239 protein-coding genes, 7 tRNA genes, 5 pseudogenes and 2 other annotated features (2 of these 253 only partly in view) are annotated in these 230,686 nt (G+C 34.6%); of the genes and pseudogenes, 47 read left to right on the plus strand and 204 right to left on the minus strand.

Annotated elements, in window-relative coordinates; all coding sequences use genetic code 11:
• The 4 genes from F3I00_RS07055 to F3I00_RS07070 all read right to left on the minus strand — a co-directional run.
• On the minus strand, positions 1 to 243 hold the 5' portion of the coding sequence (locus F3I00_RS07055; RefSeq protein WP_003648419.1) for a DUF1149 family protein. Its footprint begins 192 nt before the window's first position; only the first 243 of its 435 coding nucleotides appear in the window; it begins with the start codon at positions 241 to 243; its stop codon lies beyond the left edge, outside the window.
• A 1-nt stretch (position 244) separates the two neighbouring features.
• Positions 245 to 802 carry a tRNA (uridine(34)/cytosine(34)/5-carboxymethylaminomethyluridine(34)-2'-O)-methyltransferase TrmL gene (locus F3I00_RS07060; RefSeq protein ID WP_020806713.1) on the minus strand — a complete coding sequence of 186 codons (558 nt, stop codon included), beginning with the start codon at positions 800 to 802 and terminating at the stop codon, positions 245 to 247.
• Between the two features lie 74 nt (positions 803 to 876).
• On the minus strand, positions 877 to 2,058 hold the full coding sequence (locus F3I00_RS07065) for an AI-2E family transporter (RefSeq protein WP_020806714.1): 1,182 nt from the start codon (positions 2,056 to 2,058) through the stop codon (positions 877 to 879).
• Positions 2,059 to 2,069: 11 nt separating this feature from the next.
• Positions 2,070 to 2,450: a PTS glucitol/sorbitol transporter subunit IIA gene (locus tag F3I00_RS07070; protein WP_003648416.1), complete on the minus strand. Its 381-nt coding sequence runs from the start codon at positions 2,448 to 2,450 to the stop codon at positions 2,070 to 2,072.
• Positions 2,451 to 2,582: 132 nt separating this feature from the next.
• Between F3I00_RS07070 and F3I00_RS07075 the strand changes: the two genes are divergently transcribed.
• Both F3I00_RS07075 and F3I00_RS07080 read left to right on the plus strand, forming a co-directional pair.
• Complete coding sequence (locus tag F3I00_RS07075; protein ID WP_020806715.1) at positions 2,583 to 3,605, plus strand: lactonase family protein; 1,023 nt, start codon at positions 2,583 to 2,585, stop codon at positions 3,603 to 3,605.
• A 91-nt stretch (positions 3,606 to 3,696) separates the two neighbouring features.
• Complete coding sequence (locus F3I00_RS07080; protein ID WP_159311040.1) at positions 3,697 to 4,926, plus strand: DUF2075 domain-containing protein; 1,230 nt, start codon at positions 3,697 to 3,699, stop codon at positions 4,924 to 4,926.
• Positions 4,927 to 5,020: 94 nt separating this feature from the next.
• Here the strand turns inward: F3I00_RS07080 and F3I00_RS07085 are convergent, their stop codons facing one another.
• The 4 genes from F3I00_RS07085 to F3I00_RS07100 form a co-directional block, all read right to left on the minus strand.
• A complete protein-coding gene (locus tag F3I00_RS07085) occupies positions 5,021 to 6,796 on the minus strand; it encodes an oleate hydratase (protein WP_020806717.1) in 1,776 nt (591 codons plus the stop codon).
• A gap of 99 nt (positions 6,797 to 6,895) precedes the next feature.
• Positions 6,896 to 7,795, minus strand: a complete 900-nt coding sequence (locus tag F3I00_RS07090; RefSeq protein ID WP_003648412.1) for an RluA family pseudouridine synthase — start codon at positions 7,793 to 7,795, stop codon at positions 6,896 to 6,898.
• Between the two features lie 2 nt (positions 7,796 to 7,797).
• Positions 7,798 to 8,601, minus strand: a complete 804-nt coding sequence (locus F3I00_RS07095) for an NAD kinase (RefSeq protein ID WP_003646970.1) — start codon at positions 8,599 to 8,601, stop codon at positions 7,798 to 7,800.
• The gene (locus F3I00_RS07100) at positions 8,601 to 9,227 is read right to left on the minus strand and encodes a GTP pyrophosphokinase family protein (protein ID WP_003646968.1); all 627 of its coding nucleotides are present in this window, start codon (positions 9,225 to 9,227) and stop codon (positions 8,601 to 8,603) included. The genes F3I00_RS07095 and F3I00_RS07100 overlap by 1 nt, the downstream gene beginning before the upstream one ends.
• 77 nt (positions 9,228 to 9,304) lie before the next feature.
• Here F3I00_RS07100 and F3I00_RS07105 point away from each other — a divergent pair, with 77 nt between their 5' ends.
• Both F3I00_RS07105 and F3I00_RS07110 read left to right on the plus strand, forming a co-directional pair.
• Positions 9,305 to 9,928: a CYTH domain-containing protein gene (locus F3I00_RS07105; RefSeq protein WP_020806719.1), complete on the plus strand. Its 624-nt coding sequence runs from the start codon at positions 9,305 to 9,307 to the stop codon at positions 9,926 to 9,928.
• A 70-nt stretch (positions 9,929 to 9,998) separates the two neighbouring features.
• Positions 9,999 to 10,604 (plus strand): DsbA family protein, encoded by a 606-nt coding sequence (locus tag F3I00_RS07110; RefSeq protein ID WP_020806720.1) that lies wholly within the window; start codon positions 9,999 to 10,001, stop codon positions 10,602 to 10,604.
• A 9-nt stretch (positions 10,605 to 10,613) separates the two neighbouring features.
• Here F3I00_RS07110 and F3I00_RS07115 read toward each other — a convergent pair whose 3' ends face one another.
• The 6 genes from F3I00_RS07115 to F3I00_RS07140 all read right to left on the minus strand — a co-directional run bounded on the left by F3I00_RS07115 (position 10,614) and on the right by F3I00_RS07140 (position 15,208).
• Entirely contained in the window at positions 10,614 to 11,486 is an 873-nt protein-coding gene (locus F3I00_RS07115) for a competence protein CoiA (protein ID WP_020806721.1), read from the minus strand.
• Positions 11,487 to 11,545: 59 nt separating this feature from the next.
• Positions 11,546 to 12,199: an adaptor protein MecA gene (locus F3I00_RS07120; RefSeq protein WP_024273080.1), complete on the minus strand. Its 654-nt coding sequence runs from the start codon at positions 12,197 to 12,199 to the stop codon at positions 11,546 to 11,548.
• A gap of 103 nt (positions 12,200 to 12,302) precedes the next feature.
• Positions 12,303 to 12,704, minus strand: coding sequence for a transcriptional regulator SpxA (gene spxA, locus F3I00_RS07125; RefSeq protein ID WP_003648406.1), 402 nt, complete (start codon positions 12,702 to 12,704; stop codon positions 12,303 to 12,305).
• 196 nt (positions 12,705 to 12,900) lie between these two features.
• Positions 12,901 to 14,640, minus strand: a complete 1,740-nt coding sequence (gene ptsP, locus F3I00_RS07130; RefSeq protein WP_020806723.1) for a phosphoenolpyruvate--protein phosphotransferase — start codon at positions 14,638 to 14,640, stop codon at positions 12,901 to 12,903.
• A complete protein-coding gene (locus F3I00_RS07135) occupies positions 14,640 to 14,906 on the minus strand; it encodes a phosphocarrier protein HPr (RefSeq protein ID WP_003646961.1) in 267 nt (88 codons plus the stop codon). The genes ptsP and F3I00_RS07135 overlap by 1 nt, the downstream gene beginning before the upstream one ends.
• 119 nt (positions 14,907 to 15,025) lie before the next feature.
• Complete coding sequence (locus F3I00_RS07140) at positions 15,026 to 15,208, minus strand: hypothetical protein (RefSeq protein ID WP_003646960.1); 183 nt, start codon at positions 15,206 to 15,208, stop codon at positions 15,026 to 15,028.
• A 206-nt stretch (positions 15,209 to 15,414) separates the two neighbouring features.
• Here F3I00_RS07140 and F3I00_RS07145 point away from each other — a divergent pair, with 206 nt between their 5' ends.
• Both F3I00_RS07145 and F3I00_RS07150 read left to right on the plus strand, forming a co-directional pair.
• Complete coding sequence (locus F3I00_RS07145) at positions 15,415 to 17,583, plus strand: ATP-dependent Clp protease ATP-binding subunit (protein ID WP_020806724.1); 2,169 nt, start codon at positions 15,415 to 15,417, stop codon at positions 17,581 to 17,583.
• 130 nt (positions 17,584 to 17,713) lie between these two features.
• Complete coding sequence (locus F3I00_RS07150) at positions 17,714 to 17,992, plus strand: DUF1827 family protein (RefSeq protein ID WP_020806725.1); 279 nt, start codon at positions 17,714 to 17,716, stop codon at positions 17,990 to 17,992.
• Positions 17,993 to 18,060: 68 nt separating this feature from the next.
• Here the strand turns inward: F3I00_RS07150 and F3I00_RS07155 are convergent, their stop codons facing one another.
• Together F3I00_RS07155 and F3I00_RS07160 are read right to left on the minus strand one after the other, a co-directional pair.
• On the minus strand, positions 18,061 to 19,629 hold the full coding sequence (locus F3I00_RS07155) for a peptide chain release factor 3 (RefSeq protein ID WP_159311041.1): 1,569 nt from the start codon (positions 19,627 to 19,629) through the stop codon (positions 18,061 to 18,063).
• Positions 19,629 to 20,495 carry a hemolysin family protein gene (locus F3I00_RS07160; protein WP_020806727.1) on the minus strand — a complete coding sequence of 289 codons (867 nt, stop codon included), beginning with the start codon at positions 20,493 to 20,495 and terminating at the stop codon, positions 19,629 to 19,631. The genes F3I00_RS07155 and F3I00_RS07160 overlap by 1 nt, the downstream gene beginning before the upstream one ends.
• A gap of 114 nt (positions 20,496 to 20,609) precedes the next feature.
• Here F3I00_RS07160 and F3I00_RS07165 point away from each other — a divergent pair, with 114 nt between their 5' ends.
• On the plus strand, positions 20,610 to 21,071 hold the full coding sequence (locus F3I00_RS07165) for a hypothetical protein (RefSeq protein WP_020806728.1): 462 nt from the start codon (positions 20,610 to 20,612) through the stop codon (positions 21,069 to 21,071).
• 3 nt (positions 21,072 to 21,074) lie between these two features.
• On the opposite strand, the gene F3I00_RS07170 is transcribed toward F3I00_RS07165, so the two are convergent.
• Genes F3I00_RS07170 through recX form a run of 3 tightly spaced genes read right to left on the minus strand, consistent with a single transcriptional unit; the run spans position 21,075 to position 22,986 of the window.
• Entirely contained in the window at positions 21,075 to 21,572 is a 498-nt protein-coding gene (locus tag F3I00_RS07170) for a hypothetical protein (protein ID WP_020806729.1), read from the minus strand.
• Entirely contained in the window at positions 21,544 to 22,134 is a 591-nt protein-coding gene (locus tag F3I00_RS07175) for a DUF402 domain-containing protein (RefSeq protein WP_020806730.1), read from the minus strand. The genes F3I00_RS07170 and F3I00_RS07175 overlap by 29 nt, the downstream gene beginning before the upstream one ends.
• Before the next feature lie 36 nt (positions 22,135 to 22,170).
• Positions 22,171 to 22,986, minus strand: a complete 816-nt coding sequence (recX, locus tag F3I00_RS07180) for a recombination regulator RecX (protein ID WP_020806731.1) — start codon at positions 22,984 to 22,986, stop codon at positions 22,171 to 22,173.
• Between the two features lie 128 nt (positions 22,987 to 23,114).
• On the opposite strand from recX, the gene rlmD (F3I00_RS07185) reads away from it, so the two are divergent.
• Positions 23,115 to 24,494, plus strand: a complete 1,380-nt coding sequence (rlmD, locus tag F3I00_RS07185; RefSeq protein WP_003648396.1) for a 23S rRNA (uracil(1939)-C(5))-methyltransferase RlmD — start codon at positions 23,115 to 23,117, stop codon at positions 24,492 to 24,494.
• Between the two features lie 314 nt (positions 24,495 to 24,808).
• On the opposite strand, the gene F3I00_RS07190 is transcribed toward rlmD (F3I00_RS07185), so the two are convergent.
• From F3I00_RS07190 to F3I00_RS07205, 4 genes are all read right to left on the minus strand, one after another.
• On the minus strand, positions 24,809 to 25,972 hold the full coding sequence (locus F3I00_RS07190; protein WP_020806732.1) for a hydroxymethylglutaryl-CoA synthase: 1,164 nt from the start codon (positions 25,970 to 25,972) through the stop codon (positions 24,809 to 24,811).
• Positions 25,973 to 27,208, minus strand: a complete 1,236-nt coding sequence (locus F3I00_RS07195) for a hydroxymethylglutaryl-CoA reductase, degradative (protein WP_020806733.1) — start codon at positions 27,206 to 27,208, stop codon at positions 25,973 to 25,975. It lies immediately after the preceding gene.
• Positions 27,186 to 28,352, minus strand: coding sequence for a thiolase family protein (locus F3I00_RS07200; protein ID WP_020806734.1), 1,167 nt, complete (start codon positions 28,350 to 28,352; stop codon positions 27,186 to 27,188). Before F3I00_RS07200 ends, F3I00_RS07195 begins: the two co-directional genes overlap by 23 nt.
• Before the next feature lie 125 nt (positions 28,353 to 28,477).
• On the minus strand, positions 28,478 to 29,422 hold the full coding sequence (locus F3I00_RS07205) for an alpha/beta hydrolase (protein WP_020806735.1): 945 nt from the start codon (positions 29,420 to 29,422) through the stop codon (positions 28,478 to 28,480).
• 75 nt (positions 29,423 to 29,497) lie between these two features.
• Between F3I00_RS07205 and F3I00_RS07210 the strand changes: the two genes are divergently transcribed.
• Positions 29,498 to 29,794 carry a hypothetical protein gene (locus tag F3I00_RS07210; RefSeq protein ID WP_003648391.1) on the plus strand — a complete coding sequence of 99 codons (297 nt, stop codon included), beginning with the start codon at positions 29,498 to 29,500 and terminating at the stop codon, positions 29,792 to 29,794.
• A 43-nt stretch (positions 29,795 to 29,837) separates the two neighbouring features.
• On the opposite strand, the gene F3I00_RS07215 is transcribed toward F3I00_RS07210, so the two are convergent.
• From F3I00_RS07215 to miaA, 4 genes are all read right to left on the minus strand, one after another.
• Positions 29,838 to 30,650 (minus strand): Cof-type HAD-IIB family hydrolase, encoded by an 813-nt coding sequence (locus F3I00_RS07215; RefSeq protein ID WP_020806736.1) that lies wholly within the window; start codon positions 30,648 to 30,650, stop codon positions 29,838 to 29,840.
• Positions 30,651 to 30,663: 13 nt separating this feature from the next.
• A complete protein-coding gene (locus F3I00_RS07220) occupies positions 30,664 to 31,833 on the minus strand; it encodes an MFS transporter (RefSeq protein ID WP_020806737.1) in 1,170 nt (389 codons plus the stop codon).
• Positions 31,834 to 31,939: 106 nt separating this feature from the next.
• Entirely contained in the window at positions 31,940 to 33,277 is a 1,338-nt protein-coding gene (locus F3I00_RS07225; RefSeq protein WP_020806738.1) for a glutamine synthetase family protein, read from the minus strand.
• A 204-nt stretch (positions 33,278 to 33,481) separates the two neighbouring features.
• Positions 33,482 to 34,402 (minus strand): tRNA (adenosine(37)-N6)-dimethylallyltransferase MiaA, encoded by a 921-nt coding sequence (miaA, locus tag F3I00_RS07230; protein WP_020806739.1) that lies wholly within the window; start codon positions 34,400 to 34,402, stop codon positions 33,482 to 33,484.
• Positions 34,403 to 34,544: 142 nt separating this feature from the next.
• Between miaA and F3I00_RS07235 the strand changes: the two genes are divergently transcribed.
• The gene (locus tag F3I00_RS07235; protein WP_004897769.1) at positions 34,545 to 34,724 is read left to right on the plus strand and encodes a DUF3042 family protein; all 180 of its coding nucleotides are present in this window, start codon (positions 34,545 to 34,547) and stop codon (positions 34,722 to 34,724) included.
• 45 nt (positions 34,725 to 34,769) lie between these two features.
• Here F3I00_RS07235 and F3I00_RS07240 read toward each other — a convergent pair whose 3' ends face one another.
• The 6 genes from F3I00_RS07240 to F3I00_RS07265 form a co-directional block, all read right to left on the minus strand.
• Positions 34,770 to 35,168, minus strand: a complete 399-nt coding sequence (locus F3I00_RS07240; RefSeq protein WP_003648385.1) for a rhodanese-like domain-containing protein — start codon at positions 35,166 to 35,168, stop codon at positions 34,770 to 34,772.
• A 36-nt stretch (positions 35,169 to 35,204) separates the two neighbouring features.
• Positions 35,205 to 35,435: a YqgQ family protein gene (locus F3I00_RS07245; protein WP_003648384.1), complete on the minus strand. Its 231-nt coding sequence runs from the start codon at positions 35,433 to 35,435 to the stop codon at positions 35,205 to 35,207.
• Between the two features lie 2 nt (positions 35,436 to 35,437).
• Positions 35,438 to 36,124 (minus strand): rhomboid family intramembrane serine protease, encoded by a 687-nt coding sequence (locus F3I00_RS07250; protein ID WP_003648383.1) that lies wholly within the window; start codon positions 36,122 to 36,124, stop codon positions 35,438 to 35,440.
• Between the two features lie 15 nt (positions 36,125 to 36,139).
• Complete coding sequence (locus F3I00_RS07255; RefSeq protein ID WP_003648382.1) at positions 36,140 to 36,697, minus strand: 5-formyltetrahydrofolate cyclo-ligase; 558 nt, start codon at positions 36,695 to 36,697, stop codon at positions 36,140 to 36,142.
• Between the two features lie 52 nt (positions 36,698 to 36,749).
• Positions 36,750 to 36,899, minus strand: a complete 150-nt coding sequence (gene rpmG, locus F3I00_RS07260) for a 50S ribosomal protein L33 (protein WP_003646937.1) — start codon at positions 36,897 to 36,899, stop codon at positions 36,750 to 36,752.
• A 72-nt stretch (positions 36,900 to 36,971) separates the two neighbouring features.
• Complete coding sequence (locus tag F3I00_RS07265; RefSeq protein ID WP_039155986.1) at positions 36,972 to 39,071, minus strand: penicillin-binding protein 2; 2,100 nt, start codon at positions 39,069 to 39,071, stop codon at positions 36,972 to 36,974.
• 115 nt (positions 39,072 to 39,186) lie between these two features.
• Here F3I00_RS07265 and F3I00_RS07270 point away from each other — a divergent pair, with 115 nt between their 5' ends.
• Positions 39,187 to 41,766 carry a YfhO family protein gene (locus F3I00_RS07270; RefSeq protein WP_020806742.1) on the plus strand — a complete coding sequence of 860 codons (2,580 nt, stop codon included), beginning with the start codon at positions 39,187 to 39,189 and terminating at the stop codon, positions 41,764 to 41,766.
• Positions 41,767 to 41,809: 43 nt separating this feature from the next.
• Here F3I00_RS07270 and greA read toward each other — a convergent pair whose 3' ends face one another.
• The 6 genes from greA to F3I00_RS07300 form a co-directional block, all read right to left on the minus strand.
• Entirely contained in the window at positions 41,810 to 42,292 is a 483-nt protein-coding gene (greA, locus tag F3I00_RS07275; protein ID WP_020806743.1) for a transcription elongation factor GreA, read from the minus strand.
• Positions 42,293 to 42,372: 80 nt separating this feature from the next.
• Positions 42,373 to 43,467 (minus strand): endolytic transglycosylase MltG, encoded by a 1,095-nt coding sequence (gene mltG, locus F3I00_RS07280; RefSeq protein ID WP_003648378.1) that lies wholly within the window; start codon positions 43,465 to 43,467, stop codon positions 42,373 to 42,375.
• Between the two features lie 63 nt (positions 43,468 to 43,530).
• Positions 43,531 to 45,945, minus strand: a complete 2,415-nt coding sequence (gene pheT, locus F3I00_RS07285) for a phenylalanine--tRNA ligase subunit beta (RefSeq protein ID WP_020806744.1) — start codon at positions 45,943 to 45,945, stop codon at positions 43,531 to 43,533.
• A complete protein-coding gene (gene pheS / locus F3I00_RS07290) occupies positions 45,945 to 46,994 on the minus strand; it encodes a phenylalanine--tRNA ligase subunit alpha (protein ID WP_020806745.1) in 1,050 nt (349 codons plus the stop codon). Before pheS ends, pheT begins: the two co-directional genes overlap by 1 nt.
• A gap of 35 nt (positions 46,995 to 47,029) precedes the next feature.
• Positions 47,030 to 47,236, minus strand: a binding site (T-box leader).
• 45 nt (positions 47,237 to 47,281) lie between these two features.
• Complete coding sequence (locus tag F3I00_RS07295; RefSeq protein ID WP_065169763.1) at positions 47,282 to 47,638, minus strand: helix-turn-helix domain-containing protein; 357 nt, start codon at positions 47,636 to 47,638, stop codon at positions 47,282 to 47,284.
• Positions 47,639 to 47,728: 90 nt separating this feature from the next.
• Complete coding sequence (locus F3I00_RS07300) at positions 47,729 to 48,490, minus strand: RNA methyltransferase (RefSeq protein ID WP_003648375.1); 762 nt, start codon at positions 48,488 to 48,490, stop codon at positions 47,729 to 47,731.
• Between the two features lie 96 nt (positions 48,491 to 48,586).
• On the opposite strand from F3I00_RS07300, the gene F3I00_RS07305 reads away from it, so the two are divergent.
• Together F3I00_RS07305 and yidC are read left to right on the plus strand one after the other, a co-directional pair.
• A complete protein-coding gene (locus F3I00_RS07305) occupies positions 48,587 to 48,862 on the plus strand; it encodes an acylphosphatase (RefSeq protein ID WP_003648374.1) in 276 nt (91 codons plus the stop codon).
• A 63-nt stretch (positions 48,863 to 48,925) separates the two neighbouring features.
• Complete coding sequence (gene yidC / locus F3I00_RS07310; protein ID WP_003648373.1) at positions 48,926 to 49,909, plus strand: membrane protein insertase YidC; 984 nt, start codon at positions 48,926 to 48,928, stop codon at positions 49,907 to 49,909.
• A gap of 62 nt (positions 49,910 to 49,971) precedes the next feature.
• On the opposite strand, the gene F3I00_RS07315 is transcribed toward yidC, so the two are convergent.
• The 9 genes from F3I00_RS07315 to F3I00_RS07355 form a co-directional block, all read right to left on the minus strand.
• The gene (locus tag F3I00_RS07315; RefSeq protein WP_003648372.1) at positions 49,972 to 51,513 is read right to left on the minus strand and encodes a HAMP domain-containing histidine kinase; all 1,542 of its coding nucleotides are present in this window, start codon (positions 51,511 to 51,513) and stop codon (positions 49,972 to 49,974) included.
• A complete protein-coding gene (locus F3I00_RS07320) occupies positions 51,479 to 52,207 on the minus strand; it encodes a response regulator transcription factor (RefSeq protein ID WP_003646926.1) in 729 nt (242 codons plus the stop codon). The genes F3I00_RS07315 and F3I00_RS07320 overlap by 35 nt, the downstream gene beginning before the upstream one ends.
• Before the next feature lie 84 nt (positions 52,208 to 52,291).
• Complete coding sequence (locus tag F3I00_RS07325; RefSeq protein WP_020806747.1) at positions 52,292 to 52,840, minus strand: DUF177 domain-containing protein; 549 nt, start codon at positions 52,838 to 52,840, stop codon at positions 52,292 to 52,294.
• Complete coding sequence (locus F3I00_RS07330; protein WP_020806748.1) at positions 52,840 to 53,997, minus strand: nucleotidyltransferase; 1,158 nt, start codon at positions 53,995 to 53,997, stop codon at positions 52,840 to 52,842. The genes F3I00_RS07325 and F3I00_RS07330 overlap by 1 nt, the downstream gene beginning before the upstream one ends.
• A 10-nt stretch (positions 53,998 to 54,007) precedes the next feature.
• A complete protein-coding gene (gene rsfS / locus F3I00_RS07335) occupies positions 54,008 to 54,355 on the minus strand; it encodes a ribosome silencing factor (protein ID WP_003648368.1) in 348 nt (115 codons plus the stop codon).
• A 23-nt stretch (positions 54,356 to 54,378) separates the two neighbouring features.
• Positions 54,379 to 54,975 carry a bis(5'-nucleosyl)-tetraphosphatase (symmetrical) YqeK gene (gene yqeK / locus F3I00_RS07340; RefSeq protein ID WP_003648367.1) on the minus strand — a complete coding sequence of 199 codons (597 nt, stop codon included), beginning with the start codon at positions 54,973 to 54,975 and terminating at the stop codon, positions 54,379 to 54,381.
• Positions 54,968 to 55,594 (minus strand): nicotinate-nucleotide adenylyltransferase, encoded by a 627-nt coding sequence (locus tag F3I00_RS07345; RefSeq protein ID WP_003648366.1) that lies wholly within the window; start codon positions 55,592 to 55,594, stop codon positions 54,968 to 54,970. Before F3I00_RS07345 ends, yqeK begins: the two co-directional genes overlap by 8 nt.
• Positions 55,594 to 56,703, minus strand: coding sequence for a ribosome biogenesis GTPase YqeH (gene yqeH / locus F3I00_RS07350; protein WP_003648365.1), 1,110 nt, complete (start codon positions 56,701 to 56,703; stop codon positions 55,594 to 55,596). Before yqeH ends, F3I00_RS07345 begins: the two co-directional genes overlap by 1 nt.
• Positions 56,700 to 57,218: a YqeG family HAD IIIA-type phosphatase gene (locus F3I00_RS07355; protein WP_020806749.1), complete on the minus strand. Its 519-nt coding sequence runs from the start codon at positions 57,216 to 57,218 to the stop codon at positions 56,700 to 56,702. The genes yqeH and F3I00_RS07355 overlap by 4 nt, the downstream gene beginning before the upstream one ends.
• A gap of 163 nt (positions 57,219 to 57,381) precedes the next feature.
• On the opposite strand from F3I00_RS07355, the gene add reads away from it, so the two are divergent.
• Entirely contained in the window at positions 57,382 to 58,389 is a 1,008-nt protein-coding gene (add, locus tag F3I00_RS07360) for an adenosine deaminase (RefSeq protein ID WP_020806750.1), read from the plus strand.
• Between the two features lie 40 nt (positions 58,390 to 58,429).
• Here add and rplT read toward each other — a convergent pair whose 3' ends face one another.
• From rplT to F3I00_RS07435, 15 genes and pseudogenes are all read right to left on the minus strand, one after another.
• Positions 58,430 to 58,786, minus strand: a complete 357-nt coding sequence (gene rplT, locus F3I00_RS07365; protein ID WP_003646918.1) for a 50S ribosomal protein L20 — start codon at positions 58,784 to 58,786, stop codon at positions 58,430 to 58,432.
• 32 nt (positions 58,787 to 58,818) lie between these two features.
• Positions 58,819 to 59,019, minus strand: a complete 201-nt coding sequence (gene rpmI, locus F3I00_RS07370) for a 50S ribosomal protein L35 (RefSeq protein WP_003646917.1) — start codon at positions 59,017 to 59,019, stop codon at positions 58,819 to 58,821.
• 18 nt (positions 59,020 to 59,037) lie between these two features.
• Complete coding sequence (gene infC / locus F3I00_RS07375; RefSeq protein WP_003646916.1) at positions 59,038 to 59,556, minus strand: translation initiation factor IF-3; 519 nt, start codon at positions 59,554 to 59,556, stop codon at positions 59,038 to 59,040.
• A 38-nt stretch (positions 59,557 to 59,594) separates the two neighbouring features.
• Positions 59,595 to 59,707 (minus strand) — a sequence feature (ribosomal protein L20 leader region).
• Between the two features lie 72 nt (positions 59,708 to 59,779).
• Entirely contained in the window at positions 59,780 to 60,550 is a 771-nt protein-coding gene (locus tag F3I00_RS07380; protein ID WP_035425708.1) for a hypothetical protein, read from the minus strand.
• Complete coding sequence (locus tag F3I00_RS07385; protein ID WP_020806752.1) at positions 60,513 to 61,466, minus strand: ABC transporter ATP-binding protein; 954 nt, start codon at positions 61,464 to 61,466, stop codon at positions 60,513 to 60,515. Before F3I00_RS07385 ends, F3I00_RS07380 begins: the two co-directional genes overlap by 38 nt.
• Positions 61,467 to 61,477: 11 nt before the next feature.
• Positions 61,478 to 61,903: a DUF3021 domain-containing protein gene (locus F3I00_RS07390; protein WP_020806753.1), complete on the minus strand. Its 426-nt coding sequence runs from the start codon at positions 61,901 to 61,903 to the stop codon at positions 61,478 to 61,480.
• Positions 61,900 to 62,334 (minus strand): LytTR family DNA-binding domain-containing protein, encoded by a 435-nt coding sequence (locus tag F3I00_RS07395; RefSeq protein ID WP_020806754.1) that lies wholly within the window; start codon positions 62,332 to 62,334, stop codon positions 61,900 to 61,902. The genes F3I00_RS07390 and F3I00_RS07395 overlap by 4 nt, the downstream gene beginning before the upstream one ends.
• 340 nt (positions 62,335 to 62,674) lie before the next feature.
• On the minus strand, positions 62,675 to 64,606 hold the full coding sequence (gene thrS / locus F3I00_RS07400; protein ID WP_003648357.1) for a threonine--tRNA ligase: 1,932 nt from the start codon (positions 64,604 to 64,606) through the stop codon (positions 62,675 to 62,677).
• Positions 64,607 to 64,888: 282 nt separating this feature from the next.
• The gene (dnaI, locus tag F3I00_RS07405) at positions 64,889 to 65,788 is read right to left on the minus strand and encodes a primosomal protein DnaI (RefSeq protein ID WP_020806756.1); all 900 of its coding nucleotides are present in this window, start codon (positions 65,786 to 65,788) and stop codon (positions 64,889 to 64,891) included.
• Between the two features lie 14 nt (positions 65,789 to 65,802).
• The gene (locus tag F3I00_RS07410; RefSeq protein WP_020806757.1) at positions 65,803 to 67,143 is read right to left on the minus strand and encodes a DnaD domain protein; all 1,341 of its coding nucleotides are present in this window, start codon (positions 67,141 to 67,143) and stop codon (positions 65,803 to 65,805) included.
• Positions 67,144 to 67,150: 7 nt separating this feature from the next.
• The gene (gene nrdR, locus F3I00_RS07415) at positions 67,151 to 67,615 is read right to left on the minus strand and encodes a transcriptional regulator NrdR (protein ID WP_003646909.1); all 465 of its coding nucleotides are present in this window, start codon (positions 67,613 to 67,615) and stop codon (positions 67,151 to 67,153) included.
• A 5-nt stretch (positions 67,616 to 67,620) separates the two neighbouring features.
• Positions 67,621 to 68,217 (minus strand): dephospho-CoA kinase, encoded by a 597-nt coding sequence (gene coaE, locus F3I00_RS07420; RefSeq protein WP_020806758.1) that lies wholly within the window; start codon positions 68,215 to 68,217, stop codon positions 67,621 to 67,623.
• On the minus strand, positions 68,214 to 69,044 hold the full coding sequence (gene mutM / locus F3I00_RS07425) for a bifunctional DNA-formamidopyrimidine glycosylase/DNA-(apurinic or apyrimidinic site) lyase (RefSeq protein ID WP_020806759.1): 831 nt from the start codon (positions 69,042 to 69,044) through the stop codon (positions 68,214 to 68,216). Before mutM ends, coaE begins: the two co-directional genes overlap by 4 nt.
• 15 nt (positions 69,045 to 69,059) lie before the next feature.
• Positions 69,060 to 71,720, minus strand: a complete 2,661-nt coding sequence (polA, locus tag F3I00_RS07430) for a DNA polymerase I (protein ID WP_065169709.1) — start codon at positions 71,718 to 71,720, stop codon at positions 69,060 to 69,062.
• 146 nt (positions 71,721 to 71,866) lie between these two features.
• Positions 71,867 to 72,295 (minus strand): annotated as a pseudogene (locus F3I00_RS07435) (MFS transporter); the annotation flags it as partial.
• Positions 72,296 to 72,398: 103 nt separating this feature from the next.
• On the opposite strand from F3I00_RS07435, the pseudogene F3I00_RS07440 reads away from it, so the two are divergent.
• Positions 72,399 to 72,650 (plus strand): annotated as a pseudogene (locus F3I00_RS07440) (UTRA domain-containing protein); the annotation flags it as partial.
• Positions 72,651 to 72,725: 75 nt separating this feature from the next.
• Here F3I00_RS07440 and murC read toward each other — a convergent pair.
• From murC to F3I00_RS07505, 13 genes are all read right to left on the minus strand, one after another.
• Positions 72,726 to 74,039, minus strand: a complete 1,314-nt coding sequence (murC, locus tag F3I00_RS07445) for a UDP-N-acetylmuramate--L-alanine ligase (RefSeq protein WP_020806763.1) — start codon at positions 74,037 to 74,039, stop codon at positions 72,726 to 72,728.
• 385 nt (positions 74,040 to 74,424) lie between these two features.
• Positions 74,425 to 75,069 carry a copper homeostasis protein CutC gene (locus tag F3I00_RS07450; RefSeq protein ID WP_020806764.1) on the minus strand — a complete coding sequence of 215 codons (645 nt, stop codon included), beginning with the start codon at positions 75,067 to 75,069 and terminating at the stop codon, positions 74,425 to 74,427.
• 3 nt (positions 75,070 to 75,072) lie between these two features.
• Entirely contained in the window at positions 75,073 to 76,386 is a 1,314-nt protein-coding gene (locus F3I00_RS07455; RefSeq protein WP_020806765.1) for a PTS sugar transporter subunit IIC, read from the minus strand.
• Between the two features lie 22 nt (positions 76,387 to 76,408).
• Complete coding sequence (locus tag F3I00_RS07460; protein WP_020806766.1) at positions 76,409 to 76,933, minus strand: GrdB-related putative oxidoreductase; 525 nt, start codon at positions 76,931 to 76,933, stop codon at positions 76,409 to 76,411.
• A gap of 14 nt (positions 76,934 to 76,947) precedes the next feature.
• Positions 76,948 to 77,901: a N(4)-(beta-N-acetylglucosaminyl)-L-asparaginase gene (locus F3I00_RS07465; protein ID WP_020806767.1), complete on the minus strand. Its 954-nt coding sequence runs from the start codon at positions 77,899 to 77,901 to the stop codon at positions 76,948 to 76,950.
• A gap of 16 nt (positions 77,902 to 77,917) precedes the next feature.
• Positions 77,918 to 79,234 (minus strand): Sapep family Mn(2+)-dependent dipeptidase, encoded by a 1,317-nt coding sequence (locus tag F3I00_RS07470; protein ID WP_020806768.1) that lies wholly within the window; start codon positions 79,232 to 79,234, stop codon positions 77,918 to 77,920.
• Between the two features lie 22 nt (positions 79,235 to 79,256).
• Complete coding sequence (locus F3I00_RS07475; RefSeq protein ID WP_024273082.1) at positions 79,257 to 79,982, minus strand: GntR family transcriptional regulator, LSA1692 subfamily; 726 nt, start codon at positions 79,980 to 79,982, stop codon at positions 79,257 to 79,259.
• A gap of 183 nt (positions 79,983 to 80,165) precedes the next feature.
• A complete protein-coding gene (gene ytpR / locus F3I00_RS07480) occupies positions 80,166 to 80,813 on the minus strand; it encodes a YtpR family tRNA-binding protein (protein ID WP_020806770.1) in 648 nt (215 codons plus the stop codon).
• 24 nt (positions 80,814 to 80,837) lie between these two features.
• Positions 80,838 to 81,158: a thioredoxin family protein gene (locus F3I00_RS07485; RefSeq protein ID WP_003648332.1), complete on the minus strand. Its 321-nt coding sequence runs from the start codon at positions 81,156 to 81,158 to the stop codon at positions 80,838 to 80,840.
• A 212-nt stretch (positions 81,159 to 81,370) separates the two neighbouring features.
• Positions 81,371 to 81,928: a hypothetical protein gene (locus F3I00_RS07490; protein WP_020806771.1), complete on the minus strand. Its 558-nt coding sequence runs from the start codon at positions 81,926 to 81,928 to the stop codon at positions 81,371 to 81,373.
• Between the two features lie 33 nt (positions 81,929 to 81,961).
• Positions 81,962 to 82,615: a tRNA (guanosine(46)-N7)-methyltransferase TrmB gene (trmB, locus tag F3I00_RS07495; RefSeq protein ID WP_020806772.1), complete on the minus strand. Its 654-nt coding sequence runs from the start codon at positions 82,613 to 82,615 to the stop codon at positions 81,962 to 81,964.
• 11 nt (positions 82,616 to 82,626) lie between these two features.
• Positions 82,627 to 83,838: an ABC transporter permease gene (locus F3I00_RS07500; RefSeq protein WP_065169710.1), complete on the minus strand. Its 1,212-nt coding sequence runs from the start codon at positions 83,836 to 83,838 to the stop codon at positions 82,627 to 82,629.
• Positions 83,831 to 84,577 carry an ABC transporter ATP-binding protein gene (locus tag F3I00_RS07505; RefSeq protein WP_020806774.1) on the minus strand — a complete coding sequence of 249 codons (747 nt, stop codon included), beginning with the start codon at positions 84,575 to 84,577 and terminating at the stop codon, positions 83,831 to 83,833. The genes F3I00_RS07500 and F3I00_RS07505 overlap by 8 nt, the downstream gene beginning before the upstream one ends.
• 96 nt (positions 84,578 to 84,673) lie before the next feature.
• Between F3I00_RS07505 and F3I00_RS07510 the strand changes: the two genes are divergently transcribed.
• The 4 genes from F3I00_RS07510 to F3I00_RS07525 all read left to right on the plus strand — a co-directional run bounded on the left by F3I00_RS07510 (position 84,674) and on the right by F3I00_RS07525 (position 87,048).
• Positions 84,674 to 85,108: an HIT family protein gene (locus F3I00_RS07510; RefSeq protein ID WP_020806775.1), complete on the plus strand. Its 435-nt coding sequence runs from the start codon at positions 84,674 to 84,676 to the stop codon at positions 85,106 to 85,108.
• Positions 85,109 to 85,191: 83 nt separating this feature from the next.
• Complete coding sequence (locus F3I00_RS07515) at positions 85,192 to 85,680, plus strand: YtxH domain-containing protein (protein ID WP_020806776.1); 489 nt, start codon at positions 85,192 to 85,194, stop codon at positions 85,678 to 85,680.
• The gene (locus F3I00_RS07520; RefSeq protein WP_020806777.1) at positions 85,680 to 86,030 is read left to right on the plus strand and encodes a YtxH domain-containing protein; all 351 of its coding nucleotides are present in this window, start codon (positions 85,680 to 85,682) and stop codon (positions 86,028 to 86,030) included. The genes F3I00_RS07515 and F3I00_RS07520 overlap by 1 nt, the downstream gene beginning before the upstream one ends.
• A gap of 121 nt (positions 86,031 to 86,151) precedes the next feature.
• Complete coding sequence (locus F3I00_RS07525; RefSeq protein ID WP_003648324.1) at positions 86,152 to 87,048, plus strand: peptidylprolyl isomerase PrsA; 897 nt, start codon at positions 86,152 to 86,154, stop codon at positions 87,046 to 87,048.
• A gap of 53 nt (positions 87,049 to 87,101) precedes the next feature.
• Here the strand turns inward: F3I00_RS07525 and F3I00_RS07530 are convergent, their stop codons facing one another.
• The 5 genes from F3I00_RS07530 to F3I00_RS07550 are packed head-to-tail and all read right to left on the minus strand — an operon-like array spanning position 87,102 to position 94,163.
• On the minus strand, positions 87,102 to 88,079 hold the full coding sequence (locus tag F3I00_RS07530; protein WP_159311042.1) for a 3'-5' exoribonuclease YhaM family protein: 978 nt from the start codon (positions 88,077 to 88,079) through the stop codon (positions 87,102 to 87,104).
• Between the two features lie 2 nt (positions 88,080 to 88,081).
• The gene (locus F3I00_RS07535) at positions 88,082 to 90,517 is read right to left on the minus strand and encodes an AAA family ATPase (RefSeq protein WP_020806779.1); all 2,436 of its coding nucleotides are present in this window, start codon (positions 90,515 to 90,517) and stop codon (positions 88,082 to 88,084) included.
• A complete protein-coding gene (locus F3I00_RS07540; RefSeq protein ID WP_020806780.1) occupies positions 90,498 to 91,721 on the minus strand; it encodes a DNA repair exonuclease in 1,224 nt (407 codons plus the stop codon). Before F3I00_RS07540 ends, F3I00_RS07535 begins: the two co-directional genes overlap by 20 nt.
• A gap of 5 nt (positions 91,722 to 91,726) precedes the next feature.
• Positions 91,727 to 92,080 (minus strand): YlbF family regulator, encoded by a 354-nt coding sequence (locus F3I00_RS07545; protein ID WP_003646880.1) that lies wholly within the window; start codon positions 92,078 to 92,080, stop codon positions 91,727 to 91,729.
• A 25-nt stretch (positions 92,081 to 92,105) separates the two neighbouring features.
• Positions 92,106 to 94,163, minus strand: coding sequence for a PBP1A family penicillin-binding protein (locus tag F3I00_RS07550; RefSeq protein WP_020806781.1), 2,058 nt, complete (start codon positions 94,161 to 94,163; stop codon positions 92,106 to 92,108).
• A 106-nt stretch (positions 94,164 to 94,269) separates the two neighbouring features.
• Here F3I00_RS07550 and F3I00_RS07555 point away from each other — a divergent pair, with 106 nt between their 5' ends.
• On the plus strand, positions 94,270 to 95,118 hold the full coding sequence (locus tag F3I00_RS07555) for an RluA family pseudouridine synthase (RefSeq protein ID WP_020806782.1): 849 nt from the start codon (positions 94,270 to 94,272) through the stop codon (positions 95,116 to 95,118).
• A 627-nt stretch (positions 95,119 to 95,745) separates the two neighbouring features.
• Here F3I00_RS07555 and F3I00_RS07560 read toward each other — a convergent pair.
• From F3I00_RS07560 to F3I00_RS07805, 55 genes and pseudogenes are all read right to left on the minus strand, one after another.
• On the minus strand, positions 95,746 to 96,150 hold the full coding sequence (locus F3I00_RS07560; RefSeq protein WP_159311043.1) for a hypothetical protein: 405 nt from the start codon (positions 96,148 to 96,150) through the stop codon (positions 95,746 to 95,748).
• Between the two features lies 1 nt (position 96,151).
• On the minus strand, positions 96,152 to 96,511 hold the full coding sequence (locus tag F3I00_RS07565) for a hypothetical protein (RefSeq protein ID WP_159311044.1): 360 nt from the start codon (positions 96,509 to 96,511) through the stop codon (positions 96,152 to 96,154).
• Between the two features lie 247 nt (positions 96,512 to 96,758).
• Positions 96,759 to 97,694, minus strand: coding sequence for a GH25 family lysozyme (locus F3I00_RS07570; RefSeq protein ID WP_159311045.1), 936 nt, complete (start codon positions 97,692 to 97,694; stop codon positions 96,759 to 96,761).
• 12 nt (positions 97,695 to 97,706) lie between these two features.
• Positions 97,707 to 98,105, minus strand: a complete 399-nt coding sequence (locus F3I00_RS07575; RefSeq protein ID WP_065169680.1) for a phage holin — start codon at positions 98,103 to 98,105, stop codon at positions 97,707 to 97,709.
• Positions 98,102 to 98,338 carry a hypothetical protein gene (locus tag F3I00_RS07580; RefSeq protein WP_159311046.1) on the minus strand — a complete coding sequence of 79 codons (237 nt, stop codon included), beginning with the start codon at positions 98,336 to 98,338 and terminating at the stop codon, positions 98,102 to 98,104. The genes F3I00_RS07575 and F3I00_RS07580 overlap by 4 nt, the downstream gene beginning before the upstream one ends.
• Before the next feature lie 13 nt (positions 98,339 to 98,351).
• The gene (locus tag F3I00_RS07585) at positions 98,352 to 98,753 is read right to left on the minus strand and encodes a hypothetical protein (protein ID WP_003656253.1); all 402 of its coding nucleotides are present in this window, start codon (positions 98,751 to 98,753) and stop codon (positions 98,352 to 98,354) included.
• A 61-nt stretch (positions 98,754 to 98,814) separates the two neighbouring features.
• Positions 98,815 to 98,958, minus strand: coding sequence for an XkdX family protein (locus F3I00_RS07590; RefSeq protein WP_100215364.1), 144 nt, complete (start codon positions 98,956 to 98,958; stop codon positions 98,815 to 98,817).
• On the minus strand, positions 98,958 to 99,611 hold the full coding sequence (locus F3I00_RS07595) for a hypothetical protein (protein WP_035422715.1): 654 nt from the start codon (positions 99,609 to 99,611) through the stop codon (positions 98,958 to 98,960). Before F3I00_RS07595 ends, F3I00_RS07590 begins: the two co-directional genes overlap by 1 nt.
• Before the next feature lie 19 nt (positions 99,612 to 99,630).
• On the minus strand, positions 99,631 to 100,062 hold the full coding sequence (locus tag F3I00_RS07600) for a hypothetical protein (RefSeq protein WP_159311047.1): 432 nt from the start codon (positions 100,060 to 100,062) through the stop codon (positions 99,631 to 99,633).
• A 26-nt stretch (positions 100,063 to 100,088) separates the two neighbouring features.
• Positions 100,089 to 102,659 (minus strand): CotH kinase family protein, encoded by a 2,571-nt coding sequence (locus tag F3I00_RS07605; protein WP_159311048.1) that lies wholly within the window; start codon positions 102,657 to 102,659, stop codon positions 100,089 to 100,091.
• Positions 102,659 to 103,036 carry a hypothetical protein gene (locus F3I00_RS07610; protein ID WP_159311049.1) on the minus strand — a complete coding sequence of 126 codons (378 nt, stop codon included), beginning with the start codon at positions 103,034 to 103,036 and terminating at the stop codon, positions 102,659 to 102,661. The genes F3I00_RS07605 and F3I00_RS07610 overlap by 1 nt, the downstream gene beginning before the upstream one ends.
• Positions 103,026 to 105,401 carry a phage tail protein gene (locus F3I00_RS07615; RefSeq protein WP_236547630.1) on the minus strand — a complete coding sequence of 792 codons (2,376 nt, stop codon included), beginning with the start codon at positions 105,399 to 105,401 and terminating at the stop codon, positions 103,026 to 103,028. Before F3I00_RS07615 ends, F3I00_RS07610 begins: the two co-directional genes overlap by 11 nt.
• Before the next feature lie 14 nt (positions 105,402 to 105,415).
• Complete coding sequence (locus tag F3I00_RS07620; RefSeq protein ID WP_159311051.1) at positions 105,416 to 106,231, minus strand: hypothetical protein; 816 nt, start codon at positions 106,229 to 106,231, stop codon at positions 105,416 to 105,418.
• The gene (locus F3I00_RS07625; protein WP_236547631.1) at positions 106,219 to 108,729 is read right to left on the minus strand and encodes a phage tail tape measure protein; all 2,511 of its coding nucleotides are present in this window, start codon (positions 108,727 to 108,729) and stop codon (positions 106,219 to 106,221) included. The genes F3I00_RS07620 and F3I00_RS07625 overlap by 13 nt, the downstream gene beginning before the upstream one ends.
• A 48-nt stretch (positions 108,730 to 108,777) precedes the next feature.
• Positions 108,778 to 109,590 (minus strand): phage tail tape measure protein, encoded by an 813-nt coding sequence (locus tag F3I00_RS10805; protein WP_236547632.1) that lies wholly within the window; start codon positions 109,588 to 109,590, stop codon positions 108,778 to 108,780.
• Positions 109,583 to 109,903 carry a hypothetical protein gene (locus F3I00_RS07630; RefSeq protein WP_159311052.1) on the minus strand — a complete coding sequence of 107 codons (321 nt, stop codon included), beginning with the start codon at positions 109,901 to 109,903 and terminating at the stop codon, positions 109,583 to 109,585. Before F3I00_RS07630 ends, F3I00_RS10805 begins: the two co-directional genes overlap by 8 nt.
• A gap of 47 nt (positions 109,904 to 109,950) precedes the next feature.
• The gene (locus tag F3I00_RS07635) at positions 109,951 to 110,337 is read right to left on the minus strand and encodes a tail assembly chaperone (protein ID WP_077959552.1); all 387 of its coding nucleotides are present in this window, start codon (positions 110,335 to 110,337) and stop codon (positions 109,951 to 109,953) included.
• A complete protein-coding gene (locus tag F3I00_RS07640) occupies positions 110,337 to 110,966 on the minus strand; it encodes a phage major tail protein, TP901-1 family (RefSeq protein WP_159311053.1) in 630 nt (209 codons plus the stop codon). The genes F3I00_RS07635 and F3I00_RS07640 overlap by 1 nt, the downstream gene beginning before the upstream one ends.
• Entirely contained in the window at positions 110,967 to 111,356 is a 390-nt protein-coding gene (locus F3I00_RS07645; protein ID WP_003648529.1) for a hypothetical protein, read from the minus strand. It lies immediately after the preceding gene.
• Positions 111,353 to 111,727, minus strand: coding sequence for an HK97-gp10 family putative phage morphogenesis protein (locus tag F3I00_RS07650; RefSeq protein ID WP_236547633.1), 375 nt, complete (start codon positions 111,725 to 111,727; stop codon positions 111,353 to 111,355). The genes F3I00_RS07645 and F3I00_RS07650 overlap by 4 nt, the downstream gene beginning before the upstream one ends.
• Positions 111,711 to 112,022, minus strand: coding sequence for a hypothetical protein (locus F3I00_RS07655; protein ID WP_003648527.1), 312 nt, complete (start codon positions 112,020 to 112,022; stop codon positions 111,711 to 111,713). The genes F3I00_RS07650 and F3I00_RS07655 overlap by 17 nt, the downstream gene beginning before the upstream one ends.
• Entirely contained in the window at positions 112,012 to 112,353 is a 342-nt protein-coding gene (locus tag F3I00_RS07660) for a phage head-tail connector protein (RefSeq protein ID WP_003648526.1), read from the minus strand. Before F3I00_RS07660 ends, F3I00_RS07655 begins: the two co-directional genes overlap by 11 nt.
• Before the next feature lie 14 nt (positions 112,354 to 112,367).
• Positions 112,368 to 113,276, minus strand: coding sequence for a hypothetical protein (locus F3I00_RS07665; protein WP_077959555.1), 909 nt, complete (start codon positions 113,274 to 113,276; stop codon positions 112,368 to 112,370).
• Between the two features lie 10 nt (positions 113,277 to 113,286).
• Positions 113,287 to 113,880 carry a DUF4355 domain-containing protein gene (locus tag F3I00_RS07670; RefSeq protein WP_077959556.1) on the minus strand — a complete coding sequence of 198 codons (594 nt, stop codon included), beginning with the start codon at positions 113,878 to 113,880 and terminating at the stop codon, positions 113,287 to 113,289.
• Between the two features lie 85 nt (positions 113,881 to 113,965).
• Complete coding sequence (locus F3I00_RS07675) at positions 113,966 to 114,166, minus strand: hypothetical protein (protein ID WP_159311055.1); 201 nt, start codon at positions 114,164 to 114,166, stop codon at positions 113,966 to 113,968.
• A gap of 61 nt (positions 114,167 to 114,227) precedes the next feature.
• The gene (locus tag F3I00_RS07680; RefSeq protein WP_159311056.1) at positions 114,228 to 115,211 is read right to left on the minus strand and encodes a hypothetical protein; all 984 of its coding nucleotides are present in this window, start codon (positions 115,209 to 115,211) and stop codon (positions 114,228 to 114,230) included.
• Entirely contained in the window at positions 115,186 to 116,592 is a 1,407-nt protein-coding gene (locus F3I00_RS07685; RefSeq protein ID WP_159311057.1) for a phage portal protein, read from the minus strand. Before F3I00_RS07685 ends, F3I00_RS07680 begins: the two co-directional genes overlap by 26 nt.
• 13 nt (positions 116,593 to 116,605) lie before the next feature.
• Positions 116,606 to 117,838, minus strand: coding sequence for a PBSX family phage terminase large subunit (locus tag F3I00_RS07690; protein WP_159311058.1), 1,233 nt, complete (start codon positions 117,836 to 117,838; stop codon positions 116,606 to 116,608).
• Positions 117,801 to 118,310, minus strand: a complete 510-nt coding sequence (locus F3I00_RS07695) for a small terminase subunit (RefSeq protein WP_159311093.1) — start codon at positions 118,308 to 118,310, stop codon at positions 117,801 to 117,803. The genes F3I00_RS07690 and F3I00_RS07695 overlap by 38 nt, the downstream gene beginning before the upstream one ends.
• A 53-nt stretch (positions 118,311 to 118,363) precedes the next feature.
• Positions 118,364 to 118,807, minus strand: coding sequence for a hypothetical protein (locus F3I00_RS07700; RefSeq protein WP_003649135.1), 444 nt, complete (start codon positions 118,805 to 118,807; stop codon positions 118,364 to 118,366).
• Positions 118,782 to 119,252, minus strand: coding sequence for a Panacea domain-containing protein (locus tag F3I00_RS07705; RefSeq protein ID WP_003649136.1), 471 nt, complete (start codon positions 119,250 to 119,252; stop codon positions 118,782 to 118,784). Before F3I00_RS07705 ends, F3I00_RS07700 begins: the two co-directional genes overlap by 26 nt.
• Positions 119,253 to 119,472: 220 nt before the next feature.
• Positions 119,473 to 119,546, minus strand: a tRNA-Phe gene (locus F3I00_RS07710).
• Positions 119,547 to 120,603: 1,057 nt separating this feature from the next.
• The gene (locus F3I00_RS07715) at positions 120,604 to 121,107 is read right to left on the minus strand and encodes a hypothetical protein (RefSeq protein WP_065169671.1); all 504 of its coding nucleotides are present in this window, start codon (positions 121,105 to 121,107) and stop codon (positions 120,604 to 120,606) included.
• A gap of 29 nt (positions 121,108 to 121,136) precedes the next feature.
• On the minus strand, positions 121,137 to 121,307 hold the full coding sequence (locus tag F3I00_RS07720) for a hypothetical protein (protein WP_011678824.1): 171 nt from the start codon (positions 121,305 to 121,307) through the stop codon (positions 121,137 to 121,139).
• A pseudogene (locus tag F3I00_RS10990) lies at positions 121,291 to 121,509 on the minus strand (hypothetical protein). The gene F3I00_RS07720 and the pseudogene F3I00_RS10990 overlap by 17 nt, the downstream one beginning before the upstream one ends.
• A gap of 2 nt (positions 121,510 to 121,511) precedes the next feature.
• Positions 121,512 to 121,799: a hypothetical protein gene (locus F3I00_RS07725; protein ID WP_159311059.1), complete on the minus strand. Its 288-nt coding sequence runs from the start codon at positions 121,797 to 121,799 to the stop codon at positions 121,512 to 121,514.
• Positions 121,789 to 121,920 carry a hypothetical protein gene (locus tag F3I00_RS10925; protein ID WP_255476211.1) on the minus strand — a complete coding sequence of 44 codons (132 nt, stop codon included), beginning with the start codon at positions 121,918 to 121,920 and terminating at the stop codon, positions 121,789 to 121,791. The genes F3I00_RS07725 and F3I00_RS10925 overlap by 11 nt, the downstream gene beginning before the upstream one ends.
• Positions 121,921 to 122,044: 124 nt before the next feature.
• Complete coding sequence (locus F3I00_RS07730) at positions 122,045 to 122,305, minus strand: hypothetical protein (RefSeq protein WP_003648032.1); 261 nt, start codon at positions 122,303 to 122,305, stop codon at positions 122,045 to 122,047.
• On the minus strand, positions 122,306 to 122,767 hold the full coding sequence (locus F3I00_RS07735; RefSeq protein WP_003656226.1) for a RusA family crossover junction endodeoxyribonuclease: 462 nt from the start codon (positions 122,765 to 122,767) through the stop codon (positions 122,306 to 122,308). It lies immediately after the preceding gene.
• Positions 122,768 to 122,770: 3 nt separating this feature from the next.
• A complete protein-coding gene (locus F3I00_RS07740) occupies positions 122,771 to 123,073 on the minus strand; it encodes a hypothetical protein (protein WP_020807677.1) in 303 nt (100 codons plus the stop codon).
• 210 nt (positions 123,074 to 123,283) lie between these two features.
• The gene (locus tag F3I00_RS10810) at positions 123,284 to 123,496 is read right to left on the minus strand and encodes a hypothetical protein (RefSeq protein WP_020807678.1); all 213 of its coding nucleotides are present in this window, start codon (positions 123,494 to 123,496) and stop codon (positions 123,284 to 123,286) included.
• The gene (locus F3I00_RS07745; protein ID WP_003656224.1) at positions 123,489 to 123,752 is read right to left on the minus strand and encodes a hypothetical protein; all 264 of its coding nucleotides are present in this window, start codon (positions 123,750 to 123,752) and stop codon (positions 123,489 to 123,491) included. Before F3I00_RS07745 ends, F3I00_RS10810 begins: the two co-directional genes overlap by 8 nt.
• Positions 123,753 to 123,755: 3 nt before the next feature.
• Complete coding sequence (locus F3I00_RS10930; RefSeq protein ID WP_020807679.1) at positions 123,756 to 123,890, minus strand: hypothetical protein; 135 nt, start codon at positions 123,888 to 123,890, stop codon at positions 123,756 to 123,758.
• A gap of 84 nt (positions 123,891 to 123,974) precedes the next feature.
• Positions 123,975 to 124,160 carry a hypothetical protein gene (locus F3I00_RS07755; RefSeq protein ID WP_020807680.1) on the minus strand — a complete coding sequence of 62 codons (186 nt, stop codon included), beginning with the start codon at positions 124,158 to 124,160 and terminating at the stop codon, positions 123,975 to 123,977.
• Between the two features lie 13 nt (positions 124,161 to 124,173).
• Complete coding sequence (locus F3I00_RS07760) at positions 124,174 to 124,959, minus strand: antA/AntB antirepressor family protein (protein WP_003656223.1); 786 nt, start codon at positions 124,957 to 124,959, stop codon at positions 124,174 to 124,176.
• Positions 124,952 to 125,581, minus strand: coding sequence for a hypothetical protein (locus F3I00_RS07765; RefSeq protein WP_003656222.1), 630 nt, complete (start codon positions 125,579 to 125,581; stop codon positions 124,952 to 124,954). Before F3I00_RS07765 ends, F3I00_RS07760 begins: the two co-directional genes overlap by 8 nt.
• A 3-nt stretch (positions 125,582 to 125,584) precedes the next feature.
• Positions 125,585 to 125,935, minus strand: a complete 351-nt coding sequence (locus F3I00_RS07770) for a helix-turn-helix domain-containing protein (RefSeq protein WP_159311060.1) — start codon at positions 125,933 to 125,935, stop codon at positions 125,585 to 125,587.
• Between the two features lie 5 nt (positions 125,936 to 125,940).
• Complete coding sequence (locus tag F3I00_RS07775) at positions 125,941 to 126,846, minus strand: helix-turn-helix domain-containing protein (RefSeq protein WP_159311061.1); 906 nt, start codon at positions 126,844 to 126,846, stop codon at positions 125,941 to 125,943.
• Between the two features lie 14 nt (positions 126,847 to 126,860).
• Positions 126,861 to 127,661, minus strand: a complete 801-nt coding sequence (locus tag F3I00_RS07780) for a DUF1071 domain-containing protein (protein ID WP_003654233.1) — start codon at positions 127,659 to 127,661, stop codon at positions 126,861 to 126,863.
• 5 nt (positions 127,662 to 127,666) lie between these two features.
• Positions 127,667 to 127,945 carry a hypothetical protein gene (locus F3I00_RS07785; protein WP_003648022.1) on the minus strand — a complete coding sequence of 93 codons (279 nt, stop codon included), beginning with the start codon at positions 127,943 to 127,945 and terminating at the stop codon, positions 127,667 to 127,669.
• Entirely contained in the window at positions 127,945 to 128,271 is a 327-nt protein-coding gene (locus F3I00_RS07790; RefSeq protein WP_003654231.1) for a hypothetical protein, read from the minus strand. The genes F3I00_RS07785 and F3I00_RS07790 overlap by 1 nt, the downstream gene beginning before the upstream one ends.
• Positions 128,272 to 128,317: 46 nt before the next feature.
• Positions 128,318 to 128,470, minus strand: a complete 153-nt coding sequence (locus tag F3I00_RS10720; protein WP_003654229.1) for a hypothetical protein — start codon at positions 128,468 to 128,470, stop codon at positions 128,318 to 128,320.
• Positions 128,471 to 128,583: 113 nt separating this feature from the next.
• Positions 128,584 to 128,859 carry a hypothetical protein gene (locus F3I00_RS07795; RefSeq protein ID WP_159311062.1) on the minus strand — a complete coding sequence of 92 codons (276 nt, stop codon included), beginning with the start codon at positions 128,857 to 128,859 and terminating at the stop codon, positions 128,584 to 128,586.
• A 3-nt stretch (positions 128,860 to 128,862) separates the two neighbouring features.
• The gene (locus F3I00_RS07800; protein WP_159311063.1) at positions 128,863 to 129,198 is read right to left on the minus strand and encodes a DUF771 domain-containing protein; all 336 of its coding nucleotides are present in this window, start codon (positions 129,196 to 129,198) and stop codon (positions 128,863 to 128,865) included.
• 73 nt (positions 129,199 to 129,271) lie between these two features.
• Entirely contained in the window at positions 129,272 to 129,496 is a 225-nt protein-coding gene (locus tag F3I00_RS07805) for a helix-turn-helix transcriptional regulator (RefSeq protein ID WP_094503271.1), read from the minus strand.
• A gap of 163 nt (positions 129,497 to 129,659) precedes the next feature.
• On the opposite strand from F3I00_RS07805, the gene F3I00_RS07810 reads away from it, so the two are divergent.
• From F3I00_RS07810 to F3I00_RS07825, 4 genes are read left to right on the plus strand one after another with little or no spacing between them, the layout of a single operon-like run.
• Positions 129,660 to 130,016 (plus strand): helix-turn-helix domain-containing protein, encoded by a 357-nt coding sequence (locus F3I00_RS07810; RefSeq protein ID WP_159311064.1) that lies wholly within the window; start codon positions 129,660 to 129,662, stop codon positions 130,014 to 130,016.
• A gap of 5 nt (positions 130,017 to 130,021) precedes the next feature.
• Complete coding sequence (locus F3I00_RS07815; RefSeq protein WP_236547635.1) at positions 130,022 to 130,474, plus strand: ImmA/IrrE family metallo-endopeptidase; 453 nt, start codon at positions 130,022 to 130,024, stop codon at positions 130,472 to 130,474.
• A 38-nt stretch (positions 130,475 to 130,512) separates the two neighbouring features.
• The gene (locus F3I00_RS07820) at positions 130,513 to 131,355 is read left to right on the plus strand and encodes a PH domain-containing protein (protein WP_159311066.1); all 843 of its coding nucleotides are present in this window, start codon (positions 130,513 to 130,515) and stop codon (positions 131,353 to 131,355) included.
• Complete coding sequence (locus F3I00_RS07825) at positions 131,355 to 132,464, plus strand: tyrosine-type recombinase/integrase (protein WP_159311067.1); 1,110 nt, start codon at positions 131,355 to 131,357, stop codon at positions 132,462 to 132,464. Before F3I00_RS07820 ends, F3I00_RS07825 begins: the two co-directional genes overlap by 1 nt.
• Positions 132,465 to 132,535: 71 nt before the next feature.
• On the opposite strand, the gene F3I00_RS07830 is transcribed toward F3I00_RS07825, so the two are convergent.
• Positions 132,536 to 132,619 (minus strand) — tRNA-Leu (locus tag F3I00_RS07830).
• A 145-nt stretch (positions 132,620 to 132,764) separates the two neighbouring features.
• Here F3I00_RS07830 and F3I00_RS07835 point away from each other — a divergent pair.
• Together F3I00_RS07835 and F3I00_RS07840 are read left to right on the plus strand one after the other, a co-directional pair.
• On the plus strand, positions 132,765 to 134,084 hold the full coding sequence (locus F3I00_RS07835; protein ID WP_020806783.1) for a Y-family DNA polymerase: 1,320 nt from the start codon (positions 132,765 to 132,767) through the stop codon (positions 134,082 to 134,084).
• Positions 134,077 to 134,460, plus strand: a complete 384-nt coding sequence (locus F3I00_RS07840) for a hypothetical protein (protein WP_020806784.1) — start codon at positions 134,077 to 134,079, stop codon at positions 134,458 to 134,460. Before F3I00_RS07835 ends, F3I00_RS07840 begins: the two co-directional genes overlap by 8 nt.
• Positions 134,461 to 134,485: 25 nt before the next feature.
• On the opposite strand, the gene F3I00_RS07845 is transcribed toward F3I00_RS07840, so the two are convergent.
• Together F3I00_RS07845 and F3I00_RS07850 are read right to left on the minus strand one after the other, a co-directional pair.
• A complete protein-coding gene (locus F3I00_RS07845) occupies positions 134,486 to 135,010 on the minus strand; it encodes an NUDIX domain-containing protein (protein WP_024273084.1) in 525 nt (174 codons plus the stop codon).
• Positions 135,011 to 135,030: 20 nt separating this feature from the next.
• Positions 135,031 to 136,293: pseudogene (locus tag F3I00_RS07850) on the minus strand (SNF2-related protein); the annotation flags it as partial.
• Between the two features lie 106 nt (positions 136,294 to 136,399).
• Here F3I00_RS07850 and F3I00_RS07855 point away from each other — a divergent pair.
• Positions 136,400 to 137,449, plus strand: a complete 1,050-nt coding sequence (locus F3I00_RS07855) for an IS30-like element ISLga1 family transposase (RefSeq protein WP_024272995.1) — start codon at positions 136,400 to 136,402, stop codon at positions 137,447 to 137,449.
• A 27-nt stretch (positions 137,450 to 137,476) separates the two neighbouring features.
• Here the strand turns inward: F3I00_RS07855 and F3I00_RS07860 are convergent.
• The 12 genes and pseudogenes from F3I00_RS07860 to F3I00_RS07905 form a co-directional block, all read right to left on the minus strand.
• Positions 137,477 to 138,124: pseudogene (locus F3I00_RS07860) on the minus strand (helicase); the annotation flags it as partial.
• Complete coding sequence (locus F3I00_RS07865) at positions 138,105 to 139,400, minus strand: hypothetical protein (protein ID WP_003648314.1); 1,296 nt, start codon at positions 139,398 to 139,400, stop codon at positions 138,105 to 138,107. The pseudogene F3I00_RS07860 and the gene F3I00_RS07865, both read right to left, overlap by 20 nt.
• Entirely contained in the window at positions 139,401 to 142,379 is a 2,979-nt protein-coding gene (locus F3I00_RS07870; RefSeq protein ID WP_159311068.1) for a type III restriction-modification system endonuclease, read from the minus strand. It lies immediately after the preceding gene.
• Between the two features lie 4 nt (positions 142,380 to 142,383).
• Positions 142,384 to 144,336 (minus strand): site-specific DNA-methyltransferase, encoded by a 1,953-nt coding sequence (locus F3I00_RS07875; RefSeq protein WP_020807766.1) that lies wholly within the window; start codon positions 144,334 to 144,336, stop codon positions 142,384 to 142,386.
• A gap of 378 nt (positions 144,337 to 144,714) precedes the next feature.
• Positions 144,715 to 144,861 (minus strand): hypothetical protein, encoded by a 147-nt coding sequence (locus tag F3I00_RS10725; RefSeq protein WP_003648311.1) that lies wholly within the window; start codon positions 144,859 to 144,861, stop codon positions 144,715 to 144,717.
• Between the two features lie 50 nt (positions 144,862 to 144,911).
• Positions 144,912 to 145,697, minus strand: coding sequence for an aminoglycoside 3'-phosphotransferase (locus tag F3I00_RS07880; protein ID WP_020807764.1), 786 nt, complete (start codon positions 145,695 to 145,697; stop codon positions 144,912 to 144,914).
• Between the two features lie 9 nt (positions 145,698 to 145,706).
• Positions 145,707 to 146,171 carry a hypothetical protein gene (locus F3I00_RS07885; RefSeq protein WP_020807763.1) on the minus strand — a complete coding sequence of 155 codons (465 nt, stop codon included), beginning with the start codon at positions 146,169 to 146,171 and terminating at the stop codon, positions 145,707 to 145,709.
• Positions 146,172 to 146,173: 2 nt separating this feature from the next.
• Positions 146,174 to 147,214 carry a serine hydrolase gene (locus tag F3I00_RS07890; protein ID WP_159311069.1) on the minus strand — a complete coding sequence of 347 codons (1,041 nt, stop codon included), beginning with the start codon at positions 147,212 to 147,214 and terminating at the stop codon, positions 146,174 to 146,176.
• 183 nt (positions 147,215 to 147,397) lie between these two features.
• Complete coding sequence (gene rlmD, locus F3I00_RS07895; RefSeq protein WP_020807761.1) at positions 147,398 to 148,744, minus strand: 23S rRNA (uracil(1939)-C(5))-methyltransferase RlmD; 1,347 nt, start codon at positions 148,742 to 148,744, stop codon at positions 147,398 to 147,400.
• A gap of 46 nt (positions 148,745 to 148,790) precedes the next feature.
• Positions 148,791 to 149,306: an MFS transporter permease gene (locus tag F3I00_RS07900; RefSeq protein WP_236547636.1), complete on the minus strand. Its 516-nt coding sequence runs from the start codon at positions 149,304 to 149,306 to the stop codon at positions 148,791 to 148,793.
• A gap of 6 nt (positions 149,307 to 149,312) precedes the next feature.
• Positions 149,313 to 149,474 (minus strand): hypothetical protein, encoded by a 162-nt coding sequence (locus F3I00_RS10815; protein WP_236547637.1) that lies wholly within the window; start codon positions 149,472 to 149,474, stop codon positions 149,313 to 149,315.
• Complete coding sequence (locus tag F3I00_RS07905; RefSeq protein WP_020807759.1) at positions 149,467 to 150,171, minus strand: ABC transporter ATP-binding protein; 705 nt, start codon at positions 150,169 to 150,171, stop codon at positions 149,467 to 149,469. The genes F3I00_RS10815 and F3I00_RS07905 overlap by 8 nt, the downstream gene beginning before the upstream one ends.
• Positions 150,172 to 150,535: 364 nt before the next feature.
• On the opposite strand from F3I00_RS07905, the gene nhaC reads away from it, so the two are divergent.
• From nhaC to F3I00_RS07965, 12 genes are all read left to right on the plus strand, one after another.
• Positions 150,536 to 151,912, plus strand: coding sequence for a Na+/H+ antiporter NhaC (nhaC, locus tag F3I00_RS07910; RefSeq protein WP_003646869.1), 1,377 nt, complete (start codon positions 150,536 to 150,538; stop codon positions 151,910 to 151,912).
• Positions 151,913 to 152,037: 125 nt separating this feature from the next.
• Positions 152,038 to 152,883, plus strand: coding sequence for an S-adenosyl-l-methionine hydroxide adenosyltransferase family protein (locus F3I00_RS07915; RefSeq protein ID WP_020807758.1), 846 nt, complete (start codon positions 152,038 to 152,040; stop codon positions 152,881 to 152,883).
• Between the two features lie 21 nt (positions 152,884 to 152,904).
• Positions 152,905 to 153,462: an ECF-type riboflavin transporter substrate-binding protein gene (locus tag F3I00_RS07920; RefSeq protein ID WP_003648303.1), complete on the plus strand. Its 558-nt coding sequence runs from the start codon at positions 152,905 to 152,907 to the stop codon at positions 153,460 to 153,462.
• 21 nt (positions 153,463 to 153,483) lie between these two features.
• Complete coding sequence (locus tag F3I00_RS07925; RefSeq protein WP_020807757.1) at positions 153,484 to 155,205, plus strand: ABC transporter ATP-binding protein; 1,722 nt, start codon at positions 153,484 to 153,486, stop codon at positions 155,203 to 155,205.
• On the plus strand, positions 155,198 to 156,028 hold the full coding sequence (locus F3I00_RS07930) for an energy-coupling factor transporter transmembrane protein EcfT (protein ID WP_020807756.1): 831 nt from the start codon (positions 155,198 to 155,200) through the stop codon (positions 156,026 to 156,028). Before F3I00_RS07925 ends, F3I00_RS07930 begins: the two co-directional genes overlap by 8 nt.
• A gap of 62 nt (positions 156,029 to 156,090) precedes the next feature.
• Positions 156,091 to 156,804 (plus strand): Bax inhibitor-1/YccA family protein, encoded by a 714-nt coding sequence (locus F3I00_RS07935; protein ID WP_020807755.1) that lies wholly within the window; start codon positions 156,091 to 156,093, stop codon positions 156,802 to 156,804.
• Positions 156,805 to 156,908: 104 nt separating this feature from the next.
• A complete protein-coding gene (locus F3I00_RS07940) occupies positions 156,909 to 157,193 on the plus strand; it encodes a hypothetical protein (protein WP_020807754.1) in 285 nt (94 codons plus the stop codon).
• 245 nt (positions 157,194 to 157,438) lie between these two features.
• Positions 157,439 to 159,673, plus strand: a complete 2,235-nt coding sequence (gene nrdJ, locus F3I00_RS07945) for a ribonucleoside-triphosphate reductase, adenosylcobalamin-dependent (protein ID WP_159311070.1) — start codon at positions 157,439 to 157,441, stop codon at positions 159,671 to 159,673.
• 18 nt (positions 159,674 to 159,691) lie between these two features.
• Entirely contained in the window at positions 159,692 to 160,078 is a 387-nt protein-coding gene (locus tag F3I00_RS07950; RefSeq protein ID WP_003648297.1) for a DUF4430 domain-containing protein, read from the plus strand.
• Entirely contained in the window at positions 160,078 to 160,599 is a 522-nt protein-coding gene (locus F3I00_RS07955; protein WP_003648296.1) for an ECF transporter S component, read from the plus strand. The genes F3I00_RS07950 and F3I00_RS07955 overlap by 1 nt, the downstream gene beginning before the upstream one ends.
• Position 160,600: 1 nt before the next feature.
• The gene (locus F3I00_RS07960; protein ID WP_020807752.1) at positions 160,601 to 161,137 is read left to right on the plus strand and encodes a cob(I)yrinic acid a,c-diamide adenosyltransferase; all 537 of its coding nucleotides are present in this window, start codon (positions 160,601 to 160,603) and stop codon (positions 161,135 to 161,137) included.
• A 112-nt stretch (positions 161,138 to 161,249) separates the two neighbouring features.
• Positions 161,250 to 162,263: a sugar transferase gene (locus F3I00_RS07965; RefSeq protein WP_020807751.1), complete on the plus strand. Its 1,014-nt coding sequence runs from the start codon at positions 161,250 to 161,252 to the stop codon at positions 162,261 to 162,263.
• 90 nt (positions 162,264 to 162,353) lie between these two features.
• Here F3I00_RS07965 and F3I00_RS07970 read toward each other — a convergent pair whose 3' ends face one another.
• From F3I00_RS07970 to F3I00_RS08115, 30 genes are all read right to left on the minus strand, one after another.
• The gene (locus F3I00_RS07970; protein WP_003648293.1) at positions 162,354 to 163,238 is read right to left on the minus strand and encodes a glycosyltransferase family 2 protein; all 885 of its coding nucleotides are present in this window, start codon (positions 163,236 to 163,238) and stop codon (positions 162,354 to 162,356) included.
• A 7-nt stretch (positions 163,239 to 163,245) separates the two neighbouring features.
• Positions 163,246 to 165,264: an SP_1767 family glycosyltransferase gene (locus F3I00_RS07975; RefSeq protein WP_159311071.1), complete on the minus strand. Its 2,019-nt coding sequence runs from the start codon at positions 165,262 to 165,264 to the stop codon at positions 163,246 to 163,248.
• 37 nt (positions 165,265 to 165,301) lie between these two features.
• A complete protein-coding gene (locus F3I00_RS07980) occupies positions 165,302 to 166,546 on the minus strand; it encodes a glycosyltransferase (RefSeq protein WP_020807748.1) in 1,245 nt (414 codons plus the stop codon).
• Positions 166,547 to 166,551: 5 nt separating this feature from the next.
• Positions 166,552 to 167,769: a glycosyltransferase family 8 protein gene (locus tag F3I00_RS07985; RefSeq protein WP_020807747.1), complete on the minus strand. Its 1,218-nt coding sequence runs from the start codon at positions 167,767 to 167,769 to the stop codon at positions 166,552 to 166,554.
• A gap of 216 nt (positions 167,770 to 167,985) precedes the next feature.
• Positions 167,986 to 175,557: an LPXTG cell wall anchor domain-containing protein gene (locus F3I00_RS07990; RefSeq protein ID WP_305064358.1), complete on the minus strand. Its 7,572-nt coding sequence runs from the start codon at positions 175,555 to 175,557 to the stop codon at positions 167,986 to 167,988.
• A 339-nt stretch (positions 175,558 to 175,896) separates the two neighbouring features.
• Positions 175,897 to 176,079 (minus strand): hypothetical protein, encoded by a 183-nt coding sequence (locus tag F3I00_RS07995; RefSeq protein ID WP_003648287.1) that lies wholly within the window; start codon positions 176,077 to 176,079, stop codon positions 175,897 to 175,899.
• Positions 176,072 to 177,400, minus strand: a complete 1,329-nt coding sequence (gene gtfB, locus F3I00_RS08000; RefSeq protein WP_159311072.1) for an accessory Sec system glycosylation chaperone GtfB — start codon at positions 177,398 to 177,400, stop codon at positions 176,072 to 176,074. The genes F3I00_RS07995 and gtfB overlap by 8 nt, the downstream gene beginning before the upstream one ends.
• Positions 177,393 to 178,922, minus strand: a complete 1,530-nt coding sequence (gene gtfA / locus F3I00_RS08005) for an accessory Sec system glycosyltransferase GtfA (RefSeq protein WP_020807844.1) — start codon at positions 178,920 to 178,922, stop codon at positions 177,393 to 177,395. Before gtfA ends, gtfB begins: the two co-directional genes overlap by 8 nt.
• Positions 178,923 to 178,931: 9 nt before the next feature.
• Positions 178,932 to 181,298, minus strand: a complete 2,367-nt coding sequence (gene secA2, locus F3I00_RS08010) for an accessory Sec system translocase SecA2 (RefSeq protein ID WP_020807845.1) — start codon at positions 181,296 to 181,298, stop codon at positions 178,932 to 178,934.
• Positions 181,299 to 181,304: 6 nt separating this feature from the next.
• Complete coding sequence (asp3, locus tag F3I00_RS08015) at positions 181,305 to 182,159, minus strand: accessory Sec system protein Asp3 (protein ID WP_020807846.1); 855 nt, start codon at positions 182,157 to 182,159, stop codon at positions 181,305 to 181,307.
• Entirely contained in the window at positions 182,159 to 183,706 is a 1,548-nt protein-coding gene (asp2, locus tag F3I00_RS08020; RefSeq protein ID WP_020807847.1) for an accessory Sec system protein Asp2, read from the minus strand. Before asp2 ends, asp3 begins: the two co-directional genes overlap by 1 nt.
• Positions 183,703 to 185,214, minus strand: a complete 1,512-nt coding sequence (asp1, locus tag F3I00_RS08025; protein WP_159311073.1) for an accessory Sec system protein Asp1 — start codon at positions 185,212 to 185,214, stop codon at positions 183,703 to 183,705. Before asp1 ends, asp2 begins: the two co-directional genes overlap by 4 nt.
• Position 185,215: 1 nt before the next feature.
• Complete coding sequence (gene secY2, locus F3I00_RS08030; RefSeq protein ID WP_020807849.1) at positions 185,216 to 186,406, minus strand: accessory Sec system protein translocase subunit SecY2; 1,191 nt, start codon at positions 186,404 to 186,406, stop codon at positions 185,216 to 185,218.
• Between the two features lie 154 nt (positions 186,407 to 186,560).
• A complete protein-coding gene (locus F3I00_RS08035; RefSeq protein WP_024272995.1) occupies positions 186,561 to 187,610 on the minus strand; it encodes an IS30-like element ISLga1 family transposase in 1,050 nt (349 codons plus the stop codon).
• Positions 187,611 to 187,771: 161 nt separating this feature from the next.
• Positions 187,772 to 188,587: a Cof-type HAD-IIB family hydrolase gene (locus F3I00_RS08040; protein ID WP_065169776.1), complete on the minus strand. Its 816-nt coding sequence runs from the start codon at positions 188,585 to 188,587 to the stop codon at positions 187,772 to 187,774.
• An 8-nt stretch (positions 188,588 to 188,595) separates the two neighbouring features.
• A complete protein-coding gene (locus tag F3I00_RS08045) occupies positions 188,596 to 188,784 on the minus strand; it encodes a hypothetical protein (RefSeq protein WP_232055340.1) in 189 nt (62 codons plus the stop codon).
• A gap of 73 nt (positions 188,785 to 188,857) precedes the next feature.
• Positions 188,858 to 189,766 (minus strand): diacylglycerol kinase, encoded by a 909-nt coding sequence (locus F3I00_RS08050; RefSeq protein WP_020807403.1) that lies wholly within the window; start codon positions 189,764 to 189,766, stop codon positions 188,858 to 188,860.
• Positions 189,767 to 189,789: 23 nt separating this feature from the next.
• Positions 189,790 to 191,220, minus strand: a complete 1,431-nt coding sequence (gatB, locus tag F3I00_RS08055; protein ID WP_159311074.1) for an Asp-tRNA(Asn)/Glu-tRNA(Gln) amidotransferase subunit GatB — start codon at positions 191,218 to 191,220, stop codon at positions 189,790 to 189,792.
• A 3-nt stretch (positions 191,221 to 191,223) separates the two neighbouring features.
• Positions 191,224 to 192,663, minus strand: a complete 1,440-nt coding sequence (gene gatA, locus F3I00_RS08060) for an Asp-tRNA(Asn)/Glu-tRNA(Gln) amidotransferase subunit GatA (protein WP_003648275.1) — start codon at positions 192,661 to 192,663, stop codon at positions 191,224 to 191,226.
• Complete coding sequence (gene gatC, locus F3I00_RS08065; RefSeq protein ID WP_003646851.1) at positions 192,663 to 192,965, minus strand: Asp-tRNA(Asn)/Glu-tRNA(Gln) amidotransferase subunit GatC; 303 nt, start codon at positions 192,963 to 192,965, stop codon at positions 192,663 to 192,665. Before gatC ends, gatA begins: the two co-directional genes overlap by 1 nt.
• A gap of 10 nt (positions 192,966 to 192,975) precedes the next feature.
• Entirely contained in the window at positions 192,976 to 194,115 is a 1,140-nt protein-coding gene (locus F3I00_RS08070; protein ID WP_020807406.1) for a CamS family sex pheromone protein, read from the minus strand.
• A 22-nt stretch (positions 194,116 to 194,137) separates the two neighbouring features.
• Positions 194,138 to 196,144 carry an NAD-dependent DNA ligase LigA gene (ligA, locus tag F3I00_RS08075; protein ID WP_003648272.1) on the minus strand — a complete coding sequence of 669 codons (2,007 nt, stop codon included), beginning with the start codon at positions 196,142 to 196,144 and terminating at the stop codon, positions 194,138 to 194,140.
• Positions 196,145 to 196,183: 39 nt separating this feature from the next.
• The gene (pcrA, locus tag F3I00_RS08080; RefSeq protein WP_020807407.1) at positions 196,184 to 198,427 is read right to left on the minus strand and encodes a DNA helicase PcrA; all 2,244 of its coding nucleotides are present in this window, start codon (positions 198,425 to 198,427) and stop codon (positions 196,184 to 196,186) included.
• Between the two features lie 98 nt (positions 198,428 to 198,525).
• Entirely contained in the window at positions 198,526 to 199,152 is a 627-nt protein-coding gene (locus tag F3I00_RS08085; RefSeq protein WP_020807408.1) for a glycoside hydrolase family 73 protein, read from the minus strand.
• Between the two features lies 1 nt (position 199,153).
• Entirely contained in the window at positions 199,154 to 199,771 is a 618-nt protein-coding gene (locus F3I00_RS08090; protein ID WP_020807409.1) for an ECF transporter S component, read from the minus strand.
• Positions 199,772 to 199,842: 71 nt separating this feature from the next.
• A tRNA-Leu gene (locus F3I00_RS08095) sits at positions 199,843 to 199,931 on the minus strand.
• Positions 199,932 to 199,987: 56 nt separating this feature from the next.
• Positions 199,988 to 200,446: a SprT family protein gene (locus F3I00_RS08100; RefSeq protein ID WP_020807410.1), complete on the minus strand. Its 459-nt coding sequence runs from the start codon at positions 200,444 to 200,446 to the stop codon at positions 199,988 to 199,990.
• Positions 200,446 to 201,147, minus strand: a complete 702-nt coding sequence (locus F3I00_RS08105; RefSeq protein WP_020807411.1) for a glycosyltransferase family 32 protein — start codon at positions 201,145 to 201,147, stop codon at positions 200,446 to 200,448. Before F3I00_RS08105 ends, F3I00_RS08100 begins: the two co-directional genes overlap by 1 nt.
• Positions 201,144 to 202,580: an oligosaccharide flippase family protein gene (locus F3I00_RS08110; RefSeq protein ID WP_159311075.1), complete on the minus strand. Its 1,437-nt coding sequence runs from the start codon at positions 202,578 to 202,580 to the stop codon at positions 201,144 to 201,146. The genes F3I00_RS08105 and F3I00_RS08110 overlap by 4 nt, the downstream gene beginning before the upstream one ends.
• A gap of 11 nt (positions 202,581 to 202,591) precedes the next feature.
• Positions 202,592 to 203,740: a CDP-glycerol glycerophosphotransferase family protein gene (locus F3I00_RS08115; protein ID WP_020807413.1), complete on the minus strand. Its 1,149-nt coding sequence runs from the start codon at positions 203,738 to 203,740 to the stop codon at positions 202,592 to 202,594.
• Between the two features lie 233 nt (positions 203,741 to 203,973).
• On the opposite strand from F3I00_RS08115, the gene F3I00_RS08120 reads away from it, so the two are divergent.
• Positions 203,974 to 204,780 carry a helix-turn-helix domain-containing protein gene (locus F3I00_RS08120; RefSeq protein WP_020807414.1) on the plus strand — a complete coding sequence of 269 codons (807 nt, stop codon included), beginning with the start codon at positions 203,974 to 203,976 and terminating at the stop codon, positions 204,778 to 204,780.
• Positions 204,781 to 204,882: 102 nt separating this feature from the next.
• A complete protein-coding gene (locus tag F3I00_RS08125) occupies positions 204,883 to 206,451 on the plus strand; it encodes an ABC transporter ATP-binding protein (protein ID WP_020807415.1) in 1,569 nt (522 codons plus the stop codon).
• An 87-nt stretch (positions 206,452 to 206,538) separates the two neighbouring features.
• On the opposite strand, the gene F3I00_RS08130 is transcribed toward F3I00_RS08125, so the two are convergent.
• The 6 genes from F3I00_RS08130 to F3I00_RS08155 form a co-directional block, all read right to left on the minus strand.
• Positions 206,539 to 209,214: a calcium-translocating P-type ATPase, PMCA-type gene (locus tag F3I00_RS08130; RefSeq protein WP_020807416.1), complete on the minus strand. Its 2,676-nt coding sequence runs from the start codon at positions 209,212 to 209,214 to the stop codon at positions 206,539 to 206,541.
• Between the two features lie 171 nt (positions 209,215 to 209,385).
• Complete coding sequence (gene nadE / locus F3I00_RS08135; protein WP_049160757.1) at positions 209,386 to 210,219, minus strand: ammonia-dependent NAD(+) synthetase; 834 nt, start codon at positions 210,217 to 210,219, stop codon at positions 209,386 to 209,388.
• A gap of 1 nt (position 210,220) precedes the next feature.
• Complete coding sequence (locus tag F3I00_RS08140; protein WP_020807418.1) at positions 210,221 to 211,693, minus strand: nicotinate phosphoribosyltransferase; 1,473 nt, start codon at positions 211,691 to 211,693, stop codon at positions 210,221 to 210,223.
• Positions 211,694 to 211,804: 111 nt separating this feature from the next.
• The gene (locus F3I00_RS08145; RefSeq protein WP_020807419.1) at positions 211,805 to 213,778 is read right to left on the minus strand and encodes a glycosyltransferase family 2 protein; all 1,974 of its coding nucleotides are present in this window, start codon (positions 213,776 to 213,778) and stop codon (positions 211,805 to 211,807) included.
• Entirely contained in the window at positions 213,778 to 214,878 is a 1,101-nt protein-coding gene (locus tag F3I00_RS08150) for a glycosyltransferase (RefSeq protein WP_020807420.1), read from the minus strand. Before F3I00_RS08150 ends, F3I00_RS08145 begins: the two co-directional genes overlap by 1 nt.
• 19 nt (positions 214,879 to 214,897) lie before the next feature.
• Positions 214,898 to 215,626: a WecB/TagA/CpsF family glycosyltransferase gene (locus tag F3I00_RS08155; protein ID WP_020807421.1), complete on the minus strand. Its 729-nt coding sequence runs from the start codon at positions 215,624 to 215,626 to the stop codon at positions 214,898 to 214,900.
• A 142-nt stretch (positions 215,627 to 215,768) separates the two neighbouring features.
• Here F3I00_RS08155 and tagD point away from each other — a divergent pair, with 142 nt between their 5' ends.
• Positions 215,769 to 216,155 (plus strand): glycerol-3-phosphate cytidylyltransferase, encoded by a 387-nt coding sequence (gene tagD / locus F3I00_RS08160; protein ID WP_003646836.1) that lies wholly within the window; start codon positions 215,769 to 215,771, stop codon positions 216,153 to 216,155.
• 49 nt (positions 216,156 to 216,204) lie between these two features.
• On the opposite strand, the gene F3I00_RS08165 is transcribed toward tagD, so the two are convergent.
• The gene (locus F3I00_RS08165; protein ID WP_020807422.1) at positions 216,205 to 216,906 is read right to left on the minus strand and encodes a GntR family transcriptional regulator; all 702 of its coding nucleotides are present in this window, start codon (positions 216,904 to 216,906) and stop codon (positions 216,205 to 216,207) included.
• Between the two features lie 54 nt (positions 216,907 to 216,960).
• Positions 216,961 to 218,082 (minus strand): hypothetical protein, encoded by a 1,122-nt coding sequence (locus F3I00_RS08170; RefSeq protein ID WP_020807423.1) that lies wholly within the window; start codon positions 218,080 to 218,082, stop codon positions 216,961 to 216,963.
• Positions 218,083 to 218,174: 92 nt separating this feature from the next.
• Between F3I00_RS08170 and F3I00_RS08175 the strand changes: the two genes are divergently transcribed.
• On the plus strand, positions 218,175 to 218,477 hold the full coding sequence (locus tag F3I00_RS08175) for a rhodanese-like domain-containing protein (RefSeq protein WP_020807424.1): 303 nt from the start codon (positions 218,175 to 218,177) through the stop codon (positions 218,475 to 218,477).
• Between the two features lie 70 nt (positions 218,478 to 218,547).
• Here the strand turns inward: F3I00_RS08175 and F3I00_RS08180 are convergent.
• The 4 genes from F3I00_RS08180 to F3I00_RS08195 form a co-directional block, all read right to left on the minus strand.
• Positions 218,548 to 218,619, minus strand: a tRNA-Gln gene (locus F3I00_RS08180).
• Between the two features lie 54 nt (positions 218,620 to 218,673).
• Positions 218,674 to 218,755 (minus strand) — tRNA-Tyr (locus F3I00_RS08185).
• Positions 218,756 to 218,851: 96 nt separating this feature from the next.
• Positions 218,852 to 219,760 carry an L-lactate dehydrogenase gene (locus F3I00_RS08190; protein ID WP_020807425.1) on the minus strand — a complete coding sequence of 303 codons (909 nt, stop codon included), beginning with the start codon at positions 219,758 to 219,760 and terminating at the stop codon, positions 218,852 to 218,854.
• A gap of 72 nt (positions 219,761 to 219,832) precedes the next feature.
• Entirely contained in the window at positions 219,833 to 220,672 is an 840-nt protein-coding gene (locus tag F3I00_RS08195; RefSeq protein ID WP_020807426.1) for a MurR/RpiR family transcriptional regulator, read from the minus strand.
• A 151-nt stretch (positions 220,673 to 220,823) separates the two neighbouring features.
• Between F3I00_RS08195 and F3I00_RS08200 the strand changes: the two genes are divergently transcribed.
• The gene (locus F3I00_RS08200) at positions 220,824 to 221,165 is read left to right on the plus strand and encodes a ribose-5-phosphate isomerase A (protein ID WP_236547638.1); all 342 of its coding nucleotides are present in this window, start codon (positions 220,824 to 220,826) and stop codon (positions 221,163 to 221,165) included.
• A gap of 18 nt (positions 221,166 to 221,183) precedes the next feature.
• Here F3I00_RS08200 and F3I00_RS08205 read toward each other — a convergent pair whose 3' ends face one another.
• On the minus strand, positions 221,184 to 222,233 hold the full coding sequence (locus tag F3I00_RS08205) for an IS30-like element ISLga1 family transposase (RefSeq protein WP_024273014.1): 1,050 nt from the start codon (positions 222,231 to 222,233) through the stop codon (positions 221,184 to 221,186).
• 115 nt (positions 222,234 to 222,348) lie between these two features.
• Between F3I00_RS08205 and F3I00_RS08210 the strand changes: the two genes are divergently transcribed.
• Entirely contained in the window at positions 222,349 to 222,690 is a 342-nt protein-coding gene (locus tag F3I00_RS08210; RefSeq protein WP_201288370.1) for a ribose-5-phosphate isomerase A, read from the plus strand.
• A gap of 5 nt (positions 222,691 to 222,695) precedes the next feature.
• Positions 222,696 to 223,682: a Gfo/Idh/MocA family protein gene (locus F3I00_RS08215; RefSeq protein WP_020807428.1), complete on the plus strand. Its 987-nt coding sequence runs from the start codon at positions 222,696 to 222,698 to the stop codon at positions 223,680 to 223,682.
• 45 nt (positions 223,683 to 223,727) lie between these two features.
• On the opposite strand, the gene F3I00_RS08220 is transcribed toward F3I00_RS08215, so the two are convergent.
• The 5 genes from F3I00_RS08220 to F3I00_RS08240 all read right to left on the minus strand — a co-directional run bounded on the left by F3I00_RS08220 (position 223,728) and on the right by F3I00_RS08240 (position 227,211).
• Entirely contained in the window at positions 223,728 to 224,048 is a 321-nt protein-coding gene (locus F3I00_RS08220; protein WP_020807429.1) for a DUF898 family protein, read from the minus strand.
• 58 nt (positions 224,049 to 224,106) lie between these two features.
• A tRNA-Gln gene (locus F3I00_RS08225) sits at positions 224,107 to 224,178 on the minus strand.
• Between the two features lie 183 nt (positions 224,179 to 224,361).
• Positions 224,362 to 225,255: a hypothetical protein gene (locus F3I00_RS08230; RefSeq protein WP_020807430.1), complete on the minus strand. Its 894-nt coding sequence runs from the start codon at positions 225,253 to 225,255 to the stop codon at positions 224,362 to 224,364.
• A 224-nt stretch (positions 225,256 to 225,479) separates the two neighbouring features.
• Positions 225,480 to 226,259 carry a hypothetical protein gene (locus tag F3I00_RS08235; protein WP_020807431.1) on the minus strand — a complete coding sequence of 260 codons (780 nt, stop codon included), beginning with the start codon at positions 226,257 to 226,259 and terminating at the stop codon, positions 225,480 to 225,482.
• Between the two features lie 229 nt (positions 226,260 to 226,488).
• Positions 226,489 to 227,211 carry a putative ABC transporter permease gene (locus tag F3I00_RS08240; RefSeq protein ID WP_020807432.1) on the minus strand — a complete coding sequence of 241 codons (723 nt, stop codon included), beginning with the start codon at positions 227,209 to 227,211 and terminating at the stop codon, positions 226,489 to 226,491.
• Between the two features lie 144 nt (positions 227,212 to 227,355).
• Here F3I00_RS08240 and psiE point away from each other — a divergent pair, with 144 nt between their 5' ends.
• Complete coding sequence (gene psiE, locus F3I00_RS08245; RefSeq protein ID WP_020807433.1) at positions 227,356 to 227,760, plus strand: phosphate-starvation-inducible protein PsiE; 405 nt, start codon at positions 227,356 to 227,358, stop codon at positions 227,758 to 227,760.
• Here psiE and F3I00_RS08250 read toward each other — a convergent pair.
• The 5 genes from F3I00_RS08250 to F3I00_RS08270 form a co-directional block, all read right to left on the minus strand.
• On the minus strand, positions 227,755 to 228,276 hold the full coding sequence (locus tag F3I00_RS08250) for a GNAT family N-acetyltransferase (RefSeq protein WP_020807434.1): 522 nt from the start codon (positions 228,274 to 228,276) through the stop codon (positions 227,755 to 227,757). The genes psiE and F3I00_RS08250 overlap by 6 nt on opposite strands.
• Positions 228,277 to 228,356: 80 nt before the next feature.
• Positions 228,357 to 229,331: an Rpn family recombination-promoting nuclease/putative transposase gene (locus F3I00_RS08255; protein WP_159311076.1), complete on the minus strand. Its 975-nt coding sequence runs from the start codon at positions 229,329 to 229,331 to the stop codon at positions 228,357 to 228,359.
• A gap of 146 nt (positions 229,332 to 229,477) precedes the next feature.
• A tRNA-Thr gene (locus tag F3I00_RS08260) sits at positions 229,478 to 229,550 on the minus strand.
• Between the two features lie 99 nt (positions 229,551 to 229,649).
• Positions 229,650 to 230,507, minus strand: coding sequence for an aldo/keto reductase (locus F3I00_RS08265; RefSeq protein ID WP_020807436.1), 858 nt, complete (start codon positions 230,505 to 230,507; stop codon positions 229,650 to 229,652).
• Between the two features lie 75 nt (positions 230,508 to 230,582).
• Positions 230,583 to 230,686, minus strand: partial view of an FAD-containing oxidoreductase gene (locus tag F3I00_RS08270; RefSeq protein ID WP_020807437.1) — the final stretch only. 1,228 nt of this gene lie beyond the right edge of the window; 104 of the gene's 1,332 nt are visible here — the last part of the coding sequence; the start codon falls outside the window, past its right edge; the stop codon is at positions 230,583 to 230,585.

The raw sequence follows: 230,686 nt of genomic DNA on the forward strand, positions 1-230,686 counted from the left end.
AACAAATTGAACAACTCTCGTAATTACACCACTAACGGTAAAATCACCAGGTGCGGGAGAAACCTCGAATGGAACGGCAATTTCAAAATACTTACCAGTTTTCCCCTCATCTTGGCTACCATCATCTAAATCTTGGTAAACCTGTCTTAATGAAACATTAACTTCATTTTTTACCTTTTGTTCATCATTTAAATCATAATGAAAAGAACGAACAACAATTGGAGTCATATTTTTAAAATCCATTTTAATTCTCTCCTAAATTTCTTTCATAACGTTCAGGACGGTTGTAATTATCTTTTAACTTATCATTTTCATAATGATGGCTCGTTTCCATATTTGGAAAGCCTTGCTGTCTCAAAGCTTCTAAAAGGACCATTGCTACTGAATTTGATAAATTATAACAACGAATATTATCGGACATAGGGATTCTAAGATTACGATCATAATATTCTCGCATGAAAGTTTCTGGTAAACCAGTCGTTTCTTTTCCGAAAACAAAATAATAATCTTTATTAGGATCAGTATAGTCTACTTGAGCATAATTTTTTGAAGAAAATTTTGAAATTAAGTACATTTCATCATTTGGACCAAGAGTCTTTAAAAAGGCATCTAAGTCATCATGCATTCTAATATCAACTTTATCCCAATAATCTAATCCTGCACGTTTCATTTTTTTATTATCAATTTGAAAGCCGAGCGGTTCAATAAGATCTAAGACTGTATTCGTACCCGCACAAGTTCGAGCAATATTTCCCGTATTTGCAGGCATTAATGGCTCATAAAGTACAACGTGGTTTGTCATAAAAAAAGCTCCTCTTGTAAAAAAACGTAGCACCTGTAATGAGGCAAGTACCACGTTTAATTTTCTACCTAATTCTACTCTTTAGACTTTAGATTCGCATCATCTGATTCCGATATCTCATCATAAAGAGTTGAAATCTTACGATAATAATTAAATAGTCTAGTCACAATAATCTTAATTACAGCATAGACTGGGATCGCAAAAATTACGCCCCATAAGCCGGCAACAGCGCTTGCGCCAATTAATAGCAAAATAGTAGTAACTGGATTCATGTTCATCTTATTCCCCATTACCAATGGCGAAATAACACGTCCCTCAAGCGTTTGTTCAATTGCAAAAACGATTAAAACCTTCACCAGCATCATGGGTGAGCTAATTAATCCCAAAATAATTGCTGGAATAAAGGCAATAAAGGTACCGAAATAAGGAATCATGTTTAGCACACCAGCTAGAACAGCTAATGTTATACCATAATTTAGGCCAATTACCGAATAGCCAATCGCAAACATCACTCCAACCCAGAAAGCAACTGTAATTTGTCCTCTAATATATGATGCTACAGCTCCATTAATATCACTAAGTAAACTTGAAAAACTGGGTTGTAATTTTTGCGGAGCGAATTTAGTCACATAAGGATTTAGACGATGACCATCTTTTAACATAAAGAATAAAACAAAAGGTGCTGTTAATAACGTCATAAAAATCATTGTAATAACATTAACAGCCGACGACAAATTACTCAAAGCTAAGTTAAAACTATCTTGACCAGTTTTAAACATCTTTGTCTGAGCATCAGAAATGGCCTGATTGATTCCACTACGAACTCCATTTAAACGAGGATCGTGGATCATCTTTTCAAAGCCTTTTTGTGCATCTTGCCAATAAGCTGGCCAGTTCTTAATTAAAGAATCAGTTTGATGTTGAATAATTGGGATCAAAGTATTAATGATCCAAATTAATCCTCCCAAAACAATTACAAATAGCAAAATAATTGTAATTATACGTGGTACTTTTAGCTTCTTTTCCATCCAGTCAACGACTGGATCCATTAAGTAGTATTGAATTGATGCAACCAAAACTGGTGGCAAAATTGCATTAAAAAATGTCCAAAAAGGATTTAACACAAAAGAAATTTGGTTAAACACCCAAATAATTAAGAAGAATAATAAAATATTAAGTAATACTATGCTAAAACGATTATTTAAAAACCATTTAACAAAAAAATTATTCTTCTGATGATGTTTTTCTACTTCCATAGCTTCCCCTCTTATCTATGTTCGTAGGTGATCCAGTCTCCCACTTTAAATTCAGGCATTTCTTCTTTTGGATCTTTATCTAAATAAATTGCATTAGTCATCGGCTTTTTCGGAACTTCATTAGTAAATACTAAAGTTGCATGTCCAATAGCCTGCATGTTCATTTGAACCATTGGACCAACGTACAAAGCTAAATAAGTAGTGCCGTCAATTGTAATTGAGTCGTCTTTTTTAAAAACAAACTTTTCAACTGGCGTTGCCTCATCAAATTTTTGTAAAACAGCAACATCTCGCAACTTATCAGTTGCTTTATTATCAAATAAAATTACGATATTATCATTTGGATCCAACGCTTCTGATCCAATAGCAGTAATTGTAGAATTCCACTTCATTTTTATCAACCTCTTTACTAAATTTTACCATATCACTTTGCCTAGCTGATAACACTTAATAACAATTGCCTATTCTAGCCAAAAGGTAGAGAATAAATATGTTACGGAAAGCTTTTATCAGGAGGTAAAACTATGAAAGTTTGGTTTGGTGGCTATACTAGCCATGACTCAAAAGGAATTTATACTGCTAATGTAGAAAATAATGAGGATGATATTAAACTAGTTGATGTTAAAAATATTGTTGAAATTGATCGTCCAACTTATTTTCAACTAGTTGGTGACTTATTATTTACCATTATTCAAAATGGTGACCAAAGTGGAATCGCTACTTACCGCATCAAAGATGGAAAAGCAAAACAGTTAGATACCTATTTCCATGAAGGAGCAGCACCTTGTTATATCAGTGTCGACTCACAAAAGCACTTAGTCTTTACTGCAAACTATCACTTAGCCACTATTAACGTTTTTTCTTACGATGAAAATGGAAAATTAACTTTTATTACTAACGATACACATGAAGGACATGGACCAAGAGCAGAACAAGATCAAGCCCACCCACATTTCTTTGATGAAACTCCATCTGGTAATCTAGTTTCATGTGATCTAGGAATTGATGCGGTTGATTTTTATAAATTAGATGGAGATAAATTAAAACATTTAGCTCGCTATCAGATGGAAAACGGCTTTGGTACTCGCCACCTCGTCTTCTCACCTGATGGAAAAACTATGTATATTGTTGGTGAGTTATCAAGTCAAGTTAACGTTGCTCGTTTAAATGAAAATACTTGGAAATTTGAAGATGTTGCAACTTATAAGACTATCCCTGACGACTTCAGTGATCACAACGGCGCGGCAGCTATTAGAATTTCTAAAGATGGTAAGTTTATTTATATTTCTAATCGCGGTCATGATTCAATCACTGTCTTCAAAGTTCTAGACGATGGAAAACTAGAATTAGTACAAAGAATTTCCGTCTTTGGATCATTCCCACGCGACTTTAACTGGGACAAAGACGAAAAATATCTTGTAGTGGCTAACCAAAATACTAATAATGCCACCTTATACCGTCGTAATTCCGAAACAGGTAATCTAACACCTATCCAAAAAGATATTCCTGTGCCAGAAGCTACACGCGTTTTATTTGAAGAAGATTAGTCTTATAAATAGTTATCATAAATTATTAAAATTCTATTTTGCCATGATTTTCATGGCTTTTATTTTATCCTACTTAGAAAGCAAATTTTACATGCAAAATAATGCTACTGATAAACTTTCACCATTAAAAAAATTAACCACTGAGCAACAAGATTTAGTTAATCAAATTATTAATTTTACCGATCAACATCTTCAAAATAACTATCCCGCCATTTTTACTATTTATGGCGACGCTGGAACTGGAAAAAGCGTAGTTCTTTCTGCACTTTTTGATCAAATGCAAAAATTACGTCACGATAAGAATAGCAATTTTTATCAAACTAATAATTATTTTCTAGTAAATCATCCTGAAATTCTTAAGGTGTATAAACAAATTGCAGGTTCTCTTCCAGAATTACTAAAGAAAAATTTTCAAAGACCAACTAGCTTTATCAATCAACTAGATAAAAAACAAAAAAAGGCAGACATTGTCATTATTGATGAGGCACATTTACTTCTATCAAAGCCAGACCACTACAATAATTTTTATCATGATAATCAATTAGTTGAAGTTATTAAACGAAGTAAGGTAGTCATTCTGGTTTTTGATCCCTATCAAGTGCTTAAAATGAAGACACTTTGGACCAAGGACCGACTAGAAAAAATTACTCATTCTTATCCATATAAAAAATACTACTTAAAGCATCAATTTCGAATGAATGCTTCCTCAGATCTGATCGATTGGTTTAATTCTTTTACTGAAAATATGATTATCAAACCAATTCCAGATAATGCAACAAAGAATTATGACTTTCGTATTTTCGATGATGCAGAAAAAATGCGGAAAGAAATTGTCAAACGTAACAAAGAAGTTGGATTAAGCAGAATTCTTTCTACGCCTGGTTATCCTTCAACATTAGATGGTGGAAAACACTATATTCAAGAAGGAAAGTTTAAAATGCCATGGGATCAATATAATTACACCTCAACGCCTTGGGCAGAAATACCTGAAACAATTAATGAAGTTGGGTCAATATATACTTGCCAAGGTTTTGATCTAAACTACACAGGTATCATTATTGGACCACCAATTAGTCAGGTCCCTGGTCAAAATAAAATTCAAGTTAATTTAGATAAAATTACCGATATTGAAATGTTTAAAAAAAGAAAGGATTTGACCGATCCAACTGAAATTAAAAAGCTAGAAGAAAGAATGGTACTTAATTCTTTAAACGTACTTTTTAAACGAGGAATTATGGGAACTTATCTTTATGCACATGATCCTTTACTTAGAAAAACGCTAGTTTCGCTATTTAAAAATAAACAAAATAAGTCAAAATAAGTAATAAATTATTACTTTCGACACAAAAAAGGTTACGGCTTCAAAGCGCCGTAACCTTTTTTCTTAATTCTCATTCAAATAAATTGTTACAATTTTAAATCAAGTTTGCTTCTTCAAGCAATTCCTCAATCCATGTTCCCTTAATCTTCTTCATCCCTGCTTTAACGGCAAGTTTTTCAGGAAGAGGCATTTCTTGATCTGCTAGCTTCTTCTTGTCAGCCATATAGTACATTGCACGGAGCAATTCACGAATATCATAGACAGAATCCCAAACTTCTGGAACTCCGCGGTCTACATTAAGTAAGGTGTAAACTGACTCCATCGCAGTTCTAACTGAATATTCAGTAGTAAAGACAGTATCTCTAGTAGGACTTTCAGCAAAGTTACCAATAAAGGCTAAATTCTTTGAGCCTTCTGGTACAACTGCCGGACGGTCACCATCATGACGAGGCATGAAGTAACTAGTGATATAAGGCATATATACTGGAACAGTATTCATATTTTCTTCTGAAGAAAGTTCTTTAATTTCACTTTCTGGAACACCTAAGTGATACAGCATTTCTTCAGCAATTTCTTGTCCGGTACAGTCAACTACTTTTTTCTTAATATAATTTCCCTCAGTATCTGAATATAAAGCATAAATCCAAACTACGATTTCGTTTGGCTTTTGCGTTGGGAAGTGCGGTTGACGGTGGATAGTAAAGCTTAAGCCCCAGTTAGAATCAGTAACTGTGATAATACCACCAGTATTTACTTTGCCATCATACAAACTACGTTTAGTTAATCTTTCAAAGTAAGGTGCAACCTTTTTATTCTTCAAGGTTGTAGTTGCAGAAACAAACCATGATCTTTCTGGAAGATTTTCACTAAAGACATCAGGATGACCAAATGCTGGGTCTTGCTTAGCTAAGTTCTCCCATAATCTCCATGAACCACCTTTAGCATGAGTAATTGGTGCTGGCGTAGTTTGATTACCATAAGTTGAACTTTCAGTAATCGAACCGTTAGTCACAAAGACAAGATCATTTTCAGTTAAGTCGATATCTTCTTGCTTACCGTCTTTCTTCATAACAATCTTTTTAGCAACTTTTTCGTTACCTTCATGATCGACTAGCACGTTTTCAACTTGAACGCCGTACTCAAACTTAACGCCATGATCCTTTAAGTACTTAAGTAGTGGCTTTACCATCGAATCATATTGGTCATATTTGTTGAACTTCAAAGCAGTAAAGTCTGGCAAACCATCAATATGGTGAATAAACCGCATGCAGTAGCGTCTCATTTCTGCAAGAGAGTGCCACTTTTCAAAAGCAAACATTGTTGACCAATAAGTCCAGAAATTAGATTCAAAGAATTCTGGAGAGAACCATTCTTCAATAGTCTTTCCTTGAATTTCAGATTCCGGTGTCAAAACTAGTTTAACTATTTCACTAGCATGTGAACCTAGTTGATACAAACCATCAGTTGGCAATTCATTACCACGTTTATGAATTAAACGGCAATTTGATGAGTTCGGATCTTCTTTATCAAGCCAATAATACTCATCTAAATAGGATGCTCCTGGTATTCTCAATGAAGGAACAGAACGGTACATATCCCACATACATTCGAAGTGGTCTTCCATTTCACGACCACCACGAACTACAAAACCAGCATTAGGACGCTTTGTTCCGTCTAAAGAGCCCCCAGCAACATCTAATTCTTCTAAAATATGAATCTTGTCACCAGCCATTTTAGCATCTCTAACTAAGAAAAATGCTGTTGAAAGACCAGCTAATCCACTACCAATAATATAAGTAGATTTTCTATCTACATCTGCTGGCTTTTTTGTGTCTGCAAAAGCTTCATAATTTCCCTTTGAATAATACATACAAGTGATCCTCTTTTCTATATTAGGATAGTATTAACACTTCTTATATTCAATTCTATGTAAAGCGGTTACAATAGTCAATGTATTTGACTATTATATTTATAATTTATTACTTATTAGCCTTTGCCACAAACATTTCATATCCACTGGTTCTGAAATAGTAACCTCCTGCTTACGTTCCGAAAAAGGATCATCAAACTTAAGATAAAAGCAATTCAAAGCTTGTCGTTTAAAATTATCTTTAATCCCATACAAAGGATCACCAAACAAGGGATGGTCAAGATACTGCATGTGAACTCTAATTTGATGAGTTCGACCAGTTAATAACTGTAATTCAACTAAGCTTGCACCATTAACTTGGTCTAAAACACGGTATTTTGTAATTGAGCGTTGACCATTAGCTACTATTCCGCGTTTAACGCTGGCATCTAGTTTACCAATTGGCGCATCGATAATCCCTATTTCTTGTTCTTTACTAAAATTGCCATGCACAATTGCATGATATTTTTTAATAAAACAATCCTTCCCCATTTCGCTAAATCGAGCATGAGCAACTGCATTTTTTCCAACTAAAACTAACCCTGATGTATCACGATCAAGTCTTGTAATAACATGTGGCTTAAGATCTTTCTGCCCATTTTTCTGAAAATAATATAGCAATCTGTTAACTACTGCATCATTATCTTCATAGCGAGATGGGATTGACAAAACGCCAGCTTCTTTATTAATGACTAAATAATCATGCTGTTCAAGAACAATATTCAGCTGATTAGTAGATGGTTTTAGCCATTGATTTTTCTTCTCTTCACCTAAGATAAAGATTACTTCATCCCCTGAATGTAAAAGATAGCTAGTATAGCGGCGATGGTGATTTACCAAAATCATCCCACCATTATGCTGGCTATTAGTTAAAGCTCTTTTAGAAAAACCATTTCTTAACAAAAAACGCCCCAATTTTTGAGGTGTTTTATTTTCAAATTTTAATTTAAAATATTGCATAATTATTTATTTTTAGGTTGCCCAATAAAAGCATCCTCTACCCGATTCCAAAAATGAGTATGTTGATACTTATCAAACCGAATAACATGTTGAGAAATACGGTATTCAATTTTCTTAATATGCTTGTGATTAAATTCATATCCATCATAGGTTACTACGTAGTGATCATCACTTTCTGGTTTAATAGTTATCCATTCATCTGGAGCAATAACTATTGGCGATGACAAAGTTCTGAAAACACGGTTATTAATCGAAGCTATTTCAGTCATCTGCAGGGCTTTTAAACGGGGGTGAATAACTGCGCCGCCTAAAGATTTGCTATAAGCGGTAGAACCTGTAGGCGTTGAAACACATAATCCGTCTCCTTTAAAGCTCTCAAAGAATTGATCTCTAATATAAACATCAGCCTTTAAAGTCTTTGAAACTCGTTTAATTGTTGCTTCATTCAAAGCGAGCAACTTTTTCTTTTCACCTGAACCAGTAGTAATAATTAACTCTAGCAGTGGATAAGAAGCGGAAGAGGGTTGCTTCTTAGTTAAATTATCAACCATCTTGCCAATTTCAAAGTTACGCCAATCAGTATAAAAGCCTAAGTGTCCTGTATGTACACCAATAAACCTTATTTGATCAACTAAATTTTGATATTTGTGAAAACCCGAAATTAAAGTTCCATCTCCCCCAATTGTGATTACCACATCAGGATTCTCAGGATCAATTTCAATCTTTCTAGAATCAAGTAATTTTTCTAATGCCTTAACTACTGCCAAGGTTTCAACTTTTTCATTATAAACGAGTGCGACTTTCATTATTGTTCTTTTCCTTTAGATTTAGTAAAAATTCTCTGTGCTTCCTGCACTTCATCTTTAATTGATGACATTTCTTCATCTAACTTATAAGCAGCTTCAGCTGTTGATTTAAGTCGCTTAGAAATATCTTCTGGGTACTTCCCTTGATATTTATAATTTAAAGTATGCTCTACTGTTGCCCAAAAATTCATTGCCAAGGTCCGAATTTGAATTTCGGCAATAATCTTTTTTGGTCCATCAGGTAAAAAAACAGAATATTCAATTACCATATGGTAAGAACGGTATCCAGATGGTTTTGCGTTTTGAATATAGTCCCTTTCTTCAATTACCTGCATATCTTGACGCTGGTGAATTAGGTCAACTACTCGATAAATATCATCCACAAATTGACACATAATTCGAATGCCAGCTATATCTTGCATATCGTTCTCAATGACATCAGGAGCAATAACTCGCCGCGTCATTTTTTCTTTAATTGAATCGACGGTTTTTACGCGTCCGACCACGAATTCAATCGGCGAATGCTCACCCTTGTTTAAAAAACTTTGTCTAAGTGATCGAAATTTAACTTTTAATTCAGATACAGCCTGTTGATAAGGCCATAAAAATAAATCCCAATCTTTCATGTATAAATCCTTTCCGTTTCAAACAAAATTATTCTACCATAGAGAGGGATAACATTAACTAGTGAAAGGATAAAATTATGAGTAAAAATTTAGAAATTGAATCAAAAACACTCCTAGATAAAGATACCTACGAAAAAATGCGTGATGCATTTACCGCTAAATCAGATTTTATTCAAAAGAACTACTACTTTGATACACCTGATTTTGACTTAAAAAATAGTGATGCCAGTTTAAGAATTAGAATTCTAGTTGATCACGCTGAACAAACTATTAAGGTTAAGGAAACCAAACCTAAAGAAAAAAAATATAGTGAAAGAGTAGAAATTAATGATCTTTTGTCAGTAGCCCAAGCCGAGCAAATGGCTCAAAGTGCATATGAAGGTACTTTTTTCTTATTTGGCGGTGATGTTGGTAATTATTTACAAAAACATTATTCTAAAGAATCCATTCACTCTTTAAAATTAATTTCTTGGAGTCAAACACGAAGAATATTAGCCGTTGGACCAGAAAATTGTGAATTAACTCTTGATTTAACAGAATTTCCAGATGGCTATTATGACTTTGAATTAGAAATTGAAAATGATGATCCAGCAACTATAAAAAAAGTACTTGCTGAATTAGAAAAGCAGTTTGATTTCAAAGCTAACAAGGAAAATACTAACCAAAGTAAAGTAAAACGTGCTTGGGAACACAAAAAATAAAACAAATTTTTTTCCATTTCGTTCATTTTCTGATACAGTATTCATGAACTTGGACGGAGGAAATAGCAAAATGTTTGAAATATTTTTCTTTGTTAATCCGATTGGAATTAACTGTTATCAAAATGAACAGGAAATAATTGCTGCAGTCAGTGGTTATAAACAAAATATTTCTTACCACTTTATTCCCATGACTACCATGAACACAATTCGTAACGATATCAGAGCGAGACATCTTTCATCAAGTAATGTCGAAATTTTTAACACTTTTAGTCAAAGTGCTTATAATACAACCAAAGATTATCACACCCTAAAATTAATAGTAGGTAATAAAAAGGCTAGACAATATATCATTAAATTGCAACATGCTATTAATGATATGGGCAAAATTTACTCATCAGAGCTTATTAATGAAATTTTGAGCTCACTAGATGTTTCGATTAAGAGCTTCAAAAAGAATCGAGAATCGAATTACATCAAGCTTTCAATGGATAAAGACTTAAAACTTGCCGATGACTTGAATGTTGTAACTACTCCAACTACGATTATTTTTAATTATGATAATGACCGTGGAGACTCAGGAATGATGATTGAAGGTTGTGCAAATCGAGAAGAAATTGAGTCAGCAATCACTGGGGATAGACAAACTAGTAGTGATAATAGTTTACGCTTATTATAATTTATTGAGCTAACTGGCTTTTAAGTCAGCTAGCTTTTTTTGTAGAAAAATTATTATTGGACTTTTTTCCTTCGGCTCTCGTAATTTTAAGAAGAGTTCATCTGGAATATCTGCCACAGAATAATGTAACTGATATAATAACGAAGCAATTTTCAGTCCCAGTCTACTTTTTTGATTAATTTGCTTTTGTAGATATATTTTTTGATCTTGAATATAGCTTATTTTATTTTTTCTAGTAGATGGAATGAAAGTAAACAAGCTTGCCACGCCTCTTTCATCTAATGAAAAAGTTTTAATCTCATAACTTAGTTCAGAACTAAGTGCTGCCATTAAAATATTATATTTTAATGTAATCACACAACTAAATGGATTAATTTCTAAATAATACCATTGCCATTGTGTACTGTATCTTAAAAAGATTTTTTGAGAACGATTAATTTTATTTTTCAAATAATGCCTTTTCCCGACAATCCAAATATCTTTAATCTGCAATTTTTTATATAAGGCATGGCGATGCGCAAATTCTGCCCCACTCAAGGGTGCGCATTGCACTTCAAAAGATAATCTATTTTCTACTAATACATCTGCTCTCAATTGTTGATCTAAAAGTGGAACTTCAATATCTGCTCGAAGTCCATTTACTTTTAACGCAGTGCACAATAACTGTTTTGCCTGTAAATGCTCTTCCTTTTCCCCTGTTCCCTTTACCTGATAAAAATGTTTAAAAAATGGCTTTTTTTCTTCCGATAAAATCAGAATCATTCGATGCCGACAAGATGGACAAAGATAAGATTCTTGATTCAACTTTTTTAATCCCTTACTAACTTGTTCTGCTTCATTAATTGCTAAGACTAATTTTTGATTTAAAATAGCAGCATACATTTTATCGCCCATTATTATATACGCAAAAAGGAGATGATTTTTTTCATCTCCTTTATTTTTTAATCAAAATATTGTCTTAGATTTCCTAACGCGTCTTGCCTAATCAAACACTTTGCATTTTTCTTTATTTTTTGGAATTGCTTTTCTGTCATTCCATTTCCATATTCATTAGCAATTACCCACGTATCTTCAGGCTTTAATTCAACATAATTGTCATCTAAGTAGGCTAAATCTAAATAATATTCATGATGGTAAGTATATAAACTAGATGCTAAGCCATCAACTTTTAATGCATCCGCTAAGGCGGCAACTAAATCAATACTATCAATCTTAAAGACTCGGCGATTATCACTAATTAATTTATCTTGATTATTAATTTTTGTTTTACGATCATCATTATCCGATCCGGCGCCTAATCCCTTTAACAGATCACGTAATTGATCGTTAGGGTTATCACCGACATCTTCATCACTATCAAGTACTTTAGAAATTAGTAACTCTAATCCAGAACTACTTGGCATAACTTGAAAAGTAACTGGATCGCCTTTAGCAAAAGTATGATCTGTATCGACTTCACTTAAAATTTGATAGAAGAAATGTTGAATTTGACTTTTATTTCCTAATAAATCGAGCATTGTTATTCCGCGCTCTTTAAGTTCATCTGCATCCATTGTTACACGAATGGTGTTCTCACTTATTCTGTGTACTTCCACTTGTTATCACCTCGAAGTCTCTTGTCCTTAATACATTGTAACCTATTTTCTTGCTCATACAAAAACGCTAGCTTAAAAAGGCTAACGTTTTTACAATTTTTAATTAAAGATCAGCTGTCATTGCTTGGATTTCTTCAAGCTCTAAACGACGAACCTTTCGAGGAAGAAATCTTCTAATTTCATCTTCGTTATATCCTACTTGCAAACGTCTGTCATCCATAATGATTGGACGTCTTAATAAACTTGGATTTTTTTCAACAAGATCAATTAATTGATCAATTGATAAGTCATCTAAATTGATTTTTAAATTTTGGAAAGTACGAGAACGAGTAGAAATTATTTCTTCCGTTCCATTTTCAGTCATACGTAAAATTTGCATGATTTCTTCTTTGTTCAATGGATTAGCAAAAATGTTTCTTTCCTTAAAAGGAATATCGTGTTCTTTTAACCATGCTTTTGCCTTACGACATGACGTACAACTTGGTGATGTATATAAATTTAACACTTAACTCCACACTCCTTTGCGTGTAGAAAAATAACTACTGTTTCACTTACAATTATTATTATATCACAAATACTTGTTTTTTGTAAGTTGTAATTAGATTTCTTCTTATTAGCTTACAAATATTACTTTATCAGTAAATAATGAAGTTTGTGTGAAGTTTTGAAAGAAAAAAGAGTACTTACGTACTCTTTTTCTATTAATCATTAATGTTAAGCTTCTTCATAGTTTCTTCAACTAACTTCTTGTTTTCATCGGCAGTTTCTGAAACAAAACAAGCTTTATTAGCTAATTCTTTAATATCTTCAGTATTGATCTTCTTCATCAAACTTCTGATACGTAAGATTGAAGTTGCACTCATCGAATATTCATCAAGTCCCATTGATAAAAGAATTGGGAACATGATATCATCACCAGCAGCTTCACCACACATACCACACCAAATACCGTTTTCATGAGCACCATCAATAGTGTGCTTAATCAAACGTAAAACAGATGGGTTATATGGTTGGTAAAGATAAGAAACATTATCGTTACCACGATCGGCAGCCATAGTATATTGGATTAAATCGTTAGTTCCAATTGAGAAGAAATCAACTTCTTTAGCAAATTGGTCAGCTAACACTGCAGCAGCTGGAACTTCGATCATCATACCAACTTGTAGGTCGTCACCGACCTTAACGCCTTCTTTAACAAGTTTATCTTTTTCTTCAGCTAAAATTTGTTTAGCTTCACGTAATTCTGCCAAAGTACCAATCATTGGGAACATAATTCCTAATGGACCATATGCAGAAGCACGAAGTAAAGCTCTTAATTGAGTTCTAAAGATATCCTTGTATTGCATTGAAAGACGAATAGCACGAACACCTAGGAATGGGTTCATTTCTTCTGGAAGATCCCAATAATCTAAGTGCTTGTCACCACCGATATCACAAGTTCTAATGATAGTTTGCTTACCATCCATATCTTCGATAACTTCCTTATAAGCATCGAATTGAGCTTCTTCAGATGGGAAGTCTTTTGAATTCATGTATAAGAATTCAGTTCTGTACAAACCAATTGCTTCAGCACCGTTTTCTTTTACACCCTTCATATCATTAGGAGTACCAATGTTAGCGGCAATAATAAACTTCTTATTATCTGCAGTTACAGATGGTTCATTCTTTAACTTCTTCCATTCTTCCTTTTGCTTAGCAAAGGCTTCACCTTTCTTGGTGTACTCTTCAACTTGAGCATCAGTTGGGTTAACAATAGCATCACCATCTAAACCGTCAGCAATAAGCATATCACCATCTTTAACGTCTTTAGTAATGCTTTCAGTACCTACAACAGCTGGAATTTCTAATGAACGAGCCATGATTGCTGAGTGAGCAGTTCTACCACCAATATCAGTTACAAATCCCTTAACATACTTTTTGTTAAGTTGAGCTGTATCACTTGGTGTTAAATCATAAGCCACAACAACAACTTCATGGTCAATAGCTGCAGGATCTGGTAATTTCTTACCAAGAAGGTGTGCCATAATACGTTTTGAAACATCACGTACGTCAGCTGCACGTTCTTGCATATATGCATTATCAGTCATGCCTTCAAAGATGGTAATAAACTTTTGAGCAGTTTCATCTAATGCAGCTTCAGCATTAACTTTTTGATCTTTGATTTCTGTTTCAATGGCACCAGTAAATTCTGGGTCACTTAAGAAGAGAAGGTGAGCATCAAAAACTTGTGCTTCTTCTGCTCCTAAACTTTCCTTAGCCTTATCACGAACTTTTTCCAGTTCTTTAGTTGATTCTTCAACAACTTTTTTAAAACGAGCTACTTCAGCATCAACATCGCTAACTGAGGTTTTAGAAAACGAAAGGTCAGGTTCTACCAAAAGGTAGGCTGGTGCAACTGCAATACCATCACTGGCAGCAATTCCCTTTAAAGTTTTCGACATTATTCAGCTAAACCTTCCTTTTTCATAGTGTCAGCAATAGCTTCGATTGCTTCTTTAGCATCGTCACCATCAGCAGTAATAGTTACATCTGCACCTTGGCCAACACCTAAAGACATAACACCCATAATTGACTTCAAGTTTACTGATTTACCGTTGTATTCCAAGTTAATATCTGAATTAAACTTAGATGCTGCTTGTACCAACAAAGTAGCTGGACGAGCATGAATACCAGTTTCAGCAACAATATGAAATTCGCGTTTTTCCATTTTAAATTATCTCCTTTAAAATCAAAAATAATCGGGAGTTTTATACCCACTCGTTTATTAGGTTATCATGTTTTTTAAATGAAAACAACACAAATGTAAATGTTTACATTATAAGTTGCTTAATTTTCATTATCAGATAAGGTGTAGATTATATCCCCACCACGTTGAGCAATTCCAGTTATACTTTGCCTTTTACCATAGCTTCTAAGTGCCAATTGAAATTGAAAGGCATCTTTAGGACTAACTCTATATTCTTTTAGTTCGCCACTCACGATTTGATCTAGTATTTTTTTATAATCCATATCTTATAAATTTCACTCCTTAAATTTTGTTAGTCTAGTAAAAAATTAATTCTTCACCTATTGTAGCAATTATTCAGCAAAAATCTAATCTAACTACTTGCAATTAGTAAGTATCCGTACTATGATATTACCAAGTTAGCACTTGAGTATCAAGAGTGCTAAAATAACAATATAGCCTGTATATTATAAGAAAGGCGGAAATATTAATGCTATGCGATAACTGTCATGAACGTCCTGCCTCAATTCATCTTTATACAAATGTTAATGGGCAAGATCGTGAAATATCATTATGCCAACAATGTTATCAAGAATTAAAAAATCAACAAGGACAAATTAATAGTATGAATAATAACAATGCTTTTTTTGGCGATTTTGATGATTTATTAAACGCCTTAAACAATAGTAATAACGAACAAAATAACTCTCAAGAACGGGATCCACGAATGCAAATGGGTGGTGGCCGTCGCGGTGGTAATAACGGTGGTCAAAAATCATTATTAGACCAATATGGAACTGACTTAACTGATCTAGCAAAGAAAGGAAAAATTGATCCAGTTATTGGACGTGATAAAGAAATTGCTAGAGTTATTGAGATCTTAAACAGACGTACCAAAAACAATCCAGTTCTTATTGGAGAAGCCGGCGTTGGTAAAACAGCCGTTGTTGAAGGACTAGCACAACAAATTGTCGACGGATCCGTTCCTGCTAAGCTACAAGATAAGCGTATTATTTCACTAAATATGGTTTCGATGGTTCAAGGTACCGGCATTCGTGGTCAATTTGAACAAAGAATGCAGCAACTAATTAAAGAACTTGAACAAAATGACAATATCATTTTATTTATCGATGAAATTCATGAATTAGTCGGTGCGGGTAACGCTGAAGGTGGTATGGACGCTGGCAATATTATCAAACCAGCCTTAGCTCGTGGAGATTTCCAACTAATTGGTGCAACTACCATCAAAGAATATCGAAACATTGAGAAAGATTCTGCTTTAGCACGTAGGTTTCAACCAGTTGAAGTTAAAGAACCAACTACTGAAGAAACAGTTAAAATTTTACAAGGTATTCGTAAACGCTACGAAGATTATCACCATGTTCATTATACTGATGAAGCAATTCAAGCTGCCGTTGTCCTTTCATCTCGTTACATTCAAGATCGTTTCTTACCTGATAAAGCCATTGACCTTCTAGACGAAGCTGGTTCAAGAATGAACCTTACCATTCCTTATGTCGATAGCGAAAAAATCAAAGAAAGATTAGATGCAGCTGAAAACTTAAAGCAAGAAGCCTTGAAGAATGAAGACTATGAAAAAGCAGCATACTATCGCGATCAAATTGAAAAATATGAAAAATTAAAAGATCAAAAAGTAGATCCAGATCACACACCTCAGATTACCGAAAAGATCATGAATAAGATTGTTGAAGAAAAAACTAATATTCCTGTTGGCGACCTACAAAAACAGGAAGAAACTCAATTAAAGAACTTATCAACCGATCTTAAAGATAATGTAATTGGTCAAAATAAAGCTGTTGAAACTGTTGCTCGCGCAATTCGTCGTAACCGTGTTGGTTTTAACAAGTCCGGTCGTCCAATTGGCTCATTCCTTTTTGTAGGACCAACTGGCGTTGGTAAAACAGAGTTAGCTAAGCAATTAGCTAAACAAATCTTTGGTACTGAAGATGCGATGATTCGTTTTGACATGAGTGAATATATGGAACAATATTCAGTATCTAAGTTAATTGGCTCTGCTCCAGGTTACGTAGGATATGAAGAAGCAGGTCAATTGACTGAGAGAGTACGTCACAATCCTTACAGCTTAATTCTATTTGACGAAATTGAAAAGGCTCATCCGGATGTACTTCACCTCTTCTTACAAATTCTTGACGATGGTCGGTTAACTGATTCACAAGGTCGTACTGTTTCATTTAAAGACACAATTATTATTATGACTTCTAATGCTGGTCAAGGAATTAAAGAAGCAAACGTTGGTTTTGCTGCTGAAAACAGTCATCAAGAACAATTTAAGAATACCCTTGGTCAATACTTCAAACCTGAATTTTTAAATAGACTAGATGATATTGTTGAATTTAATTCACTTGATAAGAAGGACTTAATTAAGATTGTCGACTTGATGCTTGCTAATACTAACAATATGGTTAAAGATCAAGGTCTTCATATTGAAGTTACTCCAGAAGCAAAGGAACTACTTGTAGAAAAAGGCTATGATCCATCTATGGGTGCTCGTCCACTTCGTCGTACAATCCAAGAAGAAATCGAAGACAAAGTTGCAGATTACAAGTTAGACAATCCTGCAGCTAAAAAATTAAAGGCTAGTGTAGTAGATAACGACATTGTAATCAGTGAAAATTAAGTCTCCCAATACTAAGTAAGAGCCACATAAATGTGACTCTTTTTTTATTTATTTTTATAAATCTTCTAAAAAGGTTATACTTAAGTTGGGATTTTAAAGACACATTTATATTATCGAGGTTATAAATATGATGCATTTAATTGATGTTACAAATAGCTACCGTGATTTAGTTCAAAGACAGCTAGCAGCTACCAATAGTCAATTCGTAAAGGTTTACTCTTTAGGTAATACCACAATAGTATATAGCGAAACTACTGATAAAATCGAAATCGTAATGGAAAATCATAAACGTCCTATTAGACAAGACGAAGTAGAGTTTGTCATTAAGCGTTTAATTCATGAAGATCGCATTTACGATATAACAGTTGATAAGAGTAGAAAGATTATTTCTATTACTTGCGATCGATAATACTTGCGATCGATAAAATCGCATTTAAAAAGCCATGGAAAATTCCATGGCTTTTTATTTGGGCTTTATTATAATCTTGAAGTTAATTCAACATCTGGATATTTATCTTTAAACCATCTTTCTGCAAAAGCATTTTCAAACAGAAATAGTGGCTCACCATTTCTATCTTTTACTAACAAGTTACGCGAAGATGACATCTTAGGATCTAACTGATCTGGATTAATCCAGCGTGCTACACGATTACCTAAAGTATGAAGCTCTACTTCTGAATTATATTCGTTCTTCATTCTAAAAGAAAAGACTTCAAACTGTAATTGACCAACTGCACCTAGGATATAATCATCAGTTGCATAACCACGATAAAGCTGAATTGCACCTTCTTGAACCAGTTGGTTCATCCCTTTATGGAAAGACTTTTGCTTCATAACATTCTTAGCAGTCACACGCATAAAGATTTCTGGTGTAAATTGCGGCAAAGCTGGATAAACAATCTTTTTCTTACCAGCGTAAATTGAATCACCAATTTGAAAGTTACCTGTGTCATATAAACCAACTATATCGCCAGCAACCGCATCAGAAACTTGAACTCGTTCGCTAGACATAAATTCAGTTGCATTATTTAATCTAACTGGCTTTCCAGTTCTAGCTAAAGTTACGTCAATCCCCTTTTTAAATTCCCCGCTTCCGATTCTTACAAAGGCAATTCGATCACGATGGTTAGGATTCATATTAGCCTGAATCTTAAAAACAAACCCAGAAAATTCAGGATCGTCTGCAGCTAATTTTTCATCATCATTAACAACATGTTCTTGAGGAGCTGGGGCTAAATTAACAAAACTATCTAAAAAAGTCTCAACACCAAAATTAGTTAAAGCAGATCCAAAGAAGACTGGAGTCTGGCCTCCTTTTAAGATTTTTTCTTTATCAAAAGTATTTCCTGCTTCTTTTAACAAATCAATGTCATCTAAAGTTGATTGATATAAACTATCTTGTGCTAAAGGTTCATCTTCTGATAATTTTCCATTTTTATCTAATGGTAAATAGCGATCATCATCATCTTTTCGATAAAGTTCAACACGATTATTTGCAATATCGTATAATCCTTTTAATTGCTTTCCCATACCAATTGGCCAGTTCATGGCTACGCCTTCAATACCGAGCAAATCTTCTAATTCAGCAATTAAATCTAGCGGTTCGCGTCCATCACGATCAAGCTTGTTCATGAAAGTAAAGATAGGAATACCACGCTTTTTTACAACCTTAAATAACTTTTTGGTTTGAGGCTCAATACCCTTAGCTGAATCAATAACCATTACCGCAGCATCAACTGCCATTAAAGTCCGGTAAGTATCTTCAGAGAAATCTTGGTGTCCAGGAGTATCAAGAATATTGATTCTCTTTCCCTGATATTCAAACTGCATTACTGAACTAGTTACTGAAATACCACGCTTCTTTTCAATTGCCATCCAGTCACTAGTTGCATAATGTCCACTTTTACGTGCTTTAACCGTACCTGCACTTCTAATTACTCCACCAAAAAGAAGCATTTGCTCAGTAATTGTTGTCTTACCCGCATCAGGGTGAGAAATAATCGCAAATGTGCGTCTTTTTTTCACTTCATCAGTTAACTTTGTCATTAATCTTTAGCTTCTTCCTTTTCTTGTTTTTCTGGAATTGTAAGTAACAGCGTTAATAAACGCGAACCCTTCATGCGTCTAGTTGTTAAAACCATCCCATTATCAAGTTTGACGCTTAGCTTTTCTCCTTTAGCTGGAATCATCCCTAATTTAGTGATTACGTAACCAGCAACAGTATCCACGTCTTCCATTGCTAAATCGGTTCCGAATTCTTCATTAAAATCAGCTAAAGGCATCTTCCCGTAAATTACATATTCTCTTGGAGAGATTTTTGAAAATAGGACTTCAGCCTTATCAACCTCATCATCAATGTCACCAACAATTTCTTCAATTAAATCTTCAATTGTTGCTAGTCCTACGACACCACCATATTCATCAGTTAAAATTGCAAGCTGCCTTTGAGTTTGCTGCATCTCAACTAACAATTCACCCAATTCAATTGTTTCAGGTGCAAATAAAGGCTTAAACATTACCTGATCGTAATCTAACTTATCAAAACCGATCTTATGGGCTTTTCGTAAAACCGTTCTAATATGAATGACGCCAACAATCTTATCCTTGTCACCATCATAGACCGGTACTCTTGAATAAGGTTCTTTTAAGATTTGATCTAAGTTTTCTTGAAAATCATCATTGATATCAACCATAAAGGCATCTGTTCTAGGAACCATTACTTCTCGAGCCATTTTTTCTTCAAACTCAAGAATACCTTCCATCATTGAAAATTCACGATCACTAATCTCTTTTTGTTCATGTAATTTATTTAAAATTTTATTTAGCTTGCGTTGTCCATCAATATCTTCATCGCCGCGAAATTTAGCTCTTAATTTGCTAAATATATCACCCGCACCGGGATCACTACTCATCTTAAATTCTCTCTTTCTATTACTGCCTTAATCCCTACTTTAATCATAATTATCGGTAATTATATCATACGGTAATCTATGATAAAATAAGGAACAAGAAATGGGGTCTTATAGATGAAAAAACAAAATATCTACTTGGTATTTACATTCTTATTATTAATTCCGTATCTTTGCAGTTTAACCTTAATCGGCATCTGCTACAATGCTTTAGTTAGACACTCTAGCGATCTTTTTCGAAGTTTTATTGGTGCCTTAGTTGGAACAATTATCATGTTCGCTATCAAGGCAACCATTCAGCGACCACTTGATTTGGTCTCCGCTAAGGTACCAGATAACTTCTTTAAGCAAATTCTACGTTTCTACAGTATTCGTAGACGTAAACTTTTCTTAATTGGCAACTGTTTAGTTGACTTTGTGCTTTGCTGGCTTGCGATGGATCTTGTGAGAAGTTGTTTCTCATTATCCTTTATTATTGGTAACTCGGTTGGCATTGTTTTATTAATCATGCTAATTTCAACATGTATTGGTGCTTATATCGAATATGACAACCTATCTATTGACCCCAAGCAGAAATAATTATTATTTAGCATTACCGTCAGAACTGGCATCCAGATATAAAATCTGTGCCAGTTCTTTTGTTTCTAAGTTCAACTTTGCTAAAACATATGGTTTTTCGCTATCTCCCAGATTCTCATACATTGTAATACCATCTTTAGATAATTTATCTAAAAAAGTCGGAATCACAAAATTTAAAGGTTGACTAAAGAAAGCCAAATTACTATTAGGCGTATCAATTTCCGCAATTTCTGAAGCGGGCAATTCAAATTTATTTAATCCAGCACCAGGCATCTGCTTACCATCAGCTAAAACACCATACCAAAACATAAAGTTCTCTGGTCCAAACACCACCAAACTTGCACGTTCATTTTCATAGCCATTGTCTTTAATAAACTTTTGAAAGCCTGGATCATTTTCCATTTCTTGAATAGCTGCTGTATAAGTTTTATTTTCATCAATTTGGTTTGGCATAAAAACCTTACCAATAAAATTATGTGCCGAGTATTTTTCTTTCTTCATTTTCTCTCCCCTTAAAAAAACTACGATCTAAATCAGGACGTAATTGGTTATATCTTTCATACCAAATTTGTGCGAATTTTTTAGCAAACGGGCCCTTCTTTTGATCAATCCAATCTAATAATTCAAAACTAGTACTACGCAAAATACTATCAATCTCTTCACTGTAATGCCAGCGTTTTTTGTTCATTGCATACTCGTCCGCATCAAGCAATCTAATCTCCCCATCAGGAAACACCTTAATATCTAAATCATAGTCAATATATTTCAGTGCTTCTCGATCTAATATAAAGGGACTAGCTAAATTAGCATAATATGCAACTCCATCAGGTCTGAGCATTGCAATCACATTAAACCAAAGTTTACGATGAAAATAAACAATTGCTGGTTCACGGCTAATCCACTTTCTACCGTCTTCTTCTGTAATCAAAGTTCGATCATTAACGCCAATAATAATATTTTGCTCTGTTTTAACTACCATAGTGTCACGCCAATTTCGATGCAACGTGCCATTATGCTTATAACTTTGAATTGCGATATAATCGCCTTCACGAGGCATTTCCATAATGTGCGCCTCCTCACTAAACATTATACCAGCAAATTAATATTCATCTATTTCTTCTAAATCTACTACTTCGCCATTTAAGAAACTATCAATTTCACTACTTGAAAAGCCATGTTGAAACAGATATCTTTTAACCTTCTGCTTCCTTTTAAAATCTTCATCTCTGCGATAGCGACGCCATGCCTTACTTCCTTGTCTTTTTAAAGCTTCGATTTGTTCATCCTCATCGTTTTCTAAATCTAATTTCTCAATTACTAATTCACCTAGCTCTTGATCAAATCCGTGAGCTCGCAATTTGGTCAACGCCTTTTGCTTAATATCCTTATATGAAAGTTTACCTACTTGATGAATAAGTGAGTGCACTAAGCGAAGACCAGCATCAATCCACTCTTCATCTTCAATTTCATAAAGTGCCTCTTGAATAACGTCAGCTGCAAGACCTTTTTGCTTTAATTTTCTATCAACAGCTCTTGGTCCATCTTTTCCAACTCGAAGATTATTCTTGATAAACAAACGAGCAAAATTGTTATCATTTAAATAATTCAACTTAATCAAATTCTGAACGGCGGCTTGACTAGCATCCTGACTAATTTCATGTTTATTTAAATACTCTAAAATTTCATATACACTACGTGGCTGATAACTTAAATAAGACATCGCTAGTTGAATAGCATGACTATCTGATTCAGCTTTTTTAATTTCTTTAATGTCTTCAGTACTTAATTCTGTTCCCTTTAAAAGTCTTTTTTCCGCTAGGGTCCTTTCACTTACGCTAAAAGCATACTCATTATCAATAAAAATATTATAGCGTCCTTTACGTTTCTGCGTGCTTATCTTAGTTATAATTGGCATTATCGCACCTTCTTCATTTTTTGGTTTCTTCTATATTATAATAAATTAAATACTTGTATCACTTGAACATAACGCTTATGCTTATTGTGACACTTTTTTCATGAATCAATCGAAATGAGGGCCTTATTTTGACAAAATTTATTAAAAACAAGCAAGAAAAAGATATTATCATCACTATTAAACGGCTAGGTATTAATGGTGAAGGGATCGGATATTATAAAAAGAAAATTATTTTTATTCCCGGTGCTCTTCCAGGTGAAGTTGTTGTTGCAAAAATCATTGATAGACACCCACATTATTTAGAGGGCGAATTAGTTCGAATTAAAGAAAAGTCTCCAGATAGAGTGGCTTTCCCGAAGGGCGTAGATCCGGCCGTTGGCGGCTTAGAATTAGCTCATCTTTCTTATCCAAAACAACTTGAGTTTAAGCAACACCTAATTCTAGAATCTCTTAGAAAATATCATCCAAGAGACTACATTAAGTATAAAGTCAAAAAGACTATTTCAGCTCCAAATGCCTGGCACTATCGCAATAAAGCTCAATACCAAATTGAATTCAATAAAGGAAAGAGTAAACTTGGCCTGTACGCTCCTAACTCACGTCGTTTAATTGATCTTCCTGAAATGCCAACTCAAACAAAAGAAACACAAAAAACAGAGCGTGAAATTAAAAAGTTAATCGATAAACTTCATATTCGAATTGCTGACTTTAGACGTCATAATGATGGTATTAAAACTATTGTAGTTCGTCAAAGCCATGCTAGTGGAGAAATCCAAGTAACTTTAATTACAATTGGTAAAAAAATTAGAGACCTTAAATTACTAGCCAGCCAAATTATGAAACTTCCTAATGTGGTTTCTGTTTTTCAAAATGAAACACAATGGCAAAATCCTCAAGTTTGGGGCAACAAGACAATTAAATTGTTTGGAAAATCACATATTATCGAAGAAATACTAGGTAAAAAATTTAAACTCTCACCTCGTGCATTTTTCCAGTTAAATCCAGAGCAAACTAGTACGCTTTATTCAGAGGCACTTAAATACCTAGACTTAACTCCAGATCAAACTTTAATTGATGCTTATGCTGGGGTTGGTACTCTAGGGATTCTAGCAAGTGACCAAGTTAGACAAGTCATTGGGATTGAATCTATTCCTGAAGCTGTAATTGATGCCCAAGAGAACTGCCACTTGAATCATGTGAGAAATGCCGAATATATTCAAGGAAATGTTGAAAAGTTACTTCCTGAATTAAAAAATCAAGGTGTCCCAATTGATGCTTTGATCGTCGATCCTCCACGTACAGGATTAAGCAAAAAGTTAATTAAGACTCTACTTGAAGTAAAACCAGAAACCTTTGTTTATGTTTCTTGTAACCCAGCTACACTTGCAAAAGATTTAGTTCTTTTAAGCGAAGCTTACGACGTTCGCGTTATTCAACCAGTTGATATGATGCCTCAAACTCCACGCTGGGAAGGTGTTACAAAATTAGTTTTAAGAAAAAATAAGTAAGTAAAATAATATTATTTTTAGCAGTCCTAGGGACTGCTTTTTTTGCTCATAAAAAAGGTTGTAGACTGCCTGGTCTACAACCTTTTTTCAAGTGGATGAGGTAAATACTATCTAGCGCCATAACATCAGTATCTGGGTTCAATATTATGACTTGATCAACATCACTTGTTTGCATCTGTATTGAATAACGACTATTTGATCTTACTAAGAGAATCTTGTCTTTAAAACACTACAATCTGGAGATAAAAACTTTTTACAATATTATTCTACCTCTCCACATGTCTTATTATAGCAACTATGTAAGCGAATACAAGCTATTTAACTTTATATTGACGAATATCATCACAAATTCCCGCAAAATAATATCTCCCTTTTTCTTCATCACTAGTAAGTTCAACATTATTTTGGGGATCTACTAAACTCGCTGAAAAGATTTTCTCATATTCAGGAACACTTAATTTTTTTCTTTTATCTAATAAAGCCTCATCAGCATCCTTATCAAGCTCATTCTCATATCCTTCAACTACATTTGCTGAATAAAATTCGGCCATGGCACCTGAGCCATAAGAAAATAACCCAATTAAATCGCCAGCTTTTAAACCACCATTTTCAAGTAAACTAAGTAAACTCAAATACAAAGATCCAGTATAAATATTGCCAACATTAGCATTTAATTCTTTAGACGCAGTAAAACTATCCATTAAGCGGGCATTTGTTTCTTCATCTACTCCCTCAATGGCTAAACGATTAGCCTTCAACCCCATTTTAGTAAAAGGTAAGTGATAAATAATAGCAGCAAAATCTTTTGTTTCAAGTCCCTTTTGCTTCTTATAATCAGAAAAAGTATGTTTAAAAAAATTTAAATAAACTTGAGTTGAATATTTTCCGTCTACTTTGGCAGTTTTAGAATAATTTGGTCGCCAGAAATCATTAATATCTTCACTATAAGCGCTATGGCCTTCATTAATTTCTAGAATTCTTGGATTGCTAGAGATTAATAAACTAACGCTTCCTGCTCCCTGAGTCACTTCGCCAGCAGTATTGATTCCATAGCGAGCAATATCACTACCAATAACAATTGCTGTTTGATCAGGATGAAGTCGTACAAAATCTTGAGCAATCATTACCCCTGCTGTTAATCCAAAACATGCTTCTTTAACTTCAAACGCTCTAACGGTTGGATCAAGTTTTAAAGCTGATTTTACAAATAAAGAACCTGATTTAGATTGATCAACACTACTTTCAGTACCAAAAATCAAAAGCCCAACTTTAGATTTGTCAATTTTGTTTATATACCGTAATGTAGCATTAATTCCCATTGAAACCGCATCTTGAGTTGGATCAGCCACGCTCATCCTTTTCTGCCCAATTCCAATTAAAAATTTATTTGGATCTTGGTTTCGTGCATGAGCCAAATCTACCATATCTACATACTTATTTGGAGTAAAATATCCAATTTGATCAATTCCAACCTTCATTTAATTCTTTTCCCTTCTTATTTCATCTAAAAATCTCACAGCGGCTTCTTGAGTATATTGTTTACTTTCTTGCAGCTTTTCTAAAACCTTTGCCTTCTCATCTTCATTAGCCTTTAAAGTAGCAACCAAGTTTCTTGCTTGCAATTTCATATGACCAGCCTGAATTCCCTTAGTAGAAATTGCTAATAGTGCTGAAAAATTATTGGCTAAACCAGTTGCCGCAATGATCTCGGCTAATTGTTCAGCAGACACCTTACCTAATAAGTTAAAACTCTGCTGAATATCTTGACGAGCCTTGATAGAACCACCAACTACACCAATTGCTAAGGGGATCGTTACTGTTCCAATTAATCTATCATTTGCGATGCTCCACTTACTAAGTGAAGTATAGCTACCATCTTTATTCGCCCATACGGCAGTTGCTGCTTCTACTCCGCGATAATCATTACCTGTTGCTACTAAGACGCTATCAACACCGTTCATTATTCCTTTATTATTAGTTACGGCTCGATAAATATCCGTTTGACCAATTTCACTAAGTAAAACTATTTTTTTAGCTACCTTGGGTCCACCAACGCTATTAATATCCAAACTTACTTTGGCTGTAGTTAATTGAGTCGGATAGTTAGATAAAATCGCATACATGGTTTGTTCAACATTTATCTGCTTTTCTAACTTGTTTCCTAAGAATTCTAAAATAGCATTTGTTTTATTTGCTCCCATTGCTTCTGCAGGATTAACTAATACTTTAAGAAAAACCAAATTATCTTTTCTAGAAGCTTCAATTTTTCGAACACCGCCACCATGCTTAACTAAACTAGCAAATTTACGATTAGCTAATTCAATTAACTCAGGAAATTCTTTAGTAAATCTAACTAAATCAAAATCATGTGCCACTTCTAAAACGATTTGCCCGTAGATTCCATTTCTAATGCTAACTGCTTCTACTCCACCATTTTGATTAAAAATTTTACTTGCATGATTAGCTGCTGCAACAACTGATGGTTCTTCCACCGCCATTGGCACACAATAACTTTTTTCATTGACAATTAACCTCGGTAAAATTCCCAAAGGAAGTCGAACCTGACCAACTACATTCTCACTGAGTGTATTCAATCTTGTTAAAGTATCAGAATCTATTTTACTTAATTCAATTCCTTCTTCTTCAAGAAAGTTTCTTCTCTCTTCTGGCAACCATTGATAAAACTTCTTTTTAGATAATTCTTCTGATTTCATATGCAATTCCTTGACCGCCACCAATACATAACGAAACAATCGCTCTTCGACCATTGATCTTGCGTAAACTATTCACTGCACTTATTACTAACCGCGTACCTGTCGCACCCAATGGATGTCCTAAACTAATTGCTCCACCAGCAATATTTAGCTTTTCTTTTGGAATATTCAAATCACGAGCTACAGCATAAGCTTGCGCCGCAAATGCTTCATTAATTTCAACTAAATCATAATCATCAATTGTACTATTAGTTTCTTTTAGCAATTTTTTAATTGCAAAATATGGTGCATATCCCATATAAGCAGGATCACAGCCAATTTCCGCATAAGCACCTAAATAAGCTAATGGCGTTAAGTCTAATTCATCTAATTTTTGTTGATTGGCAAGAAGCACCATACTTGCTCCGTCAGTCAATGGAGATGAATTTCCTGCTGTAACACGACCATTTACTTTAAATACAGGTTTAAGCTGTCCCAAGGCATCTAAACTAGTATCTGGTCGAATCGTCTCATCATGATCTAGTACTTTCCCGTTTAACTTGATAGGGGCATACTCTTCTTCAAACCAATTATTCTCTTGAGCCGCATAAGCCTTGGCATGAGAATCACGTGCGAATTCATCCATATCTTGACGAGTAACTTGGTATTTATCAGCAACATTTTCAGCAGTAATTCCCATTGGCTTTTCAGAATAGGCGTCACCAATGCCATCTATCATTAAACTATCTTGATATACTGGATTTTTATCATGCTTTTTACTCTTATCGAGTAAAAGAGGAGCATTTGTCATGCTTTCAGCTCCGCCAACAACAGCAATTTCAGAATCACCAAGTAACATTTGCCCTTGTGCAAACCGTAAAGCTTTTAGACTAGAACCACAAACATCGTCAATGCTTGTAGCAACAATAGACTCAGGTAATCCTGATTTTAAAGCAATTTGACGTGCAACATTTTGCCCTAAACCAGCACTTAAAACATTGCCAATTAGAATGTTATCGATTTTATCTTGCGATACTATATTCTTTTTCAATAAGCCTTTCAGTGCTAAGACACCTAAATCAACAGCATTTTCATCCTTATAAAATCCACGATATTTGCCAAAAGGAATTCGATTCATTCCTACAATATAAACATCTTGTAACACGCTTCCACCTCTTAGTAAAAATTATTACAATAACTATGATAGCTCACAAATCTAAACAGAAACAAAAAGCGCTATATTTTTTAATTAATTCTAAAAAAAGATTGCTAATCAATCTTAGCAATCTTTTACAAATATCTATTTAGAAAAGCTTTGACCTTTTTCTGATACTGAGCAGGCTTAGTTGCAAATGACTTTGCATGTTTAGCACCTGGAACAATCCAAAGCTCTTTTTTACCTTTAGAAGCTTGGTAATTATCATATACCATTTTAGTTGGAACAAAAGTATCCTTTTCTCCATGAATAAAAAACATTGGTCGCTTATTCTTTGCGACTTGTCTTATACTGCTACCATCCCCTAAGAAATATCCAGCTCTAAGTCTAGTAATTCCGCTTAACACTTCAACTAATGGAAAACGTGGAAAAGTTGGTAAATGGTACAAGTCCTCTGCTTCGTGTTCAACTTCATCCTTAACATTAGTATAACCGCAATCTTCAATATAGGCTTTTACTTGTCTCGGCATTGTTAATCCGCTTGCCATCATGGTTGTTGCTCCTCCCATACTGACACCGAAAATAGCAATTTTACTATCAGAACCATTCTTTTGAATAACTTCTTTAGCCCATTTTTTAACATCTACTTTTTCACGCCAGCCATATCCAATATAGTTTCCTTGACTTTGTCCATGTCCACGAGCATCAGGTAAAAGCGTATTATAGCCAAGTTTATGAAACATAGCTGCATAAGCTCCCATTGTATCTTTATTATTCATAAAACCATGTAGAATAATCACTGTCTTTTTAGAATTTGCAGCTGGAATATAATTTGCGTCTAACTTTAAATTATCATCCGCTGACTTTATAACCCATTTTTGTTTATGAACATCTTGATACCATTTTTTCTCCCTGTAAAGCGGATCACTCTTTACTAGCTTAGTATCATTACTGATAAACGACTTATGACCAGGAACGATAGCAACCTGATAAAAATATAGCCCTGCAGCTATAAAAATGCCGCAAACTGCTAAAATAGAGATAATAATAATTTTTATTTTCTTACTCTTTATCTTCATTGGAAGACCTCTGCTTCAAAAATATAATCTATATTATATCTATTAAATATAGAAATCAAGAGCTGGTGAAATATTATGTATCTAGATGATCTTTTAACTTTAATTTCTGATCTTCATCCAAACTTTCAATTTTTTTACCAAACCAGTAAAACTGGTCCTTTATACCCTATCAGTAAAATTCAAGTCGAAGGAGATCAATGTTTGTTATTTATAGGGAAAAAGGCAAAGACAGTTACCCAAATCATGCAACTGCTTGGTAAATTAAAGTCTACTCATATTCCAGTATATGTTTATTTAAATAATTCAAATAAAAAAGCAAAAATTTTTGGTGTGCAAATTAACTTAGAAAAGGGACAAGCTTATACACTATAAAACTATATAAAAAAAGAATGAGGCTCAGCTTGACCTCATTCTTTTAGTTTTTATCTAGGTATCTATTTAAGACCTGCAATACCCCATTATCATTATTGCTAGGAGCAAGATATCTTGCATGCTCTTTCGCGATCTCCATGCCATTCTCCATCGCATAACTATATTTGGCAAAATCAAGCATCTGAATATCATTACCACTATCGCCAAAAGCAATCAAATCTTCACTAGTCAAATTAAAACGAGCAAGTAGATTCCTTAATCCAGTAGCCTTATTAATCCCATACTTAACTGCATCTATAGCTATCGGATTAGAAGCGAACGTAGTGACAAGATTTCCGTATTGCTTATTAAAATCTTGCTCAATATCTTTTGCAATTTTACTATCATAGTGAAAAGTTAATTCAATAAAAACGTCATCTGGTATATTCTGCCAGTCACTAATTTCAGTACTTTCCTTAGCAAAATATTGCAGAAATTTTTTATCTTTTGCAGGCGCTTCAGTTCCAATATAGGCCTTTTTTCTGCCATAGACCATTGTTGCCATACTGCCATATTTATTATGAACAAAATTAATTAAATTGATAGCTTGTTGTTTACTTAATCCTTCAACAGCAACTTCTTTCCCTTCGACAATTAATCTAGAACCATTAGCAGTTACAAAATCCATTCGATCAATAAACTCTGGAAAATCATTTTTTAACCGAGCAAATGGTCTTCCACTAGCTACAATAAATCTAATATCATGTTTTTCAAGCTTAGTTAAAACTTGATCAAATAATTGATGATCATAACTTCTCTGGTCATTCAAAAAAGTCCCATCCATATCAACAGCAACAGCTTTAAAAGGAATCTTCATCTTTTTCTCCTTACTAACGACGGCTCAAAGCACCATTCAATTTCTTACGATATACAAAACAAACAATTAAAATTATTGGCACAATAACTAATAAGACAGGATAAAAGTAAGCTGGAGCTAAATTTTGAGCAGTCACGCCACCAATCATTGGGCCAGCAGCCATTCCAATATCAAGTCCTAGATAGAATGTTGAACTAGCTAACCCCTGTTCTTCAATTGGAGCTAACATCAGAGCAGTTGACTGATTAACAGAATAAATAACCCCATAACCAATTGAAAGCATAATAGCTGCGAAACCCATCAACCAATTATTAACCATAAAAGCTGCAACAATTAAAAATAAAATTGTTGCTATTAGGCTTAGCCAAAACCAAAATCCAAAGCGAATTAAATCGAAATATTTTTTTAAACCAATTCTAATTAAGAGTAAAGCAATTGCATAGATAACAAAGAAATACCCTACCGCAATTGAAAAATGTTGTCTTTCAACATACACGACAATATCAGCTTGCGTAATAAAATATGGGATTGCAAAGAAAGTCGTTAGCAAAGCAATAGGAATAGCATCTTTTTGAATAATTTTAATTTTTCTTTTCTTGCTACTATTAATCTTAGGCTTAGCGTGATCTCCAACAAATTGGATAGAAATAATCATTAAGATTGCAGCGACTACGGCAAGCCAAAGGGCGGACTTATAACCAATAACTTTATATAGATTGATTGCTAAAGCAGGCGCAAGAGCCATTGCTAACGCATTCATCAGACCATAAAAGCCCATTGCCTCTCCAACATGACTACGCGGTACTAAAAATGCTAACCAAGTTGTCATACAAACAGTTGCTAAAACAAAGCCAGTACCGTTAATTAATCTAAAAATTAGCAACCAATTACCTGACGGAGAGAGGCAATAGCCGGCAACTCCGATCAAAATCAATACTCCGCCAATAAATGATAAGCTATACTTTGAAAAACGGTCAGTTAAATTACCAGCTACTGGGCGTAAAAACATTGACACTACACTCATAATTCCAGTTATGATGCCAGCAAATACTGCACTTGCACCTAAACTGATTGCATAACCATTAATTAGCGGCGTTACAAACATTACTGAAAACATAAAAAAGAAAGACGCTGCCATAACTAAAATAACGTCTTTAGTATAAATCGATTGCTTTTTTTCCAATCACTTAACCCCTCTCTAACATACCCCTTAACTTTATCACATTTTTCAAACAATCAAAAAAGCCAGTTGAAATTACTCAACTGGCTTGATTATCTTTTTCAGTTAATTAATAACCCATGTAGCGATCTCTTTCCCAATCAGAAACTGATTGATTATATTTAGCCCATTCAAGATTCTTAGAATCAATAAAACTTTGAGTTAAATGTTCACCTAAGGCTTTTTGAATTAATGGATCAGCCTTAAATGCCTTAACAGCATTATGCAAAGTAGATGGAAGTGGTTTAATACCACGTTTAGCTCTTTCTTCTTCAGACATTTCAAAAACATTAGAAGTAATAGGTGCCATTGGTTTCTTTGCTTCTTTAATACCACTTAGACCAGCACTTAAGCATGCTGCAAGCAAAAGATATGGGTTAGCTGTTGGGTCAGCTGAACGCATTTCAAGACGAGTATTAATCTCTTCAGCATCAGGAATTCTAACAAGTGGTGAACGGTTCTTTGAAGCCCATGAAATATAAACAGGTGCTTCAAAACCTGGAATAAGACGCTTATATGAGTTAACAGTTGGATTACCAATTGCTGTAATTGCACGAGCATGTTCCAAAATACCGTTTAAGAAGTAAAGAGCAGTATCTGATAAGTGGAATTCACCATCTTTATCGTAGAAGACATTCTTGCCATCCTTAAACAAGGACATGTTAGTGTGCATCCCGTTTCCTGCTTGACCTTCTACTGGCTTAGCCATAAATGTGGCATATAAACCATGCTTTCTTGCTACTTCACGTACAACCATCTTAAAAGTTTGAACACGGTCAGCAGTTGTTAAAGCATCATCAAATCTAAAGTCAATTTCTTGTTGACCGTCTCCTACTTCATGGTGAGCTGCTTCAACTTCAAAGCCAATACTTTCTAATGTTTCAACAATATCACGACGGCATCTTGCACCTTCGTCATCAGAGGTCATATCAAAGTATGAAGCATGATCAGGAACTTCAGTAGTCCAGTTGCCATCTTCACCTAACTTAAATAAATGAAATTCTGCTTCAAAACCAATATCAAAATCAGTAAAGCCCATATCATTCATTTCTTTAAGGATACGCTTCAAGTTATTTCTCGGGTCACCTTCAAATGGTTCACCATCGGTCTTATGAACAGAACATACTAAACGACCAATCTTTCCGCCCTTTTCATCTCCCCAAGGTAAAACTGCCCAAGTTGAAAAGTCGGGATATAAAACCATGTCACTTTCTTCTAGACGAACAAAGCCATCAATTGAAGAACCATCAAAACGGATATCGTTAGTTAAAACTTTATCTAATTGACTAGTTGGAACCTCAACAGCCTTAGAAGTTCCATTAATATCAGTAAAAGCTAATCTTAAGAAACGAACATCGTTATCCTTAACACTCTTTTTAATATCTTCTGCAGTAATAGTTTTACTCATTGTACACACCTATTCTAAAGGATTATACCTGTTCCAAACGATTGGTATAGTCCTTAAAAATCTATTAACTACTTGTGCTAATGCACACTGAAAACAATAACAAACTAGATTGGTCTCGTCAATCAGTATTAATATTTTTTTAGATATATTTTAAACTGTTTGTTATGAATATACCAGTAATATCCTATCATAACCATAACTTTTTTATTTATTTAAAAAACTTTTTATTTCATTTAGAGCTTTTTCTGGCGTCTCCCTATCATGTAAAGGATCTAACCAGACAACAGGCAATTGATGTTTAAAATACGTTAGCTGACGTTTGGCATATTTTCGCGATGCTTGTTTTAGTTTATTTACGCATTCATCAAGCGTTTTTTCACCTGAAAAATATGGGAAAAATTCTTTATAGCCAATCGCTTGAATTGCTTGATGCTCACGAGCACGGTTGTCATAAACAAATCTTGCTTCTTTAAGTAACCCAGCGGCCATCATTTTATCTACACGTTTATTTATTCGCTGATAGACTTCTTCTCGATCACTATTTAACCCAATAATCAAGGCATCATATCTAGGAGAAATTTTTTCTTGCTGCTGACTAAATAACTTACCTGTTCGACTAATCACTGTTAATGCTCTAAGAGTTCGACGACTATTTTGTGGAGCTATTTTTTTAGCAGCATCAGGATCCTTTTCATTAAGAAGCTGCCATAATTTTTCTACACCATTTTCTTTTAAATATTTTTCCCACTTAGGATCTACACTTGTTTGATAATCACCAGGTTCACCTAATTGCAGCTTATTTACTAAGGCATTAATATAAAAACCCGTTCCGCCAACAACTAGTGGAATAGACCCCTTAGCTACAATTTGATTAACAGCTTTTGTACCTTCAGCAACGAAATCTTTAACAGAATATTCTTCAAAAATGGAACGCTGGTTAACCAAATAATGTTTTACTTGTCTTAGTTCTTCAGCTGTTGGCTTAGCAGTACCAATACTTACCTCTTGATAAATTTGCATTGAATCTCCAGAAATGATTTCTGCATTAATTTTAGGGGCAAGTTTCAATGCTAGGTCGGTTTTTCCAATTCCAGTGGGTCCAATCAGGACAATAATTTTTTGCATAAATAATTCCTCTTATTTCTTGGTATCCATTCTAACAAAAAACTACTATTTCTTCAGACTTAATATAGCAAAAGGCTTTATCGAAATAAGAATTATTGCTAAAATTTGAATTGATAAAATAATTTTTAGGGAGGCATTAACCATGGCAAAGAAATTTGGTGCTGGTGTCGTAACTGGCGTTTTAGCAACTGTTGGCGCACTTGCTGCAGGACTTGCTACTTATAAAAAAAAGGTAGTAGAACCTGAACAAAAAGAAGCTGATAGAATCGAACAAAATAGAATTAAAGCCAATAGAAAGAGTTACTCAGCTCATCAAGGTTAAATAAAAAAGAGAGATTAATCCCTGTAATAAGGATTGATCTCTCTTTTAGTATTTAGAAGACTTAGTTTGGCCATCCCATTTTTCAAAGCCGTCTTTCAGCCAATATACTTTTTTATAGCCTTTTTTCTGCAAAAAGCGTGCTGCTCTTACAGTTAATGCACTTGAATCAGAATAAAGATATACGGGTAAATCTGGACGGATTTCTTGATATTGATACTTAAACATTGTGTAAGGAATGTTACGTGCTCCTAGAATATGTTCTTTCTTAAATGGGCCCTTTTCACGTACATCAATAATTTGTGCTTTTCTCTTACCCTTTTCAAACTCTTCATTAGTTAGCGCACCACCGACACGCTTTGATTGAATCCATGTCCAAAGCCAGCTTAAAGCAAAAGCCAAAATAATGATGATTAAGACAAAATTGATGATCCCAAAAATATTCATTAATTACTTACTCCTAATATAAGAATTTCTATAGTACTATAATAATCCATTACTATCTTTTGTGCTAGTTTCCTTTTCTTCTTCAATTTCATGCTCGTGACTCAAAATTAACTTAGCATTCATGTATTCTTTTTTAGAAACTACACCGGCATGATATAAATTATCTAATTCTATTCCCATTAATTCAATATCCCATTTACGTTTACCAACATAAACAATAATATTAAACTTTTTAAGTAGCTTTTGAACATCGTGTAAATTTTTCATTATTAATTATTAATCACTATTCCTTGATGTAAGCAAAATACAACATAAATAATTGTAATAACGGCTGCAATAACTCTTAATTTATGATGGTATTGTCTTAAGTGCGCACTACCAAAAATTATTCCCAATAGAAAACCAGATATTAAACCACCTAAATGACCTAAAATATCAATATGACTTGCAAATAAATCAAGTGCCAAATTGATAATAGCTAGGGCTAAAGCCTGCTTTCCTAAATAATTAATTGCAGGAATTGCACGGTTAGCTAAATAAAGTGCGATGACTACTCCAAAAAGTCCAAACAACGCTGTTGAAGCGCCAGCACTAACTACAGAATCACTCCCATACGCATAGCTTAGTAAATTTCCACCAATTCCTGACAGCAAATAGACGCTTAAAAATCGCCAATGCCCTAACAAAGGCTCCATAAATTGCCCAATATAATAAATCATCACAGCGTTAGAAGCAATATGTAGCCATCCAATGTGTAAAAATTGAGCAGTAAACAGCCTCCACCATTGATGTTCAACGGTAACTAGCTGATTATTCATTGCACCTAAGCGAAGCAAAGTATTAATATTAGTCGATCCACCCATTATTGTTTCAAGAATAAACACAATAAAGAGCACTATTAAAATAGCATTTGTAATAAATGTGCTAGAAAATCGACTAAATTTCAATTTTTGCATCTCGTCTCCTCTTTCTTATTTAACTAAAATTAACTTCTCAATCGGAATATCATGTTCTTCAACCTGCCATGAAGTTCGCTTAAAAAGTTGGACTGAATTGACTAAGCTAAGCGTTCTAGTTGGATACTTTTCTAAAAAGCGATCATAATAGCCCCCACCAAAACCAAGACGACTATTTTTATCTAAACCGTAAGCTAGACCGGGAACAATCATTAAATCTAAGTTATTATTCACGATAGCTTTTGAATCACGATTTTCTAAAACACCAAACTTAGTTTTAACTAATATCGTATTTTTATCATAAAGTGTAAATTCCATCTTCCTCTTTGGCAAGCATCGCGGAATATATACTCTTTTACCCATCTTCCATAAAGAAGCAATAATAGGCACTGTACTGACTTCTAGAGGCATTGAAACAGAAATACCTATCGATTCTGCGCTAGCTAAAAGTGAATTTCTAAGTAGCTTTTCTTTTAAGATCTTATCTTCAGATAATTTTTGCGTACTATTCGCAAATTCAGTTAATCTCTTTATTTGTAATCTTCGTAATTCGTTTTTACTAATTAAATGCATTAAATAATATCTCTGGATACAAAAAAACAACAGGAATTGCCTGTTGCTTTGATTACTTAGTTTCGCGGTGAAGTGTTACCTTTCTTTCAACTGGGCAATACTTCTTTAAAGCTAAACGTTCCGGATGCTTACGCTTATTCTTTTCAGATAAGTAACTTCTATCGCCACATTCGGTGCATTCAAGGATAATATGTTCTGCCATCTTTTCCACCACCTACTTATTTAGTTAACTGTTAAACTATACCATGTTTTGCGTACTTTTACCAGTACTTTTCTATTTATTAAGCTTGAAGTAGTCTTCAACCATTGCCTTGGCAACTTCAAGGGTATATTTACCTTCCTTATCAGGATCAAGTCCTGGGAAAACAACCGCAACAGCAAGTTTAGGATCCTTTGATGGTGCATAACCAACAAAAGTCGCGTTAATAACTTCTGGAGCGTTAGAATTACCCGGATTATCTTCATCATAATAGAAAGTCTGAGCAGTACCAGTTTTTCCAGAAATTGAAGGCTTAACATTTTTCAGTGAGTGAGCTGTTCCCCATGAGTTAGTACCATGGACAACACGATAAAATCCTTGGTGAATAACATCAAGTTGATCTTGCGTCCAAGGAATACGCATTTGAACCTGTGGTTTACTGTTATAGAGAATAGAAACTTTATTTCCTTGAGCGTTAGTTTCACCAACAGATTGAACTAAATATGGACGCATACGATATCCACCATTAGCAATAGTTGAAACATATTGAACTAACTGAATCGGGGTATAAGCATCATAGTTTCCATAAGCTAAGTCAAGTACAGAACCACTAAGTAGTTGCCCCGCCGAATTATATGAGCGACCTTGAATACCAGATACTTCACCTGGAAGATCAACCCCCGTCTTTTGTCCTAAACCAAACATTGCGAAGTTACGTCTTAACTTTGTAAATGCATCTGAAGGCATAGAAATAAAGCTATGTGGCGTATATTTTGCATTAACCCACCTTAGAGCGAGCTGCATCATATAGATGTTACTTGAGACTTCAAGTGCCGTTGGTGCATCTAAGCTACTAAAAGTACCAACTGGATAAACAGATTTCTTAATCGGTGAACCTGGTAAGTAAATTGGTGTATCAGGCATTACACTGTTAGTTGGTGAAATAATACCATTCATTAATCCACCTGCAACAGTAGCACCCTTGATTGCAGATCCCATAACAAATGATTTATTAATTACACCTAATGCATCATCTGTATTCTTTCCAGTTTTAGCATTATGATCAATACCTGCAATTGCTAAAAGCGCACCGGTTTTAGGATTCATTGCCACAGCATATGCACCATTAGAGTATTGAGTAGCGCCCGCAGCTTGAGCAGAAGCATATACTTTTTTCAAAGTCTTTTCAACTTCTTGCTGGTACTTAGCATTCATTGTCAAAATCAGGCTTGCACCACTTTGACCCTTATATACAGTCTTAGTTTGTTCAACCCCATCTTTAGCCTTAGTTACTACTTGCGACTTAGATTTAGTACCCTTCAAAAGCGGTTCATATTTTTCTTCAAGGTAACTCGTACCAACTCGATCATTACGTGAATAGCCTTGAGTCAAATAGTATTGTAGGTTATCACTCGGTAGACCTGCTTTTTCTGAAGAAACTGAACCGATAATACTCTTAATCGATTTACCGTTTGGGTAGCTTCTAGACCAGTCTGTTCCAATACCTACGCCAGGCAATTCAGATAAGTGTTCCCCAACCAATGCCATTTCACGATCAGTTAAACCTTTATTCTTAATATAGATAGTCGAAAGTGTATATGCACCGGAAATCTTATTAAAAATTAAAGCAGCTGTTTTTTGACGCTTAGTAAAATGAATATTTTGTTTTTCTACACGTTTTAAGACATTATTATATATTTGACTTGAACTTAGCGCATCACCATTACTGTCATAGCGTTCAGATTTAGGTAATTTTGCTGTTTCCTTTTCTGAAATTTTGCTATTAGCTAAGTAATAATCATATAACTGCCTTTTTGTGGGTTTTTCATCATCAAGTGTTATATATTGACTTAAATGATTAGAAACTTTATATATTTGACTAGACGTAATGCTAGAATTTTTGGTATAAGTAATTGCGTTATTGGCTTTATTACCTACCAAAATCTTGCCACTGCTGTCATACATCACACCACGTGGTACGTTATTAGATACAATTTTTTGGTCTGTTTGTTGCACTTCCGCTTGAAAACGACCACCATAGAAGAGTTGCAAGTAAGCTAATTGACCAATTAATAATAAAAATAAAACTAAAATGACGCCCAAAATAATTTTCATTCTTAGGGGCGTCGAAGTGGAATTTCTATTCGAACCTTTACTTTGTTTTAAATAATTCAAAATTCTAACCTCACTAAACTAGAATTGATTTTAGCAAAAAACGGATCTAAATTCTATTTTTCTATCAATGAAAATCGCAATAATTATATATTCTTAAGAAGTAGGGACTCTATCAATGTTTATCAACCAAGTTAAAACATATTTCAAAAACAATTATCTATATTGGCTTTCCTTTTTACTACCTGCCTGCATTTTTGCAAGCTACTTTATCTATCGCAATCATGAAATTCTAACTGTTGATTTAGGGCAGCAATATATTGATTTTCTAGCTTTTTATAAAAACAACTTATTTTCTAATCCGCTAAATCTTATTTTTACATTCAGTAGTGGCTTAGGTAATTCCTTTATTGGAACCTGGGCTTATTACTTAACTAGTCCCTTCAACTTTTTATTATTTATTTTTTCCAAGTCGCAATTACCCGAAGCAATTCTTTTAATTATTAGTTTAAAAATTGGAAGCATCGGACTTAGCAGTTTTTATTATTTTCAAAAATTCTTCAATGGCGATAACAGAATTTTTGCTCTTGCAGCTAGTCTAGCCTTCTCATTAAGCGGATTTGTTGTTAGTTATAACTTAAACTTAATGTGGCTTGACAGTTTAATTTTGCTACCTCTGTTGCTTGACTCTATTGATAAATTAGGAAACAAAAGGCAACACTACTTCTATCTTACCATGATCACTTTTTTATTATGGTTTGCTAATTTTTATACTGGTTTCATGGTGCTTTTCTTCGGCTTACTTTACTTTATTAATACGCTATTCAATTCTTCTTTTTCTAAGAGACAGATTATCTTTCAATATTTTACTAAAAGTTTTCTTGGCACCAGTTTAGCTGCAATCATATTACTACCATCTTTCTTTGAAATATTAAATGGAAAAATTCATTCAGATACTACTTTATCAATGGGATTTCAATTTGCTCCATATCAAACATTTTATAAATTGACTGTAGGTGCTTTTAACTTTACTGAAATGGAAAAAGGGCTGCCTAATATCTTTTTAACTAGTATCTTTACTCTTCTTTGCATCCTCTATTTCATCAACCACCATTTTTCTATTAAAGAAAAGGTAGCCTCCGCGTTATTACTAGTATTTTTATTCTTTTCCTTTAGTTTCAATCCTCTTATTTTACTTTGGCACTTAGGTCAATACCCAGTTTGGTATCCAGCTCGCTTTAGCTTTATCTTTTCTTTTTACGCAATTTATCTCGGAGTTCAGGTTCTTGCTCACACACATAAATTTAATATTAGCAGCAAAATAGTGTCTTTTCTTCTAGTAATTAGTTTAAGCTCATTTCTTTTTCTAAATCTTCATCAAAAAGAGTTTTTAAATCAAACAAATATTACTTTAACTATTCTCTTTTTATTATGTAGTTTGTTAATTCTTTTGTTTTTCAACTATAAATGGATCCCAGTAATTTTCTTTGGCATTGTTGGTCTTGAAGTAAGTATCAATTTGTTAGCTAGCCTTGATAATATTTCTTATCAAAAAAACTTTGACTATACCAATTTCACTAAAAACATCTCTGAAAGTACATCATATTTACACAAATATGATTCTGGCCTATATCGAACAGAAAAAACTTTTACGCGTTCAGATGACGATCCTTTAAGCAATAACTATTATGGTATTAGTAATTTCAACTCCATTTCTGACCGTTCAACTATTAATTTGATTGAGTATTTAGGTCTTGAAAATAATGATAATTCTTTTACTAATAATTTTGCTACTCCCTTATCTGATAGTATTTTAGGCGTTAAATACAATATCGTTCCGATTAAGAATCGGCGAAAACTTCCTTCAAAACAACAAATAGTTTTTACAAGTGCATTTTATCGACCCGATTTAATTACGAATAAGATTGTCAAAAGTTTTAAACAAGTACAAATTAGAAAAAATTCTTCAGCTTTACCTCTTATTTTTATCTCTCCATCACATAAGAAAACAAACTTTTATGCCAGTATGCCATCTGCTAATCAAAATACTCTTTTTAATAGCATTGTTGGTAAAAAAATTAATCTCTTTAATAGCTTGTACCTAACAAATCCTAATAAACTAGAAAATATCAAATCCACTAAAAATATTAATGAATATCAAAAAATTAACAAAAGCAGAATTGCAACAATTTCTTTCAAAATTTCTGCCTTTCAAAAAGGACCTTATTATTTAGAACTTCCTTCAAATTTAGATGCAAATTCTGTTTCCATTACTGTCAATGGACATCATCTTAATAATCAAGATTTAGGAATTTCAAACAAATTATTAAATATTGGTTATTATTCTCCAAATGCTCCAATAAAAATTACTTTTAATTTACATAATGAAAAAACTAATCTGAGTGGAATTCGAGTACTACAATTTAAAGAGCATGAATTTATCCAAATTATTCGTAAATTTAACAAAAAACAGCCTATTACTTGGCAAACTAGTCCTATTTCTTTAAAGCTCACTTACATTGCTAGAAGAAATAAACTGCTTAATTCTACTATTCCTTATTCAAAAAACTGGCTAATTTTAGATAACGGCAAATTTCTAAGAACAGAAAAATTTGCTCATAATTTTTTGAGTGCCAAATTAAGCAAAGGAAATCATCATTTAATTTTGATTTATATTCCCTTTGCCTTTCTAATCGGTCTTATAATTTCACTCATTTCACTTATAATTATATTTATTTTCAAACCAAAAAATGCTTAACTTGCAAGAGAGCAAGTTAAGCATTTTTATAAACGAGTCAGAGTTAGTTCAATGTTTTAACATCATTGATAGTTACATCAAATGTTCCACCAGGAGTGTTAATAGTTACCTTTTCACCCTTTTTCTTGCCAAGTAAAGCTTGAGCAATTGGTGAATCATTAGAAATTTTCCCGTTAAGCGGATCAGATTCATCAGATCCAACGATAGTATAGGTTTCTGGATCATCAGTACCTACTTCAGTGTAGGTAACAGTCTTACCGATAGAAACTTCGTTAGGATCAACGCTATCTGCATCAACAACTTGTGCATACTTAAGCATTTGTTCAATTCGAACAATACGTTGTTCTACAGCACTTTGCTCATCTTTTGCAGCATCGTATTCAGAATTTTCTGATAAGTCACCGAATGATCTAGCAACCTTAATTCTCTCAATAACTTCTGGACGTTTTACTAATTTTAAGTTTTTTAATTCCTTCTGAAGTTTTTCCTTACCTTCAGCGGTCATTGGATAAACTTTTTCTGCCATACTAAAAATTCTCCTTACCTATACCTATTATTCTTTGCACCAACCAGCTTATGTTTTCTACTAAAAAAAGTCAACCATTTTTACTGGCCTAAACTACTATTCCGTTTCAAGTGTTCGTCATAGTTTTCATTGTAGTAAACCTTACCAGTCTTAAGATTTGCAACAAAGTAGAGATAGTTAGACTTGATTGGGTTTAATACAGCACTAATTGAATCTAAACTCGGATTATTAAATGGTCCCGGACCATATCCCTTGTGAACATACAAGTTATATGGAGATTTTACCTTAATATCCTTTAGGGTCAAAGAATGTTTATGCTTATTCAGCGCATACATGACTGAAATATCAGATTGAAGTGGCATATTTGCTTTAATTCGGTTAAAGAATACCCCAGCAATCATGCGGCGATCCTTAGACTTAACACCTTCACGCTCTACTAAAGAAGCTAAAGTTAAAACTTCCTGTACAGTCAAATGTTTTTTCTTGATAGAACTATAGTAAGGTTGTAAAACTTGATCAGTCTTATCAACCATTTGGTTAACTAGTTCTTTCAAAGAAGCACCTTGATAGACATCATACTTAGCCGGAAAGAGATATCCTTCTAAGTGATAGCGAACACCTTTACTGTTCATTGAACTAGTTAAGAGCTTAGGATATTGCTTTTCTAAACTCTTCATAAAGCTTTGATCTTTCATTAGCTTCAAGAAGTCTTGACGGCTATATTTCGTATTCTTACCAACTGTCGTAGCAATACTATCAATCGTTTGTCCTTCTTTTATCAAAACGTGACCGACAACTGGACGGCCGCCTCCACCTTGCAATTGACTAACGATTTCCTTGTTATGCATTGAAGGTGAAAGATAGAAATTACCTGCCTGAAAATTGGTTGCACTATGACTCTTTAACCAAAAGTTAAAGATGATCGCATTTCTAATAATCTTTTTCTCCTGTAAAATCTGAGCAATCTGACTATTAGTTGCACCTGCAGGAATATGAACACTAACGACATCTTCATCATGACGGTTGGCAGGCTGAAGGGCATAGCCAACATAACAGCCTCCAATTAAGATAAACAAGACTAAAATAGCACCTAATCCACTAAGAATCCAACGGGTAACTTTTTTAGATGCCTGTTCTTCTAACTCATGATTTTTCTTTTTGTCCTGATTTAGCAAACGCTTTTCCTCCGAAAATCACAAAAATCTAAGACAATTATAGCAAAGCTCCCTAGAAAAGAATTAACGAACTTTAATCTTTAGACTTTCTTTCAGATCTGCTTCAATTTTTTCCATTGCTTTAGTAACTACTTCATCAGTTAATGTATCTTTTTCATTCAAGAAAGTTAATGAATAAGAAATTGACTTATGGCCTGCTTCAATTTGACTACCAGCATAAACGTCAATGACTTGAATATCATGAAGATACTTGCCACCATTTAATTTAATTTGGGCTTCAATTTGGGCATTAGTTACTGCATTAGGTACTAATAATGATAAATCACGTTCAATTGCTGGGAACTTAGGAGCAGCTTTGGCCTTCATTCCCTTATGAAGCATTGAAACAATCGTATCTAAATCAATTTCGTAGCCATAAATTTCACTTCCACGCAATGCCTTATCAAGGGTAGTAACTGTATGAGCAATCATCCCAATTAAACCAACATATTGATCATTAAGGTAAATACCAGCTGTTCTAGTTGGATGCATACCAACTATGATTTCTGGACGATACTCAATATCTGTATCCTTAATTCCAATTGCTCTAAATAAATTAGTTAATTGGCCTTTTACAAAGTAGAAATCAATCTTTTGATCTAAATGTTGCCAATTTGCTGACACAGTATGTCCTGAATAAAGAGCAGCTAAATGTTCATGTTCATTAAAAGTATTATTTTCATGATCATAAACTCTACCTTGTTCAAATAAGGCTAATTCCTTTTGCTTACGTGCCATATTATAGCTTGCAGCATCAACTAAACCAGTTAATAAGTTTTCTCTCATCGTTGAACGGCTTGAATTCAATGGCCATTGAACTTCTACAACTGGCTTAGGATCTTTGGTAAATGAAATTGCTTTTTCCGGAGAAGTCAATGAATAAGAAATTGCTTCCATCATGCCTTGTCCTTGAACAATATCTTTGATTCTGCGCATAGCAGTTTCTTTTTCTGAATATCCACCATGAGTTTCAGCTAAAAGAGGTTGAGTAGACTTTAAGTTATCATAGCCATAAATTCTACCTACTTCTTCAACTAAATCTGCTGGAATAGAAATATCCCATCTTCTATTTGGAACTGTAACAATTAATTCATCTTTTGATCCATCAACAGTAAAGCCTAAGCGATCAAAAATCTTTTCCATTTCTGATCTACTTAATTCTGTTCCTAATACCTTGTTAATGTATGAAACAGTAGTTTTAACTACTGAAGGATTTCTTTGCACATCAGCTGCCTTAATTTCACCTTCGTTAACAGTACAATTTGCATCATTACGTAATAACAGAGCAGCAATATCTAAAGCTTTTTGCGTGTTATCCCAATTAACCCCTTTTTCAAAACGACTTGAAGCTTCAGTACGATTAGCATGACGTAAAGCAGATTTTCTAACACTAGTTCCATCAAAAATAGCAGATTCTAAAATTACATCAGTCGTATCATCTTCTACTTCTGAACTTTTACCGCCCATCACACCAGCCATCATTACTGGCTTTTGACCATCGGTAATAATAATATCGTTTGGATCTAAGTCAACTTCTTTATCGTTTAGTAAAGTAAGCTTTTCACCTTTCTTAGCTTTTCTAACCTCTAATTTACCATCTTTAAAAGTACGAGCATCATAGGCATGTAGTGGTTGTCCAGTCAATAGCATTACATAGTTAGTTACATCAACCACATTATTAATTGGCCGCAATCCTGCATTCCAAAGACGTCTTTGCATCCATAATGGACTTTCGCCAATTTTAACATTTGAAACTTTTCTTAAGTAAAACTTAGGCGCTAATTTTTCATCAACTTTAACATCTAATTCATTAGTCCATTCAGGACCATCTGCCTTAAGAACTACTGGCTCAACCTTAGGCTTTTTATCGACAATTGCACCAACTTCATATGCTGCACCTTCCATTGATAAAGTATCAGCACGGTTTGGGGTAATATCAAAGTCTAAAATGTAGTCATCCATACCAAGTGCTTCATAAACTTCTTCACCTGGTTTTACATCGGAATCTTTAGGGAAAACAAAGATTCCATCAACATATTTTTGAGGAACAGTCTTATCTGCAAAACCAATTTCTTGAAGACCACAAATCATTCCATTTGATTTAATTCCGCGAATTTTACCACGCTTAATCTTTTCATTGCCTGCGATTCTTGCACCGTGTAAAGCAACAATCACATCTTCACCCGCTGCAACATTTGGAGCTCCACAAACAATTTGAATTGGTTCATCTTCACCTACATCAACTTGACACTTATGTAAGTGAGTTCCCTCAATATCTTCACATTCTAAAATGTGACCAACTACTAACTTCTTTAAGCCTTCTGCTGGATGGTCTACTGATGCAATTTCGACACCAGTTCTAGTAATTTTTTCTCCTAAATCTTTAGGATTTTCGTCTAAATCAAGAAAATCTTTCAACCAGTTATATGAAACAAGCATTAATCTTCCTCCTTACGGAATTGTGCTAAGAAACGAACATCGTTGGTGTAAAAATCACGAATATCAGAAATACCGTATTTCAAAATTGCAAAACGGTCCAAGCCTAAACCGAAGGCAAAACCACCATAAACTGTTGAATCAACGCCAGCATTTTCTAAAACGTTAGGGTGAACCATTCCAGCACCAAGTACTTCAATCCAACCAGTATACTTACAAATTGGACATCCCTTACCGTTACAGTTGAAACAAGAAACATCCATTTCAACAGATGGTTCAGTAAATGGAAAGTAGGATGGACGAAGACGAGTTTTACGATCTTGACCAAAGACATGCTTGGCAATCATTTCTAAAGTACCTTTAAGGTCCGACATAGTAACATTTTTATCAACTACTAAACCTTCCATTTGTTGGAATTGGTGAGAATGAGTCGCATCATCATCATCACGACGGTACACCTTACCAGGTCCCACCATCTTTAATGGTCCTTTAGAAAAATCATGCTTTTCTAAGACTCTTGCTTGATCTCCTGAAGTTTGAGTTCTAAGCAAGTCTTCACTATCAATATAGAAAGTAGCTTGCATATCACGTGCTGGGTGATCTTTAGGTAAGTTCATCATCTCGAAACAGTAGTGATCTGTTTCAATTTCTGGACCTTGTACTACCTTATATCCCATACCAATGAAGTAGCTTTCTAAATCATCCAAGATAATATTGATTGGGTGCTTGGAACCTAAATGTCCTTCACGTCCTGGTAAAGTCACGTCAATCTTTTCTTCTTCTAATTTTTGAGCAATTACTGCTTGTAAGAAATGATCTTTTGCTTCATCTAATTGCTTTTGAAGAATATCACGAACTTGATTTACTTCTTGACCTACTTTTGGTCTATTTTCAGGTGCGATATCTTTCATTGAGTGTAGAATTTGAGTTAATTCACCCTTACGCCCCATTAATTCAACTCTAATCTTATCAAGCATCTTTTGATTTTCAGCTTGCTTGATTTGATCTAATCCTTCTTCTTTTAACTTATTTATTCTATCGAATAAGTCCATCTCATTTTCCTTTCCAACAAAAAAAGCTCCGTCCCAAAAGGGACGAAGCTTCGCGGTACCACCCTAGTTTGAACTAGCACAAAAAGTGCGTGTTCACACTCTCTTCATATAACGGTGAAATACCGGAATTGATTAGATTCTGCTCCTAAGATGAAATTCATGCTTCTATCTTAAGTTTTTTCCACCAATCAAACTCTCTCTAAAAAGATATCTACATTACTAATCTTAATCATTGCATTTAAGTATAATAGTATCTTAAATCTTTTTACTTAACTTTGCAATTATCTTTAGGCCCATTTATCTGCCCAATTATGAACTTGTTCAAAAACAGGGTGTAAGTCTGCTCCTTTTTGAGTCAGAGTATAGCTAATAATACCGCTCTTTTCATCAACTGTACGATTAACAATACCGTCCTTTTCTAGTTCTTTCAATCGCTCAACTAAAACTCGATCAGAACACTTACTAATACAACGTGCTAAATCTTTAAAACGCATTGCATTAGTATCGCACAAAGAGCTAATAATTAAACCATTCCATTTTTTACCAATAATTGCAAAAGCATCAATAAAATGCGAACACAGTGAGTAATCTTCTGGATCTGGACAGTCACCCATTTTAGTTTTGCTTTCAATTTCTTGGGACATTTATAATTCCTCCTAAAAAATCAAAATATTTTTAGATCAATCTATACTAAAGATTATAGTAATATTACTTACTTAAAACAAGCTGTAAGCTTATGAAAAATGATAAATCATGATTCCAGCTGCTACTGCTGCATTTAATGACTCTGCCTTACCTTTTATTGGAATATAAATCTTTTTATCTGCTGTTTCAATTACATCTTTACTTGCCCCATGAGCTTCATTGCCAATTACTAAGGCTAATTGAGGAACAGAAATGCAATTATTCAATGATTTGGCTGTTTTATCTAGAATACTTACATAAACTGGAATTCCATTTTCCTTAAAGCTACTAATTGCTGCTAAGATTGGATTCTGAACAATTTGAATGTGAAATTGACTGCCCTGCATACTACGCTGAACTTTGGGATTATACAAGTCTACACTTTCTTCAGATAGAACAACTCCATCAAATCCAGCTGCATCAGCTGTACGAATAATAGTGCCTACATTTCCTGGATCAGTTAAGTTGTCCAAAACAACCCATTTTCCATATTCAAAACTAAATGATTTAGGCTGATTAATCGGTAAAACCATAAAAATATCTTGACTATTCTTAGTACTGCTCAAATGCTCTGCAATTGCATCAGTAATTTGAATTACCTTGTCATCCTTCAACTTATAATGAGCAGTAAGTTTTACTAAAGCTGCTGAAGTTCCTAAAATATATAGATAATTTTCGTGATTCTTGAGTGCTTCTTCAACTAAATGAAAACCTTCGATTAAATAAGTTTGAGTCTTTTTACGATATTTCTTCTGTTCTAGCTTTCTAAGACTCTTAATTGTCGGATTGTTTACTGAATTAATTTCTATCATAATTTCTACTTCCTTCTAATCTAATATTTTAAATTACCTCGCTCAAAATTAACATGTTAAAATTTAAGTTAGAAGATAAAGAAAAGAGCGATATTTATGAAAACTGTCACAATGAAAGTTACCGGTCTTGTCCAAGGTGTTGGCTTTAGATGGACCACGCAAATGATTGCACAAGAATTAGGAATTACCGGCACTGTTAAAAATAACCCTGATGGATCAGTTTCTATTGTAGCTCAAGGGGAGGAGCTTCCTTTAGAACATTTTATTAAAAAAATTAAAGCTTCACCATCAGTAGCTGGACATGTGGATCATGTTGATTTAAATACAATCTCCAATGCAGAAAAATTTACTCGCTTTAGTGTGGTTTATTGATACTTTAACAAATAACTAGTAAACTTTATTCCAGTAACAATAAAGTAGGAAAGGTTATAGTTAATGAAATCAAAAACTAAATATTTTAGTCTATTTGCCATGCTAACTATCTTGGCATTAGTCTTAACTGGTTGTGCTAACAATAGTCAAAGTATCTATCAAGCACCTACTAGTGGACCATATGCTTGGGTTTTTAGTCTTTTTGGTAAGCCAATTCAAAATATCATGTTAGCTGTTGAGCATCAAATTGGTGGCTCAAATGGTGCTGGCTGGGCAATTATTATCATTACTTTTGTTGTTCAGTTAATTGTTATGCCGCTTCGTCTTGCATCTCAGCGCAAAATGACTACACAGCAAGAAAAGACTCAAAAACTTCAACCACAAATGAAGTTGATTCAAGAAGCACTGAAAAAACCTGGCTTAACTCAACCGCAACAAATGCAAATTAGCCAACTTCAAATGCGAGTTTATAAAGATAACAATATGTCCATGATGGGTGGAATGGGATGTTTACCATTACTTATCCAACTGCCGATTATGATTGGGATCTATCAAGCAGTAGCTTATTCTAAAGAATTAGCTGCTTCAAGTTTCTTTGGTATTTCTTTGGGGCAGCGCTCAATTGTTCTAACCATCATTGCTACCTTGCTTTATGTAATTCAAGGTTATCTATCAATGGTTGGAATTCCTGAAGAACAGAAGAAAGCCATGCAGATGACTTTGATTTTGAGTCCAGCAATGACTTTCTTCATCAGTATTTCAGCTCCTGGTGCCTTAGCTCTTTACTTCTTAGTTGGTGGTTTAATTGCTATCTTGCAACAAGTAATTACTACATTCATCATCATGCCAAAAGTAAAAAAGGATGTTGCAGCTGAATTAAATGAGCGTCCACTTAAGGTAGTAGTCACTCAAGAAACAATCGATAGTATTCTTAATACTACTACTTCATCAAATACTAATAACGAAACAGAAAAAGATCTTCATCAAGATTTACGTGCACGAAATGCTGGTAAGCAAAAACGTCCTCATAACTCTGATAAAGATTAATAAGCAAATAAGAAAGGAATCCAATTTTTGTAGGTCACTACAAAATGGATTTCTTTTTATTATCATTTATTTTCTTGTTTAGACTTTAACAAAGGAAATTCAATCATAAATTTACTGCCTGAACCAAGTGTCGAACTAACACTAATTTTTCCATGGTAGCTTTCAACTAATTTTTGAGCAATAGCTAAACCTAGACCATTACCACCTTTTTCACGAGTTCGAGCTTTATCTACACGATAGAAACGATTGAAGATCTTATCTTGCTCATCAGGCGCAATACCTTCACCAAAATCTTGGACGGAAATTTTAACTTTATCTTTTTCGGTAGCTGCATCAACTAATATTTCTTTACGATCCGTAGAATACTTAATTGCGTTGTCAATTAAAATAATCAAAATTTGCTCTAAGTGATTACGATAGATCTTGATAATTGTATCTGGTGCTAAGTCACTGTCATCATATGTAATTGTAAAATCCTGATGAATCATTCTCATATCATTAACTGTTCGATTAAGAACTTCGTTAACATCAGCCGTTTTATCAGGATACTGTAAATCAACTTGTTCAGCCCTAGTTAAGTCAAGCATCTCCTGAATTAAATGTTTCATTCGTTTGCTTTCTTGAAGAGAGGCTTGAATTGATTCTTCTAAGACCTGCGGATCATCTTTTCCCCATCGTTCTAGTAAGTTCAAGTGTCCTTCAATTACAGCCACCGGTGTACGTAACTCATGAGATACATCCCCAACGAATTGCTTCTGTTGTTGCATATACGCCTGCATTCGATCTAGCATTTCATTAAATGAAGTAGCTAATTCACCTAACTCATCATTTCGATGGAGATCTGGAACTCTTCGTTTATTAGTTGGATCTTCATTAATATCATGAGAAATCTGTGACATCTTTTTGATCGGTTGGACAACACTATTAACAATCAAATATGATAAACCGACAAAAACAATAATTGCAATAATCGACAGACCAATCATCCAATTACGAATTGATTTCAAAACATGATTTTGTTGATCCATCGAATTATCAACAATTAAGTATCCAGTTAATCGATGTGTTTTATCAGAAAAAATCTTCTGATAAATTTTCATATGGATTTTTCCTTTTGTGTTTTCTACCTTTAAAACATGATTCTCTGTCTTGCTAAAATGAGGCATTCCATTATCAGGAACATTTCCATTACTAAAGACCACATCTCCGCTTGGATTATAAATAGTAATACTTGTATCTCGATTCGACAAAGTCGCTAAAACATCATCATTAAAGACATTTCCCCCATCATTTGAAGTAATAGGGGTTTGCCCTTCCAAAATTCGATTAGTATTAGGCGAAAGCTGAGGAACAACATTTGAAATCTGGAGACTGGTCGGAATTTCGACCAATCTTCTCTGAAAGGTGGTGGCAACACTTTCAGTCAAATTTCTTTCCTGCGAAACAATTTGCTGCTTTACTAAAGAATAAATTGCAATTGAAAATATAACAAAAGAGACCGTAATTGTCGCTGCAACTAAGCTTACCCACTTAAAGGTTAGCGAGGACTTGAGGGTCTCTTTGGTCGATTTATTTTGCTTCTTCACGTGCTTCATCATTTTCATCCGTTCTTACCATATAACCGGTACCACGAACAGTCTTGATGTATGAAGGACGGCCCGGTACATCGATCTTATTACGTAAATAACGTACATAAACTTCGACAACATTAGTTTCAATTTTAGATTCAGGTCCCCAAATCTTATTTAAGAGTTGCTCTCTAGTAACAACGTTATTTTTGTTTTCAATTAATGTCATTAACAAGTTGTACTCACGCTTAGTCAGATCGACTGTACTATCTCCGCGATGAACGATTCGGTTAGCTGTTTCAATGGTTAAATCATTAAAATGAACAACTTTTTGAACACCCATCGTGTCGCCCATAGCTCTCTTTTCAATTTGTACTCTTCTTAAGACTGCACGTAAACGAGCCAATAATTCTTCGATTGCAAAAGGCTTAACAATATAGTCATCAGCACCATGATCTAAGCCAGAAACTCGATCAATCACTGAATCTCTTGCAGTCATCATAATAATTGGAGTAGTTTTTTCTTGGCGAACGCGACGAGCAATTTCTAATCCATTAAGATCTGGCAACATTAAATCAAGTAAGATTGCATCAAAATCTTCGTTTAATGCTAAATCTAATCCTTTTCGACCATTTCCTTCAACTTGAGTTTCGTATTTCTCATGTCTTAATTCTAGTTCTACAAAACGGGCAAGATTTTTTTCATCTTCAATAATCAGAATTTTACTCATTATTTTCTCCACACTATAATTAATCTGGTTAAAAATTTTATTAATAAATTAATATTAAATTTAAAAATACATTAATGCAAGGGTTTATTCCTTGTTTTTTTCATCTTTGAATAAATCTTTAAGCTTAGCAAAGGCTGGATTTTCCTTATTTGATTGTTCTTCTTGATAAGCCGCTTGAGAAATAACCTTCCATCCCTCTCCTTCAGGGAAATCACCTTCACTTTTTTCTTGGGGCGTTAGAATAACTGATGGTAAGCTTAATAATAAATTGTCTTCTACAGCTTTTTGAAGATCAATTTTATCATCCTTAACAGTTACGATAGTATCTTCTTCATCAAGCTGCTCTTGAGTTGGCTCAACTTCACTATAATTTTCAGTAAAATTAAACTCTTGATGCAGTTTTACCGGCTTCAAACTTCGAGTAGATGGGGCAATTACATCTGCTTCTACAGTGAAATTCCCAGTTACAAAGGGTTCATCATAAAAGAAATCGCCACTAACATGCACATTTTTGGCATCTTCAAGTAATTCTTTACTTCTATCAAAAAAATCTTTACTTAACTCGACATCTTCATCAACGTGAGTCAAGGGATTACGGCTATTTTTAATTTGTGAATATGAAAAATTTAACATTATTTTACCTCGATTGGTCTTCGACCAAAGTTTTGATCTTTACCCATAATTTGTTCAAAAAGTCGATCTACTCTTACTTGCAGACCTAAAGTTCCACTCGCTGCATTTTTCTTATCGACTTTAGAAATAATTGGGAGTTCAACATCTTTCCGAATTTTCTTAAGATAATTTCTTCCACGACTATTATAGCCAAGCAATAGCGTTGAAACATCTTGATATGAAGTCTGTATTTCCTTTTCGGTTACGTTTAAAAGAGTGTAGAGACAAAGCCTTCTTAGGCGCGCATAAGTATAGCGTTTAGACTTAATCTGGCGTAAAAATGAAGTAAAATCTTCCGCAGTATGAATTTCTTCTTTCATTTTGTACTCTAAACCCTCGCTCATTTGATAGATTGAGCGTAATTCTTCTAAACTGGCGCTTTCAATCCGATACTTTAAAAAATTAAATAAAAGATTCCAATTGGGGTAGACTTTTTGTTTTTCTAGTGCTGCTAGTTCTCCTTTAGGAAGATACTTTTTCAATTCAGTTAAATCATTTGGGTGATGTAAACAATAGTTTCTAATTGCAGTAGCAGAAGAAATAATCTTGTCTTGCAAAAGTGGATCATCGTGCCCACTCCCTAGTCTTGTCACGGGATGCAGATGAAGCGGAGTTTCTAGTTGTTCACTAGCTACAGCATAAGCAACAGCTAACATCATGTTAGGCTGGTTTACTTCATGACCTACTTCTCTAGCAACCATTTCATTATATTGCGTAGCATAAGTTTGAGTATAATCTCTAAAATCCATTCGATTTTTAGGAATTTGATTTATTTTTTGTCCTAAATAAGAGAAATTTAAATTAGCATCTTCCACTCCAAAAAATAATTCTGATACTCCTAAATTGCTTAACATCCTGATGCTACCGTTAGCAAAAATATCAGCTGGTTGAACTGCAAAAGAAAAAGGTAGTTCAAATACCAAATCAGCACCTGAATTTAAAGCTGCTTTGGCTCTTTGCCACTTGTCCATAATCGCCATTTGTCCACGTTGAACATAATTGCCTGACATTATAACAATTATTGGATCATTTTCGGCAACTAAACGTGCTTGATTTAATAAAAATTCATGTCCACTATGAAAAGGATTATATTCGGCTACAATGCCAATTACACTCATACGTCTTCCTTTAATCTAAGTTTAATTCTAACTTCTTACCATTGCTCCAGAGCTTTTCCAAGCCATAAAAGTCTCTAGCATCCGCAGTGAAGACATTTACAACTACATCTCCCATATCTACTAAAAGCCAGTTAGAATCACGTGTTCCTTCAATACGGTAATCTTCTTTTCCTTGTTCATGAATTTTATCAATAATGCTATTAACAATTGCATGAAGTTGACGATTTGAGCCTGCAGTAGTTACAACATAGTAATCTGCTAAAATACTAATTCCTTGCATATCATATGCTTCAGTATCTTCACCATGTCTCTCATCAATTGCTTCTACGGTTAAATCTAATAATTTCTTGCTATCCAATTTTATTTTTTCCTTTCAAAATTCTAATCTTTCACAGCCCATTTATTATATGCGGCAAAAGTCTTAGGATATATCTTTTTTCTATTAGTTATTAAAAAGTCAAGCGTATGAGCTAGTTCAAAACCTACTCCATCATCTAAATTAGCATATGACACCTTTCTTGCCTCTTCTACACCTGGAAAATCACGTCCTGGTTCTATAAAATCAGCAACAAAGACAATTTTATCCAAAGTAGACATTTCAACATCTGCTGTTGTATGACGTCTAATTGCAGTTAAAATTTCAGGATCAGTTATCTTTAACTCTTTCTCAATAAAATATGCCCCAACAATGCCATGCCAAATAGCACGATTATAGTTAAGTAAGTCCTGATCAAAGTGTTGTTCCTTAATTACCTTAATAAATCGTTCTGGAGGTACTTGCTTTGCATAATCATGAATAAATCCAGCTAAAGCTGCTTTATCCGGATCATAATCATTAAGTTCAGCTAACTTACGGCTCGTTTCACTTACACCAATACAATGCTTAAATCTTTTTTCATCCATGTTGCTTTTTTCTTGAGCAACAATTTCAGCAGAAGTTAACGGGGAATATGTTTTTGCAAAATTAATTTCAGTCACGATATAAGCCTCTTGATTCAATATATAAACGAACACTTTCAGGCACTAAATACCGAATAGAATTACCGGTAGCTACATTTTTACGAATTAGAGAAGACGAAATATCTAAATTTGGAGCATCTACCCAAATCATAGGGAATCTCGGATTTTGTGGATAGTTTGGTCTTCTAACTCCTACTAATGTCGACAAAAGGGCAATTGTTTCAGGTTCACGCCAATTTTCAAAATCATTTACTTCATCACTCCCCATAATCAAATAATATTGATTACGTGGTGCTCTTTTTTTCAAATAACGCAAGGTATCAACTGTATATGAAGTACCACCCCGCATTATCTCAAAAAGTTTAACATGAAAATATGGATTATCATGCGTAGCTAATTCAAGCATCGCACAGCGGTCTTTAGCACTGACATTACCTGCTAATTGTTTATGAGGTGGAGTATTATTGGGGATAAACCATATTTCGTCTAAGTGAAGTTGCTTTCTAACTTGCTCTGCCATTACTAAATGAGCAAGATGGACTGGATTAAAAGTTCCTCCCATAATTCCAATTTGCTGAGCAGAACTTGTAGCTGGTTCAAATTTTACTTGTGGCTTTTCTTTTACAACGCACTGCATTATATCAACGCTCTTCTAATTCCTAAACCAATGCCTTCCGGCGTATAAGCCTTCACTACAACATTAGCTGGTGTTGTAATAAATCCTACGCCTCCAAACAAAATATCGCTTTTTTCTTTTGGTGAAAATGTTTGTCCTTTTAATGGTCCTAAATTATCTTCCTTACTTGGTGGAAGTAATAAGTCATCTTTATGCTTTTCATAAAATGTATCAGCATTCTCAGTCTTGGTTCTATGAACATAAAGGTCTCGTGCCACATAAATTGTAAAACCAGCTGATGGGCCATCAACATAATCAAAGCGCCCGAGGCCAGCTAAGAAAATTGTTTGTCCCGGTAATAACTGGTAAGTTGCAGGCTTTAATGGTTTCTTTGGTTCAACAACTTCTAATTCTTTGCCACTCAAGTGACTAGCCAATTGATTAGCGTTCAGGATTCCTGGGGTATCAATTAAATAATGACCATTAGAAAGAGGTATTTTAATTTCATCTAAAGTTGTTCCAGGAAACTTAGACGTAGTAATGACATCTTTTAAATCACTATTCATATTGATAATTGCATTAATTAAAGTCGATTTACCAACATTAGTAGTTCCAACAAAATAAATATCTTTCTTTTCACCCTTTTTTGCTAAAAAAGCCATCAAATCAGCTAAATTTTTCTTTTTAGCAGCTGAAACTAAAAAGATTTTTTCTGGCTTTAAACCATTTCGGTTGGCTTCTTGACGCATCCAGTCTTTGATTTTTGACTCTTTAGAGTTTTTCGGAAATAAATCTACCTTATTACCAACTAAAATATATTCATTACCGCCAATAAAACGTTTAATCGAAGAAATTAATGAATTGCTAAAATCAAATAAATCAACTACGTTAACAACCAAGGCTTTTTTTTGACTAATTGAATTGAGCAATGCCAAGAAATCATCGTTATTTTCTTCAACTGGCATAATTTCGTTATAATGTCTTAATCTAAAGCAGCGCTGGCAATATACCTCATTGTCATCACTTGTTAAAGCTTTTTTTAAGGCAGAAGTTGGTAAATAGCCTGACTTTTTAGGATCTTGATCCTGCAATATACTTCCACAACCAATACAACGCAATTCTTCACTCATTCTAATTTCTCCTTAAAAACTACTGGCTTTCTTAAATTCAAAAAGAAGAAGATAAATTTTTCAAAAAAACGATTAATTCTAGTATTCCACTTATCGGTTTCAACTAATGGCTTTACCAAAACTGTAGCTACACCAGCTAAATTACCAGCCTGCATATCAGTAATCAATTGATCGCCAACCATTAAGACTTGATCTTTTTGTAAATTTAGTTCTTTTAATTCCTGATTAATTCCAATGGGAAGAGGCTTTCTAGCCTTTGCAATAAAAGAAATATGATATGGATTCAAAACTTTTCCAATCCGTTCAGCATTATTATTCGAAATAACAACTAAACGAATTCCAGCTTTTGCTAAACGGCGATTAAGTTGATCCATTTCAACTGCTGTATCAGCTTTGTTCCATGCAAGCAAAGTATTGTCTAAATCGCTAAAAACAGCCTTAATCCCCATCTTTTTTAACTGTTTTGGATCTAAATGATAGATAGTATCTATTGTATACCGAGGTCTAAATAACATTAAAAAATCTCCACTTTTTTCTCATATCTATAGTATCAGAAATCTTTAATCTTTAGAAATATTTGCTGATTAAAAAATTAAAATTTTACTTTTCTTTAGCACAAAAGATGGTAAAATAAGAACAATTTAAACTTTTCCACCGTATTACACAAAGGAGCTAAAAATGAAAAATTTTATTGATCTCCATCTTCACCTAGATGGTTCTTTGCCATACACTACCGTTAAAAAGTTAATGGAAGTACACAATTTTTCCAGTTTAACTGACTCGCAATTGAAAGAAAAGTTGTCTGTTTCTGAAAGATGTGCTGATTTACAAGAATATTTAACTAAATTCGACTTTCCATTGTTATTTCTGCAAACAAAAAAAGATCTAGAAACAGCAACTTTTGATCTTTTACAGAAACTCCGCTCTCAAGGTTTAGTTTATACAGAGATCCGTTTTGCTCCACAGCTCCACATCCAAAAAGATCTTACTCAAGAAGATGCAATTAAGGCCTGTATTTTAGGATTAAAGAAATTCTACAACTGGCAAAATAACCATGAAGATAATTTTTATCCTCTGCACGCCAACTTAATTCTCTGCCTTATGCGCTTGCCTGATCGAGAACAAGAAAACTACTTAACTGTTAAACTAGCTGCTAAATATGCTAAAGAACACGTTGTTGGTATTGATCTAGCAGGGCCAGAAGGACCAATTCCAAATAAAAAATTTAAGCCTTTCTTTGATGATGCTAAGGAAATGCACATTCCTTTTACAATTCATGCAGGAGAAGCAGCGGGCCCAGAATCAATGCAAGAAGCATTAGACTTAGGCACTAAAAGAATTGGTCACGGAATTCGCTGCTTAGAAAGTGAGCAACTAGTTCAAGAATTAATTAACCAACATATTACCCTAGAATGTTGCGCCACTTCTAATCTTAATACTAAAGTATTTAAAAAAATCGACTCATATCCAATCAAAACTCTGCTTTCAAGAAAAATAAAAGCAACATTAAATTGTGATAATATGACCGTTTCAAATACCAATTTACCTAAAGAGTTTAAATTACTTGAAACTAAAACTAATCTTACAAATTTAGATGAACATCAATTATTATTAAACTCCATTAATGCTGCCTTTGCTTCTAACCAAGAAAAAAGTCGCTTATTACATATCTTCAATCAAATTTGAGAAAAAAATGCTCCGCTTATGCGGAGCATTTTTAATATTTTTAGTTCAAAGCTTTCTTAGCAGCATCTGCTAAATCAGCAAAAGCTTTTTCGTCGTTGTAAGCAATATCAGCTAACATCTTACGGTTCATGTCAATACCAGCTACCTTTAAGCCGTGCATTAACTTAGAGTATGAAAGACCATTTTGTCTTGCAGCAGCGTTGATACGAGCAATCCATAATTTTCTGAATTCACTCTTACGCTTCTTACGGTCACGGAAAGCATATTTACGAGAAACAAATACTTGAGTACTTGCAGCTTTAAATTGTAAGTGTTTTGAGCCACGGTAACCCTTGGCTAACTTCATGATCTTCTTACGACGAGCGCGTGTTACGGTTCCACCTTTAGTTCTTGGCATCTAAAATTCCTCCTCAAAAAGTCTTCTAATAATTAACGCATTTGGGAAAGCATCTGTTTGATGCGCTTTAAGTCACTTGCTGAAACCATAGCAGCTTTTCTCAAATGACGACGTTGTTTCTTAGTCTTACCGTGGAAACGGTGTCCAGTGTAAGCATGGTGACGCTTTAAACCACCATTAGCAGTTCTCTTGAAACGCTTTGCTGAAGCGCGGTGTGTTTTTTGCTTTGGCATATCTATTCCTCCAATTAACTACTTTTTCTTTTTATCTTTCTCACTTAATGGAGCAAGCATTAAGAACATTGAACGGCCTTCCATCTTAGGCTTAGTAACTACATTAGATAAGTCACTAGCTTCATCAGCCATCTTCTCTAAGACCTGTTTACCTAACTCCTTGTGAGTAATTGCCCGGCCTCTAAAGCGAATAGAAACTCTAACTTTAGCGCCCTTGGTCAAGAATTTACGAACATGCTTTAACTTAGTGTCAAAGTCATTGCCTTCGATTGTTGGACTTAAACGAATTTCTTTGACAGCCATAACCTTTTGATTCTTACGGTTTTCTTTGGCTTTCTTTTGTTGTTCAAAACGGAATTTACCGTAGTCCATAATTCTAGCAACAGGTGGCTTAGCATTAGGAGAAAGCAAAACCAAATCAAGGTCAGCGTCAGCTGCTTTACGTAAAGCTTCATTCTTAGAAACGACACCAATTTGTTGGCCATCAACTCCAATTAAACGAACTTCACGAGCACGAATATCTTCGTTTAAGATCATATTTCTTGGTATGAGTATTCACCTCCACGTTAATTTCGAGGACAAGAAAAAAGCGGGCAAAGTTAACGCCCGCTTTTAATCAACAGATATTATCGATCAGCCCAGAGGTAATATTAACTTAGGCGAGAAGCGGGAGCTTCTTCTTGTTCTCAACTTCTAAATTATACCATCTAATTAATCTACGTCAAGAATTAATTGAATGCAACTGCTAATTTTAATAAAACTAATAGAAAGAAAGAGAGCCTTGCTTCTTCACAGCTTTATTAACTTTTTCAAAAATAAATAGTCCAAGCAACAACCAAAATATCGAATTAAAGGCTGAAAAAGATAAATAATATTTAAAATTATAAGCTGATCCACTAATAATTAATCTCATCCAGCTAACCATTGGTACAAGTGGCAAAAAATTTGCCATGTTCTTTACTAAAAGATCTGCTTTCTCAAATTGTGTTAGTAAAATTCCTAAATACAAATATTGACAAATTGCTAAAAAACTTCCTATTCGTTTAAATCTTAAAACTAAGCTAATTATCAGATACCCCAAGCCGAAAAGAGTAACTAAAGAAAAAATAGTTGGCCAAATAACCATAATTGTAAAGTTTATCCATTGTCCTGTAAAAAGCATAAGCGCTAAACAAACAATGATAGACTGTCCAAGTGAAATAGTAATATTTACCATACTTCTATTAAAAAATAATTTTTCACTTGAAATTGGCATCAAATATAATTGCTGTAAAATCCCACTTTTCGCATTATTCATAGTATTACTGCCTAACATTGATACTGTATTCTGAATTGTTGTCCACAATGTGAAGCCAATAATTAAAGCTGAAAGTGATTGTCCGATAATACCCTTACTAATTGAGTTACTACCCCAAAAGATACCCATAAACATTAAAATAGTTAAAGCTAAGTCTGAGACAGAGCTAAATAAATAGCGTCGGTATATGATTAATTCACGCTGAAATTCCGCTTTTAATGCTACCATCTTCATTTTTTCCTTTCATGTAAAAATCAACCACTTCTTTTAAACCTTTATTTTTAGTTTTAAGGTCAATTAATTTAAATTGAGTTAAAAATCCCAATAAATGTGATAAGTCTTTTCGATTAGATAAAATCAACTGATAAGTAGTATTATTAATCGAAATAATCTTAGCAATACTTTCTAAAAGTGCTTGTTGCTCATTAGACAAAACTCGCGAGAATTGAACCGTGATAAATTTTTCTTGATTGAATCTATCTAAACAATCTGCTTTACTGCCACTATAAATTAACTGTCCTTTTTTTATTAATAGGATCTGATCTGCAATTCTTTGTGCAAATGCCAATTCATGCGTAGTTAATAAAATTGCAACTCCTTCAGAAGCTAATGTCTTTAATATTCGTTCCACAGTTTCTACTGCCTCAATATCTAAACCAAGAGTCGGTTCATCTAAAATTAAAAATTTAGGTCTAGAAATCAACGCACAGCAAATAGCAATAATTTGCTGCATCCCTCGACTTAATTCAAAAATAACCGTATCCTTTTTAGACAACAGACCAAATTTCTCTAATAGTTCTAAACCATTTTTTCGTGCCACTTTTTTATTCAACCCACGTTGAGCTCCCCAATATATAAAATTTTCCATTGGCGTCAAGGCATAAAACATATTGCGCGTACTCTCTAAAACTACTCCGGTTTGTTTTAATAAAGGCGTAAAATCATTTTTTAGCAATTTATTTTCAAAATATATTTTTCCTTCATCAGGAAGCAATAAGTTCAAAATTATTTTTAAACTTGTCGTTTTTCCCGCTCCATTAAATCCTAAAAAAGTAGTTATTTTTCCAGCAGGAATATCAAATGATAAATCTTCAATTGCCCTTGTTCCATTTTGAAAACTTTTGCTTAAGTTTCTTACTTTAAGTAACATTTTAAGTCCTCTCAAATTTCTTTCAGTTTCTTATTAATTCGCTTAACCTCATGCCATAAATGATAAAAATAAATTCCGTATGCTAGAGCATACATAATAACAAAATCAATAATCATTTCTAATAATGCGGATCCAGAATAATTAAACTTATTTAAAAAGAAGCAAAAGCTTAACCATGCACCAAGACAAATAAAAAAGTTAATAAAGATTTGTTTTTTTAAAGACCAATTATCATGGTCAAAAACCAAACTAGCAAAATAGAAGAAAATTCCAATCAAAAACGAAGACCCTAACCAGAAAAGAAAATATTTTACCGAAATAGTTGTCTCTAATCTATTCTTGAAAAACTGATTTTGTAAAATATCAATTCCCAGCCAAGTCATCCCAATTCCTATTCCTACTAATCCACTATTAATTAAACGTACAATATGTTTCATAATCCCAGTCTCTCCTTTAATTTTTTTATTTTTCGACGGGCAATTTGCACACGTAACCCATTTTTCATCAAGGCATCGATATTACCATTACTGATAATTTCTAAATGATCGATAAAACGATAATTTAGAATTGCACTTCGGGATGCTTCAATAAAATCAGTTGGTAAGTTAATGCTGGCCTGATAAAGTCTACCTTTAAAAAGATATGTTTTATCCTGCGTATAAATTATTGTCTTTTCATTTTCTACTTGAATTAAATATATTTTTGAAACTTCAATCGCATATGCCGTTTCTTTTCGATATCCCCATAAAATTTGAGGATCAGACTGCAATTCTTGAGTGATTTTTCTTATCTTGTCTGTCATCTTCTTTAGCCAAAATTCAGCTTTTTCTTTTTGTAAATCTTTATCGATATTAAACTTTATTTCCATATGCTCACTCCTTATATTGCCTATAAGTATACTCATTGCATTTTCTAAAACCAGTAATTTTCGGTAAACGGTTAAAAACTTGTGGTGAATGGTCATATCTCAAATAAATTTGAAGTTTTTGATAATATAATGATTACTAATTGGACTAACTGGGAATATTTAGTACCTACTATTCTTAAAGAATATACTGACAACGAATCAGCAAACTCTATCTATCAACGCAGTCATTCATTACCCAAACAAATTCTTAATAACATTATTAAAATCATCAAGTAAACAAAAAAACGAGAAGACCTTATTATCAGTCTTCTCGCTTTTATATTAAAAACTATTATTTTAATTATTTTTCTCTTGAGTATGACTTAACATCTGCGTCAATTTCAGCAATAAAGTCATCTAAACTCTTAGAAATTTGTTCTTCAGTACCATAACGACGAACATTAACACCATTGGCATTCATTTCATCGTCACCCAAAACTAAAGTATAAGGAACTTTTTGAGTTTGTGATTCACGAATCTTGTAACCAAGTTTTTCGTTTCTGTGGTCTACTTCTGCTCTAAATCCGCGCTTAGCTAATTCTTCACGAACCTTATCAGCATATGCGCCGTGAGCTTCCTCGTTAACTGGGATAATTTCAGCTTGAACTGGAGCAAGCCAAGTTGGGAAGGCACCCTTGTAGATTTCAGTCAAGTAAGCGATAAATCTTTCCATAGTACCAACAATACCACGGTGGATCATAACTGGACGGTGTTCTTCACCATCTTGACCTACATAAGTCAAGCCAAATCTTTCTGGAAGCATAAAGTCAAGTTGGATAGTTGACATAGTTTCATCGTTACCTAAAGCAGTCTTAGTTTGAATATCAAGCTTAGGACCATAGAATGCTGCTTCACCTTCTGCTTCAACATAATCAAGGCCAAGATCATCCATAGCTGCCTTAAGCATTGATTGAGATTTCTCCCACATTTCATCATTTGCGTAATACTTATCAGTGTTCTTTGGATCACGGTATGAAAGTCTGAAGTAGTAATCAGTAATATCGAAGTCTTTGTAAACATCCATGATCAACTTCAAAACTTTAGCAAATTCTTCTCTGATTTGGTCAAGTGCAACAAAAGTGTGACCATCATTCAAAGTCATTTCACGTACACGTTGTAAACCTGATAAAGCACCTGATTTTTCGTATCTGTGCATCATACCTAATTCAGCGATACGGATTGGCAATTCACGGTATGAACGAATGTGGTGCTTATAGATTTGAATATGTGAAGGACAGTTCATTGGGCGAAGTTCAAGCATTTCACCATCACCCATGTCCATTGGTGGAAACATGTCATCACGATAATGTGCCCAGTGACCAGAAGTCTTGTATGCATCTACGTTCATCAAAACTGGAGTATAAACATGTTCATAGCCATCAGCAACTTCTTTATCAACAATATATCTCTCGACAACGCGACGAATAGTAGCACCCTTTGGCATCCAGTAAGGAAGACCTGCACCAACTTTAGGATCAACAAAGAATAAGTCTAAGTCTCTACCAATAGTTCTGTGATCTCTTTCCTTAATTTCAGCGCGACGCTTTAAATCTTCATCTAAAGCTGCCTTCTTAAAGAATGCAGTACCAAAAATTCTTTGAAGCATTGGGTTAGAGGATTTACCTAACCAGTATGCACCAGCAACTGATAAAAGCTTAAAGTTCTTAATCTTACCAGTATTTGGTAATAAAGCTTCAAAACCAAAGTCAACAAAGTCACCTAATTTGTAAACTGCAACTTCGTCTTTTTCGTCCTTTAAAAGATCTAATTTGAATTGGTCATCTTTAAAGATATCTTCCAATTCACTCTTTTTCATTGAAGTATATTCGATCTTTTCGCCATTCTTGATTGCCTTTTGCATTTCCTTTTCAAGTTCTGGCAATTCAGTAATTTTAATTTGATCTTCCTTATCAGTATCTACAAAGAAGCCACCCTCATCTGCTTCGTGCATTCCCAAACGTAATTCTGGATACTTACGCTTAGCAATAGCTTCAAGCAAAAATGCAGCAGTAGCACGTAAAATATCTAAACCTTCCTCATCCTTATCAGTGATGATAGCTGCTTCTACATCTTCATCAACAACGTAATCTAAAGGCTTCATTTCGCCGTTAATTTTTGCACCAACAGCAGCTTTTCCTAGAGAAGTAGCAATTGAAGATGCTAGTTCTTTAACAGAAACTGCCTTGTCAAAATCTTTCTTTGAGCCGTCTGGCAAAGTTACAGAAAAACTCATAAAATTTTACCTCCAAATAAAAAATCCCAGCACTAAAAATAGCGCTGGGACGTTAAAATACGTGGTTCCACCCGAAATTCGAATTAATTACCAAGAATTAATTCCTCTAAAGGTCGTTAATGGTACCTAACCAAATTATAAAAATTTCAGGAATGAAATTGGGGTTTTCTTCTAATCAGGAGCTTCCAGAACTAGGCTCCTGTCTCTGAGTTGAAGAAAATCATGTCTTTCATTGACTTTCATTATACTAGCTCATCAAATAGATGCAAGCAAAATTTGAAATTAATTTCTACGATTTTTACCGCCAACAAAAACCTCTTTACTCAAGAAACGAACCCGCTCCATTAAGCGTCTTGCCTTAACCTCATCAACATTATTTCTTGTTTCAGCAAAATGTTCAGCCAAATCATCCATTGTCATATTTGAACTAAAAAATGTTGGTAAAACATTATCCATGCGTTTTTGCAAAATAACGCCTAACACGTCATCACGTGACCATTCACTTAGAGTCTCTGCTCCAATATCATCAAAAACTAAAACAGGAGCTGATGAAATACGATCAATCTCGTCACTTAAGCTATTATCTTGAAAATGGCTCCCCAAACTGGCAATAAAAGAAGGTACATGTAAAAAGACTACTCGACTTCCTTGACGCGCAATAGCGTTAGCTAACCCAGCTAAGATATACGTTTTTCCTACACCAAAATCACCAGTTAGATACAAACCTTTGATATGTTTGTTCTTCTTAAAACTGGCTAAAAACATAGCTACTTCATTTAATGCAGCATCCCGTTCAGGAGTTGAATCAACATTTTCTAGTTCAACATGACGTAGTTTTCCTGGTAGATCAATCAATTCAATCCTGCGTTCTGCCCGCATTTTAGCTTCTGAGTTTAACTTTGCCTCAGTTGGAACATAGGTAATATCAATTACCTTTCCATTAAGAAAAAGCTTTGGCGTATATCCTTCCATCACAGGGTTTGGCGCCTCAATTTGCTCAACATAGTTAAAAATCGTAGGAAGAGAAGCCTGGACAATTTCTTTATTTAATTTGTCTTTATTTTGTGCGAGAAAGGCTTGAACACTGGGATGCTTTATTGCTGTTTTAGCAATCTTTTTCCCATCTTCGCTCAATTTTCTTTTCTTGATAATACGTGTGATTACTTCAGAAATATCTTCCACCAGTACAACACTTCCTATTCATTTTTACCAAATTCACGAAAGATTCGATTTCTTTCCTCAGCTGACATGGTTGTTTTCTTATTTTGATGCTGTTTTTCATACTTCGACCAATCAGTTGTCTTACGAATATTCTTTTTGGGAGCACGATAATATTGATGACTACGTTTATTCTTTCGTTCCTTAAGATATGCGATAGCTTCAGTTGGCGTGGTTATTCCTTGCTGAAGCCAATCATTAGCAATTCGATCAGCTAAATTATTAGTCAACACAGCATCATATTCAAAACAAGTATGAACAATCAAATTAATTAAAGGTGGTGTTAACCCCATTTGATCTTGCAAACGAAAGATAACTTTCTTTTCATTTGCAGTTACATAGCCACCTTTTTTCTCTTTTAATTCGTATAAATAATCAGTTGGCACCTTACTATCTACTTCACGAATTAGATCTGCATCAGCTTTTGATAATTTTTTAATTGCATGATCAGCATCTTTAGGAGTTTGACGTAACTGCTTTTTAACCATTTCTTTATTGCGATTAAGTCCAAAGTTTTCATTAACTGCATTTTGAATTGCATACATATTGAGTTTATCTGCCCCAGCTGACATCGTAATCAGCGCAGTTTCGACAAATTCTTGCTCAGTTAAATGGTAAAAATCAATAATCTGTTTAATTTCTACCTGGTGCTTTAAAACTTCTTCTTTCTTAATATGATAGCTCTCAAACAAATCAACCAAAAAGCTCCAGTCAACTTTTACCGGCTCATTACCTAACTTAATTTCACCTTTGGCATCCTTAGGAACTTCACCAGCCGCTTCTTTAACTTCAACTGGTGCATCAATCGCATTTTCAGCACTCAAGTGAAAAACATCAAAAAAGCCACTAGTAACTTCCTTAGCATCTTTTAAACCGACAAAAGTTCGCGGAGTAAATTTTTTTACCAAACGATCAAAAGCTACATTTCCTACTCGTTCAAGCAACAAACTTGAAAGTAAAAAGGTGTGAAAGAACTCACCTGCTGAAGGAACTTTTTCTACTTCAAAAATCAAAACCTCGCCTAAAACAGGATTTGAACCTAAAAATGTCTTAATTAAGCCTGTTGCCTCTAAATGATGCAAAGTTTTAAATAAGTCCTCTAATTTTAAGTTAGTTTGATCTTGAAGTTGATATAAAGTTTTATAATCTTTGGCAAAAGGTACTTCATCAAATTCTTTTGTCAATGTTATATATAATCCTACTCCACGAATACCCACAAGAGGCTCAAAAAGAGTAGTTAAAACTTTTATATTTTCTTCACTAACAGCTACTTGATTAGCCACATAAAAAGGCTGCTTAGGGTCAGCACTTTCAAACACAGGCTACCTACTCCTTATCATGTTTAGCCATCATATCTTCCATGGCTTCCATAAATCCTGAAACATCTTTAAATTGGCGATAAATACTTGCAAATCGAATGTAAGCTACATCATCTAAATTAGCCAATTCCTTCATCACCAAATTGCCAATGTCTTTAGATGAAATTTCATTAAGACCTTGCTTTCTAATTTCATTTTCTACATGATCTACTAAAGTATCTAGTTGTTCGCTTGAAATTGGTCTCTTTTGCGCAGCCATCATTACGCCATGCAAAATTTTATCGCGGTTAAAGGCCTCACGAGTCCCATCATTTTTGATTACCAATAGAGGCGAGCGCTCTACTCTTTCAAAAGTAGTAAAGCGAAAACCACAATTTTCACATTCTCTGCGTCGTCTAATTGCTCTATTTTCATCGCTTGGACGAGAATCAATTACTCTTGAAGCATTCTTGTGGCAATTTGGACATTCCATCTTCTCTACCTGCCTATCTTTTGTAATAAATCAGATAATCTTTTCTCTAAGTTATCTATTGTACCAGTATTAGCTACTACATAGGTAGCTCTTTTTTCTTTTTCACTTAGTGGCATTTGATTATTTATTCTAACCAAAGCTTCTTCTCTAGTGAAATTATTTCGTTTCATCAGACGTTTAACCTGCAGTTTTGGTGAAATAGAAATAACCAAAACGCCATCGCATAAGCTTTCAAAACCAGATTCAAATAGTAAAGGCACATCAACTACAACTAATTTTTCTTGATTTAAACGGTATCGCTCCATTTGTTGTTTAATTTTCTGATGAACAAGTGGATGAGTTATCTCATTTAATTTTTTCAGCTTAGTTTTATCATTAAAAACTATTCCACCTAATTTATGACGATTAATTGTTTGATCATCATTAAGAATATTGCTGCCAAAATAATTAACTATTGCCTGATAACCCTTTTGGCCTACTTCCATTATCTGATGAGCAATCAAATCGGAGTCAATAATCGGAATATTTTGCTTTTCAAAAAATTCATCAGCTGTACTTTTACCACTGGCTATTCCGCCAGTTAATCCTAAAAAATATGTCATTTATATAGTACCTGACAATGCGGACAGAAAGTAGTTCCGCGTCCATTTACTTTGATCTTCTCTAAAATAGTGCCGCACTTACTACACTCTTCACCAGCATGTCCATAAACCTGCAGCATCTTTTGATAACCACCAATTTGGCCATTAGCATCTAAATAAGTATGAACAGTAGTTCCGCGTTCCTTAGTTGCTATAGCGATAGTATGGTTGATATTTTGATATAAATTCTTCACCTTATCAGCAGGAATGGCTTGAGCGCTACTTAGGGGATGAATTTTACTCTTCCAGAGTACTTCATCTACATAAATATTTCCTAAACCACACACAATTGTCTGATCCAATAAAGTGTTCTTTATATTCTTTTTCTTCCGGCTCAAAGCATTAATGAAATAGGTTAAGTTAAATTCAGCAGTACTAGGTTCAGGTCCAAGATGCCGAATTCCAGTCGTCTTTCTTTCAGTTCCTGTTTCAACTAAATGCATCCTACCGAATTTGCGCACATCATCATAACGTAAGGCAGTCCCATCAGTAAAAATAAATTCTACATGTTCATGCTTTCCCTTAGGTGTATCAGGACTAACTAAATGATATTTTCCTTCCATGCGCAAATGCGAAACCATTGTTAAGTCGCCATTGAACCTAAAGAGTAAATACTTGCCATAACGATCAATTTTCAAAATCGTTTTATTTGTCAATTTTTTAATAAATTCAGCTGGATCGTTAACTATAATTTTAGGATACCAAATATTTATTTTAGCAATTGTTTTTCCCTTTACTAAGGGGGTTAAAGTCCGTCTAACTGTCTCAACTTCTGGCATCTCTGGCATTAAATCACCTACTTTTTACTTAGCGTCATACCAATTATGACCCCAGTTAGAGTCAGCTATCAGTGGAACATCTAGTGTTACAGCTGACTGCATAACTTCTGGCACAATTTTCTTAATTGTATCTAATTCAGCCTTCGGTACGTCAAAAATAAGCTCATCGTGTACTTGTAAAACCATTTTAGTCTTTAAGCGCAATTCATCAAGTTTCTTTTGCATATTAATCATGGCAATTTTAATAATATCAGCAGCTGAACCTTGAATAGGAGAATTAATTGCAGTTCTTTCAGCAAAGCTTCTAACGTTGAAATTTTTTGAATGAATATCTGGTAAATAGCGTCTTCTATGCATAATAGTTTCTGCATAGCCTTTTTCGCGAGCTTCCTTAATTGCCTTATCCATATAATCCTTAATTTGCGGATATTGTTCAAAATAATTATCAATAAATGTCTTGGCTTGTTTACGACTGATGCCTAAGTTCTTAGACAAGCCATAATCAGAAATACCATAAACTATTCCAAAGTTGACCGCCTTAGCATGCCGACGCATTAACGGCGTTACTTCATCAGGTGAATTCAAATGGAAAATCTTCATTGCAGTGTGGGCATGAATATCGTAACCAGATTTAAATGCCTCCTGCATATGTTCATCCCCGGAAACATGTGCCAAAACTCTTAATTCAACCTGTGAGTAGTCACAAGAAAAGATATAGCCATCTTTAGTTGAAGGTACAAAAGCCTTCCTAATCTGTTTTCCTTCATCAGTTCTAGTTGGAATATTTTGTAAATTAGGATCAACCGATGAAAGACGACCTGTTGCAGTTAAAGTCTGTAAATAACGGGTATGAATTCTTCCATCTGGTTGAATACACTCGAGCAGTCCCTTAACGTAAGTATTTTGAATTTTAGCAATTTGACGATAATCTAAAATTTCCGAAACAATTGGGCTCTTCATTTTCAATTGCTCTAATACTTCAACAGAAGTTGAATAGCCAGTTTTGGTCTTTTTAATTGGTGGTAAATTTAATTTTTCGAAAAGAATATGACCTAGCTGTTTTGGCGAATTTAAATTAAATTCTTCACCAGCTTGTTGATAAATCTTATGCTCTAGTTCTTGTAATTTAAGTGCAAAGTCATTGCCTAATTGATTTAAAACTGATGCTTCAACCTTAATTCCAGTAATTTCCATTTTAGCTAAGACAAAAGCAACTGGAATTTCAATTGTTTCATATAAATCATCTTGCTCATGATCTTTTAATTTCTCTAGAAGTGGCTGCTTTAACTTCTCAATTACAACGACTTTAGCTGCTAAATGTTCAAAGAACTCATCATCCTCAGGAACAGCTTTCTTTTTACCTTTACCATAAACTTCCAAGTCAGTTTTTACTGAATAATCGCCATATAAATGCGCTACTTCACCAAGATCGTTAGAATTATTCTCATTATTAACTAAATAAGAAGCTAGAAGCATATCATAGTCTAATCCTTCTGCATCAATATCTAGCCGATGTAAACCTACATAGGTTCTTTTAATATCGAAAACATTCTTCTTAATCTTCTTATCTTCTAGCATTTGACGAAGTGGAGTTTCTTGTAGTAAAACCACATCTTTAGAAACATAGATTTTATCGCCAACTTTTAATGAAAATCCTTCAAGTGGAGCTAAATGGTAGTTATCACCCAACATTGCTAGATAAAATGTTACTTCTTTTTCATTAATTTTACCTAGTTCAGAGATATTTTCTTTTGTCAGCTCTTGATACTCGTACTTCTCGCTTTCTTGCTTACCATCACTCACTCCACTTACGCCTAACTCAGCTAAAAACTTCTTAAATCCTAATCTTTCATATAAATTACGTAAGTCTTCAATATTAGGTTCTTCCAGCTTAGTATCAGCAAGGGTCACTTCTACTGGAGAATCACGATCAATTGTGGCCAGTTTTTTAGCTAAAAAAGCCTTATCTTTATCATTAATTAAGTTCTCTTTTAACTTGGATTTTTTCATTTCATCCACATGTTCATAAAGTTTTTCAACAGAACCATACTTCTGAATTAAACGTGAAGCTGTCTTCGGACCAACTTTCGTTACACCTGGATAATTATCAGAATTATCTCCCATCAGAGCTTTCATATCAATAAATTCAGTTGGAGTTACGCCATTAACTTCTTTCATATGTTCTGGCGTATATGCCTCAGTATCACCAACTCCATTCTTAGTTATTAAAACCGTGGTTTTATCAGAAGCAAGCTGTGTTAAATCACGATCCCCAGTTACAATATCAACAGTATAACCAGCTTCTTCTCCCATTTTAGAAAGTGTGCCAATAATATCGTCTGCTTCATAATTCTTTAGTTCATAGCTCTTAATACCTAAGTCTTTAAGCATTTCACGAATTACAGGCAGTTGCTCTGATAATTCACTTGGAGTTTTTTGTCGACCACCTTTATAGTCTTGATACATTTTAGTTCTAAAAGTAACTTTTCCTGCATCAAAAGCAACTAATACATTGCTTGGATCAGTCTGCTTCATAATCGCATCAAGCATATTTTTAAAAGTAAAAATTGCATTTGTATGCAAACCATCTGGGCTAGTAAAGCGATCCAGCTGACGGTATAAAGCATAAAAGGCACGAAAGGCCACAGAGTTACCGTCAATTAAAAGTAATTTCTTTTGTGCCATCTTTTTCTCCTTAAATAAAAAACTGTCAAATAGTCTCTTACCTATTTTAACAGTTTTTCTTACATGATTTAATTATCTACATCCTTTTAGTCATTAAATGCTAAAAGCGATTATTTTTGTCTCTACATCATTTTCCCTATCAGTAACTATTCACTTTTATTTGCTTGGGTAAACTTAAGAAAAATAGCAATAATAATTAACACAAGAACCAGTAAGAAAACATAAGCTAAATGTGTACCATGAGCTGTTAGAATTGCGCCTTTTGAACCAGCATTTCTTTGTGCAAATGCTACAAAAGCAGCAGTTGTTGAAGTACCAACCGCACCAGCAAATTCTTGTAAAGTATTTAAAATTGCGTTTCCTTGAGTTACTTTACTTTTTTCTAGATGGTCTAATGCATCTGTCATAACGCAGCCCATCATCATTCCCATTCCGCCCATATAGAAAATATAGACAAACAGAATAAGCAGATTATTTAAATGATTTGTAAAAATGGTAAAGATAAGTAGCTCTAATAACATTAAACTAGAACCAATTAAAATTGGTCTTCTTGCCCCATAACGATCTAGTAAACTCCCTCCAAAAGGTGCTAAAAATGCACCTGCAAAACCTGCTGGTAAACTTCCACTTGTTAAAGTAACTACTTATCTCTCTGCTTCACTTGTCCCTGATTTAGAAAAAGTGAATTTTTCAACTGCTTCTTTATATACGGAACTTGAGAAACGAGACTTAGCTGTTACACATGTTGTAAGAAAATTAGAGGTAAAAACCGCTTCTTCCGAAATAGCCGAGGACTTGAATATTAAAGAAAATGCTCCTATCTTCTATTTCCATACTCATGGATATACAAATAAAGATCAATTGATTGAATATTCAATTGCTACTTACCGCGGCGATATGAATTCTTTTGTAATTGATCTTAAGCGCTAAATAACAAAAAGGATTGATATCTTGTTACAACAAGAATAATCAATCCTTTTTTCATATTTTAAAATCTTTATTTAATTAAAGTAATTTTTCATATGCATCTTCATATTTAGGAATGTCACCAGCACCCATAAATACAACAACTGCATTTTTATGCTTAGTTAAGTCAGCAATATTGTCTAAATCAATTACTTCTGAACCAGGAATATTGTTAACCAAATCTTGACTTGAAATATCACCGCTTGCTTCACGAGCAGAAGCATAAATTGGAGTGACGTAAGCCTTATCTACATCACGTAAGATCTCTTCAAAATCTTTTTGATATTTCTTAGTTCTTGAGAAAGTATGTGGTTGGAAGACAACAACTAATTCCTTATCTGGGAACTTTTGACGAGCGGCTTGGATAGTTGCACGCATTTCTGTTGGATGGTGAGCATAATCATCAATTACTGAAACATCGCCAAAGTCTTTTTCAGCAAATCTTCTCTTGGCACCCTTGAAAGTGAGCAATCCTTCCTTAATATCTTCCATTGGAACTTTTTCAGTATAGGCAACTGCAATTACAGCAGTAGTATTCAAAATACTGTGGTCACCAAATAAGTGAATTTCGAAACGGCCTAAGTCCTTACCATGAGCTAAAACATTGAATTTAGAACCAGTAGTAGTCTTTTCAATGTTTACTGCTTGGAAGTCATCAGTATCTTTAAAGCCATAAGTATACTTAGGAATATCCGTCTTTAAGCTTTGAAGACGCTTGTCATCTCCCCAAACAAAGAGAGCTTTCTTAGTTTGATCAGCAGCACTTTGAAAAGCACTAGTATAGTCGTCTTGATCTTTAAAGTAATCTGGGTGATCAAAATCTATGTTAGTCATAATTTGGTAATCAGGGTGATATGCCAAGAAATGGCGGCGGTACTCATCTGCCTCGTAAACAAAGAAACGGGAATCAGCAACACCCTTGCCTCGTCCATCTCCAATTAAGTATGAAGTAGGTGCTACTTCACCTAATACATGAGCTAAAAGACTAGTAGTTGAAGTCTTTCCGTGAGTACCAGATACACCAATTGAAGTGTGCATTTGCACTATTTCTTCAACAGTATCAGGATAGCTTTGCCATTCAACATTTTTATCTAAACAAGCTGCTACTTCTGGATTATCTTGTTTAAAAGCATTTCCCTTAACAATTACTTGTTCATCATTACTCTTAATATTTGCTGGGTCAAAATCTTTTACTTCAATACCGGCTTTTTCAAGTGGAACTTGTGTGAAAGTATACTTCTCAATATCTGAACCAGCAACGTTATAACCTAAGTCATGTAAAACTAAAGCTAATGAAGCCATGCCAGTTCCTTTAATTCCAATGAACCAAATTTGTTTATTTTTGTCTAACATATTATTAATATCTCCATTGTTTATGCCAAAATATTCGCTTTAATTCTACCATTTTTAACACAAAAAAAGAACATAACACGACGTTATGTTCTAATTCAGAAAGTAGTAAGCTCATCCATGTTTCCTACTTTCTTTAATTTTGTTAATTTCAACCAAATTAATTATATCGAACCCTAAAAATATTAAGCAACTTTGATCATCAATTCGCGCCAAAACCGTTTCTTACATCCTCACTATAACACTTTTTCTAATTAAATAACACAATAAAGATATTGAGCATACATGATTTTTGATTTATATATTCGTAGTTTTACTACTGTGCAAGACTATTAGCAAATAAAAACTGACATATAACTTATCAAAAGAAGTTTAAAATTACACTAGCCTAAATTTCACCTAATATTTTAGTACCATGAGCTTGAGTTACACCAACTTTTTCTATAACAGAATTTACATTTTTATCTGTTATGCCACCACCAGGTAAGATCTCGATTTTTCCCTCAGCCTGTTTATTTAATTTTTTTAAATTTTCAAGACAATCAGTAATTGAACGATCTAATGACCCACCATGAGTAAGAACACGTGCAACCTTGTTTTTAGATAACCATTCCAAGGCTTCTTTCTGCTTTGAAGCTGTTAATTCATCAAAAGCCATATGCATTACAACTTCTAAATTTCCAGCATGGGCAGTTGTAATAAGCTTTTTCATTTCAATTTTATCTAGCTGTTTATTATTAGTTAAGCACCCAAAAGCTATACCGTCTGCTTTGAGTAAACTACACATTTGAATATCACTATTCATGATTTCTAACTCATCAGCAGTGTAAACAAAGTTTCCGCTACGTGGCCTAATCATTACAATTACTGGCACATTATACTTATGAGCATACTCCACTGTCTTTTTAATTACACCAAATGATGGTGTGGTCCCTCCATTAGCTAAGTCATTATTTAATTCTATTCGTTCAGCTCCTCGCTCAATCATTAATGGCACATTAGTAAAATTCTCAACACATACTTCTTTAAGCATTTGTTATACCTCACTAAAGTCAATATCTAGGTCTTTCTCAGCAGCAGCTTTTTCTTCTTTAAGATATTGTTTATCTAGCATTTTCACAAATGGATAATAAATTAAAATATTTAAAATAATCTCTACAATTTGTAACGCAGATCCTGTCCAGCTTCCTGTTGACAACCATCCGGAAATAATTGGTGGAGTAGTCCAAGGTAATTGAACACCATTTGTCCAAGCTACCCATCCCAATTTCATTACAATTCCTGAAATCAATGTATTTAAAACTGGACATAAAATAAACGGAATAACTATAACAGGGTTTAAGACTACTGGTAAACCAAAAATAACAGGTTCATTAATACCAAAAACTCCAGGCAAAATTGCCAACTTACCTAACTCAAGCAACCTTTTTGATTTACAAATTGCAAATACAACAATTAATAAAGCAAGTGTACTACCACCGCCGCCATAGGTTGTAAATAAATCAATAAAAGGTTGAGTATAGATATGTGGTAATGGAGCATGATTTTGAAATGCCTTCAAATTATCTTGCGTTGAGACAAAGAATATAGGTTGCCATACTGAATTGGTAATTGAAGGTCCATTAATACCAAAGAACCAAAAGAAACTTGCTAAGAAATTGTATAGCAAAACTGATGGTAAAGAAATACCCACATGCTTCAATGGTGTCTGTAAAATCGTGTAAATAAAGCTATACGCTGTATGAAAACTAGTTAAAGAGAATAGAATTCTTATTAGAAAGAAGAAAACAACGACTAATGCACTTGGAATCAAAGCATCAAACGATTTAGTAACTGCAGGGGGAACACCATCTGGCACCTTAATAGTCCAATTACGTTTTATTGCAAATCTGTAAATTTCGACAGATATTAAGGCAATAATAATTCCTAAAAAAATACCATTAGGCCCTAAAAACTGAGTTTCAACTGCAGAAACAGTTTTCTTTCCTAAAACAACAGAAGTAGGTGTCAAAATTAGAAATGATATAAATGAAACCATCCCTGCTTGAATGGGATCCAGTCCTCTATTCTTACCATATGCATATGCAATTGCAATTGCTGATAAGATTCCCGTAAAGCTAAATACGGAATTAGATACAGCACTAAACCAATCAGAAAATTGCGGCCCACATAATTTAATCCAAAATTCAGACCAGCCTGGAATCGGAAAATTACCAATAAGTAAAAATATAGAAGTAACTATGATCAAAGGAGTAATAATTAAGAAGCCATCACGCAATGACATTAAAACGACATTATTTCCTAGCTTCGAGGCAACTGGCATCAGCACCTTTTCAAATTTCTTTTGCATTTTAAAGCCTCCAACTGAAAAACTAATAGCAGCAACTTCCCTTAAACTTTGAAATATCTTCTTTATTTGTTAGAATTTGACAACCCTTAGCCAAATTATCTAAGGATTCAGCAAGACCAGTACCACCTTTTTTAGGCATCTTAACAATCGGAAATCTGTCTTTATATTTTTCAATAAGTTCTTGATTCTTTTCCTTTGCGACAGCTCCAATTACTGGAATACTAGTGTTTTCTGTAATTGCAACTCCAATTTCTACCGCCATTTCAGCAAAATCATGATAATCAAATGTTGGCCCCACGATAACTACATCAGCCTTCATTTTTTCAGCCATTTTTGAAAATTTTCTCTGTACAATGTCTTTATTTTGTTGATAATATTTCGGCCCACAGTAGAATGTACCAATAATCTCTCCGTGCACAGCCTCTAAAGCTTTCTCAACATTATCAGCACTTCCCATTGCAATCTTCTTACCGCCTAGTGGTGTATCGCTTCTTTCATCTCCGCCTAACCCAGCTTGAATCTGATCAAGAATAATAATAGTTTTCATAATATATCACCTTCCTACTCTATAGGTGCATGAATCCTTTTTTCGTAAGCATCAAGCCATTCCTGGCTAACAGGTTCAATTTTAGTCTTCATATTATCTATTGGGTTGGCCATCAAAATTACAGGTTTTTGTTTATCAGTTGCAACACAGAATGTAAATTCAACGTTAGTAGCTACTCCCCATTCTCCCTTATTATTCATTGCAACTAATGAAAATTCTCCAGCTTTACCATAGCGCTTCTTTAGGTCTTCTATAAATGGATAAACTGCATGATCACAAGCATCTTGTGGTAATTCACCATCCCGCATTCTCCTAACAATTTCATATGATAAACAGCCTTTCATAATATCTTCTCCAAGACCTGTTGCCGCAGCGCCACCAACTTTACTGTCAACATAAAAACCTGAGCCAGATAATGGAGAATCACCCACACGACCATCTTTTTTCATAAATAAACCTGACGTTGAAGTTGCAGCTGCCATTGAATTATTTTTATCTAAAGTAATGGCACCTACAGTATCATGCCCATCATATGGATTCAAATTCTGCTGTTCGATTTCTTTACACCGCTTTTGCCAGCGCTTTTTAGCACGTTTTGTTAACATATTTGTCATTTCAAATCCATGCAAACTAGCAAACTTAGTTGATCCTTTACCGACTCTGAAGCTATTACAATGTTCATGACTCAAAGCCCGAGCGACAGATACAGCATGCATTACATTTTCAATTGCACCAACCGCTCCTTGAGCTAGCGTATCTCCATTCATGAAAGCGGCATCCATTTGTACAATACCCTCTTCGTTTGGAAGACCTCCATAGCCAACTGACTTATAATACGGATATGCTTCAACTGTATTAATTAATTTTTCGACTGCATCTCCAGCAGTACCATTTTCTTCTAAAATTGTACTGGCCTTTTCGACTCCTTCATTTGCCATTCGCCAAGTTGCAATTGTTCCCCATGACATAGCAAATACTTCCTCTCTATTCTAAAGAACCTAATCTTTCTAAGCTTCTCATATATATTTTGATACTTAGTAATAGATCATCTAAATCCATCCATTCATTTTCTTTATGTGCTATTCCCTTTTGTCCTGGAAAAGATGGTCCAAAGGCAATGATATTTGGCATTACTCGAGCATAAGTGGCACCTGTTGTTGTAACTGGTGTGCCATCAAGTCCAGTAACTTTTTCATATACTTCAGATAGAATTTGGATAAATTTAGAATTTTTATCGTGCATTACGCTTGGAATACTACGTATAACCTTAATATTACTGTCTACTGGAATATTATTTTTGATCCCTGCTGTAATTTGCTTCTCTTGATATGACACTGGATAACGAATAGCTATTTCTATTCGCATGCCATTATTTTCAATATTTAAACCAGTAGGAGTCATAATTAATTTTCCAGAATCATTATCGTGAAATGCAATTCCTAGGCCTTCTCCATAATGCTTTTGATGGAGGGCTTTAACAATCCATTTAAAATAATTATTCAATTGACCAGAAACTAAGTTTTCATCAACTATTTTTTTAGCTAAATATGTTATTGCATTCTTTCCCATTTCCGGAGCATTACTTGGAACTCTTATACCATGACTCTCAACCTTTTTGTTTTTAATTTCTATACTTAATTCATCAGGAACATGATCTTTTGACATATCCCCTTGCAAATTTTTGATTTGGCTTAAACTTCCATCTAAAATCGGCGTAAAAATAGAATAGTTGACAATTCCACGTTCTCCATATACTACTGGATATTTACAATCAGCTGTCCAGCCAAAAATAGGTGGTTTTTCCTTTTCTAGATATAAAGGCACATCTTTAGAACCATTTTCCTCATCTGATCCAAAAACTAACCGAATCGTTCTTTTTGGTCTATATCCTAAATCTTTAAGAATTTTCATAGCCCATAATGTTGCTAATGCAGGCCCTTTATTATCTAATATTCCTCTACCATACAATCGGCCATTCTCATCGGATAAATCCCACGGATTAAACTTCCATTTGTCACCCACTGGCACTACATCTAAGTGATCAATGATACCGATATAATTTTCATCGTCATCTCCCCATTGCGCATATGCCATCGCATTATTAACAACTTTTGCTTTAAATCCACATCTTTCAATAATTGGAACTATAGTTTCTAATGCTTTTTTAGGTCCTTTACCAAATGGCGCATCTTTTTCTGAACTACCTTTAACGCTTGGAATCTGCATAATTGTTCGTAAGTTTTCTAAAAATGCCTTTTCATTTGTACTTATAGCTTCGTTGATTTTTTCTTCTGCTATCATTGTCTTAACCCTTAAAACTAAACTATCTCAACCTAGTCAGCGTTGACTTAAATGAATATTTATCAGCTCGATAGAATGATGTATCAAAGAAAATTGGAATTGCATCTGGCGTATAAGTTATCGTCTTAACTTTAAATATTGGTTGCTGTCCTTTAATGTTCAAATATTTAGAAATTTCATCAGTAACCATAATTGCTTCAATTTCTTGATGTGCATAACCAATTTCGATGTTTTCATTTAAAATCTTAAACAAAGATTGTTCAAAATCAGTTAATGTCTTATTTTTTATATATTCATCACAAATAAGAATTTTTTCGAGAGTCATCGGATCATTATCCCAATAACGTATTCTTTTTAACTCAAAAACTTGTTTATCTAATCTATCGTCCAACGCTAATATTTCACTAATTCTTTTGCTCGGATTTCTAATAGGAACAAATTTTAATACTTTAGTGTGCGCAGTTTTTCCATGTTCTCTAGCAACTTCAGTAAAACTCTGTAATCCTCCCCTACCAGACTCAATTTTTGAATTTCTTTCAGCACCTAGCATTACATATGTGCCTTTACCCGGATCTTTTACTAAAATTTTGGCATTTATTAAACGACTAATTGCTTTTCTAATAGTCAGACGTGAAACATTAAATTCTTGCGCTAATTGATATTCAGAAGGGAGTCGTTGACGGCTGGTATATGTTTCATTTCTAATTCTTTCTCTGATTATTTTTACTATCTCTTCAACTTTTGTCATCATTTTCACCAGCTCTTCCTTATTTAAGGTTCTTTTCATAGTATATACTATGCTGTATATTCATAGATGTAAACGCTTTAACAAAAAATCTCACTAAAAATATTAATTAATTCTTAGTGAGATTAAAAAAAGGAGCCCATTAACATTAATGAGCTCCCTTTATATAAAAAATATTAAAATCTATTACAAACTAATTTGACCACTAGCTAATAATTCATCGCATTTAGTTGGTTCAAATTCGTCACCAGCATTAAAGTCATCAGGAACAACCATAATACCACGTTTTTGAGGAGCATGAGCTAATCCTAATTCACGTGCTGAACAAATCATACCGTATGAATCAACCCCGCGAAGTTCACCAGGCCAAATTTGTTGACCATTTGGCATCAAAGTACCTGGAAGTGCAACAACTACCTTTTGACCTTGAGCAATATTTGGTGCACCACAAACAATTTGGTGTTCTTCACCATTTCCAACATCAACAGTAGTTACATGCAAGTGATCAGAATCTGGATGTGGTTCACAAGACTTAACATAGCCATAAACAAGAGTTGGTTTACCAATTTCTAATTTAGTATCAAAACCAGCTTCAGCTAATTTTTTATTCAAAGCATCAACTAAATCTTGTGTTGGTTTAATTTCACCATTTGGTAACTTATCATAATCTAAAAAGCTACTTACGTTAAAGAAATTAAATCCAATAACTTCACCATCTTCATTTTCAACTCGCGTAACTTGATCCTTTTCTGTAAACTTACTACGACCCTTATCTTGGTCAAGAATTACAATCAAAGTATCAGGATAACTTGTTTTATTGGTAGAAACAATCATTTCTAGTAAATTTCCTTTCCTAGACTATTTGAGAGAGTTAAGGAAGTTTTCTACTTCTTCTTTAGTCTTTCTGTCCTTATTTACTAGTCTACCAATTTCTTTGCCATCTTGGTAGACAACAAAGCTAGGAATTCCAAAGATATTTAATTCTTTTGCTACATCGACTGAACCATCACGATCAACCTTATAGAATTTTGCATCAGAATTGTCTTTTTCAATTTGTGGTAAAAATGGATCTAAAAAGCGGCAATCTGGGCACCATGCAGCTGAAAATAATAGTACTACCTTGCCATTCTTTGTAATTTCTTTTAATTTTTCAGAAGTTAATTCTTTGATTTCTTCCATCCGTTTCACTCTTTTCTTACTTTTTATAAGTTATGTTTATTTTACAACCTTTTATTTTAAAAATCTAGTCCAAGATCTTTCAGTTAATTTTAAAAACGGACTACAATAAAAGGCAAAAAAGAAGGTAGTACATAATGCAAGAGATTAGAAAAGATACTGATAATTGGATGAAAAAAGTGTCTAAGAAAATTATTTTTCCTAGACACTTTTTATTATTTATAAAGAGCAATTATTTTTTCTAATTCTTTGTTAGAAATTAGCTTTAAGCTTTTCACAAATTCTGTAGCTTGTTCTAAGGAACTGCCATTATTCATTTGGTTCTCGAAAATAACTTTAGCAGAATCTATTTTTCCTTGTTCTAGCCCTTGTCTTAATCCCTGTTTAATACCCTCCTGTTTTCCTTCTGCCCTACCTTGTTTTATACCATGCTGCATTCCTTGTTCATATCCTGCTTTTCCAGCAGCTTGTTCACGTTCTAGCATTCTTGTTTCGTAAAGCATGATCTTTTCCCTCATTTCCGGATCTTCGTTAATTTCTTTAATTCTTCTTTGCGCGTAATCGAAATGTTTATTTAAATTCACAGGCTCATTGTTCATCAGCTTCGCCAAGGCTTTTAAATCTTCGCTCTGACCCTCAGCTGAAACTTGTGAATTAATGATAATCTTTGTCACGCCATCCTGCAATTGTTTTGATTCGTTCTGAGCAGAATAATCGAGTAGGCCATCCAAATGTTTATTACGCATTCTAAGGACATTTTTTGGAGAAAACAAAAAATGCCTCCCAAAACGAGAAGCATTTTCAACTTATTCAAAATGTGCATGCAGACAATAAATCGGATTTCCTTTTGCTGCAAATTTATGTTCATACTCAGTCTCAACATTTCTTTCGAAAATTTCATTTTCTGCATGATGTAAATCTAAACTGACATAGTCAAATTTCATCCCATAATTGTTAAGACTTACCAAACTGTACTCAAATAATCCTTGATTATCTGTCTTAAATTCTAAATGTCCTTTTGGCTTTAATATCTGTCGATACTTGTCTAAAAAGCTCTTATAAGTCAATCTCCGCTTCTCATGACGCGTCTTTGGCCATGGATCGGAAAAGTTCAAGTAAACAACATCTACACTATTTTCGGGTAAATACATTGCTATATTAGCTGCATCAGCACACATTAATTGTAAATTATCGATCTTTTCTTCTAGTTTAGTTCTTAAAATCATCCCTGCAGCTGTTGTTTGAAGCTCCACGCCAATAAAGTTCATTTCAGGATGTTTCTTAGCTAAAGTAGTAATGAATCGTCCCTTACCTGAGCCAATTTCAATTGCCAAAGGTTTAGAAAAGTCATCAAATCTCTCTTCCCAGTTAATTTTCTTTTCTGGATCTGGCTCATTCAAAATAGCTTCTGGATGTTCAACTACCAATTTTTGAGCCCAAGGCTTATTTCTTAATCTCATTTTTTCACAACCTAATATCTAACTTTTTTAAATAACTGTTCAATTTTACTTGGTAAATAGAAATATAGCAACAAGAATGTCAAAGCTAGCAAACCAATAATGCCACCAACTGCTTCTAATTTTTGCGGAGAAAAAATAATTATTGCTAAACTGATTAATCCCCATTCAAGTAGCATTCCTTTTTGCAAAACTTTTCTTAGTGCTTCTCCTCTTGAGGTCAGCGGAATTGGCATTACATGATACATCATATTATGTTCATAAACGGTTCCTAGAGGAATCAGCTGATAAAGCGTTAAGAAAATAATCAAAGCACCACTAGCAATTGCCCAGCGTGCATCTTGCAAACAAGCAATTAATAAAATTGAAAAGAGCACCATTCTAATCAATAAATTGCTATATTCTGGATCCCTTAATAACACTCTTTGATAAATAAAAGTATTCGGTGTCTGATCTTCAGTTTTAATTAAGAAGTCTAAATACTTTCTTCTAGCGATTCGAACTTTCTTATCTGGTACATCAGTAAACATACTGTAGAAATTATTTAGTAAGTCAACTCGTCTTTCTTCATAGTCTAAAGCTTTGTACCAGTCAAACATTTTACCACGTGGTAAATAATCCACTCCAATCCAACCTGCAATTGCTAAATTCGAATAAATAATTGGATTTGGATAATATCCTAAAAAAGATAAATAGAGTATTAAAAAGTTAATCCCTAAAAAAAGCCAAGTATTGTAGTAATCATGCTTATTAAAATAAAAACTTCTGACAATCAACTTAAATTGTAAGTCTTTACTTGCAATCAATCCTATTACTATAAATACAAGGTCGCCAACTGAAAAACCAGCCCTCATTGTCGCAAACGGCAATAAAATACCTGATACCAAAATAATTAAAACTACCGGCAGAATCATATTATGCATATATAATGGCTTAAAATATTTCTTCATTTCATCATCTTGATTGAAAAGGAAATGTTCATCAGCCCTATCAAATAAAGTCGCAAAATGACCAATTCCTAAAGTTGTAGTCCAAATCAAGGCTAAAAGCGGCTTATAAAACCAAAGATTATTCGGCCACTTCTTAATATTCTGCGCATACCAAAACATTAAAGCTCCAAATAGGAAAATTAGAGCTAAAATAAAAAAGTCATTAAAAACCAAAGTTAGATAGTGCATTTGCTTTTTAAAGTTTTTATTGAGTCTGTTTTTAATTAAATCAGTCATGCTTCTTCACCGTTTTCTGATTTAAAATTTGATACAAACGATCAAATGAATCACTAGGCTTTAAGCCATAAAACTGCCTAATTTCAGTTAAACTACCTTCAGTTTCAATTGTGCCATTATTGAGTACCGCAAATGTTTGCACAGCTTCTTGAGCTTCAGCTAGAACATGAGTAGTCATTAAAACCATTTTCTGATCAGCAACAGCTTTTTTAACTAGATCAATAAAGTTAGCTACAGCTAAAGGATCAAGACCCGTAAAGGGCTCGTCAATTACTAACAAGTCTGCATTTGCTAAAAAACTGGTTACAATCATTACTTTTTGCTTCATTCCTTTAGAAAAGTTAATTGGCAACCAATCAAGTTTATTTTCCAGACGAAACATCTTACATAATTCTTTTGCTCTTACCCATGCTTGATCATGATCTAAACCATAAGTAAGCATCACTAACTCAAGGTGCTCTTTCAAAGTTAATTCTGGATATAAAATTGGCGTTTCTGGAATATAAGCAACCATCTTTTTAAATTCAGCAGGATTTTCAGTTAAGCTGATACCATTTAAAGTAATCTTGCCTTTTTGCATTCTTAGTAATCCCAGCAGGTGCTTAATCGTCGTTGATTTACCGGCACCATTTAGTCCAATTAAACCAACAGCTTGACTAGGTTCAATCGTTAAATTTACATTTTTAATGACATTAATTCCAGAGTAGCCCCCGGTTAAATTCTCAATTTTAAGTGTCATTACTTTTTCCTCTCTACTGCAATAAGATACATATTTATGATAGCATGAACATAAGTTAAACTAAATTTTCTTTTCATTAAGAAAGGGGTCTTATTCATGACAGAATTAGAAAAGGATTGTTTATTTTGTAAAATTATTAGAGGAGAAATTCCTTCTTACACAGTTTTTGAAAATGATGACGTCAAAGCTTTTCTTGATATTTCTCAAGTAACTAAAGGACATACTCTAATTATTCCTAAAAAGCACTTGGTTAACCTCTTTGACTACAGTCAAGAAGACGCTGCTCGCTTTTTACAATATATTCCAGTTGTTGCACAAGCAATTAAAAAGTCTGATCCGACTATTAAAGGATTAAATGTTGAAGTAAATAATGGTGAAATTGCAGGACAAGTTGTTATGCATTCCCACATTCACTTAATTCCACGTAGAAGTGAAAATGATCCAATCTCTACTCCTCATGTAAACAATGCAGATCAATATTCAGAAGCAGACTACCAAGCAGTTGCAAACGCTATCAAAAACAATCTATAATATCAGTAATTTTTCCTTTAATGCGGTACAATAAAGATGGTTATTAAGTTAAAAATTATTGAATAGATAAAGAGGTATACATTATGTCTGGATTTTTATTAGGAATTCTTACTGGTACAGTTGCAGGTGGCTTATTATCATACGCCAAGAATCCATTAAGCGGCAATTCAATTAGAAGCGATGTAAAGGATTCTGCAGATAACTTCAATGATTCAGTTCACCGCGTTAAAACAATTTACGATGAATTAGAAGAAAAGAGAATGGAACAACCAGAAGAAGAAAAGTCTGAAGACACTGACGCAACTGAAAGCCCAGTTGAAGAGGAAAAAGTTGAAGTTTCAGATCGTCCTTCACTTAAAGATAAGGCTCATGATTTAGTTGATGCCTTCTCTGCAGCATCATTCAAGGCTGTCGATCATGATCGCGTTTTTGCCGCAGTTAAGAACAAATTAAATGAAGCAAACGAAGATCTTGAAGACGTAAACGACGATATTAAAGATGCTACTCAAGATGAAGAAAAAGTAGACAGCAATTCTGGCGCAAGCGAAGAAGAACATAAGGAAGAAAATTAATGAAATTTTTTGGAATTGGCTTAGGATTAGGTAGTTTAGCAGGATTAGGAATTTCTCTTCTTCCTAATCCACAAACTGGACATAAAGTTAAAGATGATGTTCGTCTATTTTTAAATGATACTAAAAATGACGCTACTTCATTAGCCACTAGCACAAAACAAGCCAAAAGTGCTGCTGACCAGTTGATAAATGACTTACCACAAGCTGAAAAATCAGTTAAAGACATTCAAAACAGCTTAACTAATTTTCAAAGTTCAATTAAACCAGAAGTAGATCAAATGAAAGAAAACGTTTCTACACTAACCAAGGAAGCAGAATCTACAATTAATGGAATCAAAAATGAACTTTAATCTTAAGATTTATTAGTCTTTTTTATAAATATCAAGAAAACTCTTATTGTCCATTGGGATAATAAGAGTTTTTATGTTATATTTGAACTTGTAATTAAGCAAAGGATGTGCAAATTAATTTATGAAAAAAACATGGAAAAAAGCAGCTACTGTTTTAGCTTTTGCAGGAATTGCCTTAAGTGCTACTGCTTGTTCTGGCGGTAAAGCTGTCGTTACTTATAAGGGCGGTAAAATTACCGAGTCACAATACTACAACAAGATGAAAGAATCTCAAGCAGGTCAATCTACCCTTGCCAGCATGATTGTTTCTGATGCCCTAGAAAGTCAATACGGCAAAGACGTTACTCAAAAACAAGTTGATAAAGAATACAACAAGTACAAGAAACAATATGGTAGTCAATTTGACTCAGTTCTTGAACAAAATGGAATGACTGCTTCAACTTTTAAGGATAACTTGAAGACTAATCTTTTGACTGAAGCTGCTTTAAAGCACATCAAGAAGATTACTCCAGCTCAAGAAAAGAAAGCTTGGAAGAATTATCAACCAGAAGTTACTGTGCAACACATTCTTGTTTCAAAGAAGAGTACTGCCGAAGATATCATTAAACAATTAAAAGATGGTGGCGACTTTAAGAAGTTAGCTAAGAAGTATTCTACTGATACTGCAACTAAGAATGATGCCGGTAAGTTACCTGCATTCGATTCAACTGATTCCACTTTAGATTCTAGCTTCAAGACTGCTGCATTTAAGCTTAAGACTGGTGAAATCACTACTACTCCAGTTAAGACTCAATACGGCTATCACGTAATTAAGATGATTAAGCACCCTGCTAAAGGTACTCTCAAAGAACACAAGAAGCAAATTGATAACCAAATTTATCAATCAATGTCTGAAGACCAAAGCGTTATGAGAAGTGTAATTGCTACTGTTCTTAAACGTGCTGATGTTTCTATCAAAGACAAAGACTTAAAGAACGTTCTTTCCCAATACGTTTCATCAGATAGCCTTTCAAAATAAAACTTTTATTCACTAAAAATACCGAGATCAATTTTTACGATCTCGGTATTTTTTTATTCTAGTTTTGGTGCTTGATCTAAAGCCTCGTCATTTTTAGGACGGTAAAATCTACGATTATCTTGTGACTTAATTGTTTCAGTGAATTCTCCTGGTTTAGTTTGCTGCAAAGCATTAGTAATTGCATAAACTGTAGCATCTAAATCATCGATCTTATGCAAAACTTCAGCTTCTAAAACTACCGGTCTGTGAGCGGCTCCATATTCTGGCAATCCATGATGTGATAAAACTAAATGTCTCAAAAGCATTAAGTCCTCACTATGTTCATCAATTTTTAGTTCATGTGCTGCTAGCATAATTTGTTCATCAATTAAAACTAAGTGACCAATCAAATTTCCTTCAGTAGTGTATTTAGTAGCAACAGGACCAGATAATTCAATCACCTTTCCCATATCATGCAAAATACACCCAGCATAAAGGAGCGAACGATTAATTTGTGGATAAGTATTAGCAATTCCTTCGACATCCCTTAACATTGAAACAGTATGAAATGCTAACCCATTTCTAACAGCATGATGGTTAGACTTACCTGCTGGATATGAAAAGAATTGCTTATTCCACTTTTTAAGCAAGTAACGCACAATTCGATTCCAAGTTGGATTCAAAATTTCAAAAACACGTTTATTAATTTCTTCTTCAAGATCTTTTTGCTTAATTGGAGCAGAATGAACAAATTGATTTAAGTCATATCCTTCATTTGGTCCTACTACTCTTAGGTCATAAATTCTTATCTGCGGACGATCCTGATACTCTTCTCTTTTTCCGCTCAATTCAACAATAGTGCCTGGGCTAAAAGTATCAGCATCTTGCTGACTAGCATTCCAGAGATTTCCCCTAATTGTGCCGCTTGAATCGCTAAATTGTAAAACTAAATATTGTTTACCATTTTTACTAGTGCGAAGACTTGAATCTTTTAATAGCAAAACCAAATCCATATCTTCGCCATCATTATAATCAAGTAACCTTTTTATCATGATTATTCCTTTTCTATCATTATTGGCTTCATCTCAAGACTAGTTACTAAATCTTGACGTGCTGTAAAAATCAAAACTTGCGTCTTCTTAGCCAATTCTTTTAATAATTCAACAATATAATTTGTTCTTTGGGCATCAAAGTTTACAAAGGCATCATCAATTAGAATTGGTAACGCGATCTTATCAGCAACTTGTTCAACGAAAGCTAATTTCAAAGCGAAGTACAACTGCTCACTAGTTCCACGCGAAAGATATTCAACTTCAATTTTTTTGCTGTCTGCCCGCTTAACTTTAAGTTTTTTATCTAACTCAATGTCTATATATCTACCACCAGTTAGTAACTTAAAGTACTTTTTAGCATCTTCAAGCATCTTAGGAAAACGCTCATTTGAAGCTAAGTCTAACCCTCGTGCAATCCAGTTACTAGTCAACAGATTTGCTAGATATTCTTTAACATTTTCATTTAACGATGATTCAAGATCAGCTAGCTTTTGCTTTTCTGCGAAATACTTATCTGAGTTTGCTAAAACATTCATTTGATTCTCAAGCTTAGCATTTTCAGCATGTAAATTGTTAATTTGATCTTGCTTATGAGTAATTTGTTCTTCTAATTGAGCTTTATTTTCTGTCAATGCATCTGGATCTTGAGCGATCTTTTCTAACTGAGCTAGATCAGCTTGGAGATCATTTTGCAATGCTGCGATTTTCATCTTCAACTGTTCTTGCTCTTCTGCTTTTTTCTTCAAATCTGTAAATTCAGCAAAGTTAGCAACTTTATTTGCTGCAAACAGCTTAGAAAGCTTAATCTTGTTTTTAGCCAGTTGATTCTTTTTATCTTGTAATTGAATTGTTAAATCACTTAAGTGCTGCTTAGCTAAATTACTTTGATCAAGTACTTTTTGCAGTGAATTTAATTGACTCACAATCTCAGAAAAAGTTTGTATTTTTTTCTGAGTAAGAGGATATAACTTTTGAACAAAAGCTTGAACCTTTTCATTTAAAGATTTTTGCTCTTGATCTAATTGGATTAACAATTGCTTCTTAGACTCAATTTGAACTACTTCATTCCATAAGCTATTTAAATCAACTGTATTTGGATTAAGACCATACTTTTCAATAAATGCTTGTTCTCTTTGACCAGCTTGAGCATTCTTTTGTCTTGTCCAAACAAATAAACCAAGGCCACCTAAAGCAATCATCACTCCTAAAAAGCGAACAAATAAGTTACTGATTGCAATTGCGCTAAAAATTCCCGCAACTAACAAGATTAATGACACAATCGCTGGTAAATTATTAGCTTCTTGTTTTTGGCTATTTAAAGCTTGATAATCAGACTTTATTTGACCTCTTGCTTCACTAGGCAACTTACTTAATTTAACAGCTTCTGGTTGAAATTGGTCATAAGACTGTAAATCTTTCTTAGCTGCTTCAATTTGTCTTTGCAAGTCTTTGCTTTCACTCTCCCAATGAAGAACTTCTGCCTTATAATCAACCAAAGCTTGAATCTTCTCTTTATTAGATAGTTCACTACTTGTCTTAATTTCTTGTAGTTGCCTATTCAAATTATCAACATCATTAGTTAAGTCCGCAATTTTACTCCGAATAGCCTGAGCTTTTTCGTAACTTTCTTTAGAAAAAGAGAGCGGTTTTAATTTGCGTTTTAGTTCTTGATATTGTTTAAAATTGGTTAATTTTTGCATCAAAAGACTAATTTTTTGTTCTTGCTCATTTAGCTTAACTAACTCAGTCTGAACTTTTTTTAAATTTTCTTTTTCTACAATTAGTTTCTTTTCAAGTTCACGATAATCTTTAAATTCATTATCTGTTTGAGCCAAAACTTCTTTTTGCTCTTGAATCTGATTAATTAACTGGTTAACTACAGGTTTACGACCGCTCTTTTTAAAAAGCTTTTGCGCATTATTTGAAAATTCATCCCTTAAATCGAGCAATTTATGACTTTGCGAAGCTCCTAAAAAATAAATCTGTTCCATCAACTCTGCTTGAGATAGACCAGTTACTTCACGCATCATATCTTGGTTGAAAATAAAGCTATCAGTGTAAAAACTACCATCAATATTTTGAATTCGATCAAAAAATACGCTTTCTGGTACGACTTCATCATTTAAATTGACAGTCAAAACACCCTTTTTAGGATCGCCTTTAGCATATAAGCGACTTAAAACAAAAACATCATTTTTATCTTCAAAGGTCAAACTACCACCCATCGGACTTACATGATCTAGGGGTTGATAATTCTCAAAGAAGGGTGATTTATTATTTCTCAAGTGAAAGCCAAATAAAACCTGCTTAACAAAAGCAACTGTTGTACTTTTACCCGCTTCATTTGCACCTAAAAAGATTGTTAAATCTTTGTTCAAATTAAAAGTTACATCATTTAATTTTCCAAAGTGAATAATTTTAATTTGGGTTAGTTTCATCATCCATATCCTTTAACTTTTGTCCCAATTTAACTTGTGCTAATTCTTTTACTTCGTCAATAAATTCTGGCTGTTTCAACAGATCAGCAACATAATCGCTCTTTTTGCTTAAATCATTAGCTAAAGAATAAATCTTATCTAGTTCAAAAGTTTCATTCTCTGCTTGATCAAAAGCTTCTTTATCAGCCGTCTTAAGTTGAAGTTTTTCATTATTGGTCAAATAAACTTTCACAAGTCGCGAATTAAATTTTAAAGAATTAGCAAGCTGAAGCCAATAATCACTATCATTAATTAATTCTAGCTCTTGTTCACTTAAGTATTGGGCACCTTGAATTGTCAGACCAAATAAAGTTTGCTGCGTATTATTTTTAGTTAAAACTTCAATTATTTGCTTTGTTAAGTCTGTTTGAGAAATTGCTTGATCTAAATTCAAAGTCACCATTTGCCAGATAATTGGGGCTGTTTCAACAAAATCAAGGTTTATTTCTTTGGTGGATTCATCTACTGTACCGATATAAACACCCTTAGCTCCCTGCTCATTAATGTGTCTACCTTGTAAATTACCACTATAAACAATTAGTGGCTTCTCACTCAAAGTCTGACGCAAATGAATATGCCCCAAGGCAAAGTAATTATAATTTAGGTCTTTAATTTCTGCAGTTGTAAATGGAGCGTAGACATTTTGATAAGTTGCTGTTGTCTTAGCCCCAGCATGCATCAAACCAATAGTAAAATTGTCGCCCCTTTTTGGAAATTCGCTAATTTTGTCAACTTCAATATGGTTATGTTGATAAGAAAAGCCAGTGACTGTATAAGGAAACTCAGACTTAGTCTTAAAGTCTGCGGTTTCTACCTGTTCATCAGGACCTAAAAGCTTAAAATACGACGTTTGTGGCAAAATCATTTCGTCTGGATTTAAATAATCGTGATTTCCCAAAATCATCACAACTTGTATTTCTTGATCAGTAAGTCTTTTAACTTCACGATTAAAGAACAACTGACTTTGCGGACTTGGATGAACTGAATCAAAAGTATCACCCGCAATTAAAACTAAATCTACCTTTTGATCTAGTGCTGTATCTATTGCTTTACTAAACGACTTTTGGGTTGATTGCTTAATATTATTAAACTCATTAGATGGCAAAAAAGATAGTCCTTGAAAAGGACTATCTAAATGCGCATCGGCTAAATGCATAAATTTCATATTAACTATTTTGCCTTTAAATCATCGTATAAATCACCAATTGGCTTAGTCATAGCTTGTTGAACATCATTAATCATTTGGAAGAGAGCTTGTTCCTTAGTAATCATGTCCTTTAATTCGTCGTTATTACGAACTTCTTCATTAATCTTTTGATATTCTTTCTTAACATCGTCAGAAAGTGGTTGACCTGAATTTTGAGCAGCCAAGATTTGTTGTTGAAGCTTATCCATTCTTTGGTATAAGTCTAAACTTTCTGGCTTGTTCTTCAAATTTTCAAGAGATTTCTTTAAATCCTTAAATTGTTCAGTTTCTTGTAAGTCCTTTGCCATTTGGTTGGCATTATCATAAATATTAACCATTTTTATAATTAAATCTCCTTTATTTTTACTGACCTAAAAGTCCTTTAAGATTATTATACCATTCGTTAAACTTAGACCCAGTATCATTGATTCCTTTTTGTACTTGTTTTCCAATATTACCAAGCCAGTCCGAATTTGCACCTGTATCTTGAGAAATTTGTTGAGCGCTCTTTTCTTTAAATTGCGTTTGCGAAGTATATGGAAGCAGGCGTTCTAACTCAGACTTATAAAGGTGCGTAATTCCTGTTTCAGAAATTCCTTCCATATAGTGATTTTGATCCGTCTTATCAAAACCAACCCAAGTTGACAAAACAACATCTGGAGTATAACCAACAATCCATTGATCCTTAGTACCAAAACCATAACTATCTGGCACTTCTGTAGATCCAGTTTTACCAGCTACTCTAAAGTTTGCTGGCTGTGCTGATCTACCAGTACCAGAAGTGAAAACACCTAAGAGCATAGAGGTCATCTCTTTAGCTGTATTAGTAGAAATAATTCGATGACTGCCAGGATTTTTATTTTGAGCAATTACATTTCCGCTAGCATCTGTAATTTTAGTAATGCAGTAAGACTGATTTGGTAAGTTTCCTTCATTAGCAAAAGCACTGTAAGCTCTCGCCATCTGCATTGGAGAAACTCCTGTCGACAAACCACCTAAAGCTAAGGCCAAGTTTTGGTCGCTCTTATTAACATGAATGCCGAAGTTTTCAACAGATTGAACACCCTTGCTGACACCAATTTTGTCTAATAGCCAAACAGCTGGAACATTTTTACTTTGTGCTAAAGCCTCATACATTGGGATCTTATTTGAGTATTGATTATCAACGTTCTTTGGCTCATAACCATTTTTGCCAAATTTTTGTAATTTATTAGAAAGCTCCGAATCGTAGTGATAGCCACTTTGAAGGGCTGGCGAGTAAACGGCCAGTGGCTTCATCGTTGAACCAGGCTGACGCTTCATCTGCGTGGCACGATTATAGCCTCGAAAGACATGTTGACCTCTTCCGCCAACTATTGCCCGAACGGCTCCCGTCTTTGGATCCATCGCAACGCTTGCTCCCTGAACTTTAGTTCCATCGCTTGCATTTGATGGGAAATTCCAGCTTTCTTCAAAGCTATCTTGCAAAGCACTCTGATAACCTGTATCAAGAGTGGTGTAAATCTTTAAGCCCTTGTTCATTACATCTTCTTCTTTTAAACCATAACGATCAATTGCTTCATCCACAACTGCGTCAAAGAAGTAAGGATAGCGATAACCATCTTCTTGAGAAAATGTATCTTCTAAAGTTAATGTCGTCTTTTTGGCATTATCAGCTTGAGTTTCTGAGATCTTCCCTGTATCAGCCATCAAGCCCAGAACCACATTGCGCCGTGAAATTGCATTATCCATATGGTCAATTGGATTATAATAGCTTGGACTTCTCAGCATCCCGGCAATGGTAGCTGCTTCACCTACAGTTACATCACTTGCATTTTTACCAAAATACCGCCTTGCAGCATCTTGAACTCCCCAAACACCATTACCAAAATAAGCGTTGTTTAAGTACATCGTTAGAATATCTTTTTTAGAGTAAACACGATTAATTTCAATTGCAAAAAAGAGCTCTTCTAACTTTCTAGAAAAAGTCTGCTTTTGTGTTAATAAAGCATTCTTAGCTAATTGCTGCGTTAGTGTTGAACCACCACCAACAATACCATGGTGAATTACACTGCTTATGGCTGCTCTAGCCATTCCCTTAACACTGAAGCCGGGATTTTTATAAAAAGTTCGGTCTTCTGTCGCAATAACGGCATCCTGAATATAAGGTGAAATCTGACTTAATTCTACAAAAGAACCTTTTTGCGAATAAAGTGACCCCGCCTTTTGATTTTTATTGTCATAAATAGTAGTTGTAGTAGAAAGAGCTGCCTTCATGTTAGAGATGTTTGAAGTTTTTACCTTAACGGTATAATAAGTACAAACAAACAAACAACCCGACAGCAATATTAAAATTAACCAACGCCAAATTTGAAAGCGGTGGTTGAAGTTTTTAATCGCTAAATGTACGCGATGCCAAAACTCATGATTTTGGGAATGCATAAAATTAAAACTCCCTTTTCGTCAATAAACCTAATATGACGATTTTAGCATATCTTTATTTGAAAAATAGTATTTTAAAAGTTAAAAATTAGATAAGGTGGAAAAGATGACCACATACCATTATTTTCTTACATATCCTGCAAATTTAGGACCAATAAGCGTTGACGAATTAATGCGGAAATTATTAATTCCAAGAAAATGGCGTCATTTTTTACGTACTGAAAATCAGATTTTAATTAATGGACATTACTTACCACTTAATTTCTTAGTAAAAGCTGGTGACAAGATTGATATTTATCTAGATCATGTCGAAAGTGAACAACAAACTTACACCGCTAGTGGAAGTTTACCTGAAGTTGTATATGAAGATTCAGATATTCTAGTAATTGATAAACCTGCTGGGCAAAAAACACACCCGAATTTAAATGAAAAAAACACTGCATTAAATGATTGTGCTACTTACCTAGGCTACAGTCCCTTTATTGTTCACCGCCTTGATATGCTTACAAATGGCTTATTATTAGTGGCTAAAAATCCTGTCGTTGTTCCCATCTTAAACCGGCAATTAACTAATAAAACCTTGCACCGAGAATATTTAGCATGGGTTTCTAAATCAAATCAATTAAAACAAAGTGGAACAATTTCTTTGCCCATTGGACATGATCCTAATGATCAAAGAAAGAGAATGGTACGATCCGATGGTCAAAAGGCTATTACTCATTATGAAATAGTTAAAGAATGTGAAAATAAGGCACTAGTAAAACTTATTCTAGAAACGGGACGCACACACCAAATTAGAGTTCATTTAGCAGCACTTAACGCCCCTATTATTGGTGATCCGCTGTACAATCCTAATTATCAAAAAGGAGAGGGTTTACAACTAACTGCTTATCAACTTACTTTTATGAGGCCTTTTAAGTTTGAAAGTAAAACTGTTAAATTGAAACAAAAATAAAAGAGATACGCAAAATGCATATCTCTTTTTTCATGTGCCTCAAACAGGAGATAACTATGTTTTTATCGACTTTTATTTGCTTTTCTTCCTATATATAATGAAAAAATATTCATATTCATTTGTATACTATTTTACTTTTGGCGGTCATTTTAGCGGTCAAAGGCTTTTTTTTGCAATTTTTGTCCAAGTCACATAGATACTTTCTTTTAAGCAACTGATTAATTTGATGATTTTTCCGAAAAGTAACTTATTTTTATAGAAAAATAGAGCTACCAAAAGGCAGCTCTCGTAAAGTAATTGAACATACCGAGGTATGCAATACAATTATATCAAAAAAAGCCACCGAAGTGGCTTTTCAATGCATAAAACGGAAAAATGACAAAAATAATTATATATCGTCAATTAGTAGTTTTATACATGGTTGTTAGATCAATGTGTTACCTTGCGATAACACATTCATATTATATCATGGTTATCAAAAAAGATCACTATAGATTATCTCTACAGTGATCTTCAAACTTTATCAATCTTAAACAACGCGGTCTAAAACTACTAACTAAACTCAAAAGAATTAAACCACTTGATTTACTATTATAATATATTTTTTAGAAACAAAAATCAACTGTATTAATCTATATTCCTAAAAATTTCAAAGCAAGCAACAGGATCACTAGTTATAATCGTTTCAATGCTATTGATTATTCTAAGACTAGAATTATCATTTCTATACAGCTGTCGCCAATCATTAAACATGCTATGCAGCTTACTTTGTAACTCCTTAACATCATTTTGCGTCATATTATCTTGTATTTCAGCAATATCAAATGATTGGGCTAATAGGTTGATCCGCTTCCAACTTGCTCTATCTAGCTTAGACAGTTCTGCTCTATAGTTAACCAAGGATTGATAGGGTATTTTTGTTAAAAGACTGAGATTTTTCAAGCTTGTATTTTTGTCAGCAATTATTGTCTTAGCCTTATCTAGCTCACTTCCACCTTTATCTCGCCAATTTTTCAAGTGATATATAGCCATACTACTTAACTCTTACAATTCTTCTAGCATTGTTAATTTCGTTATCAGAAACGTTAAGGCGTTTCTTGCTTACTTGATAAGCTTTACTATACTTTTTGCCAAACAATACTTGCATACTATCTAAGATATTTGGTTGATTACTATTTTTTTCAATTTCTTTTTTCATTTTATCGCTAAAATCATGCGGTTGAACTCTTATAAGTTCTCCCTTCTTGTTATAGTACACTGCATAATCCTTATAATCTTCCTTGCTATCAGGGTAAGGGAATCTTAATTCATCAAGTTCAGTGTTAGTTAACTCATCATATTTTTTAAGTAAATAAACTGGTTGACCATTTTTAGCTTTTTCAATAATCTTCATTTTAAATACCTCTTTTTTCTTTTGCTTAATTACCTTACACTTATATAATACCGCACCTATATACTCTGTAAAGTATTTTTATACTTTTTACATTATTTTTGACACAAAAAAAGCCACTCCAGAGAAAATTAATTATCCAGAGTGGCTTTTAAAACATGTTTTAATTCGTTTCCTTAATACTGATAAGTTCAGAAACTTCAAAGGAACTTATCAAGCCTCACTCGGCTGATATAAAAATTATACCATACTATTTAAACGTACCCCATGGATCGTTACCTTGACGACAAACTAAGAAACCTGGTTCTCCGTCAGCTCTTGGTTGTCTAATCCAGACATAACCACCATGGCGACTGTAAGCATCGTATTTAACACAATCACCCTTGGTTACTGTACCAATGATATCACTAGTGGTTCTAGCACCATAGCGAATGTTAATGGTTCCGTTTGGATAGAACTTGCCTTCTTCCTTGTACCAAGTATCGCCAATATCATCAACCCAAGATTGTGGTGTTGATTGCTTAATAGTTGGTTTAGATGGTTGGGCTACTGGCTTACCGTCAGTCTTAAGGTCAATTAGAGAGATGTTTCCGTCAACGTTTAAACCACGCCAATTATCGGTAAATTGCCAGATTGCTACTCCGTCCATTGATGGAAAGTAACCAAAGTCTGGTTTACTTACTGCACCAGATACAGGATAAGACGCTACCCATAAGCAGTTGGGATATTTTGCTAATACTTTACCAGTATCAATCTTGGACTTAAACAACGCAGCACCTGAGTATAACAATGGTTGATAGCCAGCATTTACGATCGTGTCTAAGAAAGCTAGGATTGCAGTAGTATTATCACCAGCATTTCCGCCAGTTTCATTACCACTACCTTGTTCATAGTCTAATGCTAAGTAGGAACCTGCATTAAGTCCAACTGCTTTAGCTGAGTTAACTGCATAGTTAGCCTCTTGAACGGCTACGTTACTATTGCTACTAAATCTTCCATAGTGATAAGCCATTGGCAACATACCACTATCCTTTGCGGTAGATACTTGACTGCCAGCCTTAGGATTACGATAATCTAAACCTTCCGATACTTTGACAATTGCAAACTTAGCGCCAGAATAATTAGCTACATTACTATCTTGATAGCTAGATACGTCTACACCGTAATTTCTTTTTGCTACTTCCATATATGTTACCTCCTACTTCTTAACTTCCTTTAACTCGCCAACAATGGCCGTCTTAGGCTTATCAACGGTGTCAGCGATTGACTGTGCTTGCTTCATCGCAGTCACAGCCTTTTCAACCATACCTTTTACAAAACTCATTGTTGGGTGTGGTAAGTGTGCCATATCTAAGAGTAAGAACAAGCCTTGAACGACGGAAGTTAACTTATCTTCGCCGTCCCCTCCCCTCTTTTCTGCTTGGTAGACAAGGGGACTTACAGATTGAGCAATTATCTTTTCAGACTTTGCCAAAAGGTCGCCTTGTGCTGCTTTCTTGTCAATTGCAATCTTGTGTTTAGCGTATATAGAAGCAACAATGACTGCTGCAACTGATGTAACTACAATTGTTAAATCTAATAGATGATTGAAATTCATTTCTTTTCCTCCCTATCAAAAGAAGCACCTCGTTGAGATGCTTCAAGTTTGATTATTAAAATTTTTAACTGGTTGATTTTGTCTTTTAGCTTTTCAACTTCTATTTCTTTTTGTTGATAAAGCTCTTCATAATGTTTCTTTTCTTCTTTTAGTTCCCCATACAGCCACTTAATGCCAGCTCCTACAGTTGCCAAAATACCCACTATATAAGGTAGTGCCTTAATAAATTCCACAGCACCACCTCCTCTAGTAATTATGTTTTTTACTTTTTCCGATGATTGAAAAAACGAAAATCAGAATAACTGTTTCAGCAACTCCAGCTATTAACATATGCGGTTTATGGGCTATAAAACCATGACTAAACTCTGCTGTAGCTTCAAAAGCTAATAGCCCTGCTGTCATGATAAGCAAGTTACGATTAGCATATATTTTACCTGAAGCACTTAATGCCCACTTTAAAAGCAAAATGCCATCTACTACAAATACGCCACCTACTAAATCATCATTCAAAACGCTAATCATGAAAGGTGGCCAAAAGAAGTAGTCATCGTTAAAAATAAGAATTAGTCCTATTAAAACCATTCCTAAAGCTAAAATTTCATGTTGTAGGTGTTCAGTATAGAGGAGATGCTTTAGTTTTTGTTTCATATACTATTCTCCTATCAGCCGCCCTTGCGTACTGTTTATTTCTTAGGCGACTTTCAACTTGCTAGGCTACATATGTTTGACCAGCGATCTTTTCAAAATCATCTGGGGCAAGTAATCCACTATTTACATTTGCTTTAAGGTCATCTAAAGTAATCCAACCCCAGTCAAGCTGTTCTTTATATATTTCTAGTAATAAATCAGGCATTATTTGTCACCTTCCTTAGTATTTAAAACAGTATCTAATTTTGAACTTAATGTAGCCATTTGTTGAGTAAGGCTAGTTAACATTCTAGTGGTTTGAACACTCATCTTTTCAACTCTATCAGCTGATTTATCATGGCCTTCACTATCTTTTTGAAGATCTTGAACTCTTTGAGCTAAATCGGTTAATTGTTGCCCTTGACTTTTAGCATCAGTTGCTACCCAAGCACCACTATCATAATCAAAAACTTGATTAGTGTATGCAACGTTAGGCTCTACTGGTGTATATGGCCAAGTTGGTTTAGTAATCTTAAAAGGAAGTTCAATTGGACCAGCACAATCAATTTGGCGATCTCCCACCATGCCACTAATCCAAACTAATGAAGTTTCAGTTACATCAGCAAGTTTCTTAGGTTGATCCGTTGAGACTGGCGTTTCTGGCTCAGCAGGTTGAGGATCTGCTGGTTTTACATCAGTTGCTTTGTTTGCTGGGTCACTTAACGTATGATCTGTAGGCTCTGGTTTTGATTCAGTGACTGGAGTATTAGTAGTTTTTTCATCTGCAGCTTTTGAAGTATTAACTGCAGATGTAGTTGTGTTTTCAGTAGTATTCTTTTGTTCGGCTGTCTTGTTCTCTACGTGTGTTTCTTCATTCATAATTCTTCACTCTTTTCCTTTAAGCTAATTCATTCTTTACATATAAAGCCGTTGCTTGCACACTATTAGCATCTTGTACTTGTGATGTAGGGAATTGATTTACCCATACTAAAGCAGTAGGGTTCAGCGGATCTGCCACATAATTTCCGCATACAAATCCATTAGTTTGTGATCCAATCCAGCATTTAAAAGTATAACCTGTGATATTTGGGGCTGCGACTTGAAAAGAAGCGTCCCAGTATTGTGCAGCGGGATTTGTAATTTGACCTGATGCTGTAGATGTGGGGACTTTTACATTTTCAAAATGTAGCAAACCATGAACCGCAAACATGTTTCCGATAGTCCCTAAGGTTGTACGCTTTAGTCCATCTTGCGAATTACCAATTAAAACGCTATCTGTAGTAGCTGGGTTACCGTTTTCACTTAAGTTCATAAATTTAATATCTGCCATAATAATTTTTCTCCTTTAAAGTAATTTTATTTGTGTTCTAAGTTTTGTACCTTTGCTTGAAGCTGTTGAATTGTATTTTCTGTGTTATCTAGATACCGCTTTTTAAACCAATCCACTCTTTGCATATACCATCTACCAATACGATTGACATTATCAACTGACGTGTTAGGCGTGTAAGGCCACACATCAAGTTCTGCATCAAATGCTTTGAGTGGAATATGTCTAACAAAATCAACAAAAGCTGTATCTACTGCTGAATCAGACATAACTCCATCAACTAAAGCCTTTGTCCGATTTAAAATCTCATCTTTGTAGAATTTCCACAATTGATACATTAATCTGTTAGCATTGGTTATATTCTCAAAAGTCACACCATGATCTCGCCAGTCGTCTGTATCAGACTTAGCAGGCATATGTTCTAAGAAGTCTGGCGTACGTCCGAAGATTGAATCTAGGTCATATGCTGCAAAGTACCATTTTTTGCCATCGAATGTTTGAAGTAGGTAGTTTCTGAAAATACCATCATCGTTATCGACTAAAACGGAAAAAATGTAGTAGTCAATTGCACTGTCAATATCTAGTAATGGACTAACTGCCTTATTGAAGTCATCTACCGAATTATAACTTGCAATAACAGCCCTGATTAACTCATTAACTGAATCCTTAGCCCATGTAGTATCTTTAGTGCTACAGAACTGCAATTCCATCTGGTCGTCTTCCAAGTTAGTTTCTTTCAAAAAAGCACCTTGTGGCGTCCAAATAGTATCAATAATTGCGTATTTATTCTCAGACTTCTTAGGCATTTTAGCCATCCAATCATCTTTAGGAATGTTGAAGGTATATAGTCCCCAATATTGATCGTTGATATAAACAGCAATTGGAAAACCATCTACTGCACCATAAGTTCCACCAATCGAGAGTTGTGGATCGGTTTCAGCAACTATACGGTTACCTTTGCTGTCTACTAATTGATCACCATTTATGTTGAGAATTCCCGTGTCAGCATGCTTGTGCGTATCTCTGATACTTCCCCAAAGTCTAGCACCAACGACGTTAAGTGCTTGTGATGGATCCCCATAGTTTGCTTTAATGACATACTTATGATTTTTGCCATATCCTCTAAACGCTTCAAAATTATTGTCTAAGTTCAAAGTGTAATTCTTCTTAGGATTGCCAACGCTAGAAGAACCTTGTACTTTAAACTTTTCTACAGTCCCAGAAACTCCATATGCTGGAAAACTATAAGTAACTTCGTTCTTCAAGGTTTTAGATTTATCCTTTAGAGATAAGATATTATCTCCCCACAGGTAAAGAACTGGCATGCCATACTTTTTAGGCTTAAAGGTTGTTGCGTTTTTGATTGCTTCTCCAACTGCTTGACCATCGGCTGGTAATCCAGCTTGCGTAAGGGTTACATCAGTTAGTGGCAACCACTTATAACCGCCGATGCGATTACCATAGTCATCTGTGATATGGTTACCCAATTGGTCAGTAATAAGAATATCTGTTAGCTGACCAGCGCCTTCTAGGTTCTGGATATCAACGCTGTTTTTCTTGATTCCCAGAGAATTAAGTCCAATATCAGTGATGTTTTGGTTAATTTGACCCGCTTGTTTTATCAAGTCTTCCTTGAGAGGTGCTAGTTCAGAGTTCTCAATGCCAATAGCTTGATAATTACCGCAGTCCTTCCAAGCTCCGTACAAGTATACCCACTTGTGACCTGTATCAACCGTAATGAAGATACCATCTGCACCAGTAGGATATTTGGTAGTCAGCTCTCCAGCGTTAGCAACTGCAATCGGGTTGGTCTTCATCTGAGACAAACGTTCATTAATTGCACTGTTCATCGTATCCATTCCAGTTTTGAATTCAGGTCTAGTTACAATGTCATAATTAGCAATCTGTTGTTGCGTGCCAGCTAAATGTTGACTGATATTCTCTTGTTCTGCGCGGTTAGCTCTAATCTCTCCATTAAGTGCATCAAGATTTTCTCTTGATGTTTTAAGAGATGTATCAATGTTGTTCTTGGTTTCAACTATTAGTTGAGCAATCTTTTGATTACCGTCAGCAACCATTTTATCGGTTTTGACTTGATATTCACGTTCTAAGCTATCAAGTCGTGAACTGTAATACTTATATGTATTACCAATTCTAAGATCGTTACCTAGCACTTCGAACACGATATTTACACTGGTTAAGACGTTGCCATTACCATCTTTTAAGCCAAAATGTCCCTTAAAGATACCCTCTTGAGGAAACATTTGATCTTCTAAGATGTAGTCCATTACACCGCCATCGTGTGCATTTTCCATTGAGCCTTGCCACTCACGGTAAAGGGCATCTGGAGCCATGATAATCTCTTGAGTGTTTGGATCTTCGTAATGCTTACCTACTGCACCTTGAATAAATGGAATGAACCCGTGAACATTCATTACACGTCCTTGGTCATACCACTTGAAAGGAAGAGCCTTGCCGTTATCGTTTACTCGAACTTTAAAAAAGTTGCTAAGTCTTACATAGCCTTCGCCTTCTTTAGCAATGTCAGCAGGAAAGTAATATGGTTGCCCGTTATTGTTAATTGTTGGAATATTATTCATTAGTCAAGTTTCACCTCCTCAGCCATTTGACTATGATTGTCTTCACTAGAACTAATTGTATGAACTGCTGTAGCTCCATCGCCAAAGACGGCAGTCTTTAGCTTAGTAATCTCTCTATTGATATCAACGATATCTTGCTTCATATCAGCCACTTTATCAGGTAGAACTTCTAACTTAGTGACACGCTCATCTAGGTTTTTAACCTGTGTTTCTAATGTATCCAACTTCTGAGCCTGTCGCATACAGTACTCTAGCCCTTGCGCCATAGCTTCACGGACATCAACGCCAAACTTCTTATGACGTATGGCGTCTCCGATCTCTTCTGGCGTTAGTTTCTTACCATTTATATGATTGGCATCAAAATAATTAGTTGCCATTACTCTCTCCTTTCTTTTCTAATTTATCTAGCCTTTCTCCTAAGGCTTTCAACTGTTCGGCTGTCGCATACTTAACTGGCAGTTCATCATCTAAAAACTTCTTGATTTTGGCATAATCTGTTAAGTGTTTATCTAACTCATCTTTAATTTTTTGAACATTAAAATCACTCTGTTCTGAAACATGTTGAACCTTTTGATTAGTCTGATTATTGCTACTTTCAGCACTCATAGCACCAGATGAAAGATTAGCAATGGTCAAAGATTGTTGGGCTAGAGTTTTTTGAATTGATTGAAAACGAGCGTTAATCTTTTTACCATCTTCAATCTGGTAATCTGTCAAACTCTTAGCAACATCAGCAATCTTTAAGCTGCTGTTTCTTTCGTGTGCAAAATTAATATCTTTCTCGACAACTTGAAGTAATTGAGCTGTCTTAGATACTTGCGGATTAATGAACTGATACGAATCTCCAACATTAAAACGATCAAATTCAGGCAATTCAAGCGCTGAAACCTCAAACGAGTTCTTAGTGACATGCTGCTTTTCATTAGCAAGCCATTTTTCACCCATTTGTTTAATTTGAGCTGGATCTTGCAGGTCATCAAAAATTTGCGTTCCTTCAATTACTCCAAACTGTCGTATTAAGTCGGCATCTTGAATATAATCCTTACCGCCATTCACGCTAGAAATATTAAATCTAGGCTGTGGGCTTTCATCTTCGTACGTTGTTGAATGGCTATCACTGTCACCTTTTTGACCACCCTCTTTGATCAACTTTAAAGGATCTAACCAAGCCCAGTTAGGATCGAATGAATGACCTTTGGTATAGCCTTCATACCAAGATTTCTTAGTAACCCCAATATGAACGTGACTAGTATCACGAATACCAATTACATCGCCAGTCTTAATCGTTTGTCCTTGAGTAACCCTGATATTCCCACGACTGGAAAAAGCTTCTTGATAAACAATGTCGTATCCATCTCTTGAATGAGTCACAACATACCAGCCAATGTAGCCGTCATTGCTAATTCTGGTTACTGTTCCACCATGGATTGCATGAACTTCGCTACCAGGGTGATCAATTGAGCCAAAATCTAGCCCGTCATGAAAGTTATTAGTTCGACCATTGCCAGGGTGAACGCCAAACAATTGAGCAGACATAAAATGACCTTCTCCAACTGATGGAAAAGGCCACCCCCAAGAGTTAAGTGAACCCTTATGAGTAGTTGTACTGCTTACTTCTGTTAATCGGCGCTTACCATTAGGCGACCAAGAATGATAAATCTGCCATTTATCAACTTCTGCTTTCCAATCATTCATATTGAATAATGCGCAGAGTTGATCGAACCCAGATTTCCATGTAGTAAATGGCTTTACCATATAATTTTGAAAAGTACTCTCTACAAATTGAAGTAAGCCAGCGCTTGGGTGTCCTGCTTGTGCATTAGCATCCCAGCCGTTTACTACTGTTTCAGAACCATTACTTTCTCCACGAATCATGTTCTTAATTTTCTGAACATATTCATCGGTAATATTGACGCCCATAACTTTAGCAGCATTCTTAATTGCCTGCGTCCAGTCGCCATTAACTGCGTGAGTTACACCAGTAGCAACTCCATCTTCGTTGACAGTGTCGTCATTACCTAATGTAGTCTTAGGTGCTGGCTGAACCTTACCTAGTGGAATTAATCTAGTGATTATCCCAGTAGGATCAATAGTCTGTTTAACCGATAACATATTTTTACCAACAGAAATAGGAGTGTCCGCCTTGTGGGATACTCCTATTGTTTTGGTGTAATCAATGTAATTAATCTGTTTATCGTGGTCATATCGAACTCTGATATAACCGCCACTCTTGTTAATCAGTTGGGCTGTGATTGCTTCTTTAGTAGTTGGATAATCAATCTGACGTTGAACAATACCATCTTTATCAGAATAATCGCACTTACCTAATTGAAAATGCTTATACTTATCATTTAATTGGTCATTATGCACCTTAATTAACTTTTGCAAGTATTGTTTAGCACTTGATCCAGAATCATTATCAAAGCGCTGTATGCTGTCTAATAAGTAAGCGTCAATTGCTTCAAAAATATACTCACGAGTGAAACCACCATTAGAAGCCATTTCTTTAGTCGGCTTAATCGCTCGACCACGAAAGATAAGTTCATTATCTTCATAAACGTCAATGTGAGTAATAAGTGGTTCAACTCGATCATAGAGAGGATTTAGCTGATTAACAGTAAGATCAAGGTCATCAATATCTGTCAGCTTTAAATTTAAGCTACCAGATACTAAATTCCTTGTTGCTAGATTTTGGTCGTATACGATAAAGCCGTTCTTATCAGTTGGCTTATCGTATGCCACAATCCTATAGCCCACTAAATCATCTCCTCTCGCTTAAACTGAAAGTGAACTGTGCCATTACCTGAAACGGTCAGGCTAGTTACTCCAACTGGTAGCATTACAGTTACCTTAGTTGCGCCAGCTTGATCTAAATCAAGATTGATATTAGAACCTGTTACTTTAACTTTGCCAGTAACTGCAAAACCCAACTCGACCGGCTTAGAGCCGTAATTATCAAGGTCAGCCTTAACTGAACTGGTATTCACTTCAAAGGTGGTTTGCTGGCATTCCCAATTATCAAAATTGATCTCGTCCCAGATATCACTACCTTCATAACTTCTAGCAATTGCATAAGGATATGCCTTAAATTTCACTGTTGCTGTCAAAGTACCGTTACTCTCATCATCAGAACACTCAACGCTTTCAGATTTAGCAGAAAAACAGAACCCAGAATTAAAAGTATCATCAAGCTCTCTATATCCTGCTGCTTGCATGATTAGACGCTTGATTTCCTTTTCTTTGGCTTTCCTATATGAATAATCTTCATCAACTAAAAGAAGCTCGTAAGTGATCTCACGGGCTTCAAAAAATCTCTGATTATCTAAGTTAGAAAAGTCTTCCTCCCCTTGTGAGTAAGGAACAGAATAGGTTATCTCTTTCTCTGTTGGCGTTGGTGCATCCCTTTTAGTGAGCCACCAGCCTTTGTCAGCAGAGTTGAAGTTAGCAAAGGTAAAACCTTCATCAGGTGACATATACAGATCGACATCTGAATTCTTATCTAGATCATGAAAATCGTATCTTTCTTGATATTGACGATTAAATTGAGAAAATAAATCTTCTATTTGGACCACCTGTCTTTCAAGTTAATTTTACCTCCGATAGTTTCATCATATTGAGGGGCTGTTTTAGCTACTAATGTACCATCATCAAGGATCATCGTATTGTCCTTATTAGCAATTTTACGAAGTAATTCAGTGTTAGTCTTCTGCAATCCGCTTTCTTGCATGGTTACGTTTTGGTTGTAGTTACCGCCTTGAACCATACCATTAAGTCGATCGATTGATTCAGAATACTGTTGAGAATTAATTGCAGGAATAGTTAACTGATTATCATTTAAAGCATTCTGTGCTTTATCCATGATTCCAGTAACTTGACTTGAAATCACTCCCGCCATTCCAGAAACATTATCTTGAACATCGCTAAATCCATTAGTTAAACCGCCATTCAATCCAGACATGATAGCTAAACCAGCTGGAATCAATAACTGTTCATCGTAAGATAATGGACCCTTGTGTTCCTTAATCCAGTTACCAATACCACTTACAAAGCTCTTAACATTCTCCCAAACATCTTTTAGACCTTTGAGAAGTGAGTTCATGATTGCCCGACCTTGAGCGCCTAAATCAATGTGCATTACCGATTTAATGAACTGAACATTATTATTAAAAATTCCTTTAATTGCGTTCCAAATTGAACTGAATACTCCCTTAACGGCGTTCATTACTGTTCTAACAATAGATTGAACAGCATTAATCCCAATTTGAACAACTGACTTAATACCATTCCATACAGTCTGAGCAACTCCTTTAATCGCATTCCATGCACCAGACCAGTCACCACGAATTACAGCAGTAATCGCTCTAATAATACCAGCCACCGCATTAATAGCGGTTGAAATTACTGTAGTAATAATTTTCCAAACCGTACTTACAATTGTAGTAAGAATATTCCAACCAGCTGTGAATATGGTCTTGATGATATTCATTCCAGCTCTGATTACAGTTTGAATATTCTTAAACACAGCTGAAATGTAGTTTCTAATTACATTCCAGACGGTTCTAGTTACAAGCAAAATTCCTTGCCATAATAAGTTAAAGAAAGCTTTGATTGGGGTCCAGATAGCTTTGATAACTGCAACTATCGTCTTAAAGATGACAACTAAACCTTGCCAAGTTACTTTTGCAACTAGCACAATTCCTTGCCACAAAAGATTGAAAAATATCTTAATCGGATTCCAAATCGCCTTTATCACAGTAACCATCGCTGTGAAAAGTACAGTTAATCCTTGCCAAGTTATCCTTGCTACAGTAATAATTCCAGCCCACAATCCACTAAAGAACGTCTTTATTGGATTCCAAATTGCTTTGATTGTTGAAACAATTGAATTAAATGCCACAACAAGACCTTGCCATATTGCCTTAGCAACGGTAACAATTCCAGTCCACAAAGTTCTATAGAAATCAGCTAATGCACTAAAATAATTTTCAAGCGCAGAGATAATTGGTTTAACGCCGTCTACTATACTCTGCCAAACATTCTTGACTACTGTAACTAAGCTTCGCCATATTGAAGCTATAGCATTAATTAATGGACTAAAGAAAGAAACTAGTCCTTGCCAAATACTCTTAGCAACTGAAACTATCCCATTCCAAACATTTTGGACTGTAGTTGCAATTTCAGAAAAGAACTGAGTTAAACCTGACCAAATGGATTTAGTAACTTGTACAATTCCTTGCCATAAATTACTAAAGAAACCTGCAATTCCATTCCAAGCACCTCTTACTGCATTCACAGCAGTATTAAACGCTTGAACTATAGCATTCCACACTGTTTGCGCTACCTGAACTAGTGATTGCCACGCTTGTTTTAACCAACTGACAAAATTAGACCACATTTGTTGCCCAGTTTTTGTTTTAGTGAAAAATATAGCTAACGCTGCAACAACAGCAACTATTCCCACTACTATCCATGTTATTGGATTAGCTAAAATTGCTGAGTTGAAAGCCCATTGCGCAATTGCCGCTAAATGAGAACTCTGTGCTAGAGTACCAAACGCTGCCTCAGCAGTTTTAGCTCCTGACGCCACTTGAACAATACCAGTACCTACTTTTATGAAATTACTAATTCCAGTAACTCCACCAGAGATAGTTCCTGCAATAGTTTTAGCATTTCTTAAAAATAGACCTACAGAAGTTGTTGCAGTACCAATAGCTGGACTTAAACCAATAAACCCACGAATAAATTGAGCAGTTGCTGAATTCGAGTCAGTAGCCCATTGAAGCATAGCATTAGCATTTCTAATTGACGCACCATTAATATCTTGAGCAGACTTCATAGATTTATTACGAAGCGATTCCCAGTTACCACCTAATTGTTCAATACTTGAACCAATGTTTTTCTGCATTTCATTAGCTTGCTCTTTCAAAGAAGCATTAGCCTTTTTAGTAGAACCAGCTGCCTTTTCTTGTTCTCTTGCGTAAGCGTCCCAAGATACTTTAGCGTCATTTGTTTTATTCTTCACTGTGTCAAGTAATGGAACAATAGCTTGCATACCAGCAGTACCAAACATCGCCTTTAATTTTTGAGCTTTTTCATCAGGATTTAAGCCGTTTAAAGCCTAATTTAACTCACGCAAAATTGTAGGGAATTTCTTCATATTTCCTTGCGCATCAGTAAAGCTGATACCCAAACTAGTCATCGCATCTTTTGCAACTTTAGAAGGAGCCATCATTTGCAAAATAGCATGGTTCAAATCCATAGAAGCTTGTGCTGCACTAAATCCTTTATTAGTTAACAGACCAATTGCTTCTGATGTTACTTGCAAACTCATGCCAGCTTGACCAGCTGAACCACCAATAGTAGCAAGCGCCTGTTGCATGTCTTCAACGCTAGCGTTTGACGCATTAGCAGTTTGAACTAATATAGCTGCTGCTTGTTGAGGGGAATCCAAAGATTTACCCCAAATGTTCATTGCTTCTTGAACAACCCCTGCAGTAGCTTTGATATCAGCACCGGCAGCAGTAGCAGCTTGAGCAATCGCCGGGAATTGTTTCTTAATGTCTCCAATAGATGCACCATTACGAGCCATCTCAATCATGGCATCAGCACAATCTTGTGCAGATAATGGTAAGTCAGCACCCATTTTATTGGCTAAATCATCAAGTTGACCAATATCTTTAGCTGTACCACCTGCAACAACTGCTGCTTGATTCAAACTGGCTTCAAATTTACCAAAAGAATCAAGTGACTTGACACCCATTGCAGCAACTGCTGCACCTGCTACAGTCATACCAGTACCAATATCTTCCATTGAGATTTTTGAACCTTCACTGAAAGATTTTGCTTTAGCTGCTGCTGCATCTAAACCAGAAGTAAATCCTTGGTCAATTGCTGAAAGAACGGCAACTATGCTAAATGATTCATTATTCATTAGTTGTCTCCTTCCTTGGGTGCAATTTTTGGTACTCTTTAATCCGCTTAATCATAATGTCTTGCTTGCTCATATGATCTTGCTTAGATTTACTATTTAATGGCTTATAATCAGGCTCAAACGTACTCCTTACTTGATCAATTGCTTCTTGTTTATCAAAGAAATCATTAAAATCTGTAAAAACGGCATTACCATCTTTATCGAATGCCTGCGCATTCCGATTCATCCATGCAGAAGTAGCTGTATCATACTGCTTTTCAACTTGTTTTAGGTTATATGCCTCCATTCGAAGTTCATATTCAGCAATGGTCATTGCATCTATGTCCTTTAGACTATGAAAACCTAAGTAAGCTAGAGAATTTAACCTAATTTCTCTAAATTCTTGTTCATAGCTTGTTCTTGTGCCTTTTTCATAGTCTTTAGAACGTTTTTTACCTGTGCCTTAGTAGCATTAGCAGTTTCGATTTCTTTCAAGATACTGTCACAGAGTTTTTTAATATCTGCGTCAGTTTCTAAATAATGGTCAATATCAGTAGACGTTGGGCGCTCCTTGTTGATCCATGTAGCGTTTAAAAGAATTTCAGATAAACCAATTGGATCATATTGAGATAGTGATGCTACAGCTTGATTAATGCCCATTCCTTGGGATAAACCATTTCCGCTGATATTGTGATTTTGGTTCATTAAAAGAACCCAACGAATGCCAAAGTTTAAGTCATAGGTTTTACCATTAATTTTAATTTGCATTAATCGTGACCTCCTTGAGTAGTATGTGATTCACTAGAGCTATTTTTTTCAGTCGGTACAGTGTCATTACTTGGATCAGCATTATTCTCATAAGCTAAACCACCGCCATCAGTACCATCTTCCTTAGCTGTACCAGTAATTTGACCAATACCACGGAATGCATAAGCAAGCATGTCTTGATCGTAATCACTAAGAGTTAAGTATCCTCTTCGTGGAGTACCAATAACTTCCATCTTTGGGGAACGTTCAGCTGCTGAGTCAGCTTTAAAGCTAGGCTTATCTTCGGTAACCTTAGCTCTTGCATAAATAGCCCAGAATTGTCCTTTATTGTTAACTCTATCTAAATTAATTAGCCAATACTCGACAACCTCATCATTAAGTACTGCATCATAGAATTCGTCTGAAACTTTGTTGATACCTTCATAGAATGTTTGGTCAATTTCAGTTGTTAACCCTGCACTAGTTGAAATATTTCCAGACTTAGTAGTTGTTGATTTAGAATTACGCTTGAAAGAAATACTTGAATCTCCCTCAAGTGGAACAATTTCCGCTTTTTCTTTAGTTGCATTCTTTAGTAAGCGAAAATATGACACCATTCGTTTACCAGCTAATGCTTGAACTTCTGCCATTTAAATTTTTCCTTTCGTATAAACAAATTCAAGTGTCAAAACACCGTGAAATAACCGAGTATTTGGAACGCTTGAATCGGGTAATATTCTTTTTTGAATATTTTTCAAGTTAAACGTGTAATGTTCGCTACTAACACGATTCACACACAACTTGTTCATCATCTGAGTAACTAGAAAGCGCATATCTTGGTCGCCCCAAACGTTAACTGTTTGAGTAATTGTGCCAGAATATGCATTTTTCAAATCATCAGAAACTAAATTCGTTTCTGCTATCTCAACAAACGGGTACTTAGTCCCGTCTCTTGGCAATGAGTCGTAAGTATCAAAACCTAACTCATTTTGTGCAAAAAAATAAAGCCTATCAAAAAGCTCTTCTTGTACATCTATCATTTTCTAACCAAATTCATTACATCTTTATAAAACTGTTGCTTAATTTTCTGAAATGCAGGGTTAAGCGTAGGCTCTGCTTCCATGTATCTAGTTCCGTATTCAACATATGGAAAATAAGACGTTCCGGGTGCAACTGTAGCTTTCATTCCATCATCACTAATGGTTAGTGTCGTGCTACGTCTAGTTGTTCCTTTTGAGTAACCTTTTACATAAGCAACCGATTTAGTCATACGCTTTTGGGCGTCTTCTTGAAGATCTGCCCCGTTTTTCATGACTACATTACGAATCTGCTTACCAGAATACTTTTTGGCATCAATACCAGAAACTAACGCACTTAATCCTTCAATTTTTATCTCAGCCAACGTCTTCACCTACAATCACTGCATAACCTTTTTGAACATTCAATGAGCTAATGAACCGATACTTTCGATCATCTTCATCAATCGTTAAGTAATCCCAATCATTAGCTACTTTTTCTTTGAATCTAATCGTTTTAGATCCTTGCTTAATTCCACCTAGTAATTGAACTTGGTTCTTAAGTCCCAAATCAGTCACGTTAGCAAATAATGAATCAATAAGAATGGGTTCAGCATTATGCTTATGAGTACGTGGATTATATTTGCCATCAGAATTCTTAAACAAGCTAACAATCGTGTCATACCTCATATGGATTCACCCACATCCCTTGATTAAGAACATTATTATCTTGACGATAATGCTCAATCTCATCTTTAAAGTCGTCAAAATCGTTGGAATTGAAAGTTATGCTTTCTCCGTCTTGACTATAAGACGCCATACCTTCGTTTTTAAGCCGATTAAACTTCTTTACAGCAACTGCACGCACAATATGTTCTAACGATTGTGGAAGATCTTCATTAATTGATAAGAGTAACTTTAAAGCATCAGTTGCATCTTCAAGATAAATTTCAAGTAAATCATCATACTCATCAGTTTTAAGCTGAAGTGCAATCTTGACTTTAGCTAATTTATCAGACACCTAGACCACTTCCTTTAGTGCCCTACGCTAGCGCCACCGGCTTGAGATGGTCCAGGAACTGTAATAGATGAAGTTACAATACCATCGGTTCTTTCTGGCAAAATTAACCAGCCTCCTGCTGCAACGGTTTGATAACTTAATGAGTCATCAAGTCTACTATGAGTTACACCAATTAAGCCAGTTTCATCTACTGTCATATTAAAAGCATTACCTGCTTGTCCGTGCATATCTACATAATAGAAATTGATGTTGTTATCTACAGTTAGCACAACTTTACCTTCTGGAATGGAAGTGCTTAAAAATACTACATCAGCATTTAAAAAGTTTTGTAGATATTTCAAACCAAAGGCAGTTTGAGTAGTAATTTGTGCCTTACCCAAGTAGCCATATACATCACTTGGGTTAGCATAAACGATAGTAGTTCCAACATTATCAACGTCTTCAAATAAACCAGCTAACTTGCCTAAGCCATTAGAAATTGCTCCTTGCAAAGCATTGCCAGAAGTAGCTGTAGTTCCTTTGCTAGTTAATGCTGAAAAGAAGTCCTTTTTAGCATTCTTTTGTGCAATGGATAAAAGACGCTGGTCAGTAAATGTTACTGCTTGATCAAATCCATCTTGTTGAATTGCTTCAAAAGTAGTTACTTTTCGTAACTTGTCAGTAAGGCTTAAAGTATAAACTTTATCCTTTGTTCGTTTAACTTGCGTTAACGGAATTACTTCTCCTTCATCTACCGTTCGACTAGTAGCTTCTTTGATTTCCTTTTTATAAGTTTGAATTTGTGTCCCTGATGCCATTGGATGCATTCGAACATGTCCCATCGCACCAAGTAAGGTCTTTACATTATCAGAAAATTGTTCTACAAAATCAATTGAGTGTGCTACTAATTTATCACTAGTAACTACATTTTCATCTACAGTCATTTAATTTCTCCTATCTGTAATCTTTAATATGCTCTTGAATCATCTGAACTCGTTTAACCGGATCAGAGATTTTCCTTACTTTCGCACGATCAAAAGGCTTGGTATCACTTCCAGTAATCTTAGGAGTATCGCCTTTTAGAAATTCTTGCTTAGTCTGCTTTACGATATCATCATAAAAAGAACTAAGAGCTTTCATGTTAACTGATACTTGTTTCTCATCAATTCCAGAGGGCACGACAAGCTTTAACACTTCCTTAGGCACAATTACACCAGCCTTGTTGAATTGCTGTGCTACTGTATCCATTTGATCTCTACGGGTTAGTTGAGCTTTAAGATTTTCATTTTCTTTCTTAGTTTCATCTAATTCTGGATTCTCAACTTTATCTTCCTTAGATTTATCTTGTGATTTAAGCTTTTCTGTCAAAGTTTTCACTTGATCTTGTAACTTAGCATTTAAATCTTCAGAAGCCTTTCGTTGACCAACCTCTTGATCAATACGCTTTCTCATTTTTTCAATCTGCTTAGTAACTGTTGGTTCTTCCTTAGCCTTGGGTTGAACTTCATCTTTTACTTCTTCAGATTGAGTCTTGCTTTCGTCTTCCATGTTTAACCTCCTCGCATTTTAAGGCTTGGGAGCCTATAACCTCGCATTTAACGTCTTGGGAGACAAACAAAAAAGAACAGTCAATTTAACTGTTCTTTACTTTCAATTCATTATTAATTTGGATTAAATAATCTCCATAATGAGCAATTTCAATATTGTTTTTTCCATAAATAAAAAACACTTTTTGCCCATTTTCTTCATTACTTAGTATAATCTTATTTTTTGAAACTAATCTCCATGCCCAATCTGGCCATGGTGTTCCAAACTTATATTTTTTCTTTTTCATTGTTTGAATTAATCAAATCACTTAAACCTTTAATGGCGATAGCTACTGACTTTAAGTCATATCAAGACTTTGTGTCACTCTTTGTAATACTTTCATCAACCCAGTGAGCAGAAATAGAACACATACAATTAGGATGCACTGGAATATCTGGTACATCTTTGGCTTTATAAACTCCATCTTCGTCATAGCCGTTATCTTTATAAGCTATTTCACGGCATACTTTGCATGCTGAACCCTCAGCAATCCATTTAACATACTTATATCCAGTATCTATAATGGACTTTTTTTGAGCTTCAAATTGCACTCTTGCCATCTCAGTTCTAGCCAATCTTTCAGCAGCATATTCTTGATTACTTACAGTAGAAGACACCATTCCAGTTAGCCATTTTGCCATCTGTTGTGGTGATTCACCACGGATAACTGCACTAGATATTAAACCATCTAATTGTCCTTTTAATCCGTCCATATCAGACCATATACGTTTTGAAAAGCTTGCACCTGCTACTTGCTTAGCAATCTGTTCTTGAACTTCCTTTGAAGTCCACAAATTAGATTTAGTAGTAATTCCTAAAATACCTGCTTGTCGCTCTTTTTCTTTGATGTAATCATTCCAAAGTTTGTTAGTTAGACTTTCTTCTTGATCAACGCCAAGTTCAACAAGTCTAGCTCCAATCTTTGATTTAATGATCTCATTACGATTAATACGCATAGTTGCGTTATATATCTTAAGACGATCATTGACATCCTTTGAGAAGTCTTTACGAGTAACGTGTTTACCGCTAGCCCTGATTGCCTTAGCCTTATTAACTGCCCTTTTTGCTAATGCTTCATACTCTTTCATCCCCTCAGAAGTAACAAGCTTGCCATTTGCTAATGCTAAATCTGCTTTAATTTGTTGGTTAAGATCGACAATAGCATGGTTATACATCTCAACTATATGTTGGTTGTACTTTTCCATATCTTTTTTAGCTGAATCTTGCCAAACCTTTTCAGCCTTGGCTCTTGCATCCCAGTAAGCCTTACTTTTCTTGAGACTTGTCATCATCGTCACCAGAATTCAAATAATCAGGTAGTGATCCAGCTGCTTGTTGAGCATTCTTAATAGAATCTTGTTTTTCCTGGTTCATTTGCTTAATTTCTTCATCAGGATCACTAACGAACGGTAGCAATTTTAATGCTGTGCGTTGAGATACTAATCCTTCAACGTTCTTAGCTTTTGAAATAGCACCAGCCACATCAGTTGGTAGGTTTGGATAGAACTCAATTGACAACTGATTCCATAAATCAGGTTTATTGACTACTTGACCAACAGAAAAAATCACCCGAAACAATTGTCTGAGTGATTTTTTGAATTTTCTAACTTGGTTTGCTGTTTTATTTTGTAAAGATAGTAGCTTGTATTGAAGAGCTACACCACTTTGATTACCTGCAAATGCTTGATCGTTAAGGTTAGGAACCATTGACACTTGATAAATCAAATCTTCCAATCGTTTTAAATAATTTTCTTGCATACCATCGTTATCAGGCTTTGAAACGAATTCAAGTTTCGGTTCCGTTCCTGGTGTCGTATTAGGTAGATACAAAAATCTATTATTTACTAGATCAAGGATAGGCTTTCCTGTCTTCTTATTAGTCTTCAAATGAACATTAAATAGTGCTAAATATGCATTATCAAAATATTCATTCTGATTAGCCTTTTGGCTAAGTACCTTATCATAAGCATTTAACAATGTCTTAACTGGATCAAGAACACCTTGACGTTCTTCATTTTCATAGAACTCAATCGCTGGAACCATCTTATAAGGATTAACTGTATCATCATCTGATATCTTCATATCATCAAAATCATAAACCTTATTAGCATAGTAAATTTTACCTCTAGCTTGCCAATCGCTCTCAGTGTCGTAATACTCATACATCACAAAGGCTAATGGTTCTCTGTTAACTGTATTGTCATAGATAATAAATGCTTTGGACGGACTAACATAATTAAACTCTGTTTCAGCATTCTCATTCTGATAAACATATCCAATTGAGCGTCCATAAATGCTTGTTTGTTTCCCTAACTCATTGAGTTTATCAAAGAATGAAACGTGATTCAGCCAATCTTGCAAACTATCATTGTTACTACCTTTTTCTAGTGTGATCTTAGGTGCTACACCTAATGAATATCCATTATAGGTATCAACAATATACTTAGCTAAATTAGCCACTAATCGGTTATCAGGTCCAAATTCTTTGGGATCATCGTCTAAAATATCGTGTTTACTCAAATAAAGTCTCATATTCTCACGATATTTAGGCTGTAAATGATCTGTATTCCAGTTAATGAATCCTTTCAACTCATCATTAGTCAGCTCTGCATCCCTTGGAAATAAGAAAGTACCATTTCTTGTAACTAATCCTCTACCTCTAACTTTTTTCAACTAATCACCACCTTTAAATATAAATATTTGGAATAAATTCATTGTCAAGTTGTTTGTGCTGGTTATATAAACCATATCTGAATGAATCCATTACGTTATCATGCTCTTTCTTAGGCACACCTTTAACTGGATCCCAAACATATTGATATAAGTCGTCTAAAAAAGGATCTGCACAACTGCGCAAAACCTTAAACTTGCCTAATTTAATTCGAGATGAGCAATATTCAATCCCATCCATAACCGATTTATCAGCATTTCTAGCTTGAATATCTTGTTGCTGGAAATAAGATACATATTCCGGACGTGCTGAATCACACCAAAAATTAATCCCATAACCACGCTTGTCCTGTATTTGTTGAGCTATATCTACCCAGTAATCAATATATTTGCCAGTCGATTTATAAACACCGATTAGATAAGAGATATCAGTGTCGAGATCATCGCCCATGACTGTGATTACATTCTCATGTCCCTTAGCAAAGCCCCAGTCAACACCGCAATAATACTCTAAGTCATCAGGTACTTCATCAACCACCATAGTGTCCTTATTAAAGTCTTGGTAAACAATTCCGTCACCTGTAACCCACTGACCTAAAATACCACGGTCATAAAACATTCCTCTTGGAGTAGCAGCCTTAATTGCCTCAACATAATCTTTAGAAAGAAATGTATTGTCATCTATTGTAAACGTAAATGACTTTATACGTGCTTTTGGATCATGATTATCAATGTAATCTGTCTTAAGCCAATGCGTGGGAATATCAGGGTTTGTGTCACAGATAATTCTTGCTGATCTAACAGAACAACGCTGTACGATTTCCTGAAATACTTCATGCGTGGCTAATGATGCTTCGTTGATATATGCTCCGTAAGAAGTCATACCACGAATAGCACCAATTCCTCGAACCGACCCTGTATAAGCTGGCACTATATCAATACCGAAAAGATGATAATGACCATGTCTATCGGTCTTCATCACTATTCCGAATTGATTTTCAATTGATGAGATAACGTTTGTATAGATTGAATTTGAACTATACCCCGCAAGAATATATTGAGGGTGTGGCTCTTTCTCAATCTCAGCAAGCTTTTTAATTCGTTTCAACTCTAGTAAGAAAAGATAGTTATCTATCACTGTCTTACCAGCACGAACAGCACCATTTAAGATTAAGTACTTCCAATCATCGTTAAGGTAGGACTGCAACACCTTAATCTGTTTCTTCGTTAATAGATTTATCAGTGCCAACTTTCCCTGCCTCCTCAATTAGTTTGTTTAATACCTGATCTAATTGCTCGTTGTCCTCAGTTCCAAGCCGTTCAGCCACAATTGCCTTAGCTTCTTTAATTCGTGCATCAGCATTAGCTTTTCTAATGTTAGCTAAAACCAATTCACGCTCTTCCTTAGACAACTGGCTGTCATTGTACTTGTCACGCCAATTATTTTTCAGAAAGAAAATCATCGCTGTAGTGTTACCTGATAAGGCTTTTTTCAGCAATGCGTTCTCAACAATGATATTTATTTCATCTCGTCCTCTTTTTAATGCCTGCCCAATCTGTACATGCTCACGTTTCCACTTGTTTAAGGTATTAATACTAATACCTATGTTATGAGCTATTTCAGCATCAGTCAGACCGTCACGCTTCCAACCTTGAAGAAGTACAAGCTTGTCTTTATCTAGCCACTCTTTATACATCGCTCTAGCCATTGCAAGTAACACCACCACCTTAGTTTTATGCAAAAATAAAAAGCCAGCTTATGCTGACTTAAATATTATGATCCATGATTATACTGCTTAAACTTAGTGTCAATGCTCATAATATAAAATATATTTTTATATTTTTTACCAATTACTCTCCCTTGATTACTAAGTCTAAAGACCCAATAATTTTCTTCACAAGAGTTATATCGAGTTCGCTTAAATACGGGATCTATTCTTAAATCTCTCATTTCTGATTCAGGAATCTGTTCTAAGCCATTACGTTTATCATCATGGCTGACTAACTCAACGATATCCCTTTGAGACAAACTATAAATTTTATTAAGCAATTTAAGCCTATGCTTCTTTTCAACTTGTTTTCCTTCAAGATTATATCTTTTATCTGGTGTTAAAAAAGAAAGGTTGAAAGCAAATCTTTCAACTGGGGGTTTATTAATAATTGCCTTATCAATATTTCGTCTTTCATATGTACTAGTTATTTGCAACTTGGAAGACATTTTTATAGAAGTCCTTTATCTTTTTGTCACTGATGACCTGATTGCGTGTTGTTTCCTGCCATGGTCTCTCACTATGAGTTTGGCGCATTAAATCATATGCAGAACTATGACCGTAAGTATCGTAAATACTGTTTAAAATCGCTGCAGCCTCATCATCATTTTCAAGTTCTTTATAGTCTTCAACATCTTGCTTACTAATTTGACCGACGATTCCTCTGCAACCAGCATATTTATGATGAACTTCTTCTACTACTGGACCATATTTCCAGGCAACAATATCATTATCAAACATTCTCTTATTGGTAACAACTAAACTGGCTGCTTGAATATAATACAGTAACTTCATTGCTTTCATTTGCGTAAGTTCTTCTGCGTTTAAATCTGTCCGTAAATCTGCATTATTTCTAACTCGTAGCCAATTGACTATTTTAAAAACGTCATACATAATGCTTCCTCCGTTAAAAGTATCTCCTTAATGTTTCACAGTTATTCTACACTAAAAGTATAAATAATTATACATTTTTTATACTTTTTTAATCATATGTGTGCATAATCCATCAATAGTTCTCAATAAATTTGTGAAACAATTATAAAAAAATCAGCTCTTACGAAAATAAAGCTGATTTTGTGAGATGAATATAAACTTAAACTGGACGTTCCAGCAATGGCAACTGGTGGAATCGAACCACCACTAACTTGGTACTTCACACCAACGCTCTACCAACTGAGCTAAGTTACCCAAACTAGGAAAGCTGCTATACTTAAGCCTCGCTTTTACGATTGCCACGGCATCTCAGTATTAGATTTAATGCAGAGTTACGTATCATCGACCGACTTACTGCTAACCAAACCTATATAGAAAAGAAATGTTTAGATTAGCTTTTGTCACAAAACGAACAAACCTGGGAAAAACCGTAAGAACAAAACGCCAATCTAGAGGATACATCGGAATTGAACCAATAAGAGATAATCGTTGCTGGCATACTTAGCTATATCTCGGTAGAATTGCCACTACCCCAGCTCGCCAATGGCTGGCTATATCCTATAATGCTCTGTTAGGTACAGAGCTAAACCAGATGCAATTCTGTAAATTAAAATCAGACAAACAAAATATATTCGTGATCTGAATAATATTATTTTTACGCCTGCTTTCCGACAGGCAATGGGCAGGCGAGGAATTGAACCCCGCTACATAAAGTGAAAGAAAATTCCTCTTTTCTTTCTAAATTCCAAATTGTGCCACTCTACCCACGGCAGTTGCTGCTGCGGTCCAGCCAACAACTACCCAGCTCTTCCCACGCTCTCCTCGAAACCGTTGAGGGTCATGGCATAGGATCTCCTAGGCAAACTATTATATACAATAACCAACAATGAACTACCGCCTAGGTTATCAAGCAATCGGGATTCGAACCTGAGTGCCTAAGTCAAATAAAAATTAATAAGAAAAAGTAAAAAATAAAAGAATTGTAAGCCAAAAACCAAAAATAAAAGTCATTTAGAGGAATTTGTTTAGCCTGAGATTAGTCAGGCTATAACCGCCAGTCGGATCGAACAACTGCTAACGTCTACCAAGAACGGTTACTTTAATCTGTTACTTACTGAAACAAATTAAGAACTGTGTTAATTTTGAAAGGGAGATTTTCTTTCAAACGTACCGCACGTAGTACTGTCAAGGTTAAGTCGAAAGATCGTAACCACCACGTCTAATCTTTCGACAATAACAATTTATCATGGAATGCACGCAAGCAGAACGCAAGGTTTACGCATACTTTACGCACGACCAATTTTTCCGAAGCTTACCAAACAGTCTTAATTCTTTCAGTAAAAACTCTTAAATCTGGTAAGTCCTCAATATCAAAATACTTCTTCCAGTACAGCCAACGGTCGGCGAACTCACATTGAGCATTAATCTTCTTAGTGTCAATTGACCTAGTCGACAGATTAACTGTAGCTGCTACATCAACAATGCGTAACTGGTCAATGTACGTTCCAATCAAGATACGCCTGTAAGGCTTTAATGCTGTATCGGTGCAATTATCCATTGTCTTATAGATAGCTGCACAGACCTTCCTAGCAGGATCAGCAATATCAATATCGTCTTGTGCTTCGTCAATAAAGTTCTTTTCAACGCCATTTTTGTTTGTCGATCCAGGTGCAAAAGATAATTGAGGGCTTGTAAGCTGATTACGATGTAAGCCAGCTAAATTAAGATAGCTCTGAAAATTAATAGTCAGGAACTTATCCACCCTTTTAGCTGTAGCTCTTAAATTTGGCTGTAATCCTAAGTCAATCTGATACACACTTACACTCCCTCTCGTCTTCTAGTTGTTTAATTACTTGCTTTATTCGCTGCGAACATATCAGTAAATATTCGATCCGTGATCTCATAAGGATCTTCATCTTCGGGACAATGATGCTTAGCATACTTTAAGATGTTCAAGTACATCATGACTGCTGTTTCATTGCCTACTTCTAAATCGTTCCTAGTTTCGTCCATCATTCGACCTCACTTTGATTTCATGCTCAATCAAAGGTAGCAGCTCCTCAGCTTTATCTTCGTCAATCATTTCTTCGATTGTTGGCTCTATCACATTTTCAAAATTCTTGATATTTGATTTAAGCATTTATCTAAAATTCTTAAGTTGTTCTGTCTTAAAATCCTTGTACGTATAAGGATTTACTTCATGCCCGTATAGTTGCATTGCTAGAACTCCTTGTCAGGCTCTGATAATACTTTTTTCTCTTCATCAGTTAATTCAGTTTCTTTAGCTACTCTTAGATCCCAAGTGCCATCGCCCATGTATGTCAAAATGTCATCGAAACTGAAAGAACACATATAGCCGTATTTAGTATGAACTCCCCAAACGCAATTGACTGCGAACTTTCTTGGATCAAACTTCAATAAACCGTTATCTTCTAAAAAACTTCTAGTGTACGTGTCCTCAAACTCTTCTCTTGTTCCTCTAGTCCCAATCTTCAACTCAATTGCCATAGTTATCTCTCCATTTCTTGTAATACTCTTCAACTTCTTTGTCATAGTCTACTGGCTTAAGTGAACCGTCTTCTTGTACGTGATACCACTTGCCTTTTTGATACTTTAAGTTGCTACTCATAGGCAAAACACCACAAAACCGACAGCACCTAAGCAGATTAGCATCCCTGCTATAGTAATTAACTCAGCACTATGCTTCATACTGTCTCAATTCCATTCACTATAATCACCACGAAAGTTCGAATTTAAATATCATATGGACTTTTATCATTTTCAGAAATACCCATTGTTGCTACTGTAGATAAATCCAGATATACATGCTCATGAATCCCATCAATAATTAAGATTCTATTTTTCATTTCTTGCCCATACTCATCGAATTCTTTGCTTAATAAATTCCAGATATGTTCTTTTGTACCTTTTACAGCTATGGAATCAGTACAGCCATTCTTAAATATCAAATTAACAAAGCATAACTTTCCGCCTAATTTAAGCTCATCATTCATCTAATCACCCATATCTCTCTTAATTCTTACGTCAACTCTTGCACGCTCGGCATACCTCTTTTTGACTAACAAGGTTGTTACTTGCTTGTCATCGTGGTAAACGCCCCTCATAACCTCAACCATTTTGTGAAGTTGCTTATTTCGTCTCATTTTTGGGTTCATGCCGTCCATGATAATTTTGCTAACGTTATCTATATCAGGTTTTTTAATTGGCAATTCCTTATTGGTTAAACACAAAGCCTTACGCTTCTTGCTATAGCTTTTTGGAACTTCAAAATATGCCATAATTTTAACGTCTACAGGTTCGTTCTTATCAAACATACCCTTGAAACTGTTAATCGCTGTATACCTGACTAAATCTTCATATTGTGCAGTCTTAGCAGGTGTGTAAGTTACCGTCCTAGTAACTCTCGGTCTAGCCTTGCCTACTGGCGGTCCTTCAATCGTAAAGTTAACTCTCATATGCTATTCAAACCAATCGTCATAAATTACAATTTTTGGGTCATCATCACTATCACACATCACGCTCATAGTATCTTTGGTCGTTGGCTTAGATTCAGGAAATGAAATGATTAAATCATGATTTACTATTTTGTGCAGAAAACGTAAATTTGAAAGATCTTTAATATAAATCTTATATATCTGACCACCTAATTCGTCCTTTGCCTTTACCAACCTAAAACCGGCTTTAGCAAGTGCATTTAAATATTTTTGAGACATAGAACCATCTTCAAATATGTCATTTACAGACCATATTTCAAAAATCATACTCATAAACTCCCTACATATATAATCACTACAGCTAGCAGAATTAAGAATGCTGCTGCAAAAATCCAATCTGACATGCTACTTATCCTCAATTAAACTTCGTAAGTAATAATTGCTTCATAGTTTGAATTATTTGATGAGTACTGAATATCTATAATTTTTCTATTTAATTGATTAGAAAAACGTTCTATATCAAATTCAAATTCATAATTAAAGTGCTTCAGCTCCAACGGAATATGAATAGATGTAGAAGTCATATTTAGTTGCTCTATATAATCTAATTTCGCAACTACCGTAACCTTTGCCAATTATGTTTTTACCAAAACCATCTGCATCAAAATCACAACAGAGACATTTTTTTCTTTTTGCATCTTTTCTCTCAAACCTAGTAAGCAACTCGTCTACTTGATTTTTTCTAGTCATTTGTTAATTTATCCTCTGCTACAGAATCATCTTCTAAGTAAATTTCATATGTATCTTGCAAGCAACCTAGCAAATCCGGAATTGATTCTCCAACAACAGTGTCTGATTTATCTTTTAAAGATTTACCTGTAGCAAGTTCGATAGCATAGAAGTATTTGTCCTCGACTTCAACTAGTTTTACTTCTTTAAAATCAGCTGACTTTTTATTTCTTAAAACTATATTGTTACCAAGTTTTGGCATTTTAAATCTCTTCATTGATTAACCTCCAACTACTTCTCTAACCACGCCATGAAGCACCTTAGCAACCTCACTGGCTTCTTTCTTGTCTATGAAGATGGACTGAACAAATCCAGCTGAACGTCCTGTCGTATCTAAGATTTCAACCATGTACATATCAGGAACTGAGTACCAGCGGTAGTGCTTAGCATCTTCGATAATCTTTTTTTAATTGTGATTTTCTTCAAGCATTCTGTTCTCCTAATTATCAGTATTGATACCTAATAATTCAGCAATTTGAAAAAGACCGTCAATATTTGCTTCCTTTAAGTCTTTTACGCTCATAGGGTGTGCTTTTCCATTTTCAGTTACTGATACAGTATTTTCTAAACTGTTAAGTTCTAAAAGATAATTTAGTCCGTCTTTAATATTTTCAATTTCACTCATTTTGTTGACCTTTCTAAACGTTTAACGTTGATACCATAACTTTCTGATAAGTATCATCAAATTTTCCTCTTAGTGCTTTGTTAATAATGTGTTTCTGACCTTTAGGTGTTACCCACGTTTGAGAATATCCTCTGCCGTCTTTAGTCAAATTATGCGTAATTCTAAATAGACCTCTTTTAACCATCTGTGTCATAGGTACGTTCCAGCTATGATTAAAACTTGAAAGATATTTTTCTTCTCTAAGCAATTGGAATAGCTGATTTCTGCCAATTACAAAACCGTTTTGAGTTAGAATTTCAGCTAATTCGCCAACAGGGATTGCATGATGGCTATATCTAATAGCCTTAGCAAAAACCACATCGTCAGCATCTTTAGCAATCTTAGCTGCTTGTTTTGCATTTGTATCTTCAAGCCGTTTATTCTCAGTTTCCAGCAACTTCACACGATTACTAGCAATGGTCAAGGCGCGTTGCATAATCATATCTGGATTATTCCATTTCTTTTCAACTTCGATTAGGTATTCTCGATATTCCTTTCCCTTTTGAGTACGGCTCAAAAGACATAACTGCTTAGCCATATCAATCGTAAGCGCATAGTCTTGAATCTCTTTTCTTGCACCATTATTAACAACCGTAGTTGTAACTACACTTGTAAAATCAGCGCCCTCTTCAAATTCTTTAAAGTTTTGACTAACCCAAAGGCTAAATCTAGTTCTAATTTCTAAACCTTTATATAAATCTCTAGCACTAACAAGTTGTTGGTCGTTCTGTACAGTTACTTTGATTAATTCGTTATTCATCTTCATCGTCCTCACTTAACACAGTTTTTAAAATTGTGAACATAGCGATATCACTTGGTTTAACATGCAGTTCATTTACAAGAAAAAGTGTTACATTCTTGCCTGCACTATCTAGCCGTTCACTTACCTTATCTTTCTTATCACGTTCATTAAATGCACTAGCGTTAGCTAGATCATTAACTGCTTCTAGTAGTAACCCCACATTCTTTGATTTTTTATTAGATTTGTTTTTCGGCTCTGAGTTTTTTCTACTAGCAATTGCTTCTTCGGCTGCTCTAGTTCTAATTGCCAAAATATTAGCTGTCTTCTTCAAAATATCGATGCAATCTTCTTGAGTGTATTCGCCCGGCGTAAATGGTTCTGTATCGAACCCGACAAAACCTTCCTCACTTTCAATATCTGGAAAAGTGCCAGCAAACGTTACACCGCCCGGAAACTCTTCAAATTCATCCCATGAGTCGAAAAATAATTCTTTGCCCATTTCTACGTGATTTCTCCAGCTAAATGGATCCTTATGCAAGATCTCAATATACCCTGTGTAATAGCGACCAAAAGGCATATCCATCTCTTTTACTAAAGCAATTCTTCCGCATAATTCTTCTCGATAAACAACTTTTTCCATTTTCTATTCCTCCGCTGAATTAATTAACAATTGACCAATCTTTGACCAAGAAATGCTGTCTTCTGGGTATTCTTCGCATAGCATATCCGTGATACGCTCGTAAACATCTTCTTCGGCTGGGTTCAAGTCGTTAACAGTTAATGTCTTGCTATCGTCGTTTAATCCCATTAGGTACTCAACTGGAACTTCTAAAAAGTTAGCTAATTTTTGCCAAATTGCTAAAGAGTTAGGTATTCCATTTTCCAATCCTTTTTCGAAATTTTCTAAAATTTTAAAGTCAATGTCGGTTTTGACTTGTACATCGGCAAGAGTTAATCTCTTTTCCAATCTCAATTTTTTTAGCCTGTTTTGCATGGTGGTTACCTCCCGTACTCTCTAAAAATTGCGTTACGTTCTTCTTGTGTCATCTGCGGTACTGTCTGCGACTGTTGTTGCTGAACCTTATCCCAGTTTGTAGCCCTTCGAACTGGCTTAGCTTGTTGATTAAATCGTGGTTTAGCAGGTGTCATATCAAGTTCATCGTCATACCTGCCGTTAAACCAAGTTGAGCCATGAAGTGTGTATTCAAGTGGTATATGTTTAATTCTTAAGTATTTCAAGTAAGTGTTTAGCTTATTAAGCATTAACTCGTAAGTATTTTCCTTGTTTGACTTACGCCAGCTCTTGTAATGTCTTAGAGCATCTTTTTTACCCAATTTTCTAGGGTACATAGTCCATAATTTTTCAAACTCAATTTCAATGATTTCATTTTCAGTTAATTTTTTAAGAATTTGAGTCTGCGCATCGCCAGATGCGGGTATATTATTATTTATACTTGTATTATTAATACTTGTAATATTCTCTTTAAACTTTTCTTTAATAGGGTGTTTAAAGTTTTCTTTAATACCCTCTTGAACTTTTTTTGTACAGGTATTCAAGTTTTCTTTAACAGGGGTATTATCTTTTTCTTTATTAGGGGTATCCTTATTTTCCTTAACAGGTTCATCAACTGGATATAATTTTCTACCAATGATTTGGCTACCATCTTTTTCAAGATAGACTTTCAAATATCCTTTTTCTTTTAAGTGATTAATCCAATTTGAGATAGTTGTCTTTGATTTTCCGTACAAATTAGCAAAATAATTATTTGTAGCTGTACAATACCCACTTTTATTCGCCAAAGCTGTAATTTCACTAAATAACAACTTCTCGTTAGCCTTAAGGTCTCTGTCATATCTCACATTAGCTGTGAGAATTGAATAGTAATTAGGCTGTTCGTTATTCATGACTTGCTCGCTTTCTAAGAAATTGACTCTTCTATTAATTTTTCAGTTTCTGGATCTAATGGTGGTAATTTGCTTTGCTTAGTAGCCTTTTCTTTTTCGAGCTTTTGAGCAAATTTAGTAAACTGTCTTACTGCTTCTCCGTCTGGAGTCTGTTCTTTGTACTTAGCATTCCACCACTCAATTGGCACACTTGTTTTAGCATTTAGCCCCATCTTTTTAGCTTTTTCGCATTCAGTCCAAATCATATATAAGAACTTAGGATTTCCGTTGTAATTCGCTTGATAGTTATATAACTCATCTTCTGACATATGTGGCGTGCTAGATGTTGCTTGTCGCTTTACTGGCTTTTGTGCAGGCTTAGGTGCTGTTTGTTTCTGTTGAGGTTGTTCAGGTAAGTCTTCTCCTGCATAAACATCTAAGCCTAAACCTGCAAATGCTAAGGCTTTAACCAAACATCTCATTTGAGTTTTGTTAATTTCAAAATATGTAGGATTAGAAAGTACTTTATTCTTGTAATCCATTACGTAGAGTTTTGAAGTGTAATCTTGATCTTCAATAGTCACTGTTACTTCTACCTCAGTTCCTGCTACAGTTTGTCGGTAGTCCAACTTTCTACCAGTAGCTAGCCAACCCTCTTTAGTAAAAATATATTCAGGAAATTCTTTAATTTGATATGTTGCACTAGGGTATAAGCTTTTAACTAAGCCCCAAGCCTTAGCCCAACTTAGATAATTTAGCTTGCCTTTCTTTTCTAAAAGTGGCTTAACATCAACCTTTGCTAAAGTTTCATATACTGATTTTTTCTTGTCGGTCATAGTGGTTACTCCTTAGGTTTCTGTGATAATGCTTGTTTCATCACGTCTTGACGTGCGTCTTCTGCAATTTCTCGTAAGTAATTGATCTCTGCTCCTAACGTTCCTCCGGGAAAACTATCGTCAATTTTTGGTTTCAACTTATTGATCCAGTTAATACCTTGTTGATATGATCCTTGAGTTAAGGCTTCGGCAGCTATCTTCTTTCTCCAATCGCTCGCTTCTTTTTCCAACTTGTATTGCCAAGTCATGTACTCTTTTTCAAATTCGGCATGTTTAGAGGTCATCAGTAGTTACCCTCCAGTCCATCGAAGAAATCTAAGACATCGTCTTTCCAAATATCATCGTATTGGTCAACAGTGGCTAAGTATTCGATCAATTCTTTCTTGTCCCAGCCTGTACGACTGATATAGTTATCAATTCCTAGGCTGAAAATTTGAGTAGTAACAAAATGCTTGAAGTTTAAATAGTCGCAATCACTGTCGCCGATAGTTACTAAGTTCCAGCCTTCAAATGCTGAACTAATTCCTTGATCTGCTAACCTTCTTTGTTCTTCTTTCAAACGCTGCTCCCTAAAAGTTGCAGCCTGCGCTGGTGTCATGATCTCAATCATTGTGGTATAATCTCCTTTAGAAATTGTTTTTACTTTGAATTTTTTCTTAGTCGTTACTGATGCCAGTCGGTAACGGCTTTTTTGTTGCCATCAAAGCTATTTCGAATTGTTTTTCGTATTCGTCCACTACTAATGGCGATCTGTCTTGTCTAGCAAAAAATGCGTTGCTATTGCTGATTAATCTTGCTTCTAATGTCATCTTTTCCACCTCCTTAAAGAAATACTCTCCAGAAGTAATAGCCCAACATAGTGATACATATAACCCCCGCTGCAATTACTTCTGAACACACTATTGCAACTAACCAATCTGTTTTATGCTTCATTCCAGCGATCTCCAATCGTTACTAAATCTGTAAGTGCTGCGTTAATTTGCTTTTGTTGTTCCTTAGTTCCTATCTTCTTAAACATATCCGCTAATTGGATAACACTTTCTAGGGTGTCACCTAGGTAAGCAATTACTGACAGTTTTCTTTCAACAACAATTTGACTATCTTTAATGCCAATTTGATATTCGGCATCTTTCTTCTGTGTGAATACTCCTCTTGATACCAATTGCCTAATTACATCAGCAGTCGTAACTTTTAACATCTTTTATCTCCCAAAATCTTTTTTAATACTTGCGTTCCAATCTATACGATGATAATTTTTTTCAATCCATTTCTTAGCATCTTTTCTAAAAATGATTGTTTTCTTACCGTTGTGTGGGTTAACTACAAAACCGCCATTTTCGAAATCAATTTCCTTTTCAAATCGATCAAAAATATATATTCTTACCCACTCTTGACCCTTACCTCCACAGTACTTTTTTCGGAACTCATCAATATTGATTGTTGCGCCCTCTGCTTCTTCCTTTTCCTTATCAAATAAAGCTTTGATAATTGGCTTAAAGATAACTATGAGAGCATCTTTATTAATTAGCTCAGGCATTTAATCACCTACTTAGTCGTCTGCATGTTCAAGTTCAAACTTGATTTGATCTTCTGTTTCTTTTGCTTTCTTCCTAAATCTTGTAACTTTTATTTAAAAAAATGGAAGGTGAAATATTTAAAGCATCTGCTACACCAAATGCAAATTCAGCTGTAAAACGTAATGTTCCATTTAAGTATCCAGTTAAATTTGATGGCGACATGTTCATCTTTTGAGCAAGATAACTCTTCTTAATTCCATGTTCTTTTAGATATTCATCTAAAATTTGTGCGCTGTTCTCTTTAGTAAGACTTGGCATGTTTTCCCTCCTTTCAGTTACAAATATCTTGTAACTTTATATTTATATAATACTACACATTTTTAAAAATGCAATACTTTTCTACACATTTTTTGTAAAAATATTTTAAAAATATAAAATTAAGTTACAATATACTTGTAATTTGATTTAGGAGGTCAAAAATATGACCGAATTTAGCGATAAACTTAAACAACTTAGAGAAAGCAAAGGATGGAGTAAAACCAATGTTGCTAAACATTTAGGCATTGGACTTTCAACCTATGCTAATTGGGAATACGGTATTAGTGAACCCGATATTCAAACCATCAATCAAATTGCTACTTTATATGATGTATCTAATGGATACTTGATGGGCAACAATAATGATGGTAATGAAGAAAATGAAACCAAATCTGTTGACTTAGAAAAAGACCCTGTAGTCCTTAGCTACGGTGGCCGTCCTGTTTCAGATGAAGATCTTGACGTTATCAAAGCCATTCTTGAAAGACATAAGAATGACGGAGGCGTTCACTACGAGTAATGCCTATGTATAATAATGATTTACTACTATATATATGTCATTTAATTGAGGATCATAACCTCGGCGTTATACTTTCTCGCTTAGATGACAGGCATTTTCGCTCTAGGTATCTTCCACAAAAAAAGCTCATTATTATTAATACAAATTGGTGGAATCCATCAGAAGTGCCATTTATGGCAGCTCACGAACTAGGACATTGCATAAATGGCGATACAGGTGTTATGTACTATGACCATGATTATAAATGGCAAGAACACGATGCTTTTAACAGAAATAATGATGCCTTCAAAGAAGATCAGGCTGATCTGTATGGCTTAAATCTTATTTGGGATTATGCTTCTTCCCAAGGCTATACTTGCGAAGACCCTGGAGAATTTATGTTACAGTTCGGCATTCCTGAGAGATTGAAAAATGTGGTTGCCAAAAAATTTGAAAGCAACAATGATCTACTATTTTAGGCGATTTTATGGACAAAAAGTAAAAGAGGAAAATAAAAATGAATAAAAAATGCTTAATTTGTGGAAAATCAAGTTTAACAAAGTTAAAACTAAAAGATGGTTATATCTGTCAATCTTGCATGAAAAAATCTGGTTGGGGTCGTTGGGCCTTTACTCAGACAGGAGCATTTAAGTGGGCTGGACAACATACTTTCAAACAGTTTGAAGAATTTACCAAATCTGGCAAAACATCAAAAGATGCAGCTCAAGAATATCTAAAGCTGAGAAACTTGGGAATTAAAACAGCTCCTAGTTCAAATGTTAGCCTTGAAGATGCCATGGCTGAAAATGAGGTAGATAAAATTAATAAAATGGATACTTCAGATAAGGTTAAACAAGAACTTATTGCTGCTAAAGTATTTGACTTAACTTTCGTAAAAAAAGAAATTAAAGCTCTTCCAGAAGTACTAGATGATACCGAAGTTATTAAGTATGCTTGTTCTGGTGTTCTAGACGGTCATACATGGCTAGTAGTATGCACTAATAAGCGAGTTATCTTCTTGAACAAAAATATGGTCTTCGGTATGGATCAGAAAGAAATACCTCTCTCAGTAATTAATGCCGTTTCTTATAGCAAGCAACTAGTTTCTGGAACTGTATCAATCACTAATGGAGCAAATGTAACAGGAATAGAAAAAATTAATGCTGTAGCTGCTCCTATCATGGCTAAGACTATTAGAGAACAAATGGCTGCTATTAAGTCTCCTGCTCCATCTCAAACAGCAGTACAACCTACTACAGATATCCCTGATGAAATTAGAAAATATAAGCAACTTTTAGATGATGATATCATCACTCAAGAAGAATTTGATGCAAAAAAGAAAGAACTACTTAATCTCTGATGGCACGAATAAGAAAACGGGGCAAGAAATGGACTGCTGAAGTATCTTGGTACATTAATAGCGAACGACAATATAAATCCAAAGGTGGATTTGAAACTAAGCGAGACGCTCAAAAATGGGCTAATGAGATGGAAGTAGCTAAAGATGACGAACAAATATCTAATAAAGACCCAATCTTTGCTGAATACTATAAATCTTGGTATGAAGCTTATAGAATAGCAGGAAAATCAAAAAACACTATTAATCGATATAAACACCTCTATGAAATTTTGAAATCATATTTTGGTAATTCCAAAATTTCCTCTATTAATCGGTTAAAATATCAAAAATTTATGAATTACTATGGAGAAAAACATGCTAAAGATAGTGTTAGGAAAATACACGGATATATCAGAACATGTGCGAAAGACGCTATAAGTGATGGTATAATCCGGAAAAACTTTACTGACAGGATTAATCTTACATGGAATCACGAACGAACCAGAAAAATAGATTATTTGAATTTTGAACAGACTCAAAAATTGGTAGCTTCACTTTTAGATGGAATAAAACCATCATATGTTAGCCGTTACATGCTTTTAACGATTATCTACACTGGAATGCGTCCCGGAGAAATACGTGTTCTAACTTGGAGTGATATTGATTTTAAGAATAAGCAGATCCATATCATAAAATCATGGGATTATGACAATGATAAAGTGGTTGATTACGATTCTAATGAGATAAATAAATCTACTAAAAATTATTCGTCTACTAGAGTAATAGCGGTTGATAAAAAACTTCTTGATATCCTTCTACAACTTAAGCCAAACAGAAATAAGCATCTATTTATTGGATCAGATGGAACAATCCCCACATCTAATGCTGTCAATAAAGTTTTAAGAAAACAACTTAAAAAAATCCATATTGAAAAGAAAGGATTTCACTTTCACAGTTTACGCCATACTCATGTTGCACTTTTACTTTTCAAAGGAGTTGACTTATACTCAATAAGTAAGCGACTTGGACATTCAAATATGAGCACTACTGCTTCACATTATGCTTATATGTTAGATGAATTGAAGCAGAAATCTGACGATAAAATAGTAAACATTTTAGATGAAATTTGACCTTAGCGGTCAAACGGCGGTCATAATATGCAAAAAAGCGTGTAAGATCAATACTTACACGCTTTTATTAATGCCTCAAACAGGAGTCGAACCTGCACTCACTTGCGTGAACAGCGACCTGAACGCTGCGCGTCTGCCAATTCCGCCATTGAGGCAACCTGTAGAACATATCTATCATACCAAAAAGTTGGCAAAATTGAAAAGTCAAATAATTTAAAAATAATTCAAGTTGCATTTGCGAACTATTGTTCGTATAATATTAATCAACAAGAACAAATGTTCAGCTGGAAGGTAATTATTATGTATGACTATCGCTACGAACCGCATCGCTTAATTTTTATGATTGACAATAAAAGTTTTTTTGCCTCTTGTGAGGCGCTTCGTTTAGGTCTTAATCCGATGGAAGCTTGTTTAGCCGTTGTATCTAGGCAGCCAGACAGTTGCTGGGGATCTGGCTTAATTATGGCGGCTTCTCCTTTAGCTAAGAAAAAATATGGTTTGCATAATGTCATGCGTGTTCGTCAGTTGCCACCTAAATGGAAAGCCCCTGATTTAAAACTAGTTGAACCACATATGAATCTTTATATTAAGCGCAGTATCCAAGTCCTAGATATTTTTAGAAAATATGCAGCTAACGAAGATATCCACATGTATTCTATCGATGAAGGGATAATCGACATGACTGATTCCTGGAGGCTCTTTGGCAATGATCCCTATTATGTTGCCCGTAGAATTCAAAAAGACATCCACGATACTTTAGGTCTTTACACTACTTGCGGGATCGGTGAAAATCCTCTTTTGGCCAAACTAGCAATGGATAATTCTGCTAAACACAAGAAATCAATGCTTGCTTTTTGGCATTATCTTGACGTTCCCGATACTATCTGGAAAATAAAAAAATTAGAAGACGTTTGGGGAATTAATACTCGCACTGCTAATCGTTTAAGAAAAATCGGAATTAACAATATGTATGACTTAGCTCACTCCAAACCCTATCTTCTAAAAAAAGAATTTGGAATTATTGGCGAGCAGTTATTGGCAGAAAGTTGGGGCGTCGATCGTAGCATCATCAGACAAAAATACCATCCAAAAAGTAAAAGCTATGGTAACTCTCAAGTTTTAACGCGGGATTATTTCAATCAACGTGAAATAGAACTGGTTATTAGAGAAATTGGTGAGCAAGTTGCCGCTCGTATCCGCGCCCATAATTTACGAGCTGGCAAAGTTAGTCTATATATTGGCTTTTCTTTATTTCAATTGGCGGAAACTACTAAGCGCGGTGGTTTTGGCGTTCAACGTAAAATTACCCCAACTAATGTAAACCATGACTTAGTAAAAGAACTGATCGCCCTATTTCGTGAAAACTGGCATGGAGAAAGTGTTCGAACCATTAGTGTTAACTATACTGACTTATCACCTGATGGTACTCAACAATTAAATATGCTTGAAGACTTTGATCTGCAAATTAAAAGATATAAATTAGACCATATTGTTGACCAAATACGAAAAGAACATGGTTTTACTTCGCTAGTCAAAGCTTCTAGCCTCCTTAAAGGCGCGACTGCTATTGAACGCAGTAATTTAGTTGGCGGTCATAATGGTGGTAACGCCTATGAATAATGCAAATTTTGATAAAGAGATCCAAAATTTCTTCAAAAACTATCACGACCGCGGGATGCAAAAATGGGGTGTTTTTTTCTTAAGCGATCATACTGTTCAAATAAATAAAGATAATCAGAAAGCTAATACTACTTATAAAAAAGAAACAGAAATGGACTTGCAAGAAATAAGTAGAACATTATTGAAAGCTTTTAGCAACCATTATAAAATTCGACTGCAACTTAAAAATCGTAACTATAATAACGAATTTAGAAAAGATATTACTGGTTTTGTTAATGGTTATCATAATAGTCAGATAATTATTTCAGGTTACGCAGTTGAAATTGAGGATATCAATCATGTTGACATCTTAAGACCAAATAAAAATGGAATATGAGCTTAACAGCGTTCATATCCCATTTTTATTTATAATTGCTTATTAGTTTTTCTGCTTGTTTGAGAATTGGTAATTCTCGATTAGTAATTAATTGTCCTAATTTGGCATTAGTTTGCTTTTCATACGCATCAACTGCTTCATCATAAGTTAGTTTTAGAGTTGATAAATGAAAATCATCAATTTCTGCTTGCGTTAGATGTTTTTTACCAAAAGAATTTATTTTACATAGAAAATAATTATTAATATTGTGTCGATGAATCAAATTATAGTAGTCACTTACCACGCCGATTTTACAAAGAATATCAACATTTGCGCCCAGTTCTTCTTTTAGTTCTCTTTTAAGCGCTGTAGTTAGATCTTCACCTGCTTCAACTCCGCCACCAGATGTTTCAATGAAGGTACCTTTACCGAAATCATCGTCTCTTTGTACTTTTACAAAATAAAAATTCTGTTCATCATCAACCACAATTGCACGAACTATTTGCCGATCATGATCGATATAGGTTTTCGGCCATTGCGTGTCTTGCAATTCGAGATTTAGTTCTGGCATCTTCACTTTAAAAATTCCCCTCATTTGTATCTTCCGAGAACAATATCTTTAACTTCCTGTAAGTAATCATCAGTATATTCGGGCGCTAGTAATTGTCCATCAATCGCATCGAGCATTACTTTTTCTTTGTCTTTTAACTTTCGATATACCGTACTATCAATAAAGCCCATATGAGCGACATCACCTTTAGTCATTAGATAATAGTAACGCGTATATTGATTCTGCGGTAACCCTAATCGATTAATTCGATCACGTGATTGCAGCATGAAAGTCAAATTAAAATTATATTCAAAGTATACAGCATCATGAACAGTTTGATGTAAAGAAATAGACTCACCTAAAGTATTAGGATTAGATACTAAAACCTGTGCATTACCAGTCCTAAAATTATCAATCATTTTTTCACGATCATCTTTAGGAGTTGCTCCATAGATAAGCGTAGTATTAATACCTTTCTCGTTAAGAGTATCTGCAATTTTTTGCATTGTTCCCACAAACATACCCCAAACCAGAACTTTCTTTCCTTGAGCCACTAATTTTTCAATCAGGTTAATACCTAGTATAAATTTAGGAGATTCCATGTGCTGTAAATCATATTTTTTATATGTAGCTGCATCACTAATATTATTTCTTTTTATCTTCAAACTTTTTTTATTCCAAATGCTAGAATCAGCATCAATTAATCCTAAATCTTGATAATTAATATTCTGCTCTAATAATTCTGGATTAGTAGAAGCCTGCAGTAATCTAATGAATGTAGCTAAAGTTCCTTTTTCATTTTCATAAATTGCTTTAGTCAGTAGTTGCTGCTCTGAAGAAGGATTAACAATCTTAATAATATCAGGATCCGGAATTGGAACATGTAGATCTTTCTTATTAGTTCTCCAAAAAAATGGAGCTAATTTCTTGTTTACATCTTCTGCATCAATATTTTTTAATTCATTTAAATCCCAAGCAAAAAATGAAGAATATTCATCAGGATACATTAAATGCAAAAAATTATAAATATCCTGAAAACCATTAGGAATTGGAGTTCCGGTTAGTACATAACGATAATGAGGCGCATGGCTAAGCTTTAAGGCTGCTTTGGCACGTTGGCCTCCTATTCCCTTAACTCTATGAACTTCATCAAATACAAGCATAGTCTTCGAATCTATCAGATCATTGATTAAGTTAAGCCTGCTTTGTAATGATTCATAATTTATTGTAATAACATTTGCTTGAACCCAATCGTGCACAATAGCTCCCACATTATTGTTGTATTTCTTATCTCTTAAATTTAAACGTTGATTGTAAAATCAAATTGAACACTTTAGAAAAATAAAAAGTCCATTCGGACCTGTTTGATAGAATGTTAATAACCACAAAAACTTTCTATTGGAGGTCAAAATGGACTCTTTACATTCTACCATGAATCGGCACGTTAAAGGAAAGCATTTATCATTTGAAGAGCGAGTTATTATTCAATTGCGTTTGAAAGATGGCTGCTCTTTGCGTGCAATTGCTCGTGAACTCAACTGTTCTCCTTCTACTATCAGTTATGAGGTTAAACGTGGCACTGTAAAACTGTATCATGGTAAAGTCAAAAGATACAAGGCTACTCAAGGACATGATGTATATCAAGCTCATCGTAAAAATTGTGGGCGTAAATCAGACTTTCTCAAAAAAAATCAATTTATTCACTATGTCCACAAACATTTCTTTAAAGACGGTTGGTCGCTTGATGTTTGCAGTAATCGTGCCACTGTTGCTGGCGAATTCTCTAGCAGCGATGTTGTCTGCACCAAAACTCTTTATAATTACGTTGATAAGGGCTTATTAGGCATTTATAATTACGACTTGCCTGAGAAGCTTAAACGCAATACCAAGCTTCATCGTGTTCGCAAAAACAAGAAAAAGCTTGGCAGAAGTATTGAAGAACGTCCAAAAGAAATTAGTGAACGTAATGAATTCGGTCATTGGGAATGCGATTTGGTCCTTGGACATAAGACTAAAGATGATGAAGTGCTGTTAACCTTATCTGAGCGCATGAGTCGTGAATTCTTAATTATTCGTATTCCCGACAAGACTTCTATCAGTGTCATGCAGGCCTTTAAAGAACTCCAAAGACAATACAGTGAACACTGGAATGATATTTTTAAAACTATTACCACTGATAATGGTTCAGAATTTGCGGATCTTTCCAACCTAGAAGAAGCCTCCAATACACTGGTTTACTATGCCCATCCTTACACTTCTTGTGATAAGGGAACAGTTGAAAGACACAATGGTCTTATTCGCAGATTCATTCCTAAAGGAGAAGCAATAGCTAACTATTCTTTACAAAATATCATTGACATTGAAACCTGGTGCAACTCATTGCCAAGAAAGATCTTAGCTTATCATACACCAGATGAAATCTTTGAAAGAGAATTAGATCGAATCTATCAAGCAGCTTAACCAAAAGTGTTCAATTTATTATTGCAATTTACGTCTTAAATTTAAATAATGTAATTGTCTTTTTAATCCAAATACTTTTTCATATTCAGTACGCCATGCAGCAAAAGCATTAAGTGGTGAGATTACTAATATTTTATTTACTTCACTTATTTCAGGGCTTGATAAATAAGCAAAAGCGCCATACGTCATTGCTGTTTTCCCAGCACCTGGTACAGAAAAATTTGCTGCTCTCTTCATAACTGTCAAAAAGAAGGAAGCCTTCTCTTGCTCAACTTTAAGTGGTCGTACCACTTCTTGGTTAACGACTTTCTTAAAGTTTTGAAATTCATTGTTCCAACGTGAATCATCTGCCTTAATAGTCAAGCCTGCCTGACTTTGCTCCTTAATATAATACTGTCGCTGTTCAACAAATTCATTAAATTTATCACTAGTTTGAACTTCAGGTAAATCTTTTCTAGACAACCGTCTATTTAATTTCTTAATTAATTCTAATAACTGAACATAGGTTAAATCAGACTTAAATATGTGTTGCTCTGAATCTTTAAAATACGGAGTGAAAATGGATAATCCTCGTTGAGCTGCCTTAGTCTCCAAAGTATGATTTTTATCATCGAGAAGTTGAAACAAGCCATCCTGATTTTTAACAATAATTGGATTATCCAATTTCTTTTCCATATTTATCAAATAGCTCCTTACTTAAGTAATGTAAATCTCTCATATATGTTCGTAATTCATTTAGCTGATCTTTGCTAACTTCGTTATAGCGCAGGCTCCCAATTAAACCACCATCTTCATTTAAATCATGATAGTATTTAACATTCTTTTTAATACTACGAATAAACTTATCAACGGATTCACTATTACGAGCATTTCGCATGTAAGTATCGAAAACCTCCCCAATAGCCTCAACTGTTTCATTTTCATCCGTAAGACTTTGCATTAAATCTGATGTTGTTTCAATTTCATCATCTTGTAAAGATTCCGATAAATCATCAACCATATCCGCTACATCATCATTAAAGTCTTCATTATCTGCACTATTATTTACAATATTCTTACCATATTCGCGAATATGAGTACGAGATGTTATACCACTAACTCCAACATGAATTTGATAAAGGATTACTCCAAAATAGGACATCATAGTTTCATTTTTTCGAACTTGAGATTCGGGATCATCGCCAAAATTTTTAGATAACGATTTTCCCATTTCATAAAACAAAGACCATACTTTACTTTCTTTTAAAATATTATATTTATTTTTTGAAGTTCCAATAAACTCTAGGAACTTTCTCATATATACTGCACCATCATAATATTTCTTTACTTCTGTTGGACGCATATGTGAATCTGCCGCATAGTCAGCCTGAGTCATTATCGGAGCTTCACCGCCGGTAGTCTGATATATATCAACAGCTAGATCCACAGGATCATAGCTTTGACGCTCTTCAACACCCATTTGAATAGCTAACTCTAACTTCTTAATCTTTACACGTTCAGTAGAGTTGTTATAAGAAAATGGCAAAACAACTGCTTCAAAATATACTGTTTTCCCTGTTGTTCGATGAATATCGCGTAAAGCAGTAAATCTTCTATTTCCATCGACAATTCGTCCATCATCTAACACATAGCCATATACTTGTTGACCTGATTCTTTAATAGAGTTAGTAGTTCGCTTTAAAGCATTTGTATTATCTTGTTCAATTAATTTTTCTACAAAAATATTATAATTGGGATCATCCTGATCATTAGCAGGGTGTAACTCACCTTCATACTGAGAAATACCAGTTGCAATTCGTCCATTTTTATCATTGTAATATAGATAATCTAATGGAATTTTATAAACATCTAATGTTTCAGAGCTTACCCCATCCACCTTAATTGGTAATTTAGGCTTTGCTCCAGTTTTTTCTAGTTTTCCTTCTTTTGCTAGTTTAATTAATGACAACACTTATTTCAGTTCTCCATTCTCTAATTTGTTAATTAAATCGTGTACTTCTTGTTCACTAGTTGCCATCCAATAATAAACTCCAGATTCTTTTAATTGATCGAAATATTTTTGTTGAATAATTCCTATCTCAGCATCATCTAAGCGCATATTTTCTGCTTTAGTTTCAATAATTAAATAAGCTGATTTGTTATTATTTTCAACCATAAAAATAAAATCTGGTGTAGTCGTACCATTGTCAAAACGTGGAATCTTGATGGCTTTTTTTGGTAATTTTCCAAATACACTAATTTTAGGACTATACGTTCTATTCAAAATTTTCAATTCTGGATCAGCACTATCATATCGAAGTGGTGGTCGATCGTATAAATAAGCTTTGTCAGCTGTAGAATGGTCTGAGACGTAGATTCCTAAAACATTTGCTGGCAATGAGTCAACAAATTCGTGTTTTTTGGCATTATAAATAGAAGTTGATGAAACAAAATCTAAAGGTTCATAACTATAAGATTGTCTTATTCGTTCATTAAATTGTTTATTAAATGTACGAATTAGATTACTCAATGTATTTTCATTAATATAGTTTTTATTTCCACCCAACCGTTTAACTGCTTTAATCATTAAGTTATTCAGCAAATTAACTGATAAATCTGTTTGCTTCGCTAATATTTTTAAGAACTTACCATAATTCATAGTTAAATATGTGGCATTATAATCAGTTTGTGTCTCTCTAATTTCAGCACCATCATCAGTAGTTTCAAGTTGCTGATGAATTATTTGAGGTCTTTGTAGGACAAAAATCTTATTATCATTATCGTTGAATACATTCTTAGCAACTATTTCAGCAACTGAGTTTACAGAAGAATCAAATTTTATCATTTGTCTTCTAGCTAATTGCATCCATAAATTTTTCAATTGCTGCCAGTTTTGTTTTCTAAGTTTTACTTGAGTACTTTCTTTTGAGTTTTTATCTCTAATTTTACCTTTTGCGACTTTTGTTTGTTGTTCTAGCTCTGGATATAACTGACATAATGCCTCATATCCTGACATTTTTTGACCTCTCAACTCAACTTCTGGTTTAAATTTATTTGATCTAGTTATTACATTATGTTCATCTAAATCATCAAGTAACTTATCTTCATTAAATTTCGGATCTGTTTTCTTTCTTACCTTAACAATGGTATCAATCATATCTTCAGTTAATTCCTCTTTATTTATATCAAGAGGAATATCATCATTAACTTCACCGACTAATTTCTGAGCAAAATTCCGTTCATCATATCCAATTAAAAATGACAATCTACTTTGCCACTCATCCTGATTTAAACGATGTCCTGTTTCATCAACTGGTAATCTTAAACCACGACCAACTTCTTGAATCTTGCTAATTTCCGAACCAGATCTTCGAAGCTTTGCAATGACAAAAACATTAGGATTATCCCATCCTTCACGCAAAGTCCATTTTGAAAACAAAAATCGTCTTGTAATCCAATTACCATCTTTATCTTTAAAGCTAAGGAGTTTTTCCTTATTTTTCAGAATATCTTCTACCTCAGCTTGAATGTCTTCATCAGAATTTCCACGATCTTCACTAAAATAACCAGCATAAACATTTTGATGATCTGATTTTAAGCTTCGTAACGTTGCTTTGAGAAAAGAACAGTATTCTTTTTCTCTCTCGTCGATCGCTAATTCATATTTATTAATCAAGTTTTGTAGTTTCTTAGTCAGTAACTCTTCAAAATGCTGTGCAAGCCATCCCTTAGTATTGTTTTTACCACGGAAGCTAGCAATACTATCGATAAAGAATAGAGATAAAGTTTTTATCTTAGGCATATTATTTGCTGAATCTGGTCTTAAAAAATTATCTTCTTCGGCCTTAAAATGACAATCTAATGCTTGAGATATAATTTCATCCTGATAATTTTTAGCAAAAGTTCCTGGAATAAGCTCCATATCTTTTGATAAAGCTAATCCATTAGATAATTCTTTATCTGTTCCCCCTGAATAAATAATGTTGCCTTCAAACCCGGAATCAATATCGGCTAAATTTTCACCAGCAGAAATAGAATAATCATGTCCATTTCTAGATAAAATCAACTCTCTAGCTTTTGCTTGCTTTACCTTATATAAATGCTCTGCTTGTTCCTTTGGAATATCAGGATAATCAATATCAATTCCTTTAACTAAGCCTTGGTTAAAACTATCTACTGCATCCAAATTAAATTGTGGTTTTCCACGATAATAATCTGGTTTAGTTACTCTATTTTTGCCACGACCAGATGCAACCAAAGGAAATGTTGCACCAAATCTAACGATTAGTTGAGGCTTTAATAATTCAATATCTTTATAAGACTTTTTGTTACGTGGAAAACGGTGTGGTTCATCAATAATTACCACTGGCCTTGTCGCAGCAATTGCCTTAATCGGAATATTTTCTCCGCCTAGTAGAGTTTGGTCATAGTCCTTACGGCTCATGGATTTTGAGCTGAGCATTCCTTGATTGATTAATAATACTTCGATCTGATTAGCATTCTGCCGCGTAGCTTCTACAAACTCTGATAGTTGAGCTGGAAAGTTTCTTCGCCCTGAGCGCGACTTAAAATCACCTGCATTTATTACATTTAATTGAATCCGTGTATTTTCATAATACTGACTAAAGTGTTGCTTAGCATAATCACTAGTAATAAAACTTCTCGTTCCTTCTTTAATACTTGGAGTTGGGACAACAATTACAAATTTAAATAGTCCATATTTTTTATGAAGCTCATACATCATTCTGGTATAAACATAAGTCTTACCAGTTCCTGTCTCCATTTTAATATCAATATTAGCTTTATCTTTGTAGCGACAATTAATTAACGGATTAGCATAGATGTAATTAGCGTCTGGATCATCACTCATCATATCTATTCCTGGAAAAGCTTGATCGATAGCCCTTAGTGCATCTACTTGATGTTGTAAAGTTTCAAGTTTAATCTTCATAATCTTAATACCTCTTGATTAAATTAACTTTACTGTCTAACTGCTTAAGACCATTCTCAAGTTCACGTAGTTCAGCAATATTAAATGAATAACCAAAAATCACTACGCTTTGTAAATCCAATTGATGTGTACCTAGCTGATTTAATAATTCTTTAGTTTCATCTGCACTCCAGCCTTCAGCAATTAAATACAAGCGATTATCTACCATATGTGCTGTATAGTCATTGAATTTAACATCTTGAATATTGGTATCAAATGAATAACCATCTTGAGCTAGCCAAGTAGTTAAGACTGTTTGTTCTCCGCTAGCATTACCCGGAATATTTAAGCTATCACTCGAAAATCCCTCAATCATATCTGTGAATAAGTTAATGTTATTTGGATCAAAGTCATCAATGTCTTCAAGCGTTTGCGTAGTTGGTTTTACTACACGATAGTGTTTGAAACTTCCATCGAAATTTTCAGGAAGAGTTAATCCATTATCTTCTTTTATTTTTTCAGCTGCCCGACGAATACGTTCACGGGAAATTTGATCAATAGATTTGTAGCCAGCCTGATATGCAGCTTTTCCACCTTTGGTTGGGATATAATCTCCATGCTTATCTAACTTAGGAGTTCCATCGTCATTAGTTTCATATGTTTTTTCTGGAAGTTGAACCATGATGAATTTACGGTTTCCACCGTCTTCCGCATTAAGCTGCATTACAGCGTCAGCTGTTGTGGATGAGCCAGCAAAAAAGTCTAAAATTATATTTTCTTTATTATTTAATATTTTCAAAAGATACTTAATTAATAGAGTGGGTTTAGGAGTATCAAAAAACTTATTCCCATCAAAAAGATTCATTAGCTCTTGGGTAGCTATATTATTTAAACCTATATTTTCAAAAATTGTTCCTATTTTTCTCTTTTTTCCTGATGCTAATCTATCCTTTAAAAACACTTTTTGCACAGGAGCACTTTCTCCATTTTTTCCAAAAATTATTCTTCCATCTTTGATACGTTTCTTTACTTCATCTTCATTAAATACCCAGTATCTTCCTTTACTTGGAAAATAAGATTTTCCATTTAGAGGATTAATTATCTCAAAATATGGGCCTTCATGATTAGCCGACAAAGGCATTGTAGTCCATAGTCCTCTAGGATCATTATCTGGATTTGAATATCCTTTTTTACTTAAGGGCAATCCAATATAATTTTCTATTTTTTCTTGTTCTTTTGCATAGACAAGTAAATAATCATGAATGGCTGGAATATTTCCAACATTATTTGGTCCACTTTTTCGCTTCACAATAATTTCTGCTACAAAATTACTTTCACCAAAAATTTCATCTAATAATAGCTTTACATTTGCTTGCTCATTATCATCAATCGAAACAAATATTAGTCCATATTCATTCAATACCTTCTTCGCCAAGACTAATCTTGGATACATGAAAGTAAGCCAAGCTGAGTGACTAGAGTTTCCTTGAATACTCTTTAACCGTGTCAATTGATCATCGTCAAGCCCAAACATGTTTTCTAATTGATCATCTGTATACTCAAACGTATCAGGATATACGAAATCTCCATTTCCTGTATTATACGGAGGATCAATATAAATCACATCAACTTTATTAGCATAAGCAGACTGTAAATGACGCAATACTTCTAAATTATCTCCAGTAAAGAACAAATTTTTACTATTCTTACCCTCTCCATTATTTTGTTCTTCATCAGGTACAATTACGCTAGTTGGCATTTCTCCAGCCTGTCTACGAGCATAATCTTTACCAATAAAATTTAACTGATATCCTTCACTTAATTCATTAATATTTTTTTCTTTAAGTTCATCCCTAAATTTATCCAGATCAAAATTACCGTTTTTAGTAAAAAATTCCGGTAACTTTTCTTTAAGTTCGTTTAGAAATGCTGAATTGGGTTTGATATCCTGATTGAATTTTTCACTATCTCTAAGCATTTTCAGCACCTCCATTTAAAATCGAGAGTACAAAAAAAGAGCCCACTAATTCCTTAAAAATTAGTAAGCTCTTTTTAAATTGCTTGACAAATAAGCGTTGATCTACATAATCAGCGTGTTGTGTTGTGTTGTGTTGTGTTGTGTTGTGTTGTGTTGTGTTGTGTTGTGTTGTGTTGTGTTGTGTTTAGCATAATTATCCTCAAAATTTCATCTTAATTGTTTTGATTATAGCAAAATATCTCAGTATAAAGTACGCATACTATGGGAATAGTCAGTACACTATATTAATTTTAACATGTTATTTTTTCGCTTTTTTATAAAAAAATACAATATAATCTCCTCTCTTAGACTATATTGCACTTTTCGAGTATGACCAACCTATTTTTCAATTTTAATCTTAATTGGCCAAGACAACTTAAATTTCTTTATCTTATTTTTCAAAATTGCCATCGATTCTGAAAAATTATAAATAGTTATCGAAGTTCTAAAACTCTTATCTTTATTTTGATATTCAAACTTTTTCATACCTTACTCCTCACTAGTATTCAGATTCATTTTTTAAGCCCATACTTCAATTATCCAAAAACTTCGGCAGCAGCAACAACTTTGAACAATTCTTCATCTACCTTATCTCTACCATAAGCGTCAAGGAAACGATCGTAATATTGATTAGTCTTCAAATTAAACCAAAGTGTCCAAGTTCCCCAAAACAAATCAATATGGCGATCACCGACACCCGCGCAATCAAGATCAATAAATCCTGAAAATTTCCAGTTATCCAGAATAATATTTGGCAAACAGTAATCTCCATGCAGTAAAACTTGGCTTTGCAAGGCATCTTTATCAGCAGTTAAAACCTCATGAGCTTGTTCAGCTGAACGATAACCAAAACTATTCGGAAAACTCGATTTATCATAATTTCCTGTCCGATAATTATTTTCAGCTTTTGCCAAATACTCAGCCGTTCGATCCATCACTGGACAATCACTATAGTCTATTTCGTGCAATTTTCTTAATTCGGTAGCAATCATATCACATAAGCGCTTCGGATGATTTAAATATTCGCTGTCTATACAATCGTGCCCTACTACTGCCTTGGTTAACAGCCAATCATGAACATTTGAAGTATAGTTCAATACTTCGGCACCCAATTTTTTGAAGTGAAAGTATTGCGTCATTTTAGCTTCTTTTTCAAGCGTACCAGTTTTGGCGCATTTTAAATAATAACCGCCGTCCTTATCAATAAAATATACGCGAGCCTCAGGAGATGATGAACTATCATAAATATCCGCGCCAGCAATTAAATGTTGCATATTTTGCGGTACTTTATTTGGAATTTTATTGATTAAAGTTTTTCTCATTCTATACTCTTATGTCCATTCTTGGAAATTTCCTTTTTCAATACAGTTCTGAACAATTACATCATTCAATGATTTCTCTCCAGTTATTAATTGCAAATAAATATAAAAATGCTCTAACTCATTGTCAACTATATTAAATGCAATGAAATTCCTATTGTCATCTAAATAATATCGTACCTGCATAGTTTTTTGTTTTTCAGAACTAGAAAAAATAAATTCAAAATCTTCTTCTAACGAAACCAACTCATTTTCGTAATCAGCATTTGAAAATAATTTATGAATTTCATCTAATAATTCATCTATCTCCTCTGCCAATAAACTATTTAATCGATAGTTTACATCTAATCCAGATCCTTGAATTCTTAGGTTTACTGTTACCCAATTATCATCATACTTATTTAAAACTAAACTATAATTTTCAATTTTTAAATAGATTATCAGAGACGAACTACTTAACTTAACTCCAAACTTCATTTCTACAATCCAAATCCTTCACCCATATAATGATGAAGCAGATAATCAGAAGCCTTCTTCAATGTTAAGTAATTAATATTATTAGAAAACAACATAATCATTTCCTTAGTTTTGTAGTTAGTTACAAAGCATGAATTATAACCAGGGATACTACCTTCTGCACGAATAACATCCCCTTTAAAGTAAACTCCACCATAGTAAGCTACTGCTTGATGCTTAGCTTGCTGAGCATACTCGTTAATCATCTTAGGATCTTTCAACACTTCGTTATACACAAACTTCCAATAATCATTAGGTGATATAAACAAGTTTCCAGCTCCAAAATCAGATGATGTAGTCACAACTACCTTATGCCAATCGACATTGCTGCTCATTGGTTGAGGAACCTCATTTTGCTTAACTTCAGAATAATCCTTAATTTGACGTAATTTTAACTGCTTAGCAAAATTTTTTTGAATATAGTCGTTATAGCTTATGCCACTTTCTTTACTAATAATCGCTGCTAACAATTCATAATCCACATCTTGATAATCCCAAGTGTGTAAATGATCATTCTGCATGTATTTGAGCATATAAGCAATCTGCTCTTCTTGATTTTTAAGCGGCTCAGACGGACGAGCATTATTAATCAATCCACTTGTATGATTCATTAGTTCATGAATTGTTATATCGCTGCTACCTGAAACTTGTGGATAATATTTAGATAAAGGCGTATTCCAATTTAGCTGACCTTTTTGTTGCAAATTATAAATCGCAGTTCCTGTCATAATCTTTTGAAGAGAAGCAGTTGGAAATAGCTGATTCGCATTCACTATGTCATTTTTGCTAGACGTTTCATTATTTTGAATGACAATTGGCTTGCCATCTTTTCCACTAACAAGCATCACTCCATTGATATGATTTGATTTCATATAATCTTTGAGCAGCTTTTGTGAATTTTTTAATCCAGGATCTATCCTGCTTCCCGAAGGCACAATAAGTAAAAACACTGAAAACATACAGAGCGCCAAAAAGATATAGACAATAATTTTTTTATGATGCATAACTATTCCTTTCATTTACCGCGCAAAGTATAATGATGATATTTTTTGCAGAATTTCCTTTTATCACTTTTCTTTAATTGTATGCCTAATCTATCAGTCTACTCAAGCAACCAGCATAAATAAAAAATGTACTAATCCGATCATTTATGGAAAAGTACACTTTCTACTAGTAAATTTTATTTATTATTTTTTCTCAAGCACCGTCACTGCTTCAACATGCGGAGTTTGGGGAAACATATCCACAGGATCAATTTCGTTAAAATCATAGCCTTGCTTGCGGAATAATTGCAGATCTCTAACCATTGTAGCTGGGTTACATGAAATATAAACAATCTTCTTAGGATCAGTTTCAACAGCTGCATCAATAAATTCTGGCGTTAATCCCTTTCTTGGTGGATCAACGAAGATCACATCAGTCTTAAGCCCCTCTTTAGCCCAACGCGGCATTACTTCTTCTGCTTTACCAACAACATATTCAGTATTCATGATCCCATTTAATTTTGCATTTGCATTAGCATCATCAACAGCTGGCTTGATAACTTCCATCCCCCGCACTGCCTTAACATGCTTAGCAACTGACAAGCCAATTGTTCCAATTCCAGAATAAGCATCAATTACCACATCATCTGGTTTAAGATCAGCCTTTTGAATTGCCAAGTCATACAAGCGCGGAGTTTGCAATGAATTAATTTGGAAGAAACTTTGCGGTGAAATTTTAAAACTAACATCTCCAATTTTGTCGGTAATTTGAGGCTCGCCCCAGAGCAAATAGTCTTTTTTGCCCAAAATCACGTTAGTCTTCTTAGGATTATGGTTCAAAACTACGCTTGTAACGCCTTCAATTTCGCTAATTTCTTTAGTTACCTTCTTTAACTGTGGAAAATCCTTGTGCAAACAAACCAAAATTACCATGATTTCCCCAGTAGCCTTTGAACGACGAACATCAAGGTAACGCACTTCACCCTTATTGTGGATTTCATCATAAGCTGGGACATGATTCTTTCTTAAAATATCACGAACTTTAATTAAAACTCGGTCAATCTCTGGATCAGTTGTAAAGAAGTTAGTTAACGGAACTAAATCATGCGAATGCTTTCTAAAGAAGCCAATATCAAGCTTGCCGTGAACCTCGCGAACTGGTACTTGCGCTTTATTACGATAGCCAGTTTCTTCTGGACTAGGTAAAGTCTGACCAACCTTAATCTTATCTAAATCAGCCTTATGCAATAAGTTCACTACTTGATTGCGTTTAAATTCAAGCTGCTTGTCATACTTGATATGAGCAAGAGATGCTAGACCTGTTTGAACCCATTGACGAAGTTCAACGTTAATTCTATCTGGACTTTCTTTCTTGATTTTTTCAATTTTAGCAAAGGCAAAATTCTTCTTTACCTTTAAAATTTTAGCTGAAACAATTTCACCTGGAAGAGCGTTATTTACAAAGACAGTCATACCGTCTAAGTGAGCAACCCCCATTGCTTCATAAGATAGGTCGGTAATTTCTAAGTCGACAATTTGATTTTTTTGCATAATTTCAATCCTTTTTAGATACTTGCTACTATTTTACTAAAAAATATTATTGCTTTTTAAAAGAATAGGCACTAAAGATACTTAAAATAAACCCTAAAATCAAGCTACAAATGATTAAGCTCCAAGTTCCAAAAACAAAATCACCCTTAAGCCACATATTATTTAAAAGCATTCCCCAATCAAACGGCCACCACATACTAAAAGCTGTCCGACTTAAGAACATTGCCAAAATTGAACTTAAAAATCCAATTCCTAGGGCAAAATATAAGTTAGTAATGCGGCACAACCATGAATAAAATGGAACTAGCCAAATAGAGGTGAGCAAAATTCCAACTATAGAGCCAGCTATTAATCTAATTTCTTCACTACTTGAAAAAATAAATCGTACACAAATTACCAAAACCAAGAAAACTGCACTCATTAAAATTGTTTGCAACATTCCGTGAATAATGCGACCAATTTCATAAGTAAAAAGATCTTGCGGCGAAGTTAAAATTTCTTTGAATTTTGTGGCTTGTTTTTGATAATAAGTACTAATTCCAATTACGAGAGCAATTGACATATTTAACTAAAAATAACTCCACTGCCCCATCATTAATTGCACTGAATATTGATTATCCCAGAAGACAGCAGTCATCATCAAAATGGCAATTAATGGCAAAAGCCAAACTAGTGAGCGAACAACGGTATGCTTTGTTTTTAAAAATTCAACTTTTAAAATATTAGTCATGCTTTATGCCTGCCTTTTCTAGAGTTGAAATAAATAGGTCTTCTAAATCTGTCTTCTGGTCATAGTCCTCTTCCAGCAACAGCTCACCATTACCCAAGATTGCAATGCGATCAGCTACTTTTTGAATTTCAGAAAGCATGTGACTAGCAATAATGATTGTTTTACCTTGCTTCTTTTCTAGCATTAAAAGTTCACGTAATTCATGAATTCCAAATGTATCAAGGCCATTTGTTGGTTCATCCAAAACTACTAAATCTGGATTTCCCATAAAAGCGAGCGCAATACCAAGCCGTTGGCGCATCCCTGTTGAAAAGCCTTTAACCTTTTCCTGATTATGATCGCCAAAACCGAGCGTGTTCAAGATTTGCTCTTGATCCTTATTTTCAACATGGTGCAGCTTTAATTTCAATTTGATATTATCTTCAACCGTTAAGTTATCAAATAAGCCCGGCTCTTCGATTAATGAGCCAATTACTTTTAAATCTTCTCGCTTCCAGTCTTTACCCTTAAAAATAATGCTACCCTCAGTTGGCTTTTCAATCCCACTAATCATTTTCAAAAGAGTTGACTTACCAGCTCCATTTGGTCCCATAATGCAGTAAATTTTTCCTTTAGGAACATGGATATTGATTCGACTCAAAACACGTTTATTTTTGAAGTTTTTTCCTAATTCTTTGGTGGTTAAAATATCAGTCATCTTAATCCCTCAATTTATATTTATACTTTTTTCTATACTTATCTATTTTACCGCTCAAAGTGCATAATTCGAAATTCTAATCATTTTTATTAATAAATTCATTGACATCTTTTTTTAAGCTTGTTATCATAATTGCAACAATTATCGTCACAGTAGTGCTTATGTTAAGCGTCAGAGAGCTGGTGGTAAAGTGCGAACCAGTCAGGCATAAGTTACGAATTACAGCGATCAATCTTTTATTCGGCCACAATCAGTGCCGTTATCACCTGATGAGAGTGCTGCAAACATGCAGTAGATAGGTGGTACCACGGTAATGCGTCCTGTTGATTAATTTCAACAGGACTTTTTTTATGGAGGATTATTTATGAAAAAGAAAGTATCTTTTCTAGAAGCAATTATTATTTTACTATTGCTTTTAATTATTCTAGGCATTTCAGTAATTAAATTTGGTTTAATGCCAGAAGTTCCAGTTTTATTCACCGTTTGCTTATTAGTCTTCTGGCTCAGACTACGTGGAAATGACTGGGCTTCTATTCAAGATGGAATCAAGGAAGGAATTGGCGTTGCTATTATTCCAATCTTTATTTTTATTCTAATTGGGGCCTTGATTGGCTTATGGATCAAGGGCAGTATCATCCCTTCAATTATGGTTCTTGGCTTTCACTTAATTAGCGGACAATTCTTTGTTCCTTCTGTCTTTATTGTTTGCTCAATCGTGGGGCTAGCGATCGGAAGCGGCTTTACTACAATTTCAACCGTTGGAATTGCCCTCTTCGGAATTGGTGCCAGCATGAATGCCAATCCTGCTCTTGTTGCTGGGGCAATCATTTCCGGAGCAGTATTTGGCGATAAAATGTCTCCTTTATCAGACTCTACCAACCTTTCTTCCGCTGTTGCAGAAAGCGAATTATTCGCCCATATTAAAAATATGATGTGGTCAACAATCCCTGCTTTTATTGTTTCTTTAATTCTTTTTTGGATTTTAGGAAATAGTGGCTCAATTGATGCTTCAAAGATTAATCATACTGTCGCAGTTTTACAGCATAACTTCATTATTACTTGGTGGGCAATCATTCCAATTATCTTAATGTTAATTTGTGCCTGGAGAAAAATCCCCGCTATTCCTACTTTATTTTTAAATATTGCTGTTACTGTCATTATGATTTTTATTCAAAATCCTCATCAATCTCTTACTGACTTAACTAACCTCATTATGAAAGGGTTCGTTGCCAAAACTAGCGACTCATCAGTGAACGCCTTACTTACTCGTGGTGGTATTTCCAGCATGATGGATACGGTTGGCTTAATTATTGCTACCTTATCTCTTGGTGGTTTATTAATGAAATTTAACATTGTTCAAACTGCCATGGAGCCTCTAGTTGAACACCTTAAAAAGCCTGGTCGTTTAGTAATTACTACCATTCTTTCAGGTATCTGCATTAATTTATTTGTCGGTGAACAATACCTATCTGTCATCTTGCCAGGACGCGCCTTCAAGCAAGCATATGACAGAATTGGTCTTGCACCCCTTGCTCTCAGTCGTGTTCTTGAAGACGGCGGTAGCGTAATTAACTACTTAATTCCTTGGGGAGTAGCTGGTTCTTTTGCAGCTTCTACTCTTGGAGTTCCCGTTTTAGCCTTTATTCCATTCACATTCTTTAGCTTACTTTCTCCTGTCTTTTCAATTCTTTCTGGGGTCAGCGGAATTGGCCTAAAGTGGCAAAATAAGGCTGAAAAATAATTTGTTATTAATAAAATCCGTACTATATGCGCTTACATAGCAAAATAGTACGGATTTTTCATTGACGAAACTTTTAATACATTGTAAATTATTAGTAATTAAAAACATATTAAAGGAGGAATTTAATGGAAACAAATCATTTTCTAGTACTACAAACCGACTTCGGCTTAAAAGATGGTGCCGTTAGCGCCATGCACGGCGTAGCTCATTTGGTTGCTCCGCACGTTGCTGTTTCAGATTTAACTCATGAGATTCCACCTTATGATATTTGGGCTGCATCTTACCGCCTCTATCAGACAATCAAGTATTGGCCAAAAGGCACAACTTTTGTTTCGGTAGTTGATCCAGGTGTTGGTTCAGATAGAAAGAGTATTGCAGTTAAGACAAAAAGCGGACATTTTATTATTACACCTGATAACGGCTCATTAACTCATGTTGCAACTTATATGGGGCTTGAAGAAGTAAGAGAAATCGATGAACAAAAGAATCGTCTTCCTTATTCTTCAGAAAGTAACACCTTCCACGGTCGTGATATTTATGCTTACAATGGTGCCCTTCTAGCTGATGGTGAAAAATCCTTTGAAGATCTAGGAGAGCCATTAGATCCAGCTTCAGTTGTAAAATTACCACTTACTGAAGCTAAATTAGAAAATAATCATCTAAAGGGATCAATTGATGTATTGGATATTCGCTTTGGTTCTTTATGGACGAATATTCCTTATGACTTAGTTAAAAAAGCTGATATCAAACGTGGCGACAAACTTACCGTCACAATTACTTATCAAGGTCAAACTTATTATCATGATACAATACCTTTTGTTACATCATTTGCTGATGTAGCAATCAAAGATCCTTTGATGTACATCAATTCATTAGTCAATGTAGGTATTGCGCTAAATCAAGCTTCATTTGCCGATACCTACAAAATTGGTACTGGAAATGATTGGAAAATTGATTTAACTAGAGAATAATTTATTTACGGAGGAAAAATTATGAACAAGCAAAAAGGTTTATCAGTAAAAAGCGTCGTTGCAATTGGTATCGGAGCAGCAATCTATGTTATTTTGGCACGTTTTACATCAATTCCAACTGGTATTCCAAACACTAATATTGAAATTGTCTACCCATTCTTAGCTTTACTTGCCACTATTTACGGACCTGTTGTCGGCTTTTCTGTTGGTTTCATCGGCCATGCACTAGGTGACTTCTTAATGTATGGTCAAACTTGGTGGAGCTGGGTTTTAGCTACAGCTGTTTTAGGTTTGATCATCGGTCTTTACGGTATGCGCCTTGACTTAGATAATGGTGTCTTCACTGTTAAGCAAATGGTTGGCTTCAACGTGGTCCAAATCATCGCTAACGTTATTTCTTGGTTAGTAATCGCACCAGTTGGCGATATCTTAATCTACAGCGAACCTCAAAACAAGGTCTTCTTACAAGGAGCCACTGCAACCATCACTAATTCACTTGCTATTCTTATTTTAGGAACCATCTTGCTTAAAGCTTACGCAGCAACTAAAGTTAAGAAAGGTAGTTTACGTAAAGACTAATCACGAAAGGTTACTCAATTAATGACAGAACCGATTATTGAATTTAAAGATTTTTCATTTAAATACAATAGCCAAGCTGAACCCACTCTTAAAAAGATTAATCTCCAAATTAATAAGGGTGAGAAAATTCTCTTGGCCGGACCTTCAGGCAGCGGCAAATCTACAATTGGCCGCTGCCTTAATGGTCTTATTCCAAATATTGATCAAGGCAACATCACAGGTAAATGCTTAGTAAACGGAAAAGATATTACTAAAACTAGTCTTTTTGACTTTTCATTTACTACTTCCACAATCTTACAAGATGCAGATAGCCAATTCATTGGTCTAACAGTTGGCGAAGATATTGCTTTTGCTCTTGAAAATGATTGCCAGCCTAAAGCCAAAATGCATCACACTGTAAACCAATGGGCAGAAGAACTCCAAATTAAAGAGCTTCTTAAACAATCGCCGCAAAGCCTTTCTGGCGGTCAAAAACAAATTGTTGCCCTAGCCGGCGTCTTGGTCGATGAATCACCAATTTTACTTTTCGACGAACCACTTGCTAACCTTGATCCTGCTTCCGGACTCAAAACAATGGCTATTATCGATAAAATCCAAAAAGAACTTAATGCCACCGTTATTATTATTGAGCACCGTGTCGAAGAAGTTTTGAGTCAGCCAATTGATAGAATAGTTTTAGTTAACGACGGTCAAATTGTCGCCGATGAGCCTACTAATCAACTTCTTCATGAGAATAGTTTAGAAAAAATTGGCGTTCGTCAGCCGCTTTATTTAAAAGCGATGACAGCCGCAGGTATTAACTTAAGTTCAATTAAAAAGCTAGACAAAATTGCAGACTTACCTACTTCTGACTCAATTAGCCAAGAATTAGAAAATTGGGTTGATCAAGTTCCAGTTAAAGAAAGTACAGCTACTCATCAACCTTTATTAAAACTAGACCATGTCGGCCACCAATATAATAAAAATCAGCCTTATCCTTTAAAGGACGTTTCTGCTACCATCAATCAAGGCGATTTTATCTCAATTGTCGGTCAAAATGGTGCCGGTAAAACCACTTTATGTCGCATCATTTGTGGTTTTATTTCTAATGAAGGCAAAATTACACTTAAAGACCAAGATCTAGCTAATTTATCAATTAAAGAAAGAGCCGAAAAAATTGGCTATGTAATGCAAGATCCTAATCAAATGATCTCGCAAAAAATGATTTTTGATGAAATAGCTTTAGGATTACGTCTGCGTAACGTAGATGAAGAAACGATCAAACAAAAAGTAAATCAAACTTTAAAAATTTGCGGTCTTTATCCTTTCAGGCACTGGCCAATTTCTGCTCTTAGTTTTGGGCAGAAAAAACGTGTAACAATCGCTTCAATTTTAGTCTTAGAACCAGAAATCATTATTCTAGATGAGCCAACTGCTGGTCAAGATTGGAAGACATATACCGAAATTATGGGCTTTTTAAAACACTTGAACAAGCTAGGCAAGACCATCATTATCATCACGCACGATATGCACTTAATGCTCGAATATACTACACGCTCGCTTGCCTTCACTAAAGGAAAACTAATCGCTGATACAAGCCCGATTGAATTACTAACTAATCCTAAACTAATTAAAGAAGCGTCTTTAAAGAGAACGAGCTTATTTGAACTTGCGCAGCATTACGACTTGCCTGATCCAAATAAATTTGTGCAAGCCTACATTAATTCTGAACAAAAGAACTGGAAGGATGAAGATTATGAATGATAGTAAAATTTTAGGCTACCAGCCAGGGAATAGTTTTATCCATGCCTTGAATGCTACTACAAAGATGATCTTTTTAATTCTAGTTTCAATTGCTTGCATGGTTACTTATGACACTCGCTTCTTAATTGCAATCTGTATCCTATCCTTGATCTTACTAAAAATAGCAGGTATTAAATGGAAACAGGTTTCTTTTATTGTTAAGTTCATTATTGTTTTTGCCATAATTAATATCTTGGCAGTTTTCATTTTTCAACCCACTTATGGCGAAAGCTTATACCATTCAAGAACAGTTTTAATCAATGCGGGATACTTTACCTTAACTGCTCAGGAATTATTTTATTTGCTTAACGTTAGTCTGAAGTATATCTGCTCTATTCCCCTAGTTCTGCTCTTTTTATTAACAACCAATCCTAGTCAATTTGCTGCTAGCTTAAATAAAATTGGTGTCAGCTACAAGGTTTCTTATGCCGTTTCTTTAGCCTTGCGCTATATCCCTAATATCCAGGAAAGTTACTGGTCAATTTCTGCTGCTCAACAAGCACGGGGAAATGAACTTTCTAAAAAAGCATCTCTTGGCAAGCGAATCCATGGAACATTAAACATTGTGACCCCGCTTATTTTTTCAAGTCTTGACCGTATTGATACGATCAGTACTGCCATGCAGCTTAGACGTTTCGGCTCAAAGAAAAAGCGGACTTGGTATGTAGCCGAAAAATTTAGCTTGGCTGACTATTTAGTTACTAGTCTAGCTTTCATTCTTGTTTTAGTTGTTATTTTGCTCTTTAAAGTCAATTCAGGACGCTTTTACAATCCATTTGTGTAAAAGTTTCTTTTACTGTTAAGATACGTTAAAATATATTAATAATAATGAAAGAGGGAGAGCTTATGAATAACTTTTCACAAGAACCAGAACGTCGTACAATCGTTGACGTAACTGGCTTAAATAGATTCTTAAGCAGAATGTACGGTATGATGACAATCGCCGTTTTAGTTTCTGCTTTAAGTGCTTACTTAACAATGACTGTCTTTAGAACTCAAGTAATGACTTTATTTGCTAGCAACCCAGCAATGACTTGGATTTTATTGTTAGTTCCACTTGTATTAACTTTTGGAATTAGCTTCAGAGCAACAAGAAATCCCGTAGCTAGCTTCGTCATGTTAATGATTATGGCAATTGTTTACGGAGTTGAATTCTCATTGATTGCTGGTGCCTATACTGGTCGCAGCATTGCTTCCGCATTCGTTGCTTCATCAACTGTTTTCATTACGATGGCAGTAATTGGTACAACTACTAAGAAGAACTTAAATAATCTCGGCTCTTATGCTTCTGCTGCCTTGATTGGTTTAATTGTTGCCATGCTTATCAACATGTTCTTAAGAAATCCAATGGTTTCTTACGTCTTTTCATTCATCGCAGTTATTATCTTCACTATCTTAACTGCTTGGGATGCACAAAGAATGAAGCAAATTTACGAAAACTACGGTGGTCAAGTTTCAGTTGATGGTTTGGCTGTTGCAGGTGCTTTAGCACTTTACCTAGATTTCGTTAACCTATTCTTACAATTCTTACAAATCTTTGGATTTAGTGACAGAAATTAATAATATTTATGAAAAAATGCGAGGTGCTTTTGAAAGTTACCTCGCATTTTTATTTGAAACAAATTTGATACAGATATTAACTTTAATATTGAGGAGGAATTATCATGACAGAAAGACGTTTAATTCAACGACTAGAAAATTTTGCTCAAAGGAAAAATATTTATTGCATTTGGCTTAATATGGACCCAACCTATATCCCAGTTGTTTCTACCCAAGACAGGGTTATTTTCATGAATAAAAATTGGAAAGAAAAAAATAAGAATGCGTATGCACTGGCTTACTTAATTGAAGGTATACTCCATAATACTACCTCTGTTTCTGAAATCGATAAGTACGTTCAATACTTACTTAAAGAGATAAAAAATGATTCTATTATTGTTATGGACTAAATTATAAAGACTAGAAAGGAATAAACGATTAAATCCTTTCTAGTTTTTTCGTATTCAAAATTTTTAACTTTACATATTGCAGCAAAAATCAAAAATATTTTCTTAGCTATTCTCCTTCTTATTCTCTCAACTTTTTGTTAGATACAAATCACAATTTTTAGTAGTTTACGCCACTTGATTACACTAGATATTGTGTTATCCTCTTAAGTGTCGACAAGATATTGTACTTAGGGAGAGATAAAAAAATGTCTGATTTGAGAATCACACTTGATCCAGATTTCATTGCACAAACTAAAAAAGAAGTTACTCCTCACTGGGGTGAACTTGGTTGGGTTACTTATAAACGTACTTATGCTCGCTGGCTTGATGATAAAAATCGCTCTGAAAATTGGGACGAAACTGTTAAACGCGTGATCGAAGGTAATATTAATCTTGACCCACGTTTAAAAAATGATCCTAGCGAAAAGACCATTCATGAATTAACAGCTGAAGCTAAACAGTTATTTCGCCTAGTCTATGGTCTAGCTGCTACTCCATCTGGTCGAAACTTATGGATCTCAGGAACTGATTATCAAAAGAGAAATGGCGATTCACTAAACAACTGTTGGTTTATTGCCATTCGTCCACAAAAATATGGTAATAGCCACATTGTTCCTGCTTATCTTACACAAGACCAAATTGCACCATCAATGCCTTTTTCATTTTTATTTGACCAACTAATGAAAGGCGGCGGCGTAGGCTTTTCTGTAGTTGACGAAAACATTAACCAAATTCCAAAACTCGATCAAAAAGTAGATTTGGCTATTGTTATTGACAAAAAGAGTAAGTCCTATGACGCATCCCTTAAGTTAGGCGCTACTGATCTTGATGAATGGAAAGAAGCTAATCAAGAAAAAGAAGATTACATTTACTACAAGCTCCCTGATACTCGTGAAGGTTGGGTCTTAGCGAATGCTCGTTTAATCGACATGCATTTCAATTCAACTAATCCTGAGAACAAGAAAAAACTAGTACTTGATATCAGCGATATCCGCCCTTACGGAGCTAAAATTCATGGATTCGGTGGTACAGCTTCTGGTCCAATGCCACTAATCGAAATGCTCTTTGACATTAATCAAATTCTTAATGATCGTGCTGGTCAAAACTTGACTGCAGTTGATGCAACAGATACTTGCAACTTAATTGGTAAAACCGTCGTTGCTGGTAACGTTAGAAGAAGCGCAGAACTAGCACTTGGTTCAAGCGATAACCAAGACTTCATTACTATGAAGCAAGATAAAAAGAAACTTTACCACCACCGCTGGGCATCAAATAATAGTGTCGCAATTAATTCTGAGTTTGATAACTATCAACCAATTGCTGACAGTATTCTACACAACGGTGAACCTGGTGTTGTTAATTTAGAATTATCTCGTAACTACGGCCGCATCAAAGATGGTTACCAAGCTGGAATTGATGGTGAAGTTGAAGGAACTAACCCTTGCGGAGAAATCTCCTTAGCTAATGGTGAACCATGTAACTTGTTTGAAGTCTTTCCTTTCATTGCTCAAAAACAAGGCTGGGATCTGAAAGAGGCCTTTAAACTAGCTGCTCGCTACACCAAGCGTGTTACCTTTAGCCCATATGATTGGGAAGTATCTCGTAAGATCATCAACAAGAATCGCCGAATTGGTGTTTCAATGTCTGGAATTCAAGACTGGATTTTATCTACTTTTGGTCACCGCGTAGTGACTGGCTTTAAGACTGCTACTGATTCAGAAACTGGTAAAGAAATTAAAGATCCAGTTTACGACCCTGAAATTATTAAAACAGTCGATGGTCTCTACCAAGCTGTTGTTGATGCTGACAAAGACTATAGCCAAGAACTAAACTGTAACACCTCAATTAAGCACACTACAGTTAAGCCATCTGGTACTGTTGCTAAACTTGCTGGCGTTTCTGAAGGGATGCACTTCCACTATTCTGGCTACTTAATTCAACGTATTCGCTTCCAAGAAACCGATCCTCTTCTTCCAGCATTAAAAGCCTGTGGCTATAGAACTGAACCTGATATTTACACACCACATACAATTTGCGTTGAATTTCCAATTAAGGCAGCTAATGCTGACAGTGATAACTTTGCTTCTGCTGGAACTGTTTCAATTGCTGAACAATTTGCTACTCAAGCTTTCTTACAAACTTACTGGTCAGATAATGCGGTAAGTTGTACTATTACATTTCAAAATGATGAAAGCGATCAAATAGCTCCATTATTGCATCAATATCGTCATGCGATTAAATCTACTTCACTTCTGCCTTACTATGGTGGCTCCTTAAAACAAGCTCCAAAAGAACCGATTAGTAAAGAGAAATACGAAAAAGCAGATAACCACATTACTGGTAATGTCGAAATAGTCTTTGAACAAACTAATGATGATCAAAAGGGTCTTGAATTAGTAGATCAAAGCGATTGTGATAATGGTGCTTGTCCAATCAAATAATAAGAGGAGTTTCTAGAAATGAAAAACACTAAAAAGTTAAGTATTTTTGCTGCAATTATTTTATTTTTTACCTTCAGTCTAACTGGTTGTCAAAATAATCAAGAAAAAGCTAAACCCAAAACTGACCAAATTACAGTTACTTACACACTAAAAGATAATAAAAAGACTTTTGCTAATAAAAAAGTTCACCTTAAAAAGAACTCTACTGTAGCTACTGGTCTTAAGAAAAACTGGAAAGTAAAGAGCCAAAAAGAATTTATTACTGCTATTGATGGTAAAAGTCAAAATCCTCAAAAAAAGATTTACTGGACTTATACAGTAAATGGCAAAATGGTAAACAAAAGTGCCTACCAACAAAAGCTTAAGAACAAGGATAAGGTAGTCTTTACCCGGAGTAAATATTAATGGCTACCGAAGAACTAGCTGGAACTAAGAGGCTCGCACTCTTAGGTGTTCTGACCGCCTTATGCGTTGTTTTGAGAATTTTCAAAATTATTCCGGTTCCTAATGTTCAACCAGTTACAACAATTATTATGCTTACTACTCTCTTTGTAAGTGGAGGGATGGGATTTGCCCTAGCTATCTTAACCATGATTATTTCTAATATTTTTCTTGGTTTTGGTATTTGGACAATTCCGCAAATTCTAGCTTACGGTGGTTGTGTTTTAACAATTCTACTATTTAAAAAGCTAACTCCCCTAACGAAATGGTTCTGGCTGCAATTAGCTCTGGTCGCATTTTTAGGAATTGAATATGGTATTTTAGTAGATTTAGGAATGACGATTTTCGGTGGTTTACCAGCCTTTATTGCATACTGGGCAGGTAGCATTTTATTTGATACCTATCATGCAATCGGCAATGTTGTTTTTTACTTACTTTTATATAAACCTATCTCTTTAGCACTTAAGCATTTCTTTGAGGATTAATATGACACTTAAAATTTATACTAAAGTCGGCGACCAGGGAAAAACCAAGCAAGTTAGCGGTAAGTTGGTCCCAAAATATGACTTACAAATTGAAACTCTCGGCAATCTTGACGAACTCCAATCTTACTTAGGCGTAACAATCGCCAACTTATCAGATAATTGCCAAGTTCTAAAAGATGAACTACAAAAGAGACAAAAAGAACTTTATCAGTTCCAAGCTGATATCGTTGTTAGACGACACCAAGAAATTACTCCAGATAAGGTAAAAGAATTGGAAAGTAGAATTGATAAGATTACACAGCAATATCCTAGGATTCCAGCTTTTATCCTTCCTGGTGGTTCACCCACCGCTGCCAATTTGCAGTATAGCCGTACATTGGCACGGCGCGCTGAACGGTCATTAGTTGAACTAAATGATAAAAAGCAGCCAATTTCACCTTTTAATCTGGAATATATTAATCGCCTATCTGATTATCTCTTCACGCTAGCACGCTACGCTAATGTCTTAGATGGATATCAAGAAGTCAAAAGTAAATAAAAATGAACTCCGTTAGAATAAGATCTAGCGGAGTTTTTTTGTGATAGTTAAATTTGTAAATCAATTTTGCCTGCCCTATACTTAATTTATAAGTTTATATAAGGAGTTATTTATGACAGTTCATATCACGAATTTATATGGCATGGCAATGAATAGTGTTGCGCAATTAGCACAACAAATGGTCGCTAAAATCGGAGTCCAAATGGGAATGAACGAACTCGGTATTTACGCCTACCATTGGAAAGAAGAACCAGACCAAGCTAAGAGTACTCGTTTTGACGGCATTATTGCCTCCTTATCAGTCGGCGATACTGTTATCTTCCAATCCCCTAATTGGATAGCAATTGAATGGGATCAAGCTTTGATTGATCATGTTAATATCTATCCAAATGTCAAAAAAATCATTTTTATCCACGACGTTATTCCCTTAATGTTTGAAAGCAATCGATACTTGCTTCCTCAACATATTGACTACTACAACAAGGCAGATGTCTTAATCGTACCTTCTAAAAAAATGTACGACTTTTTAAGAGAAAATGGTCTAAAAGAAAAACCTTATGTTATACAGCATTTTTGGGATCACTATCCTTGTCAAATTAATTATTTTGTTACCCCGCAAAATAACAAGGTAATTAATTTTGCTGGTAATGCAGACAAGTTTGACTTTGTTAACAATTGGGGAAATCCACGCGTTAAGTTACAAGTCTTCTCAGATCCATGCAAAAAATTTGAAGATCAAAACTTAGAATTTATGGGTTGGAAAAATGATCCGATCTTACTTGAAGAACTACGCAGATCTGGTGGCTTCGGACTAGTTTGGTCAGAAGAACCATATTGGTCAGAATATATGACAATGAACACTTCTTATAAACTAAGTACCTATCTTGCTGCAGGAATTCCAATTATTGTAAATAGTAAAACACCTGAAGCAGAAACTATTAAACGTAAGAAACTAGGAATTATTGCTGATAGTTTAGCTGAGGCACAAGCCAAGGTCCTTCAAGTAAATGATGATGAATATAAAGAAATGACTGATAATGTAGAAAGTTTTGCTAAGTTAATTCGTGAGGGTTATTTCACCAAAAAAGCATTAGCAGATGCCGTAGTTAAAGCCAGATACGAATAAATTTTGTTCATTGTATGCCGAATTTAAATTAATCCATAATCTATATACAAAAGGGTTGCTAAGCTTTCAAATGCTCAGCAACCCTTTTTATTAGTTTTTCCACTTTTCAAGAATAGCCAGTTTTTGTAGTGTATCTCTGTATTTCAAATATTCTCCCTTATCTAACGCATGATTTTTCCATTTTTCTAACCGATACCGATAAGCAGATTCTTCATTACTCGTATCAAAACCAATTAAACGTAGAATTGTAATTCTTTCCTCAATTGATCGTAAAGGAAAGACATCAGTTTCACTTACACTGGCTGATACGCTTGATTTTAAAATACGATGCGTATAAATCGCTTTATTTTCATACGCAATTTTATTTGCAAGTAAATATATCTTCCATGTAGTCAAATCATCTTCTACTGGAACATTTTCAGGATAAACTATATTTTTAAATAAAGAGCGTTTATACAATTTATCCCATGGAACGGTAAAAACTAAAGACATATTGTAGTAATCAGTGCGATACTGCAAACTAAACCATTCTTTGATTGAATAATCTTTTTCAAAATAGCTATCTTTATTTAGCCAATAAGCAAAAGTCGACTTATCATCATAAAAAATGTTGAAATTCCCTGCTGCTATATCAGCCTTATTTTTTACGGCTAAGTTATACAAGTCTTCAATATGATGTTGATCAAGCCAATCGTCATGATCAACAAATAAAACGTATTCGCCAGTTGCTAGGGCAAGGCCTGCATTTCTGCTTGAACCAACCCCACCATTTTTCTTATGAAGAACTCTAATTTGATTATATTTTTCACGATATTCTTCACATATTTCTGGTGTATGATCAGTTGACCCATCATCTACTAAGATAATCTCTAAGTTAGTATAAGTTTGAGTCAGAACACTTTCTACACACTGCTTTAAATATTTTTCATCATTATATACTGGTATAATTACAGAAACTTTTTCATTAGTATCCATTTTAAACTTACTCAATTCTCTCTATTACCTGACTACTATAAGTCTTATCATGAATTGGCGCGATATTTGCATCACGATTAAATTCGGCCGTGTGCTTATTCTTTAATTTTACTTTATCAGTAACTCCCATTTTGAACCATTCATATTCTGAATCAATATGACCAATGTCAATCTTTTGATTATTAAGATCTTGCAAATCATCTACAATAACCTTAGCTGTAGGGCCAAGCATTAATAAGATCAACCGATTTTGGGCATTATTTCTAATTGTCTGTTCAATTTGATCAATCTTTTCATATGAATTCTTAGCTGGACACAAAATTCTCTTAATTGATTTAGCATTATCAAATAAATCATTTCTTACGCCTGAACCTGAATACTTACCTTCCACAATTAAAACATCACGTTGATTCCAAATCTGTCTTAACTTTTCAAAATAACCAGGACTTTCGCTTTTATCGACTAAGTCAATATATGGCCTTGACACAAAAGTAGATCCATACCAATTTCTAGTTTGTTCTATTCGCTTCAAGAAAGCAGCATTCTGCGGGAAAAAGCGCTTCTTATAAGTTCTTTGAGCATAGTCATTGTAGCGTGCCAAATCTTCAAATACATCTGGCAAACAAATCAGCGTATTGTCGTAATTGCCGCTTAAAATAATACTTTCTAAGCGTAGAGCTAATTCTTTATTGTAGTCTTGATAAAAAATGGATTCACCGCGAATAATATTAAACTCGCCATCTCCAAAACGAATGACTGACTTATGTTTATTCAAAATTAAGTCTAATGATTCATCAATATCTTTTACTTTAATGTCAAAAGCAGAAGTTTCCTTTTTCTTATCAATTATTTTTTTAATTGCCTCTACCATTTCATCTTGAGCGTCATTTGCGAAAACATAATATTTATCATAAGAAATATTATTATTTTTCGTTTCTTCAAAAGAAAGAATTGGCTTTTGCTGGTTAATAATTTTTTCGGTAACATCATCTTCCTTAAGATAGTTAATATCTAAAGAAAAGTCAGCATTGCTAATTAAATTATCTAAAGTTGGATTCATGACAAATGGATATAATTGGACATTGTCATACTTTACCAACTTTTCTAGGAGCCACGACATATTAGTATATGAAGCAATATTAAAACGTACATTAGATAAATTTTGAATTAATAATTCTAAATCTTTAGTTTCAGCAACACGAGCAAAAATAAATGCTTCAGCGTCAAATTCTGGTCTTCTAACCTTGCTCTTATCGAATTTACCATAGCGCTTAACAATATCTGACCATTCCAAATTATGATATTGCCACCAATTATTTCTTAAATCTCCTGTGGAAACCAAATTAAACGGGTTATCATCACCAGAATAGTTAATAATTCGAGGAATAGGCACCCTATTGTAATTATCAAAAACTACTTGTTTATTATTCCAATAAGCATTCTTTTCAAGACCAATCTGATAATTGTATGATAAGTTTAATTTTCCAATTTTATCTTTAAATACTTCATTAATAATTGCTTGATCATTTGCTAATCCTTGCTTTTTACTCATTTCAATGAGCTTAGAGCTCATTTTTTCTTCACGCCAGCGTTTATTATTGATTAGCATTACACTCGAGTTAAATTGGTCTGGATTTTGATAATCATGTACAGCAAACAGCATCTTATCATCAAAATTCATTTGGAAAATGCTTTGAAGATTATCAGTTACAATTAAGTCTGAATCAAGATAGAGAACCTTATCAGCTGAAATTAAATCAGGAATTAAAAAACGACCAAAAGAAATTTTCTTAATTTGATCAGAGCTAGTATGGACATTACCTAAAAAATTCGGATCAATTTTTTCATCAATTATCTTACTTCCAAATTGGTTTACGTATTGATTAACGTTAATAAACCATTCATGTGGAATATTAAAGTTAATAATATGAATTTCTACATGTTGATTATGAAGAAAAATTGATTTAAGCGTTGTCTCAATTTTATTTAAATCGTTAACATCAGCATCTAATGCAATAGTATCCATTCATTCTCTTCTTTCTATAAGACTAGGTATCTCATAACTACTTGGCTAATTGTCTAATTCTTTGCACCATTTGATTTACTTGATCATCACCAAATACCTCATACCTTGAATATTTATTATTTTTATCTGCTGTTGATTCAAATGATAAGATTGGAATGTCTTTTTCTTTTATTTGTTCAACAATATCTTTTTCTTTATTTCCTTCATTTATATCTAGATAAATATTTGTATTCTTAAATAAATAATCCAGACGTTTTCCAATTACAAAAGGATACAAAGTAATATTAGGATATTTAGCCAAATGCTTTAAATTCCAAGCCATATTACTCCAAGCTGTAACATTAAAATGAAATTCTGGTAGCTTTTGCACTAATTCTTCTAAATGATCAATAATAGCTGAGTTAGTAAAAGTAAATATTTCTCCAGCAAAATGTCTTTCTTTTAGTTTATCCAAATTTAATGGCTTATACTTTTCTACTACTTGGCTTAACTCTAGATTTCGATAAAACCACCAAGTCTCCCTCATTCTTCCTTCAGAAAAAATGTTGAACGGTTTATCATCTGAAACATAATGAATTATTTTTGGATTCTTTACCTTATCCAATATTTCAGTGGCTGTTTCTGTATTAGAATTATTTGACCAAAATAGAAATCTATCTGCACCAATTTGATAATTATATTTAAAAGATAAACTTCCGATTTCATCCTTAAACCAATTATTAATTGTATCTTGATCATCTTGCGGAAAATTATTTTTTCGAGCAAAATCTAATAGTTTCTCACTCAAATTATGATCTTTACGTAATTCCTGATTATTAATTAATAAAACACCTGCATTTATCGAAGGTACAGGGAGATCTACTTTACTTTCATTTTTATTTCTAACATCAAAAATATGTGTGACTGCTAAAATCTTTTTTCCATTAAACTTGCGAGAAAATAGTTCATCAATTTCACCATCTACAACAAGATCTGAATCTAAATATAATACTCGATTCGCTTTAATTAATTTTGGTATTAACAAACGAGCATAAGTCATTTGATTAATATGTTTAAAATCAGAATTCAAATCATGCAATTCTTCTGGATCAAATTTCTCGTCAATAATTTTTGAATCAATTTGATTTGCATAACGGTTAATATTTGCGAACCATTCTTGGGGAATATCATAGTTTAAAAGATGTATCTCTACGTTTTTTACATTGTATAAAATTGATTTTATTGTTGTTTCAATTTTATCGATATAACCATAGTTAGCACTTAAAGCAATTACTTTTTCCATTACTCTTACTCTTCCAAATTTTTAATCTCTTGCACCATTCGATCTACTTGGTCATTTCCAAATACCTTATAATTTGAATATTCACTATCTTTATTTGCAGTATCTTCAAAAGATAAAATTGGAATACCTTTGTCTTCGATTTGCCGTAAAACATTTTCATCTTTTTGATAATAATTAATATCTAAGTACAACTCACATTTTTTAATCAGTTCTTCTACACGGGCATAGATTATTGCAGGGTAAACAGTGACATTCGGATATTTCATTAGATTTAATAATCCTGTTGCAACTTCTGTATAAGCTGCAATATTGAAGTGAACTTCTGGTAATGCCTTAATTAAGCTTTCAAGATTTTGGATATTAGCAGAATAAGTAAAAATTAAAGCTTCCGTAGCAAACTTAGGTACTCCTATTTTCATCGAATCAAAGATCGTAAATTTTTGGACAAGCTTTGATAACTCTAAATTACGATAAAACCACCATTTTTCTCGCATTATTCCCAAATAACAAAAATCTGATGGCTTTCCTTTCATAACATAATGGATGATTTTAGGGTCTTTAACTGAATTAAGAAGATTGATCATTCGCTGATCATTTCTAGAGTAAGCAAAATATGTCGCACCCACCTGATGGTTGTATTTATGAGGAAGCAAGCCAATCTTATCCTTGAAATATTCATTAATTATTTGCTGATCGCCATTGACGTAATTTTTACGACTCATTTTAATTAAATCACGACTTACATTGTTCTTTTTTAATGCAGCATTATCTAAAACTAAAACTCCGGAATTTATTAAGCAGTTAGTTGTTGCATCTCCTTGATCGTCTGAATCAAAGATATCGCCTACTCCCAATATTTCTTTCCCATTAAAAGGAATTGTAAATAAGTCATCAATTGCATCATCCACAATTAAATCACTATCCAGATATAAAACTCTATCTTCTGGCACCAATTCCGGAATTAAAAATCTAGCAAATCCCATTTCATTAATACCCGGTCTTGGACCCTGCGAATCGTTTAAAATTCCATGATCAAACTTTGCATCAATTACTTCAGAGCCAATCTGGTTAACATACTGATTAATATTAACAAACCATTCCTGTGGAATATCACAATTCAAAAGATAAATCTTTACATACTGGTTGTTATATAAAATTGACTTAATCGCAGTCTCTGCTTTATCCAGATACCCATAATCTGCGCATAAAGCGATTACTTTCATAACCTACTCCGCTTTCTATCTTTGTTTTATAACTATTATCTATTAATAATTATAATACTAATTATTAGTTATATATTTCAAATTTTAAAATAATTCACACATATGTTATTAATAATAAAAATAGCTCTCTAAAGCTTTTAAAGGCCTTAGAGAGCTATTTTGGTATTTATTTTGAACAAGAAAAAGCCATAGCAAACAAGCTATGACCTTTTTCTGTTATCTTCTTCTCTTTCTATTCTTTTTACGTCTTAAACCAAGTAAACCACCAACAGCAGTTGCAAGTAGACCAAGTAATGATGACGAATTCGTAGAAGCACCAGTTTGTGGCAACTTACGACGAGTATTCGTTCTTACCCGATGTTTCTTAGCACTAACTTGTTGTTCAGTTGATTCTGCTGGCTGTTTTTCTGGAGTAATGTTTACGCTAGTTTGTTCGCTGACAGATTCAGCAGGACGTGAAATAGATGGATTCGTAGTACTATTAATTGATTCTGAATTATTAGTATTACTGTTCGTTTCAGAAGTACTCTCAATTACTTCTGAGTGAGTAGAAATTGAAGTTGATTGACTAATTGAATTACTAATTGAAGCTTCACTTTCACTTAATGAATTGCTTAGGCTTCCACTCTGACTTGTTGAACCTTGTGAATGTCTTGGAGTATTAGAACCTGAATTACTTAAGCTGTTACTCAAACTTTCGCTTTGACTCAAGCTGTTACTCAAACTTTCACTCTGGCTCAAGGAGTTAGACAAGCTTTCGCTCTGGCTGAGGCTGTTGCTCAAGCTTTCACTTAAGGAGTTGCTTAAACTTTCACTCTGGCTCAAAGAGTTACTCAAGCTCTCGCTCTGGCTCAACCTGTTGCTTAAGCTTTCGCTTTGGCTCAATGAATTACTTAGGCTTTCACTCTGACTTAAGGAGTTACTCAAACTCTCGCTCTGGCTCAAGCTGTTACTCAAACTCTCGCTTTGGCTTAAGCTGTTGCTCAAACTTTCACTCTGACTCAATGAGTTACTCAAGCTCTCGCTCTGACTCAAGCTGTTGCTCAAACTCTCGCTTTGGCTCAAGCTGTTGCTCAAACTCTCGCTTTGACTCAAGCTGTTACTCAAACTCTCACTCAATGAGTTAGACAAGCTTTCGCTCTGGCTTAAGGAGTTTGACAAGCTCTCGCTTTGACTCAATGAATTACTCAAGCTTTCACTCTGACTCAAGGAGTTACTCAAACTCTCACTCTGACTGAGGGAGTTACTCAAGCTTTCACTCTGACTCAAGGAGTTACTTAAGCTTTCACTCTGGCTGAGTGAGTTAGACAAGCTTTCACTTTGACTCAAGCTGTTACTCAAACTCTCACTTTGGCTCAATGAGTTACTTAAGCTTTCGCTCTGGCTCAAGCTATTACTCAAGCTTTCACTCTGGCTTAAGGAGTTAGACAAGCTTTCGCTTTGGCTTAGTGAATTGCTTAAGCTTTCGCTCTGGCTTAGGGAGTTACTCAAGCTTTCACTCTGACTTAAGGAGTTACTTAAGCTTTCACTTTGGCTCAAGCTGTTGCTCAAACTCTCGCTTTGGCTCAAGGAGTTACTTAAGCTTTCACTCTGGCTTAAGGAGTTGCTCAAGCTCTCACTTTGACTCAGTGAGTTACTTAAACTTTCACTCTGGCTTAAGGAGTTAGACAAGCTCTCGCTTTGACTCAAGCTGTTACTTAAGCTTTCGCTTTGGCTTAAGGAGTTGGACAAGCTCTCACTCTCACTCAATGAGTTAGACAAGCTCTCGCTCTGGCTCAAGCTGTTACTTAAGCTTTCACTCTGGCTTAAGGAGTTGCTCAAGCTTTCGCTCTGACTCAATGAGTTACTCAAGCTCTCGCTTTGACTCAAGCTGTTAGACAAGCTCTCGCTTTGGCTCAAGGAATTGCTTAGGCTTTCGCTTTGGCTTAAGCTGTTGCTCAAACTCTCACTCTGACTCAAGCTGTTGCTCAAACTCTCGCTCTGGCTCAAGCTGTTGCTCAAACTCTCACTCTGGCTCAAGCTGTTACTCAAACTTTCACTCTGACTCAAGCTGTTAGACAAGCTCTCGCTCTGGCTCAAGCTGTTGCTCAAGCTTTCGCTCTGACTCAATGAGTTACTCAAGCTCTCGCTTTGACTCAAGCTGTTAGACAAGCTCTCGCTTTGGCTCAAGCTGTTACTTAAGCTTTCACTCTGGCTCAAGCTGTTACTTAAGCTTTCACTCTGACTCAAGGAGTTACTCAAGCTCTCACTCTGACTCAATGAATTACTCAAGCTTTCACTTTGACTCAATGAGCTACTCAAACTCTCGCTTTGACTTAGGGAGTTACTCAAACTTTCACTCTGACTTAAGCTGTTACTCAAGCTTTCGCTCTGGCTAAGGGAGTTACTCAAGCTTTCACTTTGACTCAATGAGCTACTCAAACTCTCGCTTTGACTCAACGAGTTACTTAAACTCTCGCTTTGACTCAAGGAGTTACTCAAACTCTCACTCTGACTCAATGAGTTAGACAAGCTTTCACTCTGACTCAATGAATTACTTAAGCTCTCGCTTTGGCTCAAGCTGTTACTTAAACTTTCGCTCTGGCTAAGGGAGTTACTCAAGCTTTCGCTTTGACTCAAGGAGTTACTTAAACTCTCGCTTTGACTCAATGAGTTACTTAAACTCTCGCTTTGACTCAAGGAGTTACTCAAACTCTCACTCTGACTCAATGAGTTAGACAAGCTTTCACTCTGGCTCAAGCTGTTGCTCAAACTCTCACTTTGGCTGAATGAGTTACTCAAACTCTCACTTTCACTCAAGCTGTTGCTTAAGCTTTCGCTCTGGCTAAGGGAGTTACTCAAGCTTTCACTTTGGCTGAGGGAGTTGCTCAAGCTCTCACTTTGGCTCAATGAGTTACTCAAGCTTTCACTCTGACTTAAGGAGTTGCTCAAGCTCTCGCTTTGGCTCAATGAGTTAGACAAGCTCTCGCTCTGACTCAAGCTATTACTCAAACTCTCGCTCTGGCTCAAACTGTTACTTAAGCTTTCGCTTTGGCTGAGGGAGTTGCTTAAACTTTCACTCTGGCTCAAGGAGTTAGACAAGCTCTCGCTTTCACTTAAGGAGTTACTCAAACTCTCACTTTGGCTTAAGGAGTTACTCAAGCTCTCACTCTGACTTAAGCTGTTGCTCAAGCTCTCACTCTGACTTAAGGAGTTGCTTAAGCTCTCGCTCTGGCTCAAGGAGTTAGATAAGCTCTCACTTTCACTTAGTGAGTTAGACAAGCTCTCGCTTTGGCTTAAGGAGTTACTTAAGCTTTCACTCTGGCTCAATGAGTTACTCAAACTTTCGCTTTCACTCAAGCTATTGCTCAAACTTTCACTTTGGCTCAATGAGTTACTTAAGCTTTCGCTTTGGCTAAATGAATTACTCAAGCTCTCGCTCTGGCTTGTTGAATGACTTAGACTCTCACTTTGACTGAGTGACCTACTGGTACTTTCACTTTGTCTAATTGAATTACTTAAGCTTCTACTTATACTTCCTGAAGTAGCTTCACTAATACTTAATGATTCACTTCTACTTTCGGATCTTTGAATTGAATAACTATTTGAAATACTATTAGATACACTCTGACTTGCGCTAATGCTTTGAATATCTGTGTAATGTAAATAAACAGTGAACTTATTAGGACTGTCAATTAAATTACCATAAGGATAAGCAGTTAAATTCTTAAGATCTACTCCTTCTGGGGGGGTAATTACCTTTCCTGTTTGGTTATTAACAACTTTCTCAAGGCTATAACCTAACTTTTCCAAATATGCCAAAGTATCAGTAGCATTTGAAAAGTCAATTTTACTATCGGCTGTTCCTTGAGCGGTATTAGTTGCCGATACAATCGTAATTGGATTAGCAGGATCGTTGTCATTAACAAATTCTAGAGTTGCAGTTCTTGTATTAGTTGGATCTACGGCATTTTTAACATCACCACTAGTGTCATACCGAATTAGAGCTGCCCATTTTTGCCCCTGAACTCCAGTAGAATCTTTACCAGTTGTATTATTAGTAACTTTCATTAAGGCAATAGGTGTTTTTTCTAACGCATTTAGAAGAGTCTTGTTAGATGTATCTGCACCATTAAAATTATCAGCATCTATTAAATGATCGTAATCTTCTTGATAAGTTTTAATATCAGATGGCATCGTAAATTCATTAGAAGAAACAGTTAATGGGCTAATGCTTCCATCCAATCTAGCATTTGGATTAGATAATTTAATATGATAAACTCTTTGAATTCTACCACTCGCATCAACTGGCGTATCAGTATGTGTAACCGTTACTTCAGAGTCAACTTTATCACCATTTTTTTCGTTATTATTCAAATATACATTTGATTCTGAATCTACTGTATTACTTAAATCATTCGTTACATATTTAGCAAGGCGATCTTTTATTTGAGTTGCTAGATCTTCATCTGTAGCCCATTGATAATTAAAGACATCATTTTTCCCTACGCTAACGGTAATGTCAAAATTATTACTAGTATTTTGATTAGAATTTTTTGCCCCATTTGTAGCAATATTAACAGTTACCCTGTTGTACCAGTTAGTAGCGATTCCAACTTTATTATCTGGATACCAAATACGATTGTACGGTTCAACCATACTTGAATAAGTTTGATCATTTCCTTTCAGGTATTGTCCATCATAGACATATTGTCCTTGAATATGCAAACCACTAGCATAGCGTTGTCCATTTATTGTGACATCGTTAGTTGGAGTATAAGCAAACTTTGTACCATTAAGAGATAGATCATTGGTATATTTATAAACAAAGGTAGTACCTAAGTTAGTAGTATTACTGCTACTTTGATCAGTACTAATTGAAGGAGTTTGTGAACCCGGATTACCCCAACTGAGCTTTAAATTCCAAGAAGGATGGTTATTACCAGTCGTATATTTAGCTGCATTTGCGTTAAATACTATCCTATAATACGTTCCCATATTATAAGCTGTTCCGACTTGAGTACCATCTGTAGTAGTTATGGCTAAATTATTTCCAAGCTTAGTATCATATTCTTTAATGGAACCATCTGCATTAGGTAAACCTAGTTGTACATCAAAATAGTCTCCACTCTTTAATTGAGTAGTTGGAGTAAAGGTAAAATGAAGTTGTTCATAACCTGCATCATTAATTGTTTCTCCTTTATAAGGAGTAACCTTAAGATTGCTGATATTATATGAAGTAGTATCTAGTTTAGTACTACCAGCTTGAACGGTATAAGAAACCGCTCCGTCATTTTGCTCGTTTACTGGATACTGACTTTTCACTACATTTATAGGTGTTTTATCATTTCCAACTTTAAAAGTATATGTGAAGTCACTTCCAGCTGCGCCTTGGTTGGCATCTCCAGCAAGTTCAGATACTAATGGAGCTGTATTATACGAATATTTATACGAGCCACCATTTTGAGGATCCAATGTTAATTTAACAGTGTTAGTAGGAGAACTCCAAACCGGATTACTGCTTAAAGTAATTTCAAATAGCTTTTCTCCGTTTGGCCCATAATTTCCTAAATCTTGAACATTTGTAGGATTTACTCCAGCTCCAAATGTTATATCATCTTTTGTAGCTGTAAAACCTGCAGGAATCATCAAAATAAACTTAGGATTTTTTATAGTGGAATTTCCATAAGTTGATAAACGAAAAGTATAAGTAGGAAGCGTAGCACTATTACCATTGTATACTTTTCCATTTGCGTCAAACCACGCAGTACCAGAGAAAGTCGGTGTTTGTGTGTTGTTTATATAGTAAGTTACATCTGTTGCATTGCTACTTCTTACAACATCATAAGTCTTGCCATTAGCAGTAATCGTAGCAGTGCCTGCTGTACTTTGACCATCACTTGCAAGTTCAGATACTAACGGCGTACTACTACTATTATATGTATAGCTTCCTTGTGCAGATGAATCTAAAGCTAACTTAAATTGTAAGCCAAGATCTTTGTTATTACTTTCTGATGGATTAAAGTTCAGCTTTACAAGGTATAGTTCTTCGCCATTACTATTAGTTCCAATAGATTCAACACTGTAATCACTGCTACTGAAACTGTTAGTTCCTTTAAAATTATCCCCGAAATATTTACTTACAGTATCTGAAGAGATTAGACTATTGCCTGTTGCTGTGAATCCTTTAGGAATTGCAACAATAAATTGTGGCTTATCGACCGTCGTAGTACCGTTTGTTGACAACCGAACGTTTAAAGTAGGCAAATCAGTCGTTGGAGTATCAGCTGTATAGTTAGTGCTATTTGCTGAAACAAAAGTTCCATTTGAAAGATTACCCAAAGTAGCAGTACCAGTGAATGTTGGCTTAAGTGCTTGATTTACAGCATATTGGATTGAGGAAGCATATCCTTCAGTATTTACAACATCAACATGTTTTCCATCTATTGTAAAGCCCGTAAAGTTCCCGTTATTCCAACCTTGTCCATCACTTGCAAGCTCAGACACTAAAGGTGCAGTATATTCGTTATAGCTATATTGCCCCGTGACAGTAGGGTCTAATGTCAGTTTAAATTGTCCACCAAAATTATTGCCCCAATTAGGATTAGCAGTTAGAGTTATACTAAAAAGCTGTTCGCCATTAGGTCCTACTTCACCTAAATCTTTAACAGAATATTCACTAGAAGAAAAGCTCTCAGGGCCACTAAATCCAGCGTTAAATGGATAAGTATAACGACTACTTCCAAGTTGACTAAAGTCATTGACACTTGATTTAAATCCCTTGGGGATCATTACAAAAAATTGTTGACTATTAGTAGTGTCATTATTTGCCGTAGAAAGTCGAAAAGCTAAGTTAGGAAGACTTGATGCAGATGTTGAGCTCGTATATGAAATATCACTACCTGAAACATATTTTCCATCAGTACCTATATATCCTAGGAGCGCAGTACCTGTAAAATCTGGCTTAGCAACGGTAGCATCAGTAGCTGCCAAAGTCATAAAGTTAGCAGCTAAAGTAACTGGTAATTGAGAATTTGAATTATTCGAAGTGGAATTATTACTAGAAACACTATTAAAGGCTAATGGTAAGTTAGACAATGAAGAAAGATCATTACTTAAATTAAGACTTGCCTGTAAATTGGTCGTAATATCATTAGAAGTAGAAGCATATGTAGAACTCTGTTCTTGATTAGCAGAAGTAGAATTATTTGAAAGAGAGTTTTCGGCACTCCGTCTATTATTTTGTCCACTCTTCTTTACATTTGCAGTTTCAGATTGACTCGCTTTATTGTCTGATTTATGTGAAGTACTCGTTGCTTGCTTATTAGACTTAGCTTCTTTTTCTTTACTTTTAGCTAAGCTTAATGAATTAAGCGCACTTTCAGATTCACTTAATGAATGACTTAAAGATTCTGATTGGCTAATTGACTGACTCAAAGATTTTGAAAGACTTTGAGATAGTTGTGTACTTTTAGAAGCTGAAGTTGATTTAGTTTTATCTTCAGAAGCGCTAATACTAAAAGTCTTACTATCAGACTTGCTACCAGTAGTATCTGACGCACCACTCTTGATAAAGTCAGAAACTGATCCAACAACTTGTGATTTTGGATCAACGGAAGTCTGAGCCGCGTATACTCGCCCATTCGGAAGCAGAGCTCCACCAGTTGCTCCAACGCCAAGAATTGTAGCTAGACCTGCAATATCTTTCAGATAAGAAGTTGCATCATCTTTGTCATCCCTAATTGCATTAGGATCAACATAATGTTTAACATGTTTTTGAAGTTTTCTATTTCTAAAATATCTTCTCATAAGTTATGCCTCTAATGTATTTATTCCTAATAGTAATATTTTAATCATAACTAAGTTATATAACTATTAAATTAATAGCAGTATCTGAATCTATAATACATCATTTGTTATTAAATGACACATAAAATTTAATATATTATTTGATGATATTTGTTAATTTTTAGCGAGCTTAAATATATTTAATTAATATTTTTATTTTTCGAATTCTTCACACCGTTATATTATCTTCTTTCTTGCAAACATAACATCGAACAACCAGAATTTTTATATAAAGACGATAAAAAAATAAGGCAAAGCATCTTTTTTCGATACTTTGCCTTATTTAATACCTGTTTTTCTTTATCTAACAAAAGTCTGCAATAAAATCATTACCAAAATAATTGTAAAACATACCCCCATAATGATTGTTTTCCAAGGAATTTCTTTTGGCTTTTTTTCGTATGCCTTTTGTTTATTCTTTTCTACTTTTGCCAATCTTTTTAATGCATGTCTTTCAACAAGCGTTTTACCTTTTTCACTCATTATTCAGCGCTCCAATTACCTTTTGATAATTTTCAACTGTCGTGTCCCCAGCAGTCAACCGCTGGTCATCAACAAATTTTTGCATCTTTTTTGCGTCTTCTAGCGCTTCATTAACTCGATGAGCCATATCATTCACTTGATCAACTTCAAAAATACTATCTGGACTTACAAAATTAGGATTATGCAAAGTATTCTTAAAGCCAACAATTAACATATTTTGCTCAAATGCGCCACGAACAGCATCAAGAATTTCATTACCATGATTAATGTCAAAATAGATGTCACAAGACTGATATAAATCCTTCATTCTCTTTGGTGTAGCATTTGGATACAAGTGAACATTGTTATATTTATCAAAAGCTAAAAGCTTAGCCGACATTTCTGTTATCGCTGCAATATGGAAATTAATATTAGGAAGAGCTTCAACTATTTCCTGCAAGTGTTCTATTTGGTCAGAATTAGTCAAAATGACAGCCTCTGGTCGTAATTTATTCCCACGTGCATGTGGATAAATCATCCCCAAAAAGCGAAAATCTAGCTTACCACCCTTAGGTAACTTATTTTTCCACTTCTCCCAATCCAAGTAATTCTCAAATACTACATGCTTAGTACGTGTGCCATTCTTTGAAAGATAAGTCATATTCCCCGGCAGCTCTTCACCTAACTTTTCATGCCAAAATAGCGTATCCGAGCCTTTTTCACCCATGCCTAAGCTAACAAACATTGATTGGTTCAAAGTATTATAGAAAATATGATCTACCTTATAATGGCGTGCTCTTAAATAATATTGCATAAACTGGACTAAATTAGAGAAATGTCTTGTTTCATCATCATCAAACAATAAAATATCTCCAGCTACTAAATAATGAACAATTACAGCTTTTCCCTCATTGTCAAAATACTCCCGTAAAACTTCTTGTCCATTATTCACATAAGTTTTGGCAAAAATTCTACCTTCACGATTATAATGATCAATCCAGCTTAATTGCCCCTTGTCATCTAACCATCTTACTTCTTTAACTAACCGATTATTATCCGTTGCAGCAAAGACAATATCAGCTTTTTTTTGATGAAGATCGAAAATTTCACCTTTCTGCGCCGTAGCAACGATACGATAGAACTTAGGTATCTTAACTTTGTCAAAATATAAGGGAGTATTTTTATCTGTAACCTTACAATAAAACTTGATTGGCGAATCTACTTCTTTAGGTAAGAAGCCATCATCATGAATCACGACTGAAGGAATATTAAGCCCAGCAAAAAGTTGCGATCTCAAAAAATCAGTTGATGCAACATCTAAGTTTTCAAATAAGTTAATCATTTGTTAATTCTCCCAATACTTCTTTCCATTGCTTAGCTACGCGATCAGTTAGATAAGGTTCTGCAATTTGATATGATTTTTCATTAAAGGCTTTTAGATCACTTTGCTTAAACAATTTAATAATTGCCTTGGTCAATAATTCCACCTTGCGATACTCATTCCAATCTTCGTCATAAGGCAGTAAATAACCATTTTCATTATTTTTAATAAAGGTTGGATCTCCATAAGGAACGTCAAAACCAATCATAGCTAATCCCGAGCCAATTGCCTCAAGTAGTGATAACCCAAATCCTTCACTAGTTGAAGCAGCAATATAAGCCGGATATTTAACATAAATATCTTTTAAATCATGCTGTCCTTTTAAATGAATATAATCCTCAGCCTGGTGATTCTTAATCATTTCGTCAAGAGCTGCTCCTTCGCTGCCTTTGCCATAGATATCAAGCTTCAGTTCTGGAATTTGATTCTTAGCAGCAATCACAGCTTTAACAATCCAATCAAGATGCTTTTCTTTAGCTAAACGCGATGCAGTAATAAGTGAAAATGGCTCACGTTTCTTAACCGGATACGTTAACTTCAAAAGACTACCCACCGGGATACAATCAACACGCGGTGTAATATGATAATATTTTTGAAATTGCCCTTCTAATACTTTCTTTTGAGCTGGCGTAGCTACCACAAAACTTGCTACTTCTGAAGCATGTGAGAATTGATACTCATAAAAGTTATTCCACAAAACATGATGATCATTAGTAAAATGCTTATCATAGTGATCAGCATGAACCACAACGACAATTTTAGCAGGACCATGATTCTCAAAGATTAGTTGTCCATTAATTAACGACTTATCTTCATCTTCACGATCTAAGATAATAACATCTTTTTTAGTGAAACGAAGTGCTTTAAGCATCTTCAGATATAATTCATCTTTAGAATAAATAATTTCGCCATTTGTAAATTCATAAGTTTCTTGATCATTATTTAGATGCTGAACATAAGCAACTGAGCCATCTTCATTGTAAAATTCTCTAAAAACTACACGATTATTTTCAGCTGTACCTAGATAGTACTCAGCCGCATACCTAGTATAAGAATAGAAATCACGTCTTAAAATGGTATTATTTTTTCGATAAACAACTTGATCAATAATATCTTTTTGCCCATTACATAATCTTGCAACAGCATAAAAGTCATCTTTTAATTTATAAACGACTTCTTTGCCCTCATTATTAACTTCTTTAGTGAAATTCTTAAATTTCAAGCTAGCTTCAAAGGCTTTTAAGGTATAAGAAGTTTTAGCAATCTTAATATCAGTAAAAAAGTTATATAGCCAAATAATGCTTTGATCCTTAAAGCCCATATTAGCAGTCAGATCACCAATATTATTATCTAAAATTAAGTCAGAAAAAATAAATTTAGCGTCAATTCCAGTTTTTCTAAAACTTTGATCACGATACTTCTGTGCATACTCAACACCAGAACTTGCCCAACCTATTCCTAAATTTACATTATAAACTGTCATTATTTACCTCTAATTAAATACAACAACCAATTGACCTTTTTCATTTATATTAATTTGGCTCAAAAGCAAATTATCAAAAATTGCTAGAGTAATCTTATCCCAAAACTGTAAATACATCTTAAAGGCTGCTTGGTGTTGTAACAAATCTTGTGGACGACCTGAATTCGTCCAACCATGCGCCTCAATTTTTAATTTTGAGATTTTATCCACTTCATCAATCCAGCAACCATCCATTGCAGCAATCATTATTTGACGATAAAAATTATTAAGCTGTTCCTTATTAATTAAAGTTTTCTTTTTCTGGTTAATAACTTTATTAATAATTTCATGCAAATATTTTTTATAGTCTTGGATATTTTCTAAATCCTCTGGAAGTATAACTTTATTATAGGTTACATGTTCATTAATAAAATACTTCAAGTCGTTCTTGTTTTTTATTTTTTCTTTCTTAAAATATAGCTCGATCCCTCTATCAATTGCCTGGTCAATATCTGCTTGCAAATCTTTCTTTGCCATCACACGATCACGCATATCGTAATAATTTTTTCGCTGCAGAGATAAAATTAATTCTCCTTTATTTGTTTCAGTTCTCTGAAGGGCGCTCATTGCCGCTACTCGATCGCGAAGCATATGTAAACTGAACTTAGTAATTGGTGACTTTAGCGTTACTAGATCTTTTCCATTCTGCTTTTTTCTCATTAACCGGCGATAATATTTTTTCTGTCTGCCAGTGTTGTTACTAGAAACAAAATCATCCTCTAGTGAAATAAAGAATTGACTTGAGCCAGGATCGCCCTGTCTTCCTGCTCTACCAGCGAGCTGCAGTTCAACTCGTTTAGGAAGCATTTCAGTACCAATTACTGCTAGACCGCCTAATTCTTTTACGCCCTTGCCTAACTTAATATCAGTACCACGACCGGCCATGTTTGTTGCAATTGTTACTTCTCCCTTTTGACCTGCACGTTTAACAATTTGTGCTTCATAAGCAACACTATAAGCATTTAAAACATTATGAGGTATTCCCATATTTAGCAACAATTCAGAAATAATTTCTGAATTTTCTACTGAACCTGCAACTAGTAAAACTGGTCGACCCGTCTGATGAAGTTTTACGACATAATCGATGGCAGCCATTAATTTATCTCGAGTTGTTAAAAAGAGTACAGGCTTTTTATCTTTTCTGATAACAGGACGATTAGTTGGAATACGGGTAACTTTTAAATTATAAATATCTAAAAATTCTTCTTCATTAACTTTAGCCGTACCACTCATTCCACTTACCTTATTAAACAAACTAAACAAGGCTGGAAAAGTAATTGACGCAGCAGTTTTTTGGATATTTGTTAATTCCACCTTTTCTTTAGCTTCAATGGCTTGGTGCAAACCAGTACTTACTTGAACTCCACGCTTTAAACGGCCACTATCTTCATCTAATAGGATTACTTTTCCTTTAACAACTAAATAATCATGGCCCTTACGCATAATTAGATGAGCGGTCATTGCTAAGACAATATGTCGATAAACTGCCCTACTTTGCTCATCAAATAAATCTTTCAACTTAAAAAAGCGCTCTGCCTTTTTAATTCCATGAGCGGTTAGCCAAAAAACTCCATCGTCTTTACGGAATTCATAATCCTTCTCACTATCTAGTAAATTAACAAACTGATCAGCTAAACCATATAAGTTTGATTGAACACTTGGTTTAGATGACACTACAAATGGTGATTCAGCTTCATCAAGTAAAACCTGGTCTACTTCATCAATAATGACGAAATTAAATGGCCTTAAATATTGTCTATCTTTTGTACTACTCAAATTATTAAATAAATAATCAAAAGCTAAAGATGAAGCAGTAGTATAGGTAATATCGCTTGCATACCATTTACGCTTCATTTGCGGCGTTGCTTTTTGCTCTTCATCATCAGTACTCAAGAAAGCTAAACTAACTGTTAAACCTAAGAACTTATAAACTGGCGCTAAATCTTTTTCATCCCGGGCAGCCAGATAGCCATTAGGCGTAACTAACATCGCTCCCTTTCCAGTTAGGCCATTTAAATAAAGCGGCATCGTGGCTACTAAAGTTTTTCCTTCGCCAGTTTTCATTTCTGCAATTGAACCCTGACTCAGCATAATGGCACCTAGAACTTGAACATCATAAGGATAAAGACCTAACACTCGATAATCTGCTTCTCGAACAGTTGCGAAAGCTTCAGGTAAAATATCTTCTAGCGTTTTTCCTTTTTTAAGAAGCTCCCTAAAAATCTGGGTTTGATTTTGTAGTTGCGCATCACTCATTTTTCTCATTTTAGGAGCTAGTTTATTTATTTTTTTGAGAATCTTTCTTGGCTTTCTTAGCCTAAGAGTATCTGTCAACACGCTTTATCACTTCCTCAAATATCGTTCTACATTATTGAGAACCTGTTGTTGATCAAGCTTAACCATCTCTGGGAGAAACCAAGGCTGTTGTCCTTGATTTTCTAAAGTATAATTCGAAGTTATAAATTCAAAATCACATTTTTTTGCCAATGAATCTTCCAAAATTTGATCAATTTTCTTGTCACTGCTAAAGATAAGTACTGTCTCTTCTTCATGTTTTTTTAGCCACGACTCTAATCTAGAAACCGGGTTAAATAATTCTTGCCAACTAATATAACCCATAAAAACTTGCGTATCTGTAATAGTCGTCTTTAACTCTTCTGGAAGTTCTCTGGCTCTTTTATTATCTGCCACTAAAATTAAGGCTACTTTCTTTGCTTCTTTCAGTTGATTTAATGGCATTACGAAAAATTCATCAAAGGCTTTTTCAGGTAAATCAGCTCTTCCAAGTTGAACTTTAGCGAAATTAATTTCACTGCATCCCCCATTAATGATTTCAAAAGTATATGACACAGCTTGACTAGGATAAATAAATTCTTTTTCCATGGATGAAAACACGACTTTACTAATTTCATCGGTTTGTATATCAAAGAAACGTAAGCAAAAAATTGCAGTATCTTCAGGATTTACTTCCATATTTATCTTTATGCGATATTTTTTACCACTTAATAAAATTGGTAGACGTGGAACTTCTTTATAGGCCTGATAATTAAGCCTAGACGACCAGCGCATAATTTTCTCACCCGACGCCATTAAATTATTTTGGAAAGTAACTGTTTCATCGATTCTTTTACTTAATTTTGTTCCATACATATAGGTCTCATTAACTCGATCCCAATATATTTGATTAATAATCTTCATTATTCATACTTTCGTCCAAAATTACCCATAATTTCATACAAACGATAAATAAACCAATAGTTAACAGCTGGATCATCATTATGTCGCCCATCAAATCCTTTAATTGAAAACTGAATAGCATTTCTTACAGCGGGTGACTTTTTTAGTTCAGCCACTGCATGGTCATCATAATCATCATTTTTCATATAAGCTACAAAAAGTCTAGTCTGAGATAAATCACTTTGACCAAGTTCATTCATTGTCTTTTGATCTAATTCTTTTAACTTTTCAAAAGATAAAGATCGGTTAATTGCCCCATCAACGTCGAAAATGGTATCAAAACCACCTGGTCTATCTAAAGCAGCTCGACGTGCTATATAGCCTAAATTCAATAAAGGCTTAGCTACATTGATTGCGTATGGCTTAAGTTTGGCACCATATTTTATTGCTGGATAAGTTCCCATGGAAATTCCAGTCATTACTAACTGAGATGAATCAAATCCTAATTTTTTTAGAGTTTGCTTAATTACTTCAATAATCTTTTTACCAAAGTAACCTTCTGCATCATCATAGAAACCACCAACAGCTAACCGCATATCCGTAAACAAGAGCATTGGAGCATTTAATCTTTTCATTAAAAAATATCCTTCAAAACCTTCTCGTTCACGTGCACCTGAAAAGTAAACATTTAGTGGCGGTTTTAAATCACCGGGATTAAAGTAATATGCAATATCTTCACGAGTTGCTGGATCAACGATTCGTTTTCCACCACTGATAAAATCACCAGCTCCATCTCGTCCCCAACGTGCGTGAAGTGTACCAATAGTCAACTCCCCGCTTCCCTTTACTTCAAGGCTAATAGTTGCATTTCGATAATATTCAAGCACCTCAAGTTGAGAAAAATACTCATCTTTTTGAAACTTAGTTAAGTCAATAACAACTTGATCTTTCACATCACCATCTGAACCAGGATTTTGAATAAAAATTCTCATTCTAACTTGGAAGTTATTATTTTTCATCGTTAGCCAAAAGTTAATCCGCTTACCCGGGTCAATATAAATACCGGTTTTGTATACTCCAAGATTAATCCATTCGTTATTGGTATCTAAATTCAGCTTCAATTCACCATGACCTAAATATTCAAAGCTGTGTACTTGCCGATCATTAAGCTTAAAATTAACAGCTGCAACACGCATTCCTGTTTGACCCATAAAGTAGCGCTCTTCTAATTTATTAATTAGATATTGAGGATCTTCAGTAATTTCTTGAGCAGCAATACTTTTCAAAAAGTAGCTTTCCTCGGTATCAGCAATTTCTAGAACTTTAGGTAAATAAAGAACCTGATATGGTGGGACTAAACCTTTTAAATCAGCCCAATTTTTTTTAGTCAGATTCGTTGGACCTGTAATCAAAATTACATCATAATTTTTTATTTCAATCTTTTTCTTCTTAGGATCCTTTTCATCAACCTTTTCAATAGGTGGAAAATCATTGAAATGCCACTCTAAGTTTTTAGTTAATTCATACTTTTTAGACCAGTCTATTGATCCTAATTGTAAGACTCTCATTTTGCATCACCTAGTAATTTTTCCCAACGCTTCATAATATTTTCTTCTGAATAACGATTTAGCATTTTAACGTTATATACAATTGCATTGTTCCAAGCAGTTAAATTATTTAAATAATCATTAAGTGGCGTATCAATTTTCTCAGCCGTTTGGCAAACATATCCATTTTTTTGATGGATTACTGTTTTTGAAGCGAAATTTTGAATTTGCGGTATTCCAATGCTTACAGCTACCATTTGCATTAACTCATTCACGCTGCCCCAGCTAATCAATACACGAGTTTTATCCAATGCCTTAAGCAACTGAGAAATATTAGTCAAACGCAATTCTTTTATTTTAATTTGTGGCAATCCTTTTGCTTTACCTAAACCAGCAATTTCAATATTTTCGACTTTTTCCTTTTCATCGCCACTACTAATAATCCACTTTCCTTTACTGTCTTTCTTAATTTTAGCTATTACCTGATTTACCCAGTTATCCTTATCAAGACTGTAAGTGAAAACTTGGATACTTTTATTCTTAAAATCATGACTTACATATTCACACAAATGCTTGATAATTTTTTCAATGTCTGCTTGATTTGCATTTTCTGCAAAGAAAGCAATTCTTTGTACCCGTTCTCTAGAACTATGCCCTAATCGAAATTCAGAATTATAAGCTGGAATTACATTAACGCTAAATTTTCCAGGATATTGCTGCTCTAATTTATCAGCCAAGTCCGTTTTGCTAACTAGTAAATTTCCTTGATTCAAATTTGACAGCTCTTCTTGATAAGGCTGCCTTGGATTAATCATAAAAATTGCATTTGAATGATTAAGTTGGTTTAAATCTACTAAACTATCGTTATCGAGGGTCACAATCAAATGATCAGAATTTTTTAAGTTCTTTTCCAAGTATTGCTGTAAAACTTCATTAATTAAATCTTTAATATTAGAATAGGTCGTTTTTTGATAAAAATTAAAATTAGGATTAATTGTTACCATACCAGTATCCCTATCCTGTTTAAAACGCCAATTGCCGTACGGGTCATAAAAAATAGCTTCATGGTCTGTATTTTTAGAAGAAATAAATCCCCGACTATCCATGATCAATGTATAGTTTTCAGACGGCGTATCTCCATGATGCTCAATACGAATAACTTTTCCAGCAAAATCATAAAAGACTTTGGCAATGAATTTATCTTTATCTGCTATTATCGTTCTAAATGGAATATAATCAAAAATTGCATTTTTCGGCCAAGCAAAATCATTTATTTCAACGACTCTACTTTCTAAATTGTGGATACCTTGCAAATAATCATAAATTGAAAATAGCTGATCTGGATAATAACTCAATTGATTTAGACGTGTCATTAGTCCGGGCTCATAAGTAGAAATAATAATTCCTACCTGATGACCATTATTTTGTAAAATACGCATATGACTTGTAGCATCTAAAATAGTAATCGATGGAATTGCAACAGCCCAATCACTATTGTCTTCATGCCAAGCTGGGATAAAGTATTCCATTTTATTTTTCTCTTTCTAAGCGGTCATACTTATATGGGAACAAGAGAGTTGCCACTTGATCACGAATTCCGCTCATAAACATAACTATCATTACAACATTCATTGGAATAACTGCAAAGCCTGCATATCTCCCCATAAAGCGCGAGCCATATAATCCTAATACCAATTGTGCAGCATTCAATATAGCTCCAGGAAAGCCCAGAATCCAAATTAATTTTCGAAGATATGTTTGAGTTGGCCTACCTGGTGCGATTCCTAAAATATAATTATGATTATTTCTCATCGCCTTTGCCTGATCTTTAGGATTGAAAGCAACAAACATGAAAAAGTAAAATAGTAAAATTGCCATTACAGTTGAAAAAGTAGCTGAAAATTGCCAACTATTGAGTAATTTATTAGAACTAAAATATGGTGCAATCATCACCGGCAAAGTTAAAATGGCCATTCCAACCATGTACATCATCATTGCTGCCATGTTTAAACCAATTGGAACAAGCATAGCTTTGCTTTTCGACGGTAAACTAGGATTAATAACTCTTAATGGATAATAAGTTTTATTAAATGCCATCCAAAATAGAATAAATAGCAAAATAAACATAAATAATAAAGTAATCCAGATCCAAGAGTTTTTAAACTTTAGCAACATCTTAATATTATTAAAAATATTTGGAATGGCGCCGGTCATAATACTAGTCAAAATAATTGGAGCACTTGCACCAACTCCATATTTAATATTCCGATAGCATAGCCAAACAACTAGACAAGATCCAGCAATTAAAATTACAATCATCTCAAAGTCCCGCCAGAAATCTCTTTGTGGCGTCATACCAAAGACTAAAAGAACTGCTTGTAAAATTGTTAAAGCAAGTGTAATCACCTGCATAAAAAATTCAATTTGCGGCTGAGATAATGCATCAAAACCGAAAAGCTTAGTCATCATTAACAACTGCAAGATCAACATTGAAAACATAAGTGGATTAAGTCCCACAGAAAAAATTGATATGCGAGCATAATTGGCCCCACTAAATACTCCTAGCAAGGTAATCGGAGTATGATTCATAGTTTGTGCATATTGCTTCGTAATCTCTGCAAACGGCAACGGAATATATGTCCCCATGACATAGATAATTACAATTCCTAAACTGAAACTAACTCTTTTAATGACATTCAAAAGATTTTTGTTTTTTATCAAAATAAAATGCCTCGTTATTGTATGTTGGAACTTAACTTATTTGTTATACAACTATAGTCTATCATTTTTTAGAGTTAACATTACAACTGTTTTGTTTTTTAATATATTAAAATAATTTTTTCGTAAATTGCAATAATAAATTGAACACTTTTAGTTAAGCTGCTTGATAGATTCGATCTAATTCTCTTTCAAAGATTTCATCTGGTGTGTGATAAGCTAAAATTTTTCTTGGCAATGAGTTGCACCAGGTTTCAATGTCAATGATATTTTGTAAAGAATAGTTAGCTATTGCTTCTCCTTTAGGAATGAATCTGCGAATAAGACCATTGTGTCTTTCAACTGTTCCCTTATCACAAGAAGTGTAAGGATGGGCATAGTAAACCAGTGTATTGGATGCTTCTTCTAGGTTGGAAAGATCCGCAAATTCTGAACCATTATCAGTGGTAATAGTTTTAAAAATATCATTCCAGTGTTCACTGTATTGTCTTTGGAGTTCTTTAAAGGCCTGCATGACACTGATAGAAGTCTTGTCGGGAATACGAATAATTAAGAATTCACGACTCATGCGCTCAGATAAGGTTAACAGCACTTCATCATCTTTAGTCTTATGTCCAAGGACCAAATCGCATTCCCAATGACCGAATTCATTACGTTCACTAATTTCTTTTGGACGTTCTTCAATACTTCTGCCAAGCTTTTTCTTGTTTTTGCGAACACGATGAAGCTTGGTATTGCGTTTAAGCTTCTCAGGCAAGTCGTAATTATAAATGCCTAATAAGCCCTTATCAACGTAATTATAAAGAGTTTTGGTGCAGACAACATCGCTGCTAGAGAATTCGCCAGCAACAGTGGCACGATTACTGCAAACATCAAGCGACCAACCGTCTTTAAAGAAATGTTTGTGGACATAGTGAATAAATTGATTTTTTTTGAGAAAGTCTGATTTACGCCCACAATTTTTACGATGAGCTTGATATACATCATGTCCTTGAGTAGCCTTGTATCTTTTGACTTTACCATGATACAGTTTTACAGTGCCACGTTTAACCTCATAACTGATAGTAGAAGGAGAACAGTTGAGTTCACGAGCAATTGCACGCAAAGAGCAGCCATCTTTCAAACGCAATTGAATAATAACTCGCTCTTCAAATGATAAATGCTTTCCTTTAACGTGCCGATTCATGGTAGAATGTAAAGAGTCCATTTTGACCTCCAATAGAAAGTTTTTGTGGTTATTAACATTCTATCAAACAGGTCCGAATGGACTTTTTATTTTTCTAAAGTGTTCAATTTGATTTTACAATCAACGAAAATAATTTTTTTGTAAAAAAAAAGCCTCTGGCTACTGTGCCAGAGGCTTTTGAATTAAATTACGAATTTTTTAAGTGCTTTTGCGATGCCATTATGGTCATTATCATCTGTAACAAAATCTGCTTTTTCCTTAATATCTTCAATTGCATTGCCCATCGCAATTTTCTTAAAGCTCGGATTTTCAAACATCGAAACATCATTACCTTGATCACCGAAGACCATGACATCTTCTGGACTAATCTTTAACCGCTCTGCTAGATTCATCAAGGCATTTCCCTTTGAAGCACCGATACCATTTAATTCAATGCAATTATCTAAACTACGAACAATATCGTAAGATTCAAAGGCCCAGTAAGGAATAGAATTCCAGAGCTTTTCAATTTGGTCGCTATCTTTTGGACAAGTAAACCCAACTTTATTGAAGGTAAAGTCTTGTGGAATTTCTTTCCGTTCACGAACTCTAATTTCATTATCAGTTAAGGCCGCATTAATTTGCATTTGTAATGAAAGATCACGATCTAAAGTCCAAAAACGTTCAGTCGTTTCAAAGTGCAAGTTCACATGGGCAAGACGCTGCAGACGAAGCATTACTTCAAAATCACGGTAGTCCATCTCTTGACTCATTAAAACTTTTCCAGATAAATCTTGGACCACAGCTCCATTGAAAACAACTGCATATTCTTCTGATCCCTCAAGTCCTAACTGATTCTCAAATGGCATCACACCAGAAAGAGGACGTCCCGAAGCAAGTACAACTTTAATTCCCATACCATGCGCTACTTGCAAAGTTCTTAAGGTTTCAGGTGAAATTGCGTTACCGCTATTGAGCAAAGTTCCGTCTAAGTCTACTGCAATTAATTTAATCGCCATACATACTCCTATCTTCCAAATATCATATAGAAAATTACATTTAACACAAGTCCCATCAGTGCCCAGCAAGCTGCTGCTTGAGCCTTGATTTTCTCTTTCTTTACTAAATATACCAAACTAGCAATGAACCCTACTAGAGGAAAAACTACATAAAAGAATAATATCCATTCACTAATTCCATTGACGTCTGTACTCAAATTGCGAATAATCTTTTTCATTTTTCTCCCCATAAAAAATAGAGACTAACAAATTATTAGTCTCTATTTTATATTAACCAACATAAAATTCAATATGCTGCTTCAGATTTTCAAAATCAATTGGTAGATGTCCACCAATTTCGCCATCTAAATTAACGGGAATTGGTTCTTTATCTTTACTGTTATCTAGTAATTCAACTTTTAAGTACTTAGTCTTAGTATAGATAATTTGAGGATCATTAACATGATTTCCATTTAAGGCCATCGCCATTAAACGTAAAACATCTACCGGATTTGCGGTTTTAACCACGATTAACTGGAACAAACCATCAGATAATTGTGCATCAGGCATAATACGCTCAAAACCACCGATTGAATTAGTCATCCCTAAAAGAAACATTGATAAGTTCCCTTCATAGACACCATCATCATAGGTTAATCGCATCTTGTTACTGCTTATTTTTGGTAACATTTCTGCACCCTTAAGCAAATATGCACTATAGCCAAGAACCGATTTCACTTCTGAAGGAACGCCATAAGTTAATTCGGTTAATGAACCACTGGCCGCAATATTCATAAAATATTGTTTACCAGCACGACCGATATCCATCTTTTGCGTTTTACCCATCAGAATTACTTTAGCTGCATCAACTAAATTATCTCTTGGAATTTTTAAAGCTCGAGCAAAATCATTCGTTGTTCCTGCTGGAATAACAGCTAGCTTAGGTCTTTTTTCTAGGGGAGCTACACCATTGACTACTTCGTTAATCGTTCCGTCTCCACCAGCACCTACTAGCAAATCGAAACCAGCTAGGGCACATCTTTTTGCTTCATTTTGAGCAGACAAAGGTTCTGGCGTAGTTCTAAAGGCACTCGCTTCAAAACCAGCCTGTTCTAATACGTTTAAAATATCTGCGACATTTTGAAGCATCTGCTCGTGACCTGAAACAGGATTATAAATTAATCTTGCTTTTTTCGTCATCGCCTTTCGCCTCCCTAAAATGATTAACGACTTTGAAGTTCCTTATTAAGCAACTGGTTAACGACCTTAGGGTTAGCCTTACCACGAGTTTGCTTCATGATTTGACCAACTAAGAATCCAATTGCACGATCCTTACCATTCTTGAAGTCTTCAACAGATTGTGGATTGTCATCAACAACCTTAGTTACCATTGGCCCAAGAACAGAAACATCTGATAATTGGACCATGCCCTTGTCTTCAACATACTTCTTAGGATCAGTACCATTTTCAATAGATTCTTTGAAGACCTTCTTAGCAATCTTAGATGAAATAGTTCCATCTTTGATCATCTTGATCATTTCAGCTAAGTGTTCTGGCGTCAATTTAATATCTGCAATACCAACTTGGTTTTCATTCAAGTAACCATTAACTTGAGTGTTCAACCAGTTAGCAGCTAAAGTTGGATCAGCACCAGCAGCTACTGCAGCATCGTAGAAATCACTTGATTCCTTAGTTTGTAAAATAACGTCAGCATCGTATTCCTTAATACCGTATTCTTCAACGTAGCGCTTGCGACGTTCAAATGGTGATTCAGGTAAACTTTCTGTAATTTCATCAATCCAGCTTTGCTTAATGTGGTAAGGTGCAATATCTGGTTCTGGGAAGTAACGATAATCTGCGTCACCTTCCTTAACACGCTCTAAGACGGTCTTACCAGTAGCTTCATCAAAACGACGAGTAGAAAGTTGAACTCTGCCACCAGAAAGAAGTACTTGTTGTTGACGTTTTTCTTCATATGTAAGAGAACGACGAACGTGGTCAAATGAGTTCAAGTTCTTCATTTCGACTTTAGTACCCAGCTTTTCTTGACCAGCAGGACGGATAGAAATGTTGGTATCAACACGCATTGAACCTTCTTCCATCTTAACGTCAGAAGCACCAGTAAATTGAACGATTTGACGTAATTTAGTCAAGTATGCGTAAGCTTCTTCTGGATCTTCCATATCAGGTTCAGAAACAACTTCAAGAAGTGGAACACCCTGACGGTTTAAGTCAACGTATGAATAACCATTAGCTCCGTGAGTGTTCTTACCAGCATCTTCTTCGATGTGCATTTCGTGAATACCAATGCGCTTCTTCTTACCGCGAACTTCAACCTCGATGTAACCATCGCGAGCAAGTGGTTGGAAGAATTGCGTAATCTGGTAAGCCTTAGGGTTATCTGGGTAGAAGTAGTTCTTACGGTCAAAGTGAGTTACAGGCAAGATATGTGAATGAGTTGCTAAAGCAACCATAATACCAAGACGGTAAACATCTTTATTTAAACGAGGTAAGACACCAGGCATAGCCCAGTCGATAACATTAGTTTCAGTGTTTGCTTCAGCACCATAAGTAACTGGTGATGGAGAAAAAATCTTACTCTTTGTTTTTAATTCGAAGTGGACTTCTAGACCAATAGTCGATTTAAAATTCATTAATTAATCCTCCATTCCTGTAGGTGTTTTTTCGTAGAATTTGTTATTACGTTCAATGAAATCAGCAACCTTAAATACAGTACCTTCATCAAAACGTTTAGCCATAATTTGAAGACCAGCAGGCATACCATCAACTAAACCTGCAGGTACACTAGCGGCTGGGATACCAGCTAAGTTAGCGGAAATTGTTAAGATATCGTTGTTGTACATCTTAATTGGGTCTGAAAGTTCTTCGCCAATGCCAAATGCTGGCTCAGTAGTTGTTGGTCCAACGATAACATCATTTTCTGCAAAGATCTTTTCAAAGTCGCGACAAATTAAAGTTCTAACTTGAGCAGCCTTCTTGAAGAATTCGTCATATGCACCTGCTGATAAAGCAAATGAACCAAGCATAATACGACGCTTAACTTCGTCGCCAAAGCCTTCACTTCTAGATTTTACGTAAACATCTAATAAGTTCTTAGTATCCTTTGCACGGTAGCCATAACGAATACCATCGTATCTTTGAAGGTTTGAAGAAGCTTCACTAGAGGCAACAATATAGTAAGTAGGAACAACATATTTAGTATGTGGCAATGAAACTTCATTAATAACTGCACCAGCATCCTTCAAGACATCAATTTGCTTTTGGACAACATCGCGCATTTCACCATCAACAGCATCCATGTATTCCTTAGGAACAGCTATGCGTAAGCCTTTAACATCTTGACCTAAGAAACTAGTAAAGTCAGGTACTTCTTTTTCTGAAACAGTTGCATCATGTTCATCAGGACCAGCAATTACGTTTAATACCTCTGCTGAATCCTTAACACGTTTACTCATAACACCGATTTGATCTAATGAAGAACCAAAGGCAATCAATCCCCAACGTGATACACGCCCATAAGTTGGCTTAATCCCAAAAATACCATTGAAAGCAGCTGGTTGACGAATAGAACCACCAGTATCAGAACCAAGAGCTGCTACAACTTCACCACTAGCAACTGCAGCTGCAGAACCACCAGATGAACCTCCAGGAACTTTTTCTAAGTTCCATGGGTTATGGGTTGCACCATAGTAAGAATGTTCAGTAGATGAACCCATTGCGAACTCATCCATGTTAGTCTTACCAACAAAGGTTGCTTGAGCTTTCTTTAACTTGCTAATTACAGTGGCATCATAAACTGGCATGTAATTGTAAAGAATATGGCTAGCTGCAGTAGTCTTCATACCATTAGTAATGATGTTATCCTTAATTGCAATTGGGATACCAGCCAATTTATTTTTAGCAAAATCTAAATCTTCTGCTGGCTTTGCGTCATCGTCAACAGTAATCCAGGCATTAATTTTTTTGTCTGTTTCTTTAATATTTTTAACTGTTTCCTTAGCTAAGTCTTCAGCTGTTATTTCGCCATCTTGTAATTTTTTATTTAATGAGTCAATGTTTTCATTTAAGTAATTCATTATTCATTATCATCCTTATCAATAATTACTGGCACCTTAATGAAGCCATCAGCTTTTTCAGGAACATTCTTCATTAATTCTGCGCGACTTTCCCAATGTTCAGGCTTGTCTTCTCTAAAGTCAGTCTCTCGATCAACAACTTGAACAGTTTCAGGAACTCCTTCAGTATCAACTTCGGCTAATTGATGTGCCATATTGATAATGTCACCCATTTGTTCAGTAAACTTATCAATTTCGTCTTCACCAAACTCAAGTCGAGATAGTGTTGCAACGTGATTGATTTCATCTTTTGTAATTTTCACCGTTTGCCTCCTATTCACCGCCAAAGACGTGGACATAATAACTATCATCTGCGGAATTCTTAGCAATTAATGCCTGCGTATCATTAACAGAATTAATCTTAATTTCTATTGGTGCATCTTTAGGTAAGTACTTCTTAGCAGCTGAAAGCACAAGTCTTGAGAAACTCTCGATCTGTGCATAGCCAAAGAATTGCGTAGTTACAGTAATGTTCATTTGTGTCAAAGTTTTATTTTGATAGCGAACAGTTGCTGTTACCCCACTAATATTAGGGAAGTATCCTTGAATAGCAGCCTTAAAATCACTAAATGAAGCTGCATCAGTAGAATTAATTGCTTTTTCGCTTCCAACAGTCGGTAGTACTTGACTACGATTATTGACTGTTTTCCAATCATTTATTTTACTACTATTTGCATTAGCAATTCCATATGCAAAGTAATTTCCGCCAACTAGGGAATCTTTACTAGTCTTACTAAATAGTCCAACTAGAATTGGGATATCCTTTAATCCCTTCTTTTTACGCAAGTAAGAAACCAACTTGTTAGCTGCTTCCTTACCAAAAGTCTCCTGCTCTGCGCGAGAAATATCCTTATGATATTGTGGACCATCTTTAACTTTTTGATAGTAATCAACTGAGTTAAGGGCTAAGCCTACACTCATACCACCCATTTTGTAACTAGAATTAGATTTAGTCAAAAAATCTTGTTCCAAAATTTGGTCTAAAATGACTGGATTATAAGAATCTTTCTTAGTACTCTTTTCCGCATTTAAACCATCTGCATTGCTCTTAGACTTTCTTCCTAGCCAATCAGTCGCATCTGCAACAGAAATTTTTTGCCCTTCTTGGAAAACATACTTACTACTTGAAAAAGTATTTTGGGATAAATTTATTAATCCAGATTCTAAAGCACGACCGTCAACATTATTATCACTAGTATTTTCAGTTGTACCTTCAATTGGACTAGTTACATATTCACCATCTTTTAAGAGGACATTATAACCATTCTTACTTGTACTAGTCGTTTGATAGCTTTTCTTCTTGGTTGTCGAAGTTGTGGGATTATTGGCAAGATCGGAATTTTTTAAATTGCCACATGCACTTAAGCTCAAACCAGTTGCCACTAGCAGTGCTATTTGCAAAAATCTTTTCAATTTATTTTTCCTTCTTATTTCTTTATTTTTCAATTTTTGCAATTGCTTCTTGTTCAGTTAACATTGGAACTTGAAGTTTCTCAGCCTTATCTTTCTTAGAGCCAGCATCTGCACCATAGATCAGATAATCTGTCTTCTTAGATACTGATCCAGTCACTTTAGCTCCAAGATTTTGAAGTTTCTTAGTAAATTCACTTCGAGTAAAGTCTGATAACTTTCCAGTTAAAACAACAGTCTTTTCTTTAAAGAAATTATCTGGTGCTTCTTCTTCAACTGTTCCTAAATATTCCATATTTAATCCACTGTCACGCAACTCTTGCAACAACTTTTGCGCACTCGGCTGATTAAAATATGCTGTTAACGATTCCGCAATCGTCTCTCCTATTGTATCGATACTTATTAATTCTGGCACTGTTAATTGACTAACCTTTTCCAAATTTTTATATTTTTCCAAAATTAATCTAGCAGCTTTAGCACCAACGTGATCAATTCCAAGACCAAATAGTAATAATTCAGCTGAATTTTGCTTACTATTCTCAATTGAAGTTAACAAATTAGTAATTGACTTATCTTTAAAATGATCTAACTGACTTAATTGCTCATTAGTTAAATGATACAAGTCAGCTACATCGTTGACAAATTTTTTATCAATTAGCTGTTTTACGATTCTTGGACCAAGTCCCATAATGTTCATCGCGCCGCGTGAAGCAAAGTGAATAATTCCTTCTTCAACTTGAGCTGGACACATTGGATTGATGCAGCGGAGGGCTACTTCATCTTGCAAGTGAACCAAGTCTTGCCCACAAGATGGACATTTATTAGGAATCTCATAAGGCTCACTATCTTTAGGTCTTTTATTTAAAACGACACTAGAAATTTCTGGAATAATATCCCCAGCCTTGTGCAATTTAACTGTATCGCCAATCCGTACTCCCTTTTCTCTTAGGTAATCAGGATTATGCAAAGAAGCACGTGAAACAACAGTACCAGCAAGCTGAACGGGATTCATCACCGCAGTCGGCGTGACTACTCCAGTTCGGCCAACTGTCCATTCGATCTCTTTAACTATCGTTTCTTGTTCTTCAGGAGGAAACTTATAGGCAATTTCCCAACGCGGTACCTTGACGGTATTTCCTAATTCATTTTGTAAGCTCAAATCGTCAACTTTTAAAACGATTCCATCGATACCATAGCTTAAATCGTTACGCTTAGCAGTATATTCATCAATAAACTTAAATACTTCATCCATTGATTCTAGACGACGACCAGTTTGATTAGTGTGAAAGCCTAAGCGATTCATTTCATCAATTGCCTGGTGCTGACTAGTAATGTTTCTTGGTGGATTAACCCAAGTATAAATAAAAGTACTTAAATTTCTCTTTTTAGTAATCCGCGCATCTAATTGTCTCAAAGACCCAGCTGCTGCATTTCTAGGATTAGCAAATACTTGCTCGCCTTTTTCATCGCGTTCCGCATTTAGCTTGGCAAATGCTTCTTTTTCCATATAGCATTCACCACGAACCTCAGTTGTTAAAGGCTCAGGCAAAGTTTGTGGGATATCCTTAATGAACTTGGCATTAGCTGTCACATCTTCACCAACACGACCGTTTCCTCTAGTAGATGCGCGTGTTAATTTACCAGCTGTATATTCTAGCGATAAAGATAAGCCATCAATTTTTAATTCAACGTTGTAAGCCACAGGATGTCCAACTAGCTTTGTAATTCTGTCATCAAATTCTTTAAGCTCATCTTTTGAGAAAACATCCCCCATTGAGAGCATTGGAATAGGATGTTCCACTTTAGAAAGATCACTCTTAATTTCGCCACCAACTCGCTGCGTAATTGAGTCAGATGTTACTAAGTCAGGAAACCGCTTTTCTAATTCTACTAGTTCTTGATAAGCCTTGTCATAAACTGCGTCTTCAACTATTGGTGCGTCTTTTGCGTAATAATCTTCTGCCCATTCATCGAGCTTTTTTCTTAATTCATCGACTTTCTGAGAAGCCTGATTGTGAGTTAAAACTGCCATTATTTCAGTCCTTATCTAAACCAAACTACTTCAATCTCATTATATCTTTTTAATTGGTGCAAAGGCAGCTAAAAGGCGCTTTACTCCTTGACTAGCAAAAGCAATATCTAATTCCATATCTTCTCCGCTGCCGTTAACTTTGACGACAACACCCTTTCCCCAAGCCTTATGAGAAACTTGATCGCCAACATTCCAGGTCTTCTTATTTGCGCCAACTGCACCACTAGCCTTCTTAGCTGTTTCAATTCTAGTTTTGGGACGGTAAACTTGAGAAGTTGCACGTTCACTACTTTTAGCAAAAGGAATCGACATTGAAGAATTAGATTGAATTGGATTAACAAATTCTAGATCCTTATCTTCAATTTCATCAATAAAACGAGATGGCTGATTATTTTGCGGACGACCATACATTGTTCTAGAAAAGGCATTCGTGATGTAAAGTTTCTTTTCAGCACGCGTAATACCTACATAGGCTAAACGACGCTCTTCTTCAAGTTCACTTGGATCGCTTGCCGCTCTTGAAAGCGGGAATAGACCTTCTTCCATGCCAACTAAAAAGACAACTGGAAACTCTAATCCTTTAGCTGCATGAAGCGTCATTAAAGCTACTTGATTATCTTGATTTTCTAAATCATCTTGATCGCTTAAGAGTGAAATTTCTGAAAGAAAATCACCTAAGGCAGTCGAGTCTTCATCTTCTGGCTCATAATTATCATCAAAACGCTTAGTAACAGTTAAGAATTCGTTCAAGTTTTCTAATCTGGTATCAGCTTCAATTGTATGTTCATTTTCTAGGGCTTCTTTATAGCCAAAGTCAGCTAATAATTTTTCAGTTAAACCAGTTACGCTATGCGTCTTACTGTACTCAATTGCATCTTTTAGGGCAGTCCCAAAAGTTGCTAAAGTCTTAGCTGGACGTCCTGTAATTGGTGCTAAGCTTAAGTTCTTAAATGTTTCTTCAACTGTGAAATCATTGTCATTGGCAAAACCATTAAACTTAGCCATCGTTGTTGGACCTAATCCCCGCTTTGGCACATTGATAATTCGATTAAAACTCATCGAATCAGCAGGGTTTGCTACAACCTTCAAGTAGGCCAAAATATCTTTAATTTCTTTTCGATCATAGAATTTATGACCGCCAACAATTCGGTAAGGAATGTTTGATTTAACTAAAGCTTCTTCGACGTTACGAGATTGGGCATTTGTACGGTAAAGAACTGCAAAATCCTTGTAGTCTCTGTGATGCTCTTTTATTTCTTCGTTGATCTTTGAAACAATAAAGAGTGCCTCATCGTTACCACTTTGAGCACGATAATAGTTGATCTTATCGCCATCGCCCTTATCAGTCCAAAGTTTCTTAGGTTTACGATTTTGATTATTCTTAATAACTGAATTAGCAGCATCTAAGATATGACCAGTTGAACGATAATTTTGTTCAAGTTTAATCGTATTAACTTCATCATCTTGATAGTCATGCTCAAAATTAAGAATATTTTCCATGTTAGCACCGCGCCAACCATAGATCGACTGATCTGCATCCCCAACAACGCAAATATTTTTATATTGAGCAGCTAGTGCCACACAAAGTTGATATTGAGCTTCGTTTGTATCCTGATACTCGTCAACTAAAATATAGCGGAACTTATTTTGGTAATAATGAAGCGTTTCTTTATCTTTCTTAAACAAGACTAGCGTTTGCATAATCAAATCATCAAAGTCCATAATTTTATCTCGCTTTAAGCGGTGCTGATATTCGGCATAAACTTGCGCTGTTACTTTTTCAAAAGGACTAGCTGCTTGTTCTTTGAAATCTTTTGGCGTAAGTAAGTCATTTTTGCCGTTAGAAATAGCACCTAAAATAGCCTTAGGATCATACATCTTAGGATTAATATTAAGATCCTTTTCAATTCGCTTAATTAAAGTTAACTGTTCTGCTGAATCAGCAATTGAAAAGTTATTAGAATAGCCGATTTTTTCTGCATCTCGGCGTAAGATTCTCACACATAAAGCGTGAAAAGTTGACATCCAAACACTATCAGCAGCTGGCCCTAAAAGCTTTTGGACACGTTCTTTCATTTCAGTTGCAGCCTTATTAGTAAAAGTAATGGCTAAAACATTCCATGGCGCAACGCCCTTTTCTTCAATTAAATAGGCAATTCGACGTGTTAAAACTGATGTTTTTCCACTACCAGCTCCAGCAACTACTAAAAGTGGACCTTCAGTACACTGCACAGCTTTTTTCTGCTGCGGATTTAATCCTGCAAGAATTGTTTCTTCGCTCATTGCTTCTCTCTTTCCTGATAACTTAAACACTAAAATAGACCTGTCTATTATAACAAAAAACGACGATAGCTTTTACCTTAACTATCATCGTTTTGGAATTAATCATATTGCGTTAAATTGAACTCTTTAATTAAATCAATTAGCTTTTTAGCATAACCTGGATCAGTCGCATAACCATCCGTCTCTAAAGCTTGCGCTTGACTTGCATAATCTTTTGCAGCTAAAACATGCTGATATTGATCTTTATTCCAGCTAGTTCCATTCACAAATAACCGCGTATGTGCCTGAATAGATTCTTCATAAGAATTATAAACTTGAAAACGACCAGTTACAGTTTCCCAGTGATCATTAACAAATTCCGAAGTCGTCAGCTCTCGGCTAGTATTAGGATCGGTTCCCTTGACACCGAACAAATTATAATATTTTTTTGAAAGCTCACTTTGACCAAAATTACTTTCTAAGCATGCTTGCGCAATGGTAACACTTGGAAATAAACCATAAGGCTTATCTGCTCTTTGAGCAATTGGAGCTACTACTTTAATAAACCTTTCTTTACTTTGAAGAGCGCGTTCCTTTTCTAACTGCGCTTGCCTTAATTGTTCATTAACCGCGACCTCGTGACGCCAGTACAAAAAGCCTGATAAAATTACTACCAAAGTAAAGCAAATAGCAAAGGCTCTTGCAATTACATATTGAATATTTTTTTGACGGCGTCTACGCGGCATTTTAACTCATCTTCCTTTTCATTACTTGCTTCAAAGGCATCGCAATTGCTGGCGTAAGGATAGCAGTAAAGATTGCTTCTACAACACCATTAACACCTAAAACACTTAATAAAATTGCAATTAAAGGAGCTGAATTTTGAGTTTGGCCTAGGCTTTGAAGCAAGGCAGCTGGATTATTCATAAACCATAAACTAGTAATACTAATCACCAGTAAAGTATTAGCAAGTGACGTACATAAGCCTGCAATTGTATAAACAACGGTCTTCTGAAGTTTTGATTCATCTTTTGCAGCTTGACCAATCATTCCAGCAATAAAGCCAGCTGCTGCCCGCGGAACTAACGCAATAAAGATATTTCGAAACAACAACATGCTGACAATATCGCCAGGTTGCGTATAAGCAATAAATAAACTTAATAAGCCCCAAAATAAGCCAATCGACGTACCGAACCCAGGTCCCATTAAGCAACCAGCTAAAGCCACGGTCAAAGGAATAGTTGTAATTGAAGGCAATCCCGGCAGAATTCTAATGTAGCCGATGTAAGGAACAAAAGTCTGAACTAAAATAATTGCAACAAAAATAGCACTAATAGCAATTCTAAAGGTCTTCTTATTAATCATAGTCTTTCCTACTTTTATCAAGTATATCTTTAACAAAAAAGAAAGCCGCATTTGCGACTTCCTTTTCTTAGTGGTGCGGGCGAGAAGACTCGAACTTCCACGATCTAAAAGCGATCACAAGATCCTTAGTCTTGCGCGTCTGCCATTCCGCCACGCCCGCGGTACTTAACTAATATACCAAATAATTTTTCTTTTAGCAAATGGAAATTTGTTTTTTTACTTATTTCTTCTAACTAATTTTAGTCTACCACCACATCTGCCGCAGCGATATTTTCTTGTATTTACTTTACGAACACGGGGATATTGAAAATGGCAGTCTTCACATTCATAAAGATAGTTTTTAACTTGCCTGCGTCTTAACCCAATGTCAGATGTATAACGACTACCACCAACACGAGCTAATAAGTTCTTAAAATCACGATTGCGGTGCTGATAGCCTAGTCCCGCTAAGTGTAAATGATAATGCGTCAACTCATGCTTAATTATTCCCACTAAGTCTGAGCGATATTTTTCATCTAAAAAATGACCATTAATATCAATATGATGGTCATTTAGAAAATATCTTCCTCCAGTTGTCGTCATGCGATTATTAATCTTAACTTCATGCCTGAAAGGAAGGTGAAAATATTTTAATGAAATTTCTTCTACTAATTTTTGTAATTCTGTTTGATTCATTATTTTCGAATTAATTTTTGATATAAACTAGCCTGTCTTGGAGAGGATATTCTTCTCTTTAGACCGGTCACAATTTTTTGCTTTACTGACTGCTGCCCATCAATCCAAGTACCAGTAAATAAGTGAATAGAGTATGAATCTTTACTTGGATTACACAAAAAGCCATCTGGATAAACATGAACGCCATCTTTTAAAAGCTGCTCGCAGTTACCTGTTTTTAGCCCATACTTTTCTTTCAAAATATCAGTTACTGACAAACTATTCACGCCCGCCATTTGATTATTTTTGTCAAAAGTAAACTCTTTGTCTTGATAATAATCGAGAATATCTTTTATGAATGGATGATAGGCCTCTGCACCAAAAATAGCAGCTGACAAGTAGTCATTATTTTCAAAACCAATAAACGCCTGATTCTTTAAAAGTGGATCTAGCTTTTTAAGAACTCTAACATCTGTATCTAAATAGATTCCGCCCTGTTCATAAATAGCACGAGCGCGAATATAGTCAGACACAAAGGCCCATTTTTTAGCCTGATAAGCTTCTTCAAGATAGCGATTCTCATGCATATCAAAATTACTTTCATTCCACTCAATAATTTCATAGTCAGGCAACTTCTTTTTCCAAGTCGTAAGACACTCTTTAATTAATGGCGACTTGGGGTTATGTCCTACCCAGACGTAATGAATTTTTTTAGGAATCATCTTTTTACCTTTCTAAGAAAGCGAGTTATAAAGTCCATGATATCTTGATTAAAGTCTAACTTCATCATAAACATAATTCCAGCATAAATAATTAACATCAAAATTGATTTAACTGCCATGTTCAAAAAACTTGAACTAATTAGGTTAGGCATAAGCATCCCTGCAATTAACGTAATTATTCCAATTAAGAAATACTTTGGCACGTCGCTAAATGCATTTTTAAAACTATAATCATCTCTCACAATCCAAAGCCGCAAAATTAGAACTACAAATTCCGTAATTAGAATTGCGACTGTTGCTCCACTAGCTCCATATGGTCGATCAAGTAGCGCCGCTAAGACAACTTCGATAAGCGCCCCAATTACAACTGGAATGGCGTATTCCTTATCTCTTCTGTTAGCCAGCGCAAACTGATTAGCAAATACTCCCCCCATCGGAATCATGATGATCGTTAAGGCAAAAAAGAACATCAAAGGCGTCATTGGAATAAATTTCTTACCAAAGAAGAATGGCACAAATTGCTTAGTATTAGCCATAATAATGACTGCGAATAAGGTTCCAAGCATCGTCGTTGCTTCAAGCGACTTTTTTAAGACAATTTTCTGAGTTTCTTTTTCTTCGCTAGCCATCTTCGGCATGATGACTAAAGAAATACTAGTAATTACTCCTAAGATCATATTAGAAATTCGTTGCGAATTGTCATAAAAGGCAACTTGTGTTGAATTGCTAAAAAAACCTAGGATTGGCTTATCAAGCGAGGTATAAATCTGCGTTGCTATCTGCGGAATCATTAAGGTAATGATTGAAACAATCGTTGTTTTATATTTATAAAAATGACTAACCGGTTTTCCTACATAGCGATGAATATCAAGCCAAAAGACAAAAGACCCAAGCACTGTCGAAACTGACATAATTAAAAAATACTTCCAAAGATCAGCTGGTGACTTAATTAATAATAAAATCAAAACCACACTAGCTAACTTAACAGCAGTATTTTTTAACACTACCCGACCAAAATCAGCTAAACCTTGAAAGAACCAAGAAATATCGACCTGGGCAGAAATCAAATATGGAATCATTAAGATTAAGTAGTTCCAGTATTGAATATGAAAAATATTGGTAATCAGTAAAGTAATTAAAATAGTCACTAAACCAGCAATTGCTTGGAAATACCATAAGCCCCAAAAGGCATCAGTTAATTCTTGAGGAGTCCCATAAGTTCTAGTTCGAGAAACTGTTCGAATTCCAATATAAGAAACTGACAAGGTACAAAATACCATCAGAAACTGCACAGTATTATTTACACTGCCATAAATACCATAAGTCTTAGGACCTAAAACTCGAGATAGATATGGAACTGTAATTAGCGGCACTAAAACTAGAAAGATTTGATAGACCGCATTATATAAAATATTAAGAAAAGTTCGCTTCACTACTTTTTCCTCTAAAATTTCTTTGTCATGTAATTGAAGATAAGCTCGCAAGAATCAAGATTATCAACTTCATCAATTAACTCACGCCAATAAAAACGTTGATTTTTGTATTGATGATCATCAGGATGCGTCAAAACTTGTAAAAATTCCTCTTGTGACTTAACACAGGGACCTGGCGTAACGTCCTCATATGGACTCAATAATAAGCCACGGACCTTTTCATATTGCTTTAGATAGTTGGTAATGAAAATAATTGGCTTATCTAAGTACAAATAATCAAAATAAATTGATGAAAAATCAGTAATTAAGAAATCAGTATTTCCAAGCAGCTCGTATAAGTCGAAATCATTTTTAAATAAATAATCATTATTTAAGAAAGCGATGTTTGAAAATTGACTGTTAAAGTCTTCAAACATCCGCATTTCATAAGGATGAAGCTTCACGATTAGATACTGATGCTTTGCTTTTAATGCATCATTTAATTTATAAGGATCAAAATCTTGAAAGGCAAAATAATTTCCTTGCTTTATTTTTTCCATAACCAATGGATCTTCAAGCTCATAACGAAAAGTTGGCATGTAGATTCCTATTTGAGCTTGATCATCCCTAGTTTTAAATAAATCTACTAATAATTTTTCCTTAGAGATTGCTGGATGGTTAATGTAATCAATTCTAGGAAAGCCTAGCTTTTGATATTTTTTACCTTCAATTGCCATACAGGCACTCATTAAACTTTCGTAGAGATCAGAGCTTGAAGTTACCAGGTCTGCATTTTTATGCCATAGCTTTTGGTTACGCTTATTATCACGATAGTGCGTATTGTGAGCCATAAAGCCCATACGTTTTAAAGGTACGCCATGCCAGAATTGAATGTTAACTTGACTTCGTCGCGCTTTAAAAGGTTGATGAGTCGTGATCACATATTTAGCGGCCCCAATTTTTTTCCAGGTTTTCCATGATAAGTGAGAAGACGGCCAGGGCTCAACTAAGGTAATGTTGTAGTCTGGATGATTAGCCTTGATGTATTTATAAAATAAATAACCGTTTGAACCAGATCTACCTGAGCCGTTTAAGACTACAATGTTCTTTTCTTTAATTGGACGAAGACTTGCAAGGAAGCTTATTCCCCATAAGTACAAGCGAAAAAATAAACTTTTCATTTAGATGTTCCTTAATAAATGAATTTGTTGACAAATATTTAATATTTGTCAATTATATACTCATTACTAAGGGTATAAAAAAAGCTTGAGTAAACTCAAGCTTTTTTTGATTATTTGATAAAACTTTATTTTCTTCCACTATCTCATTCCATTTCATTTTATTTCTATATTTTCCATTTAAAGTTTCATATAATTCATAACTAGATAGACCTTTATAGATTGGAGATTACAATATGAACATTGGCGAAGCATTAAAACAATATCGTACTAGCGCAGGACTGACTCAAAAAGAATTCACTCAAAATATCCTTTCTCCAGCGCATTACTCGAAAATAGAACGTAATCTACATGAAATATCAGCAAATGACCTGCTAAAACTGTTGAGTCAAAATAAAATACGTTATTCAGATTTTTTCTCATCCCTCGATCAAAACAACGTAAAAGACCAAGATGAAAAACTTAGTGAGCAATTATTATCTGCTTACTATGATCGAGATCTTGATAAAGCAAAAGAAATCTATACTCAAATTAATACATCTAGTGATGATTTACTTAAATTACAAGCTCAACTTATTCTCAATACTCTACAATCAGGTCGTCATAAATTTCCTAAAAACAAAGATAAAATTATACAAAAAGTCTTTTCAGGTACTCATTGGCTCAATGATTCTCACAAAATTCTGATATTAGCTACCTTTATTGAAGTTCTTGATCCCGCTGACTTACCTTTCTTTTTAAATCAAATTTATCAGAAATATCAAAACAATCTTGGTAAACAAACTCTAAAAATTCAAGAAAGCGTTGCATCTTTCTGTATCAACTATTTATATTCAGCATCCCAAAACAGAAATATTAGTTCAACTAATAAAGCTATTCAACTATTAACTCAATTAACAGAATATCCCGAATTAGGTATTGAGAAAATTATAGGTTATTACTATCATTGTTACTTTACAAATCAAAAAGAACAATTAAAGACCATTATTACTATTTTAAAGAAAAGTAACTTAAGTAAAACAATAAATATCTTGCCACAATAAACTGCATATACGCAACTCGCTGATCAATTATGCAAAAAAAATCCTCTTCATTACGCAAATACCTTATCATTTATCTCATCTTAAATGAAAAGAGGAGTAACAATGAAGAAGTTTATCAACAAAAAATATTTTACCTTAAGCATCTTGCTTTCATGCTTGAGTGGCTTAGAATTGCCTTTTGGAACTTGGTCATATTCAGAAATATTCTCTTTAATTACTGAAAAAAATATTCCTAATACTATCAGGATGGTAGCAGTTATTACTATTGCCCAAATTCTTTTGGTCATTATTAAGTATTTAAATACACGGGTACTTAACAGAAATATCGCTTGTTTTAATCAAAACGTGCGTGAATTTCTAATGAAAAGCAACTTTATTGAAATCAGTGAAAACAATGTATCAAAGCAAATTTCTTTTCTTTCAAATGATCTTAACTTAATAGAAGAGAACTATTTGAAGCAACTTTTTCAATTAATTTCAATGATTGTAACAATTGTCGGTACTTCAATAGTTGCAGTTGGCAATAGTTTTTTATTAACTTTAGTTTTTATTTCATTCGCTATTTTTTCAAGTATTATCCCTAAGTTTTTTAGCAAGAAAACAGCCCAGCAGTCAAATAATTGGAGTACTTCTACTGGAACTTACATAACATTTATGTCCGATTTTTTAAAGAATATTAGGACAGTTTTAAATTACAATGCATTAGATACCTTTATTAAAAAAGGGCAAAAAATTATTACTCAATCTACTGAAAATAAGAGATTACGTGATAATACAATTGCTAAAAGCAATTTTTGGGTTAATATATTCGTTTATTCTTTTGACTTTTTACCTATTGGAATAGGAATAATTATGGTCATCAAAGGGATGCTTACTCTAGCCTCATTTGTAGCTGTCCAATACTCCAGTACTTGGATTATTAACAGTTTTTACAGTATTAATAGCTGCCGTAATCAAATGTCATCAGCCAAACCTATGATAGATAAGCTACTTTCTTTTAAACCAGAAGAATTTGACAAAAATATTCCTAATTCTAACCTAAATACCTTAACCCTTAACAATATTAGCTTTGGATATAAGCCAGGAGAATTAGTACTAGACAAAATCAACTTAAAAATTAAAAGAGGTGATAAATTATTACTTACTGGTAAGTCTGGTCAAGGAAAGTCTACCCTTCTTAATCTTTTAACTGGTCAACTAAAACCTACTAAAGGAAACGTGCTCGTCAATGGGATGACCAATCAAAATTATACATTTAGTGAGGTACAACAGACTTCTCAAATATTTAATGATACTTTACTTTTCAACCTAACATTAGGTAAAAAGTTTGATGATTTCAAAATTACAGAAGCTATCAAAAAGGCTGGACTATTGCCATATGTTAATCGGTATGGCTTAAATACGATTATAGAAGAAAATGGAAATAACTTATCTGGCGGTGAAAAGAAACGAATAGAATTGGCACGAGCTTTTCTATATGAAAGAGATTTTTTAATTGTTGACGAAGGGACAGCTTCGCTTGATCCCACCACAGCTAATCAGATTCATGAAGTGTTCTTAGATTCTCTATTAACAGTAATTGAAATAGATCATCATATTCCACCTAAAATTATGCAAATGTTTAATCATCATTATGATCTGCACGACAAGCAATTAGAACGGATATTCTAATTTGTAAAAAAAGGCAGCTAGAAAATTTAAACTAGCTGTCTTTTTTCATGCATATTTTTTATTCTACCTGCTAGAAGATGATATTTATTATTTTCTAGCAGTCCGTCTTTCAAAGAATTTAACGATTTCAACAATGATAATCATCAAAAGTCCTGCAATAATTACAACCAACCATTGCATTCCATCTAATTCAGTCACATCAAAAATCTTAGTCAAAAATGGAATTTCTACTGCAGCCATAACTAAAGCAGAAATAATAATTGCTCCGTTGAACCACTTATTTTCAAATGTTTGCCCTCTAAAGATTGACTTGTGAATAAATTTAGAGTTAAAGGCATGGAACAACTGAATTAAGCCTAAAGTAAGGAAGGCCATAGTTAAAGAATCTGCATGTTGCATAGCTGCGTTTCCAACGTGAGGTCCGACATGTAAACCAAACTGATATGCACCTAAAACTAAAATGCCTTCTAAAATACCTTGATAAATAATCGAACTTGCAACACCGCCGCTAAAGAAGTTTGATTTTCTACCACGCGGCTTCTTCTTCATAATTCCTGGCTCAACTGGTTCAACACCCAAGGCAATTGCTGGTAAGGTATCAGTAACCAAGTTAATCCATAACAATTGCACTGGCATTAGAATATCCCAACCAAGCATTGTCATCATGAAGACTGTTAAAACTTCACCGACGTTACAACTCATTAGGTAAAGAATTGCCATTTGAATATTCGCAAACACCTTACGGCCTTGCTTAATTGCTTCAACAATTGTTGCAAAGTTATCATCAGCTAATACCATATCAGCTGCACCTTTTGATACTTCAGTACCTGTAATTCCCATGCCAATACCAATGTCAGCTTGCTTTAAACTAGGTGCATCATTTACACCATCCCCAGTCATTGCAACGATCTTATTATTTGCCTGCCAAGCTTTAACAATTCTAACCTTATTTTCAGGAGATACACGAGCATAAACGCTGTAGTCTTGAACGTGCTTGTTAAAGTAATCATCTGACAACTTATCAAGTTCAGCACCTGTAATTACGGACTTATCTTTGTCTGAACCTGTTTCTAATATACCTAAACGAGAAGCAATTGCAGCAGCAGTGATTTGGTGGTCACCAGTAATCATAACTGTTCTAATACCAGCACTCTTGGCTTCTGCGACGGCTGCTTTAGCCTCTGGTCTTTCTGGATCAATCATTCCGACTAAACCAGCAAAAATTAAATCTTGCTCAACGTTATTAGTAGTTGGATCGTCATAAGCCTTATCCACAATCTTGTAAGCCAGTCCCAAAACACGTAAGGCTTGTTCAGCCATATTCTTGTTAGAAGCTAAGATGTTTTCCTTTTCACTGTCAGAAACTGGCGTTACTTGACCCTTTTTTTCGATCTTAGTTACACGCTTTAATAACTCATCAGGTGCACCCTTTACAGCAACAAAGAATTTATCGCCATAATGGTTAACCGTTGACATTAACTTTCTTTCTGAATCAAAAGGAACTTCTTGAACACGGCTATCTTTCTTGAGTAAATCTTCAACTTTGACGTTTTGATCAAAAGCATATTGAATCAAAGCTGTTTCAGTTGGATCTCCTAAAAGCCGTCCACCATCTTCAATTTTAGTGTCGTTAGCCAAAATCATGGCCATCATAGCTGGATTATCTACCTTAACTGCCTCTTCATCATTATGAAGTTCACCATCATAGTAAACTTTTTCAACAGTCATTTGATTTTGCGTTAAAGTACCGGTTTTATCAGAACAAATAATATCTGTTGCACCTAAAGTTTCAACAGCAGGTAGCTTTCTAACAATCGCCCTATGCTTAGCCATCGTTTGCGTACCAAGAGCTAAAATAATCGTTACAATTGCTGGTAAACCTTCTGGAATTGCAGCGACAGCTAAAGAAACGGCAACTAAGAACATATCAATAATTAACTTATTAGTTGGCTCGCTTCCTTGCTTGGTAAACATCCCCACGACAAAGACAATTACACAAATTGCTAAAATCATAATGGTCAACGTCTTACCAAGTTGATTCAAGTTTTCCTTTAATGGGGTAGCTGTTTCATCGGCATTATTAAGCATTGTAGCAATCTTACCGACTTCAGTCTTCATTCCAGTTCCAACAACAATACCTTCTGCTCGTCCGTACGTAACATTAGTATTGGCATAAGCCATATTAACGCGGTCACCTAAAGCTACATCATCAGCTTTTAAGATGTCGCTATCTTTTTCAACCGGAACTGATTCACCAGTCAAAGCAGACTCTTCAACCTTTAAACTAGCTGTCTTAGCTAAACGCATATCAGCAGGAACAACGTCTCCTGCTTCAAGTAGCACAACATCACCCGGCACAATGTCAGTACTTGGAATCTCTAGAATTGCTCCTCCGCGTCTTACATGTGCATTCGGCGTCGACATTTCTTTCAAGGCATCAATTGCGGCTTCTGATCTGGCTTCTTGAATTACGCCTAAAATTGCATTCAGTAAAACAACAATCATAATAATTGCTGCATCCGTCCACTCATTTGCCACAACTCCTGATAAAACTGCGGCTACAATCAAGACAATGATCATAAAATCCTTAAATTGATCAATGAAGCGCATGAACATACTGCGTTTTTTCTTTGATGCTAAAGAATTAGGCCCCTCTGAAGCTAATCGTTTCTTAGCTTCATCATCAGACAGCCCATTATCTAGTGATGTATGTAGTTCTTTCTCAATTTGAGAAATATCTTGAGCATAGTACTTCTCTTTCAAAGCCAATCCCTCCAATAACTAAAAAAGACTTATAACGAACCCATCGTCATAAGTCTCACTAATTAAGATAAGCCCAGAGACATTCATCCCGGTTGTTGAACTTATCGCAATAAATTGCCGTTACTCTCTTATGCAAGTTTATTATATTAAACTAACGAGTCCGACACAAGTTTAGTTCTTTTTATAAAAATCATCAAAAATAGTTACTGGCAAGTGACGCTTATGCTCACTCTTCTTCCATAACTTTTCAATTTGTTCAGCAGCTTTATCGCTTACTTCTTTACCTTCTAAGTAATCGTCAACTTCCTTGTAAGTTACGCCTAAAGCTACTTCATCTGGTAAATCTGGTTTTTCTTCTTCTAAATCAGCAGTAGGTGCCTTTTCATACAGATGTTTAGGACAACCAAGCTCTTTAAGCAGCGCCTTTCCTTGACGCTTGTCTAAGCGGAAAAGTGGTGTAAGATCAGCTGCACCATCGCCGTACTTAGTGTAAAAGCCAGAGAAGTTCTCTGCAGCATGGTCAGTTCCGACAACTGCCCCATTATTTGCACCAGCAATTGCATATTGAACAACCATTCTTTGACGCGCCTTAATATTACCCTTATTAAAATCAGTAATCTTTTGACCAGTTGCTTCAACTACTTTGACCATTGCATCAACTGGTTCTTTAATATTTACGATTAGATCTTGATCGGGCTTTTGAAAAGCGATTGCATCTGCCGCATCACTTGCATCGGCTTGAACGCCATAAGGAAGACGAACAGCGATAAATTGGTAAGAATCGTCGCCAGTTTCTTCACGCATTTCTTCAATTGCCATTTGGCAAAGCTTACCTGTTAAGGTTGAATCTTGACCACCAGAAATTCCCAAAACATAGCTCTTTAAAAATGGATTTTCTTTTAAATAATCTTTTAGAAAATCAATTGATTTACGAATTTCTTCTTTAGGATCAATTTCTGGTAATACATGCTCATAAGCAATAATTTTTTCTTGTAATGGGCGCATTCTAATATCCTCTTTTCACAATTCGGCTGCGAATATTATTAATCAAGTTTACCTTGTTGTCATATAATTTTTGCGATAAATCGACTGGGTAGTCTTGTGGATTCAAGCTACGCTTGTATTCATCCCATAAACCATCGAGGTTATTTGCGGCAAACTCTTTCGTTTCTTTTAGAGTAGGTTCTTGATAAACTAACTTACCTTCATGAAAGATTTCGTGCAATAACGGACGAGCAGTATAGTCGGTAACAACCTTATTGATATAAGTATATTGAGGGTGGAACATGAAAAGAGCATCGAACTTTCTTGGGTTTTCATCATAGCGTGATACCCAATCACCTTCATTTTTCTTTTCAGAGTTAGCTTGAATTCTCCAAACTTGCTTTTTACCTGGAGTAGATACTTTTTCAGCATTTGAAGAAATCTTCAAAGTATCACGCATATTACCATCTTTATCTTCAATAGCAACTAGCTTGTATACCCCACCTAGAGCAGGTTGGTCAAAAGCCGTAATTAATTTAGTACCAATTCCCCAAACATCAATTTTTGCGCCTTGCATCTTAAGGTTTTGAATAGTCTTTTCATCCAAGTCATTTGAAGCATAAATCTTTGCATCAGGGAAGCCAGCATCATCTAATTGCTTGCGCACTTTTTTAGAAATATATGCCATATCTCCTGAGTCAATTCGAACGCCTTGGAAGTTAATCTTGTCGCCCATTTCTTTAGCAACTCTGATAGCAGTTGGAACACCACTTCTTAAGGTATCGTAAGTATCCACTAAGAATACACAATTCTTATGTGTTTCCGCATATGCCTTAAAAGCATCGTATTCACTATTAAAAGCTTCAACTAAGGAGTGAGCGTGAGTTCCAGCAACAGGAATACCAAATAATTTTCCTGCTCTAACATTACTAGTAGCATCAAAACCACCAATGTATGCTGCACGAGTTCCCCAAATAGCCGCATCAGTTTCTTGAGCACGACGTGAACCAAATTCCATTAAACCGTCATTACCAACTGCAACCTTAATTCTAGCTGCCTTAGTTGCAATTAAAGTTTGGAAGTTAATAATATTCAAAATTGCTGTTTCAACTAATTGAGCTTGTGCCAATGGCCCTTCGATTTGCATAATTGGCTCATTAGCAAAAACCAATTCACCTTCTCGAGCACTGCGAATGGTTAATTTTAATTTTAGATTACGTAAATAATCAATAAATTCATCATCATAACCACAAGTTTCCTTGAGATATTCTAAGTCGCTTTCCTTAAAATGGAGGTTATTCAAGTATTGAATAACATGGCTTAAACCAGCATTAACTGCGTAGCCGTTACCAAAAGGTTCTTTTCTAAAAAATACTTCAAATACTGAATTTCTTTCACTTACACCCTTTTTAAAATAGGTATACATCATATTAATTTCATACAAGTCTGTATGAAGAATTAAAGAATCGTCTTGATCAATTTGTGGGTAAAACATTTTGTCTCCCTCATCACTAAATAAATAATTTCTTTCTTGTACCTTATTATAATCAAAGACACGCAGATATCAAAAAGAGACACCAAAATGATGTCTCTAAAAATATTTAAGCTATTTACTTATGATCTTTACATAGTCTCTAATTGTAAAAAATTCTAAAATTTCAGTTAATTTTTCTCGATCTTTTTTGTTCACCACGTAAAGGCTTGTTCCCTGACTAATTACTTTCATTAAATTAGCGTAAAAAGGCGCTAGTTTATTTTGTTTGAGCTTTTGAATAAATTCTTCAATATCTGCTCCGTGGTACACTTTTAGGTCTTTAGGAATAATGATTTCTATCTTTTTTTCAGGATTATAGTTAGTACTAAAACCGACAATTGTTTGTAAGTAAGGTGACTTAATATTCCTAAGCCTATTTTCAATAATTAACGGAGTAATTTCTTTCAATGAGGTCTTACCCTGCTTAAAAATCACTGGACAAAGCGAAGCAATATGACACTTATTAAATGCATAATAAATAGCAGCTTGAGGACGATAAAATGGTATTTTAATTTTACTTGTAATGTGATGCAGAGTGCGTAATTCTGCTATAACCTGATCTTGATTCAATTGCTTATCTGCTGGCTTTTTATTTTTAACAATTCGATATTTTAGACCTACAAAGTTACCATTGACCATTCTTAGACCAAAATTAATTTGAGCATTATACCAAGATGGCATTCCATTCACTAAATAGTTCTCTCGCACACTAGTTTCAAAAACTTCTCTGCGCCAAAAAGCATAATTAGTATAAATGTTTACACCCATGCCGAGTGCTGTTTTTACCAAACTAATTTGATTACGATAATATGGTCTAATTAAATGCAATTTACCATCTTTTAAGCGTTGATACATTGCTCGAATACCAACAAACATTCCATCGCATTTTTCACCATAAAGCGTACTAGCTGCACGATAAAAGACATTCTGATTAAATAAAACTTTATCAGCATCTAGAACAAAAATTATTGAGCCTTCTACAAATTTTGTTCCGTATTCAATCGCATGCAAATAATTATGCTGCTTTTGCTTATGATATTTAACTGGTAAAGGCGTATTTTCTAAATAACGCTTAACAATTGTTTCCGTTTCATCATTTGAACCATCATTAATTAAGATTATCTCCCAATCACGGTACGTCTGATTCTTGATTGATTCTAACGCCTCAACAATTGTATTAGCACTATTATGAGCTGGAATGATAACTGAAATTTTTCGCTGATTTCTGCCTAATCCAATATTGCCGAATACGTTGACTATACATAAATCTATGATCAAGACTAAAACTAAATAACTGGTATTAATTACATTTGATTCAGCAATAATCAAACTACCTTCGTTAATAATTAAAAATAATACAGTCCCTAAAATTAAATGACTGTTTATGTTCAACTGCCTTTTAAGCCTTATATAGACAATTGCTCCCAGCGTTTCTAACAATAAAGAAATTGCTTCAATATTCCAGGAAAGATTTTTAAAAACAAAGTCAGTAAACTCAGGTGTGTACCAAACTAGCGAAACGAGCAAAACAATTAAATAAACGCATAGTAAAAAGGGTCTCAATTGTTCACTAAAAGTAACTACTACTCTAATTACATAGAAAATAAAAGTTAAAACAGCAACAATTAAAATTAAGATTGTTCCGGACCTAACTGATAATTGAGCTAGAATATTTAAATTCAACAAAAGCAATACTAAATTTTTAGTATTAAAATGTCTATCTAAGAAATATAAAGTTCCCATATAAGCAATGATAGCTAAACGGTATAGCGATCCTATTTCGGCAAAGGGCAAAACTTCGCTCTTATTCAAAATCGCTGTCAAAGATAAAAAAACTGATAAATAGCTTAGAGCCTTTTCTGCAAACCACTGATCTAGATCTTCAATTTCAATTGATAAAGTTAACAAAAGCAAGATCAAACCATATGCCGCGCTAATTATAAAAAAGCCATTATCGCCATGCCAAATATTGCTGCTTAGTTCAAAAATTAGCGGTAGAATTCCAATCAAAATTGCCAGCAGACTACTTTTATGATAATTTTCCACTATTTTTCACCCAAGATGAATTTATAATAATTTTCAATTGCCACTAACTGATTTTTCATTGAAAAGGCATGCATCAAATACGTCTTTTCTTTTTCTGCCATCTCTTCAAGTTTTTCTTGACTAGTTGAAATTGCCTGCTTTAGCTTTTCACTAATATCATTTAAGTTTCCAATTTTAGCAACAAATCCATACTTTTCACTAGGAATCATTTTTTCAATATCGCCAACATCTGTTGACATAATTGGTACTAAATTATCGCTAGCTTCAAGTAATACCAAAGGAAAACTTTCTGAATAAGACGTCAAAACAGCCAAATCCATTTTTTGATAGAGTTTGCGGATCTCTTTCTGGTTCAAAAAGCCGTGGAAAGTTACCTGTGAACTAATCCCTAGATCTCGCGCAAGTGCTCTTAAATTATTAAATTCGCTTCCATCACCAGCAATATGTAAGCGAACGTTTTTATCATTGATCTTTTTAATGGCCTTTAAAAGCAAATCTTGTCCCTTAACTTTTTCTGTTCTTCCAACATTAATTATATTGAAATAGGGATGAGCATATTTTTTAGGTAATTCTTTATTATCATGGAAAAAAATTCCATTATAGATTACACAAATTTTAGTTTTCGGAATGCCTACCTTTTCAACTAAAAGATCAGAAAAGTTCTGCGTAATCGCAAAAATACCATCAGCTTTTTTTAAAGCCATAATGTTCAACTTAGTAAAAATGTTTCCAATCATTCCCCGTCCTTCAAAATCTTTTAAAGGATCAGAATGAACTGTGATAATCCATTTAGCCTTAATTTGCTTTTTAATCATCGAAACAAATAAATTAGCTCGTGCACCATGAGTATGAACGATATCAAAGTTGCCATTATTAATGAATTTAGCGAGTCTTTTTAAAACAGTTAAATCATAACGACTTTGGGCACCTAAAATCGTTGTCTTAATTCCTGCTTTTTTGGCAGCTTTTGCCACTGGGCCATCTGCTAAGGTCAGCAATTCAAAATCAGCATCTTGCCGATTAGCTTCTGTTAATAAATTAACAATATGAGACAGGCCCCCGCCCTTTTCTAATCCAGCGTTAACATGTAAAACTTTCATTTAATTTATATTCTTTCTATTATTTTTGTTTCTTAGACTTTTCGACTTCAACTACAAATTCTGGTAAGGCCAGCATCCGTTTAAAACGTGTTGGATTGGTAATCAAGCGATAAAACCATTCAAGATGAGTTTTTTGAAATACTTTCGGAGCACGTTTAACCGCGCCCGAAAAGACATCAAAACTTCCGCCCACTCCCATCATAATTGCTGGCACCTCTGCTTGCCGCAATAAAGAAATTAACTCTTCTTGTCTAGGAAAACCAATTGCTGCAAAAACCAAATCAGGCTCAGTATTTTCAATTCTTTTAGCAACGGTTTTAAGATCATCCTTAAAGTAGCCATCTTCAGCCCCAACTAATTCGATTCCTGGATAATCTTTAGCAATTTTGGCCTTAGTAATTTTCATTACTGCAGGCGTTGCACCAATTAAATAGACACGGAGCTTTCTTAAATTTCCCACATGCAAAAGCCAGGTAAACAAATCATAGCCTGTTACACGTTCCTTGATTGGAGTTTTAAGCATTTTTCCACCTAAAACAATTCCAATTCCATCAGCTGTAACTAAATCTGCATCCTTTTTGATAAGTTCCATAAATTTAGGATCTTTATTTGCAGCCATCACAATTTCAGGATTAGCTGTTACCACCATAGTTGATACTTTATTGTTTAGCCGGTTAATTAATCTATCTTTAAATTCTTCTAACGAATAATTATCAAATTCTATTCCCAAAATACTAACTTTATTCATGCTCTGTTTTTAACCATTTCTAATCGAAATATATCTTTACTTACCATTTTAACAAAAAAGTGCTACTAACTTTTTTAAACATAAAAGTTTCACTTTTTTCTACTTCTGCTAGAATAGTAACTATTACAAGGGAGTATTTATTATGAAAAAAATTATCACCTACGGTACCTTTGATCTACTGCATTATGGTCATATTCGTCTTCTAAAAAGAGCGCGTGCACTAGGAGACTACCTAATAGTAGGACTATCAACAGACGAATTTAATGAATTCAGCAAGCATAAGCAGGCTTACAATAATTATGCCGAAAGGAAATACATTCTTGAAGCAATTCGATATGTGGATCAAGTTATCCCTGAAGAAAATTGGGATCAAAAAATCAGCGATGTCCAAAAATATGATATTGATACTTTCGTAATGGGGAATGATTGGGAAGGAAAATTTGACTTCCTAAAACCCTACTGCAAAGTAAAATATCTTGAAAGAACCCCTGGAATTTCTACTACTCAAATCAAAGAAGACTTAAAATAAAAAATGCATGGTGCAGTCAATAAATCAAAATCAACTGTACTATGCATTTTTATTTTTCAAAAGTAAATTCAAATCTTTCAGCTACATAAGATGCACGAACGTACTCAAAAGGATAGTGATCGTTAAGTTCTGTAACTTGCCGTCTCGTTACTAATGGTTCACCCTTTTTCACTGATAATAAGCGCGCTTCATTTTCATTGGCAACAGACGCACCAATATTTTCAACTACACTACCAATCTTATAGCCACCTTTTTTTTCAAGAGTTTGATATAAACTACTCGAAATCTCATCTTTAGAGAAACGTGAAACTAATTTATAAGGAATTGTGGCTACTTCGTAACAAATTGGCACATTATCAGCAAAACGAACACGTTCCATTCTTAAAACATTATCCGTATCCTTAATCTTTAACTTTTCTTTTTCAGATAAAGAAGGCTTAGTTACGCGGTAAGACAATAATTTACTAGAAGGGACTTGACCATTAGCACGAGTTATATCCGTAAAGCTCATAATTCCAGACATTTTTTCTTGCACCTTTTGGCTAGAAACATAAGTCCCGCTTCCTAAGCGTCTTTCTAAAATTCCTTCATCTTCCAATGTCTTAATTGCTTGACGTAATGTCATTCTAGAAACATTAAATTTCAAGGCTAATTGCCGCTCAGCAGGGATTCGCTCTCCAACTTTATATTTTTTATTTTCAATATCACGCTTTATTTGGTTGTGAATTTTAATATACATCGGTTCTTGCATGATAAACCCTCACTTCATTATCCTATCAAGTTTATTTTAGCTTAAAGTAGCCAATTAGTCATTGTTCTTCTTTGCTTCCCAACGCATTCCTAAAATATTTACATTAGGCCGACTATTACATTCTACTTCTAAATCTTTGCTGCTGCTTGAAACAATGTTCAACTTGATCTTAGCATCATCTTGAACTGCAAGCGTACTACCATTAGGGTTAAGAATTAAATCTCTACCACCTAAACTCGCTTGCCCATTTAAAGCTAAAAAGTATTCGAAATCATCTCTACCAGAAAAAGCAACTCTAGTCGCATCAGCACTTGCCTTATCCTGAAAATCAGCATGGCTCACAATACTTGAATTATTGAGTGTAACTTTAGCATTATCACAGGCAATTAAACGATCTATTTTACTATTTTGAATTAAAGTTTTAGTATTCTTATCAATAAAAACTCCGCCTTTAAATTCAGATTGTAAAATATTTACCCAAGAATCATCAGAAATATAAAAGCTAGAATCATCATTTTTTTCAACAGTCGAATTAAGCATATTTACCCAGGTCTGTCCATGAATTAACCCATAAGAAATCGAGGTATTATTCAAATCAACTTCTGCATTTGAATCAGGATAAGTACTTAAATTACCGTGAATCACACTATTAGAAATAATTGCCGTCCCTTTTCCCTGAATACCTAAAGCAGCGTAATCTTTAGAATCGTAATCAATTAAAGAATCAGTCATGGTCAATCTAAAATCAGCTTGCGCAAATAAAGAAACGCTAGAATTTAAAATTTTACTGGAAAACAGCTCAAGGGTGCACTTACCATTTACAGCAATTGCAGCCATATCATTTTCATGGCCGTAAAGATTAGTGTTGCGCAAAGTCAGATAAGTATCCGCGTTGTCTTCAACATAAATAGTATTATGGTCAGATTTTGTTTGAAGACAAATATTTTCTAAAGTAAAAAAACTGCAATCCCTATCAAGTACAAAAAAGCCGCTAATTACAGTTTCTTCTGGTGCATTACCTGTTCCTTTGATAGTAATATTATTTACTTCTAAGCCTTGATTTAGCTCATAAAAACCTGGAGCAAGCAATAATACGTCATCAGGCTGTAAGTCTTTTAGTGCACTTTTCCAATCAGTCCCGTCTCCGCGACCACTAACTTTAACAAGACGTGTCATATCGACTAATCCTTTCTACACATAAATTTCACACATTATTCCTTCAAATTTCAATTTTTTTAGCTTAAATATAATTGTTAATGGAGGTAACTATGATTAACATTACTACAAATCAATTAGCAGAAATTCTAGCAAAAGATTCTACAATTAATTTATATGATTTACGAACACCAATTGAATTTGCATCCGGACATATTCCTGATAGTCATAATCTTCCCTTTGAAGAATTAAAATACTTCAATGATCCCAAAAACGAGACCTACTACTTCATTTGTCGGTCTGGAGACCTTTCTTATTATGCTTGCCAAACCTTAAAATCTAAGGGTTATAAACACCTAATTAATATTAACGACGGCATCCTTAATTGGAAGGGAAAAATCCAAAGTTTAACTTAAAAAATATAATACAACAAAAAAGGTCATCAAATGATGACCTTTTTTTCGGGTTGGGTGTTCTTTCGAACGATTGGGTTAGCTGGATTCGAACCAGCGCATGATGGTACCAAAAACCATTGCCTTACCACTTGGCTATAACCCATTTGATTGAACTTTTACTTGTTGTTCAATGCAACCAGCTGGAATAATCCAGCAATGGAGGCCAGTGGATTCGAACCACCGAACTCAGAGAGAGCGGTTTTACAGACCGCCGCGTTTAGCCACTTCGCTAGGCCTCCGAAACGTTACTTAATTATAATAACGAACCGCCTAGCAAAAAGCAAGTAAAAAAATAAAAAAGTTGGAAAAACTCCAACTTTTTATTTTCTAGCTTTCTATTTTAGTTGAGCAATATGCTTTTTAATAATTTCAGCTGACTCTCTTAGTTTTTGATCTTCTTCACTAGGTAACTCTAAAGGAATAACTTTTTCTACACCATTTTTACCAATAATTGCTGGATAACCAATATATGTTCCAACCTCATCTAAATAAACTGAAGCTGGTGCAAACAAGCGTGCATTACTAAAGACAGCCTGAATTAAGCGCACTCCGCATGTAGCAATTGCATAGGAAGTATATCCTTTACCAAAGGCAACTTTCATTGAGTTCTTATTAGGCTGTGCGCTCAATTTTTCTTCTTGTTCTTTTGTAAACAATTCTTTAGCGGTTTTGCCATTAATCGATACCGTCGACCAAGCAGTAAATTGGGATGCTCCATGTTCACCTAAAACAAAGCCGGCAACATTTCTTGGATCTTCATTTAATTCTTCACCAACAATTCTTTGCATTCTAGCCGTATCTAAGAAAGTACCTGTGCCCAAGACTTGCTTTCTTGATAAACCAGTCGTTTCTTGCAAAATAGTTGAAATAGCATCACATGGATTTGAAATATTAATTAAAACACCATTGAAACCTGATTCTTTAATTTTTGCTCCGACTTCTTTAGCATTTTTAGCGTTAATCTCAAATTCACCAAATCTGTCCCCAGTCTTAACTGTTGCGGCAATATCACCAAAAGAAGTTACAATAATATCTACATTCTTTAAATCATTGTAGTCGCCTAAAAACACATTAACATGATAATCATTTCTAGCTAAAGTATCACGTAAATCATTGTATTCAGCTTCTGCTTTAGCTTGATTTTTATCTAATAAATATAAATTATCAACAATTCCATGAGTAAACAAAGTGAATGCGACTGTTGCACCAACGTGTCCCATTCCAATTACGGCTACATTTCTCATTATAATTCCCGCTTTCTATAAAATTTCTTACACCTTTAGGATAATTCACTTAAGACAAGTTTTAAATTATTTTTAGATTTTTTGACTAGAAATAATTTGTTCATGCTGTTTAATATTCTCAATTCGCTTCTCGTTACTTTTTATAAGTAATAAAAATAGAGCTTCAGTAATCGTAAAAGCTGCTACACGAGAAAAATAATATTGGTTTTGCAAAATTGTCTGTCTTACACCAGTCTTTAAATGATAGTCACTCGCTAAAGCAATTGGAGAAGCAGGATTATTAGTGATACTAATAACCTTTAGCTTATTTTTGTGTGCTAACTTTATTTCCTTTAACAAAGCTGCTGATTCCCCAGAATTTGAAATAACAATTAGACAATCCTTTTTGCCTAAATTCATTGTTTGCGCATCAGCTGTTTCAACATTTCCACCAGAAGCAAATGACAATAAGCCGATTTGATTAAATTTGTAGACAGCATCGGCAGCTACTGGATAAGTATCACCTTCTGCGCTAATCTGGATGATTCGGCTTGCTTCAATAATAGAAAGAATCTTTTCTAATTCATCAGTTGGAATTTGATTTAAAGTAGCGTGAATTTCACCAACTTTATTTTTTTCTATCTCTCCTAGCGCTGCCTGCATATCGTCTTTTGGTAGTTTCTTTAACGATTCACTTTCTTTTTGACCAATGCATTGTGCTAATAAAATTTTTAGCTCATGAAAACCAGATAAGGATAAATTACGACAAAATCTTGTAATAGATGCATCACTTACACCTGCTCTTTTAGCTAATTGAGAAATTGTAATGTTTATAATCGTTGCTGGATTCTTGAGAATTGTTCTACCTACCTTTTGATCAGAAGGAGACATGCTACTCATTTGTGCATAAATTTTATCAATAATATTTTCCACGGTTCTACCTCATTTCATAGAAATTATATCATGATTGTAAAATTATTTTCACACATTGATATTTGACTAAAATATTTTTTAATATTATTATTTTTTATGTAAATAATTTTCATGTAATTTATCAGTTGAAAATAATTAACAGAGATTTTTCATGTCAATAATTAGTAAAAAAGCGCTTAGTAAAATACAACCTAATATGACCGTTAGTCTTGGTGGCGGAAGCAACGTTTTAACCCTAGCTAAAGACTTGAATAACGCACAAATACCAGGTTTACGCCTTTACTCACCATCTGAGATTACTAAGTTTCAATGTGAGCAGCTTGGATTAAATATTTTAGCTTTAAATGACAATATGCCTAAATTTGATCTAGCATTTGATGGTTGTGATAGTATTGATCAAAATTTTAACGCATTAAAAAGTGGTGGCGGAATCCATCTTTTTGAAAAAATAGCCGCTGAAAATGCAAAAGAATATATTCGTAAATTGCAATAATAAATTGAACACTTTTGGTTAAGCTGCTTGATAGATTCGATCTAATTCTCTTTCAAAGATTTCATCTGGTGTATGATAAGCTAAGATCTTTCTTGGCAATGAGTTGCACCAGGTTTCAATGTCAATGATATTTTGTAAAGAATAGTTAGCTATTGCTTCTCCTTTAGGAATGAATCTGCGAATAAGACCATTGTGTCTTTCAACTGTTCCCTTATCACAAGAAGTGTAAGGATGGGCATAGTAAACCAGTGTATTGGAGGCTTCTTCTAGGTTGTACAGATCCGCAAATTCTGAACCATTATCAGTGGTAATAGTTTTAAAAATATCATTCCAGTGTTCACTGTATTGTCTTTGGAGTTCTTTAAAGGCCTGCATGACACTGATAGAAGTCTTGTCGGGAATACGAATAATTAAGAATTCACGACTCATGCGCTCAGATAAGGTTAACAGCACTTCATCATCTTTAGTCTTATGTCCAAGGACCAAATCGCATTCCCAATGACCGAATTCATTACGTTCACTAATTTCTTTTGGACGTTCTTCAATACTTCTGCCAAGCTTTTTCTTGTTTTTGCGAACACGATGAAGCTTGGTATTGCGTTTAAGCTTCTCAGGCAAGTCGTAATTATAAATGCCTAATAAGCCCTTATCAACGTAATTATAAAGAGTTTTGGTGCAGACAACATCGCTGCTAGAGAATTCGCCAGCAACAGTGGCACGATTACTGCAAACATCAAGCGACCAACCGTCTTTAAAGAAATGTTTGTGGACATAGTGAATAAATTGATTTTTTTTGAGAAAGTCTGATTTACGCCCACAATTTTTACGATGAGCTTGATATACATCATGTCCTTGAGTAGCCTTGTATCTTTTGACTTTACCATGATACAGTTTTACAGTGCCACGTTTAACCTCATAACTGATAGTAGAAGGAGAACAGTTGAGTTCACGAGCAATTGCACGCAAAGAGCAGCCATCTTTCAAACGCAATTGAATAATAACTCGCTCTTCAAATGATAAATGCTTTCCTTTAACGTGCCGATTCATGGTAGAATGTAAAGAGTCCATTTTGACCTCCAATAGAAAGTTTTTGTGGTTATTAACATTCTATCAAACAGGTCCGAATGGACTTTTTATTTTTCTAAAGTGTTCAATTTGATTTTACAATCAACGAAAAGAATATATTTTATTATTACCAAAAGAACGTTTTAAAGAGACGCTTAATCCTACTGTTTCCTTGTGTATTGAAATCATTCCAAATTGTTTAAATAATTTAATGAAAAAAATACCCCAAGGATATACAGCTAAGATTCGTTTGAGCCAGTCAGTAGCATCATTCGCTCATTCACCATTGGGCAATCTCTTAATTGATATTTATCCCAACAATTCTTGGTCAGACATTGAACAATTAAATGATTTTCTTCTAAAGCAAAATGGCGTTATAAGTAGTTCTTATTTTAAAAATCTTGTTACAAGTATTATTACCGAAAGCAACAATGAAGCAATTGAAATAAAGAAAGGATAATTAAAATGACAAAATATAATTGGGGAATTATTGGTACCGGTTGGATTGCACATGAAATGGCAGATGCTCTTCAAGCAGTTAAAGGCGAAATATATGCAGCTGCTAACCCAAATGAAATTAGTTTAAAAAAATTTGCAGCTGAAAAAAACATTAAGCATTTATTCACCAGTCCAAATGAAATGATTCAAGATCCAAATATCAATATCATTTATATTGCTACACCACATACTTTTCATTATGACTATATCAAAAAAGCCTTAAAGGCTGGTAAACATGTTTTCTGCGAAAAGGCCATTACGGTCAATGCAGATCAATTTGACGAAGTGGAAAAATTAGCAAAAGATAAGCATTTAATTCTTTCTGAAGGATTTACGCTTTACCATATGCCTATTTATCAAAAGGTAAAAAAATTGATTAGTGATGGTAAGCTTGGTCAAATTAAGCTAGTCCAAGTTAATTTTGGTAGCTTAAAAGATTATGATCCTAATAACCGCTTCTTTAATAAAGATTTAGCAGGTGGAGCTCTGCTTGATATTGGCGGCTACGCTACTGCATTTGCCAGAATGTTTTTATCAAAACAACCTGAAAGTATTCTTACCACAGTAAAATTTTTTGAAACTGGTGTTGATGAACAATCAGGAATCATTCTTAAGAACACTAAAGATGAGATGGCAGTCATGGCTCTTTCAATGCGAGCTAAGCAACCAAAGCGCGGTGTAATTTCCGGAACTAAAGGTTATATTGAGATATCAAATTATCCGCGTGCAACAGAAGCGCAAATTACTTATACAGCTAGTGCTCATGAAGAACGTCATGAGACAATCAATGCTGGAAGCACTTCTGAGGCCCTTGAATATGAGGTCAAAGACATGGAACGTTATATATCTCAAGGACATGATGATGGTGAATTAGCAATTTCACGAGATGTAGCCCATATTTTAACTAGTGTCCGTACCTCATGGGGGATGAAATATCCTTTTGACGAAAAATAACTGTATATAAAACATAAAGACTAGGAAAAATTCCTAGTCTTTTTATTAATTAATGAAAATCGTATTTCTAGCCTTCCAGTCTCTAATCTTTATTCCAACCCAGAAGCCATAAATGCCAAGAGTAATAATCGTTAATAGAAGCCACTTTATCCAATTACCAAATAAACCAAATGCACTTCCGGTAAATTTCATCCGATATCCTTCGATTACAGTATGATTGATTTCCCATCCATAAATCATGCACACTGCCCAAGGGTAACAAATACCGAAAGTACAAACTGTAATAATTGTTCCTAATAGGTGCCAGCCAATGAAAGATAGCAAACCACCATCAAAAAATGAATTACGCCCATGTCTTGTTTCCATCAGAATAAACCTCATTTCTAGGTACAAAAAAAAGCCAGGTAACAACCTGGCAAAACTATTGGGTTAGCTGGATTCGAACCAGCGCATGATGGTACCAAAAACCATTGCCTTACCACTTGGCTATAACCCATCCTTCAAGCCTTTTACTTGTTGGCTCTATTTGAATGAACTTAATCACTCAACGTTTAATATCATATTATAAATAGTAAAAGCTGTCAACAAAATTATCAAAATAAACTTTATTATCTTAAAAAAGTTAAATAAAAAAAAGACCACCAAAAAGGTGATCTTCCTAATTATAATTCAGTTGATATTAGTACCAACCGTTAGTTTGCCAGAACTTTTGAGCACCAGTCCATGAACCGTAGCGTGATTTTACGTAGTTATCTGCTACACGTTCTTGGTTTGCTGCTGAGTAGTCTCCACCAAGGTATGATGCTGATAATTGGTACTTACCAATGTATTGACCATTTCTTGCTGAGTATGAACCACCTGATTCACGTCCTGCAATCCAAGCCTTAGCTGCAGCTTCAGAGCCAGAAGCATTTGAAGTGTAGCTAGTAGTTGTTTGGGTCTTTTGTGCTACTTGAGTAGTTTGTTTTTGTGCTGAAGCGTAGCTGTAAGTTCTTTGTTGTACTGGAGCTGAGTAAGTACGTTGTACATTGTAGTTGTAGTTAGTCTTAGGAGCTTGTGCAACAGTTTGGTGTTGAACTTGAGTTGCAGCCTTAGCTTGAGTATTTACTTGTTGTGAAGCTACAGAAGTAGTTTGCTTTTGTGCTGATTGTTGTACTTGGGTAGTTTGTTGCTTTTGTACTGAAGCTTGAGCTTGTTGAACAGGAGCTTGAGCAGTTGTAGCAGTAGCAACTTTAGCAGTTGCAGCATTTCCACCTTCTACAGTGTACTTAGCCATGATCCATTGGTTTGCGCCAAGGTCATACCACTTATTACCCATGGCATCATAAGCAGTTCTGATAACTTTCCAAGTTGTACCATGTACTAATTCTTTGCCAGTAAAGTGAGCATTTTCAACGCCATCCCAAACGGCAACAGTAGAATTTGCATTATTAATAGTTACAACATTAGTATCATTTTGAACAATAGTAGCAGCTTGTGCGTCATTAGTATTTTGTGAATTTAAAGCTACCAAACCAGTTGCGGTAAGAGCAGCTGCTGCAAGTGACTTAGTTAAGATAGATTGAAATTTCAAGAGAAATTCTTCCTTTCATATTTGTCAGTCATTTAATTTACAAGTTACATAATACAGTCTCAAAATGTCAAAACTATAACATAAATGCTACTACATTATTAAATAAAAGTGCCTTATGTTACAGTTTGTGTAATATTTGTAATTTACACACGCTTTCTTGTAATATTCGGGGTACAAAAAAGAGATGTCATTGAAACATCTCTTTTTTAACTATTCGCTATTTTTTAGTACCAGCCGTTTGATTGCCAGAAACTTTGAGCATTAGTCCATGAACCGTAACGTGACTTTACGTAGTTATCTGCTACACGTTCTTGGTTTGCTGCTGAGTAGTCTCCACCAAGGTATGATGCTGATAATTGGTACTTACCAATGTATTGACCATTTCTTGCTGAGTATGAACCACCTGATTCACGTCCTGCAATCCATGCTTTAGCTGCTGCTTCAGAACCAGATACGTTTGAAGTGTAGCTTGATTGTGATTGTGAAGGTTGTGCTTTTTGTACTGGAGCTTGTTGAGTTTGAGTACTTTGTACTGATGAGTAAGAACCTACTGAAGTCTTAGGAGCTGAGTATGAACCTTGAGTAGTTTGAGTTTGTGCTGCAGTATTGTATGAACTTGCTTGTGAAGTAAACAATTCTGAAGCAACATTAGGGTCAACAGTATCTTTACCTAAGCGAGTGTACTTCGCCATTACCCATTGGTTTGCACCAAGGTCGTACCACTTGTTACCTGCATCATCGTAGGCAGCTCTGATAACTTTCCAAGCAGTTGCGTGTGGTAAGTATTGACCAGTCATTTGCTTATCAGGACCGTATGAATTCCAAACAGCAATGCTCTTATGTGGAAGATAGTTAATTGTAACAATCTTTTCTTGTTGGCCAACAGTAACTTCTGCGGCCTTTACAGTATTTTGAGTATTATTTACAATTGCGGCACCTGCTAAAGTAAGAGCAGCTGCTGCAGCGGTTTTAGTTAAAGTTGATTTCAAATTATTGTTAAGCATATTCAAAATTAAATTCTCTCCTTGATAAATTCGATTTGAATCATTTATTTCGTCAATTTCAATTTACAGCATATATAATACATGCCCAATATTTCAGAATAGTTCCCGGAAAATTAAGGATATATTTCATCTTGTTACATTCTTGTAATATTTGTGCTTTAAATTACAATAATGTAACGATGTAACCTTTCTGTAGCAAAAAGGGCAAAAAAAATAAGGGCTAGTAGCTCTAACTCTTATTTTTCCTTCTAATCATTCTTTTATGCTTAATTGCATTAAATTGATCTATATCCGTAAATTTAAGTTGTGGGAAACTTGTAAGAAATCTTTTTTGATTCCATGACAGTGACTCAAGTAATTTATCAAAACGTTGATTAAGCCTATTTTCATCTAGCTTTATCTGCGTATTTAATCGCTCGTCCCATCGTTTAGTACTAATATGAAACTTTTCAACACTGATAATTGTAAGAACAAAGTCTGTCCCCATTCCTAATAAAATAATTAATGCCAAGTAGCCATGAGTTCTCGCTTCTTCCCAATTAATTATCTTTTGAATAAAAGGTTGAATGATTTTTACTAAAAAGACCACTCCTACTCCCCAAAATAAAGAAATTACTGGAGCAACTCTCCCCTGTACATTCCCCCACAAATGGGAGTAATCCCATAACTTCATATGAAAAACATATTGTAAAAATATACTCGCGCAATACTCAAAAATTGTCGCCACTATTATTCCTACTACATACAATAGGAAAAGATTATCCTGAATATGATAAGTAAAGATTAAAATGGTAGTTACTGCAAATCCATAAACCGGACAATACGGGCCAAACAAAAATCCACGATAATCATAATGATGATCTTTAATTGAACAATATATCGTCTCCCACATCCAACCAATCACTGAATATGTAAAAAAGAGCACGATAATTTCAGAAAAAGTAAATGGCATTTTTAATAACCTCATGAACAAACTTTAGTATTTCTTCTATATTAAAGATATCATTATTTAACTAAATAGCATCCTAAAACAACTCTGGAAAAATTAGCTAAAAAGCGTAAAAATAAACTTATCTACATATGAAAGGTATATATAATGAAGAAATTCAATAAAATTGCTAGCAAATATGCAAACTTTCTCCGCTTTTTTATCATGATCGCTTTAGGAATTTTAGGCGCGTTACTTATTGTTCTAATGTTTGGACAACTATTTGCAATTGGACAAAGAATGATTAGAAATAGCTTCATTCACATACCAATCAAAGTTTTGGATGAGATTGTTACTTTCTTCCTCTTTTTTGAGTTTTCAGCAATGATTGTTGCAGCCCTTAAACACATGGGACATACAAGCTTAAATTTTTTGATGAGCTTAGGAATTACCGCCTTGTTAAGAAATTTAATTACTGCTCATGGGGAGCCTATGCAAATTTTAATTCATTCAATTGCAATTTTATTATTAATTATCGGAATCGTTATTTTGAATAGACACATAAAACTATAAATTCAATTCATAGGCTAATCGATTAGGATCTTTTGGATCCTCCTCTACCTGAATAATTCCTCGTTCACTAAAATTATGCTTTAAAGCCAAATGTTGCATGATTCTATTTTCACGTGACGTATCAATTCTAAAATTTCTAATTTCTTGGCTAACCATTATTGAGATTAGATCCGAAAACATCAAGTTTGCAAGATGCATTCCGCGGTATTTATTACTAATAGCTAATCGATGAAAAGTCGCATAATCAGATGTCTTATTTTTCCAAGAACCATCAATCTTTTGGTAGGTTGGCTCTTCGCCAATTATACTGGCTGCATAACCAGCAACTTGATTATCTACTACTAAGACAAAAGCACATTTATTTCTGATATCATTTTGTATCGTTTCTTCATTAGGATAACTGCCCTGCCACTGACTACTTCCGCTTTGCTTTAGAAATAATTTTGCTTCATTAATAATAATCATAATTTCAGATAAATCATGATTATTAGCATAACGTGTATAAATTAAAGTCACTATTTTTCACTACTTTCATTTTTCTAATAGTATACCTAAAAAAGCAGGGAAAAAAAACCTGCTTTTCATAATGTTTATTTCTAACTTTCCTTCAAAAATTTTTCTAATTCTTCCTTAGAAAAACTATCTCCATAATCTTTTTCTAAACGTTGTAAAATTTGTTGATCGTTTCCACCAAAATCTTTTAGAGCTAGAATCAATTTCTTTATTCCTATTAATTTTTCTTTTTTCTTTCCTTCTTTCGTCCCTTGTTCGATACCTTGCTGAATCCCTTGACGAATGCCTTGCTGTATTCCTTGTTGTATTCCTTGCTGCATCCCTTGCTGTATTCCCGGATTTATTCCTTTTTCAATTCCTCGTTTTAAGCCTCTCTCTTCTGCATCTTGTTCACGTTCTAGCAGCTTAGTTTCATAATCCATAATCATATCCCTCCATTTCTCATCACTATTAATTTCTTTAATTCTATTTTGAGCAATATCAAAATATGCATCACCAGATATAGGCAAGTTTTTCATTAGCTTTACCAAATTAAGTAAAGTCTTAGTTTCATTTCCACTAGGAATTCCATTTGAATTAATTATAATTTTGGTCAGTCCATCCTGCAATACATCTGTTTGGTTATCAGAATTTATAGTTAAATACTTACTTTTAATTGGCTTCTTTTCAGCTAAATTAAATGAGCAGAGAAAAATTATATAGACATTCTTTAGATTTCGATATGTACTTCCTTTCTTCAAAGTATATCTTTGATCTGCCTTCGCAGCATAGTAACGCATTCTGCGTGCTATATCATCAGTGTTTGTTGTCTGTACTTCAATGTTATAGAGATTATGATTATAATCTTCAACTAAGATATCTAAACGAACGTCTTTCTGATCATAATGTTCAGGATCATTTATTTCTTCTTGCTTATGTGGAAAATAGATGTCTTCAATAGCTAACTCTGGCAAGATTCCTTGCAAAACATGCTTGCAAAATTCTTTATTTGACATTACTTCGCCAAACACCATGTCTTCTGTAAAACCGAACCATGGTTTTTTGTGCATATTTTTCATTCGGCACCTCTTTCATACTTTTGTTCTATTAGTTATTACGCGAAAAAATGCCGAATTTTTTCATTATATTAAAAATGTGTAAAAAAAGCCTTTCAAAGCAAGTTCTACGGAACTCTTTGAAAGGCTTCTTTAGTTAATACCCTGAGTGCTGAATGCCAGAATCGAACTGGCGACCTCTTCTTTACGAGGGAAGCGCTCTACCAACTGAGCTAATTCAGCAACTAACATTAGAATTATAACAAAGATTTTCTTTCTCTGTAAAGTATCAACAAATTTTTGCAAATAAAAAATCGAAGTAGTATCTACTCCGACTTCTAATTAAAAGCTAGCTGTATCTGGATCAGTAGCTAAACCACTAACTCCATGTAAACTATCTAATTTATTCATCTGTTCAGAACTCAAGTTAAAATCAAACACTTCAGCGTTTGCTCGAATGTACTTGTCATGAACTGACTTAGGTAGTGGTAAAAATCCATGTTCTAAAGACCAGCGAATTAAAACTTGCGCTGGAGATTTTCCTACTTCACTAGCTATTTCATTGACAGTTTCATTACCTAATAAGCCACCAGTACCTAAAGGACTATATGCTTCACTAAGTAATTTTAATTCATTATTAACTTTAACTACATCTGGTTGTAAATCACTTGGATTAAGCATAATTTGGTTAACCACAGGTTTTATTTCTGCAGTTTTCAGAAGTTCATCTAAATGACGTTTTCTAAAATTAGAAACTCCAATTGCCCTAATCTTTCCAGCTTGTACTGCTTCTTCCATTGCTCGCCAGCTTTCAGCATTTGCTTCAGCCCAATGGTCACGCATATCAACAGGATTAGGCCAGTGAATTAAGTACAAGTCTAAATAATCAACCTTTAAATTTTGCAAACTCCTATCAATTGCTGCCTTAGCCGATCTATAACCATGGTCTGCATTCCAAAGCTTAGTTGTAATAAACAAATCATGACGATTTACACCACTTCTCTTAAGCGCCTCTCCGACACTTTCTTCATTGCCATAAGCTGCGGCAGTGTCAATATGGCGGTATCCTGCATTGAGTGCAGATTCTACTGCGTGCTCTGCAACATCCCCATCCGGTGTTTGCCAAGTTCCAAATCCAATAATTGGAATCTTTACACCATTATTTAATGTATATGTATCTTCAAGTGAATTAAAACTCATACATCTACCTCATTTCTATATCTAACCGTATTATAAAAGCAAGTTATGAAACTTTTATAACAGAGATGCGCCTGTCTACTTAAATAAATCGTTAAAGGCTTCTGACATAGTTGGATGAGTATAAATCTGATCTCTTAAAACCGTATAAGAAAGATGTGCCTTCATTGCCAAAGAAATCA

It is taken from the genome of Lactobacillus sp. JM1 (assembly GCF_009834385.1).
In the GTDB taxonomy this organism is placed as follows: Bacteria; Bacillota; Bacilli; order Lactobacillales; family Lactobacillaceae; genus Lactobacillus; species Lactobacillus paragasseri.

What these genes read in the sequence shown, in the direction of transcription:
- gatB (WP_159311074.1), bottom strand. Translation starts at nt 191,220, where the DNA reads ATGAATTTTAAATCGACTATTGGTCTAGAAGTCCACTTCGAATTAAAA.
- F3I00_RS07725 (WP_159311059.1), bottom strand. Translation starts at nt 121,799, where the DNA reads ATGGCAATTGAGTTGAAGATTGGGACTAGAGGAACAAGAGAAGAGTTT.
- F3I00_RS07755 (WP_020807680.1), bottom strand. Translation starts at nt 124,160, where the DNA reads ATGAGTGAAATTGAAAATATTAAAGACGGACTAAATTATCTTTTAGAA.
- polA (WP_065169709.1), bottom strand. Translation starts at nt 71,720, where the DNA reads ATGGCACAAAAGAAATTACTTTTAATTGACGGTAACTCTGTGGCCTTT.
- F3I00_RS07920 (WP_003648303.1), top strand. Translation starts at nt 152,905, where the DNA reads ATGAACAAGCAAAAAGGTTTATCAGTAAAAAGCGTCGTTGCAATTGGT.
- F3I00_RS08140 (WP_020807418.1), bottom strand. Translation starts at nt 211,693, where the DNA reads ATGTTTTACCCACAAATTGATCAAGACGATTCTTTAATTCTTCATACA.
- F3I00_RS07075 (WP_020806715.1), top strand. Translation starts at nt 2,583, where the DNA reads ATGAAAGTTTGGTTTGGTGGCTATACTAGCCATGACTCAAAAGGAATT.
- F3I00_RS07355 (WP_020806749.1), bottom strand. Translation starts at nt 57,218, where the DNA reads ATGTTATTTAGACCTCGGTATACAATAGATACTATCTATCATTTAGAT.
- F3I00_RS08050 (WP_020807403.1), bottom strand. Translation starts at nt 189,766, where the DNA reads ATGACGAAAAAAGCAAGATTAATTTATAATCCTGTTTCAGGTCACGAG.
- F3I00_RS07880 (WP_020807764.1), bottom strand. Translation starts at nt 145,697, where the DNA reads ATGAGAAAAACTTTAATCAATAAAATTCCAAATAAAGTACCGCAAAAT.
- F3I00_RS10930 (WP_020807679.1), bottom strand. Translation starts at nt 123,890, where the DNA reads ATGTACATGGTTGAAATCTTAGATACGACAGGACGTTCAGCTGGATTT.
- F3I00_RS07560 (WP_159311043.1), bottom strand. Translation starts at nt 96,150, where the DNA reads ATGGCTATATATCACTTGAAAAATTGGCGAGATAAAGGTGGAAGTGAG.
- F3I00_RS07250 (WP_003648383.1), bottom strand. Translation starts at nt 36,124, where the DNA reads ATGCAAAAATTGAAATTTAGTCGATTTTCTAGCACATTTATTACAAAT.
- F3I00_RS07995 (WP_003648287.1), bottom strand. Translation starts at nt 176,079, where the DNA reads ATGAGTGAAAAAGGTAAAACGCTTGTTGAAAGACATGCATTAAAAAGA.
- F3I00_RS07680 (WP_159311056.1), bottom strand. Translation starts at nt 115,211, where the DNA reads ATGATGACAAGTCTCAAGAAAAGTAAGGCTTACTGGGATGCAAGAGCC.
- F3I00_RS07930 (WP_020807756.1), top strand. Translation starts at nt 155,198, where the DNA reads ATGAATGATAGTAAAATTTTAGGCTACCAGCCAGGGAATAGTTTTATC.
- F3I00_RS07095 (WP_003646970.1), bottom strand. Translation starts at nt 8,601, where the DNA reads ATGAAAGTCGCACTCGTTTATAATGAAAAAGTTGAAACCTTGGCAGTA.
- psiE (WP_020807433.1), top strand. Translation starts at nt 227,356, where the DNA reads ATGAAGAAATTCAATAAAATTGCTAGCAAATATGCAAACTTTCTCCGC.
- F3I00_RS07215 (WP_020806736.1), bottom strand. Translation starts at nt 30,650, where the DNA reads ATGAAGATTCCTTTTAAAGCTGTTGCTGTTGATATGGATGGGACTTTT.
- F3I00_RS07990 (WP_305064358.1), bottom strand. Translation starts at nt 175,557, where the DNA reads ATGAGAAGATATTTTAGAAATAGAAAACTTCAAAAACATGTTAAACAT.
- F3I00_RS07555 (WP_020806782.1), top strand. Translation starts at nt 94,270, where the DNA reads ATGACCACATACCATTATTTTCTTACATATCCTGCAAATTTAGGACCA.
- F3I00_RS07300 (WP_003648375.1), bottom strand. Translation starts at nt 48,490, where the DNA reads ATGATAGAAATTAATTCAGTAAACAATCCGACAATTAAGAGTCTTAGA.
- F3I00_RS07535 (WP_020806779.1), bottom strand. Translation starts at nt 90,517, where the DNA reads ATGAAACTAACCCAAATTAAAATTATTCACTTTGGAAAATTAAATGAT.
- ptsP (WP_020806723.1), bottom strand. Translation starts at nt 14,640, where the DNA reads ATGTCGAAAACTTTAAAGGGAATTGCTGCCAGTGATGGTATTGCAGTT.
- gatA (WP_003648275.1), bottom strand. Translation starts at nt 192,663, where the DNA reads ATGAATTACTTAAATGAAAACATTGACTCATTAAATAAAAAATTACAA.
- F3I00_RS07140 (WP_003646960.1), bottom strand. Translation starts at nt 15,208, where the DNA reads ATGGATTATAAAAAAATACTAGATCAAATCGTGAGTGGCGAACTAAAA.
- F3I00_RS07470 (WP_020806768.1), bottom strand. Translation starts at nt 79,234, where the DNA reads ATGATAGCAGAAGAAAAAATCAACGAAGCTATAAGTACAAATGAAAAG.
- F3I00_RS07455 (WP_020806765.1), bottom strand. Translation starts at nt 76,386, where the DNA reads ATGCAAAAGAAATTTGAAAAGGTGCTGATGCCAGTTGCCTCGAAGCTA.
- asp2 (WP_020807847.1), bottom strand. Translation starts at nt 183,706, where the DNA reads ATGAGAGTCTTACAATTAGGATCAATAGACTGGTCTAAAAAGTATGAA.
- F3I00_RS07775 (WP_159311061.1), bottom strand. Translation starts at nt 126,846, where the DNA reads ATGAATAACGAACAGCCTAATTACTATTCAATTCTCACAGCTAATGTG.
- F3I00_RS07870 (WP_159311068.1), bottom strand. Translation starts at nt 142,379, where the DNA reads ATGAAGATTAAACTTGAAACTTTACAACATCAAGTAGATGCACTAAGG.
- F3I00_RS07965 (WP_020807751.1), top strand. Translation starts at nt 161,250, where the DNA reads ATGACAGTTCATATCACGAATTTATATGGCATGGCAATGAATAGTGTT.
- F3I00_RS07515 (WP_020806776.1), top strand. Translation starts at nt 85,192, where the DNA reads ATGTCTGGATTTTTATTAGGAATTCTTACTGGTACAGTTGCAGGTGGC.
- F3I00_RS07950 (WP_003648297.1), top strand. Translation starts at nt 159,692, where the DNA reads ATGAAAAACACTAAAAAGTTAAGTATTTTTGCTGCAATTATTTTATTT.
- recX (WP_020806731.1), bottom strand. Translation starts at nt 22,986, where the DNA reads ATGCCAATTATAACTAAGATAAGCACGCAGAAACGTAAAGGACGCTAT.
- F3I00_RS08170 (WP_020807423.1), bottom strand. Translation starts at nt 218,082, where the DNA reads ATGACACGTCTTGTTAAAGTTAGTGGTCGCGGAGACGGGACTGATTGG.
- rplT (WP_003646918.1), bottom strand. Translation starts at nt 58,786, where the DNA reads ATGCCAAGAACTAAAGGTGGAACCGTAACACGCGCTCGTCGTAAGAAG.
- F3I00_RS07635 (WP_077959552.1), bottom strand. Translation starts at nt 110,337, where the DNA reads ATGCAAATTAAAATTAATGGTAAAACCTATGACTTAAACTTTGGCATT.
- F3I00_RS07540 (WP_020806780.1), bottom strand. Translation starts at nt 91,721, where the DNA reads ATGAAATTTATGCATTTAGCCGATGCGCATTTAGATAGTCCTTTTCAA.
- F3I00_RS08205 (WP_024273014.1), bottom strand. Translation starts at nt 222,233, where the DNA reads ATGGACTCTTTACATTCTACCATGAATCGGCACGTTAAAGGAAAGCAT.
- F3I00_RS08035 (WP_024272995.1), bottom strand. Translation starts at nt 187,610, where the DNA reads ATGGACTCTTTACATTCTACCATGAATCGGCACGTTAAAGGAAAGCAT.
- nrdR (WP_003646909.1), bottom strand. Translation starts at nt 67,615, where the DNA reads ATGGAATGTCCAAATTGCCACAAGAATGCTTCAAGAGTAATTGATTCT.
- ligA (WP_003648272.1), bottom strand. Translation starts at nt 196,144, where the DNA reads ATGGCAGTTTTAACTCACAATCAGGCTTCTCAGAAAGTCGATGAATTA.
- F3I00_RS07905 (WP_020807759.1), bottom strand. Translation starts at nt 150,171, where the DNA reads ATGACTGATATTTTAACCACCAAAGAATTAGGAAAAAACTTCAAAAAT.
- F3I00_RS07735 (WP_003656226.1), bottom strand. Translation starts at nt 122,767, where the DNA reads ATGAGAGTTAACTTTACGATTGAAGGACCGCCAGTAGGCAAGGCTAGA.
- F3I00_RS07195 (WP_020806733.1), bottom strand. Translation starts at nt 27,208, where the DNA reads ATGAAATCAGAAGAATTATCTAAAAAGAAGTTTTATCAATGGTTGCCA.
- F3I00_RS07675 (WP_159311055.1), bottom strand. Translation starts at nt 114,166, where the DNA reads ATGAAAAAGAAAAAATATAAGTTTGGAACACCATGGCCAGATTGGGCA.
- F3I00_RS07745 (WP_003656224.1), bottom strand. Translation starts at nt 123,752, where the DNA reads ATGAAGAGATTTAAAATGCCAAAACTTGGTAACAATATAGTTTTAAGA.
- F3I00_RS07210 (WP_003648391.1), top strand. Translation starts at nt 29,498, where the DNA reads ATGTATCTAGATGATCTTTTAACTTTAATTTCTGATCTTCATCCAAAC.
- F3I00_RS07170 (WP_020806729.1), bottom strand. Translation starts at nt 21,572, where the DNA reads ATGAAGAAAGAAAAATACTCGGCACATAATTTTATTGGTAAGGTTTTT.
- F3I00_RS07150 (WP_020806725.1), top strand. Translation starts at nt 17,714, where the DNA reads ATGCATTTAATTGATGTTACAAATAGCTACCGTGATTTAGTTCAAAGA.
- F3I00_RS07940 (WP_020807754.1), top strand. Translation starts at nt 156,909, where the DNA reads ATGACAGAAAGACGTTTAATTCAACGACTAGAAAATTTTGCTCAAAGG.
- rlmD (WP_020807761.1), bottom strand. Translation starts at nt 148,744, where the DNA reads ATGCAAAAAAATCAAATTGTCGACTTAGAAATTACCGACCTATCTTAT.
- F3I00_RS07815 (WP_236547635.1), top strand. Translation starts at nt 130,022, where the DNA reads ATGTATAATAATGATTTACTACTATATATATGTCATTTAATTGAGGAT.
- F3I00_RS07110 (WP_020806720.1), top strand. Translation starts at nt 9,999, where the DNA reads ATGTTTGAAATATTTTTCTTTGTTAATCCGATTGGAATTAACTGTTAT.
- gtfA (WP_020807844.1), bottom strand. Translation starts at nt 178,922, where the DNA reads ATGACAGTTTATAATGTAAATTTAGGAATAGGTTGGGCAAGTTCTGGT.
- F3I00_RS08085 (WP_020807408.1), bottom strand. Translation starts at nt 199,152, where the DNA reads ATGCCGCGTAGACGCCGTCAAAAAAATATTCAATATGTAATTGCAAGA.
- F3I00_RS07270 (WP_020806742.1), top strand. Translation starts at nt 39,187, where the DNA reads ATGTTTATCAACCAAGTTAAAACATATTTCAAAAACAATTATCTATAT.
- F3I00_RS07320 (WP_003646926.1), bottom strand. Translation starts at nt 52,207, where the DNA reads ATGAGTAAAATTCTGATTATTGAAGATGAAAAAAATCTTGCCCGTTTT.
- F3I00_RS07840 (WP_020806784.1), top strand. Translation starts at nt 134,077, where the DNA reads ATGAATAATGCAAATTTTGATAAAGAGATCCAAAATTTCTTCAAAAAC.
- F3I00_RS07670 (WP_077959556.1), bottom strand. Translation starts at nt 113,880, where the DNA reads ATGGAAGACGAAAGCAAGACTCAATCTGAAGAAGTAAAAGATGAAGTT.
- F3I00_RS10810 (WP_020807678.1), bottom strand. Translation starts at nt 123,496, where the DNA reads ATGACTAGAAAAAATCAAGTAGACGAGTTGCTTACTAGGTTTGAGAGA.
- F3I00_RS07855 (WP_024272995.1), top strand. Translation starts at nt 136,400, where the DNA reads ATGGACTCTTTACATTCTACCATGAATCGGCACGTTAAAGGAAAGCAT.
- F3I00_RS07485 (WP_003648332.1), bottom strand. Translation starts at nt 81,158, where the DNA reads ATGGAAGAAATCAAAGAATTAACTTCTGAAAAATTAAAAGAAATTACA.
- infC (WP_003646916.1), bottom strand. Translation starts at nt 59,556, where the DNA reads ATGATCTTAAACGAAGATATTCGTGCTCGTGAAGTTCGTTTAATTGGA.
- nadE (WP_049160757.1), bottom strand. Translation starts at nt 210,219, where the DNA reads ATGCGCCCATTACAAGAAAAAATTATTGCTTATGAGCATGTATTACCA.
- F3I00_RS07825 (WP_159311067.1), top strand. Translation starts at nt 131,355, where the DNA reads ATGGCACGAATAAGAAAACGGGGCAAGAAATGGACTGCTGAAGTATCT.
- F3I00_RS07970 (WP_003648293.1), bottom strand. Translation starts at nt 163,238, where the DNA reads ATGGATACTAATGAAAAAGTTTCTGTAATTATACCAGTATATAATGAT.
- F3I00_RS10925 (WP_255476211.1), bottom strand. Translation starts at nt 121,920, where the DNA reads ATGAGTAGCAACTTAAAGTATCAAAAAGGCAAGTGGTATCACGTACAA.
- nhaC (WP_003646869.1), top strand. Translation starts at nt 150,536, where the DNA reads ATGAAAAAGAAAGTATCTTTTCTAGAAGCAATTATTATTTTACTATTG.
- F3I00_RS07240 (WP_003648385.1), bottom strand. Translation starts at nt 35,168, where the DNA reads ATGAATATTTTTGGGATCATCAATTTTGTCTTAATCATCATTATTTTG.
- F3I00_RS07740 (WP_020807677.1), bottom strand. Translation starts at nt 123,073, where the DNA reads ATGATTTTTGAAATATGGTCTGTAAATGACATATTTGAAGATGGTTCT.
- F3I00_RS07175 (WP_020806730.1), bottom strand. Translation starts at nt 22,134, where the DNA reads ATGGAAATGCCTCGTGAAGGCGATTATATCGCAATTCAAAGTTATAAG.
- murC (WP_020806763.1), bottom strand. Translation starts at nt 74,039, where the DNA reads ATGTTAGACAAAAATAAACAAATTTGGTTCATTGGAATTAAAGGAACT.
- F3I00_RS07985 (WP_020807747.1), bottom strand. Translation starts at nt 167,769, where the DNA reads ATGAAAGTAATCGCTTTATGCGCAGATTATGGGTATCTGGATAAAGCA.
- F3I00_RS07115 (WP_020806721.1), bottom strand. Translation starts at nt 11,486, where the DNA reads ATGTATGCTGCTATTTTAAATCAAAAATTAGTCTTAGCAATTAATGAA.
- F3I00_RS08120 (WP_020807414.1), top strand. Translation starts at nt 203,974, where the DNA reads ATGAACATTGGCGAAGCATTAAAACAATATCGTACTAGCGCAGGACTG.
- F3I00_RS07070 (WP_003648416.1), bottom strand. Translation starts at nt 2,450, where the DNA reads ATGAAGTGGAATTCTACAATTACTGCTATTGGATCAGAAGCGTTGGAT.
- pheT (WP_020806744.1), bottom strand. Translation starts at nt 45,945, where the DNA reads ATGCTTGTTTCATATAACTGGTTGAAAGATTTTCTTGATTTAGACGAA.
- F3I00_RS07465 (WP_020806767.1), bottom strand. Translation starts at nt 77,901, where the DNA reads ATGTCATGGGGAACAATTGCAACTTGGCGAATGGCAAATGAAGGAGTC.
- F3I00_RS07875 (WP_020807766.1), bottom strand. Translation starts at nt 144,336, where the DNA reads ATGCTTAGAGATAGTGAAAAATTCAATCAGGATATCAAACCCAATTCA.
- F3I00_RS08090 (WP_020807409.1), bottom strand. Translation starts at nt 199,771, where the DNA reads ATGATTAATAAGAAGACCTTTAGAATTGCTATTAGTGCTATTTTTGTT.
- F3I00_RS07325 (WP_020806747.1), bottom strand. Translation starts at nt 52,840, where the DNA reads ATGTTAAATTTTTCATATTCACAAATTAAAAATAGCCGTAATCCCTTG.
- F3I00_RS08040 (WP_065169776.1), bottom strand. Translation starts at nt 188,587, where the DNA reads ATGGCGATTAAATTAATTGCAGTAGACTTAGACGGAACTTTGCTCAAT.
- F3I00_RS07520 (WP_020806777.1), top strand. Translation starts at nt 85,680, where the DNA reads ATGAAATTTTTTGGAATTGGCTTAGGATTAGGTAGTTTAGCAGGATTA.
- F3I00_RS08190 (WP_020807425.1), bottom strand. Translation starts at nt 219,760, where the DNA reads ATGAGAAATGTAGCCGTAATTGGAATGGGACACGTTGGTGCAACAGTC.
- F3I00_RS07160 (WP_020806727.1), bottom strand. Translation starts at nt 20,495, where the DNA reads ATGAGTAGTGATCCCGGTGCGGGTGATATATTTAGCAAATTAAGAGCT.
- F3I00_RS07810 (WP_159311064.1), top strand. Translation starts at nt 129,660, where the DNA reads ATGACCGAATTTAGCGATAAACTTAAACAACTTAGAGAAAGCAAAGGA.
- yidC (WP_003648373.1), top strand. Translation starts at nt 48,926, where the DNA reads ATGAAATCAAAAACTAAATATTTTAGTCTATTTGCCATGCTAACTATC.
- F3I00_RS07460 (WP_020806766.1), bottom strand. Translation starts at nt 76,933, where the DNA reads ATGAAAACTATTATTATTCTTGATCAGATTCAAGCTGGGTTAGGCGGA.
- F3I00_RS07655 (WP_003648527.1), bottom strand. Translation starts at nt 112,022, where the DNA reads ATGAGGTATGACACGATTGTTAGCTTGTTTAAGAATTCTGATGGCAAA.
- F3I00_RS07605 (WP_159311048.1), bottom strand. Translation starts at nt 102,659, where the DNA reads ATGAATAATATTCCAACAATTAACAATAACGGGCAACCATATTACTTT.
- F3I00_RS07835 (WP_020806783.1), top strand. Translation starts at nt 132,765, where the DNA reads ATGTATGACTATCGCTACGAACCGCATCGCTTAATTTTTATGATTGAC.
- F3I00_RS07770 (WP_159311060.1), bottom strand. Translation starts at nt 125,935, where the DNA reads ATGCAAAACAGGCTAAAAAAATTGAGATTGGAAAAGAGATTAACTCTT.
- coaE (WP_020806758.1), bottom strand. Translation starts at nt 68,217, where the DNA reads ATGACATATTTTTTAGGATTAACTGGCGGAATAGCCAGTGGTAAAAGT.
- trmB (WP_020806772.1), bottom strand. Translation starts at nt 82,615, where the DNA reads ATGAGATTAAGAAATAAGCCTTGGGCTCAAAAATTGGTAGTTGAACAT.
- F3I00_RS07565 (WP_159311044.1), bottom strand. Translation starts at nt 96,511, where the DNA reads ATGAAGATTATTGAAAAAGCTAAAAATGGTCAACCAGTTTATTTACTT.
- F3I00_RS07570 (WP_159311045.1), bottom strand. Translation starts at nt 97,694, where the DNA reads ATGGAAGTAGCAAAAAGAAATTACGGTGTAGACGTATCTAGCTATCAA.
- F3I00_RS08235 (WP_020807431.1), bottom strand. Translation starts at nt 226,259, where the DNA reads ATGCTTAACAATAATTTGAAATCAACTTTAACTAAAACCGCTGCAGCA.
- F3I00_RS10725 (WP_003648311.1), bottom strand. Translation starts at nt 144,861, where the DNA reads ATGAAAAAGTTTGAATATCAAAATAAAGATAAGAGTTTTAGAACTTCG.
- F3I00_RS07780 (WP_003654233.1), bottom strand. Translation starts at nt 127,661, where the DNA reads ATGACCGACAAGAAAAAATCAGTATATGAAACTTTAGCAAAGGTTGAT.
- F3I00_RS08150 (WP_020807420.1), bottom strand. Translation starts at nt 214,878, where the DNA reads ATGAAAGTTTTACATGTTAACGCTGGATTAGAAAAGGGCGGGGGCCTG.
- F3I00_RS07090 (WP_003648412.1), bottom strand. Translation starts at nt 7,795, where the DNA reads ATGCAATATTTTAAATTAAAATTTGAAAATAAAACACCTCAAAAATTG.
- gtfB (WP_159311072.1), bottom strand. Translation starts at nt 177,400, where the DNA reads ATGATTAACTTATTTGAAAACTTAGATGTTGCATCAACTGATTTTTTG.
- F3I00_RS08155 (WP_020807421.1), bottom strand. Translation starts at nt 215,626, where the DNA reads ATGAATAAAGTTAGTATTTTGGGAATAGAATTTGATAATTATTCGTTA.
- F3I00_RS07625 (WP_236547631.1), bottom strand. Translation starts at nt 108,729, where the DNA reads ATGTTTGGTACTGCTGGTATGCAAGCTATTGTTCCATTACTTGACACA.
- F3I00_RS07640 (WP_159311053.1), bottom strand. Translation starts at nt 110,966, where the DNA reads ATGGCAGAAGTTCAAGCATTAGCTGGTAAACGAATGGTGTCATATTTT.
- F3I00_RS07795 (WP_159311062.1), bottom strand. Translation starts at nt 128,859, where the DNA reads ATGTTAAAAGTTACGACTGCTGATGTAATTAGGCAATTGGTATCAAGA.
- F3I00_RS10720 (WP_003654229.1), bottom strand. Translation starts at nt 128,470, where the DNA reads ATGACATTAGAAGCAAGATTAATCAGCAATAGCAACGCATTTTTTGCT.
- F3I00_RS07955 (WP_003648296.1), top strand. Translation starts at nt 160,078, where the DNA reads ATGGCTACCGAAGAACTAGCTGGAACTAAGAGGCTCGCACTCTTAGGT.
- F3I00_RS07450 (WP_020806764.1), bottom strand. Translation starts at nt 75,069, where the DNA reads ATGCTTAAAGAAGTATGTGTTGAGAATTTTACTAATGTGCCATTAATG.
- F3I00_RS07805 (WP_094503271.1), bottom strand. Translation starts at nt 129,496, where the DNA reads ATGCCAAGTCTTACTAAAGAGAACAGCGCACAAATTTTAGATGAATAT.
- miaA (WP_020806739.1), bottom strand. Translation starts at nt 34,402, where the DNA reads ATGCAAAAAATTATTGTCCTGATTGGACCCACTGGAATTGGAAAAACC.
- F3I00_RS07145 (WP_020806724.1), top strand. Translation starts at nt 15,415, where the DNA reads ATGCTATGCGATAACTGTCATGAACGTCCTGCCTCAATTCATCTTTAT.
- F3I00_RS07975 (WP_159311071.1), bottom strand. Translation starts at nt 165,264, where the DNA reads ATGGATACTATTGCATTAGATGCTGATGTTAACGATTTAAATAAAATT.
- F3I00_RS07550 (WP_020806781.1), bottom strand. Translation starts at nt 94,163, where the DNA reads ATGCATTCCCAAAATCATGAGTTTTGGCATCGCGTACATTTAGCGATT.
- F3I00_RS07315 (WP_003648372.1), bottom strand. Translation starts at nt 51,513, where the DNA reads ATGAAAATGATGAAGCACGTGAAGAAGCAAAATAAATCGACCAAAGAG.
- F3I00_RS07245 (WP_003648384.1), bottom strand. Translation starts at nt 35,435, where the DNA reads ATGAAAAATTTACACGATGTTCAAAAGCTACTTAAAAAGTTTAATATT.
- rpmI (WP_003646917.1), bottom strand. Translation starts at nt 59,019, where the DNA reads ATGCCAAAGCAAAAAACACACCGCGCTTCAGCAAAGCGTTTCAAGAGA.
- F3I00_RS07225 (WP_020806738.1), bottom strand. Translation starts at nt 33,277, where the DNA reads ATGAGTAAAACTATTACTGCAGAAGATATTAAAAAGAGTGTTAAGGAT.
- F3I00_RS08200 (WP_236547638.1), top strand. Translation starts at nt 220,824, where the DNA reads ATGTCAATAATTAGTAAAAAAGCGCTTAGTAAAATACAACCTAATATG.
- F3I00_RS07630 (WP_159311052.1), bottom strand. Translation starts at nt 109,903, where the DNA reads ATGACCATTGCTGAATATGAACTTCGAATGGAGGCATATAACCTAAAA.
- F3I00_RS07760 (WP_003656223.1), bottom strand. Translation starts at nt 124,959, where the DNA reads ATGAATAACGAATTAATCAAAGTAACTGTACAGAACGACCAACAACTT.
- F3I00_RS07700 (WP_003649135.1), bottom strand. Translation starts at nt 118,807, where the DNA reads ATGTCTTCCAAGTTGCAAATAACTAGTACATATGAAAGACGAAATATT.
- F3I00_RS07980 (WP_020807748.1), bottom strand. Translation starts at nt 166,546, where the DNA reads ATGGAAAAAGTAATTGCTTTAAGTGCTAACTATGGTTATATCGATAAA.
- F3I00_RS07705 (WP_003649136.1), bottom strand. Translation starts at nt 119,252, where the DNA reads ATGTATGACGTTTTTAAAATAGTCAATTGGCTACGAGTTAGAAATAAT.
- F3I00_RS10815 (WP_236547637.1), bottom strand. Translation starts at nt 149,474, where the DNA reads ATGACTAATATTTTAAAAGTTGAATTTTTAAAAACAAAGCATACCGTT.
- F3I00_RS07135 (WP_003646961.1), bottom strand. Translation starts at nt 14,906, where the DNA reads ATGGAAAAACGCGAATTTCATATTGTTGCTGAAACTGGTATTCATGCT.
- F3I00_RS07085 (WP_020806717.1), bottom strand. Translation starts at nt 6,796, where the DNA reads ATGTATTATTCAAAGGGAAATTATGAAGCTTTTGCAGACACAAAAAAG.
- F3I00_RS08105 (WP_020807411.1), bottom strand. Translation starts at nt 201,147, where the DNA reads ATGATTCCTAAAAAAATTCATTACGTCTGGGTAGGACATAACCCCAAG.
- thrS (WP_003648357.1), bottom strand. Translation starts at nt 64,606, where the DNA reads ATGAGTTTTTCTGTAACTTTGCCAGACGGCTCAAAGAAAGATTTTGAC.
- F3I00_RS07645 (WP_003648529.1), bottom strand. Translation starts at nt 111,356, where the DNA reads ATGATAGATGTACAAGAAGAGCTTTTTGATAGGCTTTATTTTTTTGCA.
- F3I00_RS07295 (WP_065169763.1), bottom strand. Translation starts at nt 47,638, where the DNA reads ATGTCCCAAGAAATTGAAAGCAAAACTAAAATGGGTGACTGTCCAGAT.
- ytpR (WP_020806770.1), bottom strand. Translation starts at nt 80,813, where the DNA reads ATGATTGTTTCTACCAATAAAACAAGTTATCCTGATACTTTGATTGTA.
- pheS (WP_020806745.1), bottom strand. Translation starts at nt 46,994, where the DNA reads ATGGACTTATTCGATAGAATAAATAAGTTAAAAGAAGAAGGATTAGAT.
- F3I00_RS07585 (WP_003656253.1), bottom strand. Translation starts at nt 98,753, where the DNA reads ATGAAACAAAAACTAAAGCATCTCCTCTATACTGAACACCTACAACAT.
- F3I00_RS07500 (WP_065169710.1), bottom strand. Translation starts at nt 83,838, where the DNA reads ATGACTGATTTAATTAAAAACAGACTCAATAAAAACTTTAAAAAGCAA.
- pcrA (WP_020807407.1), bottom strand. Translation starts at nt 198,427, where the DNA reads ATGAGCGAAGAAACAATTCTTGCAGGATTAAATCCGCAGCAGAAAAAA.
- asp1 (WP_159311073.1), bottom strand. Translation starts at nt 185,214, where the DNA reads ATGGAATACTTTATCCCAGCTTGGCATGAAGACAATAGTGATTGGGCT.
- F3I00_RS07205 (WP_020806735.1), bottom strand. Translation starts at nt 29,422, where the DNA reads ATGAAGATAAAGAGTAAGAAAATAAAAATTATTATTATCTCTATTTTA.
- F3I00_RS08125 (WP_020807415.1), top strand. Translation starts at nt 204,883, where the DNA reads ATGAAGAAGTTTATCAACAAAAAATATTTTACCTTAAGCATCTTGCTT.
- F3I00_RS07105 (WP_020806719.1), top strand. Translation starts at nt 9,305, where the DNA reads ATGAGTAAAAATTTAGAAATTGAATCAAAAACACTCCTAGATAAAGAT.
- F3I00_RS07235 (WP_004897769.1), top strand. Translation starts at nt 34,545, where the DNA reads ATGGCAAAGAAATTTGGTGCTGGTGTCGTAACTGGCGTTTTAGCAACT.
- nrdJ (WP_159311070.1), top strand. Translation starts at nt 157,439, where the DNA reads ATGTCTGATTTGAGAATCACACTTGATCCAGATTTCATTGCACAAACT.
- F3I00_RS07800 (WP_159311063.1), bottom strand. Translation starts at nt 129,198, where the DNA reads ATGCCTGAGCTAATTAATAAAGATGCTCTCATAGTTATCTTTAAGCCA.
- F3I00_RS07730 (WP_003648032.1), bottom strand. Translation starts at nt 122,305, where the DNA reads ATGAATGATGAGCTTAAATTAGGCGGAAAGTTATGCTTTGTTAATTTG.
- F3I00_RS07765 (WP_003656222.1), bottom strand. Translation starts at nt 125,581, where the DNA reads ATGGAAAAAGTTGTTTATCGAGAAGAATTATGCGGAAGAATTGCTTTA.
- F3I00_RS07915 (WP_020807758.1), top strand. Translation starts at nt 152,038, where the DNA reads ATGGAAACAAATCATTTTCTAGTACTACAAACCGACTTCGGCTTAAAA.
- F3I00_RS07385 (WP_020806752.1), bottom strand. Translation starts at nt 61,466, where the DNA reads ATGTTACTTAAAGTAAGAAACTTAAGCAAAAGTTTTCAAAATGGAACA.
- F3I00_RS07080 (WP_159311040.1), top strand. Translation starts at nt 3,697, where the DNA reads ATGCAAAATAATGCTACTGATAAACTTTCACCATTAAAAAAATTAACC.
- F3I00_RS07255 (WP_003648382.1), bottom strand. Translation starts at nt 36,697, where the DNA reads ATGCATTTAATTAGTAAAAACGAATTACGAAGATTACAAATAAAGAGA.
- F3I00_RS07960 (WP_020807752.1), top strand. Translation starts at nt 160,601, where the DNA reads ATGACACTTAAAATTTATACTAAAGTCGGCGACCAGGGAAAAACCAAG.
- F3I00_RS07790 (WP_003654231.1), bottom strand. Translation starts at nt 128,271, where the DNA reads ATGATTGAGATCATGACACCAGCGCAGGCTGCAACTTTTAGGGAGCAG.
- F3I00_RS08115 (WP_020807413.1), bottom strand. Translation starts at nt 203,740, where the DNA reads ATGAAAAGTTTATTTTTTCGCTTGTACTTATGGGGAATAAGCTTCCTT.
- F3I00_RS07925 (WP_020807757.1), top strand. Translation starts at nt 153,484, where the DNA reads ATGACAGAACCGATTATTGAATTTAAAGATTTTTCATTTAAATACAAT.
- F3I00_RS07530 (WP_159311042.1), bottom strand. Translation starts at nt 88,079, where the DNA reads ATGATAAAAAGGTTACTTGATTATAATGATGGCGAAGATATGGATTTG.
- F3I00_RS08165 (WP_020807422.1), bottom strand. Translation starts at nt 216,906, where the DNA reads ATGCAAGAACCGATGTATATTAAAATTCACAACCAAATAAAGCGTGAT.
- F3I00_RS08220 (WP_020807429.1), bottom strand. Translation starts at nt 224,048, where the DNA reads ATGGAAACAAGACATGGGCGTAATTCATTTTTTGATGGTGGTTTGCTA.
- F3I00_RS08255 (WP_159311076.1), bottom strand. Translation starts at nt 229,331, where the DNA reads ATGAAAAATATGCACAAAAAACCATGGTTCGGTTTTACAGAAGACATG.
- F3I00_RS07155 (WP_159311041.1), bottom strand. Translation starts at nt 19,629, where the DNA reads ATGACAAAGTTAACTGATGAAGTGAAAAAAAGACGCACATTTGCGATT.
- F3I00_RS07545 (WP_003646880.1), bottom strand. Translation starts at nt 92,080, where the DNA reads ATGGTTAATATTTATGATAATGCCAACCAAATGGCAAAGGACTTACAA.
- F3I00_RS07720 (WP_011678824.1), bottom strand. Translation starts at nt 121,307, where the DNA reads ATGATGGACGAAACTAGGAACGATTTAGAAGTAGGCAATGAAACAGCA.
- yqeH (WP_003648365.1), bottom strand. Translation starts at nt 56,703, where the DNA reads ATGAGTGAAGAATTGCGTTGTATTGGTTGTGGAAGTATATTGCAGGAT.
- F3I00_RS08215 (WP_020807428.1), top strand. Translation starts at nt 222,696, where the DNA reads ATGACAAAATATAATTGGGGAATTATTGGTACCGGTTGGATTGCACAT.
- F3I00_RS08240 (WP_020807432.1), bottom strand. Translation starts at nt 227,211, where the DNA reads ATGCCATTTACTTTTTCTGAAATTATCGTGCTCTTTTTTACATATTCA.
- asp3 (WP_020807846.1), bottom strand. Translation starts at nt 182,159, where the DNA reads ATGAAGATTATTAATCAAATATATTGGGATCGAGTTAATGAGACCTAT.
- F3I00_RS07890 (WP_159311069.1), bottom strand. Translation starts at nt 147,214, where the DNA reads ATGCATCATAAAAAAATTATTGTCTATATCTTTTTGGCGCTCTGTATG.
- F3I00_RS07575 (WP_065169680.1), bottom strand. Translation starts at nt 98,105, where the DNA reads ATGAATTTCAATCATCTATTAGATTTAACAATTGTAGTTACATCAGTT.
- F3I00_RS07395 (WP_020806754.1), bottom strand. Translation starts at nt 62,334, where the DNA reads ATGGAAATAAAGTTTAATATCGATAAAGATTTACAAAAAGAAAAAGCT.
- F3I00_RS07595 (WP_035422715.1), bottom strand. Translation starts at nt 99,611, where the DNA reads ATGAATGAAGAAACACACGTAGAGAACAAGACAGCCGAACAAAAGAAT.
- tagD (WP_003646836.1), top strand. Translation starts at nt 215,769, where the DNA reads ATGAAAAAAATTATCACCTACGGTACCTTTGATCTACTGCATTATGGT.
- F3I00_RS07525 (WP_003648324.1), top strand. Translation starts at nt 86,152, where the DNA reads ATGAAAAAAACATGGAAAAAAGCAGCTACTGTTTTAGCTTTTGCAGGA.
- F3I00_RS07190 (WP_020806732.1), bottom strand. Translation starts at nt 25,972, where the DNA reads ATGAAGGTTGGAATTGATCAAATTGGATATTTTACTCCAAATAAGTAT.
- F3I00_RS07345 (WP_003648366.1), bottom strand. Translation starts at nt 55,594, where the DNA reads ATGCAGTGCGTTGTAAAAGAAAAGCCACAAGTAAAATTTGAACCAGCT.
- F3I00_RS07610 (WP_159311049.1), bottom strand. Translation starts at nt 103,036, where the DNA reads ATGGCAACTAATTATTTTGATGCCAATCATATAAATGGTAAGAAACTA.
- F3I00_RS07590 (WP_100215364.1), bottom strand. Translation starts at nt 98,958, where the DNA reads ATGCCTGATTTATTACTAGAAATATATAAAGAACAGCTTGACTGGGGT.
- rpmG (WP_003646937.1), bottom strand. Translation starts at nt 36,899, where the DNA reads ATGGCAGAACATATTATCCTTGAATGCACCGAATGTGGCGATAGAAGT.
- F3I00_RS07060 (WP_020806713.1), bottom strand. Translation starts at nt 802, where the DNA reads ATGACAAACCACGTTGTACTTTATGAGCCATTAATGCCTGCAAATACG.
- greA (WP_020806743.1), bottom strand. Translation starts at nt 42,292, where the DNA reads ATGGCAGAAAAAGTTTATCCAATGACCGCTGAAGGTAAGGAAAAACTT.
- F3I00_RS08265 (WP_020807436.1), bottom strand. Translation starts at nt 230,507, where the DNA reads ATGAGTTTTAATTCACTTGAAGATACATATACATTAAATAATGGTGTA.
- F3I00_RS08175 (WP_020807424.1), top strand. Translation starts at nt 218,175, where the DNA reads ATGATTAACATTACTACAAATCAATTAGCAGAAATTCTAGCAAAAGAT.
- F3I00_RS07065 (WP_020806714.1), bottom strand. Translation starts at nt 2,058, where the DNA reads ATGGAAGTAGAAAAACATCATCAGAAGAATAATTTTTTTGTTAAATGG.
- F3I00_RS07505 (WP_020806774.1), bottom strand. Translation starts at nt 84,577, where the DNA reads ATGACACTTAAAATTGAGAATTTAACCGGGGGCTACTCTGGAATTAAT.
- F3I00_RS07380 (WP_035425708.1), bottom strand. Translation starts at nt 60,550, where the DNA reads ATGAAGATGGTAGCATTAAAAGCGGAATTTCAGCGTGAATTAATCATA.
- F3I00_RS07785 (WP_003648022.1), bottom strand. Translation starts at nt 127,945, where the DNA reads ATGACCTCTAAACATGCCGAATTTGAAAAAGAGTACATGACTTGGCAA.
- F3I00_RS07820 (WP_159311066.1), top strand. Translation starts at nt 130,513, where the DNA reads ATGAATAAAAAATGCTTAATTTGTGGAAAATCAAGTTTAACAAAGTTA.
- F3I00_RS07600 (WP_159311047.1), bottom strand. Translation starts at nt 100,062, where the DNA reads ATGGCAGATATTAAATTTATGAACTTAAGTGAAAACGGTAACCCAGCT.
- F3I00_RS07100 (WP_003646968.1), bottom strand. Translation starts at nt 9,227, where the DNA reads ATGAAAGATTGGGATTTATTTTTATGGCCTTATCAACAGGCTGTATCT.
- F3I00_RS07305 (WP_003648374.1), top strand. Translation starts at nt 48,587, where the DNA reads ATGAAAACTGTCACAATGAAAGTTACCGGTCTTGTCCAAGGTGTTGGC.
- add (WP_020806750.1), top strand. Translation starts at nt 57,382, where the DNA reads ATGAAAAATTTTATTGATCTCCATCTTCACCTAGATGGTTCTTTGCCA.
- F3I00_RS07845 (WP_024273084.1), bottom strand. Translation starts at nt 135,010, where the DNA reads ATGCCAGAACTAAATCTCGAATTGCAAGACACGCAATGGCCGAAAACC.
- F3I00_RS07330 (WP_020806748.1), bottom strand. Translation starts at nt 53,997, where the DNA reads ATGAGTGTAATTGGCATTGTAGCCGAATATAATCCTTTTCATAGTGGA.
- F3I00_RS07475 (WP_024273082.1), bottom strand. Translation starts at nt 79,982, where the DNA reads ATGACAAAAGTTGAAGAGATAGTAAAAATAATCAGAGAAAGAATTAGA.
- F3I00_RS08100 (WP_020807410.1), bottom strand. Translation starts at nt 200,446, where the DNA reads ATGAATCAAACAGAATTACAAAAATTAGTAGAAGAAATTTCATTAAAA.
- F3I00_RS07665 (WP_077959555.1), bottom strand. Translation starts at nt 113,276, where the DNA reads ATGACTGTAGATGAAAATGTAGTTACTAGTGATAAATTAGTAGCACAC.
- F3I00_RS10805 (WP_236547632.1), bottom strand. Translation starts at nt 109,590, where the DNA reads ATGAATAATGAATCATTTAGCATAGTTGCCGTTCTTTCAGCAATTGAC.
- F3I00_RS07885 (WP_020807763.1), bottom strand. Translation starts at nt 146,171, where the DNA reads ATGAAGTTTGGAGTTAAGTTAAGTAGTTCGTCTCTGATAATCTATTTA.
- F3I00_RS07935 (WP_020807755.1), top strand. Translation starts at nt 156,091, where the DNA reads ATGAATAACTTTTCACAAGAACCAGAACGTCGTACAATCGTTGACGTA.
- F3I00_RS07390 (WP_020806753.1), bottom strand. Translation starts at nt 61,903, where the DNA reads ATGAAACATATTGTACGTTTAATTAATAGTGGATTAGTAGGAATAGGA.
- F3I00_RS07900 (WP_236547636.1), bottom strand. Translation starts at nt 149,306, where the DNA reads ATGTCAATTGCTCTCGTAATTGGAATTAGTACTTATTATCAAAAACAA.
- F3I00_RS07510 (WP_020806775.1), top strand. Translation starts at nt 84,674, where the DNA reads ATGACAGAATTAGAAAAGGATTGTTTATTTTGTAAAATTATTAGAGGA.
- F3I00_RS07165 (WP_020806728.1), top strand. Translation starts at nt 20,610, where the DNA reads ATGAAAAAACAAAATATCTACTTGGTATTTACATTCTTATTATTAATT.
- mutM (WP_020806759.1), bottom strand. Translation starts at nt 69,044, where the DNA reads ATGCCAGAGATGCCAGAAGTTGAGACAGTTAGACGGACTTTAACCCCC.